The organism is Thermopolyspora flexuosa (assembly GCF_006716785.1).
GTDB lineage: Bacteria > Actinomycetota > Actinomycetes > Streptosporangiales > Streptosporangiaceae > Thermopolyspora > Thermopolyspora flexuosa.
This window is the reverse complement of sequence record NZ_VFPQ01000002.1, coordinates 169,970-400,655: the sequence shown is the minus strand read 5'-3', so window position 1 is coordinate 400,655 and position 230,686 is coordinate 169,970. Positions and strand designations below refer to the sequence as shown.

The following is a 230,686-nucleotide window of genomic DNA, read 5'->3' as shown; positions in this document are numbered from 1 at the left end:
TACCGCGACGCGCTCGGGGCCGGCGCGGGGCAGCGGTTGGTGGTCGTGACCTCGCACTGGGGCGCGGGCTCGCTGTTCGCCCGGTGGCCCGGGCTGCCCCGGAGGCTCGCGGCCGAGCTCGCCGACGAGGGCGCCCGCGTCGTGGCGATCCTCCATCCGCACGTGTGGGTGTGGCACGGGCGTCGCCAGGTCGCGGCCTGGCTCGCCGACGCGATCCGGTCCGGCGTGCTCGTGCTGCCGCCCGAGGAGGGCTGGCGGGCCGCGCTCGTCGCGGCCGACGTGGTCGTCGGCGACCGGTGCTCGGTCACCCGGTACGGCGCCGCGCTCGGCCTGCCGGTCCTGCTGACCCCGGGCGACGACGCGGTGATCCCCGGCACCCAGTACGCGCTCCTCGCCGAGACGGCCCCGCGGCTCGACCCGGACGCCCCGCTCGCCGCGCAGCTCGCCTCGGCCGGGGCCGCTTGGTCTGGCGTAGACGTCGCCGCTCTGCGCGAGTCGCTCACCTCGGTCCCCGGGCGCTCCGCCGCGATCATCCGCGGCGAGATCTACCGGATGCTCGGCCTCGACGAGCCCGAGTCCCCGCCCGTGGCCGAGCCCGTCCCGTACCCGCGGCCGATCGGGGTGGGCGTGCGATGAACCTGGCGCGTGTGTTCCTCCCGGCCCGACAGCCTGGTCCCCAAGACGGCGTCGTCGACGAACACCTCGTCGCCGCGAGCGACGAGACGCCCTGGGCGGAGATCGCCGACGTGGTCGTCGGCACGGACGCCGCAGGCCCGGCCGCGGCGCGTGTCCGGGCGCTGCTCATCCGCCACCCGGGCTGCCTCGTCGCGGTCGCACCCGACACCGGCGGCGGCTGCGTGGTCGGGGAACGGCACGGCCGGGTGCGGCGCTTCGCCACCGGGGACCCGGCCACGCTCGGCTCGGTCGTGCATGCGTGGGTCCGGGCGGGCCTGCCGTTCGACGCCCTCGACGGCGTGCCGCCCGGCGCCGTCGTCACCCGGGCGGCCCCAGCTCCTCAAGCCGTCGGCGTACCTGGTCGGCGAGCGGCGACCGGAGATCGACGAAGATCTCCTGCGCCCGGGTGAGCTCCGCGTGCGCCGCACCCGGATCGCCGGTGGCCACGAGCGCGTCGGCGAGGTGCATGGCCGCCTCGGCGCCCGCGTGCCGGGCACCGATCTCCACGGCGGTGTCGCGGGCCCGCCGCAGCGGCTCCAGCGCCTCGGCGGCGCGGCCCGCCGCGACCAGGGCCCGGCCGAGCCAGGTGAGGATGCGTGTCTGTTCCAAGGGCTCGCCGAGCCGGGCGAACGCGTCCCGGGAACGGCTGATCAGGTCGATCGCCTCGTCGACCCGGCCGGCCTGCAGGTGGGCCTCGGCGAGCCGACGCAGCATCCGCGCCACGCCTCTGGGACGGCCGAGCCGCTCATGGATCGCCCGGGAGCGCTCGAAGTGGTCGATCGCCTCGTCCGGCCTGCCGAGCGCCAGGCAGGTGGAGCCGAGGCCCTCGAGCGCGGCGGCCTCGCCGAGCGGGTGATCCACCCCGGTGAGCAGCCCGGCCGCCCGCCGGTAGAGGTCCGCCGCCTCGGTGAAGTGGTGCAGCTCGTAGTGGGCGTGGGCGAGCGCGGTCACCATGCGCGCCTCGGCGCGGACGTCGCCCGCCCGGCGGGCGGCCGCGATTCCCGTCTCGTGGATGTCCAGCCACTCGGCGTAGTGCTTGCGCGAGTAGAACAGGCCCCAGAGCGTCTCGCAGAGCTGCCAGACCAGTTCGTGCATGCCGCGCTGCTCGGCGAGGCGCAGGACCGCGCGCAGGTTCGGCAGTTCCGCCTCGAGCCAGTCGAGGGCCGCCGCCGGGTCGGCGAAGGCCCGGGGTTCGCCGCGGACGGTCTCGTAGATCGGTCCAAGGTGCCAGCGTCCGGGGATGACGACGAGGTCGGCGGCGGCCGCCTTCTTCAGGAACCAGTGCACGATCCGCCGTTCGGCGGCCCTCCGCACCTGGTCGGGCTCCGTCTCGGCCGCCTTGGCCTCGGCGTGTAATCGGAGTAGGTCATGGAAGCGGTAGCGTTCCTCTCCCTCCTCCTGGACGAGGCTCGCGCCCGCCAGGGCGTCGAGCAACTCGGCCGCCCGTTCCTCGTCGACATCCGCGACCGCGGCGGCAACGCCGGTACCGAACGTCGGGCCGGGATGCAGGCCGAGCATCCGGTACATGCGCGCCTCCTCGTCCGACAGCGCGGCGTAGGAGACGTCGAACACCGCGCGGATCGGGGTGTCGATGTCGTCGCCGAGCACGGAGAGGCGATGGTGGGCGTCGGCGAGCTGGCGGTCGAGCCGCCGGATCGACCAGTGCGGGCGCAGCGCGAGCCGGGCGGCCGAGGCGCACACCGCGATCGGCAGCCGTCCGCAGCGGTCCACCAGCGAGCCGGCGGCCTCGGCCTCCCGGCGGACCCGCTCGGACCCGAGGAGGCGGGCGAGCAGCTCGACCGCGGCCTCACGCCGCAGCGGGCGCAGCTCGATGAACCGGGCGCCGTCCACGACGAGGCCGGAGAGCCGGTAGCGCGTGGTCACCAGCACCAGGCTCCCGCCCGAGGAGGGCAGGAAGAGACGCACCTGGGCCGCCGACACGGCGTTGTCGAGCATGACGATCAGCCGCCGCCCGGCCGTCGCCGAGCGGAACAGGGCGACCTGCTCCTCCAGGCTCGCCGGGACCCGTTCCGGGGCGATGCCGAGCGCGCGGAGGAAGCGTTCGAGCACCTGCCCGGCGCGGTGCTCCCGCTCCGCCGCGAATCCGCCCAGATCGGCATAGAGCTGACCGTCGGGAAAGCGAGCGCGAACGTGATGCAGCCAGTGGAGCGCCAGCGAGCTCTTGCCCACCCCGCCCAATCCTGTGATCACGATGAGGACCGGCGTCTCGGACGCCCCGTCCGCCTGTTCCAGCACCCCGCCCAGCTCCCGCAGCTCCGCCAGGCGGTCGACGAAGACGGCTGGTGCGGGCGCGAGCTGGGCCGGCACCGGATGGCCCACCTGCCCGGCGACCGTGATCCGCACATCCCCGTGGACGGCCCCGGCCTGCACCACCGGCCCCTGCGCGACGCCGCTCACCTCGTTGTGTCCCGGCGGCCGGACGAACCCGTGCTCCCCTCTCTCGCCGCCCTTCAATGACCAGCCTCTCCCATCACCGGCAGCCACCAAAGCACAACAGGGACAAATCTCACTTAAACGTCAAACATTCACTTCGCTTCCACTTGTTGAACCAACGGACCATTCGAGCAGTGCATTGGACGAAAAGAGCACCTCCCATCCTCGAATCCGAATGCATTTCGGATCTACCACCCAGATCCAAAAATGTCAGCTTTTCTGCACATCCACATCCCGCAATGAGGTACCCTGATCATCGAATCCGATCCGGCGCGCGATCATCCGTCAGGAATGTTCGCACGCCAACCACCCGATCGGGCACTCATGGCGAAAGGAGGTTCATCATGCGCGTCTTCTGGATCATGTAATTTGAGATAAACCAAAATAAATAAGGAAAAACAGAAATACCATCGGCTTCAGCGTCGATCATCGGCGCCGTCGCCAGAAAATATCCATCTCCCGTCCGGGATCTCAGCCCGGACGGGATTCTCGTCGGTGCACACCGCGTGCCATGCCACCTGCGGCGACGACACAAGAAGGCGTGGTCGCAAGGCTCCCGGCGGGTGCCTCGTAGGGCATGTGCCGCCGGGTCGCCCTACGCCCACGCCTGCTCGGACGATCACGCGGACGATGTCACATCGCGCCTGCGCCGTGCGTGCGATCGCCGCCTACGCCGAGACCGGCCGAGGCTCAGGGCATGGCCTCCTCAGGCAGCGGCGAGCATGCCGTGCGGGTCGAGGACGTACTTGCGGGCGGCGCCGTGGTCGAACTCGGCGTAGCCGCGTGGGGCGTCCTCGAGCGGGATCGGTGTGGCGTTGACGGCCTTGGCGATCTGGACGCGGTCGTGGAGGATCGCCATCATGAGGCGGCGGTGGTAGCGCATCACCGGGCACTGGCCGGTGACGAAGGAGTGGGACTTCGACCAGCCGAGGCCGATGCGGATCGAGAGCGAACCGTGCCTGGCGGCCTCGTCCGCCGCGCCCGGGTCGCCGGTGACGTACAGGCCGGGGATGCCGAGCGCGCCGCCCGCCCGGGCGACGTCCATCAGCGTGTTGAGCACGGTCGCCGGACGCTCCTGCTGCGCCTCACGGCCGTGGCCGCGCGCCTCGAAGCCGACCGCGTCGACCGCGCAGTCCACCTCGGGCACGCCGAGGATCTGCTCGATCTGGTCCTTGGGGTCCCCGGCCGACACGTCCACGGTCTCGCAGCCGAAGCTGCGCGCCTGGGCGAGGCGTTCCTTGTTGAGGTCGCCGACGATCACGACGGCGGCGCCGAGCAGGAACGCCGAGCACGCGGCGGCGAGCCCCACGGGTCCGGCGCCGGCGATGTAGACCGTGGAACCGGGCCCGACCTTGGCGCTGACGCAGCCGTGGAAGCCGGTGGGGAAGATGTCGGAGAGCATCGCCAGGTCGAGGATCTTCTCCATCGCCTGGTCCCGGTCCGGGAACTTGAGCAGGTTCCAGTCCGCGTACGGCACGAGCACGTACTTGGCCTGGCCGCCCACCCAGCCGCCCATGTCCACGTACCCGTACGCGGACCCGGCGCGGTCGGGGTTGACGTTCTCGCAGACGTCGGTCTTGCCCTCCTTGCAGTTGCGGCAGCGGCCGCAGGCGATGTTGAACGGCACCGACACCAGGTCGCCGACCTTGATGAACTCCACGTCGCGGCCGGTCTCCACCACCTCGCCGGTGATCTCGTGCCCGAGGGTGAGCCCGACCGGCGCGGTGGTACGGCCACGCACCATGTGCTGGTCGCTGCCGCAGATGTTGGTGGCGATCGTCTTGACGATCACACCGTGCTGCACCTTGCGGCCGACGTTCGCCGGGTTCACCCCCGGCCCGTCCTTGACCTCGAACTCGGGGTACGGGGTCTCCTCCACGGACACCTTGCCCGGTCCCTGATAGACAACGGCCTTGTTGTCCGGCATCGCAATCACCCTCATCGCGCACGCAACACCCTTGACGAGTCACGCCCCTACCCAGGGCCGTTGCGGCCATGTGGTCATCGGGGAGCGAATCGCCACCGCACACGCAGGGCGCGGGCCGGAGCAGCGGCGGGCGGCACGACCGGGACGAGGAGGGCGCCACCGCGCGTCACGGAGCGACCGCGGACGCGAACCGCCCGCGGGCACGCGGCACCCGCCCGGAAGCGCGGGCTCACGGGGAAGACGGACTCACGGACGCGGTCGCACGCGGGCGTGCGGGATCGGAGGACGCGCGATCAGAGGGCGCGCAGGCCGTTGATGACTTCCCGGAGGAGGCCCTCGTTGGGGGTACGGGCCGCGGGGGACGGACGGCGGACCCGGACGAGACCCTGCTCGTGCAGGTCGCCGACGAGCACGCGGACGACACCGATCGGCAGGTCGAGCTCGGCGGCGACGTCCACCAGGGCGGTGGGGCGGGTGCACCGGTGCAGGATGATGAGGTGCTCCGGGCCGAGGCCCGCCGGCGGGGTGATACCGCCCTCGGTGACGATGACGGCGACGAGGTCGATCTCCTTGCTGGACGACTGGGTCCGCCCCCGGGTGAGGAGATAGGCGGGCACCACCGGGCCGGCGTCCTCGTCCAGCCAGCGCTCTTGCGTCATCGGTCGCCCTCCTCTCCTGCGGTCGTGTCGTTGTCGACGGGGATCAGCGTGAGCGGCACCAGCCCGCGTGGCGTGTCCGGGGGCTGCGGGGTGCTGATCAGGTCGAGCGGAATGAGCACGATAGCGGTGGTTCCTCCGTACGGCGAGGGGCGTAGCGTGACGCGGATGTCGTGCCGGGCCGCGAGACGGCCGACGACGAACAGACCGAGCCTATCGCTGTCCGCAAGATCAAATTCTGGCGGATTGGCAAGACGATCATTGAATTCCTCGAGTGCGTCCCGCGGTATGCCGAGACCGCGGTCCTCGACCTCGATCACGAACCCGTTCGCCGCCATCTCCCCGCGCACGTGCACCTGGGTGTGCGCCGGGGAGTAGACCGTGGCGTTCTCGATCAGCTCGGCGACGAGGTGGATGACGTCCCCGACGGCCTCGCCGACGAGGGCGTGGTCGGACATGTTGTGCACGGTCACCCGCGCGTAGTCCTCGACCTCGGCGGCGGCGCCGCGGGCCACGTCGAAGATGGGCACGGGCTTGCTCCAGCCCCGGCCGGGCACCTCCCCGGCGAGGATGATCAGGTTCTCGGCGTGCCGCCGCATCCGGGTGGTGAGGTGGTCGAGGCGGAACAGGTCGTCGAGCGTCTCCGGTTCGGTCGCCCGGCGCTGCATGTCGTCGAGCTGGATGCGCTGCCGGTGCAGCAGCACCTGGCTGCGCCGGGCGAGGTTGAGGAACACCTGGTTCACCCCGGCGCGCAGCCGGGCCTGGCCGACCGCGGCGTCGATCGCGGTGTGCTGCACCGCGGAGAACGCCTCCTCCACGTCCTGGATCTCCGCGGTGGAGCTCTTGGTGTTGATCGGCGGCGCCTCGGCCTCGGTGTCCACCTGCTCGCCCCGGCGGAGCTTGTCCACCACGTTCGGCAGCCGCACCTGGGCCACCTCCTGCGCGGCCCGGCGCAGCGCGGCGAGCTCGACGGACAGCCGCGAGCCGAGCCGCAGGGTCACCAGGACGGTGACGAGCACGATGGCGAGCCCGGCGCCGGCGAGCAGGACGGCGCGGGCGAGCACGTCGTCGGCGACCGGCTCGGCGCGCTGCGCGAGCCGGGCGCCCGCCTGGTCCTGGGCCTGCTGGAACGCGGTGGCGAGCCGGCCCGCGACGGTCTGCCACTCGGTGTAGCTCGGCGGGCTGTTGGCGAAGATCCGCTCCTCGAGCAGGCGCAGCCGCTGGTACTCGGGCGAGGCGATGAGGTTGACGTGGTAGGCGCGCAGCTCGGGGTCGAGCTCGGCGAGCGCCTGGTCGATCATGAACCGCCGGTTGCCCGCGATCTGCGTGAACAGCTTCTGCTCGGCCTGCGGCATCGGCTCGCGGCCGGGCTTCAGCATCGCGGCGGCGAGCGCCTGCTCGCGGGCGAGCAGCTCCTTGGCGTACGCCAGGTTGATCACGATGCGGGTCTGCTGGTAAATGGGAATTTCCTCGATCCGCGACAGGCTGCGCTGGAGCAGGAAGACGGCATCGGAAATGGCGTCATATGCCTCCATCGCCGGAATTACCGAGGTGAGCCCCGCGTCGATGTCGCCCCGGATCGCGTCGAGCCGGGAGGTGCGGTCGAGCAGGTGCTCGAGGTCCTCGCGCATCACCGAGGTGATGGTCCCGGCGGCCTCCTGGTCCCGGGCGAGCTCGCGGAAGTTCTTCAGCGCCCGGTCGGTGTGCTGCCGCTGCGCGATCATCTCGTCGCGGCCGCCCTGGCCGCCGAGGTAGCGCGCGGCGGTGAGCCGTTCGTGCTGGAGCTCGACGGCGAGCCGGTCCGCGGGCACGCGCAGCGTGGTCCAGAGCGTGGTGTAGGTGCGCAGCTCCAGGCTGTCGCGGGTGGTGACGCCGACGATCACCGCCCACAGCGCCATCATGGAGACGACCGGCACGAGCAGCAGGCCGAAGATCTTGAAGCGGATCGTCCTGCGCCGGGTACGGCCGGGCACTCCCATCACACCCATCGCGAAAGTCGGAGACAATTGACGAGACTAGCAGCGCCGACGGAATTTGCCATTCGGGCGGCAGAAGGCGGTAAATAGGCCGCCATGCTGCGCATTGTGCGATACGTGGAGTAAGTTCGGTCCTCGTGCGCAGGTCCTCGCGGTTGGTAGCAGCGTGCGCGATCCTCATCGCGTTGCTGCTTGCCGCGTGCACCGGCGAGGGCGCCCGCGTGGTGCCGCCGCCCAGCCCCGACTTCTCGGTGCGCGAGGCGACCTTCGTCTACGTCAGCGACACCGAGGTGATCGACGACTGGGACCCCGCCACCGCGTACGGCAACGAGATCATCGCGCTGCAGAACATCTACGAGACGCTCACCGTCTACAACCCGGTGACGCGCAAGGCCGGACCGCGCCTGGCGATCTCCTGGCGGTCCTCCGCCGACCGCCGCACCTGGACCTTCCGGCTGCGCCCGGACGTGCGCTTCCACACCGGCAGGCCGCTCGACGCGCAGGCCGTGCAGCGGTCGATCGAGCGCACCCGGTCGCTCGGCGGCCCCGCCGCCTACATCTGGGACCCGGTGAGCACCATCACCGTCGAGGACCCCACCACGATCGTGTTCCACCTGCGCTATGCGGCGCCGCTCGACCTGATCGCCTCCTCCGGCTACGGCGCCTACATCTACGACACCGCCGCGGCGGGCTCGGGCGACCTGAAACGCTGGTTCGCCACCGGCCGCGACGCCGGCTCCGGGCCGTACACGATCGCGGAGTGGAACAAGGGCAAGGTCGCCGAGCTGACGCTCCGGGCGTTCGACGGCTACTGGGGCGGATGGGACGGCCCGCGCTACCGCAACGTGGTGTTCCGGGTGGAGACCGACCAGGAGACCGCCTGGCGGCGGCTGCTGCAGGGCGAGGCGAACTTCCTGGCCCGGCTCGACCCGGCGTACCACCGGCGCGCGGAGAACACCCCCGGGGTGCGCAGCGTGAAGACGGCGTCCTTCCAGAACCTGCTGCTGCTGTTCAACACCGCCTCGGGGCCGCTGCGCGACCGGCGGGTGCGCCGGGCCGTGCAGTACGCGATCGACTACCACGGCCTGATCCGGGCGCTCGACGGGGCGGGCGAGCCCGCCACCGGGCTCGTGCCCGACGGCCTCGTCGGCCACGTGCGGGACCGGCAGCCGCGGCAGAACCTGACGCAGGCGGCGCGGCTGCTCACCCTGGCCGGGTACGGCCCCGGCCGCCGGCCGCTGCGGCTCACCCTCACCTACGCCGCGGACGACGCCGACCAGCGCATGCTCGTCACCCGGCTCGCGGCGGCGCTGCGCGGGCTGAACGTACGGCTCGACGCCCGGGCGCTGTCCTGGGAGGCCCAGCTCGCCCGGGCACGGGACAAGCGGCCGGGGCGGCGCCAGGACGTCTTCGTCATGTACTGGCGGCCGGACTACGCCGACGCCTACTCCTGGTACCGCAACCTGTTCCACGGCGACGACCCGTCGTCGCTCAACTTCGCCTACCTGAAGGACCGGAAGACGGACGACCGCATCGACGCCCTGCCGACCCTGTTCGCCACCGACCGGACCGCGGCCCAGCGGGCCTACGCCGACCTGCAGACCCGGCTGGTGGACGAGCTCGCGGTGGTCGCCGTGCCCTGGGTGGTCAACCACCTGCGGGCGTTCCTCGGCGGGGTCCGCGGCTACACCGACAACCCCGCCTATCCCAACGTGGTGTTCGTGCACTCCCTGACGCCGCGCGGGTGACCCCTAGCCGCGGCGCATGCGTTCGATCGCGGCGAGCACGGCCTCGTGGTCCATGTCGATGCCGCCGGGGCCGCGCAGCCGTACGGTGACCTCGGTGCCGTCGAAGGCGAGCCAGCGGATGCGGCCCGCGATGCCGCGTAACGCCTGGTCCCGCTCGGCCCACTGGGCCTCCTCCAGCGGGGTGCCGTCGAGCTGGAAGAACTCGGCGATCCACGGCCCCTTGGGCGCCTCGGTGAGGTAGTCGCCGTCGGCGGGCTCGCTCGGCGGGAGCGCCGGTGGCGGCGGCGTGGGCCGCCGGGACGCCGAGGGGAACCGGATCCGCGGCTGCGCCGGCCGCTGGGTGCCGGTCTCGCCCGGGCGCCGCACGGCGGGGTACTCGCCGCCTGCGGGCCGCCGCACCGCGGGGTATTCGCCGGTGGGGCGCACCGCCGGGATCTCGCCGGTCGCCCGGATCGCAGGAAGCTGGGTGGTGGTGTCGTCCGGCGCGGGCCGTACCGGGTACGTGCCCGGGATCGGGCCCACCGGCTGGGCCGGGAACTCGCCCGAGGTCCGCCTCGGCTGGGCGGGGAACTCGCCGGAGGTGCGCGCGGGCCGGACGGGGAACCGTGCGCGGGGCCGGGCCGCGGGGTCGCCGGTGACCCCGGTGGCGGGGTACCCGGTGGGCGGCCGGTCGGTGGCGCGCGGCATGGGCTGGGTGGCGTCGAGCGGCTGCGGGCGCGGCGGCACCGGGTTCGCGGGCGCCGGGGCCGCGGGCGGGGTGCCGGTGGACGCGGTGCGCGCGGGCACGACGGAGCCGGCGTCGGAGGTGAGCACCACGGCGACGCCGTTGAGCAGGTCGGCGATGTGGAAGGCGACCCTGCCGAGGGTGCGGTCGTTGAGGTCGGGCATGCGCCTGCGAAGGCTGTCGGCGATGGCGCGCACGAGGGCGAGTTCGGCCTGTTGCTCAGGCGTCAGCTCACTCACAGCAACTCCTCCCAGGCCCCCCGAGTAACGGCCGGCTCTTATGGTCTCGCGTCGTCAGATGCCGGGTGGCTGGTACGCGGTATCCGCCGGGTTCGCGGCACGCCGACCGGAGACGGCCCGTTCATCCCCGGGCACGGCGCGGAGCCGATGGTGCGCTCGCCGCCGGGGTGGAACTGCAAAAGTGGGCATCAGTGGACTTTATCGCCTATATCTACGCAGAGCGCGGTACGGCCCCGCCGCGGCGGCGTTCCCGCGCCAGGCCACGCCACCGCCGGAACGGTCCGGCGGCCGCCGGACCGGACCGCGGCCATCGCCCCCGGCGACCCCGGCCACGGGGCCGTTCCGGCGACCGCACAGGCCGGGCCGTACGGGATCGCCCGTGGATTGCCCTGGCGCGGAATGGGGGAATTCGCCCATGCCACATCCGCACCGTTCCATACCGGGGCATACGATCAGTGAAGTGGGTGAGCCTTCAGAAATTGGTGGGAAACGAGAGGGCCGATGAGCAAACTCACCAGGGATGAGCGCGAGGACCTCGCTCGAATCCTGTCCAGCCCGGAGCTGAACGATCCCCGGATCGACGGGGACCGCAGACTGGGCCAGCAGTTCGCCGACCTGTGGCGGGCCGACCTGGAGGACGTCGACGAGGTCACGATCGGCCGGGTGCTGCTCCGCGCGGCCGTCGCGATCACCCAGCTCACCGACGCCGGCCTCTCCCCCTCGCGCGTCGCCAACATCCTCACCCTCGCGGCGGTCGACCTCACCGCGCTTGAGCTGCAGGAGATCCTCGAGCACGACGTCGCCAAGGACCCGCCGGGCGGCGAGCGGCGGGGCTCGGACGACGGCTGACGACGACCGGCCGCGCCCGCCGCCGAACAGCTGAAAATTTCCCGTCCTCGGCCGGGTCCGCGACACGGATCCGGCCGGGTACGGCACGGCCGCCGGACGGTTGACCGGCCGGGCCCGAAAACGCCCACGCCCGAGCCCGAAATCGCGAGCCGCCGCTCCCGGAAACCGAAGTTGAGAGGTGAGCGGTTTTCGGAGATATTCGGACGGCGATTCGGCTCGGCGGACCAGGAGGGCAATGTGATCACCCACGTGAGCGGGACGGTCATGTACGTGGCCGACCAGGACGCGTCCCGCGCGTTCTATGTGGACAAGCTCGGCTTCCGGGTGGTGCGGGACGAGGAGATCGGGCCCGGCGACCGCTGGCTGGAGGTGGTCCCGCCCGGCGGGCAGACCTCGATCGTGCTCGCCGCCGCGGCCGACTTCGGCAGGCAGCCGGGCGAGGGCGCCGAACTCGCCTTCGCCTGCGACGACATCCACGCCACGGTGCGGCAGCTCCGCGAGGCCGGGGTGAGGATCACCGACCCGCTCGAGGTGCCGTGGGGCCGGACCGGCACCTCCATCGTGGCCGCCAAGACGACCGACCCGGACGGCAACGACGTGGTGATCACCCAGCGGGTGTCGTAGCGCCGGCGTCCTCACCCGTACGGCGGCCGACCTCACCGCCCCTCGAACCGCGGAAGGCGCCGCCGCGAGATCGTGAAATCCTCGGCCGGCCGACCCGCCCGGCCGGAAAGCACGCATACCCGAATCCGAATTCGCTTGCCTCCGCCTGCCACCCCGGGGTAGGGAGCATACAAGCCGTTTTTCGCAGAGATGTTCGAACGGCGATCCGGTGTGGCGGATCAGGGGGACAATATGATCACCCATGTGAACGTGGCCGTCATGTACGTGGCCGACCAGGAGCGGTCCCGCGAGTTCTACGTGGACAAGCTCGGCTTCGAGGTGGTGCGGGACGAGGAGATGTGGCCCGGCGCGCGCTGGCTGGAGGTGGCCCCTCGCGGCGCGCAGACCGCGATCGTGCTGTCCTCCGCCGCCGACTTCGGCAAGCGGCCGGGCGAGGGCGCCTACCTCACCTTCGCCTGCGACGACATCCAGGCCACGTTCCGGCAGCTCGGCGAGGCCGGGGTGAAGGTCACCGACCCGGTCGCGGAGCCCTGGGGCACCTACATCAAGGCGACCGATCCGGACGGCAACGAGGTCATGATCGTCCAGAAGGCGCCGCGGAGCTGACGCGGCCGGCCGTACCCGCTGCCGATCACCGGCCCGGGCGGCCGAGTACGGCACGGCACGTCTCGATGACCAGCTCGTCGACGAGGGGCGGCGGCGGCTCGCCCCTGGCGAGGTGGCGGCGGACCGCGCCGTAGGGGACGTCGATCAGGGCGAAGGCGAGCCGTTCCCGGGCCTCGTCGGTGGCCGCGTGGGCGCGCAGGGCGGCGGCCACCCGGGAGTTGAGCGCGGTGAGCTCCGCGCCGAGGTCGTCCGGCCAGCGGGCGACGAGGTCGGTGGCACGGTGGAGCAGCAGCACCCGGGCCTCGGCCGGGTGCCGGCGGCACCAGCGGGGCGTGTGCACCGCCGCGCCCTCCAGATCCCCCGCGGCGAGCGCGGCGAGGAAGCCCTCCTGGAAGCGCCGGATCGTGCGCAGCCAGAGCGTGGCGAGGAGCAGGTCACGCGAGGCGAACCGGTGGTAGATCGACCCGACCGGCGCGCCCAGCCGTCTCGCGACCGCCGCGATCGTGGTCTTCGCCGGGCCGTCCTCCCCCACCGTGCGCAGCGCCGCGTCGAGGATGCGCTCCTCGTCGAATCTCGCCGGTCTTCCCACGGTCCGCCCTTCGTGATATTAGTGGCGTCATTCTAGAATGAAGCCACCAAAAAGGGGAAGCCGATGCATCCCGTGATCACCGCGTTCTACCGCGCCCTGCAGGAGGCGGACGTGGAGGCGCTCGTCCGGCTGCTCCACCCCGAGTTCGAGGGCCGCGTCGCCCCCGGCATGCCGTACGGCGTGGGCGGCGTGCACCGCGGCCCGGAGGACATGCTCGTCAACGTGTGGGGCGTGATCGCCCGGCATTACCGGACCGCGCCGTACGCCGAGTCCTGCGTCGCGGGCCCGGACGGCACGTTCGTCGTCACCGGGCGGTACCGCGGCACCGCGGTCGCCACCGGCCGGCCGTACGAGGCCGAGTTCGCCCACGTGCTGCGCCTGCGGGACGACCGGATCGTCGCGCTGCACCAGTACACCGACACCGCCAAATGGCACGAGGCCCTCGCGGCCTGACCACCCCGGCCGCACGCCGTACCGGGCGAAATCGCGGGGCGCCTTCGCGGTGGTTTGCGTAGCGTGGGGTGGTGCGATTCGGCGTGCTGGGCCCGCTCGCCGTGTGGACCGACGACGGCGAGCCGGTGGCGATCCCGGGGCGGAAGGTGCGGGCGCTCCTCGCCGATCTGCTCCTCCACGAGGGGCGCGTGGTCTCGCGGGACCGGCTGGCCGAGGACCTGTGGGGCGACGAGGCGCCCGCGGACCCGGCCGCGGCCGTGCACGTGCGGATCTCCCAGCTGCGGCGGGCGCTCGCCGCGGCCGAGCCGGGCGGACGCGACCTCGTCGTCTCCCGGCCGCCCGGGTACGCGCTGCGGGCCGCGCCGGGCGCGGTCGACGCGGCGCGGTTCACCGCCCTCGTGGAACGCGCCCGGACCGCCCCCGGCCTGCGGGAACGCGCGGCCCTGCTCGCCGAGGCGCTGAAGCTGTGGCGCGGGCCGTTCCTCGCCGACCTCGCCGACGAGGAGTTCGTCCGCCGGGCCGCCCACCACTGGGAGGAGCGGCGGCTCGCCGCCGTCGAGGCCCACGCCGAGGTACGGCTCGCGCTCGGCGAGCACCGCGAGCTCGTCGCCGAGCTGGGCGAGCTCGTGGCCCGGCACCCGTTCCGGGAGCGGCTGCGCGCGGCCCACCTGCGCGCCCTGCACCGGTCGGGCCGCACCGCCGAGGCTCTCGAGCGCTTCGCGGAGCTGCGGCGGCTGCTCGCCGACGAGCTCGGCCTCGACCCGGGACCGGAACTGACCGCGCTGCACCAGGCGATCCTTACCGGCGACCCGGCCGAGGACCCGCCGGCACCGGCCGCGCGCGCCGCACGGCCCGCCACCAACCTCCCCGCCCCGGTGACCGAGCTGATCGGCCGCACGCACACGGTCGCGCGGGTACGCGAGCTGCTCGGCGCCGGGCGGCTCGTCACGCTCACCGGCCCGGGCGGGGTCGGCAAGACGAGCGTCGCCGTGGCCGCCGCCCGGACCCTCGTCGACGCCTTCCCGGACGGCGTGTGGCTCGTCGACCTGGCCGTCTGGGACGGGTCCGGGGACGCCGCCGAGCCGGTCCTCGCCGCGCTCGCCGTACCGGACACACCCGGCGAGGCACGCCCGCCCGCCGGCCGGCTCGCCGACGTGCTGCGGGAGCGGCGCACCCTGCTCGTGCTCGACAACTGCGAGCACGTGGTCGAGCCGGTGGCCGGCCTCGTCGCAGCGCTGCTCGCCGCCGCGCCCGGCCTGCGCGTGCTCGCCACCGGCCGGGAGCCGCTGCGGCTGCGCGGCGAGGCCCGCCTGGAGGTGCCGCCACTGGAGATCCCGGACACCGACGACCCCGAGCGGCTCGCCGCCTGCCCCGCCGTACGGCTGTTCGCGGCGCGGGCGGGTCTCGACGGGAAGGCCGAGGTCGGCGCGGTCGCGGAGGTGTGCCGCAGGCTCGACGGCATCCCGCTCGCGCTGGAGCTCGCCGCCACCCGGGTCCCGGTCCTCGGGGTGGCCGAGCTCGCCGCCCGGCTGCAGGTGCCGCGGGACCGGTTCGGGCTGCTCGGCCAGGGGCCGCGGGACGCGCCCGCCCGGCAGCGCACCCTCGCCGCGGTGATCGACTGGAGCTGGCGGCTGCTCACCGACGCCGAGCGGGCGGTGCTGCGGCGGCTCGCCGTACCCGCCGGCGGCTGCACGCTGGAGGCGGCCGAGGCGGTGTGCGCCGGGGACGGGGTGGACCGGGCCGAGGTGCTCGACCTGCTCGCCGGGCTGGTCGACCGGTCGCTCGTGGTGCGCGGCGACGGGCCGCGGTTCCGGCTGCTGGAGTCGGTGGCCGCGTACTGCCTCGACCGGCTCCGGGAGAGCGGCGAGGAGGCGGCGGTACGGCGCCGCCACGCCGAGCACTGTCTCGCGCTCGCCGTGCGGGCCGACCCGCCGCTGCGCGGCCCCGGGCAGGGCGAGTGGCTGCGGCGGCTCGACGCCGAGGCGGCGAACCTGCGGGCCGCGCTGGAAACCTTCCGCCGGTACGGCGCGGCCGAGCCGGCGCTGCGCCTCGCGCTCGCGCTCACCTGGTACCGGTTCCTGCGCGGCCGGGTGGGCGAGGCCCGCCGCGCCCTGGAGGCCGCGCTCGCGGTCGGCGGCGAGGCGCCGGACGGGCTGCGGGCGGCGGCCGAGGTCTGGCGTACCGGGCTCGCGATCTGGCAGGGGGAGGCCGGGCCGGAGCGGGCGGCCGAGGCGCTGGAGGCGTACCGGAAGGTCGCCGGACCGGCCGAGCGGGCGCGGGCCGAGTGGTTCCTCGCCATGGCGCTCGCCGGCCTCGGGGACGGGACGGCCGCCGCCGAGCTGCTGGAACAGGCCCTCGCCGCGTTCCGCGCCGCCGGCGACCGGTGGGGCGAGGCGGCCGCGCTGAGCACCCGGGCGATGCTCGCACACCTGCGGCACGACCTCGCCGCGCTCGAGCGCGACGCCCGGCGAAGCGCCGAGCTGTTCGACGCGCTCGGCGACGCGTGGGGCGTGCTGCGGGGCACCGACTGGCTGATCGGCCTCGCCGACCTGACCGGCGACCACGCCGAGGCGGTACGGCTCTGCCGGGACGGGCTGCGGCTCGCCGAGGAGCTGGGCCTGTGGCCGGACGTGGCCGGGCGGCTCGGCTGGCTCGCCTGGCTGTCCGTGCAGGCGGGGGACGTGCCGGGCGCCCGGGAGTACGGCGAGCGGGCGCGGCGGCTCGCCGCCCGGCAGGGGCTGCGCGCGGAGGAGGTGCTCGCCCGCCTCGCCCTCGCGGTCGCCGCGCGCCGGGCCGGGGACGTGGACGAGGCCGAGGAGCACCTGCGCGGGCTGCTCGCGGCCGCCCGGCGGCGGGGCGGGGACGGGCCGCCGCCCTACCTGGCGATGGTCCTCGCCGAGCTGGGGCTGCTCGCCGTGGACCGGGGCGACGCGGCGGGCGCGCTCGACCGTTTCCGCGAGGGGTTCGAGGTGGCCCGCGAGCTGGGGTCGGCGCCGGAGATGGCGTGGGCGCTGGTCGGCATGGCGGGCGCGCTCGTGGCGGACGGGCGGCCTCGGCTCGCCGCGCTGCTCCTCGGCGCGGCCGACGCGGCCCGGAGGGCGGCCGGGCAGCGCCTCGCGCCCCGTGACCGGGACGACCTCGCCCGGATCACCGCCGCCGCCGAGGCCGCGGTGCCGGGCTTTCCGGAGCTGTTCGCCCAGGGCGCCCGGCTCTCCCCCGAGCAGGCACGTGCCCTGCTCGATGCGCCCGGCCCGGCGGCGTCCGGCTGACGCTCCCCGTCCGGCTCGCGTGCTCCGGCGACCGGCCGCCCTGCCGTACCGGCGGCCCCGGCGATCTCACTTGGGCACGTAGATGTGCACGACGATCCCGGAGTCGAAGCGCTCCACGTCGGCGAGCCGCAGGTGGGTCGTGTCGAAGCCGACACCCTCGAACAGGTGCTTGCCCGCGCCCACGATCACCGGGAAGTACCAGAAGTGGAACTCGTCGACCAGGCCGTGCCGTACCAGGGTGGTGTCGAGCTCGCCGGTGCCCCACTTGAGGATGTGCCTGCCCGGCTGCTCCTTCAGTTTGGCGACCTCCTCGGCGACGTCGCCCTTGATGAGGGTGCCGTTCCACGTGGTGATCTCGGTGAGGGTGCGCGAGGCGACGTACTTGGGCATCTCGTTCATCGGCTTCGCCTCGGGCGTGTCCATCGATCCCCAGGACCGGGCGAACGCCTCGAACGTCACCCGGCCGAGCAGCAGGGCGTCCGCCTCCGCCATGAGCCGGGCCGAGTAGGCGGCGTGCTGCTCGTCCCAGTACGGGTGGCCCCAGTGCTGCGGTTCCGCGCGGGACGCGGTGGACGGGGTGGTGTCGTCGATGACGCCGTCGAGCGAGACGAAGGTGGACTCGATGAGCTTGCGCATGACCGGCTCCCGGTGGCCCTCGGCGGCGGCCCGGTGCCGCCGCTCTCGATGACCACGAGCCTGCCGGGCACCCCTTACGGTTTCCTTCAGGTCGGCTCGCCGTACCCGGTAAGGGGGCGTCAACGGCTCAAACGGTACGGCCCGCCACTCCTTCACCAAGTGGGCCCACGGCCTGTTCCACAATCGTTTCAACGGCCGCGGAAAGGCTGTTAATGTGCCGCCATGCTCGAGTTCACGAACAAACGTGAGGTCACTTCCGCGGACCAGCTCAGCCCTCACCAGGCCGAGCAGCTCCGGGCCTGCGGGAACGCCTACGACGGCTCGGACCTGAGCGCCGAAGAGCTGCTCGCTCCGGGCGAGGACGGCGAAAGCGTCCTGAACTTCGTGGAACTCTGGGACGTGGTCGACGACGACGTGGTCGTCTACGAGGCGTGGTTCTACCAGAAGGACTCCGGCGCCATATTCGAGGCCGGGACGACCACGATCGTGGCGGAAATCATCCAGAGCAGCCTCGAATGCGACGACGAGGACCTGAAAAAGGAACTCGGCAAGGCGATGGTGCAGGCCGAGCTGCTCGACCCCGCCGACTCCGAGTACGAGCGGTACCGCGACCTGCTGGAACAGGAGGCGTGAGCCGGGTGGCCCGGTGACCCTTCGGGCCACCTTCGGCCACGAGGCCGGCGACCGGGTGCGGGACGGGCGGCCGGCGCGCTGACGGGTCTCCATCGAAACCGAGTCCGTGGCTCGGCATCGCCGTCACTCATCTGGAATGAGGGAGCGTGACCGCCATGCCCGGCGCAGTTCCCGCGTGCTGATCATTTCAACCCGGGCCGCCACCCTGCCGCGACGCGTTTTCCGTGCCCTCCCCGGCTCACCGCTCCCGGCGACGAACGGCCGCAGGCCGGGACGTGGGGGCGATGCCGCGGCATGCGGGAGCGGGAGGCGTGAGCCGGGTGGCCCGGTGATCCTTCCGGGCCGCGTCCGGCCCTCGTCGCGTGAGGGACCGCTCGGGTGCGGGACGGGCGGCCGGCGCCCTGGCGGACTCCGGTGACGAGCCTCCGCACAACGAAAGAGGAGACCACGTCTCCTAACGAACTCACCTGGAATGAGTGGAGTGGGACCGCCATGCCCGGCGCAGTTCCCGCAGTGATCATCCAACCCGAGGCCGCCGCCCCGGCGCAACGCGTTTTCCCGGCTCACCGCTCCCAGCGGGTGGAGAACAGCGACGCGTACACCGGCCGCCCGTCGCGGGTGACCACCTGCCCGGCGATCCCGTTCCCGGTCACGGTGGACAGCCGCAGGTCGAGGTAGCGCTCCTCCTCCTCGACCGTCCACTCGCCGCCGGCCGCGGGCTCGGCGAGCCAGGACGCCACCCGCTCCATCCGGGCCGCCCGGTCACGCTCCAGCTCCGCGCGCAGCCCGGCGAGGCTCCCGGCCCGGTACGGCTCGGCCGGCCGCGGCTCGGGCTCGGCCTGCCAGGCGGCCACGCCGTACGCGAAGCAGACCAGCGGCATCCACATGTCGGCGAAGTACCGCGGGCTGGGCGTGATCTCCATCCCGGCGAACCGCTCGCCGACGAAGAACAGCGCCCCGACCTGGCCCGGCAGCGGCTCCAGCCGGCTCTGCCACTGGGTCAGGATCGGCCGCTTGCGGGTGAGGATCTGCTCCAGGTGGCCGCGCTTCGGCAGGCCGTACGCCTCGTTCAGCCTGGCGATGGCGTCCCACAGCTTGGCGAAGCCCAGGGTGCCGCGCAGCCGCAGCGCCTCGGCGCGCAGCTCGAGCGGCAGCACGAAGAACCACTGGTCGCGGCCCTGCAGGTAGCCGCCCTGCCCGGCCTGCACGCAGCAGGCGTTCTCGAACCGGCGGGTCTGCCCGGCGGCGATCAGCGCGGCCGAGCAGAGCGCGTGGTTCTGCGCGCCGTGCTGGATGTAGCCGATGTGCAGCGGCACGACCGCCACGCCCTCCGGCGCGCCGTTGTGCAGCTCGAGGTCGCCGTAGCCGACGACCCGCCGGAGCTTGAGCCCGCCGCGCGGCGGCACCAGACCGGCGTGCTCGGGCCCCCATACCGGCACCACGGTGAGCGCGCCGGCCTGCTGGGGCGGGCCGAGACGGTAGCCCGTCAGGTCGACCGGCGCGGGCATCAGCGTCGCGAGCTCGGTCATGCACGTCCTCCTTCCAGTGCCGCCGCGGCGCGGCCGGACAGCCGGTCGAGCACCGCCCGCCGGATCCAGGCCCGGCCGGGGGCGCAGTGACACAGCAGCCACGGCAGCAGCTCGGCGAAGTCGTCCTGGTGCCAGAACCGCGCGCGGGGCAGGTCAGGGGCCGGGGTACGGAAGGTCAGGTCGTCGCTGCGGGCGAAGGTCGCCTGGCACAGCACCACCGGCGTGGTCACGCCCGCGCCCGGCAGGCTCGCCGCCACCCGGGCGAGGTCGCCCGGCAGCGTGTTCTCGTACCCGTCGGTGACGATCGCCACGAGGTCCGGCCCGGCGGCGAGGGCGTCGAGCAGGCCGGTGGCGAGGTCGGTGGCGCCCGCGGGGGCGTCCGGCCGCCCGCCGGTCTCGATCACGGTGAGCCGCTCGCACACCTCCGCGAGCACCAGGCGCAGCGCCTCGGCCTGCGACATGATCGCCCACTCCCGCTCGCCGTACCCGCGCATCGACGCCGAGGTGTCGAGCACGAGGGCGACGTGCGCTTCCAGGCGCGGCAGGCCGCGGGTCGCCTCGGCGACGTACCGGGCGAGCGCCGGGCGCAGCTCGGACTCCGGGCCGCCCCGGTAGAGGTGGACGAGCGTCGCGGCGATGTCGCCCCGGTTGGTCACCGTCACCACCTCCGGGTCCTCGCGCGGCGGGTCGATCGGGACCGGCGGCTCCTGCGGCACCGGCGCGTTGGGTGTGCCCGGGCCGTACAGGGCGCGGACCCGGCGCATCGCGGTCTCCGGGTCCCGGGTGAACCGCAGCAGGCGGCTCCGCAGGTACGGCGAGCCGACGTCGCCCTCGGCGATCAGGCGGGCGCAGGCGCGGGCCGTCGACTTGCCGAGCGCGTGCTCGAGGCAGTCGACGAGGGCGGGGCGCCGGGCCGCGACGAGCGCGTCGCCGTCCGGGTGCTCCAGCGCGAACGCGACCATCGCCCGGGTGGTGTGCTTGTGGTTCGCCCGCAGGCGGCGCACCGCGAGCAGCGCCGTGACGGCCTGGTCCGGGGCGAGGCCGAACAGCAGCGCCCGGGTCGCCTTGGCGAGCACGGCGCGGGCGGGGTCGGCGAGGTGCGCCTGGGAGGAGGCGAGGATGCGCAGCAACACCCGGGCGCGCTGCCACTGCCGCACGCCGGGGACGAGCGCGAGCAGGGCGTAGCCCTCCGGGTCGGCCTCCCATGCCTCCCGGTGGACTTCCGCGTCGTCCCACGCCAGTTCGCCGCGGCGCGAAAGCGTCAGCGGCGTGCCGTGCGTGCGGAAATGCGTGAGCAGCTCCGACATGTTCATATCGGGAAGCCTAGATCGTGTGTCCTTTCCGGCTAAACTGAATTTTTGGGCCATCGAATAATTGAGTTGCCGTTCCGCGCCCCCTGTGATATGCCGCGCCGATGGCCTGTCGGGTTCCCGCCACCGCCCTGATCCCCGGCCCTCCTGATGCGCGTCGGTATGGCACCGTCACCCGCGAACCCGCGCGTCACGCCCATCGCCGCAGGCCGGCCTGCGAGTGCCATGGACCGTCCGGCACGGTACGGCAGGACCGAGGGCCACCGGCGACTTGGCGGGACACGTCGCCCGAACCGGAGAATCGCCGTCTGCGAAAACACGGGCCGTACCCACGGCTTTCCTGCCTGGCCTCGCCGTATCCGGCGGCGTGACGTTCGCCTGACACGACATGACACACCCCGGGCCGCCGCCTTTCCGAAATCGGCCGTGGAACGGCCGGGAATGCCTTTCGGCCACCCTGCCGCATACCCCCTGGCGTCCCGTTTTCCGTTCCCGCCGGTGGTGCGGCAATGGCCGGAACGGCCGACGTGGCGTACGACCACGCGCCGCTCGGCCACGGGGTCGAGGCGATGCGCCGGCACACCGTCGCCCCGCACGCCCTCGCCGAGACCGGCCGGGCGGTGGCGGCCTGCCGCGAGGTGCGGTTCGCAGGCGGCGATCACCGGCGGGGCGAAACCCGGTCGTCTCGGTGCCGTGCCGTACCACCGCGGACCGGTACGCGTACCTGAGCGAGAAGATCGGCGCGCTGGGCGGCGTGGCGCTCACCTACGAGCACCCGGCCCTGCCGACGTGACGCCGCGCCGGGTTCATCCGGATGCGGAGGCCCGTGCCGCGGGCTCCGGCGCCCGCGGGTCCGCGGCCGCGAGCAGCCGCCGGGCGAGCGCGTGGCAGCGTTCGGCGAGCTCGGGCGGGTCGAGCACCTCGAAGTCGTGCCCGAGCCGGGCCATGTGCAGGAGCAGGAGGTCGAGGTCGGCGGCACCGGCCTGGACCTCGCAGCGGCCGGGCCCGCTCGGCCGTACCACGGCGGCCGACGGCGGGATCTGCGCGCGCACCGTCTCGGCGGGCGCGTGCACGAGGAACCGCGCCTGGTGCGGATAGACGCGGCTCGTCACGCCCTCCTGCACGTAGGCGGCGGCGTCCGGGGCCGGGCGCGGCCGGAACCGCCAGGTTCGTGCCGACACGTCCGACATGCGATCGACCCGGAAGCTGCGCCAGTCGGCGCGGTCGAGGTCGTAGGCGAACAGGTACCAGCGCCGGTCGGAGGTGACCAGCCGGTACGGCTCGACCCGCCGGCGGCGCACCTCGCCCCCGGACGGGTAGGCGAACTCGACCTCCACCTCGTCCCGGCACGCCCGGGCCAGCGTCATCAGCGTCTCGGCGTCCACCGGGGTGCGGCCCCCGCCGCCGAACGACTCCACCGACGCGGCGAGCGCGCGCACCTCGTGCCGCAGCCGGGTGGGCAGCACCCGGTCGAGCTTGGTCAGCGCGCGCAGCGCGGCCTCCCCGGCCCCCGCGACCGCGCCGCCCGCGCCCGCGAGCAGCGAGACCGCCGTGGCGATCGCCTCCTCGTCGTCGAGCAGCAGCGGCGGCAGGTCCTGGCCGCGGCCGAGCCGGTAGCCGCCGCCGGCGCCGCGCTCGGCGTGCACCGGGTAGCCGAGCGCGCGCAGCCGTTCCACGTCCCGCCGTACCGTGCGCGGCGTGACCCCGAGCCGCTCGGCGAGCTCCGGGCCGCTCCACACCTGCCGCTGCTGGAGCAGCCCGAGCAGGGCGAGCACCCGCTCGGTCGTGCCCCGCTCGTCGCCCACCGGTGCCGTGCCGTCCATGTCGCCGACGATAGCGGACCGATCCTGTCCGCTTCACGGGGAAGAGTGGCCGCATGGACACAACCGAACGCGGCTGGAACCGCATCCTGTGCGACCAGTGGGAATGGCACTGGAACCACCAGATCCGGGACCGGCTCGCGGGCCTCACCGACGACGAGTACCTCTGGTCACCGGTGCCGGACGCCTGGAGCGTACGGCCGCGCGGCACCTCGACCGCCCCCGTGCAGGCGGGCGCCGGCGACTTCACCATCGACTACGCCTTCCCGCAGCCCGACCCGTCGCCGTTCACCACGATCGCCTGGCGGCTCGGCCACGTCATCGTCGGCGTGCTCGCCGTGCGCAACGCCGCCCACTTCGGCGCGCCGCCGGCGTCGTACGAGACGTGGGCGTACGCGGGCACGGCCGCGGCCGCGCTCGAGCAGCTCGACGCCCAGGTCGAGACCTGGCTGGCCGGGGTACGCGGCCTCGGTGACCACGAGCTGCGGGCCAAGGTCGGCCCGAAGGAGCCCTACCCCGAGCTGACCATGGCCGACCTGGTGCTGCACATCCACCGCGAGCTGATCCACCACCTCGCCGAGGTGTGCCTGCTGCGCGACCTGTACCTGCACACGAACGCCGCCACCACCACGGGAGCGAACCGATGAGCCGCCGGATCCAGATCACCTTCGACTGCCACGACCCGCGCGCCCTGTCGATCTTCTGGCGCGAGGTGCTCGGCTACGTGCACCCGGCCCCGCCCGGCGTCGACCTCCCCGAGGGCGCCGACCCGCTCGCCGCCTGGGACGAGTTCCTCGCCCGCATCGGCGTACCCGAGGAACAGCGCAACTCCCGCTCGGCGATCGAGGACCCGGAGGGCCGCGGCCCGCGCCTGTTCTTCCAGCGGGTGCCCGAGGGCAAGACGGTCAAGAACCGTGTCCACCTGGACGTTCGCGTCGCCCCCGGCCTGCGGGGCGAGGAACGCATGGCCGCCCTCGAGGCCGAGTGCGACCGCCTCGTCGCCCTCGGCGCCAAGCGCCTCCACCGCCACGACCCGCGGCCTCCGCTCGACGCGGGCCACATCGTCATGGCCGACCCCGAGGGCAACGAGTTCTGCCTCGACTGACCCGCCCGGGCGACAGCCGTACGGCCCGGCGACACGGCCGGTCACCCGCCTGGCCGCCCCGGTGGCGGGCGGCGGGTGGCCGGCCGTCGCGCGGCCCCTGGAACAAGCCGGCGCGATCTCGCTGTTGCTCCGGACATGAGTGACGCGTCCTACGATCTCCGCGACCTGCTCGCGCAGAGCAGGCTCGGCGTGCTCGCGACGATCAAGCCGGACGGCCGTCCGCAGCTCTCGCCCGTGACGCCGTACTACGACCGCGAGGCGAACGTCATCTACATCTCGACGACCGAGGACCGGATCAAGACGAAGAACCTGCGCCGCGACCCCCGCGCGGCGCTCGAGGTCACCAGCGCGGACGGCTGGTCGTGGGCGACCGCCGAGGGCACGGTGACGATCATCGGGCCGAGCACCGATCCGTACGGCCCGGAGGTCGAGGCCCTGGTGGAGTACTACCGCAAGGCCGCCGGGGAGCACCCGGACTGGGAGGAGTACCGGGCCGCCATGGTCTCCGATCGCAGGGTGCTCGTGAAGATGACGGTCGACCACGTGTACGGAGCCAAGGTCCGCTGACCTTGCCCGGCCGCCGGCCGTTCGCGCCCGTGGCCGGCACCGCCGTGCCGTACCGCGCCGGGACCGGCGGGTTCGCCTCGGACGGGTCGGCCACCCGCCGCGACCTGGGCCGATGTGGCCCCGCCGGAGGCTCGGCCGAATCCCGGCCGCCGATCGCGACGAGCGGCTACAGTGCTGTCGGCCGTGGGATGGCGGCAGGCGAGGGAAGTCGTGCCGGGAGGCGGTGTGGCGGAGGTCGGGCCTCGGGAACCCGACGAAGCTGAGGAACACGTCGGAGAGGTACGGCCGGCAGGCCGGGACGGCGAGGGCGAGCGGCGCGGTGCCCTCCCCGCGGGCGACGCCGCCGACGCGCGGACCGGCGAGTCCTCGGACGAGACGGACCCGTCGGCGCCGCCGCGGCTGACGCGGGCCGCTCGGATACGCCGGATTCTGGGGGCGGTGTTGTCCCTGCTCGTCGCTCTCGGGATGCTCGCGCTGTCCTTCGTGTTCCTCGAGTAGGAGCGAGTCCCGGGCGCGCCACACCGGCCTCGTCGACGGTGTGACGACGCGTGGCCGGATCACCAGGGGATGATCGGGGCGGGCACCTCCTCGCCGCCGGACTCGTCGAGCTCGGCCCACACCACGGTGCCGTCCGTGTCCCGCTCGAACCCCCACCGCTTCGACAGCATCTCCACCAGGGCGAGACCGCGGCCGCCGATCGACCCCTCGTCGTACGGCAGCACGTGCGGAATGCCCGTCATGCCCCCGTCCCGCACGGCGACGATCACCCGGTCGGTGGCGACGGTCACCGACACCACGAACTCCTGCGCGGTCCCGTCGCGCCGCCCGCCGTGCTGTACCGCGTTGCCCGCGAGTTCGCTGGTGACCAGCATGAGGTCGTACGCACGCGGGTGATCCCCCACCTGCTCTCGCACGAACTCCCGTGCGGCCCTCACCTGGTCGTACGCCGCAGCGAACGTTCGGCTGATCGTCACCGGGTCCCGCCCCTGCTCCCCCCGCCGGTACGGCAGCGCCGTACCGGCTGCGTGTCCGTGCCCCCGTGTCCGCCCCCGGCGGAACCGGACGACGACGGCCTCGACGGCGAGCCCCATCCCTCGGACGCGCGTCGCCATGTGCGACAACGCGCCCTTCATGCCCGGCACCGCCCGTCCGCCTCGCGGCCCGCGCGCCAGGCCGGCCCGCCGTACGACCGCGGCCTCCGGTCCGCCGAGCCGGTACGCGACGGCCCGTCCCTGCGTTGGTCGAACCGCGAACGGACCCACTCGATTTGCCGGATACGCTCCGCCAGTTCTCCTGGACCGCCCGCTTCGATGAGGCTACCCGTGTGCCGGTACCGCTCTGGCGGCAGGGCCCACCATCTGCGCGTGGCCCGCCCGTACCACACGATCCACTCGGATAACCGCTCCCCCGGCCACTCCGGTGATCCCCCGGCCTCACCATCCGCGGCGTGCCCGGCGTCCCCGTCGTGGCGAGCCGAGGCGCCCTGCGCCGCAGGCCCGAAATGCCCCGCCGTACCACCGCCGGACGAGCCCGACCCCTGTGGCCTCTCCCCCGCGATCCCCGCAGGCGGCCTTCCATGCGGCCACCCGGCCGACGGCCCCGCGCCGACGCAGTCGGCCTCCCTCACGGTTCTCACCATCGTGAAGCCTTTCGCAGGTACCGATCGTTGGCCTGGCCGAGCAACCGACAGGGCGCGGCTTTTCGGTCACTCGCTCCCAGACCTGGACATTGCAGTCACCCAATGAATGTGTTCAAGCACGATCAGTGACTGCGTCTGTCACAATGACCGAAGGCTTCACGACTCGCAAGCCCTTTGCGTCGAAAGGTTGCCTACCCGCATCGCCGCCTCGGCGTGAACCCCCACGGGAGGACTCGATGCCGCACTACTCCATCCGCCTCAAGTGGCTCGGCAGCGCCCTCAACAAGATCCGAAGAGAAGCCGGCCTCACCATCGAAGCCGCCGCCGAACGCCTCCACTGGCCCCAATCCAAGATCAGCCGCATCGAGAACGGCATGATCCGCGCCCACTGGGGCGACATCCAGGACCTCCTCGACCTCTACGCCTTCGACGACCCCGACCAGCGCAAAGCCCTCATCGCCCTCGCCAAGAGCGCCCGCGAACGCGGCTGGTGGCACTCCTACGGAGCGAACCTCGCCCACCCCTTCGCCGACCTCCTCAGCCTGGAGACGACCTCGAAAGAGATCTGGTCATACGAGAACCAGGTCATCCCCGGCCTGCTCCAGACGAAGGAGTACGCCCTCGCCATGGTCGGCGGCAGCCGGGCCTGGGAGCGAAGAGAGGACGTCGAGAAGTTCGTCCAGATCAGAACCGCTCGCCAGAGCGTCCTCACCCGGTCCGATCCGCTCAACCTATGGGTGGTTCTTGGCGAAGCCGCGCTTCGGCAGATGGTCGGCGGACCAACGGTCATGCACGATCAGCTCCGCCACCTCCTCACGCTGGCCGAACTACCGAACCTCACGATCCAGGTCCTGCCGTTCTCCGCCGGCGCATCAACGGGCATGTTCGGCCCGTTCGAGGTCCTCGAATTCCCCGGTCCCGGAGTCACCGAGGTCGTCTACCTGGAGAATCTCCTCGGCGGTCTTTATCTGGAGAACGAAACTGAGGTACACAGGTATAGGTTGGCGTTCCAACACCTACGCGCATCGGCGCTGCCCGAGGCCGATTCGCTAAAAATGATCACAATGATCGCAGAGGAGATGAGTAGTGACCGGCCCTCAGCCGATGGCCAGAATCCGGGACGGTACGTCCCGGATTCAGTGGCGCAAGAGTAGCCACAGCGGCGACACCGGTAACTGCGTTGAGGTCGCTTTCCTCCCTTCCGGCCGAATCGGCGTTCGCGACTCGAAGAACCCCACAGGCCCCATACTCGAGATCCACGGCAGCGACTGGCGTGACTTCATCAACTGGATGCGTACGAATGAAATGACGTAAGAGCAGCTACAGCAGCAACGGCAACTGCGTTGAAGTCGCTCTCCTCCCATCAGGCCAAGTCGCCATCCGCGACTCGAAGAACCCCACAGGCCCCGTACTCGAGGTGAGCGAAAGCGACTGGCGTGACTTTGTTACCCGGATGCGCGCCAATGCAAGGGTGTGAAAGCACCTACAGCGGCGACGCCGGCAACTGAGCCGGGTCGCAGTTTCCCATCAGGGCAGGATCGGTATCCGCTATCCGAGAGCTTACAGGCCCAACCCATGAGATCAGCCGACAAGGTGGGTCTGCCTAACATCAAGCAGCTGCATGACGCCGAATCCGCATGGGGGGCCACGAGCGACCTCGGACGGACGATGAAGGCGCTGCACTCGCAAGCTCATATAAGTCCGCCTCAGGCGCACCGACAAGCGGTATGAGAGTAAATCGAGGAGCGCAGATGGGCGGATTACCAGGTTACAAGTGTTGACACAAGGTGCTCATAACTAAGCACTCGACGCTGCTGCGTGCATTCGTGCCATGCAGCTCTTTGTGTTGCGTTCCCAACCTTCTCAACGGCGGCAGCGAGTGCGTCATAGGCAATGTGATAGACAGCATCAACCTCGCCGGTACCCCGGGCGATGGCCTGTAGACGGCTCGGAAGCGGCTCCGCAGTCACCGTGACAAGATGAGGCAATCGCCCACGCCTATGACGAATCAGCTGGTTAAATTCGTGACGAATATTCTGGACACGATCAGATCTGATGGTCCACTTGCAGGAAATAGCTGCATGCAGGAACGGAAATCCCGCGTCCGGACTAGCGATGCCTACCGTAACGTCTGGCCTGATCAGATAATCGCGACCAATAGTAACAGCAAGCGCTGGATCGCGCTTCACGAGGGTGTCCACCTCATCGAGGTGCCGGTACTGCAGAAAGTCTGTAACTACCCGGCCACGGCTCACCTGCCATTCTCGATCAGGCTGACGCTGGACGAGCTGCTTAGCTAAATCGTCTTCTACTCTGGTTTCCAGAGCCGGTCCTGGGTTTTTCGGGACAGCGCTAGGGACGCCCGCAGGAACCTCGAGCTGATTGAGCATCTCGCTGGCCAACCTGACTGATTGATCACTATCAGTATCTGCACAGTTCGGCACAAGTTTCGACTTGCCTTTACTCTCAATCCAGCCTAGAAGCTCTCGGGCGAAACTGGCGGTCATACCTCTCCCCCTGCGCCTCGATACTTATCTGCTGATCGCCGAGGAACGAGCTAACAGCAGACGGTACTCAACTGATCTTGGACCTGTTCTTCGCGAACAAGTCATGACGCCGGTGATTCTCCTGTCCAAGGAATGCCTTGAACTCACCAAGTTCATACGCGACGTCGCCGTTAGATCTGGCGACTTCTTTCAATTCGAAGTCGCGGCTTAGGTGGTTGAGATGCCGCTCGACGTCCGGATGATCCATCGGCGTCCTGGTCTCCGCGAGCCGCTGAACGATCTGGTCGACCGTAAGTGGCCTGCTCGAATCGCGCAGAACCCTGTAGACAGGGTCGTGCACGGTATCGGTATCTTCAACCAGAATCTTTCGGACTCCTTCCTTACGCAGAGCCCTCGCAATTGAGACACCAATTGCTTTGGCTACAGGCGGCGGGAACGCGTTTCCGATCTGCCGGTACCTCGAGGTCTTACCACCGAGGAACTCCCACTGGCCGAACTCCTCGCCATACCAGCCTTGGATGCGGGCGACCATTTCGACCGTGAGCATCGGATACTTAGCGCCCTTAACCCGTGGATTGCCTGGTCCTGGCGGGCCGTCCGCAACTCCCTTGGCGTCGATTCCCATGGCCTCCCAGGCGAGCTTGGCTCGGGTAGGACCAAGGTCCGCACCTCCGTGCCGCTTGGATCCTCCAACGATGGTTGGGGCAATCTTGTTGGCTTTCCTCACCCATTCTTCGAGCTTTTCCGGAGGCCAGTCACCCTCTGCCATAAGATCCTTGAGAAGCTCGCCTACCGTAGGAGGCCGTTCTGTATTCTTCGCTGGCCATTCAAAGTATTCTGCATACTCTGGCTTAAGTGCGACGAGTACAAATCGTGGCCTAAGTTGCGATACCCCGTAGTCGTCGGCCTGAAGCAGTCTCCACTCGGTGATGTACCCGTACTCTCTCAGCCGATCGAGCACCCGCTGCCGATATGCTGTGAATCGGCTGCCACTGAGCCCTTTTACGTTTTCCAGCAATAGCGCCTTTGGCTGAACCCGGCCGCACAGCTCCACGGCCCATGCGAACAGATCACGCTCATCTGTCGCCCCTAGCTGTTTCCCTGCAATACTGAAGGGCGGGCATGGCACGCCTCCTGCGAGCAAATCGATGCCGCAGTACTCGTCCGGATCCCATACTTCTGGATCAGCAACGTCACCGATTCGTACGGTGTCCTCTGCTTCCTTTTCGTCGTACCCGAGTACTTTTACGAGGTTATGCCGCAGGGTGGCAGCAGCTTGTTCATCCAGCTCAATAGCAAGCACATGCCGGAATCCGGCACGTTCTAGCCCGAGTGTTTGACCGCCTGCGCCGGCACAGATCTCGACAACCTTCAGCGGTTCCTGGCCGTCTGGCGCCATAGACAGCTCTAGCTGCACAGGACCTTCCGACCCGCGCTCAGACACTGCTGTCTCCAGTTCGGGGGACTGCCCGTCGTGACGGGCTGCGATAGCCCGGGACTCCGCTCCGGTCACTAGGACCCCTTTCCTACTCCGGATGAAGCAGTGACCCAGTGGGCAGCTGTATCTTCGCGGAGAAGACCGTTAGCTGTATGCCCCTTGGGACGAGTGTGCGAGAGATCGACAGAGCTCAGGCGAGGAAGCGGGCTCACGAGCGCGGCATCTATCCCGCTCCGCTCAATGAGGGCCGCTCCCGCAACATGCAGGCCAACCGGCGCGCGGACACCAAGCCTGAGGTCGCTCTGCGCAAGGCCCTCCATCGCATGGGCTTCCGCTACCGCAAGGACCTCCGGCTCGACCTGGGGGACATCAAGGTCCGACCAGACATCGTCTTCACCGCCAAGAAGGTTGCCGTCTTCGTCGACGGCTGCTTCTGGCACGTCTGCCCAGAGCATGGACGGCAGCCGACCACCAACGAGTGGTACTGGACGCCCAAGCTCCGCAGGAACATGGAGCGAGATCGCCGGGTCAATGCCGCGCTCGAAGCTGCAGGCTGGCGAGTAGTCCGGCTCTGGGAACATGAGGCCCTCGACACTGCAGTAGCTGCCGTCGTTGCTGCAGTGAAGCCCGAGACCGAACACCCGAGCGAGACTAGCGGGAAAGACTGACAAACCCATAAGCGGGACCAGGAGCCCCGCTCCGCCAGATGGCAAAAACCCGGTAACGCACCGTATACATCCGGCCAGTATGCCCCACGAGCACCGCTAGACCAGGTCAGCCAGCTTGACGCATCGTGCCCCTTGATTGCACAGAGTGTCCATGAAGGCGACACACGTACTGGGACGATCCGTACCGCCCAGCCCTTCCTAGCACACAGGCCGACAGCGGGAGACCGGCATCCCCAGCCGCGGATCACTGCACGAAGGCAGCACGCACCAACTAGCTATGAGCCCTCGGCTGCTACTCCTGGCCGACACTGCGTAGCAGCAGCGAGTGCCAAAGAGCTGACCGTCGGCAGCACAAAGCTCCCACACCAGACCGGCCAGTTGGGCACGTCCCTTGGGCCCCATCCCGACGGGGTGTCAGAGGTCAAACGACTTCTCCAGCTCCTCGAGAACCGCCCTCCGGGCTTCGTGGGGCAGTCGCCGGTACGCGCTCCAAGCACGCTCAAGGGGCGTGGAACCTCGACGCCCCCGTGTGATCCAGGTGTGGAGACGACGCAGATCTTGCGGTTCCAGCGCTCGAATGTCCGCGAGGACCTCATCCATCCGCACCGGCTCGCCAGGCTGCCCAGCCCGGCACCGCTTGCATTGGGTAGCGAGCATCGTCTCCCTGCTGCCGTCAGGAAGAACTACCTCCATACGGCTGACCGAGAGCACCGCGGTCTGGTTCGAGTCTTCGGGATACGGCTCGCCGCCGGAGATGCCACAGATGACACACATATAGTCGTCTCGCTGGAGAATCTCCTGCTTCTCCTTGGCCGAGATCGGCTTCTTGGCAGCGGCCTCACGGCGTGCGGCCGGATCCCAGACCGGCACACCAATCCTCACCAAACGCTGCTCCTCGGCAGCAAGCGTGGCATCCTCAGCGTTCGTGAGGATCACCCATCCGTAGTCGCGCAGGTCCCGCACCCGGCGGTCGATCTGCGACACGCCCGGGAAGGCTTCCCGCAGCTGCTCCTTGGTGAAGGTGTTGCCCTCGCCAACCTCCTCAACGAGCCACAGGGCCGCTCTCACCATCGAGCCAACCTTCAACTTAGGGTCGTTCCACACGCGAGGGCTCATCGTCCTAACTCCCGGTACCTCTGCTGCTGGCCTAGCTTCCGCAGCATGCTAGGCCGTAGCCTTCCGTATCTATCATGAGTGCGGAGTGATACCCCCTCAGTGCAACTTGGAGACCTGCGTCATGGCTGTGAGTTCCGGTGTTCCTCCCCAGGCCGAGCAAATCCGAAAGGTGGTTGAGGAACGCCTGAAGCAAGCTGAGATCGAAAACGGCGCGAAGGTCACCGTCGACTGGCGTGGCGAACAGCGGCATCTCTATGTCATTTCCATGCCCGTCGACATGCTCTATTACAACCCATATACGCACCGGATCCGGGCGCAGAGAACCTTCGATCCTGAACGCAACAGGATTCTCGAGGAAGATCCCTGGAGCGACGAAGCGCAAGCATACCTTGCAGATCTCCTTCGCCGCAGGCCGTCAAATCCTAACCACACGGATCCCGATTATCTGGCGCTGGTCAGGGAGCTGGAGGAATTTGGCCAGCGAGAGCCAGGCATAATTAGCCCGGATGGAATAATTGTCGATGGCAACACCCGATGCGTGGCTCTGCGAGAGCTGGGCATCCCTAACATGCGCGTCGGGGTACTCCCTTCTGATACCACACTGCAGGACATCACGAGCGTTGAACTTGCACTTCAGCTCCGCAGGGATAGGCGTCGCGAGTATTCGTACATCAATCGGCTTATTGCGATCGAAGAGCAACTAGCGAATGGTCGCAGTGAAGAAGCGGTCGCGCGTGACTTCAACATTAGAGTCAAGACTCTTCGGCAAGATCGTTGGGTTTACGCCCTTATCAGGGAGGCAATCGAGCGAAGTCGCACAGAAAACGGGGCGCAGCTGAGGCTTGTTGACTTTGAAGAGCATCAGGAAAAGCTAAGGGAGCTCCAGCGCGATTACGCGAAGAAGGCTGCTACCGATCCGGAGGCAGCTGAGCGGCTTAAGGAAGCTCGGCTGGCAATGGTCATCCTGAACCTGCCCAAAACTTCGCTTCGTTATGCGGAGGAGGACTTCCACAGCCGCTACCTCGACGAGCGGCTTCCGGATGAGCTACGTGACATTGACCAGGAGGATGTCGGCTCAGTAGCAATCCCTGGCCTGCCGGGCGTGTCAGTTCCCGATACTAAAGCATGGGCAAAAGCAGAAAAAGCTCTCACCGACAAGCTCCTCAAGGCTTATGCAACGATAAATAGAGATCCCAGCGCCGCCGACGCAAAAAGCGCATCAGCACTCATTACGAAGGCGCGCGACTCGTTTGATCTAGCAGTACGTCTTGCTGGACAGAACGCGCAGCTAAGGAAACGCCAGGTTGCCGTTCAGGAACGGCTCTCCGAGGCAGCTGAGTTTATTAAGCAGTGCGCAACAGAATATGCCGAAGCTAAAGCGAAGCGTGCACTGGACGAGGAAGCATTTGATGAAGCACTCATCCAGCTGCGCGAGAGCCTTGCCCGCCTAGCTCGTCAGGCAAGCCGATCTGCCCATGAGCCCGGAGAGGGAGTTAAGTGGCTGCTGGAGACGACGAGGGAAAGCTAGTGCCTGATAGCGGATCGGCGCCGAGCCTAACAATCAGCTTCGCCGGCGACGTGACCAAGGCTGTTCTGCGCGCAAGACCCGACTGTCATGAGGATCTCAAACGACTTGCGCTGAGGTTCCGGACCGGTGTCATGCGCATCTCGGGCGAGCTAGAGGTCGACATCGAAGACCTCCTGCTTAATCTGGCAGCCCTAGCGTCATGGCCAGAAAATAATTCAGTACGCTGGGACGAGCACCTAGCTAGGTTCGCCACCGATACCGCGCGTGACGCGCAGCTAATGGCTGCGCGTCTCGAGGGTATAGGTCCTTCTGCTGAAGTCGCGCCCGAGGAGGTCCCAGATCTTCTCGGGGAAGGCTGGAAAGCTCCCCTCACACCTTTCCAGCTACGTGATATTGCTAGATTGCTTTCCCTCAAGCATGGGGCAAACTTTTCCGTTCCTGGTGCCGGCAAGACACGAGTAGCACTTGCGGTTTTCCATGTTCTGCGCAGCAGGGGCATAGAGCGACTGTTAATAGTCTGCCCGAAATCTGCATATGAATCATGGACTTTTGAAAACCAGCATTGCCTCGCCGAACCCCTGCACATGGAGGTTTTCGGAAAAAATAACAGCCCAAGCACTGAATCGTTCCTCGTGAACTATGAACGCCTCCGCAATGACGGCGTAACCAATTACCTCGGACAATGGCTCTCCGCCCGCCCTTCGATGCTTATTCTGGACGAGGCTCACCGGATGAAGCTGGGAGCCGAAGGGATTTACGGATCTGCCTGTTTTGCACTCGGCCCCAGAGCCAGACACCGACTGATCTTGACAGGTACACCTGCCCCTAACGGAGCAAAGGACCTAGAAAATCTATTTTCCTTTGTCTGGCCGGGCATCGGGCGTCAGAAAGTAGTACAAGCCGTCGGTGGTGGCGACCTTGTCAAAGCGAGCCGTGTATTGCGTCCGCTTTTCACTCGGACAACAAAGAAGGAACTTGGCCTCCCCCCTGTAAAGACACGTATCCGCGCACTCGACCTGCCCCCGTTGCACCAGGAAATCTATGACGCTTTGCGAGGACAGTTCTCGGTACGCGCCAAAGGCCACGAGGGCGACTTCATGGCACTTGGAAAGATTTCTCTTTATATGCTAATGGCGGCTATATCGCCAGCACTACTCGTTGCCGGCACTACTCCATATGAGCCGCTCCTCTACCGGGTGCCCCCCTTGGAAATTCCGCCGGACTCGCACCTGGCAGAGCTCATGCGGAACTTGCCTGACTACGAGCTATCACCTAAATATCGAGAGGCAGTCGCCATCGTTGCCGACAATGCCTCTAAAGGGCGGAAGACCCTGGTCTGGTCGACCTTCGTTCGTAGCCTTAACACGCTTTCCAAGCTGCTCCAGCAATTCCGGCCAGCCCTAGTTCACAGCGGCACGAAGGATCGCGACGCAGAAATTTCGCGATTCAGAAACGATCCGGACTGCATGGTTCTGCTTTCAAATCCTGCCACCCTCGGAGAAGGGATCAGCCTGCATCACACATGTCATGACGCGGTTTATATCGATCGTGACTTCGCGGCAGGCAGATTTCTGCAAAGCCTGGATCGTATTCACCGTCTAGGGCTTGATCCGGATACGGAAACTCGCGTCACCATCCTGGCGTGCGCCGGCACGATAGACGAAGTAGTGGAGCAGCGCCTAGCAGCCAAGCTGGAGTTCATGGGAAGCATCCTCGACGACCCTACGGTGAGGGAACTGGCAGACCTCTATGAGGAGCCTGCCGTGGGCGGCGGGCTCGACGAGAAGGATCTCCAGGCTTTGCTCGGCCATCTCAGCGCTTGATATATACCTGCTCGCCTCAGCAAAGCGCAGACCAGGGAAGCCGGCTTCTCTCGTGCCTTATATCTACTTCGGGTGAGACGCCAGCCGGCACAAAGGGAAGCGCTTTCCGTAGTCAAATAGGAGTTTTCAGGCTGGGGTCCGGGGAGCCAGAAGTGTGCGCCAACGGCTTCACACTCACTCTCCTGTCGGACCCCCAGCCTGGCGCCAAATATCCTCGAACTCTTCTTTCGATATTGTGGAGGCGGACAGCTCGGGGGTTGAGTCAATCTCTTCTATTGAACCCACCGGGCATTCCGACAAGCCGGTCAGATCCGTCTCCGTTTCTGCGTTTGCCCACTCCAGCCGGCCATCACGGAATAGCTGCACTTTCCGAGTCTCGTAACCATCGTCGCCGACCTCGCTGTATAGCTCTATGGGCTCGTCGGCATGGCTATGGCTCCACGCTACCTTGAGGTACCACACGAGATCTGTTCACCCCCCACATTACGATCCGGCCCTTCAGATCGAGCGGTTCATGACCGGGGATGCGGTACACGTGGCGTCTGCAGCGGACCACAACCAGTCCGGTCACATCCAATCCAAGGTAGTGGGTGAAGCGCCATGCTTCCTCGGGACGACGCACAAGGTAGAAGGCAAGCCGCGATCCGGGCATCGTTCCCGGCGGTATGTCCGTCAGGTACTGCCCATCGCCATAGCGGGCATCCCTGGACCATCTCGAGCGCAACGAAGGCCTCAGCTCGCGGGTCTTCAAGATCGACGCGAGATTCTCTTCCCTTGTGTAGTGCCACAGAATCCGGCTGCCGTTGCCGTTGGACGGACGCTGGCTCACGGAGATCCTACCGGCGCCCAGCTCGTAGGCGTGGTGACTCTTGCGCATGGCCACCAGGAAAGCACATTACCGACCCATTTTGACCAGTTCAACCAGAACTGGAAGATTGCGGAATCTTGCGCCACATGCTCCGCCGGTAGAGCAAAGAAGCGCTACCTCGCTGGCGCAGATCCATCTCGCTTCGCCGACGAGATCGAAGGAAGCCGATAGATGTGACTGTGTACGCCAGCCGGTCCCTCGGATGCTGCAAGCGAATGAAATTCCGGGCATTCCGGCCCTGATCTACCCATTCCGGCACGGTCCTGCCCATCCGTGCATTTAGGCGAAAAATCTACGAAGCGCTTGCGCAGATACCTCGGAATGCCCTACAAGGGATAGAACATCAACAGCAACAGAAGGGACGCGAAGGACTCAAGTTGTGCAATAACCCACCCGAGTGGGCCAAAATGATCATGGCCCAGATCGAGTCAACAGGCGTTACTGCGCGCAAACTGGCCCAGGAATCGGTCAGGGTTGTCGCTCGGTTCAAAACGCTATGCCCTGAAATAGACAGTCAGAGCATCCTAACAGAATCTACGCTGTCCCGCTTGCGTAGCGCCAATGCGCGGCCAAAGCGAGACAGGCTTATCGTTCTGGGCCTTACATGCGACTGGGTCACCGATCCCGCAAGCTCTCACTGGACGGAGAAGCGATGCCAAGATGCCCTGGCCGGGGCATATGCCTTTGCCCATGAGGTTCTCGCTGCCTCGAGCGGAGCGCCGAAGCGCAGCGGCATACCCGGGGACAACCCTGTCATCGCGCGGCACAGGCACACCAAGTTCGCCTTCGGCAGCGCGGGCGAGCAGCTCTTGGCCGAACTGGATCTGAACGACGGGTCGGCCGAGGCGAAACTCGAACTGCTGCACAGGCTTGCAGGGGATAGCGATGACGCTCGCTACTGGAGGATGCGCGCGGAGGCCCGCTCCCCCGATTACGCACCACCAGAGTCCCTGCCGGAGTGCTGCACTGCAGCCCGGCGGTACGCACTGGAATACTTCCGCAAGCAGAATCTGAGCCTCGCTCAGCTTTTCCTGCAGGTAGCCGCGGACCGAGGAGATGAGGAGTCAAAGAAGGCGCTCGCTTCACTTAAGGGCTTCGAAGAGCAGTTGGCCGCTTCTATCCGGCTAGTTGCTGGCAGAACCGGCACGGGGACTCCATCCCGTTCCGGCCCGCCACGAGCTACGTCGGCATGCCGGCAGTGAGAAATACGCATAAAAGAAAGGAAGTACATGAACTGGAAGTGCTGCTGCTCTGCAGCTGATCGCCGCGGATCGGCTCGGCGCGAGCCTGGCCACCGCTGGGCGCGCGTACCCGGATGTACGTACGCTCCCGGATGTACGTACGCTGACCCGCTCCGCAAGCCTGCCCTGACCTGTTGCCCGATCAGGTGGCGCTCTGACATGCCGAAGTGGCGGCAGATCATTGAGCGGCTGAGGAGGTGTATCTTCCTCGGCCACTACCCGCCGGGTACCCCCCTGCTGATCAGGGACATCGTGTGCAAGTTCGGCGTGGGGCGCGGTACGGCACAGAAGGTCCTCAGGCGCCTGCGGGACGAGGGCCTCGTCTATATGGAACGGGGCATGGGCGCCTTCGTCTCGCCGCGCGTCAGCGAGAACTAGAAGGGCACCCGATAAGGGCACGAGCCCACGGGTGCCCAGTGAGCAACCAACCAGCATCGTAGCTATCGAAGGTGGCCGCCCTGCAGGGCGGCCACCTTCAAATCTCTATGCACTCGACATTACCCCTGTTCCGACAGTAACGACGCCTGTCACGAAGACTCGCCGCGGGCCCGAGCTGAAGGGGTCTCAGAGAGCGCCGTGGGCCTTGCAATCTAGGGAGTCCAGGACCTCGGTGGCGGCGCGGTGGGCGGAGCGGACGGCGCCGTCCATGTGGCCTTCGCCGAGATAGGAGGTCTCGCTGCCGGCCCAGTGGAGGGGGCCGATCGGGCGGGTGAGCCAGGCGTGGTGGGTGCCGAGGAGGCCTGGGGGGACGCGGGGGAGGCAGCCGGTCTGCCAGGGTTCGGCCGACCAGTCCTGTTCACGGTACTCGATGGGGTCGCGGGCCTTCGGGCCGAACAGGGCGGTCAGGTCGTCGACGATCTTTCGGCGGCGGCGGTCCCGGGCGTCGGGGTGGAGGAGGGCGGGGTCGTCGATCAGGGGGAGGCCGAGCAGGACGAGGAGGATGCCGGAGCCGTCGCCCGGGGGTGAGACGTCGAAGGTGAGGCGGACGGTGCCGGTGTCGGTGACCGCGGCGCCGGTGAGGCCGAGGTCGCGCCACCACGGACGGGGGTAGACGAGGTGGGCTTTGACGCCGCTGCCGGTCTGCCACCGGGTCTGCAGGTCGGCGCGTGGGGGCGGCAGGGGCGGGTCGTGGGCGATGGTGCGGGCGGTGGCCGGGTCCATGGCGATCACGACGCGACGGGCCGTGATGGGGGTACGGCCGGGCACGGTCACGGTGGCGTGGTCGGCGGTGCGGGTGATGCGGGTGACCGGGTGGCCGAGCAGGATGCGGCCGGTCAGCTCGTTGGCCAGGCGGGCCGTGAGGGTGGCGGCGCCGCCGGCGATGCGGTGGGCGAGGGCGCCGTCGCGTACCCCGATCAGGCGGGACAGGCCGCCGTTGCCGCCGACGTGGGCGGCGAAGGCGAGGAGGGACAGCTCTTCGGGACGGCAGGCGAAGCTCGCCGCGGTCGCGACCTGCAGGATGAGGCGGGCGGCGCGGGTGTGCACGTGGCGGTCGAGCCAGGCCGCCACGGTCCAGGTGTCGAGGCGGGCGGCGTAGGGGCCGGTCAACGGGGGTGGGCCGAGGCGGCGGGCCATGCGGTCGACGGCCCGGCGGGCGCGGGCGAGGTCGAGCAGCGCGGCCGGGCCGAGCCGCGGGAGGTCGCCGCGGTAGCGGTGGGTGCGGCCGCCGATGCGCAGCAGGTTGTGGCCTGCGGTGTACTGCGGGATGAGGGCGATGCCGAGTTCGTCGAGCAGGGCCAGGACCGCGTCCTGGCCGGGTCCCACCCAGGCACCGCCGGCGTCCAGGGCGACGCCGGCGGTCGTGGTCGTGGTGAGCAGGCGGCCGCCGACCCGGTTCTTGGCCTCCAGGACGAGGACGCGGAGGCCCGCACGGTGCAGGAGTCTCGCGGTGACGAGGCCGGACAGGCCGGCACCGATCACGACGACGTCGGCCTCGCGTGGCGTGGACGCGGTGAGCCGGGGCGTCATCGGGCACCCCCTGCGCGGGTGCCGGGGCCGGGGACGGGCCGCTCGTCGGGGCGCTTCCGGAGGAAGTGCGGGTACCGGTCGGGTACGGCCTCGGCGGCGTGGGCCGTGCAGCGGATTTGATGATCGTCGGTGGCGAGGGCCGTCGGTCGCGTCCCTCGGCGGGCGGGGCCGTAGTGGTCGGCCATGGGTCCTCCTGGTCGAGTCGGGTCGGGTCACGGACCCGCGACGCGGAGCCACCCCGGCGGGAACGCGACCGGGTCCGTGACATGACGGACTCGGTCAGCGCGCTCCCACCGACCACCATGGCGCTGACCTTGTTCTGTCGGGTTGTCGCCGCCATGGTCACCCGACTCGAATTCGTCGTCGACTCGCGGTCGGTGCCCACGTGCCGCCACCCGTGCCGCCGCTGGGCGACCGTTTTCGGTGTCCGCCGGTGACGGTCCGCGGCGAAGGCCGGCCGATCGGTGGTCGACGGGGTTCATCGTCGCACCGCCCCTGAACGGGTTCAGCGGGCTTGCACCGGTCGGCATTGAAAGGGTCTTCCGAAAAGCGCGAGGAACCGGTTGGATAACGACATCCGGCCCGCGCGGCGCCCCTTGCGGCCAGGCGAATGGGCTGGTAAGGACACTCGCCAGGAGGTCGCCTTGGCCCGTATGAGGTACGACCTGAACCATGCGCGGGATCTCAGCGCGCCGCCCGCGCCGGATGTCGAGCCGGTTCCCCCTCCGCTCTCGGGAAAGTGGGGCGGAAACGGCCTCACTCCGGAGCGAATTCGCGACTACAACAAGCTGCTTTCCCGGAAGCGAAGGGTGTCCGTGACGCGGCTTCCGCATTCGGATCCGCTTTACAGGTTGGTGCAGGAGGAGAGGCGGCGCAAGGCGCGGCTGAGGCGCTATCTGGCGGAGCGCGAACGGCGGCGCAACGGGCTGTAGCCTCCGTCCTGATCGATCTTCCGCGCGCTCTCCGCGTGCGCTGTGCATTCGCCGGGCATCGCCGCGGAGAGGGCGAGGTGGTGGCCTGGCCGGCCGACCGCTCGTGACCGCGAGGCCTCCCGATCGGCACCGGTACGGCGGGCCTCGCCGGCGTAGCCGGGCACCGATGGGCGCGCGCATCGGACATGCGTCGGCCGATGGCCCGGCCGCCCTTTTCGCCGCCGGGCGGGCGGTGGGCGGCCAGGCTTCGTCGCCGAGGGCGGCCTTCAAGCGGGCACGAGGCCGACGGCCTGCTTGGCGGCGAGGACCTTGGGGGCGGCGAGGTCGCGGGCGCGTTTGGCGCCGGTGTGCAGGATGGCGCGGACGTGTTCGGGGTGGCGGGACAGGTCGTGGTAGCGCTGCTGGATGGGGGTGACGGTGGCCACGACGGCGTCGGCGACGGCCTGCTTGAGCTCGCCGTACCGGTCGAAGTTCTTGGCCAGCTCGTGCGGGGCGGTGCCGGTGCAGGCGGAGAGGATGGCGAGCAGGTTCGAGACGCCGGGCTGGGCCTCGGGGTTGTAGGCGACCGTGGTGCCGGGGTCGGTGACGGCGCGCATGATCTTGCGGCGGAGGACCTCGGGTGGGTCGAGGAGGCGGAGGACGCCCGCGGGGCTGGGGGCGGACTTGCTCATCTTGTCGGACGGGTTGGCGAGGTCCATGATGCGGGCGGCCACCGGCGGGTTGACCGCGGTGGGGACGGTGAAGATCGGGGCGTAGCGGGAGTTGAACCGCTGGGCGAGGTCGCGGGCGAGTTCGACGTGCTGGCGCTGGTCCTCGCCGACCGGGACCTCGTCGGTGTCGTAGAGCAGGATGTCGGCGGCCATGAGGATCGGGTAGGTCAGCAGGGAGACGCGGACGCGTTCCTGGCGGCGGGACTTCTCCTTGAACTGGATCATCCGGCTCGCCTCGCCGTACCCGGCGACGCACTCGAGCAGGTAGTGCAGCTCGGTGTGCTCGGGCACGTGCGACTGGACCATGAGCAGGCAGGCGTCGGGGTCGGCACCGGCCGCGAGCAGCAGGGTGGCGAACTCGAGGGTACGGCGGTGCACCTCGGCCGGGTCGTGTTCCAGGGTGAGCGCGTGCAGGTCGGAGATGAAGGCCACGGTGTCGGCGGCCTGCTGCCGGGCGACGATCGGGGCGATCGCCCCGAAGTAGTTGCCGATGTGCAGGTCGCCGGACGGGGTGAAGCCGGTGAGGCGTCGTGGCATCGGTATCGCTCCCTCTCGGACGGGGACCGCCCGATCGGGGCCGCCGGAACGCCACGGATACGACGAGGCCGCCCGTCTCGGGCGGCCGCTTGATCAATGCTGTGCGCGGATGAGCCGTGCCGCCCCGTCAGGGGCGCCACCAGCCGAGGAACATCGTGATCATCCGCACACCTTCACGGTACCACTCCAGCCGGGACGGGTACGCCGGTCAGTCCTTGCCCGGGGGCTCGGCCTGGGCGGCGAGCCGCTCGTCGCGGCGGTTGGCGCGCACGCTGGTGAGCGTCACCGTGAGCAGGACCACGACGATGACGCCGAGCGAGGCGAGGGTGGGGACCTCCGGTACGGCCGGCCACACGGTGTGCGCCCAGTGCAGGACGAGCTTCACGCCGATGAAGGCGAGGATGATGCCGAGCCCGTGGTTGAGGTGGCGCAGCTTCTCCAGCGCGTGGGCCAGCACGAAGTAGAGCGCCCGCAGGCCGAGCAGGGCGAACGCGTTCGTGGCGAAGACCAGGAACGGGTCGGAGGTCACGCCGTACACCGCGGGGACCGAGTCGACCGCGAACACGATGTCGGTGGCGAACACGGCCACGATGGCGAGCGCGAGCGGGGTGAGGGCGCGCCGCCCGCCCTCGCGGACGATCATGTGGGTGCCGCGGTAGCCGTCGGTGACCGGCATGAACCGGCGGGCCAGCCGGATCGTGCGCATGTGGGAGATGTCGACCTCGTGCTCCTGGCCGCGGATCGCGTCCCGCAGGATCTTGACCGCGGTGACCAGGAGGATGCCGCCGAACAGCAGGAACGCCCAGGTGCCGCTGGCGAGCGCGGCCGCCCCGAGGGCGATGAAGATCGCGCGTAGCACGAGCGCGCCGACGATGCCGTACAGCAGCACCCGCTGGGCGAGCTCGCGGGGAACGGCGAACGCCGACAGCAGCAGCATGAAGACGAAGAGGTTGTCGACCGAGAGCGACTTCTCCACCACGTAGCCGGTGAGGAACTCCACGGCCGGCTGCGTGCCGTGGTCCAGCCACACGTACACGCCGAAGAGCAGGGGAAGCGCGAGGTAGAAGATGGTCCATCCGACCGCCTCACGCATCCGGACCTCGTGCGGACGGCGGGTGATGGCGAAGTCGAGAGCCAGCAGCACCAGCAGACCGGCGACGGAGATCGCCCAGAGCAGGGGCGAGGCGATGGTCTCCAGTGGGGCCGCCGTCACCGGTCCGGTGATCAGGGGCATGCAACCTCCTCGAACGCTGTTACGCGGTTCGAGGTCTCCTTCACCTGCGATCGCAGGCGGCCGCCCGAGAACTCCACGGTTCGTACTGACCGGGTCGACGCTTGGGAAGTACTCCCCTCGCCACTCAGGCTAGGGCAAACCCGGCTTACTCCACCACCGACGTTCCGATATTGACCGGTTTGCGTCATTGCATGGCGATTGCCCGGTGCCCGCCCGCGCGGTACCCGGAGGTCTACCCGGGATACCGCCGCTCAACGCCCTGCCGTACCGGGGGATCGTGAGGTACGGCCCGCCGGTCAGCGGGGTCCGCGGCCGCGGACGAGCGGCAGGTAGACCTCGTCGATGATCTCGACCAGGACCTCGTCGGGCACGCCGGTGACGCCGCGGGTGAGCAACTCGTTGCGCAGCAGCGCGATCGGCACCGTGGCGACGCGGGGGTGCAGGGCCTCGGGGGCCGCCTCGCCGCGGGCCACGGCACGGCCGAGCACGGTCAGCCACATGCCGGTCAGGCCGTCCCCGCCGGTCCGGGCCTGGATCTCGGCGAGGAGGTCCGGGTCGTCCCGGGCGCTCGCCAGCAGGTCGAGCAGGATCCGGCCGAGGGGCGAGGACAGGTGGCGGTTGGCGGCGCGGAGTAGCTCCAGCGCGTCGCCGCGCAGCTCGCCGGTGTCGGGCACGCGCGCCTCGGTGACGGTCATCCGGCCGTACGCGGCGACGGCGAGCGCGGCCCGGCTCGGCCAGCGGCGGTAGATCGCGTTCTTGTTGGTGCCGGCGCGCCGGGCGACCCGGTCCATGGTCAGCCCCGAGTACCCGGACTCCTTCAGCTCCTCGGCCGCGGCGTCGAGGATCGCCTGCTCGAGTACGGTTCCGCGCCGCCTGGTCGCGGCGGACGCCCGGCCGCCGTCGGGTTCACCGGCCACTTTCCCTCCCCAAACAGGAACTGAGCGTACCTTGTTCACACCCGGCTTACTCAGCGACCTCTGCGAAGTTAAGGTACTGTAAGTACCCTATCGATGGCAGGAGGACGCAGCGTCGGCGATGCGCGGCAGAGGCATCAACTACGACGTCGGGTTCGCCACCGCGGCCGCTCGGGCCGCCGGGCGGAGCAGCCGGGAGCCGTTCGACCCGGACGTGGTGGCGCGCGAGATGCGGGTCATCCGCGAGGACCTGCACTGCACCGCGGTGCGGATCACGGGCGGGGATCCCGAACGGCTCGCCGTCGCCGCCACCCACGCCGCCGCGGCCGGCCTGGAGGTGTGGATCGCTCCCTTCACCTGCGACATCACGGCCGACGAGCTGCTCGACGTGATCGTGCGCTGCGCCGACCACGGCGAGCGGCTGCGTCGCGACGGGGCCGAGGTCGTGGTGGCCACCGGATCGGAGATCAGCCTGTTCACCGACGGCTTCCTGCCCGGGGAGACGGCCGCCGAGCGGCTCGCCCTGCTCACCCGGCCGGAGCGGCTGCGCGAGGCGCTGCCCGCGCTGCCCGGCCGGGTGAACGCCTTCCTCGGCACGGCCGTGGCCGCGGTGCGCGAACGGTTCGGCGGCCGCGTCACCTACTGCTCGCTGCCGGTGGAGCGGGTCGACTGGACCCCGTTCGACGTCATCGCCACCGACGCGGGGTACCGCTCGGCGGCGACCGCGCCCACCTACCGCGACACCGTGCGGGCGTTCGTCGCGCAGGGCCGGGCGCTGGGCAAGCCGGTGGCGGTCACCGAGTTCGGCTGCGCCACCTTCCGCGGCGCGGCGGACATGGGCGAGGGCTCGGACTCGATCATCGAATGGCGCGCCGACGGCACCCCGGCTGCGATCCGCGGCGAGCACCTGCGCGACGAGCAGGAGCAGGCCGCCTACCTGCGCGAACTCCTCGACATCCTGGATGCGGAGGGCGTCGACAGCGCCTTCTGGTACACCTTCGCCCGCTACGACCTCCCCCACCGCGCCGATCCGCGCGAGGATTTCGACCTCGCCGGCCGGGGCGTGGTGAAGGTGCTGGAGGGCCGCGACGGCGCCACGTACCCCGGCCTGCCCTGGGAGCCCAAGGCCGCGTTCGCCGCCCTCGCGGAGTGCTACCGCAACTGATCCCGGGCGAAGACCGCGGCCACACCGGCGGTGCCGCGGCCTACGCGTCCGCCCCGGTACGGCCGGCCGGCTCGGCGCAACACTCCTCGCCGCGCGGCGCCGGGTCCTTGACCGGCCCCATGGTGTCCGCGTCGGCCTTCACCACGTACACCTCCCAGGGCTCGCGGCCGGGCCCGTGCACCCAGACCTTGTCCTGGACGGCGTAGCAGCACGTGGTGTCCCGCTCCTCCACGGTGGCGAGGCCCGCCTCCTTCAGCCGCTCGGTGGCGGCGGCGACCTCCTCGGTGGAGCCGACCTCGATGCCGAGGTGGTCGAGCCGCGTCGGTTCGCCGGGCTCGCCCTCGATGAGCACGAGCTTGAGCGGCGGCTCGGCGATGGCGAAGTTCGCGTACCCCGGCCGCCGCTTCGCCGGGGCGGTACCGAACAGCGCGGAGTAGAACGCGATCGAGCCGTCGAGGTCGGCGACCCGCAGGGCGAGCTGGATCCGGGACATGGCGGTCCCCCTTTCATACTTAGACGATCATCTAAACAGATCCTTTCACGTTGATTAGATGAACGTCAATACAAGCAGGACGCAGGACCGGAGACGTTCGCCACGGCTCGCGGCCGGGCTCAGGGATCTGCCCCCGGTGCCGTACCGCCGGACCGCGTGCCGGTCACCGGCACCGAGGCCGCGCTCGCGCCGCCCACCGGGCTCCCGCCGCCGCGCAAGTGGTCGGGGTGAGATCATCGGCGGCCACCGCGTCACCCGCCTGCCGGGCAACGACCGCGCGGCCGCGCCGAGGGTGGAGGCGGGAAAGGTCAGGCGGCCAGCGGCAGGGTGTCCGGCATGCCGAAGAGGGGGAAGAGCGAGCGGTCGAAGAACATCGTCCCGTGCTTCACGCCCGCCGAGGTGAGGGTGACCACGTTGATGGCGAAGGCGTGGTACACGCCGTCCTGCCGCAGGTACATGGCGAACGCGGGCCGGCCGTTCGCCTCGACCGGGAGCAGGCGCAGGTCGCCGGGGCGCTGCGCCGGGCACTGGGCCGAGATCAGCCGCCCGATGTCGTCAGGGCCCTGGTACCAGGTAGGGAACGGCGGCATCTCCCAGACCGCGTCCGCGGTGAACAGGGAGACGATCGCCTTGACGTCGTACCGCTCGAACGCCTCGACGTACCGCCGGAGCAGGTCGCGCTGGTGCCGCGTGGCGGGCTCGGCCACCTCGTCCTCGGCCGGGGCGACCGTGGCGAGCTGGGCGCGGGCGCGCTGCAGCATGCTGTTGACCGCGGCGGTGGAGACGTCGAGCAGCTCGGCGACCTCGGCGGCGCGCCACTTCAGCACGTCGCGCAGGATCAGTACGGCGCGCTGGCGGGGCGGCAGGTGCTGCAGCGCGGCGATGAGCGCGAGGCGCACGCTCTCCCGGGAGGTGACGATCTGGGCGGGGTCGGCGTGGGAGGCGCCGGTCATCGCGTCCGGGGCGGGCTCCAGCCACGGCACCTCGGGCCGTTCGGTCAGCGGGGCCTCGGGGTCGGCGCTCGCGGTGCCGAGCCCGCTGGGCAACGGCCGCCGGCCGCGGCCCTCCAGGGCGGTGAGGCAGACGTTGGTGGCGATCCGGTACAGCCAGGAGCGCAGCGAGGACCGGCCCTCGAAGGTGTGGTAGGAGCGCCAGGCGCGCAGGTAGGTCTCCTGCACCAGGTCCTCGGCGTCGTGGATCGAGCCGAGCATCCGGTAGCAGTGCGCGGTGAGCTCGCGCCGGTAGGGGTCGGCCTGACGCAGGAACTCGTCCTGGGCCTGGGTCGTCGTGGTCATGGTGCCGCCTCTCCTCCGCCGCGCCGAGGTCACGTGCCCGGGCGGTGCGTGGTCACACCCCCAAGTAGACACGCGGCCACCGACAAAATCCGCGGCGAACCCGCGCACCCGTCACGCCCCGGCCACGGTCGCCGGTACGGCACGCCGCCGGGTGGCCGAGGCGACGGCGTGGCCGTACCGCGACGCGGCCCGCCGCCCGCGTCCGGCCGGCCCGGCCCGGCGGCACCGGGCACGGCCGGCGTCACGCCGCGGGCACCCCGCCGTCCGCGGTGCGGCACACGGTCACGGCGCGGGTGAGCGGGCAGTCGCGGGTCGCGGTGCCGTTGGCGACGACCACCCGGACGTCCGGCGGCACGGTGAGGTGGTAGTCGGCCGAGCAGAGGTCCGGGGAACCGGCGAACGGGGCGGGGCAGGAGTAGGTGATGCGCAGCACCTTGCCGCCCTCCCACTCCTGGTGGAATTCGCGGCCGCGGGCGCCCCAGGCGAGCTCGCGCCGGACGGTGAGCCGTTCCCGCTCGCCGCGGGACACGTTGACCTTCACCGGCCCGTCCGCCTCCACGATCACGACCGGGGTGCCGATCCGGTAGACGACCGTGGTGCTCTCCCGCGACTCCGCGCTGAGCAGCTCCGCGCCGTACACGCCGGGCTGGACACGCTCGTAGGTGCCGTGGCGGTACTCTGCGATCTGCGCCCACGCGGTGAGCGCCACCACGCCGACGGTGACCGCCGTCAGCACGGTGCCCCAGACGCGCCACAGCAGGCGGATGTTCCTCGGCATCGCCATCGTCGGTTCCTCCGGGAGCGGGGTCAGGAGATCTTCAGGAAGCGCAGTACGGCGAGCACCCGCCGGTGGTCGCTTTCGGTGTTCGGCAGGCCGAGCTTGGCGAAGATGTTGTTGATGTGCTTGCCCACCGCGCTCTCGCTGATGGAGAGCGCCTCGGCGATGCCGAGGTTGGACCGGCCCTCGGCGATCAGGGCGAGGACCTCGTACTCGCGGCGGGTGAGCCGGTCGAGCGGGTCGCTGTGCCGCCGGATGAGCAGCTGGGCGACCACCTCGGGGTCGAGGGCGGTGCCGCCCTCGGCGACCCGGCGCACCGCGGCGATGAAGTCGGTGACGTCGGCGACCCGGTCCTTCAGCAGGTAGCCGATGCCGCTGGTCTCGGTGGACAGCAACTGGGTGGCGTAGCGCTCCTCGACGTACTGGGAGAGCACGACGATCGGCAGCCCGGGGTACTGGCGGCGCAGCACGAGCGCGGCGCGCAGGCCCTCGTCGCTGTGCCCGGGCGGCATGCGCACGTCGGTGATGACGAGGTCGGGCCGGTGCTCGTCGACCGCGCGCAGCAGCCCGTCGGCGTCCGCGACCGAGGCGACGACCTTGATGCCGGCGGCGCCGAGCACCCACACCAGGCCCTCGCGGAGCAGGACCGAGTCCTCGGCGAGCACTACCCGCACGGCAGCTCCGCGGTGATCGTGGTGCCGCCGCCCTTCGGGCTCTCGATGTAGAGCGCGCCGTCCACCGAGCCGACCCGCTGGGTGAGCCCGCGCAGCCCGGTGCCGCGCTCGGGGTCGGCGCCGCCGCGGCCGTCGTCGGAGACCACCACGCGCAGCAGGTCGCCGTCCCGCCACACCATCACCTCGGCGGAGCCGGCCTCGGCGTGCTTGGCGACGTTGGTGAGCGCCTCGGACACGACGAAGAACGCTACCGCCTCGACGGCCGGCGCGGGCCGCTCCGGCACGTCCACGTGCAGCCGTACCGGGAACGGCGAGCGCGCGGCGAGCCCGGACAGCGCGGCGTCGAGCCCCTCGTCGGTGAGCACCGCCGGGTGCAGGCCGCGGACGAAGTCGCGCAGCTCCTTGAGCGCCTGCTTCGCCTCCTCGTGCGCCTGCGCGATCATCCGCTTGGCCGGATCCGGCAGGTCGATGAGGGTGGTGCGCACCATGCCGAGGTGCATGGCGAGGGAGACCAGCCGCTGCTGCGGCCCGTCGTGCAGGTCGCGTTCGATGCGGCGGCGCTCGGCGTCCGCGGCGGCGATCACCTCGGCGCGGCTCTCCTCCAGCGTCACCACCCGGCGGGCGAGCTCGTCGTTGCGGCTCGGGCCGAGCAGCGCCCGGGCGGCGAGCAGGTCGAGGTCGGTGATGCCGCGGGCGAGCCACGGCGCGGTGACCAGCAGCCCCAGCGTGATCACCAGCAGCGGCACACTCTGCCGCTCGTCGCCGGACACCCAGGTCTCCACGGAGAACCAGGCGGCCACCAGGCACGCCGCCCAGGCGAGGATCACCGCGACGAAGCCGACGAGGCTGAGCAGCGGGGAGAGCAGGTGGTAGGTGAGCTGCCGCCAGGTGCTGTCCGCGCGCACCCGGCTGACCAGCCACCGCCACGGGTGGCGGGTGGCCTCGGGAGCGGGCACCGGCGGGATCTCCACGTCGAGGAACGCGGCGAACCGGGCCCGCTGCAGCCGGGTGAACCGCGGCAGCAGCCACACCGTCAGGGCGAGTGCGGCGACGGGCACCACGACGGTCCAGATGAAGACGATCGACGCCAGCGCGAGGCCCACCAGCGTCGCCGCGGCGAACAGGGCGATCGGCACGCCGGTCATCACGTGAATCGTGCGCAGCCACGTCGCCGCGGACCAGTGGCCGCGCATCCGCTCCCAGGGGGAGGCGATCAGCCGGGCATCGGTCATGGGTCAACCGTAGGTACGGCGACGCCCGCACGGAATCCGTCAGGTATGACGGTTGAAGGTGAGGCCAGCCCTACCGTCCGGCCGTCCCGTCGCCGTCCGGCGCGGGCGGCGGCGCGGGCGCCGCGCCGGCGATCAGGCCCGCCATGGCCTCGTCGAGCAGGGCCGTCTCGGCCTCGCCGGGGATCACGCGCACCGGCAGCTCCCGCTCGTACAGTACCTCGCGGATCGCCTCGGCGATCCCGCGGAACTCGCCGCCGCGCACCGAGGAGGCCCGGTAGGCGAGCCCGATGCGGCGCCCGGGGGCGGGGTCGGCGAAGCGGCGCAGCGCGAGCGGCACGCCCCGGCCGGTCTCCACCCGCACCGCGGTCTCCGGGATCAGGGTGACGCCGAGCCCGTGCGCGACGAGCTGCACGAGCGTGGGCAGGCTGGTGGCGAAGGTGGCCATGGTGGCCCGGGCGCCCACCTCGCGGCACACGTCGAGGGCCTGCTCGCGCAGGCAGTGCCCGCGGTTGAGCAGCACGATGTCGAGCTCCTTGAGGATGTCCCGGGGCAGCGGCTCGTCCCCGGTGGCGAGGGCGTGGTCGGCAGGTACGGCGAGCAGGAAGTCCTCGTCGTAGAGCGGCACCTCGACCACGCCGGAGGCGGCGGTGGGCAGGGCGAGCAGCGCCACGTCGAGGCCGCCTTCGCGAAGTTGGTCCAGAACCTCCTCGGTTTGCGCCTCCTGCAGGGTGAGGGTGAGCCGAGGAAACCGCGCGGCGAACATCGGCAACAGGGCCGGCAGCAGGTAGGGTGCCACGGTGGGGATCACGCCGAGCCGTACCTCGCCGGTGAACGGCTCACGGCTCCGGGCGGCCCCGTAGATCAGATCGTCCATCGCCCGCAGCACGCGGGTGGCGTGCATCGCGACCCTGGCCCCGGCGGGAGTGAGCAGGACCTTTCGTGTGGTGCGTTCCAAAAGCTGCGTGCCGAGGGTCTCCTCGAGGGAGGAGACGGCGCTGGACAGCGCCGACTGGCTCATCCGCAGCGAGTTCGCGGCCTCGCGGAAGTGCAGGTGCGCGGCCACCGCGAGGAACGCCCGGAGCTGGGCGATGGTGGGCGTGGACGTACTGATAGACGCCACCTCTCAAATTGATCGGCCAAATCGATGTGCCATCGGCATGGTACTTGGCCGATTGTTTGAGGTGTGGCCGGAGGGGGCCCAAAACGGGCCAGTCCGGATCTGCGCTCCATATCCGACACGCGTAAGGAGTAGACGTGCTCACGATCGGGGACGCTTTCCCTCAGTACGAACTCACCGCCTGCGTCAGCCTCGACGCTGAGAAGGCCTTCGAGACGATCACGCACAAGACCTACGAGGGGAAGTGGAAGGTCTACTTCGCCTGGCCGAAGGACTTCACCTTCATCTGTCCCACCGAGATCGCCGAGTTCGGCCGCCTCAACGGCGAGTTCGCCGACCGCGACGCGCAGGTGCTCGGGTTCTCCGTGGACTCGGAGTACGTGCACTACGCGTGGCGGAAGAACCACCCCGACCTGCGTGACCTGCCGTTCCCGATGCTCTCCGACGTCAAGCGGGAGCTGTCGCAGGCCCTCGGCATCCTCGGCGAGGACGGCGTCGCGCAGCGCGCCACCTTCATCGTCGACCCCCAGGACGTGATCCAGTTCGTCATGGTCACCGCCGGCTCGGTGGGCCGGAACGTCAAGGAGGTCCTGCGGGTGCTCGACGCGCTGCAGAGCGACGAGCTGTGCCCGTGCAACTGGAACAAGGGCGAGGCCACCCTCGACGCCACCAAGCTGCTGGCGGGTGTGTGACATGGGCGTTGACGCGCTCAAGGCCGCCCTGCCGGACTACGCCAAGGACATCCGGCTCAACCTCGGCTCGGTCGTCGGCACCTCGTCGCTGAGCGAGCAGCGGCTGTGGGGCACGGTGCTCGCCTGCGCCATGGCGACGAAGTCGCCGAAGGTGATCGCGGAGCTGTCGCAGGAGGCCGCCGACTACCTGTCGGCCGAGGCCTTCCAGGCCGCCAAGGCCGCCGCCGCGATCATGGCGATGAACAACGTCTACTACCGGTCCACGCACCTGATCGGCGACGAGGCGTACGCCACGCTGCCCGCGCGGCTGCGCATGACCGTCATCGGCAACCCCGGCGTGGACAAGACCGACTTCGAGCTGTGGTGCCTCGCGGTGTCCGCGATCAACGGCTGCGGGACCTGCCTCGCCTCCCACGAGCAGGTGCTGCGCAAGGCGGACGTGCCGCGCGAGCAGATCCAGGAGGCGCTGCGCATCGCCGCCGTGATCAACGCCACGGCGGCGGTGATCGAGGCGGAGGCCGCGGTCAGCGCGGTCTGACGCCCGCCGTACCGGCCCCGGCGGCCATCGCCGGTACGGCCGGCCGCGGGCCTTGCCCCCCGCGTTCCCGAGGAGTGACGGCGGCGGGCGGACGGGTACGACACGGCCCGTCCGCCCGCCGTTCGCCGTCCGGCCCCTGGCCGGGGTACGGCCCCGCGGCGGGATTTCTTCCTCATATCGGAAATGTGACGCAAGTCACCGGAGTGATTTCTCTCACGTTTTCCCGGTGATTCTCATCACTGCGGCGGCCGTCGCCACGGTGATATTCCGGAAACCGCCGTGAGAAATACTCGCGACCCCGGGCCGAGCGGCCGGGAAACACGGGCTCCGGGGGCCCAAAAGGCGGGCGGAGATCGCGCCGACGCCGCTCACGGCCACCCCTACCGGCGTGCCCGGCGGCATCCGACCCGATGTTCTATTTGCTCGAACGATCCGTTCACCAGGATCGATCAATCCGGGTGCGGATCGGGTGCCCCCGGCTCAGGAGGCCTGGTTGCGCAGCGGCATGTCGCGGATGATCGCCCAGGTGAGCAGGAGCCCGACGACGAGCACGCCGGCCCCGCCCGCCAGCGGCATCAGCGGCGTGTCGGGCAGGTCGAGGGTGATCCGGCCGAGGATCTTCAGCCAGCCGAGCAGGAACGGCCCCCACGGCTCCACGCCCATCGCCGCGTGCGCGAAGGCGATCATCAGGACGCCGACCGGGACCGACAGCAGCCCGCCGCCGCCGAACCGGTAGAAGGCCGCGCCCATGAACGCGCCCGCCGTGGTCCAGGCGAGGAGCTCGATCAGGTACTCGGCGAACACCAGCGGCACCTGGGTGGGCTCGGTGAACATGTGGGCCCGCTCGAGCACGTGGGGCCAGCCCGCCACGCCGTACAGCACGCTCTCCAGCAGGTAGGAGAGCACGAGCAGGGCGGACAGGAACGGCGCGAACAGCACGATGGTGATCGCGCCCTCGACGCCGAACTGGCGGCGGGTACGGCCGTGCGCCACGTACAGCGGCAGGTACTCGCGGACCAGGGCGACGCCGACGAACAGGGCGTACCAGCGGGGCAGCTGGGCGGCGACCTCCCAGGCGCTGTGGGTGAGCCGGCCCATAAGCCCGAGCACCACGGTGATCAGGGTCACGACCACCCAGAAGGCGGCCCACAGCAGGGCGGCGAACGCGCAGTTCGCGAGCAGGATCCGGAATTTCATGAGGAGGCTCCGTCCTCCGCGGTCAGGTGGATGAACAGGTCCTGCAGGTCGACCGGGCCGAGTTCGAGGCCGGACTCGACGGCCTTGCGGCGCCGGGCGTCGTCGAGCTCGCCGTACACCGTGACGGACTTGGTGGGGCCGAGGGAGCGGCTGCCGAGCACCGTCATGCCGGTGGTGAAGGCGTCCACGGCCGCGGCGGGGCCGGTGATCGAGACGCCCTTGGCGAGCAGGTCGTCCCGCTCCTCGTGCGCGAGCACCCGGCCCCTGTGGAGGATCACGACCTCCTCGAAGAGCGCGCTGACCTCGTCGATCAGGTGCGTGGACATGATGATCGTGCGCGGGTGGGCGAGGTAGTCGGCGAGCACCTGGTCGTAGAAGACCTGCCGGGAGGGGGCGTCGAGGCCGAGGTACGCCTCGTCGAACATGGTGAGCGGCGCCCGCGAGGCGAGGCCGACGATGATGCCCATCGCCGAGCGCTGCCCCTTCGACATGCTCTTGACGCTCTTCTTCAGGTCGATCTTGAACAGCTCGGCGAGCGAGCGCGCGAACTCGCCGTCCCAGTTCGGGCGCAACGCCTCGGCGTACGACAGCGCCTCCTCGCCGGTGCCGATGTCGACGGTCTCGCCCACGTCCCGGATGAGGCTGATCCGCGAGGTGACCCGGCCGTTCTCGAACACCGGCCGCCCGTCGACCCGGACCCGCCCGGAGGTCGGCTTGCGGAACGCGGCGAGCACCGAGAGCAGGCTCGTCTTGCCCGAGCCGTTCCGGCCGAGCAGGCCGTAGATCTTGCCCTCCTCGAGGGTGAGGGTGATGCCGTCGAGGGCGGTGACGTCGCCGTAGCGGAGGACGAGGTCCTCGACTTCGATCTTCACGAGTCCTCCAGCTCCTCGATGCGCCGGATGATGTCGCGCAGGGGGATCCCGGCGGCCTTCGCCTCCGCGACCATCGGGTCCACGACCTCGGTGAAGAAGGTCTCCCGGCGCTTGGCCCTGAGCCTCTCGCGCGCGTCCGGGCTCACGAACATGCCGATCCCTCGCTTCTTGTACAGGACGCCTTCGTCGACCAGCTGCTGGAAGGCCTTGGCCGCCGTGGCCGGGTTGATCCGGTAGTAGGCGGCGTACTGGTTGGTCGACATGACCTTCTCGTCGCCCTTGAGCACCCCGCTCATCACATCGGCTTTGATCCGCTCCGCGATCTGCCGATAGATGGGGCTTCGGTCGTCGAGCATCGCACCTGCTTTATGGGTTCATTACTTATGTAATGAACCATAGAGGTGGTCCGGGAACCCGTCAACGCGTACGGCCGGCCGGACGGGCGGCCGCACGACGAGGAACCGGCGCCGACGATGCCGCAATCGATCGGGTACCCGATGCGATCACCGCTGGTCTCGCCGGGTGGCCGGCATCGCGCGGGTCACCTCTCGCCGCCGCGCTCCGTCAGGGAAGGGGGAAGTCGGTGCCACGCGTCGAAGGGCGGCGCGGGGCAGGCGTGGCGAGACGATTCCGAAAGGGGGGCTCATGGCCGACGTGCCGACGGCGGTGCTCGCGGGAGTGACGGTGGCCTGTGCCGCGGCCAACATGGCGGTGGCCGTGGCGGACTGGCGCAGGGCGGCGTTCGTGCAGGCCAACTCGGCCAAGGTGGGCGTGGCGCCGCGCTGGATCCCCTACCTGGGGGCGCTGAAGATGGCCGGCGCGCTGGGGCTGGTCGCGGGGTTCGTGCTCACCCCGTGGCTGGGCCTCGCCGCCGCGCTGGGGCTGGTGCTGTTCTTCCTCGGCGCCGTGGCCTTCCATGTCCGCGCCCGGGTGCTGCACAACATCGCGTACCCGCTGGCGTACCTCGCTCTCGCGGCGGGCGCGCTCGGGTTCTTCGCGACGCGGGTCGGCTGACGGGGGAAGGCGGGGCGGACGGCGGTGGCGGCGGGCCCGCCGTCCGCGCCGGAGCGGCCGCTCAGGCCGCGACGCACTCGGGGGTCGGATCGGCGAACTGGGTGCGGTACAGCTCGGCGTACCGGCCGCCCGCCGCGAGCAGGGACTCGTGCGTGCCCCGCTCCACGATCCGGCCGTCCTCGACCACGAGGATGAGGTCGGCGGCCCGTACGGTGGACAGCCGGTGCGCGATCACGATCGCGGTGCGGCCGTCGAGGGCCTCGGCGAGCGCCTCCTGCACCGCGGCCTCCGAGGTGGAGTCGAGGTGGGCGGTCGCCTCGTCGAGGATCACCACGCGCGGGCGGGCGAGCAGCAGCCGGGCGATCGACATGCGCTGGCGCTCCCCGCCGGACAGCCGGTAGCCGCGCTCGCCGACCACGGTGTCGAGGCCGTCGGGCAGGCCGCGGACGAGGTCGTCGAGCCGGGCGCGGCGCAGCGCGTCCCACAGCTCCTCCTCGGTCGCCTCCGGCCGGGCGAACAGCAGGTTCTCCCGGATCGTGGCGTGGAACAGGTGGCCGTCCTGGGTCACCATGCCGACGGTCTCGCGGATCGAGGCGAGCCGCAGGTCGCGCACGTCGACGCCGCCGAGCCGTACCGTGCCGGCGTCCGCGTCGTAGAGCCGGGGCACGAGCTGGGCGATCGTCGACTTGCCCGCGCCCGAGGAGCCGACGAGCGCGACCATCCGCCCGGGCTCGACGCGGAACGACACGTCGTGCAGCACCGGCACGCCGCCGCGGGTGTCGAGCACCGCGACCTCCTCCAGGGAGGCGAGGGACACCTTGTCCGCGGACGGGTAGGCGAAGCTCACCCCGTTGAACTCCACCGACACCGGCCCGTCCGGCACCGGCACGGCGTCCTCCCGCTCGGTGATCAGCGGCTCCAGGTCGAGCACCTCGAAGACCCGCTCGAAGCTCACCAGCGCGCTCATCACCTCGACCCGCGCCCCGGCGAGCGCGGTGAGCGGGGCGTACAGGCGGGTGAGCAGCAGGGCGAGCGCAACCACCGCGCCCGCGTCGAGCGCGCCCGCGAGGGCGAAGTAGCCGCCGAGGCCGTACACCAGGGCGAGGGCGAGCGCGGAGACGAGCGTGAGCAGGTGCACGAACACCGACCGGTTCATCGCGGTGCGCACCCCGATGTCCCGCACCCGGCGGGCCCGGACCGCGAACTCGGCCGACTCCCGCTCCGGGCGGCCGAACAGCTTCACCAGCGTCGCGCCCGGCGCGGAGAAGCGCTCGGTCATCTGGGTGCCCATCGCCGCGTTGTGGTCGGCCGACTCCCGCTGCAGCCGGGCGAGCCGGGCGCCCATGCGCCGGGCCGGGATCATGAACGCCGGGAGCAGCAGCAGCGCGAGCAACGTGATCGGCCAGGAGATGCCGAGCATCACCACGAGGGTGAGCCCGAGCGTCACCAGGTTGCCGACCACGCCGGACAGCGTGTCGCTGAACGCCCGCTGGGCGCCGATCACGTCGTTGTTCAACCGGCTCACCAGCGCGCCGGTGCGGGTCCGGGTGAAGAACGCGACCGGCATGCGCTGCACGTGGTCGAAGACCGCGCGGCGCAGGTCGAGGATGAGGTTCTCCCCGATGCTCGCCGACAGGTAACGGGTGAGCAGGCCGAGCCCGGTCTCCACCAGCGCGATCACCGCGATCAGTACGGCGAGCCCGGCCACGGTGTCCACCGGCTCGGCGTGCACGATCGCGTCGACCACCCGCCCGGCGAGCAGCGGCGTGGCCACCCCCAGCACCGACCCGGCCGTGCTCAACGCCACGAACCACGCGAGCAGCCCGCGGTGCGGCCGGACGAAGTGGGCGATGCGCCGTAACGTCGCCCGGGAGAACGGGCGTTTCTCCCTCGTCGCGTGCGTGGCCGTGTACAGCTGGTGCCAGGCCGTCATCTCCATGCTCATCACGATCACCACACAGGTCGTACGCCGCGCGAACGGGCGGTTCCGGAGGGTACGCAGCGAGCCTAGGAACTCAACCTTGGTTGAGGTCAAAGTGTTTTCCGGGGGGAGCGGCGGGGGCGGGCTTGGGCCGCGCGTTACCCCGGCGGCGCGCGGGTACGGGGGCGGGCTCGGGCGCGTCAAGACCGATCACGTCCGGCGGCCGCCCGGGACACACTGGGAAAGATCGCGAAAGTGAGGCGTGCCGGAGGAACATCGGACGAACGGGGGCTGGGCGAGCCCGGCAGGAGCGGGACGGGGGCGAACGGACCGCACGGAACGGCCTCGCGCGGGGCGGCGGCGGACGGAGTGCACGTCCGGCCCGAACCGCAGGCGGCCACGGCACCGGGCCGGGCGGCCGAGGCGGAGCGCGCCGACCGTCCGGTACGGCGCGGCCCCGGCCCGGCCCGGCGGGTCGCGGGCCACCCGGCCGCGCCCCTCGGCGTGGTCGCGCTCCTCTTCGGCGCCCTGCAGCTCGTCATGGGGCTGCACCGCCTGCCCTGGGGCTGGGACGAGATCGTCTACCTCAGCCAGGTGAGCGCGCTGCCGGACGCCGACTTCAGCGCGCCCCGGGCGCGCGGCATCACCTGGCTCGCGGCGCCGGTTGCCTGGCTCACCGCGGAGCCGGTTCCGGTGCGGCTGTGGATGACCGCGCTCGCCACGGCCGGGCTGTTCCTCTGCTACCTGCCCTGGCTGCGGGTGCTGCGGGCACCCGGGCGCTCGCTGATCGTCGCCGGGGCCGCGCTGCTGCTCGCCGGGCTGTGGGTGGTGCGGTTCTACTTCGCGGCGGTCATGCCGAACCTGTACGTGGCGTACGGCGCGGTGGCCGCCACCGGGTTCCTCCTGCTCGCCGCGCGCACGCCCCGGCCGCGGGGCGCCTGCGCCGGGCTCGCGCTGAGCCTCGCCGCGGTGGCCGCGATCCGGCCCGGGGACGCGCTGTGGCTCGCGGCCGCGCTCGGCATCGCCTGGCTCGCGGTACGGCCGTGGCGGCGCCCGGCGATCGCGGTCGCGGTCGTGGCCGGGTCGGCCGCGGGCGCGGCCCCGTGGGTGATCGAGGCGTACACCCGGTTCGGCGGGCTGCTCGCCCGGATCGAGGGGGCGAGCGAGATCCAGGGGCGGCTGCGGCCCACGGTGGGGTTCTGGTACGAGTTCAAGGCACTGCACGGGCCGCTGCTGTGCCGGCCCTGCACCGTGGACCTGAAGTACCCGATCCTGTCGGTCTGGTGGCTCGCCATCCCGTTCGCGGTGGCGGGCGCGCTGTGGCTGGCCCGCCGTACCGCCGACCTCGGGCCGCACGCGCTCGCGACCGGGGCCGCGGCGGCGCTCGCCGCGCAGTACCTGTTCCTCGTCGGGTACGCCGCGCCGCGCTTCCTCATCCCCGCGTACGCGCTGCTCGCGCTGCCGGTCGCGTACCTGCTGACGTGGACGGCGCGGCGGAGCATCGCATGGCGGGCGGCCGTGGTGGCCGCCCTCGCCCTCTTCCTCGTGGTGCACCACCTCGTGCTCGTGGTGCGGGCGAACGGGATCGCGCAGCTGCGCGCGGGCGAGCTGGCCACGGGCCGGGCGATCAACGCGCTCGGGGTGCGCCCGCCCTGCCGGGTCGGCGGGCCCGGCGCGTCGCTGCCGCTCGCGTACGCCGCGGGCTGCCGGTACGCGACCCGGCGGCCCACGCCGCCGCTGCGCGGGGACGACGTCGCCTACCTCACCCGGGGCCGCGGGAGGCCCACCGCCGACTACGCGGGCTGGCGGCCGCACCGGGTGCCCGTGCCGGGCCGGGCCGACTGGGTCATCTGGCTGCCGCCGCGCTGAACTTCGCCACACGAAGCAGCACAACAAGTCATAAACGGTATAAGGCGCACATACCGGAATTCTTTCGGGTACGTATGGCCGTAGGAGCAGCGGAGTAGCCGAGGGAGATCACCCGATGTCCACCATCGTCATCGTCGACGCAGGCAACGGGCTCGGACTGCAGATCGCCAAGGTCTTCGGCCACAAGGGGTTCAATGTGGCGCTGATCGGGCGGGACGCATCCAAGCTGGATGACCTGACCGCCCGGCTCGGTGCGGAGCACGTCACCGCCGCCGGATTCCCCGCCGACGTGCTCGACCCGGCCGCTGCGCGCGCCGCCCTCGAGCAGGTCACCGATCGCTTCGGCGAGATCGAGGTCCTGGAGTACTCCGCGATCGCGCATCCGCCCGCCCCGGACGCGCCGGCGGTCGGAGCCACCGACGTCACCCTGGAGGCGCTCCGGCCCCACCTCGACCGCTGCCTCGGCGCCGCGATCAACGTAGTGCGCCCGGTGCTCCCCCGCATGATCGAGCGGGACAACGGGACGCTGATCTTCACCACCGGGCTGTCGTCCCTCCACCCCGTCCCCGGCCTCGCCGTTCCCGGCATCGCCGCGGCCGGGCTGCGGAGCTGGGTGCACAGCCTGCACGCCGAGCTGATCGGCACCGGGGTGCACGCCGCGCACATCGCGCTCGGCACCCCCGTGCCCCCGGCGCACGCGGACGCGATCGCGGCGCTCTACTGGGACGTGCACACCAACCGCGACCAAGTCGAGCTCGTGCTCACCTAGCGCGGGCGCAGCGGGCGGGCCGGGTTCGCCGCCGCGCGGGCCGGCCGTACCCGCGCGCCCGCATAGGCCGTCGCTCCCCGGGCAGTCGGAGGGTGCCTCCGGCGGACGCCGGAGACGACGGTGAGGTGAGAGCGATGGTAGTGCTGGGCATCCTGATGATCCTGCTCGCGATCGCGGCGGCGATCGCGGTCCTGGTGAACGAGCCCGCCACGGCCACGACGATCACGGTGTTCGGCCGGCCCTTCGAGGTGTCGACCACCCAGATGTTCGTCCTGGGCGTGATCACGACCGCGCTGTTCCTGATCGGCCTCGCGCTGCTGCTCAACGGCCTGCGGCGCGCCGGGGCGCGACGGAAGGAGCTGCGGTACGCACGGCTGGAGGGCCGCGACCGGCTCGCCCGGCTCGAGGAGGAGAACCGCGACCTGCAGCGCCGTCTGCAGGGCGGCGCCCCGTCCCGCGAGGCGTCCTCCCGCGAGGCCCCGCCGACCGGCCGCCGGGCCGCCGCCGAGGAGCCGGTACGGCGTGCCGAGCCCGCGGCGCCGGCCGAGGAGCGGGCGGGCGCGTCCCGCGAGGGCGGGTACGCCGAGGACCGGCCCGGGTACGCGGCCGGCCGGGGCGCGGAGCACACCGAGCCGGCGCAGCACCGCGGGTTCATCGACCGGCTGGTCTCGATCGGCCGTCACCGCGAGGGCACCCCGCGGCGCTGACCGGCCGGCGACCGGCGCGGAGGGCGCCCGCTACGGCCGGGCGCCCACGCCCGGGCGCAGGCCCGGCCGCTTGGTCGCCTCGAGCGGCGGCGTGGCGCCGCCGGAGCCCGTGGTCAGGCCCTCGATCAGCTCCCGCAGCGCGTCCAGGCCGGAGTGCCGCGGGGTCCAGCCGAGCTCGCTGCGGGCCCGGGCGACGTCGAGCAGCGGCAGGTGCAGCGCCATGTCGAGCATGTGGTGCGACGCGGGCACGAGCCGGGCGCCCCAGGCCGCGGCGAGCACGCCCCGGGCCACCGGGCGCGGCACCGGAACCAGCCGGGCGCCGAGCAGCCGGGCCATGTCGCTCATGTGGATCACCGGGTCGGCGGCGAGGTTGAACGCCCCGGCCACGTCCCGGGTCACCGCGAGGCGGTAGGCCTCCCCGGCGTCGTCGGAGTGCAGCGCCTGGAACCGCAGGCCCGGGATGTCCGGCACGACCGGGATCCGGCCGGGCCGTACCAGGCGGCGCGGCACCAGCGGGCCGCCGAACAGCCGCATCTGCTCGGCCGCGGACGCCCGCTTGAACATGAAGCCCGGGCGCATGCGCACCACGCGCACGCCGCCGTGGTCCCGCTCGAAGATGTCGAGCAGCCGCTCCACGTACGCCTTCTCCACCGCGTACGACGCGGTCGGCCAGCCGTTCGTCGGCCAGTCCTCGGTCACCGGCCGGTCGTCCTGCGGCCGGGGCGAGTAGGCGCCCACCGACGAGGAGTACACCAGCGCGGGCACCTTCGCCCGGGCGACCGCGTCGAGCACCCGCGAGGTGCCGGTGACGTTCGTCCGCCAGGTGACGCGCGGGTTGTGGGTCGGCTGGAACAGCCAGGCGAGGTGCACGACCGCGTCCGCGCCCGCGAACAGCGGGGCGAGGTCGTCGACGGCCACGTCCGCGGTGGCCCACTCGGTCTTGTCCGGATGCCAGTCCGGGCGGCGGCGGGCGACGCCGAGGATCGACGTCACCGCCGGGTCGGCCGCGAGCGCGCTGATCACGCTCGTGCCGATGTTGCCCGTGCCTCCAACGACGACTACACGCATACGCGCACGCTGCCCCGGGCCCCCGCGATCCAAACTCGCGGTCAGCGGCCCGCCGCGCCCCGCCGTACCGCCTGGGCCGGGCTCGGCGACAGGTAGGCGGTGCCGCCCTCGCGCCGGGCCTCGATCGCCGTGCGCAGGCGGTGCACGAGGTAGGGCGGCATCATCCGGTCGGCCTCGTCCGGGGTGAAGAACCCGAAGCCGTCGAGCTCCTCCTCCTGGAGGACGATGCTCCCCGCATCGTGGACCACCCCGCAGTCGAACAGGAAGTGCACCAGCGGGTACGGCCGCCGCGGCAGCACCGGGACCCAGTGCACGACGAGCAGCCGCCCGACCGGCGGGGTGATGCCGAGCTCCTCGCGGATCTCGCGGGCGCAGGCGGCCTCCGGGGTCTCCCCCGCGTCGACGTGGCCGCCGGGCCAGCCCCAGTGGTCGACGTAGTTCGGTTTCACCAGCAGCACGCGGCCGGACGGGTCGGTGAGAAACGCGCCGGTGCCCACCAGAACCTTGTCGAGTCCCGCATAGTACGCGTCCGTATCCGAAAAGCGGCCGTCACGCGAATCATTCCCCCGTGCGTCATCCGCCATAGGGCAGACGCTAACGCACAGCGGGCGCACATGCCCGGTGCGGCGATGTCCGAATGCGGCGCGCCGTCCCTGGTCAGCCGGCGCGCCGGGCCCGTTTCCCCGCCGGAACGCCGAGCGGCGGATGCGGGGCCATCCGCCGCGGAAGGAGTTTCCCTCCGCCGATTGAACGACGCCACCGCCCGTCGCTCCTTCGCGCGAAGGACGGCGCAAATGGCTTTTCCGGCCGATGCTCCGGCCGCATTCCGCTTTCTACCGTCACAGAAAAAACACGGAGAGGAGCGGAATGAGGCGACCCAGGAACCTCGCCGCGACGATCGGCGGATGGAGCGCCCGCCACCGCTGGGCCGCGATCCTCGTCTGGATCGCGTTCGTCGCGGTGGCGACCGTGGCCGGCAACGCCGTCGGCACCGTGGGGATGCGGCCCTACGAGGGCCTCAACGGCGACTCGCGGGCGGCCGAGGAGATCCTCGACGGGGCCGGGTTCCCCGAGGTGACCGCCGAGACCGTGCTGGTGCAGCGCCGGGACGACCGGCTCACCGTGGACGACGAGCGGTTCCGCGCCGCCGTGGACGCGGTACGGCGGGCCGTGCTCGCCACCGGCGAGGCGGAGAACGTGCGCACGCCGTACGACACCCCGCCCGCCCCGGTCACCGCCGACCGCGGCACCGCCCTGGTGCAGTTCACCATGAAGGGGGACGCGCGGACCGCGGCGGACCGGGTGGGACGCGTGCTCGACGCGGTCGCGGACGTGCAGCGGCGGTTCCCGGACCTGCGCGTCGCGCAGGCGGGCGCGGCGAGCGCCGAGCGGACCTTCGGCGAGGTGATCGACGAGGACTTCGTCCGCGCCGAGCGGCTGTCGCTGCCGATCACCTTCGGCATCCTGCTCGCCGCGTTCGGCGCGCTGCTCGCCGCGGCGGTGCCGGTGGCCCTCGCGATGACCGCGATCTTCGCGGCGACCGGGCTGCTCGCGTTCACCGGCCGGCTGCTGCCCGTGGACGACATGACGCCGAACCTCATGCTGCTCATCGGGCTCGCCGTCGGCGTCGACTACTCGCTCTTCTACATCATGCGCGAGCGCGAGGAGCGGGCGAAGGGCCGCGGCCGGGAGCGGGCGATCGAGATCGCCGCGGCCACCTCCGGCCGTGCCGTACTCGTGTCCGGGGTCACCGTGATGGTGGCGATGGCGGGCCTGTTCGTCACCGGCAACGGCCTGTTCATGGGGTTCGCCGAGGGCACGATCCTCGTCGTGCTCACCGCGGTGATCGGCTCGCTCACCGTGCTGCCCGCGCTGCTGTCGCTCATCGGCGACCGGATCGACGCCCGCGTGGGGCACGGCACGGTACGGCTGCTCACCCGCGGCCGGGTCACCTGGCCCCGGCTGCTCGGGGTGCGCGGCGGGGAGAGCCGGCTGTGGCGGGCGATCCTCGGCCCGGTCCTGCGCCACCCCGCGATCGCCGCCACGCTGTCCGCCGGGCTGCTCGTCGCGCTCGCCGTACCCGCGCTCGGCCTGCGCATCGGGCCGCAGGGCATCGACGAGCTGCAGGGCGAGCAGGCGATCGTGGACACGTTCCGGCGCATCGAGGCGGCCTTCCCCGGCGGCGCCGAGCCCGCGGTCGTGGTGGTGAAGGCGCGTGACGTCACCGCGCCCGAGGTGACCGCGGCGGTGGACGAGTTCCGGCGGCGGGCGCTCGCCACCGGCGCGTTCCGCGAGCCGATCGTGGCGGAGGTCAACCCGGACCGCACCGTGGCGAGGATCACCGTGGGGATCGGCGGCGACGGCGGCGACGAGACCGCCCGGCGCGCGGTCCGCACCCTGCGCGAGGACCTGCTCCCCGGCACGCTCGGCAGGGTCGGCGAGGCGCACGTCACCGGCGACGCGGCCGCGTGGCTCGACTTCAACGACCGGCTCGCCGTGTCGATCCCGCTGGTGTTCGCGTTCGTGCTGCTGCTCGCCTTCGTGCTGCTGCTCGCCGCGTTCCGGTCGATCGTCGTCGCGGTGAAGGCGATCGTCCTCAACCTGCTGTCGGTGGGGGCGGCGTACGGCGTGCTCGTGCTCGTCTTCCAGAAGGGGTACGGCGAGGGCCTGCTCGGCTTCACCTCATCCGGGGTGATCACGAACTGGGTGCCGCTGTTTCTGTTCGTGATCCTCTTCGGGCTGTCGATGGACTACCACGTGTTCATCCTCAGCCGGATCCGGGAGGCGTACGACCGGGGCATGCGCAACGAGGACGCGGTCGCGCACGGCATCGTGTCCACCGCGGGCGTGGTGACGAGCGCCGCGCTGATCATGGTGGCGGTGTTCGCGACCTTCGCCACGCTCTCGCTGCTCACCTTCATGCAGATGGGCCTCGGGCTCGCGGTGGCGATCCTGCTCGACGCCACGATCGTGCGTGCGGTGCTGCTCCCGGCCACGATGAAGCTGCTCGGCGACTGGAACTGGTACCTGCCGCGCCCGCTGCGCCGGCTGCCGCGGCTCCACCACGGCGGCGACGACGATGAGGAGCCCGCGGACCGGCCGCTCGGCGTGGCCGGTCCCCGGTGACCGGGCGCCCGTCCCGGCCGGTCCCGCCCCCGGCCGGGCGGCGCTCCCCCGCGGCGGGCGGGCGTGGTCCGGGCCGGGCCGTACCCGGCGGGATGATGGGGGTGTGCTCCAGGACGTCATCGACCACCTCGCCTGCCCGGTCTGCCGGGACGGGCTCGGCCTCGCCGAGCGGACCGTGCGCTGCCCGAACGGCCACGCCTTCGACGTGGCCCGGCAGGGGTACGTGAGCCTGCTCGCCGGGTCGCGCGGCGCGGGCACGGCCGACACGCCGGAGATGGTCGCCGCCCGGGAGCGCTTCCTCGCCGCGGGGCACTACGCCCCGCTCGCCGCGCGGGTCGCCGGCCTCGCCGCCGAGCTCGCCGGGGACGCGCCCGGGCTCGTCGTGGACGCCGGGGCGGGCACCGGGTACCTGCTCGCCCGGGTGCTCGACGCGCTCGCGCCGGACGCCGCCGGGATCGCGCTCGACATCTCCAAGCACGCGATCCGGCGGGCCGCGCGGGCGCACCCGCGGATCGGCGCGGTGGTCGCCGACGTGTGGCGCCCGCTGCCGGTGCGGGACGGCCGCGCCGCGCTGGTGACGAACGTGTTCGCGCCGCGCAACGGGCCGGAGTTCGCCCGGGTGCTCGCGCCCGGCGGCGCGCTGCTCGTGGTGACCCCGGGCCCCGGCCATCTCGGCGGGCTCGTCGACGCGCTCGGGCTGCTCAGCGTCGACCAGGAGAAGGAGCGCAGGCTCGCGGCATCGCTTTCCCGATTTTTCACAATAATTACAGAGGTAACCGAGGAGATCTCGCTCACCCTCGACCACGACGCGGTCGAGGCGATGGTACGCATGGGACCCAGCGCCCACCACGTCGACCCGGCCGCGCTCCGGCGCCGGATCGGAGATCTGCCGGATCCGAGTGTCGTGCCGGGATTGTTCCGAATCACTATTTGGAAACCGAATCGGGGAATTTAGGGCGGTACCCTTTATCACATCCGCCATGACACAGCGTCCGGAACCGCGGATTAGCGGGAAATACCCGCCGATTTGGCGAACGTTTCCGCCGCGGAGACGCGATACTTGACGGCACCTGGCGATGGTCGGCGCGGTCGAGGAGGGTGCGTGCGCAGATGAAGGCCGTGGAACGCTGGCAGGCCAGGTTCCGTGCACCCCGCATGACCCTGCCCCGCTGGGCGCGGCAGGCCCCCAGCCGCGCGGTGTACCGGTGCAACACCTCCGGCACCTGGGAGATCTACGCCTGGGACCGGGTGATGGGCACCACCCGGCAGGTCACCGAGCGGCCCGAGGGCACCGCGTACGGCGTGCTCGACCCCACCGGCCAGTGGATCTGGTGGTTCGCCGACAACGGCGGGGACGAGTGCGGCGTGTGGATGCGCCAGCCGTGGACCGGCGGCCCCGACGAGGTCGTGCACCCGGACGTTCCCCCCGGCCATCCGGCGGGCATCGCGCTCTCCGCGACGGGCACCGCGGCGATCGGCCGCAGCTCCCGCGAGGACGGCTTCCAGGTGCTGCTGGTGCGCCCCGGAACCACCGAGCCGCCGGTCGAGCTGTACCGGCACACCGAGGCGATGCACGTCGCCGACATGTCCCTCGACGGCTCGCTCATCGCGATCAACCACAGCGAGGACCGCGACGCCCGGCATCCCTCGCTGCGGGTGCTCACCTCGAGCGGCCGGCACGTCGCCGACCTGTGCGACGGCCCCGGCAAGGGCGTCATCGGGCTGCGGTTCGCCCCGGTGCCCGGCGACCGGCGGCTGCTCTGCCTGCACGAGCGGCGCGGCCGGCAGGAGCCGCTGGTGTGGGACCCGGTCACCGGCGAGCAGCGGGAGATCTGGATCCGGTCCCCCGGGGACGTGACGGCCGACTGGTTTCCCGACGGGCGCGCCCTGCTCATCATCTGCAACCACCGGGGCCGCACCGAGCTGTTCCGCTACGACCTCGGCGGCGGCGTCATGTCGCCGATCCCCACCCCGCACGGGGTGATCGACGAGGCCGCCGCCCGCCTCGACGGCACCGTCGAGTACCTGTGGTCGAGCGCCGCCCACCCGCCGCTCATCCGGTCCAGCCAGGGCCAGGTGGTGATCAACCCGGCCGGGCCCACCGCGCCGCCGTCGGTGCCGCTGGAGGACATCGACGTGGACGGGCCGGGCGGACCGATCCACGCCTTCGTGTCCCGGCCGCAGTCCGGGCCGCCGCCGTACCCCACCGTGTTCCTGCTCCACTCCGGCCCGGCCGTGCAGGACGTCGACGCGTTCTCCCCCGAGGTGGCCGCCTGGGTCGACCACGGGTTCGCGGTGATCCGGGTGAACCACCGCGGCTCCACCGGGTACGGCACGGCGTGGCGCGACGCGCTGCACGGGGAGGTCGGCCACATCGAGCTCGCCGACGTCACCGCGGTGCGCGAGTGGGCGGTGGCGCGCGGCATCGCCGACCGCGACCGGCTGGTGCTCGCCGGGACCTTCTGGGGCGGCTTCCTCACCCTGCTCGGCCTCGGCACCCAGCCCAAGGTGTGGGCGGCCGGGATCGCGGCGATGCCGATCGCCGACCACGCGGCCGCGTACGCGCACGAGGCCGAGGGGCTGCGCGCCTGCCACCGGGCGCTGCTCGGCGGCTCCCCCGACGAGGTGCCGGAGCGCTACCGGGCCTGCTCGCCGATCACCTACGTGGACGCGGTGCAGGCCCCGCTGCTCGTGCTCGCCGGGGAGAACGACCCGCGCTGCCCGATCGGCCAGATCGACGACTACGTCGCGGCGCTCACCGCCCGGTCGCACCCGGTCGAGGTGTACCGCTACGACGCCGGGCACCGCACCCTCGTGGTCGAGGAGCGCATCCGCCAGATGCAGGTGCGGCTCGAGTTCGCCCGCCGCCACCTGGGCTGACGCGGGCGCGGCCCGCCGGGCTAGGCGGCGTGGCCGGGGGCGCGCAGCACGAGGATCGCCAGGTCGTCCATGCTCGGCTCGGGTGCGAAGTCCTGAACGGCACGGCGGATGCGCTCGGCGACCGCGCGGGCGGACAGACCGGTGCACTCGGACAGCAGCCGGGCCAGGCCGCCGTCGTCGTCGAGCAGCCGGTCGCCGCTGCGCCGCTCGGTCACCCCGTCGGTGACGCCGAGCAGCACCTCGCCGGGCGCGAGCCGTACCTGCTCGGCCTCGAACGTGGCCTCCTCGAACACGCCGAGCAGCGACTGCGGGGAGGCGACCACGTCCACCTCGCCGCCGGGGCGCAGCCGCAGCGCCTCCGGGTGCCCGGCCGACACCAGGCGCAGGTCGAGCCCGTCCGCGCCGACGGTGATCTCGCCGTGCAGCAACGTGAGGAACCGGGCCCGCTCGCCCTCCTCGAGGATCGCCTGGTTGAGCCGGCCGACCACGGCGGCCACGCCGTACCCCTCGCGGGCGAGCAGCCGCAGCGTGTGCCGGGCGAGGCCGGTCACCGCGGCGGCCTCGGGGCCGGTGCCGCACACGTCGCCGATCGCGAACCGCCAGGTGTTCTCCCCCGGACCGGGGAACAGGTCGTAGAAGTCGCCGCCGACCGCGTTGTTCTCCCCCGCGGGCTCGTACACCACGTGGTAGTCGAGGCCGGGCACGTCCGGGAGGTCCGGCGGCAGCAGGCTGCGCTGCAGCGCCCGGTTCGCCACCGCCTGCTGGTGGTAGAGGCGCGCGTTGTCCACCGCGAGCGCGGCCCGCCGGGCGATGTCCTCGGCGAGCAGCATGAGGTCCTCGGGGAAGCGGTCGCGGCGGCCGAGGCACATCACACCGAGGCCGCGGCCCCGGGCGAACAGCGGCAGGGCGAGCGCCTGCCAGTCCTCCAGCGGCAGCACCGACGCGGCCGGGCCGTCGCCGACCGGGACCTCCACCTCGGCGAGGCGCGCGCGCAGCACGTCGAGCTCGGACTCGTCGGCGTGCCACAGGTAGGCGAGGCGCAGCGGGCCGCCCTCCTGGTCCGGCGTGTACACCGCGCACCAGGTGGCGATCCGGGGCACCACGATCTGGGCGATGATCGCGGGCACCATGTCCGGATCGAGCGTGCCGGCGAGCAGGTCGCTCGCGTCGGCGAGGAAGCCGAGCCAGTCCGGGCTCCGGGAGAACCCGGCGTCGATCTCCTCCTCCGGGTGGGCGGCCCCGCCCGGCAGCTCGAGGCGCGTCCAGTGGGTGCGCAGCTCGCCGTCGGACCGCACGCCCCACTCGCGCACCCCGTGGACCGGCTCCCGCCACGGCCCGCCGTGCTCGGCGACGTGCTGGGCGACCTCGGCGCGGACCGTGCCGCCCTCGTGGACCCACCGCACCTGGAACGGCCCGTCCGCCACCTGCGCGACCAGCTCGGCGATCACGCGCTCGGCGTCGCCGGAGATGGACATGGCGGCCCACGCGGTCATCACCTCGCGGGTGAACCGCGTCGCGGCGGGAACGGCCTCCTCGCCCGGAGGAAAGGACGCGGCGAGGACGGCCTGGGTCGTAACGGTCACTGATTCGTGCTTACCACACTTTGTGGTCGTTCGCTGTCAACCAACCGGCGACCGCACGGCACTCATCGTGACAGACTGGCACTTGGCCTGCAGTGCCGCCCGGATGGGTACCGTGAGGGTAAAGGGAGGCCCCCGATGACGGCTGTCACGGCCGCTGACGAACGGACCGAACGGGTCTACACCGAGTCCGAGCTGCGCCCCCTGCTGGACACGCTCATGGCCTGGCGGGACGGCGACTTCCGGCGCCGCGTGCCGTACGCACCCCCGGGGATCCTCAGCGAGATCCGGCTGCTGCTCAACGAGGTCGCCGACCGCCGCGAGCACCTGGCGAGCGAGCTGAAGCGGGTGCGCAACGAGGTGGTGAAGGAGGGGCGGTTCGGCGCGCGGCTCACCCCAAGCCCGGGCGGCGGCGCCTGGTCGGAGAGCGTCGAGGCGGTGAACTCGCTGATCGACGGCCTGGTCAGCCCGATGACCGCCGCCGCCGACGTGATCGACGCGGTGGCCAAGGGCGACCTGTCGCGGCGCATCGACGTCGACCGGCGCTCCCGCGGCGAGGTACGGCGGCTCGCCAAGACCGTGAACGGCATGGTCGACCAGCTCGCCCTGTTCACCACCGAGGTGACCCGGGTGGCGCGCGAGGTCGGCTCGGAGGGGCAGCTCGGCGGCCGGGCGAACGTGCGCGGCCTGTCCGGCAGCTGGCGCGACCTCACCGAGGCGGTGAACACGATGTCGAGCCGGGTCTCCGCCCAGGTCCGCGACATCGCGCTCGTCACCACCGCGGTGGCCAAGGGCGACCTGTCGCGCAAGGTGCAGGTCGACGCGGTCGGCGAGATGTTCGAGCTGAAGAACACCGTCAACCAGATGGTGGACACGCTCTCCCAGTTCGCCGAGGAGGTCACCCGGGTGGCCCGGGAGGTCGGCACCGAGGGACGGCTCGGCGGCCAGGCCCGGATCCGCGGGGTGTCCGGCGTCTGGAAGGACCTCACCGAGAGCGTCAACGTGATGGCCGGCAACCTCACCACCCAGGTGCGGGCGATCGCGGACGTGGCGACCGCGGTGGCGCAGGGCGACCTGTCGAAGAAGATCACCGCGGAGGCGCAGGGCGAGGTGCTCGAGCTGAAGGAGACCCTCAACACGATGGTCGACCGGCTCTCGCTCTTCGCCGACGAGGTCACCAGGGTCGCCCGCGAGGTCGGCACCGAGGGGCGGCTCGGCGGCCGGGCCGAGGTGAAGGGCGTGTCGGGGGTGTGGAAGGACCTCACCGACAACGTCAACTCGATGGCCACCAACCTGACGTACCAGGTGCGGAACATCGCCCAGGTGACGAAGGCGGTGGCGAGCGGCGACCTCACCAAGAAGATCGACGTCGACGCCCAGGGCGAGGTGCTCGAGCTGAAGAGCACCATGAACACGATGGTCGACCAGCTCGCCAGCTTCGCCTCGGAGGTGTCCCGGGTGGCCCGCGAGGTCGGCACCGAGGGACGGCTCGGCGGCCAGGCCCAGGTGCACGGCGTGTCCGGGGTCTGGAAGGACCTCACCGACAACGTCAACTACATGGCGAACAACCTCACCGCCCAGGTGAGGCAGATCTCCGCCGTGGCCCACGCGGTGGTGCAGGGCAACCTGTCGAAGAAGATCACCGTCGACGCGCAGGGCGAGATCCTCCAGCTCAAGGACACCGTCAACACGATGGTGGACCAGCTGTCGATGTTCGCCGACGAGGTGACCCGGGTCGCCCGCGAGGTCGGCACCGAGGGGCGGCTCGGCGGCCAGGCCCGGGTGACCGGCGTGTCCGGCATCTGGAAGGACCTCACCGACGCGGTCAACTCGATGGCCACCAACCTGACGTACCAGGTGCGGAACATCGGCGAGGTGACCACGGCGGTCGCGAACGGCGACCTCACCAAGAAGATCGACGTCGACGCCCAGGGCGAGATGCTCGTGGTGAAGACGACGATCAACCGGATGGTCGACCAGCTGCAGATGTTCGCCGACGAGGTGACCCGGGTCGCCCGCGAGGTGGGCTCGGAGGGCAAGCTCGGCGGCCAGGCCCGGGTCGAGGGCGTCGAGGGCACCTGGAAGCGGCTCACCGAGAGCGTGAACGAGCTCGCCCGCAACCTCACCACCCAGGTGCGCGCGATCGCCGCGGTGACCAGCGCGGTCGCCCGCGGCGACCTCACCCGGTCGATCACCGTGGACGCGCCGGGCGAGCTCGCCGAGCTCAAGCTCAACATCAACACGATGGTCGCGAACCTGCGCGAGACCACCCGGGCGAACCAGGAGCAGGACTGGCTCAAGACCAACCTCGCCCGCATCTCCCGGCTCATGCAGGGCCACCGCGACCTCGTCGAGGTGAGCCGCCTGATCATGAGCGAGCTGACCCCGCTCGTCGCGGCGAGCTACGGCGCCTGCTACCTCGCCGACCCGGAGGACGAGGGCCACCTGAAGCTCATCGCCGGGTACGGCGTGCAGCCCGGCATTCCGGGGGTGCGCGAGCGGTTCGCCAAGGGCGAGGGCGTGGTCGGCCAGGCGGCGCTCGAGGGCAAGCAGATCCTGCTGGAGAACGTGCCCGCCGACCGGCTCACCATCCGCAGCGGGCTGAGCGAGGCCGGGCCGGCGCAGATCGTGGTGCTGCCGATCCAGTTCGAGAACCAGGTGCTCGGCGTGCTCGAGCTCGCCACCCTCAACCGGTTCAGCGAGATCCAGCTCGACTTCCTCACCCAGCTCGGCGAGACGATCGGCGTCACGATCAACACGATCATCGCGAACTCGCGTACCGAGGCGCTGCTCAAGGAGTCCCAGCGGCTCGCCACCGAGCTGCAGGAACGCTCCGACGAGCTGCAGCGCCAGCAGGAGGAGCTGCGCCGGTCGAACGCCGAGCTGGAGATCAAGGCCGCGCAGCTCGCCAAGCAGAACCGGGCGATCGAGATCCAGAACTTCCAGATCGAGCAGGCCCGGCGCACCCTGGAGGAGCGGGCCGAGCAGCTCGCGGTCTCCTCGCGGTACAAGTCCGAGTTCCTGGCGAACATGTCGCACGAGCTGCGCACCCCGCTCAACAGCCTGCTCGTGCTCGCCAAGCTGCTCAGCGAGAACCCGGACGGCAACCTCACCCCGCAGCAGGTGGAGTTCGCCAGGACGATCCACGGCGCGGGTTCCGCGCTGCTCCAGCTGATCAACGACATCCTCGACGTGTCCAAGGTCGAGGCCGGGCGGATGGACATCCACCCGCAGCAGCTCGGCCTGGACAAGCTCGTCGAGTACGTGGACGCCACCTTCGGCCCGCTCGCCCAGGACAAGGGCCTCGACTTCGCCGTCGAGGTCGACGACGACGTGCCGCGCGAGCTGTACACCGACGAGCAGCGGCTGCAGCAGGTGCTGCGCAACCTGCTGTCGAACGCGGTCAAGTTCACCCCGTCCGGCTCGGTACGGCTGCGCATCGGCCGCGCCCCGGCGGACACGCCGTTCGTCGACGAGTCGCTGCGCCGGGCCGAGGACGTGCTCTCCTTCGCGGTGATCGACACCGGCATCGGCATCGCCGCCGACAAGCTGGACGTGATCTTCGAGGCGTTCCGGCAGGCCGACGGCACCACGAGCCGCAAGTACGGCGGGACCGGGCTCGGCCTGTCGATCTGCCGGGAGATCGCCCGGCTGCTCGGCGGCGAGATCCACGTGGTGAGCGAGCCCGGCGCGGGCAGCACGTTCACCCTCTACATGCCGGCGCGGTACAGCGGCCCGCTCACCGCCGAGGACGGCGGGGTCGCCACCGGCGCGTCCCGGGCGGCGCAGCAGGCGGTGCGGGAGCGCACCGGCGAGGCGCAGGCGGCCGGGACCGACGTCGTGCCGCCGGAGATCCCGCTCCCCGCGGACCCGCCGGTGCCGCGGGTCGCCGAGGACCTGCCCGACGGCCGGGAGTGGACCGGGGAGGACCCGCTCAACGGGGCGAAGATCCTCATCGTGGACGACGACATCCGGAACGTGTTCGCGCTCACCAGCGTGCTCGAGCGGCACGGCGCCACCGTCGTCTACGCCGAGAACGGGCGGGAGGGGATCGAGCAGCTGGGCCGCCACGACGACGTGGCCCTGGTGCTGATGGACATCATGATGCCCGAGATGGACGGGTGGGCGACCACCTCGGCCATCCGCCGGATGCCGCAGTTCGCCGACCTCCCCATCATCGCCCTCACCGCGAAGGTGATGCGCGGCGACCGGGAGAAGAGCATCGCATCCGGGGCCTCCGACTACGTGCCCAAGCCCGTCGACGTCGACCGTCTCCTCGAACGGCTCCGCGGCTGGCTGCTGCGGAGGCGGGGCGAGGGATCGTCCGGCTCCCTGGAAGGTTCGTGACCGATGCCCGACCGCGCCAAGATCCTGCTCGTCGACGACCGTGAGGAGAACCTGATCGCGCTGGAGGCCATCCTCAGCTCGCTCGACATCGTCCCGGTGCGGGCGAGGTCCGGGGAGGAGGCGCTCAAGGCGCTGCTCAACACCGACTTCGCGCTGATCCTGCTGGACGTGCGCATGCCGGGCATGGACGGCTTCGAGACCGCGGCGCACATCAAGCGGCGGGAGCGCACCCGCAACATCCCGATCATCTTCCTCACCGTGGTGGACAGCGCCCCCGACTTCGCCTTCCGCGGGTACGCCGCGGGCGCGGTCGACTACCTCACCAAGCCGTTCGACCCGTGGGTGCTGCGCGCCAAGGTGTCGGTCTTCGTCGAGCTGTACAACATGAACCGGCGGCTCGCCGAGCAGGCCGCGCTGCTGCGGGAACGGCTCACCGCCGAGCTGCCCCCGGGCGACCAGGGCGCGGTGCTCGCCGAGCTGTCCCGCAGGCTGTTCGCGGTGGAGGAGGAGCTGGCCCGGGTACGCGAGGCGGCGGGCCCGTCCCCCGACCCCGCCCTCGCCACCGCGCTCCGCGACCTCGGCAAGCGGGTCGGCGACCTGCGCGCCGGTTTCGACGCGTTCAGCGGCTGACCTCGGTACGGCCGGCCGGGCGGCGACGGCCGCCGTGGGCGCGCGGGCGCCTCGGCGGGGGCGCGGGCCGTGGCGGGCGCCCGCCGGGGTTCGGCCCGGATTCCGGCCGGCCGCCCGTGCGCGGCGGCTAGCGGCGGGCGCGTTCCAACGCGTCCCAGAAGCCGCGGCGCAGCGCGTGCCGTACCTCGTCGTGGAGGAGGAAGTCGATCGGCAGGGCCGAGCCCTGCAGCAGCCGGGCCTCCAGGTCCGAGGGCATGCGCGGCTTGCGGGCGAGCACGGCCTCCAGCCAGAGCGCCGGGGCGTCCTTCGCGACCGACTCGCCGAACTCGTGGCCCTCCTTGTGGGCCGCCTGCACCGCCTCGGCGAGCGTGGTGATCCCGCTCGCCTGCCCGGAGCCGGTGGCGGGGGCCGGGGTGCCGTGCGGCGAGGTGTTCGGCCCGTGGATCGGCGTGGGCTGCGGGGCGGCGTGGGCTCCGGTGTACTCGCCCGAGGTGGCGGCCGGGGAGGCGGGCGCCGCGTGCGCGCCGCCCGACTGCGTGGTCGTGCCGCCGGTGAGCGGGTCGTACGTGTGCGACGAGGTGACCGTGGTCGAGGTCGGCACCGGCGCGGGCAGCGCCGGGATCGGGGCCGACGTGGTGGCCGAGGGGGCCGCGTGCGCGCCGCCGTACCCGGAGTAGGTGCCGGACTTCGGGGGCACGGTCGTCGAGGTGCTCGGCGGTGGCGGCGGCAGGGCACCGCCGGAGGTCGCCGTGGTGGACGTGCCGGTGGACGTCGTGGCCGGCTGTGGCTGCTGCGGGAGGCCCGTGGCCGGGGTGGCCGACGACGCGCCGCTCGCCGCGGTCCCGGTCGACACGGTGCCGGACGACGCCGGCGGCGTGGCGGCGGTCACCGTGGACCCGGTGGCCGGCCCGGAGGTCGATGCGGTGCTCGTCACGCCGGATGACAGGGCGGACGACGGGGCGGACGCCGCCGATCCGGACGTGTCCGAGGAGGAGGAGGCCGCGCCCGGGGTGGCCGAGGCCGTACTCCCGTCGGTGCCGGTCGAGCCGCCGCCGGGCAGGGCGTTCTCCCCGCCCGTCTGGGGCCCGGTACTCGCGTGGGCGCCGGTGGGGATCGCCTGCATCGCGCCGGTGGCCGGGAGGCCGGAGGCGTGGGCGCCGCCCGAGGTGGTTCCCGCGCCGTGCGCCCCGAGGCCCGACGGAAGGCTCCCCACCGAGGGCAGGCTCCCCACGGAGGGCAGGTTCAGCGGGGGCATGGCGGTCCCGGAACCCGCGTCACCGCCCGATGCGGAGCCGCCGGAGGCGACGCCGTTGCCCAGGTAGCCGCCGGCGCTCTGGCCGCCCGTGGCGGGGCCGCCGCCCGTCGCGCCGGAGTCGGTGGACCGGGCGGACGCGTCGGAGCCGAGCGCGCGGATCGCCGCGGTGGTGGTCCCGGAGGAGGGGGCGGCGTGGGCGCCGCCGCCGTAGGAGCCGTTCTGCGCGGCGGCGCCGCCCGGCGCGGCGCCGTTCGCCGCGGCGGAGGAGGCGTCCCCGGCGCCGGGGAGCGCGTGGGCCCCGCCCGAGGCGGCGTGCTGCCCGCCGCTCCGGCCCGCGGCCTCCCCGCCCGCGAGCGCGTACGGCCCGCCGGACGCGGTGCCGGGCAGGGCGTGCTGGCCGCCGGTGGTGTTGCCGAGGGCGCGCCGCCCGTTGCCCGCGTCGGCGCCGTTCACCAGGTTCACGTACGGGCGCAGGTGGGCGCTGGAGACCTCGATGAGGTCGTCGCACTCCTGGCGCAGCGCGCGGGAGGCGGACTCGGTGCCGTCGAGGGCGCCGCCGACCACGTTCACCACGCTCACCCGGATGCCGAGGTCCTGGGCGTCGCAGACCACCTGGGTGAGGTCCTCGTCCCCGCTCACCACGACGGCGTCGCAGATCGCGGAGTTGCGGGCGAGGGTCATCAGGTCCCGGTGGACCTGGGCGTCCACCCCCTCGCGGCGGCCGGGGCGGATGCGGGAGAGGCGAAGCTTGAGCCCCGGGATCTCGGCGAGCACCTCATGCTCGGGGGTACGCCGGCCCTCGACCGTCGCCTCGTACCAGTAGCAGCGCAGGATCGGCAGCCCGGTGCGCTCCCGCGCGAAGTTGCTGAGCATTTGCAGCAGGCCGGTGTAGTCCCAGGTGACCGCTTCTCGATGCCGGGTACCGTGGACGGCCATCGCGCCATCTGCCAGCAGATAGCCAGCATCCACGAACAGCGCGCAGCGATCCACGCGACACCGCCCTCCCCTCGTGGCCTGGCTTCCCCAGGTTAATCAAGGACCTGATCGTGCGAGGGTGAATCCGGCGATTCAGCCCTCATGCTCGCGAGCGTCACGCAGACCGTACCAGTGTGTCCGGGTTCCTCCCTGCCATGGGAAGGCCGACGGGAAAGCGGCAACGGCCACCGGCGTCCGTGCGTCACGCCCGCGACCGGCACCGACCGGCCGGGGCCGGGAAAGGGGTCCCCCCTCACCCGCATCTCCCGGAACGTACCGCTCCATAATGCCGACATGCCGGGTGATCACCGAAATACTCAGGTAATCACCGGATTAACCCATCCACCTGACACGCCCTGGTTCGCCCACCGCCCATGGTGCGCCATCCCCGCCGCCGGGTCCACCCCCGGCGGGTCGGACGGTCCGGGCCGGTTTACCGGTGCGAACGCGTCTGCGTCTAGCCTTGGGCACCATGAGCGATCGGGACAGGCTGCTGGCGGAGATCAAGAGCAAGGGCGTGGTGCACGGCAAGGTCATCCTGAGCTCCGGCCAGGAGGCCGACTACTACGTGGACCTGCGCCGCATCACGCTCGACGGTACGGCGGCGCCCCTCGTCGGCCGGGTGATGCTCGACCTCACCGCGGACCTCGACTACGAGGCCGTGGGCGGCCTGACCCTCGGCGCCGACCCGGTCGCCACGGCGATGCTGCACGCCGCCGCGGCCCGCGGGCGGTCGCTCGACGCGTTCGTGGTGCGCAAGGCGGGCAAGGCGCACGGGCTGCAGCGCCGCATCGAGGGGCCGGACGTGGCCGGGCGGCGCGTGCTCGCGGTCGAGGACACCTCCACGACCGGGAACTCGGTGCTCACCGCGGTCGAGGCGCTGCGCGAGGCCGGGGCCGAGGTGGTCGGGGTGGCCACGATCGTGGACCGGGGCGCGGGCGCGCGCATCAGGGAGACCGGCCTGCCGTACCGCACCGCGTTCACGCTCGCCGACCTCGGCCTGGAGTGATCTTTCTCACCCCGCCCGTGCCGCGGGCGTGACGCGCACGTGGCGGGGTCAGCCCGACGGGCTCGGTGAGGGCGTGGGGCGGCTCACCGTGAAGGTCCGGCGCTCCCCCTTCGCGCCGCGTTCCCGCTCCTCGCCGTTGACCACGACGCGCACGCTGCCCGCGTCGTACAGCACCACGTGGATCCGCGGCTCGTAGTAGGTGGCGGTCTCCCCCGCGCGCAGCTCACGGTCGACGAGCACGTCGCCGCCCGGGATGCGGAGGAAGACCGGGCAGTTCTCCTCCAGGCACTCGATGACCACGGTCGGGACCGCGTCGCCGCCCCGGCCGGACGGCCCCTGGCCCGCGCCGTCCGCACCCGGCTCCCCGGCCGGGGTCGTGGCGGCCGCGCTCGCCGCCCGATCGGGGCCCGGGTCGCCGGAGTCGAGCGAGGCGATCAGCGCGAAGACCCCGACCGCGACGATCCCGAGCAGGGCGCAGACCGCCGCCCCCACGACGAGGAATCGGGCGACGCCTGCCGGATCCGCCCTATGTCGTCCCACATGTCGAGATTAACTGTTGTGAGAAAAGTAGGGGTATTAATCAGTCAATTCGACTGATCGCCGCTGAATCGCCCCATCCCGCGCCTTATTTGATCAAGGAAGTGTGTCGCCGGTGAAATCCACGGCGGATTCGCGCGGGTACTCCGGGTGAACGATGCTGGATATAACCGGCCCCCGGGGCGGCACCGGAACCGGCGAAACCCTGATGCCGGTTCCGGATGATATTTCCGTTTCATACCGTCCGGAGGAGAAAAACGCCGGGAAAACCGGCGGACCCGGCGCATCCGGCGCCCGGCCGGAAGCCGAGCGCCGCGCCGTCCGCGCTCGCGCGCGTGCCGTGACCATGGGCATCGCGGGCCGGACGTACGTCGGACGGGCTCAGCGGTCGTGCTCGGGGTCCTGCCAGGCCCGCCACGCCTGCCAGTCCGGCTCGGCGGACCGCTGCGCACCGGCGGCCGGGTCGGGCGCGGCACCGGCACGAGGACGCTGCGCGGAGTAGGGGTCCCCACCGTACGCCCCGCCCTGGTGGGGAGCGCCGTTTCGGTACTCGTCCGCGGGGTAGGAGGCGCCGGACCGCGCGCCGTTCGCGCCGTACCGGGAGCCGCCCGCGTACGGGTCACCGCCGAAGGGATCGCCCTGGTAGGCGCCGCCGTACGGCCGGGCCCCGTGCCGCCCGTCCGCGTACGGGTCGCCCTGGGGGGCACCGGTCCCGTAGGTCGCGCCCGGCCGCGCGTCACCCGGGTACGGCCCGCCGGGGCGGCCGTCGCCGTACTGGCCGAGGGAGAACACCTCCGTCGGCTGCGACGGGTCCGCGGCGGGGGCCGCAGGCCGGTTCGCGTTGATTTGCGCGTTGATGGCCTGCTGGAACGCGTCGAACGGGTCGGGCTGCGACGCGGGCGCGCCGAAGCCGCCGGGGCCGGGACGGCCGAACGGGTCCGGCGCGGCGGACGGCTGCGTGGCGGTGGCCTGGGCCGCGGAGGCGGTCGCCGTGGCCGTGGCCGCGGCGGGCACGGCCGCGTCCTCGGCCTGGTCACCGCCGCCCTTCCGGTTCTTGATCACCTCGCGGACGATGGGGATGAAGGAGACGACCACGATGACGAAGACGCCGGGCAGGATGTACCGGTCGATGTTCGGGACCGAGTTGCCGACGAAGTAGCCGAAGAGCACCAGCGCGTCGATCCAGACCACGCCGCCGAGGACGTTCCACAGGAAGAACCGGCGGGCGTCCATGCCGAGCACGCCGGCCACCGGGTTGAGGAACGTCCGGACGATCGGCACGAACCGGGCCAGGACCACCGCCTTGGCCGGGCCGAACTTCTCGAAGTAGTACTCGGCCTTCCGCACGTGCTCCTGCTTGAACAGCCGCGAGTCCGGTCGCTCGAAGAGCTTCCGGCCGACCTTGGCGCCCAGATAGTGACCCAGCTGCGCACCCGCGATGGCGGCCACGGGCCCGCCGATGAGCAGCACGGGCAGCGAGAGCGGCGAGATGCCGAGACCGGCGGCGGCGGCCGGTACGGCGAAGATGCCGGCGGCGACGAGCAGCGAGTCCCCCGGAAGGAAGAAACCGAACAATAGTCCGGTCTCCGCAAAGATGATGAGCAGCACACCGATCGTCGCGAACGCGCCGAACATGGTGAGCCACCATTTGGGGTCGAGTAGATCAAGCAGGGTGTCCATCACCGAGAGCCTACCCTTCGGCGGCCCTTCTTTCTCACCTCCTGCCAACTTGGGGATACTGGCCATCGACACGTTTTTGTGACAGTACGTCTCTCAGGGAGCTAGCAGATGCCCATCGCGACGCCCGAGGCCTACGCCGAGATGCTCGACCGGGCCAAGGCGAACGGTTTCGCATACCCGGCCATCAACGTGACCTCGTCCCAGACGCTCAACGCCGCCCTGCGGGGCTTCGCCGAGGCGGAGAGCGACGGCATCATCCAGGTCTCGACCGGTGGCGCGGAGTTCCTCTCCGGCACCACCGTGAAGGACATGGTGACCGGCGCGGTCGCGCTCGCCGAGTACGCCCGGGTGGTGGCGAAGAACTACCCGGTCACGATCGCGCTCCACACCGACCACTGCCCGAAGGAGAAGCTCGACGGCTTCATGCGCCCGCTCATCCAGATGAGCGCCGAGCGGGTGGCCCGCGGTGAGGAGCCGCTGTTCCAGTCCCACATGTGGGACGGCTCCGCCGTACCGCTCGAGGAGAACCTCACCATCGCGGCCGAGCTGCTCGAGAAGTGCGCCAAGGCCCGCGTGATCATGGAGATGGAGATCGGCGTCGTCGGCGGTGAGGAGGACGGCATCGTCGGCGAGATGAACGAGAAGCTCTACACCACGCCCGCCGACGCGCTCGCCACGGCCGAGGCGGTCGGCCTCGGCGAGAAGGGCCGCTACCTGCTCGCCGCGACCTTCGGCAACGTGCACGGCGTGTACAAGCCGGGCCACGTCAAGCTGCGCCCGAGCGTGCTCAAGGAGATCCAGGAGGCCGTCGGCGCCAAGTACGGCAAGGAGAAGCCGTTCGACCTCGTCTTCCACGGCGGCTCCGGCTCCGCGCTCGAGGAGATCCACGAGGCGATCTCCTACGGCGTGGTGAAGATGAACATCGACACCGACACGCAGTACGCGTTCACCCGCCCGATCGTCGACCACATGTTCCGCAACTACGACGGCGTGCTGAAGGTCGACGGCGAGGTCGGCAAGAAGAAGATGTACGACCCGCGCTCGTACGGCAAGGCCGCCGAGGCCGGCATGGCCGCCCGGGTGGTCCAGGCCTGCCAGGACCTCAAGTCCGCCGGTCAGAAGATGCGCTGATAAATCGGGCAGAGCGTGCTGTAAGTCACCACCCCCGCATGTTCGGGAGCGGTAGGGGGGAGGTAAGACTCTCTGCATGAAGTCGCATGAGAACCTCCTGGCCGCACCACCCCCGACATACCTTCCGGACATGCCGGAGGCCAGGGAGGCCCTCGCCTCGGGAGCGCCGGCCTCCGACGTCGCGGCGCGCTTCCCCGCCTACTCAGCCGCCTGGGCGACCCTCGCCGACGAGGCGTTCGCCTCCGGCCACGCGGTGACCTCGTACGCGTTCGCGCGCACCGGGTACCACCGCGGCCTCGACCAGCTGCGCCGGAACGGCTGGAAGGGCCACGGGCCCATTCCGTGGGAACACGAGCCCAACCGGGGCTTCCTCCGCTGCCTGCACGCCCTCGCCCGGGCGGCGCAGGCGATCGGGGAGAAGGACGAGGCCGAGCGCTGCGTCCAGTTCCTGCACGACAGCAGCCCGACCGCCGTCGAGGTTCTCGGCGTCAAACACTGACCGCCGGCCGTGCTCGTGGCCGGTGACACGACGTGGTTCGTGCGGCCGGGGCCGAGAGCGGGCCGGTACGGCACGGCCGGGCTCGGCAGCCTGGACGTCGGATCACAGAGCGGCGCGGCCATGGGCCCGCACCGATCAGGTGCGGGCCCATGTGCATGCAAGGGAGGTCTCACCGCCTCCATACCCGGCGGGACGCGCGGGCGACCCGCGCGGCCGTGACCGGTCGCCGAAACGGCACCGGGCGGCGGTGAACGGTCGCCGGGGCGGCGCCGGACGCACGCCGGATGACGCGACCCACCACCGGAGGAGGCCCCCGGCGGACGCCGCCGAGGCCCGCGGACCGGGCCGCCGGGCGGGCCCGGGAAGGCACCCGGCGGAGCGGGGGCCGTGCCGTACCGCGGCGGGGTCGTGCCGGGCGGGGTCCGTGCACCGGCCTCCCTTACTAAAGTGAGAAAAGTAGTGAAAAATTCATAGTTGACGCGAGGTGCCCGGATTGCTTTCCTTGGGCCATGAACGAGCTTCCGGTGGAGGGTCTTGACGAGAAGACCGTGATCGTGTGCGTCTCGTCGAGCCACCGGGACCGGGCCCGCGTGGCCCGGCTCATGAACGGTTGCGGCACCCTGCTGATCTTCCCGGACATGGAGGCCGCCCGCCGCGTGCTGTTCGGCGAGCGGGAACCGCGCGCGGACCGTGGCCTCCCGGGCGTCCCCGGACCGAGCGTCGTGGTCCGCGGCGCGCTCGTCGTCGACCTCAACCGGCAGCGCGCGAGCTGGGCCGGCCGTCCGCTCCCGCTCACCCGCATCGAGCGGGAGCTCGTCGCGGCCCTCGCCAGCCCGCCGCCGCGGGTGTGGACCTACCGGGAGCTGTACGAGCGCGTCTGGGGCGTCGACTACCTCGACGACGCGTCCGCGCTCCGCTCGACCGTGAAACGGGTGCGCGCCAAGCTGCGCGCCGCCGGGGCGACGGTCACCGTGGAGTCGAGCCGGGGCGTCGGCTTCTACCTCGCCGACACCGAGCCCGAGGCCGAGACCCACGCCGCACCCTGCGCCGCGGCCGAGCCCGCGACGGACGGCGCGCGCCGGGCCGCGACCCGGAGGCGGCGACGCCCGGCCGTGCCGGAAAACAACACCAGAGCGACATAACGCCATCAGCCGACCTCATCGCACCGTCTCGGGGCGTCACAACCGAGTCGGGCGGCTTTGGGGGAATAGCGATGCTCAGGTAGTCTCGGTTTGCAAGAGCCCCTGTCGCTGCTTGCGCCAGGGGTTTTCGCTTGGCGAAGCAATTCGGCCCGGCCGCGGCGCGACGCGTCGCACTGAGCACGCATACAGGAGTCAGAGCATGCCGGCAGTCGTTCTCGTGGGCGCCCAGTGGGGCGATGAGGGCAAGGGCAAGGCCACCGACCTGCTCGGTGGCGACGTCGACTACGTCGTGCGGTACCAGGGCGGCAACAACGCGGGCCACACCGTGGTGATCGGCGACCAGAAGTACGCCCTCCACCTGCTCCCCACCGGGGTGCTCTCCCCCGACGTGATCCCCGTGATCGGCAACGGCGTGGTCATCGACCCCGGCGTGCTGCTCAGCGAGATGGACGGGCTGCGCGAGCGCGGCATCTCCTGCGACCGCCTGCTCATCTCGGCGAACGCGCACCTGATCATGCCCCACCACAAGGCGCTCGACAAGGTCACCGAGCGCTACCTCGGCAAGGCGCGGATCGGCACCACCGGCCGGGGCATCGGCCCGGCGTACGCCGACAAGGTGGCGCGCATGGGCGTGCGCGTGCAGGACCTGCTCGACCCCGGCATCCTCAAGCAGAAGATCGAGGTCGCGCTCACCGAGAAGAACCAGGTGCTCACCAAGGTCTACAACCGGCGGGGCATCGACGTGGAGCGCACGCTCGACGAGTACCTCGGCTACGCCGAGCGGCTCAAGCCGCACATCGCCGACACCTCGCTGGTGCTGTGCCGGGCCCTCGACGAGGGCAAGACCGTGCTGCTCGAGGGCGGCCAGGGCACGCTGCTCGACATCGACCACGGCACCTACCCGTTCGTCACCTCCTCCTCGCCGACCGCGGGCGGCGCGTGCGCGGGCTCGGGCATCCCGCCGACCCGGCTCACCCGGATCATCGGCATCATCAAGGCGTACACCACCCGGGTCGGGTCCGGGCCGTTCCCCACCGAGCTCCTCGACGAGCAGGGCGACTGGCTGCGCGCCACCGGCCACGAGTACGGCACCACCACCGGGCGCAACCGCCGGTGCGGCTGGTTCGACGCGGTGATCGCCCGGTACGCGGTGCGGATCAACGGGCTCACCGACCTCTTCCTCACCAAGCTCGACGTGCTGTCCGGCCTGGAGCGCATCCCGGTCTGCGTCGCCTACGACGTCGACGGCGTGCGGCACGAGGAGCTGCCGATGACGCAGACCGAGTTCCACCACGCCAAGCCGATCTACGAGGAGCTGCCCGGCTGGCAGGAGGACATCACGGGCGCCAAGACCTTCGAGGACCTGCCGCCGAACGCGCAGGCGTACGTGCGCGCCCTGGAGGAGATGTGCGGCGCGCCGATCTCGGCGATCGGCGTGGGTCCCGGCCGGGATCAGACCCTCACGCTGCGGCCGCTGCTGTAATCTTGACCGGCCACGCCTCACACCGCGACAGCACCGGCCTGTTCCACGCCCATGCCATCGGCGGGCCGACGCGGGGGTGTCCGGGACGGGCGGGGCATTCGTCACGGCCCGACGGGTGACCGCCGGGCCGGGCGGGCCCGCGAGAGGTCCCGGCGCCGCGCCGTGCCACGGCACGGGCCGGGGTGATCCGGTTGGGGTGAACCGGTGACGGCAACTGGTATCGAACCAGGTCGACACGGGACAACCGGCCGTTCACGCGCGCATCATGAGCGGGACGAGTGTCCGTTCACCGGCGCCGCTACGGTGGCGCCGGTGCGCTCGGAATCGTTCCAGGCGCGCCGGAACGCGGGCGTACCGCTGCCCTCCATCGTTTGCGTTGAGGACGGTTCGTCACCGTGCAGACCGGACACGTTGAGATCCACGGACACCGGGGCGCTCGCGGGTTACGGCCGGAGAACACCCTGCCCGGCCTCGCCCACGCCCTCGAGCTCGGTGTCGACGCGCTCGAATTCGATGTCGCCTTCACCGCCGACCGCCGCATCGTGCTCGTCCACGACCTGGAGGTGTCGGCCGTGACCAGCGCCGACACCCGCCCGGTTACCCCGGGCGACGCCGCCTTTCCGTACGTGGGCCGGCCGGTGCACACGCTGAGCCTCGCCCAGTTACGCACCCTCGAGGTGGGCGTGCGCCGGAACTCCGACGGCGACCCCGTGGCGGCCACCCAGGTGCCGATACCGGGCACCCGGATCCCCACGCTGGGCGCGGCGCTCGCGCTCGTGGACGCCTACGGGGCGGACGGCGTGCGGGTGCACGTGGAGCTGAAGTCCGACCCCACCCAGCCCGAACTCGCCCCCGACCCGCAGGAGTTCACCGAGTCCGTGCTCGCCGAGCTCGACCGGCACAACCGGTTGTCCGGCTCGGCCCTGCTCAGCTTCGACTGGCGGATCGTCGCCGCCGCCCGTGACCTCGCCCCCGACCTTCCCCGCTTCGCCCTCCTGGAGGAGGCGACCCGCAGCAGCGTCTGGCTGAACGGCCTCGACCCCCGCGACTTCGACGACGACGTCACGGCGGTGGCGGAGGCGGCCGGCGCGACCACCCTCTCCCCCGACGCCGCGCTCGTCGACGCCCCGCTCATGGCCTCCGCGTTCGCGCGGGCGATGCCCGTCGTCGCCTGGACGGTGAACGACCCCGAGGAGGCCGGCCGGCTCATCGACCTCGGCGTCTCCGGCATCGTCACCGACTACCCCGACCGCATGCGCGCCCTGTGGGAGCGGCGCGGGCTCCGGCTGCCCCCGCCGATCCCCCGCCCGGCGGTCGCGGCCGCGCGTGGCGCGCGCCCGCCCGCAGGCGCGGGAAGGACGCCCGCGCCGGCGCCGTCCGCGCCGCCCGCCGCGGTGCCCGCACTCGCCTGAGCGCCCGGCGCGCGCACGGGACAGGTACGCGATCACTCCCGCCGTGGGCCGGTTCCCCGCGGCGGGCCGTACCGCGCCCGGCCCGGGTGACCCGTGGCCGGGCGTCACAGCCAGCCGTTGCGGCGGAAGGCGCGGTAGAGCAGGGTGCAGACGACCACCATGACCCCGAGCACGAGCGGATAGCCGAAGGTCCACCGGGTCTCGGGCATGTGGTCGAAGTTCATGCCGTAGATACCGGCGATCATGGTGGGCACGGCGAGGATCGCCACCCACGAGGAGATCTTGCGCATGTCCTCGTTGGCGAGCGCGTTGGAGCGGGCGAGCGCGGCCTGGAGGATCGAGTTGCACAGCTCGTTGGAGGACTCGACCTGCTCGCACACCCGGGACAGGTGGTCGCCCACGTCCCGGAAGTAGTCGCGCATCTCCGAGGGGATCATGCGGCGCTGCGGGAGGCTGCGCAGCGGGGCCTCGAGCGGGGTCATCGCCCGCTTCATCTCGATCATCTCGCGCTTGAGCTGGTAGATGCGGTTGATGTCGCGCGAGCTGACGTCGGCGAACACCGCCGCCTCCACCTCCTCCAGCTCGGCCTGCATGCGGTCGGCCACGGTGAGGTAGGTGTCGACGACGTGGTCGGCGATCGCGTGCAGCACGCCCGTGGGGCCGCGCTCGAGCAGCTTGGGCGTGGCCTCCAGCCGGGCGCGCACCTCCGCCAGCGGGCAGATGTCGCCGTGCCGTACGGTGATCACGAAGTCCGGGCCGACGAAGACCATGATCTCGCCGGTCTCGATGATCTCGCCGTTGGCGTCCACCGCGCGGTCGCCGAGGAAGTTCACGGTCTTGAGGACGATGAAGAGCGTGTCGCCGTACCGCTCGACCTTGGGCCGCTGGTGGGCCTTGATCGCGTCCTCGACGGAGAGCGGGTGCAGGCCGAACAGCCCGGCGAGCCACTCGACCTCGGGTGCGCGCGGCTCGTGCAGGCCGACCCAGACGAACGCCTCGGGGGTCTCGAGGCCGGTGTTGTGCTCACGGACGAGGGCGAGCGCCCGGGGGATGTCCTCGGCGGCGACGCGGCCTCCGCGCACGTACGCGCCGAACTCGACGAGCGAGGCGCTCGGCGGAACAGGGGGACGGGTGGGGGTCGGCGGTGGTTCCGGGTGCTGCCGCGTGGGCGGACGTGCGTGGCCGTTCACGCGCGGTGCGGCCATGCGGGTGTGACGGTTGATCCGGGCAAAAAGCGTGGATGAGCGCATGGCGGTCCCCTTCCAGCCCAGCCCATGCACGCACGAATCGACGGCATCACATCGTCATCGACGGAAACGATCGATCGTCAGCGGGCACGCGTGGGGCCGGGCACCGTAGTCGGAGTGGTCAAGGGCGCGCACCAGCGGGTGCGCCGGCACGTACTACTGCTGGGATCGCCAGGATTCACCTTGACCACCTCCAATCATCAGAAGGCTCCGCGAAGCCACCCGAAAAAGGGCGCGTCAACCTGCGCCCACATAACACCCAACGTCAGGATAGCCCGCTACTTTGCTACGGCTCGCCCGGAACGCACGGATATCCCCCGGATCCCCCGGCCTGTTGTCAGCCGGGCCGGTCAACCGGTCGCCCCGGGCCGCGGCGGCGGGAGAGTGCCGGGGACGGCGTGAAACCTTCGCGCGACCGTACGGCTCCGCCGGGGAGCGCGGGCGTGTCTCCCACCATAGCCGGACCGGAGCGTGTGTGGGGACGGGTACGCACTAGGCTCAGGCAGGTGCGCGTTCTTGTGATTGGGTCCGGTGGTCGCGAGCACGCCCTGTGCCGGGCGCTCGCGCTCGATCCTCAGGTCTCCCAGGTGCACTGCGCCCCCGGAAACGCGGGCATCGCCGAGGTGGCGACGACCCACCCGGTGGCCGCCACGGATCCGGAGCAGGTGACGGAGCTGGCCCGGCGGCTCGGCGCCGGGCTCGTGGTGATCGGCCCGGAGGCGCCGCTGGTGGCCGGGGTGGCCGACGCGGTGCGCGCGGCCGGCATCCCGTGCTTCGGGCCGTCCGCGCAGGCCGCCCGCATCGAGGGCTCCAAGTCGTTCGCCAAAGAGGTGATGGCGGCGGCCGGGGTGCCGACGGCGCGGTCGCGCACCTGCACCACCGAGGACGAGGCGGCGGCGGCGCTGGACGAGTTCGGCGAGCCGTACGTGGTGAAGGCCGACGGGCTCGCGGCCGGGAAGGGCGTCGTGGTGACGCGGGACCGCGAGGCGGCGCTGGCGCACGCGCGGGCGTGCGGTCAGGTGGTGATCGAGGAGTACCTCGACGGCCCGGAGGCCTCGCTGTTCGCGCTGTGCGACGGCACCACCGCGGTGCCGCTCCAGGCGGCGCAGGACTTCAAGCGGGCCTACGACGGCGACCAGGGGCCGAACACCGGCGGCATGGGGGCGTACACGCCGCTGCCCTGGGCGCCGAAGGACCTCGCCGACCAGGTGATGGACCGGATCGTCCGGCCCACCCTCGCCGAGCTGGGCCGCCGCGGCCTGCCGTACGTGGGGGTGCTGTACGCCGGGCTCTGCCTCACCGCGGACGGCCCGAAGGTGATCGAGTTCAACGCCCGGTTCGGCGACCCGGAGACCCAGGTGGTGCTCGACCGCCTGGAGACGCCGCTCGGCGGCCTGCTGCTCGCCTGCGCCGAGGGGCGGCTCGCCGATTTCGGCCCGGTGCGGTACCGGGACGGCGCGGCGGTGACCGTGGTGCTCGCCGCCGAGAACTACCCGGGCGACCCGGTGAAGGGCGACGTGATCGAGGGGCTCGACGGGCTTCCGGAGCACACCTACGTGCTGCACGCCGGGACCGCGCGCCGGGACGACGGGGCGATCGTGTCGGCGGGCGGCCGCGTGCTCAACGTGGTCGGCACCGGGGCCGACGTCGCCGAGGCCCGCGCCCGGGCGTACGCGGCGCTGGGCCGGATCCGGATGCGCGGCGGCCACCACCGCACCGACATCGCCGCCGGGGTCTGACCCGGCGCGTCCCGGCCGCCGCCCCGGCCCGGCAGGCTCTCCGGCCCCGTCGCACCGTCGCGGTGCGGCGGGGCCGCGTCGTCTCCGGGCCCCGCGTCGTACGGCACCGCGTACCGCGGCCGTGCCGTCCACCGCCCGTCCCGCGCACCGCGCCCCTTCCCGCGGCCACCCGCGCGCCTGTGGCGCGCCGCCCACCGGCCCGTCCGGCGGCGTCGCCGAGGCCGTTTCGCCGCCGCCGGCCGTACCGCGGGTATTGCGAAACGAACGGTTTGGCGAATTGTTGGCATTTCCGCCGACCATCCCTTGGCACAGGGCAGAACAGATCAGTACAAAACTGATTCTTTGCCGCACTTATGGAAGAAACGGTCAGCAGGGACTGACTGCCTCACATTTGGACGGGTAAATCCGTGATTAAGCGTGATCAAGACCTGTAAGTCACAGGAGGGTGCGAAGCACGGCGAATTGCCCAGGTGATCAGCTGAAAGGGGCTACTGTTGCCCCGTAGGTCTGGTGAGGGAGCCGAGCGGCACGATCGGATTGTTTTCGGGGAGCGGTCGTGTGACAGGTGAGGCGGACTCGAACCAGTTGGCGTAGCGGGAGCCGTGCCGGGGCTCGTCGGGATGTCGTCGGCCGACCGGCGTGACGCGAGCGCGGCGGACTCGACCCCGAACAGAACGGCTGGCGCCCACCCATCCAGCGAGTCACATCCCTGTATCGAGGAGCCTCAGCACATGGTTCGTTACCGCGTTCGCGGTGGGAACGTCCTCAGTGGCACCGCATTCGTCCAAGGCGCGAAGAACGCAGTACTGCCCATGATCGGGGCCGCGCTGCTCGCCACGGAGGGCCGCACGGTCCTGCGGAACGTCCCGATCATCGAGGACGTCCGCCGGGCCGTGGAGCTCGCCCGTGCCGTCGGCGCGCACGTGGAGCTGCACGAGTCCGAGCGCGTCCTGGTGATCGACGCGTCCCGGCTGACGAGCCCGGTGCTACCCGGGGAGATCGCACGGCGCTTCCGTGGATCGGTCCTCTTCGTGCCCGCGCTCATGCACCGCCTCGGCGAGGCGGTGATCCAGGGGATCGGCGGCTGCAACCTCGGCAGCCGCCAGCTCGACTTCCACTACCTGGGGTACAAGCGCCTCGGCGCGGTGGTGGACGAGGGCGACGAGGTGATCCACATCAAGGCCGCGCAGCTCACCGGCGCGCCGCTCTACCTCGACACCCCCTCGCACACCGGCACCGAGAACCTCGTCATGGCGGCCACCCTCGCCAAGGGCACCACCGTGATCGAGAACGCGGCGCTGGAGCCCGAGGTCCTCGACGTGATCAACATGCTCCGGCGCATGGGCGCCCGCATCCACGGCTCCGGCACCGGGTTCCTCGTCGTCGAGGGCGTGGAGGAGCTGCGCGCGGTCGAGTACTCGGTCATGCCCGACCGGCTCGACGCGGGCGTGTTCGCGATCGCCGCGGCGATCACCGGCGGCGAGGTGAACCTCGTCGGCGCCTGCCTGGAGCACCTCGGCGTGGTGCGGTGGAAGCTCGAGCAGATGGGCGTGGAGTTCGCCACCGACGGCGCGATCCTGCACGTGCGCCGCACCCGGCGGCTGCGGCCGATCAATGTGATCACCGACACCTATCCGGGGTTCGCCACCGACCTGCAGTCGCCGATCATGACGCTCGCCACCATGGCGGAGGGGACGAGCTACATCCACGAGCGCATCTTCGACGGCAGGTTCGCGCTCGCCGGCGAGCTGAACAAGATGGGCGCGAAGATCGAGGTGCAGGGCAGCCGCGCCATCGTGCACGGCCCCACCAAGCTCGTCGGCACCACCGTGGACGCCCACGACCTGCGCTCCGGCATCGCGCTCGTGCTCGCCGGGCTCGCCGCCGAGGACGAGACGATCATCGCCCCGGCGTACCTCATCGACCGCGGCCACTCCTACGTGGCCGAGCGCCTGCGGGCCCTCGGCGCGGATGTGGTACGAGAAATTTCCGCATAGCGTCCGCTCCGGGCCGTCGCCTGAATTTCGGTTCTGACCAGCTGAAATGTCCCTGTCAGCCGGGTCTTTACTGCCTGCCGGAACGGTATTGCGGTAAATCCGGGCGTGACATTTCGGCCGTCACGAGCGATCGTTCCAAAGAGAACTATCACTCGGACCGGAGAGGAAGCCACGCCGGGCGGCGAGGGGAACCGCGTGTCGCGGAGGCGCGCCGGTGCCCGAACCGGACGCGCGGCCACGGCCGCGCGGCGGAGCATCCCACCGATTCCCCCGGAGGCGACGGTCGGGCTGCGCCGCGTTCAGGCACCTGGTGCCGCGTCGCGGCGCCGCGCGGACCCCGGCGCGCAGGGCGCGGCACCTCGACCGAAGGCGACGCAAGATGGGACGAACATTGGTCGAGCGGGAAGACACTCCGCGCGGGGCACGCTTAGGCGCGCCCCCAGACCTCACGATCGGCGTGGTCGGGCCCCACGACCTCGTCGAGCGGGTGATGCTCATGGGGCACAACTCGGCACCGGTGCCGTGCCGGCTGGTGGCCGCGGCGTACCGGGACGAGCAGGAGGCCGCGGACAAGGTGCTCAGGCTCGGCCCGAGCGTCGACGCGTGCCTCTTCGCCAGCCCGGTGCCGTTCGAGCTCGCCCGCCGCGCCGGCGTGCTCACCATGCCCGCGACGCACGTGCAGCTCGGCGGTGCGGCGCTCATCGCGGCGTTGGGCCGGGCCGCGCTCGACGAGCGCATCGACCCGCGCCGGGTGAGCACCGACGTGCTCAACCGGGCCGACGTCGAGGAGGCGTACGCCGACCTCGGCCTGCCGTCGAACGAGGTGCACTGCCGGGACGAGCCCGGGGCGACCGGCACGATCTCGGCGTACCACGAGCGGCTGATGCGGCAGGGCGTCACCACCGGCGCGATCACCTGCATCCCCGCCGTGGCCGACCGGCTGTCGGCCGCCGGGCTGCCGGTGATCCGGGTGCGGCCCACGGCCGGGGCGGTGCGCACCGCGCTCAACACCGCGGCGCTGCTCGGCGCCCACCACCGCCTCGAGGAGTCACAGCTCACGGTGATCATCATCGAGGTGCCCACGCTCCGTGAGCCGGTACGGCGGGCCGCCCCGCGCTACTGGCGGGAGGAGCTGCGGCTCTCCCTGCACCGCCTGCTGGTGCAGGAGGCGAACCGGATGAACGCCGCGGTGTGGCCCATCGACGACCACAGCTACCTGGTGACCGCGACCCGCGGCTCGATCCACGCGGCCACCGACGGGTTCCGGGTGCTGCCGTTCGCCGGACGCATCCGGGACGAGCTCGGGCTCGCGGTCGAGGTGGGCGTCGGCATGGGCCGTACCACGCACGACGCCGAGAGCCACGCCCGCGCCGCGCTCGCCCGCAGCCAGGCGGGCAAGCAGGCCCAGGGGTTCGCGGTGGACCGCGAGGGCAGAGCCCTCGTGCCGCCGCCCCGGATGCCTCCCCAGGTGGCCGGTCCGGCCAAGCCCAAGGGCGTGGAGGTGCTGTCCCGGCTCGCCGCGAAGCTGGAGGGCGGGGACACCGTGGTCGACGCCGAGAACGCCGGCCGCATGCTCGGCGTGACCCCGCGTACGGCACGGCGGTTGCTGCGCACGTTGGTTGACGAGGGACTCGCGTGGCCGCTTCCGCCGAACCGTACCCCCCAGCCCGGCCGTCCGCGGCAGCTGTACCGGCTGATCGTGGAGAAGCTCGGCACGCACTGAGCCCTTCTCCCAAGGCCGGCGGCGCCGACCCCCCACCGCGCGCCGCCGCCGTCGCCCCCGGCGCCCGCGGGCCCATCCCACACCCACGGGCCCCGGGTCGCCGGGGGCGATCCCGGTACGGCGGGCGGGCGGGCCTGAACGAAACCTGAGCGGGAAAATCACCGGCGCATCGAACACATCGAAAACCCCTCCCGTATCTCGCATGCGACGGGGCACGTGATCCGAGATACGCAAGGGAGAGAGTCGATGCGTCCTGACCTGCGGCGACGGGTTACCCCGGCCCTGCTCACCGCGTTAGGGGTGGCGGTGCTGGCGGGTTGCTCGTCGCGAACGGAGAGCCCCTCACAGTTCAGCGCGGGCGACGGTTCCGCGGCCGGGACCGCGGTCGCGGTGACCGTCGAGTGCCCGAAGGTGGCCGACGCGCTGCCGAGCGTCCGGGTGTCGAACGCGGTCCGCCGCACGGTCGCGAGGAACCTCGGCGTGCTGGAGATCCAGGTCGCCGACGCGAACCGCCGCCTCGCCCAGACCGTCGGCGACCAGAACGCCGCGGCCGCCCAGCAGGCCGTGCTCACCACCCTCACCAACCAGCGCACGGTCACCATCGAGCGCATCGCGAACGCGCTCAGCGGCGTGACGCTCCCGCAGAACCTGGCCGACCTCGCCGCCTGCACGCTCCGCAACGGCGGCACGGTGGATCCGGCCCCCACCGGCAGCGCCGCGCCCACCGCGAACCCCACCGACGGTGCCGCCCCCACCGAGACCGCCGCCCCCACGACCGGCGCCACGCCGACCGACGCCCCGGCCGCGCCCGGCGGCGACACGACCGTCCCCACGCAGCCCGCGCCGGACCCGTCGGCGACGGCCGGTGCGGTGGAGCTCACGGTCGCCAACGCGGCGGCCGAGCCCGCCCCGTTCCGGAACCCGTCCGCCACCGCCACGGCCGTCCCCACCGCCACGGCGACGCAGGCCCCGGAGGCGACGCCGTCCCCGACCGCCACCGGTACGGCGAGCCCGTCGGCCTCGGCGACCCCGACCGGCACCGGCACCGCGACCCCCACGCCGGCGCCGACCGGCTCCCGGCTGCTCGCCTGCCCATCGGTCGCCGACCAGATCGTGATCCCGCGCGACGTGCGCTCGGCGGTCGCGCTCGAGCTCGGCCTGATGGAGCTGCAGGCGGCCACGGTCAACGCCCGGCTCGCCACCACCCAGAGCCAGGCCGACCAGGACGCCCTGCTGCAGCGGCTCGCCCAGGAGCGCACCCGGAACCTCGCCCGCATCGCCACCCTGCTCGACCGGTCCGGCGGGCAGGTCACGGGTGACCTGAACAGCCTCGCCGCCTGCGAGCTGAACAACGGCGGCGTGCTGGAGGACAACGGGAACAACGCCGGCAACGGTGGCGGCGGCGCCCCCGCGCCGAGCGACACCCCCGCGCCTGCCGACACCGCCACCCCGGCCGACACCGCCGCCCCCGCGCCCACCGGCACCGCCACCCCGGCCAGGACCCAGGCCCCCGGCGGCGACGGCTCCGGCGGGAACGGCGGCGCCGCGGGCTCCGGCGGGAACGACGGCACGGGCGACGGCTCCGGCGGCGACGTGTGGTTCGAGGACAGCGGCACGGGCCACTGACCCGCCGCGCCGTGCCCCGCACGGGCGGGGCCGTACGGCCGAGGGCGGGCGCGACGCAGTGGCCGTCGCCGACCCTGCCCGCCCTCACCCCTGCGGCCCGCCTACGGGCCGCCAGGCCGCGTAACCGGCCTACCGGGGGAACTCGGCCGCGGCGGTGAGGAAGGCGTCGTTCTCCTCGGCGTCGCCGATCGACACGCGGGCGCCCTCGCCGGGGAAGGGCCGCACGGCCACGCCGTACCGGGCGCAGTGCTCGGCGAACTCGGTCGTGCGGTCGCCGAGGCGCAGCCAGACGAAGTTCGCCTCGGTGGGCGGCACCTGCCAGCCCTGGCCGAGCAGCGCGTCGCGCACCCGGGTGCGCTCCTTGACGATCTCCTCCACCCGGGCCAGCAGCTCCTGCTCGGCCTCGAGCGCGGCCACCGCGGCGGCCTGCGCCACGTGGCTCACCGCGAACGGGATCATGACCTTGCGCACCGCCTCCGCGGCCTCGCGCTGCCCGATCAGGTAGCCGACGCGCAGCCCGGCGAGGCCGTACGCCTTGGAGAAGGTGCGCAGCACCACCACGTTCGGCCGCTCGCGGTAGAGGGTGAGCCCGTCGGGCACGTCCTCGTCGCGCACGTACTCGCGGTAGGCCTCGTCGAGGGCGACGATGACGTGCTCCGGCACCCGGTCGAGGAACGCGGCCAGCTCGGCGGTGCGGGAGGCCGTGCCGGTCGGGTTGTTCGGGTTGCACACGAACACCAGCCGGGTGCGGTCGGTGATCGCCTCGGCCATCGCCTCCAGGTCGTGCGCCTCGTCGCGCAGCGGCACCCGCACCGAGGTCACCCCGGCCATGTCCGCGAGCAGCGGGTAGGCCTCGAACGACCGCCAGGCGTAGACGACCTCGACGCCCGGCTCACCCACGGCCTCCAGCAGCTGCTGCGCCACGGTCACCGACCCGGGCCCGAGCGCGACGTGGTCGTACGGCACGCCGTACCGCTCGGCGATCGCCTCGGTGAGCCGGTGGCAGGAGGCGTCGGGGTAGCGGTTGATCTCCGTGGCGGCGCGGCGGATCGCCTCCAGCACCGAGGGAGGCGGCGGGAAGGGCGACTCGTTGGAGGAGAGCTTGAACGACCGGCCGTCCGGCGCCGTGACCCGCTTGCCCGGCTTGTAGACCGGCATCGTGTCCAGAATCGCCCTGAAACGCATCCTCGTCCTCCCTCACTCCGCGCGTCCAACCTTATCGCGCGGCGGATCGCTCCACCTGCGACGAAACCAGGGCGAAGGCCGTCCTCGCCACCGGGGAGCGGCGGCCGCGCGACGATCTCACGCAGGCTCACGCAGGACGATTGCACGCGGGGCGGCTCCGGGGAAGGCGGCGCGGTACGGCACGGCGGAGGTGTCCCCGCCGGCCCGGCCGCGGGGCGCGCACCCGCGGCGGCGGGGCGGGGATCACCTGCCCGAGGTCGCCAGGCCCGCGCCGGAGGACCCGCCGGCGCACCCGCCGTACGTGCTCGTGCGCAGCATCGGGGGGTGCAGCAGCTCGGCCGGGCCGCGGCGGTAGAGCATCGCCGGGCGTCCGCCGTCGCGGGTCGTGGTCTTCCCGGTCGGGATGAGGAAGCCCTCGGCCCTGGTGACCTTGCGGTGGAAGTTGCGCGGGTCGAGCGGGCGGCCCCACACGATCTCGTACACCCGGCGCAGCTCGGCCACGGTGAACTCGGGCGGGCAGAACGCCGCCCCGAGCGAGGTGTACTCCAGCTTGCTGCGCGCCCGCTCCACGCCGTCGAGCATGATCCGCCGGTGGTCGAAGGCCATCTCGGTGAGCGAGTCCACCGGCTGCCAGCTCATGTGGGCCTCGGTGGAGGCGGGCAGGTCGGGGGCGATGCCGAGGTAGGCGACGCTCACCACGCGCCGCCGCGGGTCACGGTCCGGGTAGCCGTAGGACTGCAGCTGCTCGAGGTGGACGGGTGCGCCGGGCAGGCCGGCCCGCTCGGCGAGCACGCGTTCGGCCGCGGCGGACAGGTCCTCGTCGAGCTTGATGAACCCGCCCGACAGCGCCCAGCGTCCCTCGTACGGGGGCCGGTCCCGACGCCAGACCAGCGCCATGAGCGTTTGCTCACGGACCGTGAGCACGACGAGATCGACGCTGACGGGAAGTGTCGGGATCACGTTTCGCACGCTACCGGAAACTCACCACCCGCATGCGCACGGTCCGCGTCCCGATCAGGACGCGGCACTAGGTCGTGTGCTGGTAGTAGACGGGTTCGGCGGCGATGCGCCCGTCGGGGGCGGTCACCCCGACCCGGACCCACCTGCCGTCCGGCACCTCGTCCAGGTCGAAGGGTATCCACAGCCGCTCCACCCGCTCCGGCAGCCCCGGAACCGGGTCGGTCTCGTGCACCCCGGCCACCGTCGAGTCGACCACCCGCGGCTCGTCCACCCCCGGCCAGCTCAGCGTGACCGTCGCCCCGGCGAGGTTGTAGCCGCGGATCTCCAGCCCGTTCTGGATGTCCCGCCGGCTGCGGAACGCCTGGATCGCGATCGGCCGGGTCCAGTCCTGCGCGATCTGCTCGGCGAGCGACGGCGAGCCGCAGGTGAAGTAGTCCGACCACATGTAGGAGATGATCTTCGAGACGTACGGCCCGACCAGCGTCACCTGGGTGTCGAGCCGGGGCTTGTCGGTGGCGCCGCGGTCGCTCTGCGAGCTGCACCGCTTCTCGCCCTCCCTGCGGGTCGGTTCGAACGCCTCGATGTTCGCCCACAGCTCGACCCGCACGCCCTCCTTGAGCAGCTCGTCGCGGGCCTGGGCCATCTCCCGGTAGTAGTCGCGGGTGCCGCCGTAGTAGGCCTTGGCGTACGTGGTGTCGCCCACCACCGGGCGCAGCCGCTCGTCGACCGGCTTGTTCTTCCAGTTCGGCCAGAACAGGCCGCCCTTGCCGGTGCCCCGGCCGTCCTGCGGCGCGATGATCCCCACGCCGGTGCGGGCGAGCACCTTGAAACCCTTGCCCACCTGCTTCGGGGTGGAGGTGAACTTCCGGTCCCGGCGCGCGTCCAGGTACGGGCTGATCAGGATCGGCTTGCCCGCGAGCTCCTGCTCGACGATGAGGTGCTGCTCGGCGAGCACCTTGAGGGTGTCCACCTTCGACGGGTCCGGCCAGTCCCGGATCTGCAGCTCGAACGGCTGGTAGACGCCGCCGAGGGACTCCCGGCCGGCGAACCGGTCGCCGTAGTCCTGCAGGATGCGGCGGGTGAGCGTGGTGAGCGTGCCGATGTGCCGCGGGTTCGCCCGGGTCGGGCCGGTCGGGTCGCGCGGCGCGAGCGGCAGCGCGGGGAAGACCCGGATGCCGAACCGGTCGCCGAGGTCGAGCAGGGTGGTGAGGCTGTCCTCCTTCCCGGCGGAGACCAGGATCAGGTGGTAGCCCCGGCCCCGGGAGGAGAAGTCGCAGGACGCGTCGTCGGTGCCGTCGTCCGGGGCGATGATCCGGAAGAACACCGCGTCGCCCACGACGATCTTGCGCTCGATGTCGGGGCAGCGGAACACGCCGTCGCCGTACTGCTCGTCGGTCCGGAAGACGTACGTCCAGGTGATGCGGTTGTCCGGGTGGGCGTCCTTGAGCGCCTTCTCGGCCGCCTGCACGCAGGTGAGCTCGCCCTCCACGCACTTGGCGTACCGCGGGTCGGGCTTGTCCCCCGCGGCGTCGAGCACGAGCCCGGTCTCGTCGTCCACCCGGCGCGGCGAGAGGCCGTGGCCGAGCCGGATCACGGTGTCGCCGCCGACCCGGTGGATCGCCTGGAACTGGGAGCGCCAGGTGCACGGGTCCGCGGTCGGGATGATCCAGTACCCGGTGATCGGGTACGGCGTGCGCACCGTGGTGTCGAACGTGCCGCAGGGGTCGGTGAACGAGGCGGCCGGCGTCGGGGTCCGGGAGGCGGTGGCGGCGGCGTCCCGGGCGGCCCCGGCGTCCTGCCGCTGCATGTTCACGACGATGCCGACCGCGGTGATGATCGCCAAGCCAACGACCAGGGCAACCCAGCGCACCTTCAGGAGAGTACCGTCCTTACGATCAGGCGGGCGTAAAACCGCCCGGCGGCGACTTCCGTCCGCGAACGCCTACTGCTCGGCCTTCTCCACCCGCTCGGCCGGACCGGGCTCGACCGCCCCGCCGGACGGCCGGCGCCCGCGGTCCTTGCCCGCGTTCCGGCGCCGCTTGCCCTCCTCGGCCCACTCCTCGAGCTGGGCGACGAACCGGCGGGCCGAGTTCGGCCAGTGGTGGTTCGCCCGGGCGGCGGCGTACCCGCGGGCCCCCTCGGCGCGCCGCTCCTCCGGGTTGTCCCGCAGCCGCAGCACCGCCCGCACCACGGCCTCCGGGTCCCGCCACGGCACCACCACGCCGCTGGCGTACCGCTCGACCAGCTCCACGGCGCGCGGCGACGGCGTGGTGATCACCGGGATGCCGTGCGCCATGTACTCGACGATCTTGGTGGGCATGGAGTGCCGGTAGTTCGGCTCGTCGCGCAGCAGCGAGAGCCCGGCGAGCGCGCCGTCGAGCCGCTTGAGCGCCTCGTCGTTCGGCATGAAGTCACGCCACTCGAGCAGCCCCTCCGCGACCGCCTGCTCGAGCAGCGGGCGGCTCTGCGGGTCGGCGTACCCGATGAGCTCCACCGAGATCCGGTGCGGCCGCAGCAGCCGGGCCACCTCGACGGCCTCGCGCACCCCGCGCGCCTCCGACAGCCAGCCCAGGTACACCACCCGGTCGTCCCCGGGCGGGCTGACGTGGTCGGGCACCCAGGTCTCGTTCGGCACCACCAGGTGGGCCTTGCGGAACCGGCCCGCGTAGGCGGTCTCCGCGAGCAGCAGGTGCAGCCGCCGCTCCGCGGCGCTCTCCAGCAGGCGGGCGAAGAACCGCACCGGGGGCCGCAGGAACGGCGGCAGCCACGGCTTGAGCGACAGCGTCGCCGGGGTGTCCTCGTGCACGTCCCACACCACCGGCGGCCGGTTGCGCACCCCCACCACGGCGAGCAGCAGCTCGACGTCGTGCAGCAGCACGAGGTCGACCTTGTCGCGCATTTCCCGGAACACCCGGCGGGCGGCGATCACCGCCTTCAGCCGCCTGCGCTCGGAGGCCCGCGGCAGGTCGATGCCCGTGACCCACGGTCGCGGCACCACCCCCCGGGCCGTGTACGGCGCCGCGTACGTGACCTCATGACCGGCGTCCACCAGCGCCCGGACCTGGCGGTGCAGGATCCGCGCGTCCTCCGGATGATGCACCACAGTCATGACGAGCACGTGCACGCGCCGGTCCCCCCTACAGCCGTTCCACGCGCTCGTTCTCGACCAGCACGCCGCGGGTGTCCAGAACGAGCCGGCCCTTCTCCTCCACGACGCCGAGATCGAAGGCGGAGTGCTGCTGCAGCAGCACGGTCACGTCCGCCTCCTGTACCGCGGTCTCCAGGTCCCCGGCCCGCCGTACCGGAACGCCGTCGACGCTCCACACCGGCACGTGCGGGTCGAGGTAGGAGAGCCTCGCCCCGAGATCCAGCAGCCTGCGGGCGATCGGCAGGGCGGGAGTCTCCCGCTCGTCGGCGATGTCCGGCTTGTACGTGACGCCGAGCAGCAGCACGTTCGCCCCGTTGACCGGCTTGCTGTGCCGGTTGAGCAGCCGCTGCACCCGGGCCACCACGTAGGCCGGCATGCGCTCGTTGACCTCCTGCGCCAGCTCGACGAAGCGGAACGGGTAGCCGAGGCGGCGCACGGTGAAGGACAGGTAGGAGGGGTCGACCGGGATGCAGTGACCGCCCACGCCCGGGCCGGGCAGGAACTTCTGGAACCCGAACGGCTTGGTCGAGGCGGCCTCGATCGCCTCCCAGAGGTCGATGCCGAGCTCGTCGCAGAAGATCGCCATCTCGTTGACGAGGGCGATGTTCACGTGCCGGTAGGTGTTCTCCAGCAGCTTCGCCATCTCGGCCTCGCGGGTGCCGCTCACCGGCACCACCTGCTCGACGATGCGCGAGTAGAACGCCACCGCGCGCTCCCGGCAGGCCGGGGTGTAGCCGCCGACGACCTTCGGCGTGTTGCGCAGGCCGTACTTGGGGTTGCCGGGGTCGATGCGCTCGGGCGAGAAGGCGAGGTGGAAGTCCTTGCCGGCCACCAGCCCGGAGGTCTCAAGCAGCGGACGGACCAGGCCGTCGGTGGTGCCCGGGTAGGTGGTGGACTCGAGCACGACGAGCGTGCCCGGCTTCAACCGGCGGGCGATCGTCTTCGCCGCGCCCTCCACCGCCGACAGGTCGGGGCGACGGTCGTCGTCGAGCGGCGTCGGCACGCAGATGACGATGACCTCGCTCGCGGCGAGCACGGCGTCGTCGAGGGTCGCCGTGAAGCCGCTCCGCAGCATCTCATCGAGATCGGCGTCGCTGAGGTCGTCGATGTAGGACCGCCCGGAGGTGAGCGCCTCCACCTTCCGTGGATCCACATCCAGGCCGACCACCCGCATCCCGGCGGCCGTGGCCTCCTTGGCCAACGGCATGCCGACATAGCCGAGACCGACGATCGCGAGATCGAAGGCGGTCACGACGACACCGCGGAAGGTCGGATACAACTCATCATGGTCGCAAAGGCTATCTCAACTTGGCACCAAGCACGTCTAATGCGGGTGAATGCATCACATACGGATGCCCAAGCCACGCCAAGCACGGGACTATCGTTCCGTAACGAATCTGTAAACTTCCCGGTAGGTTTCGGCGATGCGACTCCACGTACGCTTCGCCGCCACCTCCGCGCGGCCCGCCTCGCCCATCTCGGCGCGCCGCTTGGGGTCGTCGCGCAGCGCGGCGACGGCGTCGGCGAGCGCCTCGGGGTCGCCGGGCCGTACCAGCAGGCCGGCCTCGGAGCCGCCGAGCAGCTCGGCGAGCGCGGGCAGGTCGCTGAGCACGACGGGCTTGCCGAGGGCCATCGCCTCGACCGGCTTGAGCGGGGTGACGAGCCGGGTCACCCGCAGGTCGAGCCGGGGGCAGACGAAGATGTCGAGCGCCGACTGCGCCTGCAGCGCCTCCTCGGGGCCCACCCGGCCGGGCAGGATCGCCCGGTCGCCGAGGTTCAGCTCCTTCACCTTCGCGAGCAGGTTCTCCCGCTCGGCCCCGTCGCCGACGAGCAGCACGCGGATCGGCACGCCCCGGTCGCGCAGCACCGCGGCGGCGTCGAGCAGCACGCCGAAGCCCTCGTAGCCGACGATGCTCGACACCGAGCCGATCACCACCTCGTCGTCGGCGATGCCGTACGCGCGCCGGAACGCGGCGCCGTCGTACTCGGCGGTCAGCAGCGAGTCGTCGACCGCGTTCGGGGCGAGGAAGATGCGCTCCCGCGGAACCCCGCGCTCGACGATCTCGGCGGCCATGGTCTCGGCGAGGGTCACCACCGCGTCCGCCGACCGCATGAGGTTCGCCTCGGTCTCCCGCTGCATGCGGTGCCGCTCGGTGCCCACCCGCGCCGGGTCGCGGGAGGCCCAGGTCTCCTCGAGGAAGCCGCGCACCTCGTAGACGAACGGGGTGTCGGTGCGCTGGCGCACCGCCATCGCCACGTTGCCGTTGCGGTGGTCGGTGGCCGCGTGCAGCACCCTCGGCCGCAGCTCCTGCACGAGCCGGGTGACGTCCTCGGCGCCGCGGAGCAGCCGGTCGTGGGCGTGCTTCGGCACCTCGCCGTGCGGCAGCAGCCGGTGGTAGGGGATGCCGTCGATCTCCTCGTACGGCTCGACCGCGGTGTGCCCCTGGAGCATCGGCCAGCCCCAGCTCGTCACCACGTGCGGGTCGAGGCCCGCGGCCTTCTGCGCGGTGACGATGCGGTGGGTGCGCACGGTGTATCCCGCCTGCGTGTACGGCAGGGCGTTGGTGACCAGGTGGAGCACCCGGTTCTCCACGCGCGGCCCGATCGTGACCTTGGGGCCGGGCGGGATCGGGTTCGGCTTCAGCGCGGCCACCTCGCCCTGGTAATAGGCGAGCCGCCGCTTGGTGAAGGCCCAGCGCTCGTGCGGGCGGAGGACCTCGAACGCCTCGCTGATCCGGCCGGAATCGAAAAGCGCCTTCGCCTCGCGCAGCGGCCCCCGTGCCCGGCGCATCGAAATGTGGCCCGCGACCCGCCTGACCTTGCGCGCGACCGGCCAGGCGACGCTGCCGATCAGCGGGCGCAGCCGGGGCGGGGTCGCCTCGGCGACGGCCTGCGCGACACGAAGTGGGTCTGTTCTGACCCTAGTGATCACTATTTTGGAGACAATGACCGGATGCCGGAGCAATCCCCGGAGGAATCCCCGCACGCCCGCCTTGGCCAGCCGGGGGGACACCTTTTGCTTCGGCCTGGCATTGGACACCACGCCGGTGACCGTACCATAGGCAACGTTTGTCCCACTGCTATATGAAAGGCAAGGTCAATGAGGGAAACCCCCCTCGTCCTGCATGTTCTCGGCGCACGCCCCAACTTCGTCAAGGCGGCCCCGGTCGTGCGCGGCCTTGCCGAACTCGGCGCGTCCGCGGACGGCACCGGATTCGCCCTGCGGCAGGGCATCATCCACACCGGCCAGCACTACGACGCCCTGATGTCGGACGTGTTCTTCGCCGACCTGGGCCTGCCCGAGCCGATCGCCAACCTCGGCGTGGGGTCCGGCACCCACGCCCGGCAGACCGCGGCGCTGCTCACCGGGCTTGAGGACGTCATCACCGAGCACCGGCCGGACCTCGTCGTCGTCTACGGCGACGTGAACTCGACCCTCGCCGCCATCCTCGTGTGCGCGAAGCTCGGCGTGCCCACCGCGCACGTCGAGGCGGGGCTGCGGTCGTTCGACCGGACCATGCCGGAGGAGATCAACCGGGTGGTCACCGACGCGCTCGCCGACATCCTGCTGTGCACCAGCCCGGACGCGATCGCCCACCTCGCCAACGAGGGCGTGGACCCGCGCAAGGTGCACTTCGTCGGCAACCCGATGATCGACAGCCTGTTCGCGGCGCTGCCCTCGCTCGACCCGGAGCGCATCCGCGCCCGCCTCGGCCTGCCCGAGCGCTACGCGGTGGCGACGCTGCACCGGCCCGGCAACGTGGACGACGCCGCGGCCGCCCGGGAGGTCGTCGACGCGGTGCGCGAGGTGAGCGAGCTCGTGCCGATCGTGGTCCCGCTGCACCCGCGGGGCCGTACCCGGCTCGCCGAGGCCGGCCTCGTCACCGGGGGCAACCTCACGATCATCGACCCGCTCGGCTACCTCGACTTCCTGTCGCTGGTCAAGGGCGCGGCCCTGGTCGTCACCGACTCCGGCGGCGTGCAGGAGGAGACGACCATGCTCGGCGTGCCCTGCCTCACCGTGCGGCCCAACACCGAGCGGCCGATCACGATCACGCACGGCACGAACCTCCTGGTCACCCCGGCCACGTTGCCCGCGGCGGCCGCGAAGGCCCTCGCCGACGGCGCGGCCACCCCGACCGGCGAGCTGCCCCCGCTGTGGGACGGCAAGGCCGGCCCGCGCATCGCCCGCGTGATCGCGGCCTGGCTGCGCGGCGACAACCTTGCCCCGGCGGCGGCCCAGACCGTACGCACGTCAGGCGACTAGCGCGACGCGATTCGACAGGCAGGACAGGACATGGCCGACGAGAAGCAGGACGAGCAGCAGGACCAGCCGCGTTTCCAGCGCCTCGGGGCGGTCAACTGGCTGCCTGAGGAGCGCAAGGAGATCGAGCGGTACGAGGAGCGGATCCGCGAGCTGGAGGAGAAGCTCGCGATCCAGACCGCCCGCGCCGACTACGCGATCTGGAAGCTGCGCGCCACCCAGAACCAGCGGCCCTACCGGGTCGCCGAGGCGCTCACCGGCGCCCGCCGCCCGTCGAAGCTGGTACGGCTCCCGGCCGACCTGCGCCGCGCGCTGAAGGTGAAGAAGAGCCCGAAGGCGCCCATGTCGGTCGCGGAGGCCGCGGAGGCCGCGGCGAACCGGCGGCCCGAGGTGAAGATCCCCAAGCTCGCCTGGCCCGAGGGGCCGATCGTACGGCCGGACCTGCCGGTGGCGGTGATCCTCGACGACTTCTCCCGGCTCGCGTTCCGGTACGAGTGGGACCAGATCGAGTTCGGCCTCACCGACTGGCGGGAGATCTTCGCCGAGAAGCGGCCCGAGCTGCTCTTCGTCGAGTCGGCCTGGTTCGGCAACCAGGGGCGCTGGCGGTACCAGATGACCGGGACGAACGCCCCCAAGAAGGAGCTGCGCGAGCTGGTCGCGTGGTTCAAGGAGGAGGGCATCCCCACGGTCTTCTGGAACAAGGAGGACCCGCCGAACTTCGACCACTTCATCGAGACGGCGAAGCTCTTCGACTACGTCTTCACCTGCGACGGCGACATGATCCCGAAGTACCGGGAGATCCTCGGGCACGACCGCGTGGGCGTGCTGCAGTTCGCCGCGCAGCCGCGCATCCACAACCCGATCCAGACCCGGTGGGGGCGCACCTACGACATCGTCTTCGCGGGCATGTACTTCCGGGACAAGCATCCCGAGCGCCGCGAGCAGATGGAGACCGTGATCGCCCCGGTGCGCCCGCTCGGCCTGCACATCTACGCCCGCAACGACAGCGCGGGCGAGAAGTACCAGTGGCCGGACGAGTACCGGCCGCACATCGTCGGCGAGCTGCCGTACGAGCAGATGCTCGCCGCGTACAAGATGTACAAGGTCTTCCTCAACGTGAACTCGGTGATCGACTCACCGACGATGTGCGCGCGGCGGGTGTTCGAGCTGTCGGCCTGCGCCACCACGGTGCTGTCCGGCTGGTCGCGCGCGATCGAGGAGACCTTCGGCTCGCTCATCCCGATCGCCCACACCCAGGAGGAGGCCTACAACCAGGCCCTCTACCTGATCAACAGCCCCGAGTACCGGGCCCGGCAGGGCCACCTCGCGATGCGCCTGGTGCACGACAAGCACACCTTCACGCACCGGGTCGACCAGATCCTCCGGGCGATCGGCCGGGAGGTGCGCCCGCGCAGCCGCCCGATCACCGTGGTGCTCCCCACCAACCGGGCCGGGCAGCTCGAGCACGCCATCCACCAGGTCGCCCGGCAGCGGCACCGCGAGCTACAGCTCGTGCTCGTGCTGCACGGCATCGACATCGAGCCGAACGTGGTGCGGGAGAAGGCGCTCGCCGCCGGCATCCCGGACGTCAAGGTGCGCCTCGCCGACCCCTCGCTCACCCTCGGGGAGGTGCTCAACCTCGGCATCGAGGTCGCGGACGGCGACTACATCGCCAAGATGGACGACGACAACCTGTACGGCGAGCACTACCTGTCCGACCTGATCCGCGCCTTCGACTACGCGGACGCCGAGATGGTCGGCAAGGGCGCGCACTACACGTACTTCCCGGCCACGAACACCACGGTGCTGCGCCTGCCCGGTCTCGAGCACCGGTACGCCCACCTGATCCAGGGCGCCACCATCCTCGCCAAGGCCGACCTGCTGCGCGAGATGCGGTTCGAGCCGGTCAACGCCGGCGAGGACACCCGGCTGGTGCGCCGGTGCAAGGAGGAGGGGGTGCGCATCTACTCGGCCGACCGGTTCAACTTCGTCTACATGCGCTCGGCCGACCCCACCACGCACACCTGGCAGGCCCCCGACTACAAGCTGCTGCGCAACGCACAGTTCTGCTTCGTCGGCAACCCCGAGGCCCACGTGATGATCTGACCGGGCCCGCGGTCAGGCGAACAGCTCGTCCACCGAGCGTACGGCGGTGGCGCGATCCATCCACTCGGCCGATCCAGATCGCGCCCCGCCTTCGGCGTGCCCCGAGGCGAAGTACCGCCGGGCAACGTCACTGCGAAACACGGCCGGACTCCGCGAACAGGCCGAGCCGGTCCTGTCAGGCGAACAGCTCATCGACCGATTCGGCGGTGAGGGCCCGGCCGTGCCACTCCTTCAGCTGCGCGAGGTCCGTGCATCGCTGAATCCGCTCGGCGGCCTCCTGTGGTACGGCGACACCACGCTGGCTGAGCGCGTCGAGAACCGCCATCGCGTACCCTTCGGCTCGCCCCTCAACGAGCCCTTCCGCTCGTCCTTCCGCTCGTCCTTCCGCCAGTCCTTCGGCTCGGCCTTCGGCCTTGCATCGAAGTGCGTAGTCACTGCGGTACTTGGCAGTTCCGGTTGTCAATAGTTCCTCCAGGTATGCCCTTGGTGCCGCTGGAAGCATCCTGAGAACGTAATCAGCGTACAGGTACGCTTTATCCGGGTCGAGCGCGGCGAAGCCGTCGTGCATCGCGCGCAGGATGTCTTTACCCTTCGCGGGATCGGCGCCGTGGGTGACGGCGGAAAGCACCGCGAGCTCGGGCGATTGTGCGGCGACGTCGGAATCGGTGATGGTGGGGATCGAGGCCGGACTGACGACCAGCGGGCAGAGAACCCACCCGGGATGCCCCAAATAGATCTCCTGACGACATTTCCTGGCTTCTTTCTCGTCCGGGCATATGACCAGGAGCATGACGGGCGACTTGTTCCGCGCCCGCAGGGTCGCCAGGTACAGCGGCCAGGTCCACGCCTTGCTGTCCTTGTACTTCCGCTGGACCTCGACGACCACGGTCATGACGACGTCGGAGCCGAACCGCTCCTTGTGCAGGATGTCGGCGGAGAGGAAGACCACCACGGCATCCGCGCGGTACGGCACCGGCGCGAAGTCGGTGCAGTCGCCCGCATCGGTGCGGGCTTTGTCGTATTCCGGTAGCTCTATGCCGAAAGTTCCCTCGAGCAGTTCGCGGGCAAGCTCGGGACGGTTTCGGAAGAGCTCCGCGGTCATCTCGTGTTCTTCCGAAATCATGACCGTCACATTACCGAGAGAAGGCGAAACGCGTGCGCATTTTCGACCTCTCCGGGCCGACAAAATCAGAAGCCTCGATGATTCGTCATTATTCGCCGGTCTCGCGCACAATTAAGTGAATAGTCAGATATTGGATACTGAATCCTAAAAATTGTTCTCATCGGCCTTGTAACGGTTCGATCCGGCTTACCCTCTCCGGCCCAGCCGCCGATCGGCCGAAAGCTCCCGACATCCCGTCGATGGTCATGAACCGATGTCCGGTTTTGTGCGTATCACGAGACGACGCGATGGATATGCACCGGTCGGTGATTCCTATGGCGGCTCTGCCCTGCGGGAAGGGGTGGCGGGTGTGTCGGTGGGCATGCTGAGGCCCGAAAACATGAGTGAGGCACGTATTCGGTGCCGCATTCGGGTCGAGGGCATCGTGCAGGGCGTCGGGTTCCGGTCGTTCGTGTACGCGCTCGCGCGGGAACTGGGCCTCGCCGGGCTGGTGAGCGACGACGCCGGCGGGGTGGTGATCGAGGTCGAGGGGCCGATGACCGCGATCTCCCGGTTCGAGCGGTCGGTACGGCGGGACGCGCCGCCGCTCGCCGTGATCTCGCGCGTGGTGGTCGAGCCGATCCCGGCGCTCGGCGAGCAGGGGTTCGCGATCATCGCCAGCCGTGGCGACGAGCGGCAGGCGTCGATCCCGCCCGACACCGCGACCTGCGCCGACTGCCTGCGCGAGCTGTTCGACCCCATCGACCGCCGGTACCGTTACGCGTTCACCGGCTGTGCGAACTGCGGCCCCCGGTTCACCATCGCCAAGGACGTGCCGTACCAGCGGGCGGCGACGACGATGGCGGGCTTCACCATGTGCGCGGCCTGCGAGCGGGAGTACAACGACCCGGCGGACCGGCGCTTTCACGCCGAGCAGAACTGCTGCCCGACCTGCGGGCCGAAGCTGCGCATCGTGACCGCCGACGGCGAGACGGTCCAGGGGGACCCGATCGTGGCGGCGGCGCGGCTCATCCGGGCCGGGCGGATCGTCGCGATCAAGGGGTTGGGCGGCTACCACCTCGCCGCCGACGCCCGGGACGAGAACGCGGCGATCACGCTGCGGGCGCGCAAGATCCGGGAGGACAAGCCGTTCCCGGTGATGGTGCCCGACCTCGCCACGGCCGAGGAGCTGTGCGAGCTCGACGACACCGCGCGGCGGCTGCTCGCCGGGCCGCGGCGGCCGATCGTGGTGGCGCCGCTGCGCGAGGGCGCCCGGATCGCGTCCGCGGTCGCGCCGGACCACCGGTTCCTCGGGCTGCTGCTGCCGTACACGCCGCTGCACCACCTGCTCGCCGCCGAGCTCGCCGCGCCGTTCATCCTCACCGGCGGGAACGCCTCCGGCGAGCCGATGGAGCACGACGACGAGCGCGTGGTGAAGCGGCTCGGCGAGATCGCCGACGCGTTCCTCCTGCACGACCGGCCGATCCACGTGCGCACCGAGGACTCGGTGGTGCGGGCCTGCAACGGCACGGTGACCCCGCTGCGCCGGTCCCGCGGGTACGCGCCGCAGCCGCTGCCGCTGCCGGTGGCGCCGCCGCGGCCGGTGCTCGGCTGCGGGGCCGAGCTGCGCAACACGTTCTGCCTCGCCAAGGACGGGCACGCGTACCTGTCGCACCACATCGGGGACGTGCGGGACCTCGCCGCGCTCAAGACGTTCCGGGAGGGCATCGCGCACTTCGGGCGGCTGGTCGACATCGTTCCCCGCGTGATCGCGTACGACCTCAACCCGGAGTTCCTCACCACGAAGTACGCCCGGGAGTCGCAGGGCGTGGAGCTGGTGGCGGTGCAGCACCACCACGCGCACATCGCCTCCTGCCTCGCCGACAACGAGGAGGCCGGACCGGCCATCGGGGTGGCGTTCGACGGGCTCGGGTACGGCCCGGACGGCACGATCTGGGGCGGCGAGATCCTCGTCGCCGATTTGCTGGGGTACCGGCGGGTCGGGCACCTGCTGCCGGTGCCGATGCCGGGCGGCCAGCTCGCGATCCGGGAGCCGTGGCGGATGGCCGCCGCCTACCTCGACGCGGCCCCCGGGGCGCCGGAGACGACGCCGCTGCGCGAGCGGCGCGCGAGCCGGTGGGAGCTGGTGGTGCGGTCCGCACGCAGCGGGACCAACAGCCCGCTGACCTCGAGCGCGGGGCGGCTGTTCGACGCGGTGTCGGCGCTGCTCGGCGTGCGCGAGATGATCAACTACGACGGGCAGGCCGCGATCGAGCTGGAGCAGCACGCCGACCCCACGGTACGCGATGACTACCCGGTGCGGGTGCTCGGCGGCCAGCCGCTGCTGCTCGACGGCCCGGACCTGGTCCGCTCGGTCGCCGACGACCTCAACGCGGGCACCGAGACGCCGGTGATCGCCGCCCGCTTCCACAATAGCCTCGCCAAGCTGGTCGTCGAGGCGTGCGAGCGGGTGCGCACCGCCACGAGCATCGGCACGGTCGCGCTGTCCGGCGGCGTCTTCCAGAACCAGCTCCTGCTCGACAGGCTCGTGCCCGCGCTGCAGGAGCGCGGCTTCCGGGTGCTCACCCACCGGCGCGTGCCGCCGAACGACGGCGGCATCAGCTTCGGCCAGGCCGCGATCGCCGCCGCCCTCGACGCCGCCCGCAACGGCGCGAGGCGCTAGGCCCCGCCGTGGACGCACGCGAACGGGGGGCGTACGGCGCAGCGCCACCCGGGCCGCAAGTGCCGGTGCCCGGTACGGACCGGCGGGCGCGGCCATGGCTTGGCCGCTCGCCCGCACGGCCCCTCGCGGGCCCCGGTCCGGCCGGCCTGCCCCGGGCCCCGGCCGGTTCCGGCGCGGGACGGTCTCAGCAGGGCTCCGGGACGACCTGGAAGGCGAGCACGCAGGTGTCGTCCTCGGGGTTGCCGATGTCGAAGGCGGCGAGCATGCGGTCGGGGTCGGCGGCCGGGTCGTCGCCGAGTACCGTGCGCCGCAGGGCGCGGGCCGGGTCGGCGAGGTCGCCGCCGCGCCGCTCCACGAGGCCGTCGGTGTAGAGCAGCACGAGGTCGCCCGGGCGCAGCGCGGTGGTGGTGGCGCGGTAGTCGGCCTCCTCGGTGGCGCCGAGCAGCGGCCCGAAGTCGTTGCGCAGCCGCCGGGCGCGGCCGTCACGGACGAGGATGGGGGCGGGGTGCCCGGCACGGGCCCAGGTGAGCCGCCGGGTGGCCGGGTCGAAGTGGGCCACGACCGCGGTCGCCGTGGCGGTCTGCTCCTGCACGTGGAGCACGAGCCGGTTGAGGCAGCGCAGGATCGCGGCCGGGTCGGCGCCGGTGAACGCCACGCCAAGCAGGGCGTTGCGGAGCTGGGCCATGCGGGCGGCCGCGGTCAGGCCGTGCCCGCTCGCGTCGCCGATGACGATCAGCACCCGGCCGTCCGGCAGCGTGGTCGCCTCGTACCAGTCGCCGCCCACCTGGGCGGTGTTCTCCGCGGGGTGGTAGCGGACCGCGAAGCGCAGGCCGGGCAGCTCCGGGTGCGCGTCCGGCAGCAGGGCGCGCTGCATCTCCTCGGCGAGCCGTACCCTGTGCCGCTCCAGCTCCACCTGGGACCGGGCGAGCTGCTCCTCGATGCGGCGGCGGAGGGTGACGTCCTGCATCACGCCGCGGAACGCGATCGGCCGGCCGAGGTTGTCGAGCACCGGCTCGACGGTCGCGGCGACGTGCCGCTCGCCCACGCGGAACTCGAACGCCTGGGGCCGGTGCAGCTCGGTGAGCGCGGTGAGGGCGCGGCGCGCCTCGGGAGCGTCGTCGGGGTGGACGTGGTCGGGGATCTCGTCCAGCGGGAGCGGCAGCCGCGGCGCATGGCCGCGGAAGATCTCGTAGAGCTGCCCGGTCCAGGAGATCTTGCCGGTGACGAGGTTCCACTCGGCCCAGCCGAGCCGCCCCATGCGCTCCACGTCCCGCAGGTGCGCGGCGAGGCGGGCCTGGTCGTCGTGGAACTGCCAGCTCACCAGCAGCCCGTCGGCGACCCTCCGGGCCCGCACGCTGAGCACCACGGGGCACAGCACGCCGTTGACCGGCTCCTGGTAGGTGAGCGGGCCGAGCCGTACCGGCTCGCCGGTCCGCATGACCTTGACGTACGCCTCGAAGAGGCCGGAGGGCCCGATGCCGGGGAACACCTCGCACAGGCGGCGGCCGATGATCCGCCGGGCGGCGCGGCCCATCAGGTCGGCGGCCTCGCCGTTGCACCGGTCGATGCGGAACTCCACGATCGTCCCGCCCGGGTCGCGGATCGGCACCAGCAGCGCCGCCGGGGTCGGGACCACGTCGAGCAGCGCGTCGATCCAGGGCGGGACCGGCTCGGCCGCCTCGGGACGGTGCGCGTGCGCCCGCGGGACGACCCGCTCGTCGCCGGTGATCCGCTGCAGGTGGTCGAGCACCTCGTCGGGGGTGCAGCCCATGCGCCCGGCGAGCGGCCACTCCGGCTCCTCGACGACCGTCGAGGGGTTGACGGTGACCTCCCGCGTCTCGCGGCCGTCCGGTAAGTACCCCACCATTCCCCCTGTTCCGCTCGTGGTGGATCGACGCACCTGGTCGCCCCGTCGTAGGGACCGTGCCGCTCGCCGTCGCCCGACGCCGGCATTCCCCTCCCGTCCGGCGCGGGCGCCGCTCACCGCCATGCGACGACAGGCGCAGTGAGTGGTCACGTGACTACGTTTCGCAGTGTCCTGTCTACCAGTAATCCCCCGCCACGTCACTCGCAAAGGAGAATCCAAGGACCCACAGGGTTTCAGGGCGGGGGGCTCCGACGTGTCCGGCCCGTGCGGCAGCACGATACCGCCCGGCACCGACAGTCCGGGGGCTTGATCGCCGCGCGTCGCCGTACCGCGTCCGGATCCGGTCGTCCGGCCCGCCGGCGCGTCCGTGGCTAGGCCGGATCGCCGCCGTCGCCGAGGTAGCTCGCGGGATCGGCCGCGCCGGTGGCCCACCGGATATAGCGCTCGGCCGAGCGCCACACCGCGGCCTTCGCGCCGGACGGGATCACGCTGTCCCACCAGCCGCCGTACACCCGGTCGAAGGCGAGCGGCTCCAGGCGGTCGAGGATGTGGCGGATCGCCCGTTCCGGGAGCGGGATCTGATTGGGGTAGCTGCGCATGAACGTGACGTACCGGCGGTCCCGCACCACCGTGATCGTGTCGCCGGTGAGCAGCGCGCCGCGGCCGTCCGCGCCGCCGGCCCAGTGCAGGACCGCGCTGCCGGGGAAGTGGCCGCCGCACTGCACCAGCGTCACGCCCGGGGCGATCTCGTACCGGCCGCGCCACAGCCGCACCGCCGGGTCGGGGCGCATGAGCCACTCGGCGTCCGCCTCCGGGATGAGGATCGGCGCGCCGCCGAAGGCCCGGCTCCACTCCACGGCCACGCCGTAGAAGTGCGGGTGGGAGGCGGTGACCGCGAGCAGCGGACCCCGCGCGCGGACCGCCTCGATCGCCGCGGCGTCGACGAAGCCCGGCACGTCCCACAGCACCTGCCCGGCCGGGGTGGCGACCACCAGCGCCCGCTGGCCGATGGCGACCTGGGGGCGCACGCCGATGCCGAGCAGGCCGGGCTCGACCTCGCGCACCTCGCCGCGGTGGCCCGCGGCGGCGAGCTCCGCCAGCGTCGTCCACCGCTGCCCCTCGGGCCCGACGTACTGCCGTTCGTCCTCGCAGATGCGGCAGTGCCCGGGCGGCCGCTCGCTCGGCGCCGCCTGGTTGCCGCAGGTCGCGCAGATCCACGCGTGGGTCTCGCGCACGGCTCCACCTCCGTGGTCGTCCGGCCCTCCGCGGCCCGCTCTCCGGCCAGCGTACGGCGGGGCCGGCGCCGTGCCCACCGGCCCGACGCGGGCCGCCGCCAGAAATTAGGGCAGGTGGCCAATTTTTGGGATAAACCACCTGACAGGGGTAGTGAGGGCTGCGTGACCGACGAGCTCCACTCCGCACGGGTGCGCACCCGCACGGTCCGGCTGACCGTCAACGGGGTGCCGCACCACATCCGCGTGGACACGCGGGCCACGCTCCTCGACACGCTGCGGGAACGGCTCGGCCTCACCGGCGCGAAGAAGGGCTGTGACCACGGCGAGTGCGGCACCTGCACGGTGCTCGTCGGCGGCCGCCGCGTGTACTCCTGCCTCACCCTCACCGTGGCGGTCGACGGCGCCGAGGTCACCACCGTGGAGGGCCTCGCCGGCGACGGCGGGCCGCACCCGCTGCAGCGCGCCTTCGTCGAGCACCGCGCCGTGCAGTGCGGCTACTGCGCCCCCGGCCAGCTCTGCGCCGCGGTCGCGGTGCTCGCCGAGGCGGAGGCGGGCATGCCGAGCGCGGTCACCCCCGACCTGTCCGCCCCGCCCGCCCTCGACCCCGCCGAGACCCGCGAGCGGATGAGCGGGAACCTGTGCCGCTGCGGCTGCTACGGCCGCATCGCCGTGGCGATCGCGGAGGTGGCCCGGTGACGGCCCGCCGTACCCGGGACCGGGCGCACGCGCGGAGGCGGTCGCGGTGAGGCCCTTCGACTACGAGCGGCCGTGGAACATCGACGCGGCCCTCGCCACGGTGCGCGACACGCCCGGGGCGATGTACCTCGGCGGCGGCACCAACCTCATCGACCTGATGCGGCTCGGGGTGCTCGCCCCGGAGCTGCTCGTCGACGTGAGCCGGCTGCCGTTCGACCGCATCGAGGAGACCGGGGACGGCGGGCTGGTGATCGGCGCGGCGGTGCGCACCGCGGACCTCGCCACCCACCTCGGGGTACGGCGGCGCTACCCGGTGCTGGCGCAGGCCGCGCTGTCCGTCGGGTCCGGGCAGATCAGGAACATGGGCACGGTCGCCGGGAACCTGCTGCAGCGCACCCGGTGCGCGTACTTCAGCGACATCAGCAAGCCGTGCAACAAGCGGGAGCCCGGCAGCGGCTGCCCGGCGATGGAGGGCGTGCACCGCAACCTGGCGATCGTCGGGTACTCGCCGTCGTGCGTCGCCACCCACCCGTCCGACCTCGCCGTCGCGCTCGCCGCGCTCGACGCGGTGGTGCGCGTCGAGGGCGCGGCCGGGCCGCGGCGGCTGCCGATCACCGGGCTGTACCGGGACCCCGGCGACGATCCCCGGCGGGACACCGTGCTCGAGCACGCCGACCTCATCACCGGGATCGAGGTGCCGCCCACCGGCGCGGAGCGCTCCCGCTACCGCAAGGTGTGCGACCGCACGTCGTTCGCGTTCGCCGTGGTGTCGGTCGCGGTGGTGCTCGAGGTGACCGGCGGGGTGGTGCGGGAGTGCCGGGTCGCGTTCGGCGGTGTCGCGCCGAAACCGTGGCGGGCCGAGCGCGCGGAGGAGGCGCTGTACGGCGCGGACGCCACCGAGGAGAACTTCGCCCGCGCGGCCCGGACCGAGCCGGCCGGGGCCCGCCCGCTGCGCGACAACGCCTACAAGGTGCCGCTCGTGCGCAACCTGCTCACCCGCACGCTCACCGAGCTCGCCACGGAGGGACGCTGATGGACCACCGGTACGCGGACCAGGCGACCGCCGTGTCGGGCCACCGGGACGACCCGTGGCACGACGCGCCGTGGAACGGGGGCCGCCACGGCGGCGGCCGGGCGAACGGTGACCGCCGGAACCGCGACCGGCGGGACGGTGACGAGTGGGCCAAGGTCACCGGCCGGGCGAGGTTCGCCGCCGAGTACTCCCCCGGCGCCGCGCTCGCCTACGCCGTACCCGTGCAGGCGACGATCGCCCGCGGCGAGGTGGTCAACGTCGACTCCGAGACGATCCTCACCATGCCCGGCATGCTCGCGGTGCTCTGGCACGGCAACGCGCCCGGGCTGGGCGTGCCCGAGGAGTCCGACCTCGCGCTGTTCCAGTCGCCGAAGATCGCCTACCGAGGGCAGTTCGTCGCCGCGGTCGTCGCCGAGACGCTGGAGACCGCGTACGACGCCGCGGCCCGGGTGCGCGTCGACTACGCCCCCGAGCCGCACGACGTGGTGCTCCGCGAGGACCACCCGCGGGCGTACCGGACCTGGGAGGAGGCACCGGAGGAGGACGGCCGCGACGCGGTGGAGCGGGCGCTGCGGGAGGCGGCCGTGCGGCTCGACCTCACCTACACCACCCCCGCCTACCACCACAACCCGATGGAGCCGCACAGCACCGTGGCGGTCTGGGACGAGCGGGGCCTGGTGCTCTACGACTCCTGCCCGGGCGCGACCGCGGTCCGGGAGACCCTCGCCGAGCTGTTCACGCTGCCGCCGAGCCTGGTGCGGGTGATCACGCCGCACGTCGGCGTCGGGTACGGCAGCACGCCCGAGGCCCGGCCGCAGACCGTGCTCGCCGCGATCGCGGCGCAGGTGACCGGGCGGCCGGTGAAGGTCACGCTCACCCGGCGGCAGATGTTCGCGGTGACCGGCTACCGCACGCCGCTCGTGCAGCGGGTACGGCTCGGCGCGGACGGCCGCGGCCGCCTCGTCGCGCTCGGCCACGACGTGGTCGAGCAGACCTCCACGGTCGCCGATCCGGGTCGCGGCACGGAGTCCTCCGGCCCGGCGAGCGGCCCCGCGGCCGAGGCCGCGACCGGCATGGCCCGGCTCGTCTACGACGTGCCGCTCCGGTACCGCACGCACACGGTCGTGCCGCTCGACGTGCCGACGCCGTCGTGGTCGCGCACGTACGGGGAGTTCCCCGGCACGTTCGCGCTGGAGTCGGCGATGGACGAGCTCGCCGCCGCCTGCGGCCTCGACCCGATCGAGCTGCGGCTGCGCAACCTGCCGGGGGCGGACCGGCAGGGGTACGGCACCGCCGCGTCCGCGGCCGTCGCGGCCTGCCTGCGGACCGGGGCCGAGCACTTCGGCTGGGCGGGGCGCGACCCGGCGCCGGGCGTGCGGTGGGACGGGCGCCGGCTGGTCGGCACCGGGGTGGCGGTCTCGGCGTACCCGGCGCGGCAGCCGCGTCCGGAGGCGACCGCGTGGCGGGACGACGACGGCCGCTACCGGGTGCGCCTCGCCGCCGCGCGCATGCGGCCCGAGGAGCGGGCCGCGCTCACCACGATCGCCGCGGTCGTGCTCGGCGTCACCCCGGAGCGGGTGGAGATCGAGGTGGGCGGCGAGGGCGGCGCGGCGGGGCCGCCGGGCGGCGCCGCACGCGGCGACGAGCCGGAGGACGTGGTCCGGTGGAGCATGCCCGTGGTGCGCGCCTGCGAGGCGCTGCTGGAGCTGCTCGGCGCGGCGGAGCACGGGCGCGGCGGCCGGCCGGGCGGGCACGCCGAGGGCACGCCCGTGGCGGTGAGCGCGCGGGCCGACGACCCGGACCGGCGGCACGTGTACGGCGCGCAGTTCGCCGAGGTGCGGGTGAACGCCGACACCGGCGAGATCCGGGTGCCGCGGCTGCTCGGCGTGTTCACCGTCGGCGGCGCGGCCGGCGGCGCCGCCGAGGAGGACGAGCTGCGTGCCCTCTTCGCCGGGGCGATGACGCTCGGCCTGTCGATGACCCTGTTCGAGGAGGGCGAGATCGACGAGCGGTGGGGCGGCTTCCTCAACCAGGACCTGTCCCACTACCTGCTCGCCACCTTCGCCGACGCCCCGTACGTCGAGGCCCACCTCGTCCCGGGCGACGGCCTCGGCCCCGAGCCGCCGTCCGCCGGCCACCTGGCGGGCGTCGGCACGGTCGGCGCGGCCGCCGCGATCGCCAACGCCGTGTACCACGCGACCGGGATCCGCGTGCGCGACCTGCCCATCCGCCTCGACGCGCTGGTCGGCCGGCCGCCCCTGGCCTGAGCCGCGCGTGAGCCGTACCGGGGGCCGGAGGCGGCCCGGGCGGCGCTGAACCCGGAGATCACTCCCGGCGTACCCCCTGCTGATGCCCGAGCGCGCCCGAACGATTCACCCGTGACCGGACGCCCGCACGCCGGACCCGGCCGCGGGGACCGCTCGTCAGGCGCGCACGGTACGGTACGCCGGGTGGGCGCCGGGAGAACCGCGCGGACACGGCGGGCGTGGCGCACCGAGGTGAGGAAGAGTGGGAGACATGACGAAGAAGGCAGTCATCGGCGTTACCGGCCTCGCCACGATGGGCCGGAACCTCGCCCGCAATCTCGCCCGGCACGGGCACGCCGTCGCGGTGCACAACCGGACGCCGGCCAGGACGAAGGCGCTGGTCACCGAGTACGGGCACGAGGGCGTGTTCCTGCCCGCGGAGACGCCCGAGGAGTTCGTGCGCTCCCTGGAGCGGCCCAGGCGCATTGTGATCATGGTGAAGGCGGGCGCGGCCACCGACGCGGTGATCCAGGAGTTCGCGCCGCTGCTCGAGCCGGGCGACATGATCGTCGACGGCGGCAACGCCCACTTCGAGGACACCCGGCGCCGCGAGCGTGAGCTGCGCGAGCGCGGCATCCACTTCGTCGGCACGGGCATCTCCGGCGGCGAGGAGGGCGCGCTCAACGGGCCGAGCATCATGCCCGGCGGGTCGCCGGAGTCGTACGAGGCGCTCGGCCCGCTGCTGGAGAGCATCGCCGCCAAGGTGGAGGGCGTGCCGTGCTGCACCCACGTCGGCCCGGACGGCGCCGGGCACTTCGTGAAGATGGTGCACAACGGCATCGAGTACGCCGACATGCAGCTCATCGCCGAGGCGTACGACCTGCTGCGGCACGGCCTGGGCATGCCCCCGGCCGAGATCGCCGAGGTGTTCCGGAGCTGGAACAACGGGCGGCTCGAGTCGTACCTGATCGAGATCACCGCCGAGGTGCTCGCGCACACCGACCCGGCCACCGGGCGGCCGTTCGTCGACGTCGTGGTCGACCAGGCCGAGCAGAAGGGCACCGGCCGGTGGACCGTGCAGACCGCGCTCGACCTCGGGGTGCCGGTGAGCGGCATCGCCGAGGCGGTGTTCGCCCGGTCGCTGTCCGGCAGCCCGCGGCTGCGCGAGGCGGCGCGCCGCCTGCCCGGGCCGTCCCGGTTCAAGCTGGAGCAGCGGTTCGCCGACGACGTCGAGCAGGCCCTGTACGCCTCGAAGATCGTGGCCTACGCGCAGGGCTTCAACCAGATCCAGGCGGCGAGCGACGAGTACGGCTGGGGCATCGACCTCGGCGCGATGGCGACGATCTGGCGGGGCGGGTGCATCATCCGGGCCCGGTTCCTCGACCGCATCCGCGCCGCGTACGCGGCCGACCCGCGCACCCCGACGCTGCTCACCGACGACCACTTCGCCGGGGCGCTCGGGGACGCGCAGGACTCCTGGCGGACCGTGGTGTCGATCTCGGCCCAGCTCGGCATCCCCACCCCGGGCTTCGCCACCGCGCTCGCCTACTACGACGCGCTGCGCGCCGAGCGGCTGCCGGCCGCGCTCACCCAGGCGCAGCGGGACTTCTTCGGGGCGCACACCTACCGCCGCGTCGACCGCGAGGGCTCCTTCCACACCCGCTGGGAGCTGCCCGACCGGCCGGAGGTCGGTGCCTGACCGGGCCACGGGCCGGTGTCCGGCCGGGTGGCGCGCCCGTCGCCCCCGGTCGGATCGCTTCCGGACACCACGACGCGGAGGCGCGCCGTGACCAAAAGTAAATAAGGTCAGGCCAAGAGCTGTACCGGGTTTTCCACAGCAGGTGCGTCACCTCCGACTGGCCCGGTCGCGGACGGTTATCAATCCGGTATGGCCGTCCGAGCACCCGTCGATCACGAGGTCCGGAGCCTGCCGTCCGCCGTCGCCCTCACCGTGGCCTCGGCGCTGCTGTGGGGCGTCGCCCACCTGGTCGCCGGGCGTACCCGGGCGGGCGTCGCCCTGCTGGCGCTGCAGGCCGGGCTCATCGCGATCGCGCTCGTCGCGCTCACCGCGCTGCGGCTGCGGCTGCTGCCGCTCGCCGTACAGCCGGGGTGGCTCACCGGGCTGATCGTCGCGATCCTGGGCATCGGCGCGGTCTGGGTGGCCGTGGTGGTCTGCTCCTACCGGGTGGTACGGCCCGCCGAGGCGGCCGGGCCGGGGCGGGTCCTCGCGGGCGCGGTGGTCGCCGCGCTGTGCGCGGCCATCTGCGTGCCGTTCGTGCACACGGCGCGGCTCGCGTACGTGTCGCGGGACGTGCTCATCACCCTGTTCGCCCCGGAGACCGAGGGGGACGACCCGTGGCGGGGCCGCTCCCGGGTGAGCATCCTGCTGATCGGCGCCGACGCGGCGAAGAACCGGCCGGGGGCGCGCACCGACAGCATGACGGTCGCCACCATCGACGTGCGGACCGGCCGCACCGTGCTGTTCGGGCTGCCGCGCAACCTGGAGCGGGCCCCGATGCCCGGCCCGGCGCGCCGGCACTTCCCGTTCGGGTTCACAGGCGACGGCAGCCTGCGCAACCCCGGGCTGCTCAACGAGGTCCACCAGTGGGCCGAGGACCATCCGGAGATCATGCCGGGGGTGCCGGACGGCCGCCGCGGTCCCACGCTGCTCAAGCAGACCGCCGAGCTCATCCTCGGCATTCCGGTGGACCACTACGTGATGGTGGACATGCGGGGCTTCGCCGAGCTGATCGACGCGATCGGCGGCGTCACCGTCACCATCAAGTCCGACATCCCGTACGGCAGGCAGGGGCGCGTGCTGCAGGCGGGCACCCGGCGGCTGTCCGGCACGGAGGCGCTCTGGTTCGGGCGCTCGCGCAGCGACAGCGACGACTACGTGCGCATGACGCGGCAGAAGTGCCTGCTGTACGCCGTGGCCCGGCAGGCCGACCCGGCGGCGGTGATCCGCGGGTTCGAGCGCATCGCCGAGGCCGCCAAGCGGCACGTGTCCACCGACATCCCCCGCGACATGCTGCCCGCCCTCGCCGACCTGGCGTCCCGGATGGACGCCGCCGAGCTGCGCACCCTCCAGTTCGTCCCGCCGCTCATCGACCCCTCCGCCCCCGACTGGTCCCTCATCCGCCGCAAGGTCGCCGAGGCCCTCGAGACCGAGCGGAGCCGCCCGCGCCGCTCCGCCTCCCCGGCGGCGACGCCCCGCCCCGCGCCCGGGCCCGACCGGCCCGCGAACCTCGCCGCCATCTGTGACTGATCCGGTCACGGACCTGCCCCGACCGGGCGGTTTTGTGGCAGACTGCCGCTCTGCTGGTGTCGCTTGGCATGTCGCCCGCGGAAGGGCTTGCGCATGGGTGCTCCTGGCCGACTCATCGTCAACCGGTACCGACTCGTGCGAGCGCTGGGGCAGGGGCGCGCGGGCACCGTGTGGGAGGGGCACGACACCCTGCTCGACCGCCCGGTGGCGGCCAAGGAGGTGGTGCCGCCGCCCGGGCTGGGCCTCAAGGGCCGGGCCGAGTTCATCCGCCGGATCACCCTCACCGCGAACGCGGCGACCCGCGTCGCCAACCGGAACCTGGTTGCCGTCTACGACGTGGCCGAGGACGACGAGCGCCTCTGGGTGATCATGGAACTGCTGCCGTCCCGGTCGCTCGCGGCGATCGTCGCCAACGACGGGCCGCTGCCGCCGGAGCGGGTCGCGGCGATCGGGCGGCGGGTGCTCGACGCGCTCTCCGCCGCGCACGCCGCCGGGCTGGTGCACGGCGACGTACGGCCGGCGAACGTGCTCATCGGGTACGAGGGCCGCGTCGCGCTCGCCGACCTCGGCGTCCCGGTGACCGACGGCGAGCCGCCGTACCGCGCCCCCGAGGGCGCACGGTCCGGCCCGGCCGCGGACCTGTGGGCGCTCGGCGCCACCCTCTTCACCGCCGCGGTCGGCACGCCGCCCGTGGTCGAGGACGGGGTGTCGGCCGACGAGCTGGCGCGCGCCCCGGAGGCGCTCCGGCCGGTGCTCTCCGGCCTGCTGGCCACGGATCCGGCGGCCCGGCTGCGGGCGGCGCAGGCGGACGCGATGCTGGCGGAGCTGGTGCCGCCCGAGGAGCCCGCCGCGCCGGTCTCCCGGAAACGCGGCAGGGCGACCCGCCCCGGCGAGCCGGGCGAGGACGCGCGGCCCGGCGCCCTCGCGATCCCCGGTGCGGCAGGGGCGTCCGGGGCCGTCGGCGGGCCGAGACGGCGACGGGGCGTGCTCGTCGCCGCGGTCGCCGGGGGCGTGGTGCTCGCCGGCGCGCTCGGCGGGTTCGCCTTGTTACGCTCCACCGGCGCCTCCCAGGCCGCCCCCGCCGCGGTGGCATCCGGCAGGCCGTCCCCGGAGGTCACGGTCGCCGCCACCCCGACCCCCACACCCTCGCCCACGGCACCGGCCCGGCTGCCGCTGAAGTGGTACCGGCCCGGCACCGGCTGGGAGGCCGCGGTGCCCAAGGGCTGGAAGCGCACCGACCACACCGACCACCAGGAGTGGTCCGCCCCGGACGGCTCCGGCCACCTGCGGATCAGCGTCATCGACTGGGGTGGCCAGGACCCGCTCATCGTGCTGCAGGACGCCGAGTCGAACCTGTCGGCGTCGGTGAAGTCGTACCGCAAGATCAGAATGGAGCGCATCGAGTTCAAGGACGCCAAGGCCGCCGAGTGGGAGGCGCGCTGGAAGGCGTCCGGGCTGCGCCCCTACCCCTGGTCGGTGAAGAACACGGTCTACCGCGAGCTGCGCCGGGTGATCTGGACCGGCAAGACCACCACGATCCTCACCTGGGTCACCCCCGAGGCGAAGTGGGCCGAGCTCCGCCCGACGATGCGCGCGGTCCTCCGCCTCTACCGCGTGCCCGAGGGCGACCTGCTGCCCGCCCCGCGCACGCCGTAGGCCACGACCCACTCGCCCCACGGGCTCCGCGAGCGCGACCGACCGTGTCCGTCCCGCGCCGGAACGGTCCGCGTAAGCGTGTGCGCGGTACGCCGGTGACGCGCCAGGACGCCGGCGGCACCGCCCTCCTGCCGCCCGCTCGGATGCCGCCGAGGCGGGACGGCGCCCCGGCAACGTGACCCCCTCGCACGGGCGGCGCGCACGAACCCGTCCTCGGCGGCGGCCCCGCGATCACGGATCCGGCACCGCCGCGTCCGCTCGCCGACCGGGTCTCCGGCCCGCCCGACGCCACCGACGGAGTGACGGGAACGCCCACTCGTCGCCTGTTTCATCCTTCTCGCCCGCCGTATCCCCGACTGTCGTTTTCGCAGGTGGATGGGCGTGCCGTACGGCGAAAGCGGGCCTACGACACGCCGGAAACGGGGGACGCGCGGGCCGGTGGCGTGGCATCATGGGGTCGCGTCAGGTGAAAGTGATTTTCATCGTCAGATTGGATCGGGGACGTGAGGGTTGCCTTCGTCGGCAAGGGCGGCAGCGGGAAGACGACGCTGTCGTCGCTGTTCGCGAGGTACGTCGCCGCCGAGGGCGGCACGGTGATCGCCATCGACGCGGACATCAACCAGCACCTCGGGCTCGTGCTCGGGCTCGAGCAGGACCGCCTGCCGGAGCCGCTCGGCGCTCACCTGACCGAGATCAAGGACTACCTGCGCGGCGACAACCCGCGCATCCGCTCGGCCGCGGCCATGGTCAAGACGACCCCGCCGGGGCGGGGCTCCCGGCTGGTGCGGGTCGACGACCCGTTCTTCGGCAAGTTCAGCGTCGAGGCCGAAGGGCTGCGGCTCATGGTCACCGGCCCGTTCGCCGAGGAGGACCTGGGGGTCGCCTGCTACCACTCGAAGGTCGGGGCGGTCGAGCTCTACCTCAACCACCTGGTCGACGGCCCGGGCGAGTACGTGGTCGTCGACATGACGGCCGGCGCCGACTCGTTCGCCTCCGGCCTGTTCACGCGGTTCGACCTGACGTTCCTCGTCGCCGAGCCCACCCGGCAGGGCGTCGGCGTCTACCGCCAGTACCGCGAGTACGCCGCCGACTACGACGTGCCGATCGTGGTCGTGGGCAACAAGGTGCAGGACGACGGCGACGTCGCGTTCCTGCGCGACCAGGTGGGCGACGACCTGCTCGTCTGGCTGGAGCACTCGCGCGCGGTGCGCGGCATGGAGCAGGGCCGCCCGTTCACCCTCGACGACCTGGAGCCGGTCAACCGCGAGGCCCTCGCCACGATGCTGCGCCGGCTCGACGCGCAGCCCAAGGACTGGGAGAAGTTCGGCCGCCAGGCGATCGAGTTCCACCTGCGCAACGCCGAGGCGTGGGCGAACCGGGCGGTCGGCGAGGACCTGCGCGCCCAGATCGACCCGGACTTCGTCTTCGGCCCGGTCGCCGCGGGATCGCCCGCGTGACCCGGCGATCCGGCCACGCGGTGGCGGCGTTAGCCGGTACGCGAGCCGCGCGCAAGACAGATCTGATCTCGCCTTCGCGTCCGGCGAGTGTCGCCTCCCGGTGGCTGGATGCCGATCGGCTGATCGGCCTAGCGTCGAAGCGGTTGCCCCGCCACCGGTTGATCAGCTCCCGAGGCACATCCGCCCGTCATGTCGATGCGAGAGGAGCACGCACATGTCGCTGACCGTTCCCAACGATCTGCTCGACCAGGCCCAGGCCGGGGAGGTGGACGACGAGGCGTTCGTCGCCTGCATCCGCGACTCCCTGCCGTACGCCTGGTCGCTGATCAGCGGGCTCGTCGAGGAGCGTAACCGGACCGGCGCCGACTTCGCCGACAACCAGGTCCCGCCGCCGGACGAGGCCGCCCGCGGCCAGCTGCTGCGCTGCATGGCGAGCGACGCCATGCGCGGCGCGCTGGAGCGCCACTTCGGCGTGCGGCTCGCCTTCCAGAACTGCCACCGGGTCGCCGTGTTCGCGCCCACCGCGACCGAGGCGTACGCCGAGTTCATCACCCCGCGCGCGCAGATCCTCAACCAGAAGCCCGAGCTGGTCGACTGCTGAGCGCACCGGACGACGCGAGCGGGCGGGCCGGCCGAGCCGGTCCGCCCGTTTCGCCGCTCCGGGCGCGTCCGCCCTAGCGGGCGCCCCCGTTGACGTAGAGGGTCTGGCCGCTGACGTACGAGGCGTCGTCGGAGGCGAGGAACGCCACCACGGCCGCGACCTCCTCCGGCCGGCCGACGCGGCGCAGCGGGGTGTTCGCCGCGGCGGCCGCCTGGTGGTCCTCGGGGGTGACCCCGACCCGGACCGCCGTGGCCTCGGTCATCGCGGTGACGATGTAGCCGGGGGCGACGGCGTTCACCCGGATGCCGAACGGGCCGAGCTCGATCGCCATCGTGGCGGTGAGGCCCTGGATCCCGGCCTTCGCCGCCGAGTAGTTCGCCTGGCCACGGTTGCCGAGCGCGGAACGGCTCGACAGGTTGACGATCGCGCCGTACCGCTGGGCGACCATGTGGCGCTGCACCGCCCTGGAGACCAGGAAGACGCTCTTGAGGTTGACGTCGACGACCCGGTCCCAGTCCTCCTCGGACATCTTGAACAGCAGGTTGTCGCGGGTGATCCCGGCGTTGTTCACGAGCACGTCGATACGGCCGAAGGCGGCGACGGCCGCGTCGACCATGGCCTCCACCTGGGCGGCGTCGGACACGTCGCAGGCGAGCGCGATCGCCTCGCCGCCGGCCTGTTTGATCTCGTCCACGACCGGGCCGCAGCGGCCGGCGTCGAGGTCCACCACCGCGACCGCGGCGCCCTCGGCGGCGAGCCGCCGCGCGGTGGCGGCGCCGATGCCCTGCGCGGCTCCGGTGACCAGCGCGTACCTGCCCTCGAAGCGACGGGGAACCGATGTCGGCACGGGGATCCTCCTTGACGGGGGCCTGGCGTCGTCATGACGCAAGGGGGGACCTACCCCGCCGATCGTGCCCCATCCCGCGGCAGCAGGGACTGCACGGGTTCCAGATCCGCGGCGATGTACCGCGCGGCCACGTGGATCGCCCGCAGCGTGGCGGCGACCGACGGCCGGTGGGTGCTCGACGGCCGCACCACCGCGTGCACCTCGCGGGCGGGCGGGTCGCCGGGCAGCCGCCGTACCGCGATGCCGCGCACCCCGGCGGCGAGGGCGAGCGAGGGCACCGCGGCGATGCCGACCCCCTTCGCCACCAGGCCGAGGATCGTGCCGAGCCCCTCGAACTCCCACGCCACCGGCTGGGCCCCGCCCACGTCGGCGAGCAGCCGGTCCACGGCGAGCCGGGAGGGCTCGCCCTCCGGGGTCGCCATCCACGGCTCGTCCCGCAGCGCCTTCAGGTCGACCGGCACCGCCGGGTCGGCCATCGGGTGCCTACGGGGCACCACGAGCACGAGCGGGTCCCGCAGCAGCGGGAACACCTGCAGGTTGTCGTAGCCGCGGGCGCGGCCGTACCAGTCGTCCACGAGCGCGATGTCCACCTCGCCGGACTGCACCTCGCGCAGCCCGCGGCCGGAGCGGCTCTGCCGCAGCCGCAGGGTGAGCTCCCTGTGCCGCCGCAGCGAGCGGGCGAGCGCCGGGGCGAACGCCACGGCGGCCGTGGGGAAGGCGGTGACCACCACCCGCCCCCGCGGCGTGGCGGCGTGCGCGGACAGGTCCGCCTCGGCCTCCTCGACCATGGCGAGGATGCGCTCGGCGTGCGCGACGAGCCGGCGGCCGGCGTCGGTGAGCTCCGCGCTGCGCGAGGTCCGGTCGAGCAACGCGGTGCCCGCCTCACGCTCCAGCGTGGCGAGCTGTTGGGAAACCGCACTCGGCGTGTAACCCAACGCGGCCGCCGTCGCCGCAATGCTCCCCCTACGGGCGAATTCACAGATCAGGGCCAGGCGCCGGATATCTAGCATCACTAAATCTTATGCCCACCCCCGGCAACCCTCGCTTGTACTTACGCCTACGCCGACGCACCCTGGGAACGGTTCCGAGCACACGAAGGGTTTGTCCATGAACGTGACGCTTTCTGCCACCTTGGCGGCAAATGAGGAGATAGCTCGTCGGCGTATGGCGGGAGAGCGGGTGCTCCACATGGCGTTCGGGGAGGCAGGACTTCCGGTCCACCCCTCGTTACGGGAGCGCCTGGAGGCGTCCTCCGCGCAGAACGGCTACGGCCCGGTCGCGGGTACGGCGAAGCTGCGCGAGGCGGCGGCGGGCTACTGGGCGCGCCGCGGCCTGCCGACCGACCCGGAGCTGGTGATCTGCGGCCCCGGCAGCAAGCCGTTGCTGTACGCCCTCCTCATGGCGATCGGCGGGGACATCGTGCTGCCGCGGCCGAGCTGGGTGAGCTACGCCGCGCAGGCCGAGCTGATCGGGGTGCGTCCGCTGTTGCTGCCGCCACCGCCCGGTGAGGGCGGGGTGCCCGACCCCGGGCTCGTGGCCGACGCGGTGCGCGAGGCCCGCGCCCGCGGCCGCGACGTCCGCTCGCTGCTCGTCACCCTGCCCGACAACCCCACCGGGCTGCTCCCCCGGCCGGAGACCGTGCACGGGCTGGTCGAGGTGGCCCGCGAGCTCGACCTGACGATCATCTCCGACGAGATCTACGGCGACCTCGTGCACAACCCCCTCAACCGGTGCCCGAGCCCCGCCGCCCTCGCCCCCGAGCGCACCGTGATCACGACCGGGCTGAGCAAGAGCCTCGCCCTGGGCGGCTGGCGCATCGGCGTGGCCCGGCTCCCCGACGACGCCCACGACCTGCGCGCGAGCATGCTCGCCATCGCGAGCGAGATCTGGTCGAGCCCGGCGGCGCCCATCCAGCACGCGGCCGCCTACGCCTTCTCCGAGCCGGTCGAGCTCGTCGCCCGGATCGCCGACAGCAGGCGGCTGCACGCCACCGTGGTGCGGGCGGTGGCCGAGCGGTTCCTCGCCGCCGGGGCGGCCCTGCACATGCCGCAGGGCGGCTTCTACCTCTACCCCGACTTCGGCTTCCTCACCGAGTTCGCCACCTCGGACGAGTTCGCCGCGGCGCTGCTCGACCGGTACGGCGTGGGCGTGCTCCCCGGCAGCGCGTTCGGCGACGACCCGCGGGCGCTGCGGGTGCGGGTGGCGACGAGCATGATGTACGGCGAGACCGAGGAGCAGCGGCTGGCCGCCCTGGACGCCGCGGACCCGCTGCGCCTGCCGTGGATCGCCGAGGCGCTCGACCACCTCGCCGAGGCGCTCGCCGGCATCACCGGCAACGACGTCGGCCCGGCCGCCCGGTCGCTCGCCCACACCTCGCTCTGACCCGGTCCCCTGCGCGGCACGGCCGCCGATGCCGCGTGCCGTACCCGGTCGCGCCGGCGGGACACCACGTGGCCCGGAACGCCGGACGGCCCGCCCGGATGCCGATCCGGGCGGGCCGTCGTGGTGTGGGTGTGGGTGTTGCTCAGGAAGGCCGAGGAGTGGGCCGCGCGGTCACGTCCGGGCGGGGCCGGACGCGCCGCGCGGCGCGGTGTGGAAACTATCGCCGGGCGTCGTAGATGACCTGCGTCCGGCAGGCGATCGGACGGCCGCCGAAGCGGTCGACCTGGCAGACCGTGGCCCGGACGCCGCTGATGTTGTTCCGGGCGAAGGAGAAGGAGCGCGGGGCCTTGTCGGCGCCGCACCAGGTGTAGGTCGGGCCCTCGAAGAAGGCGAAGCGCGGCGCGCCCAGGCGACGCATGTCGAAGTTGACGTAGGCGCACTTACCGCCCCGGCGGAAGGTGCGGAAGTCGAGGTCGGTGAGCTGACCGGACACCCGCACCGTGTTTCTGCGGACCCCGAACCACCGGTCCGCCACCAGGCCTCTGGCGCTCGCCAGACGGTTTCTGGCGAAGATCGGGCCCCAGCGGTCGACGTCGTCGGTCAGGGCGGCCCGCGGGTCGGGCGAGGCGGTGGAGGCCGCGGCCGGCGAGGCGAGGGCCGGGACGCCGAAGGCGACGATACCGGCGGCGGCGGTCACACCGAGCAGGGTGCTGATCGAGCGGCGCATGACATTCCCTCCGTTTTGACGAGGCTGCGGGGAGCGAGGTGCGAGTCGTCTTCCTTCCGGACGAGCTCGCACCGTTAGTGAAACCGGCGCCGCCTGCATACCGCTTGCATCCGACCGGGCTCCGCTTACAGACCGCTGAAGTCGCGTATGCAGACCGATCGCAACTGGCTAGCGGGATTTTCACCTACAGGACAAGTCCGACAATGCCGCCATAGGCCACCGCTTCGCATTGCGCATCCGGGTTCCAACGTCCCACGTCGCGGAGTACGGCACGGCGGAATCGATCTCCATGCGCCCGGTGCGGTCACCGGGCCGGTTCGACCGGCACCGGGCCACGGCGGCGCACGCGCACCGCGGGCGCGCACCGCCTGCCGGGACGCGGACCCCGATCGGCGCGGGCCACGCTACACCCCCGGCGCAACGGCCCGGCACGCGGGTCGACGAACGGCACGAACGCGCAGGTGAAGGATGGTGTGGCCGGTTCGGGAGGGACGGCGGTGCGCGGCCCGCCGTCGCCGGCCCCGCGGGAGGCCGCCGGGGCGGCGCAAGGTCCTCCGCGGCCCCCTGGGCACCGCGGAGGACGAGACCGGGTACGGTCTGCACGCGGCACGGCGCCGGGCGCATCCCACCGGGAATCGTGCGCCGCGGGACCGGCCTATCGACCCGGAAACGAGCGGGCCGCGAATATCATCTCGGCGTGGCCGCCCCCGTGGAGACCACGCGCGCTCGCCATCAAGAATCCCCGATGCCGGGTGAAACCTGATCAATGGCGAATCAACACTTCGGCCAGCGTTATCCTCCGTGTCTAGGGCGCGCGCAATACGGGGATCTATGATGCGGTGAAAATCAGCACCAGGGGCGGAGAAAACAGAGAATGGCTGGTCAGGGTGGGGGAGATGGGCTGCGTTTCGCCATTCTCGGGCCGGTCCGGGCCTGGCGTGACGGCCAGGAGCTCGATCTGGGCACCCCGCTGCAGCGCTCGATCCTCGCGATGCTGCTGATCCGCGCGGGTCGCGTGGTCACTCCCGAGGAGATCATCGACGGGGTCTGGGGGGAGGGTGCGCCGCCCCGCGCGCTCGGCGCGCTGCGCACCTACGTCTCACGGCTGCGCGGCGTGCTCGAGCCGGGCCGTTCCCCGCGCTCCCGGCCGCAGCTGCTCACCTCGGTGGGCCGCGGGTACGCGCTGCGCCTCGCCGAGGGCGCGCTCGACCTCGCCGAGTTCGAGCGCCTCGTCACCGACGCCGAGTCCTGGCGGCGGGACGGACGGCTCGCCGAGGCCGCGGAGACGCTGCGCACCGCCCTCGGGCTGTGGGCCGGGGAGCCGCTCACCGGCGCGGTCGGCCCGTTCGCGGAGAACCAGCGGGAACGGCTGGCCGAGCGCCGCATGACCGTGGTGGAGAACCTCGTCGACCTCGACCTGGGGCTCGGCCGGCACGCCGACCTCGTCGCCGAGCTGCGCGCGCTCACCGGCGAGCATCCGCTGCGCGAACGGCTGCGCGCCCAGCTCATGCTCGCCTACTACCGCTGCGGGCGGCAGGCCGAGGCGCTGAACGTGTTCACCGAGACCCGGCGGGTGCTCGTCGAGGAGCTGGGCGTGGAGCCCGGGCCCGAGCTCGCCACGCTCCACCGGCGCATCCTCGCCGGCGACCCCACGCTCATGGCGCCCTCCCGCGCCCAGGTGCCGGACCCACGCACCCCCGCGGACGGCGCGCAGGAAGGCACGCCGGACGACGCGCAGGACGGCGGGAACGAGGCCGCCTCGCCCGCCGCGCGATCCGACGGCCCGGCCGTACCGGACGCCCCTTCCGCACCCGCCACGGCCCACCAGGTCGCGCCGGCCCGGACGGCCGAGCCGCCCCGGCCCGCCCAGCTGCCCCCCGCGGTCGCCGACTTCACCGGCCGCAAGAAGCTCGTCAACCGGCTCTGCGCGCTGCTCACCGACCCGGCCACGCCCGAGGCGGTGCCGATCGCCGCGATCTCCGGCATCGGCGGCGTGGGCAAGACGACGCTCGCCGTACACGTGGCGCACCTGGTGCAGGACCGGTTCCCCGACGGCCAGCTCTACGCGGACCTGCGCGGCTACGGCGAGGATCCGATCGCGCCGGAGACCGTGCTCGCCGCGTTCCTGCGCGGCCTCGGCGTGCCGATGGACGTCATCCCCGAGGGCACGGCCGAGCGGGCCGCGCTGTACCGCTCGCTCCTCGCCGACCGGCGCATCCTCGTGCTGCTCGACAACGCGCGGGACGCGGAGCAGGTGACGCCGCTGCTGCCCGGCGCGCCGGGCTGCGCGGCGATCGTCACCGGCCGGGTCAAGTTCGCCGACCTGCCGGCGGCCCGGCTCGTCGACCTCGACGTGATGGAGCCGGACGAGGCGCTCGACCTGTTCGCCGCGGTCGCCGGGCCGGATCGGGTGGCGGCCGAGCGCGCGGCCGCGATGGACGTGGTCGCCGCCTGCGGGTTCCTGCCGCTCGCGGTGCGCATCGTGGCGGCGCGGCTCGCCGCGCGGCCCGCGTGGACGATCGCCTCGATCGTGCCCCGGCTTGCCGACGAGCGGCGCCGCCTCGACGAGCTGCGGGTCGGCAACCTCGCGGTGAGCGCCACCTTCGCCCTCGGGTACGGCCAGCTCGACGAGCGGCAGGCCCGGGCGTTCCGGCTGCTGTCGCTGCCGAGCGGCCCGGCGATCTCGGTGCTCGCCGCGGCCGCGATGCTCGGCCACGACCCGGTCGAGACCGAGCACGTGCTCGAGTCGCTCGTCGACGCGAGCCTGCTCGAGGCCCCGGCGCCCGGCCGGTACCGCTTCCACGACCTGCTCAAGCTGTTCGCCCGGCGCCAGGCCGAGCGGACCGAGGACGTGGCGGAGACCGCGCGGGCGCTGCGCCGGCTGCTCGACTTCTACCTCGCCTCGGCGCAGGCGGCCCACCGGCTCGCCTACGAGGGCAGTCTCATGGCCGACCGGCTGTCGAAGCCCGCCGTGCCCGGCCGTACCTTCTCCTCGGCGGACGAGGCCGTGGCGTGGCTCGCGGTGGAGGGCGAGGACATGTTCGCCGCGATCGGGCAGGCGGTCGGCGAGCCGGGGGACGGGCCGGTGCCGCTGCTCACCGCCGCCGACCTGCTGGTGGCGATGGAGCCGCTGCTGGAGACCGGCACCTACGCCCGCGAGTTCGACCGGCGCGCCCGGGCCGTGCTCGCCGCCGCGCGCGCGGCCGGGGACGCGGCGAGCGAGCTGCGCTGCCGCTACGTGCTCGCCCGGGTGCGGTTCGGGGCGAACCGGCTGGACGAGGCCGAGCAGGAGTTCCGCCGCGCGCTCGACCTCACCGAGGCGACCGGCGACCCCGTGCTCACCGGCGAGATCCTCAACGGCCTCGGCGTGGTCGCCGGGCGTAAGCGCCGCCACGAGGAGGCGCTGGACTGGTTCGACGCGGCGCTCAAGGTCTACCGGTCGACCGGGGTGCCCGCGGGCGAGGCGCTCGTGCTCAGCTACTCGGCCCGCGACCACCTCGGCCTCGGGAACCCGGAGGCGGCGATCGCCGCGGCCGAGCGCGGGCTCGCCATCTTCACCGAGCTCGGCAGCGGGGCCGGGATGGCGCGGGCCCGGTACCACCTCGGCATCGTGCTCTCCCGGGTGGGCCGGTTCACCGAGGCGGTGGTGCACCACGCCGAGTGCCTGGAGTTCTTCCGGGCGAGCCGGCAGCGGGTCTGGGAGCAGCGGGTGTGCTGCCGCCTCGCGGAGACCTTCGTCGCCGCGGGCCGCCACGCGGACGCGGCCCGGCACGCCGAGCAGGCCCTCGCGGTGAGCCGGGAGATCGCCCACCCGTACGGCGAGGCCCAGTCGCTCGCGGTGCTCGGCAAGGCCCTCGCCGGCCTCGGCAGGACCGAGCGCAGCGCGGAGTGCCTGCGCGCCGCGCACGACATCTTCCGCCGCCTCGGCGCGCCCGAGGCGGACGACCTGCGCCCGCTGCTCGAGCGCAACGGCGTGGGCAGCTGACCCGCCCCGCGCGGCCGTACCGGGCGGAGATCGGCGCGGGCACGACCCGCGGCGGCCCGATGGCCTGGTGGGGCCGCCGCGGGGTGCTCAGTGCCCGGCGGCCTCGTCCGGCGGCGCGGCACGGCCGGGGCACGGATCGCCGGCCGCGGGCGTGGATGGATCGGAGGAAGGCCCCGCCGGATGCGTCAGGGCGGCGGGGACGTCGACCCCGGCGAACAGGTCCTCGTCCAGCCGGGTCATGGCGAAGTGGTTGATCACGTCGGTTTCCCGTCGTCGCGGGCACGAAAGCGGGCGTCCGGCCGGCCTCCCCGGCCACCGTCGACGGGTCCCGAGAGCCGCCGACGGTGGCCGCCGCCTCGTGGTGACCGGCCGGACGGGGCGCGGCCCCGAACCCCTTTGAGCCGGCGCCCGGTCCCACCTTCCCGCGCGCCACTCAATATCCGCTCAAAGATCGCTTTATCGATCGTTTGCGGGTTCCTTGATCCGGAAGAAGCCCTCGGCGATCAGCGGGCGCAGCTCGTCGATCCGCGCCATGGTCTCGTCCGGGTCGGCCCCGGTCAGCTCGGCGATCGCGGCGAGCAGCGCGCCGAGCGGCAGCTCGCCGTCGCAGACCCCGGCGAGCGCGGCCTCCACCGTGCCGACCCGGGCGTGCCGGCGCAGCCCGCCGGTCTGGCGGAGCACGATGCGCGCGGGGTCCTCGGCGCCCGGCGGCCCGATCCGCTCCTCGACCACGTCCGGCCGGGTCACCAGGCGGGCGTGGCGCAGCTCGTCCGCGCCGATCCGGTGCGCGGTCACGATCGCGTCGAGCACCTCGTCGACGTAGGCGCCCACCGGCTGCTCGACCGGCGTGGTGAGCTCCTCGACCCGCACCACCGGGTCGAGGCTGCCGCCGTCGCGCAGCGTGATCCAGCCGAACCCGATCCCGGTGACGCCGAGCGACTCCAGCCAGGTGAGCCACTCGTCGTACCGCTCCCGGTAGGCGGGGGTGCCCTGCTCGGCGGAGTCCCGCAGCCACAGCTCGACGTACTCGGCCGGGTCGAGCACGTCCCGCTGTACGGCCCAGCCGTCGCAGCCGGTGGCGGCGAGCCAGCCGCCGACCCGGTCCCGCCAGTCCTCCCCCGCCACGTGCAGCCAGTTGGCGAGGATCTGGCAGTACCCGCCCGGGTTGAGGTGCCGCGGGGCGTCGCGGACCAGGTCGCGGCAGAAGTCGTCGGCGGCCGCGCCGGACTCGCGGTAGGTGAACCGGCCGCGCGGCGAGATCACGAACGGCGGGTTGCTCACCACCAGGTCGAACCGTTCATCCGCGACCGGGTCGAAGCCGGAGCCGAGCCGCGCGTCCACGCCCTCGATCCCGGAGAGCGCCCAGCTCAGCCGGGCGAGGCGCAGCGCCCGCGGGTTTACGTCGGTGGCGGTGACGCGCCCGGCCCGGCCGGCGAGGTGGAGGACCTGCACGCCGCACCCGGTGCCGAGGTCGAGCGCGGACTCCACGGGACGGCGGGTGACGAGGGAGGCGAGGTTCGCCGAGGCGCCGCCCGCGCCGACCACGTGGTCGGGGCGCAGCGCCGGGTCGCCGGGCCGTACCTTGCGGTCGGAGACGAGGTAGCCGCCGGTCTCCCAGGGCTGCAGGTGCACGGCCGCGCGCACCTCGTCGCCGTCGCGCCGCAGCAGGCCCGCGGCGGCGAGCTCGGCGACCGGCAACTCCAGGTGCCGCTCGGGTACGGCGAGCCCGAGCCACCACAGCCGGATCAGCGCGCCGAGCGGGTCGGGGTCGCGGGTGGCGCGCTCGGCGGGGACGAGCTCCTCGCGGGCGAGCGCGGCGGCGGCGACGTCCCCGAGGCGCTCGCGTACGCCGTCGATCGTGTAGCCGGTGGTGACGAGCCGGTCGCGGAGCCGGGCGAGCAGGTCGGCGGGGACGTCCACGGCCCCGAATCTAGCGGGTCCCGCGTCCGGCCCCGGTCAGCGGCCTGTAAGTGCCGATCAAGCGGGCCGGGGTACGCATATGCGTAGGACCGTGTGAGCGGACGGTTACCGACCTACGGTCACCGGCTGGGTGACCCGACGACGGAACTCACGACGAGGACGGCCTGATGTTGATCCCCTGCTTCGCCTGCGAAGCCCGGTTCACCCCCGACGAGTACTTCGCCGCGTGCCACGACTACCACCGCGGCCGGGATCTCGTCGCGTGGACCTGCCCCCGCTGCGGCAACCGGGACGAGTTGCGCGTGCTGCCGGGCGAGCTCGGCTTCGGCTATCCCTCGCGCGGCAGGTTCACGGTGGAGGACCGGTTCCGGGTGCCCGGCCTGCGGCGGCGCCGGGCCGAGCTGCGGCTGGACATCAGCCTCGACAAGCGGGTCTGGCGGGTGCCGAGCCGTACGGCACAGCCGGCGCGCTGCGGGGCCTGAGCGACGCCTAGCGGACCTCCCCCGGGTTGGGCTCGCGCAGGCAGTGCCAGGCGGCCACGCCGAGCTCCTTGATCTCCTCCTCGGTGGGCTGGTGCGCGCCCGCGAACCACAGCCGGCACATCTCGTTCGCCGGGCCCAGCCAGAGCACGTAGCACAGCGTCGGGGGGACCTCGCGCAGCAGCCGCGCGTTCATGTGCGGCCGCCACCAGTCCGCGACCTGGCGGAGGAAGGTGCGCCGGGTCTCGGCGACCTCGGGGCCGCCCGGCTCGTGACGCCGCGGCGGGCGCTCGCTGATGAACACGCGGGCCCGCTCGGGGTTGTCGAGGCACCATTTCATGTGCATGGCCACGATGGCCTCGATCCCCGACCGCGCGTCCTCGTGCCGGAGCAGCTCCTTGAGGAAGGCGTCGTAGTACATCCGGCAGATGTCGTGGTACAGGACGCCGAAAACGTGTTCTTTGCTGGCGAAGTGATGGTAAAAACTACCTACGCTCACTCCGCTTTCCTGCCGGAGGCTGGCGAGCGTGGTGGCCGACACGCCGTCCCGGCTGAAGCGCCGCAACGCGCCCTCGAGGATCCGGCTCCGGCCGTCGCGGCTCGTCCTCGCGTTCGTCACATGTCAATGGTGACGCAACAGAACGTTATTCTGCAAACGAAGTTCCCCGAGCCGTAAGACGCGTCCGCACCTCGACCGTTCCGTAGCTCATCCGCATTATCGCATCCGGCCACCGGCGGCGGATCGCCCGCAGCAGCCTGTGGTTCTCGGCGAGCACGTCCATCACCGCCTCGGTCGCGCCGCGCGCCGCGGCGCGCAGCAGCAGCCGCCGCAGCATCCGCTCGCCGATCCCCCGGCCCTGCCAGTCGTCGGCCACCACGATCCCGATCTCCGCGACCGGCCGCGCCGCGCCGTCGCCCTCGCCGGTCCCGCCGGGCGGGACCACGTGGCAGCTCATCGCGTGCCCCACCACCTCGTCGCCGTACGGCGTGCGCCGTACCGCGAGCAGCACGTCGCGCCGGTCGTCGCGGGTCACGAGCGCGCGCACCAGGGCCGGGGTGGGGCGGCCGATCCCGGTGAAGAACCGGAGCGCCCGGGTGTCCGGGGACAGGCGGGTGAGGAAGTCCCGCACCCGCTCGGCGTCGTCCGGGCGGGCCGGGCGGATCTCCACCGCCGCCGTCGCCGCCGGCGGCCGGGACGCGAGACAGGCGGGCGCGTGCGGCCGGAGGACCTGAGTTCGTTGCATAGACTCAGCATTGGCGGGAACGTTCCGTCTGTCAAACCGGTGCCAAGGACGCTGGTCGCGGCGGGGAAGGGAACCATACGATTTGCCCATGACCCGGACGCAGCACACCGCCCAGGAGCGGGGACCCGACGCGCCCGCACCGGGCCCGTCCGAGTCGGCCGCGCCACCCGCGCCGGGCGATCAGGACCGCGCCGCGACCCGGGAGCGGCTGCGCTTCTCCAACGAGAACTGCTCGATCGCGCGCACCCTCGCCATCCTCGGCGAGAAGTGGACCTTCCTCGTGCTGCGCGAGGCGTTCCTCGGGGTGCGCCGGTTCGCCGACTTCCAGGAGGCCACCGGGGCCCCGCGGCAGGTGCTCAGCGCCCGGCTCGCCCGCCTCGTCGACGAGGGGCTGCTGCGCCGCACGCCGTACCAGGAGCCCGGGCAGCGCCGCCGGTACGAGTACCGGCTCACCGAGAAGGGCGTCGACCTCTACCCGATCATGGTCGCGCTCATGCACTGGGGCGACCGCCACCTCGCCGACCCGGCCGGCCCGCCGGTCGTGCTCACCCACCGCGGCTGCGGCGCCCCGGTACGGCAGTACCTGCGCTGTGACGAAGGCCACGAGGTGGGCGGGGCCCGCGAGGTCACCCCGCTCCCCGGCCCCGGCGCGCGCGTCGCCTGACCGGCCCGGGCCGGCCGTACCCGCTCGTCACGGGCGTTCCCAAGTGCGGGACCGCGCCTCGGCGTACATACCCTGGAGTCGTGTATCGGTTCCTGCTCGCCCCGCGCTGGCTGGCGTTGCACCTGGTGGTGCTGCTGGCCGTCCCCGCCTTCCTGCTGCTGGGCAAGTGGCAGTTCAGCCGATACGAGATGCGCTCGGCCGCGCAGGAGCGCACCCAGGCGAACCTCGCGGCCCCGGCCGAGCCGCTGGAACGGCTCAGCACGGTCGGCGGCTCGGTGGACGCGAAGCTGAAGTACCGGGCCGTCACGGTGGGCGGGCGCTTCGACGCGGGCAACGAGCTGCTGGTACGGCGCCGCACCCTGAACGGCAAGGTCGGCTACTACGTGCTCACCCCGCTCGTGGTCCGCGACGGCGAGGCCGTGCTCGTGGTCCGCGGCTGGGTGCCGATGGGCCCGACCGCGGAGGCCGCGCCCAAGGTGCCGCCCCCGTCCACCGGCGAGGTGACCGTGACCGGCCGGCTCATGCCCGCCGAGACCGAGGAGACCACCGGCATCTCCGAACGGTCCGGGCTGCCCCAGGGGCATATCATGCTGATCGACACCGCCGCGCTCGGCAAGCGCCTGCCGTACCGGCTCCACGGCGGCTACGTCCAGCTCGGCTCGCAGAACCCGCCGGCCGCGAACGCGCCCACCCCGCTGCCCGATCCGGAACCGGACGGCGGCGGCGCGCTCAATCTCGCCTACAGTTTCCAGTGGTGGGTGTTCATTCCCATCGCGGTGGGCGGCTGGTTCGTGCTCATCCGCCGTGAGGCGCGTGACCGCAGGGCCGCCGCGGAGGCCGCCTCAACCGGGAAAAACGCGGAATCACCCGAAAAAGTAACCGGCTGACCGCTCCGGGTGAACGAAAGGATACCGACCGGAGACCTGGCGGCTTGAATGGCGTTATTCCCTGGGCTTACGGTTTTCCCTGTGACTACTCCGCCGTCTCTTCCCGATCCCGAGCCCAGGCGGCGGGATTATGTGATCATCTCGGCGGACGACCACCTCATCGAACCGCCCGACCTGTTCGAAGGCCGCCTGCCCGAGAAGTACGTCGATCTCGCCCCGAAGGTGGTGGAGACCGAGGCGGGGCACCAGGTGTGGCGCTACAACGGGGCGACCTTTCCGTGCGCCGGGCTCGACGTCGGTGCCGGGCTGCCCGTCGAGAACCGCACCCTCGAGCCGGTGCGCTTCGACCAGATGCGTCCCGGCTGCTACGACATCGAGGCGCGGATCGCGGACATGGATCGGGCGGGAATCTGGGCGGCGCTGTGTTTTCCAGGCATGCTCGCGGGCGAGGCTGGAACGGTCTTCTCCAGGACCCGGGACCAGGATCTCGGCCTCGCCCTGATCCGCGCCTGGAACGACTGGCACGTGGAGGTCTGGGCCGGTACCTATCCCGAGCGGATCATCGCGCTCCAGCTTCCGTGGCTGCCGGATCCGGAGCTCGCCGGAAAGGAGATCCGGGCGAACGCCGAACGCGGTTTCAAGGCGGTGCTTTTCCCGGAATTCCCCACCCGGCTGCGACTGCCGTCGATCCACACCCGGCACTGGGACCCGTTCTTCGCCGCCTGCGAGGAGACGGGCACCGTGGTCTGCCTGCACACGGGTTCCGGGTCGTGGACGCCGGTGCCGTCGCCCGACACCCCCATTGAGGCGATCACCACGCTCATGCCGGCGAGCGCCATGTTCGCCTGCGCCGACTGGCTCTGGTCCGGGATCCCGCTGCGGTTCCCGAAACTGCGCATCCTCATCGTGGAGGGTGGGGTCGGCTGGCTTCCCATGCTCGCCGAGCGGGCCGACTACGCGCTGGACCATCCGGTCGGGGAGATCGAGTGGGACAGCGGGCTGCGCCCCAGCGAGGTGCTGCGCCGCAACTTCTTCTTCGGCACCCTCAACGACCACGCCCTCTCCGGGGTACGGCTCGCCGTGGGCCTGGAGCACGTGCTGCTGGAGAGCGGCTACCCCCACGCGGACTCGACCTGGCCGGACACGCAGCGGGTCGTCGCCCGCAACCTCGGCACGCTGCCTCCGACCGACATCGCGCGCGTCGCGTACGGCAACGCCGCCCGCCTCTTCGGCCACCCGCTGCCGTCGCGCGCGTGGCTGCGCATGGAATCCATCTGACGGTCGTCCGACACCACCCCAACGCCTGGCCGCAGGCGGGGGTGGGCGCCCACGCCCCGGCGCGCCCACCCCCGCCCTCACGGCGGACGCCTCCCCTCCCGCCAAGCGCTCCGCGCGCCGTCCCGTGGCCGCCGGTACGGCCGATGCGGTGATGGCCGTCCTCGTCCCTCAGGCCGCCTCGTCTTCGTCTCCGCGGGACGGATGGCGGCGCCATGCCTCGGCCGCCTCGGGTTCGGAGACGTGCACGCTCGGGTGCCGCGGCGGGCGCTCCGGCCGCCTGGCCGCACGCTCGCGCCGCGTGGAACGCTCGTCGGGCCCCTCGAATGCCGCCTCGGTGGTGTGTGCGGCCCGGATTCACCCGGGGCCGCCGTGCCTCAGGGCACGACGCGGGCGCGGCGGGTTCCGAGTCCAGGGCCGGAGCCGGTCACGGAGCCCGGGATCGGGCCGTACCCGGCCGAGCCGGCCGGCCGCCCGCGTTCCCACTCGAGGTACCGCCCGCTCTCGCCGAGCAGCGCGGTGAGCAGCCAGAGGAGCACGCCGAAGTCGTCGACCGCGCCGATCACCGCGAGGAACTCGGGCACGACGTCGATCGGCGACAGGATGTAGGCCAGCCCGAGCCCCACCATGCCGATCTTCGATTTGCTCAGGTGCGGGTAGTCGCCCCGCAGCGCGCCGCGCAGCATGCGCGGGATCGCCCGCATGCGGGTCAGCACCCCGGGCGTACCCGGCCGCTGCGCCTCACGCACCACGCGCCACACCGCGAGCGCCCGTGCCGCCTTCTTCATCGGCCGCTCACCTTCCCCCCTCAGTCGGTCCCCCGTGGCCCGACATGGACATAACGAACGGGCGGCCCGCGATGTGCCCGAGGTGTCGTTCCTGTGTCCTTCCGGTCAGCCCGCGGCCGGCCGACCATCTCGCCGCGCACGCGCGCCGCCCGATCGGCGCCGTGTCCGCGGCGTCCGTGCGCCCCCACATTCGCCTGTGTGCGGCTATCGCCCCCGTCAGGTCGATTCGTCCTCTGGTCAGGGCATGTCCCGGTGATCGCCAGGTTCCCACAAAGATCATCCGGATTGAGGGATCAGTCCCGGTCTGCCGTGGGATCGATGTTTCAGCGTTTGGATCGGCCTGATGAGGAACCACTTATGGAAACTCGTCCGTTACGGCGGGTGCGCGCCCGGATGTCCGCGGCCGCGCTGCTCACCGTCCAGATGGCGATCACGGCCTTCGTCCCGTGGGTCGGCGCCCCGCCGACGCCGCCGTCGGCAGGTCCCGGCGACCCGGTCGACCCGTACGGCCCGGCCGCCGCGGGTCCGGCCCACCGGCTCGGCGGCGTTCCGGCGCACCGGCTCGGCCGGCTCGCGGTGGCGCGCACCGGGCGGGGCCGTACCGGGGCCGCCCGCGTCGCGATCGCACCGGCCGCGCCGGCACGCGTGCCCGGCGCGGCGTTCGCCCCGCTCATCGGCGGCGACCGCGCCGATCCGGTCTCCGGCGGGTACGGCCGCGCGGGCGGGCTGGTGAAGCTGCTGGGGATGTCCTCGGGGTCCGCAACACTCGAGCAACCGCAGCGGCGTACCCGGCACCGGTGGTTCCGGGCGTACGCGCGGTTGTCACACGGCTTCGTCGCCCGGCGGCTGCGCGCGGCCGGCATCAAGCGGCGGTCGTCCGGCAGGTGCACCAGCAAGCACCGGCCCACCTGCACGTCCTACGACGGCATCCGGGCGAACACGGTGGCGAAGCTGATCCGGCTCAAGCACCGCAGCGGCTGCCCGGTCGTCGTCACCGGCGGCACCGAGGTCGGCCACGCCCCCGGACGGCACAGCCACGGCAACGGCTACAAGGTGGACGTGTCGCGGAACACGTGCCTCGACTCCTACATCCGGCGGCACGCCCGATACGTCGGCGTGCGCTCGGACGGCGCCCGGCTCTACCAGGCGGGCGACGACACCTACGCCCTGGAGCACAACCACTGGGACATCACGTTCCGGTGAGTCCCTCCCGGCGTCCCGGGACGCGACACGGCACCGGAGAACCCCCTCCGGCCGTCCCACGGGCCCGCGGACCCGTCTCACGCCCGCCGCCGCGCGGCCTTCGCCACCGTCTCCGGCCGCGAACGGCGGGGGAACCCTCCGAAAACACCCGCGCCCGACCGCGCGAGACGGCTCGCCACGCGCGGCCGCGACGGCGCATCCGGCCGACCGGCCGTGGCCGGGGCCTCGGCGCGAGACGGCCGGATGCGAGGTGCGACGTGCGGCCGGGAGGTCAGGAGGTGAGCTCGGCCGCGACCAGCTCGGCGATCTCCGCGGTGTTGAGCGCCGCGCCCTTGCGCAGGTTGTCGCCGCAGATGAACAGGTCGAGCGTGTTCGGGAAGTCCAGCGCCTGCCGGATCCGGCCCACGTAGGTGGGGTCGGTGCCCACGACGTCGGCCGGGGTCGGGAAGACGTTGTTCTCCGGGTCGTCGAGCACCACCACGGTGGGCACGGCGTCCAGCACCCGCCGGGCACCCTCGACCGTGACCTCCTTGGCGAAGGTCGCGTGGACCGCGAGCGAGTGGGTGGTGACCACCGGCACCCGGACGCAGGTCGCGGAGACCTTCAGGTCCGGGATGCCGAGGATCTTCCGCGACTCGTTGCGGACCTTGAGCTCCTCGGAGAACCAGCCGTCGCCCTTGTACGAGCCGGCCGCCGGGACCACGTTGAGCGCGATCGGCGCCGCGAACGGCGAGCCCGCGAGGTCCGGCACGGCCTTGCGCACGTCACCGGCGACGGTGCCGAGCGTGCGGTCGCCCGCCACCGCCTCGAGCTCGTCGTACAGCCGCTGCGAACCGGCCACGCCCGCGCCGGACACCGCCTGGTAGGAGGCGACGACGAGCTCGCGCAGGCCGTACTCGCGGTGCAGCGCGCCGAGCGCGGCCATCATCGACAGCGTCGTGCAGTTGGGGTTGGAGATGATGCCCTTGGGCCGGTTGCGCACCTGCTCGGGGTTGACCTCCGGCACCACCAGCGGCACGTCCGGGTCCATGCGGAAGGCGCCGGAGTTGTCGACCACGACCGCGCCGCGGGAGGCGGCGATCGGGGCCCACTCGGCCGACACCTCGTCCGGGACGTCGAACATCGCCACGTCGACGCCGTCGAACACCTCGGGGCTGAGCGCCTGGACGACCACGTCCTCCCCGCGCACCCGCAGCACCTTGCCCGCCGACCGGGCCGAGGCGATGAGGCGGATCTCCCCCCACACGTTCGGGCGGTTCGAGAGGATGTCGAGCATCACGGTGCCGACCGCGCCGGTGGCGCCGACGACGGCGAGGGTGGGCTTGCGTTCGCTCATCGTCCGGTACCTCCGTAGACCACGGCCTCCACCTGGTCGGCGTCCAGGTTGAACGCGCTGTGCGCGGCGGTCACCGCGGCGTCGACGTCGTCCTGGCTCACGATCACCGAGATGCGGATCTCGGAGGTCGAGATCATCTCGATGTTCACGCCGGCGTCGGCGAGCGCGCCGAAGAACTTCGCGGTCACGCCCGGGTGCGAGCGCATGCCCGCGCCGATCAGCGAGACCTTGCCGATCCGGTCGTCGTAGAGCAGCGACTCGAACCCGACGTCGTCCTGGATCTTCTTGAGCGCGTTGATGGCGGTCGGCCCGTCGGTCGCGGGAAGGGTGAACGAGATGTCGGTCCGCCCGGTCGCCGCCGCCGACACGTTCTGCACGATCATGTCGATGTTGATCTCGGCGTCGGCGAGGGCTTTGAAGATGGAGGCGGCCTCTCCGACCTTGTCGGGCACGCCGACAACGGTGATCTTGGCCTCGCTCCGGTCATGCGCGACGCCGGAGATGATCGGCTGCTCCATCTGCCCTTCCTCACTGACGGGGTCGGCAACGACCCACGTGCCTTCCTTGTTGCTGAACGAGCTTCTGACGTGGATCGGCAGGTTGAACCGGCGGGCGTACTCGACACAGCGCAGGTGCAGGATCTTGGCGCCGCACGCGGCCATCTCCAGCATCTCCTCGTACGAGATGCGCGGGATGCGGCGCGCCGTGGGCACGATGCGCGGGTCGGCGGTGAACACGCCGTCCACGTCGGTGTAGATCTCACAAACGTCGGCGTTGAGCGCCGCCGCGAGCGCGACGGCCGTGGTGTCCGAGCCGCCGCGACCGAGGGTGGTGATGTCCTTGGTGTCCCGGGACACGCCCTGGAACCCCGCGACGATCGCGATCTGGCCCTTGTCGATCGCCTCCCGGATCCGGCCGGGCGTGACGTCGATGATGCGGGCCTTGCCGTGCGTGGAGTCGGTGATCACGCCGGCCTGGGAGCCGGTGAACGACCGGGCCTCGACGCCCAGGTTGCCGATCGCCATCGCCAGCAGCGCCATCGAGATGCGCTCGCCCGCGGTGAGCAGCATGTCGAGCTCGCGCCCGGGCGGCATCGGCGAAACCTGCTGGGCGAGGTCCAGCAACTCGTCGGTGGTGTCGCCCATCGCGGAGACCGCCACGACGACGTCGTTGCCGGCTTTTTTCGTCGCGACGATCCGCTGCGCGACCCGCTTGATGCAGGCAGCATCGGCGACGGACGAACCACCGTATTTCTGGACAACGAGCGCCACGACTTGTCTCCGAAGGTCAGACTGCGGACGTCTCAGTTTACTGAGGCTCGGCCGGATCACCGCAGGTCCGCCCAGTATGTGGACACCCATGGCCGTGCCACCCGGCCTGTCCGAAAGCGCGGCGATCCGGCACGGCCCGCGGTTTTGTCCCGGCGGACGCCGCGTGACACCGGGCCCTTCGCCCGGCTGTGAGATCGGTCACGGGGGTATCACGGCGTCGTCACAGGTCCCGTACGGCGGGGCGTGCGGTGGGCCGATCGGTCCCGCCGGGGAGGCGTGCGCCGTGTCCCGTGCCGTGGCGCTGTCCGTGTTCCGGTGATCAGACCGGGGTCTTCTCCTCCTCGACGTCGAGACGGGAGTGCGCGACCAGCGCCTGGAGGGCGCGCAGCGCCGCACCGGCGTGGTTGCCCCAGGAGTTGAAGTAGGAGTACTGCAGCCACCACAGGGCCTCCATCGGCCGCCCGGCCCGGTAGTGGCGCAGGCCGTGGGTGAGGTCGGCCGCGACCGCGGCGAGGTCGTCGGAGAGGCGGTACGGCGTGACCTTGGTGTCCTTGTACGGGTCGAACACCTCGACGTAGTCGTCGACCGGCCCGAGCCGCGCCGCGAGCGCGGTGCGCAGCGGGTCGATGTCCGGGTCGGGGCCGATCGGCGGCTCGAAGTTGCCGGGCAGGATGACGTCCTCGGCGGCGGCGAGCTGCGCGCCGGCGAGGCTGAGCTGGGAGACCTCCACCAGCAGCAGCGGCAGGAACGCGTCGCCGCCCTCCCCGTTGGCGAGCCTGGTCAGACCGTCGAGGAAGTTCTGCGCGTGCCCCGCGACCCGGTCGGCGAGGGCTTTCCACTCGTCATACATCCAGCAGTCTCCGTCCTTCGAACGCACGGCCCAGCGTGACCTCGTCGGCGTACTCCAGGTCGCCGCCGACGGGCAGCCCGCTGGCGAGCCGTGTCACCTTCAGACCCATCGGTTTGACCAGCCGGGCGAGGTAGGTCGCGGTCGCCTCGCCTTCGAGGTTCGGGTCGGTGGCGAGGATCAGCTCGGTGACCTGGCCGTCGGCCAGCCGCGTCATGAGCTCCTTGATCCGCAGATCGTCCGGGCCGACGCCGTCGATCGGGCTGATCGCGCCGCCCAGCACGTGGTACCGCCCGCGGAACTCGCGGGTGCGCTCGATCGCGACGACGTCCTTGGGCTCCTCGACGACACAGATGACGTGGGGGTCGCGCCGCGGGTCGCGGCAGATCCGGCACTCCTCCTCCGCGGCCACGTTCCCGCACACCCGGCAGAAGCGCACCTTCTCCTTCACCTCAAGCAGCACGTGCGCGAGCCGCTTGACGTCCGCCGGGTCGGCGGCGAGCAGGTGGAACGCGATGCGCTGCGCGCTCTTGGGACCGATGCCGGGCAGCAGGCCCAGCTCGTCGATCAGGTTCTGGACGACCCCTTCGTACATCGCCGACGTCCGTGCTCAGACCCCCGGGAAGGCACCGCCGAAGGCGCCCCCCAGCCCCTGGGTCAGCGGGCCAAGCTTCTCCTGCTGCAGCTCGGCCGCGGCCCGGGTGGCGTCCCGCACCGCCGCGATCACCAGGTCGGCGATCGTCTCGGCGGTCTCCTCGGGGTTCTCGGCGTCGATGACCTTGGGGCTGATCTTCAGCTCGAGCAGGTCGCCGCCGCCGCTGACGGTCGCCACGACGAGCCCGCCCCCGGCCGTGCCCTCGACCTTGGCCTCGCTGAGCTCCTGCTGCGCGTTGACGAACTGCTGCTGCATGAGCTGGGCTTGCTCCAGCACCTGCCGCAGGTTGATGTCCCCTGGGTTCACGATGGTGCGCTCCTTGTGGCTCGCTTGTTCTCCCGAGCCTACGGCGTTTGCCCGTGGAGTTACACCGGGGAGCGCCTGTGTTCCGCGACAACCCGCCCGCCGCCGCGCCGTACGGCGTGCGCACGGTGCCCGTGCGGTCGCGGTACGGCGGGCCGAGGTGCCGGCGGTCCCGGTGTTACGCCGGGCCACTACCCGGCGAACGCCCGGGCATTGACCGCAGCCCGCGGGTTCGGCGGTGACCTGATCGTTCGTCGACCGCCCGGCCCGGAGCCGGGCCTGGCGGCGTACTCGGCAGGCGGGGCCGGGAGCCGGCCGAGGGTGCCCGCGGCGATGGTGCACGCGGCCGGCACACCTTTCCCGCGGACACGCTCGCCGCAAGGCGTCGTCCCGCGCGCCGGGGAGCCTCAGGCGCTGTGGTCGATCTCGTCGATGATCTCGCCGCCGAGCTCGCGCTTGATGAGCTCGAGGCCCACCAGGCCGTCGCCCTCGGCGTCCAGGTCGTTGTCCGGGTCGACCTCGTCCAGGTCAGAGGTTCCGCGCCGCCCCGGGATCGCGTCCGGCCAGGCGGCGGCACCGCCTCCGCCGGCCGGGCGGGGGCGCGGCTGCGCCGTCGCGGGGCCCGGCGGCGGGCCGGGGGGTTCGGGCTCGTAGTCGTCGATGGGGGCGTCCGGCCAAGACTCGTCGGTGGTGGGAGGGTGCGGCCGGGCCGCGTTCGGGGCGGGCGCGGCGGCCGGCACGGCCGCGCCGTTCCCGGCGGCGGGACCGCCCGCCGCTCCGCCACCGTTCCCGGCCACGGGGCCGGGCGCGGTCGCAGGGCCGGGCGTGCCCGGCGCCGTCGCCCCGGCACCCGGGGCGGTCTGCGGGCCGCCCGCCGTGGCGACGCCCGCGGTGGCCGTGCGGGCGGCCGGGCCCGGGGCCGCAGGGCCGGAGGGGGCCGCCGGTCCGCCGCGGCGTGCCGCGGGCGCACCACCGGCCGGGGCGGGCGCGCCCGTGCCGCCCACCACCGCCTCGACGCGCCACTGGCCGCCCAGCACCTCGCCGAGCGCCGCCGCGACCACCTCGTCCCGCTTGCCGGCGAGGAAGCCCTTCATCGTGCCGGGCCGCTCGAAGCCGAGCGTCACCGTGGTGCCCTCGACCCCGATCACCTGGCCCTCGGTGCTGAGGATGCTCCACGTCACCCGCTGCCGCTGCTTGACCGCCTCCAGCACCCGGGGCCAGGCCTGCTGCACGGCCGCCGCCGCGGGCGAACCCGGCGGCACGGCCGGTGCGGGCCGGGTGGGTGCGGCGGGCGCCGGGGCGGGCTGCTGCGCGGCGCGCGGGGCCCCGGGCCGGACCGGCTCGGGCCAGTCGTCGGCGGGCCGTACCGGGGCGGCGGCACCTCGGGACGAGGCACCGCTCGCGGGCTCGGCGCGCTGCGCCTGCGGCGGTACGGCCGGCGCGGCCGGTGCGGGGCCGCCGGACGGCTGGGCCGGGACGGCGCCCGGGGCCTGGACCGGAGCCTGCACGACCGGCGGGGCCGGGGCGGCAGCGGCGGCGGCCGCGAGGCCGCCGCGCTCCAGGCGCTCCAGGCGGGCGAGGATCGACGCCTCGCCCTCGTCGGCGGCCGGGAGCAGCACGCGGGCGCACATGAGCTCGAGCTGCAGCCGCGGCGAGGCCGCGCCGCGCATCTCGATCAGCCCGGCGTTGAACACCTCGGCGGCCCGGGTGAGCTCGGCCGGGCCCATCGCCGCGGCCTGGGCCTTCAACCGCTCCAACTCGTCCTCGGGCCGGTCGAGCAGCCCCTTCTCGGCCGCGTCCGGCACGTTGGCGAGCACCACCAGGTCGCGGAACCGCTCGAGCAGGTCGGTGGCGAACCGCCGCGGATCGTGCCCGCCCTCGATCACCCGGTGCACGGTCTGGAAGACCGCGGCGCCGTCCCGCCGGGCGAACGCGTCCACGATCTCGTCGAGCAGGTCGGCGTCGGTGTAGCCGAGCAGCGCGATCGCGCGCTGGTAGGTGATGCCCCGCTCGTCGGACCCGGCGAGCAGCTGGTCGAGGATCGACAGCGTGTCGCGCGCCGACCCGCCGCCGGCCCGGATCGCGGGCTGCAGCGCGGCGGGCTCGTACGGCACGCCCTCGGCCTGCAGGATCTCCTCGATGAGCTGCCGCAGCGTGGACGGCGGGAGCAGCCGGAACGGGTAGTGGTGGGTACGCGACTTGATCGTGCCGATGACCTTGTCCGGCTCGGTCGTCGCGAACACGAACTTCAGGTGCGGCGGCGGTTCCTCGACGAGCTTCAGCAGCGCGTTGAACCCTTCCCGGGTCACCATGTGCGCCTCGTCGATGATGTAGATCTTGTAGCGCGCGGAGACCGGGGCGAAGATCGCGCGCTCCCGCAGGTCACGGGCGTCGTCCACGCCGCCGTGCGACGCCGCGTCGATCTCTATGACGTCGAGGTGTCCGGGGCCGGTGGGCGCGAGCGCGACACACGACTCGCATTCGCCACACGGATCGGGAGTGGGCCCCTTCTCGCAGTTGAGCGACCGGGCGAGGATCCGCGCGCTGGAGGTCTTGCCGCATCCGCGCGGCCCGCTGAACAGGTAGGCGTGGTGGATCCGGCCGGTACGCAGCGCCTGCCGCAGCGGCTCGGTGACATGTTCTTGACCCTTGACCTCGGCGAACGTCCCGGGCCGGTACTTGCGGTAGAGCGCAAGACTCATGAGGGGTGTCCCCGTCCGGTGGCTAAGGCTGGGGACCCCCCGCGCACCCGCCAGAGCCTGCTTATCCTTGCTGCCTTCCGGCCCTGGGGAGGTTCACAGGATGACGCCGCACGGGGGGTCGCAGCCCAGTCTAGTCATGTACGGCGGTGCCTGGGCCACTCCTCACTCATCACATTCGCCCCGGCGGTCGCGGCCGCCCGAACCGTCCCGGGCCGGGCGGGAACGCCGGACCCCCGGGACGCGATCTCGGCCGGCCCGTCCCGGCCGTACCCGTCCGCCCCTCCCGGCGGCTCCCGGCGAACCCTCCCAAACCGCCGCGACTGTGATTTACATCACACTCAGTGCCCGATGGAACACGCAGGTCGCAGGTCCGGTCGCGGCTTGGCCGGTGCTCCAACGGCCACGAGACCACAAGGCGGCCGATTCGTGACCAACCACGGCACGGAAAGGTGGTCACCGCACCCGAGAAAGTTAGGTAACCTTCTGGGCGGAGGATTCGCCTAGTTGGCCTAGGGCGCACGCTTGGAAAGCGTGTTGGGGGCAACCCCTCGCGAGTTCGAATCTCGCATCCTCCGCGGTTGAGCAGTACGTCGAGGGCCGTCCACGCAGGGCGGCCCTCGACGCGTTTCCGGCGCCGTCACCGGCGGCGCCCCGGCGTACCGCGGAGCCGTACCGCCCGCGTGCCCCGAACGGCCCGCGTGACCTGCGGCGGCACCGCCCACCGGCCCCGACCTCGACCGGCCCTCGCCGTCCCGTCGCGGCCTCGACCGGCGGCCGTACCGCCGGGACCGCCGCGGTTCGGCCGTGCGGCGGGCGGCCGAATCTCTCCTAAACTACGTAGGGTGATCTTCAAGATGGTCGGCGACGGACGCCCATATCCCGAGCACGGACTCACCAACCGGGACTGGGCGCAGATCCCCCCTCGGCAGGTCCGCCTCGACTCGTTGATCACCACCAAGGCCGTCCTCGACCTTCACTCCCTGCTCGCCAAGGACTCCACGTTCTACGGCGACCTGTTCCCGCACGTCGTCCGGTGGAAGGGTGAGCTCTACCTCGAGGACGGGCTCCACCGGGCGCTGCGCGCCGCCCTGCACCAGCGTTCCGTGCTCCACGCCCGCGTCCTCGAGCTCGACGACACCGGCGAGAACGCCGCCAACGGCAGCGGCGACGGCGGCGAGTGACCCGCCGGCGTCCGTCCGGAACGCGTACGCCGGCCATCGTGCACAGGTTCCTCCGAACATCGGGTAGGCTGCTGCGCGGTGGAGTCGCCTAGCGGCCGAGGGCGCACGCCTCGAAAGCGTGTGATGGGGCAACCCATCCGTGGGTTCAAATCCCACCTCCACCGCCACTCGAAGGCCTCTGAGCCGCCCGCCGGTTCGGAGGCCTTTCGCATGCCCGGCGTCACACGGGACGTCACACGGTACGGCTGGAGCGCGGCCCGCCGAGGCCCCACGAGATGATCTTCTTCGGGGTGATCCTGATGATCTCCCGCGACATGCCCGGCATCGGGGGATCGTGGTCCGTGAGCGCCTCGGCCGTGCCGCGGATCTCCACGCCGCGGACCCGCCACGGATCGACCGAGGCGAGGTCGTCCACGACGAGGGCGACCGCGCTGCCCCGCTGCACGTTCCTGAACTTCTTCGTGGTACCGAGCGCGTACCCGCCGATCGTGATCGTGCCGGACTCGGCGTCGACGAAGAAGCCGACCGGGTTGTTCTGCGGCTGCCCGTCCGGCGCCACCGTCGCCAGCCGGCCGAGCCGCTGCGAACGGAGGTAGTCGAGTTCCGCCTTCGTGAACACCATGCCTCCACCCTGCGACCTCAACCGCGGTCGAGGTCAACCGCGGGCGCCGTGCCGTACCCGCGGGTCAGCGGCGGGCGGCGAAGAAGGCGGACAGGAGGGCGGCGCACTCCTCGGCGAGCACGCCCATGACGACCTCGGGGCGGTGGTAGAGGCGGCGGTCCCGCAGCACGTCCCACAGCGACCCGGCGGCCCCGCCGCGCTCGTCCACGGCGCCGTAGACGACGCGGGAGACGCGGGACTGGACCGCCGCGCCCGCGCACATCGTGCACGGCTCCAGGGTGACGACGAGGGTGCAGCCGTCGAGCCGCCAGGTGCCGCGGGCGGCCGCGGCGGCGCGCAGGGCGAGCACCTCGGCGTGCCCGGTGGGGTCGCCGGAGGCCTCGCGGTCGTTGCCCGCGGCGGCGAGCGTGCGGCCCTCCTCGTCGAGCACGACCGCCCCGACCGGGACCTCGCCGCGGGCCGCGGCCCGCTCCGCCTCGGCGAGGGCGAGCCGCATCGCCTCCTCGTAGCCGGGCGGCGGGGGCGGGACACCGGCCGCGCCGGCCGAGCCGTACCCGGCGCTGGCCTGATCGTCGGCGTGCACGGCGCTCACCGGAGGATCACCGGAGCCGGTCCAGTTCCTCGCCGAAGGCGAGGCGTTCCGCGATGACGCTGAGGATGTCGCCGGGCAGCCCGCCCTCCTCCATGCTCAGCTCCAGCAGCTCGTCGGCGGACACCCCGAGGTCGCTCAACAGCTCGAAGTCGCCCGCGGGCCGCACGCCGAGGCCGTTCGCCTCCGCGTCCGGGGCCGCCCCGGCGAGCTCGCTGAACATCTCGCCGTACCGGTCGCCGCTCGTCTGCACGTCGGAGATGAACGCCCGGGGCTCGCGGTCGCCCTCGAAGCGGACGAGCGCGAACCACTCGTCCTCGACCTCCACGCACAGGATCGCGAGCTCGTCACCGGTGAGGCCGAGCGCCTCCTGCACGAGGTCGGTCACGTCGTCGGGGTACTCCGCGGCGGAGAGGTCGACCTCGGCACCGGTCCAGTGGTCGCCGTTGCGGACGAACGCGGCGGCGAACAGGTTCGGCGGTGCGGTGGACATGGCGCGCTCCCCGCGCTCACCCGAGGGCGGCGTCGACCGCGCGCTCGTACGGCTGGGAGAAGCCCAGGCGCGCCGCGATGCTCGACAGCACCTCGTCGGGGAGCAGCTCGCGGTCCCCGGAGAGCGCGACCAGCTCCATCTCGTCCATGCCGAGGTCCGCGAAGATCGACAGGTCCCCGACCGGCAGCACCATCTGCTTGCCCTCCTGCAGGACCGCCTCGAGCTCCTCCTCGTCGGGAACCGGGATGTCGAGGTACTCCAGGACCTGCTCGGCGAGCGGCCAGTCCCATGCGGCCGTGATGTCGGACAGGAACACGCTCACCCGGTCGCCAAGCACACGCAGCGCCACGAAGAACTCATCCCCAATGTCGACGAGGCCAATCGTGCCGCTGATGCTCGGCTGCTGCCGCAGCGCGTGGATGAGCCGGTCGAGGTTCGAGGTGAGGGCGAACGGGAGCATGTCCGCCTCCCACTGGTCGTCCTCGCGGTAGACCGCGATGGCGAAACTGAGGGCGGCGTCGTCCTCCTCGTCCTCCAGCTCGCGGTCATCGGGGTCGTCCGCGATCCGGAGGCCGTCCCGGTGGTCCGCGTCACTACGGTCCATCATCGTCCACCCCATCGACGCATCGCCCTGTGACCCAATCGTTTCAGACTCACCGTCCTCACGTACGGCGGACAGCCCAAATTGTGATCAAAACCGGCGGTCATTACCCCGCGTTTCCGCTGCTGTAGCGTTGGCTTTCATGGACACCCTCGTCGTAGATCACCCCCTGGTGGCGCACAAGCTCACCACCCTCCGCGACGTGCGCACCGACTCGCCGACCTTCCGCCGCCTCGCCGACGAGCTGGTGACCCTGCTCGCCTACGAGGCGACCCGGGACGTGCGGACGGTCGAGTTCACGGTCCAGACCCCGCTCGCGCCCGCGCACGGCCGTCACCTCGCCCGCCCGGCCCCGCTCGTGGTGCCGATCCTGCGCGCCGGCCTCGGCATGCTCGACGGCATGGTGCGGCTGCTGCCCACCGCGGAGGTCGGCTTCCTCGGCATGGTCCGCGACGAGGGCACGCTCAAGGCGGAGACCTACGCGACCCGGCTGCCCGAGGACCTGTCCGGGCGGCAGTGCTACGTGCTCGACCCGATGCTCGCCACCGGCGGCACCCTCGCCGCCGCGATCGAGCTGCTGTTCGACCGGGGCGCGACCGACGTGACCGCGATCTGCCTGCTCGCCGCGCCCGAGGGCCTCGCCCGGCTGGAGGAGGTGTTCGGCGACAGCGGCAAGCCGATCCGCGTGGTGACCGCCGCCGTCGACGAGCGGCTCAACGAGCAGGGCTTCATCGTGCCCGGCCTCGGCGACGCCGGGGACCGGCTCTACGGCGTGGTCTGACCCCGGCCGCCCCGCCCGCCCCTCCGCTCCCGCTCCGGCCGGCCGCGCCCTCGCCCGCGGCGGCGGCCGGCCGTACCGTCCGCCGCGCTTGGCGGGTTCTTTTCGAGCGGATGGAACGATCCTGCGGGAAACGACACCCATTGTCGGTTACCGTCCGCCATACTGTGGACACATACTGTGATGACACACGACACAGTGACACCACACGGCGACACGACACACTGAGACGACACACTCCGACCGGACGGTGATGTCAGGCGGCGGCACACGCGTTCCCTGACACCCGGCGACGCCGGGCGCGGACGCGGGGGTGAAGGAGCGGTATGGGCCAGATTCCCGGGGCCGGGCCGTACGAGCAGGTCGCGGCGACGCTGCGGGACGAGTTCGCCGCGGTGCATCCGGCGGCGACCGTGATGCGGTGCGTCGACGCGGCGCGGTACGGCGCGCTGGAGGTGGTCGGCCACGCTCACCCCGTGCTCGTCGAGCGCATCGCGCGCAGGCACCTACAGGTGCTCGCCATGGGGGCGACCGGCCGGCGGTGAGTTTCCGGGACTGTGACCCCGGGTACTGCCGAGGCGGGGTGTGCCTGACGGAACGCCGCCCGAACGCGGGCCGTTCCCGCAGGTCACGCACAACCATCCTTGGCGGTCTGGTAAGGGGCGCATGACGAACGCATACTGGGCGCTGTGTCGCGCTTTACCCCGGCTATGGCGCGGGTAATGTAGATCGGTGGGTGTCCAAGGGCGAGAGGGGCGGCAGTGCAAGTAAAGAAGGTGCTCCAGTATACGGGTATCGCCTTTGTGGCGTTCTACCTGTTCACCAGACCCGGTGACGCGGCCAGCGCCGTCAGAGGCGCGCTGGACACCGTGCTTGGGGCGGCCGATTCACTCGCGCAATTCTTCTCGGCATTGACATGAGACTGGTCACCCACGGAGAGTCCACCCCGGCGTCGGTCAGCCGGTACCTCCTCCCCCACGAAACCTCCGTCATCATGGTCCGCCACCACCCGGCGGTGCTGCTGCGCCCGGTGGCGGAGATCTTCGGCGGCCTCATCGTCGCGGGGCTGCTGAGCAAGTGGCTCAACGACCAGGGCCAGGGCAACCTGCTGCTGGTCGTCTGGTGGGCCTGGCTGCTGCTGCTGATCCGCTTCGTGTGGAAGGTGGCGGAGTGGTCGGTCGACTACTTCGTGGTGACCAACCAGCGCATGATCTCCACGCACGGGCTGATCACCCGGCAGGTGAACATGCTGCCGCTCAGCAAGGTCACCGACATGCGCTTCGAGCGGTCCCTGCTCGGTCGCCTGCTCGGGTACGGGTCGTTCATCACCGAATCGGCCGGTCAGGACCAGGCTCTGCGGCAGGTCGATTACCTGCCCTACCCCGAGACGCTGTACCTCGAGGTGTGCCAACTGATTTTCCCCGGCAAAGACGATGACGATTGAGGCCGAATGTCCGGGATTCTCAGGCTTGTGGCCTACTTCGGCCACTCAGATCTTAACTGAGGGTTACCCGATTCGGCCTGTTCGTGCCATCATGGCGACACCATTGACCAATCCCCCGCCGTGAGAGATCAGATGCCGAGTCAGGGATCCATCGGTGACCGCGTCCGCGGTTTACGGCTGAGCAGACGGATGTCCCAGGCCCAGCTGGCCGGGCCCGACCTCTCAGACAGTTATGTCTCGCTCATCGAATCCGGCAAGCGGACGCCGACCCCGGTGGTCGCGCGCCTGCTGGCAGAGCGGCTCGGCTGCACGACCGAGTACCTGCTGCACGGGATAGAGCCGCGTCAGCGCATCGACACCGAGCTGGGGCTGCGCCACGCGGAGCTGGAGCTGTACCACGGCGACCCCGCGGTCGCCGCGGAGCGCTTCGGCGAGATCATCAAGGCCGCCGACGAGGACAACGTCATGCTGGCGGCGCAGGCCCGGCTGGGCCGGGCCCGGGCACTGGAGCGTCAGGGCAAGGTGGGTCGTGCGGTGGAGGCGTACGAACGCCTGCGGAAGGAGGCGGCCGCCCACCCCGAGCGGCTCGCCGACCTCCCGCTCGCCGTGGCGCTGTGCCGCTGCTACCAGCGTGCCGGGGACCTGCTGCGGGCCAAGGACCTGGGGGCGCACGCGCTCGCCCAGGCCGAGAAGCTCTCGCTGGTCCACGGTGACGTGGCCGTCGAGCTCGCCGCCATCCTCGCGGAGACCGAGACCGGTCTGCCGTACGTGGAGCGGGTGCTCGACGCGGTCGGCCTCCCCCACGACGTTGTGGACCGCACCAATGAGATCCGCGCGTTGTGGGACGCGAGCGTCAAGGCCGCGGAGGGCGACGACTCCGCGCTCGCGGTGATCCTCGCCGACGACGCGCTCGCCGCCGGGCGGCCCGGCCGCCTCGCGGTGCGCACGTCCCAGGTCGCCCTGCAGTGGGCGCGGATCGTCACCGCCCGGCCGACCGTGAACGAGGAGTTCGAGCGCGCCGCCGAGCTCGCCGAGCAGGCGACCGACGTCCTCGGGGTCTTCCCCGCCGAGCGCCTCGAGCACGCGCGCGGCCTCACCGTGCTGGCCCACGTGAAGCTGCGGGCCGGCGACCACGCCGCCGCCCACGAGCTCGCCGACCGCACCCTCGAGCGGCTCGGCGACACGCAGGGCGTCATCGCGGCGTCGGCCCACCTCATCTACGCTCACGTCGCGTTGGCACGGTCCGAAGGCGAGGTCGTACCGCTGCTGATGAAGGCGCAGGAGCTGCTCCAGGGCGCCCAGGCGACCAGCGGCCCCGACCGCGAGGCCGCCCGGGTGTGGCGCGAGCTCGGCGACCTGTGGGGTCGGTCCGGCTCGCGGCACGAGCAGTTCAGCGCGTACCGCAGGGCGCTGGAGGCCGTCGGCATCCGGGCGAACATGCCCGGGACCACCACGCCGGCCGTCCTCACCCACTAGGGTTCGACACCCCCTGGGACGGCCGCGTGCACGGCCGTCCCAGGGGCGAGACCGCGTTCACGGCCGCCGCACGCGGCCGGCATGCGAGCGCGCGCCGCTCCGGGGAGGCGGGGTCCCGCAGGGCGGGGACGCGCCCGCGCGTTTCCGTCGGCTTTCCTCGTTTCCCTTGTCTCCCTTGTTTCCGTCGTTTCGCCGTGCTCCGGCGTCGCCGGCGTGCCCGGCCGTACCCGGTGCCGCCCGCCCGGAGACCGGTCGTTCTTCGTCGTATGCCGTGCCGGTGCGGCGCGGGGAATTCCGGATCTCCGCCGTGCGCGTCCGGTCGCGCCGCCGGCGTTAACAGGGGACCCGGCCGCAGGTCGTTACCCGGTGGTCAGGTACGGTCGAAACGGATCCCGCAGGCGCGGGTGGCGTGCCGAAGGATGGAACGGCGGCGCCCTTCCAGCGCGTGTCCGCCGATTCCGGTGCACCGTGCACCTCTGATTTGGAGAAAGTCTCCGGAATAATTAGGGTCGACCAATCATTGGCTCGTAGGATGATTGTGCTCGACCTGTGGAGGAGGGCGGACTGTGAGTCTGCGCACGGCCCAACGGGCCTCGCTCGTCGACCAGGTGATCGATCAGCTCAAGGAGCAGATCGTCTCCGGGGCGTGGCCGCTGCACGGCAAGATTCCCACCGAGACCGTGCTCGCCGAGCAGCTCGGCGTGGGCCGTAACACCGTGCGCGAGGCCGTCCGCGCCCTCACCCACGCGGGGCTGCTCGAGTGCCGCCAGGGCGACGGCACCTACGTGCGCGCCACCAGCGAGCTGTCCGGCGCGATGCTCCGCCGCCTGCGCGCCGCCGAGCACCTGGAGATCTTCGAGGTACGGCGGGCGCTCGAGGTCGAGGCCGCCCGGCTCGCCGCGAGCCGCCGTACCGAGGAGGACATCAAGGCGATCAAGGCCGCGCTCGAGGAGCGGGAGCGGGCCTGGGCCGCGCGCGACTCCGCCGCGTTCGTCGAGACCGACCTCGCCTTCCACATGGCGGTCGCCGCGGCCACGCACAACCGGGTGCTGATCGACATCTACAACGACTTCTCCGCCGCGCTGCGCGCCAACATCACCGCCGCCGGCGTGCCGCTGGAGAAGACCTACATCCCGCACGACGGCATCTACGAGGCGATCGCCGCCGGGGACGCGTCCGCCGCCGAGCGCGCCGGCCTGGAGTGCATGGAGCGCATCCTTGCGTCCCTCACCGAGTCGGCCGAGCTGTCCTGACCCCGGGCGCGGACCCGCACGGCCGCGCCACCCGAGCCCCATCGATCGCGGCGGCACCGGTGCCGACCGTACCGCCCCGCCGCGGCCCGTCCGGGACGGCCAACCGCCGCCCCGTGCCCGCCCTCCCGCCGCGTCCCGCGCACGCGCGCCGTACCGCCGCCGCGCCGGGACGCGTCGTCGTTTCCGCACCGGCCCGCCCGCCGCGGACGCCCGCGCCGGGCACGGTCACGGCACGGCCTTGCTACGACCCCAGGCGCAGGGACATCACCAGGTAGCGGAAGGTCGGGTCGTCGGCGTCGTCGGTGATGAGCGCGGGACGGGTGGGGGTGTCCATGCCGATGCGCACCCGCTCGGTCTCCAGGCCCGACAGACCGTCGAGCAGGAAGTGCGACTGGAAGGCGATCTGGATCCCGTCGCCCTCGAGCTCGGCCGCGACGACCTCCGCGCCCCGGCCGATGTCGCCGCCGCCCGCCTGCACGAGCACCTGGTCGCGGCCGAACGACAGCCGCACCGCCGGGTTCCGGTCGGCCACCAGCGACACCCGCCGGATCGCCTCGACCAGCGGCGCGACCGGGACGGTCGCCCAGATCGCCGGGGTGTTCGCCAGCCGGGACCGGTAGTCGATGAACTGCTCGTCCATGAGCCGCACCGTGGTCCGGCGGCCGACGCTCTCGAACCCGATCACCCCGTCGCCGAGCGCGATCGACACCTCGCCCGCGCGCAGCGTGCGCGCGATGTCCACCAGCACCCGGGCGGACACCATCGCCGCCGCGGTCACGTCCGGCCGCTCGGGGTGCCACAGGAACTCCCGGGCGGCGATCCGGTAGCGGTCGGTGGCCGCCAGCGTCACGTTGTGGCCGGAGATGTCCATGCGGATGCCGGTGAGCATCGGCAGCGTGTCGTCGCGGCTCGCCGAGGGCGCCACCTGCGCGACCGCCGTGGCGAGCAGACCCCCGCCCACCGCGCCGATCCTCGGGGGCATCTCCGGCAGCGCGGGGAACTCGTCGACCGGCATGGTGTGCAGCCCGAACTCCGCGCTGCCGCAGGTGAGGATCGCCTCCGCCCCGTCGGTGACGATCTCGACCGGGTGGTCGGGCAGGCTCTTGGTGATCTCCGCGAGCACCCGCCCGGGGATCAGCGTCCGCCCCGGCTCGGCGACCTGCGCCTCCACCGTGGCCCGGGCCGACACCTCGTAGTCGAACGCGGACAGCGTCAGGTCCTCGCCGTGCGCGTCGAGCAGGATGCCGCCGAGCACCGGAACGGCAGGCCGGCTGGGCAGGATCCGGGCGGTCCACGCGACCGCGTCGGCCAGCACATCACGGTTCACGTGAAGTTTCATCCCGACCGATCCCCTTTCGACTTCGACGTTCTCGCTCGACGGTATGTACGAAAAGGTAGCCGCACGTACCGACAGGAAGGTGCCCTGGCCTCACCTGTGGTGGCCGTCCTGAGGGCCGTTCAGGAGCGCTGCGCGTTGAGGTAGGCGAGTACGGCGAGCACGCGCCGGTTGTCGTCGTCGGAGGGCATGAGGCCGAGCTTGGTGAAGATGTTCGCCACGTGCTTGCCGACCGCGCTCTCGCTCAGGTAGAGCTGCTGGCAGATGGCGGCGTTGGAGCGGCCCTCGGCCATGAGCGCGAGCACCTCGCGCTCGCGCGGGGTGAGCCGGGCGAGCGGCTCGTTGCGGGCGTTGCCGGCGAGCAGCTTGGCGATCACCTCCGGGTCCATCGCGGTGCCGCCCGCGGCGACCCGGCGCAGCGCGTCCACGAACTGCGCCGCATCGAACACCCGGTCCTTGAGCAGGTAGCCGACCCCGCCCGAGCCGTCGGCGAGCAGCTCGCGCGCGTACAGCTGCTCCACGTGCTGGGAGAGCACGCACACCGGCAGCCCCGGAATCCGCCGGCGCGCCTCGAGCGCCGCCTGCAGGCCCTCGTCGGTGAACGTGGGCGGCAGCCGTACGTCCACGATCGAGACGTCCGGGCGCTCCTCGACGAGCGCGCGCAGCAGCTCGGGGCCGGTCTCCACGGCCGCGACCACGGTGAACCCGTGCGCCTGCAGCAGGTGCACCAGGCCCTCCCGCAGCAGGTACAGGTCCTCGGCGAGCACGACTCTCACGGCCACCACCCTAGGAGCACGCGGGGGACGACTTGGACCGCTCGTACTCGGCCGCGAGGTAGCGGCCGTAGACGAGCATGGCCACGCCGAGGTTGATGAACGCGATCGCCGTGATCCAGGAGAGCGGGTCGGGCAGGTAGAGCGCGAGGAACCAGCTCCGCGGCGCGTCGATGACCTTCATGATCAGCGCGACGATGCCCTGCGGGAACAGCGGCAGCCAGGAGAACCCCATGCACAGGCCCATCAGCACGACCTTGCGGCGCGGCATCGTGGCCTTGGGGCGTTCGCCCGCCGGCAGCACCCGGGGGATCTCGATGACGGCGACCGTGGGGCCGCCGGGCGGGCTGTGCACGGCGAGCACCCCGTCGAACGCGGCGATCCGGCGCTCCAGCCCGCGCAGGCCGCTGCCGCGCGCCGGGTCCGCGCCGCCGACGCCGTCGTCGGTGACCGTGATGCGCAGGTCGCCGCCGCGCCGGCCGATGTCGATCGTCACCTCGCGGGCGCCCGAGTGCCGGGCCGCGTTGGTGAGCAGCTCGCTCACCGCGAAGTAGGCGGCCGCCTCCACCGGCGGGGGCGGGCGGTCGGGCAGGTCCACCTCGACGGTGACCTTGAGCGGGCAGTCGAGGGCGAGCGCGCGCACCGCGTCGCCGAGGCCGCGCTCGGCGAGCACCGGCGGGTAGATGCCGCGCACCAGCCGCCGCAGCTCGGCGAGCACGTCCGCGGACGCCTCCCGGGTCTTGGCGATGAGCGCCTTCGCCGCGGCCGGGTCGGTGTCCACGAGCCGCTCGGCGGCGCCGAGCGTCATGCCCATCGCCACCAGCCGGGCCTGTGCCCCGTCGTGCAGGTCGCGCTCGATCCGGCGCAGCTCGGCGGCCTGGGCGTCCACCGCCTCGGTGCGGGTGCGGGCGAGGTGGCTGACCTGGCGGGCGAGCCGGGCCCGCTCGGTGGGGCCGAGCAGCGCGCGGGTCCACAGCCCGTACAGGCGGGGCACGTACGGCGCGGCGACCAGGCCGGCGGCGGCGAACACGGGGCCGGCGAGCGGGACGGGCCAGGCGCCGGTGACGGCCAGGTGGGCGCCGTACCCGATCAGCAGCAGCGGGAGCACGGCGATCAGGGCGCCGGTGATCGGGTGGAGCACCAGCCAGACGAGGTCCCGCCAGGTGGCCGGGTCCTTGGTCAGCCAGTTGAGGCGGCGGCTCCAGGCCGGGAACCGGGGCGACCGGTAGAGGGTGCGGCCCTCCCGGTACCAGCCGTCGGGCTGCGGGACCGGCGGCGGGGGCGGCGGCTGGTAGGGGTCCTCGATGCGCACCCCCGACCAGGCCTCGGCGCGGCGGCGGGCGATCGCGAGCCACCGGCGGGAGAGCAGGATCGCCGGGGGGAAGAGGAAGACCAGGCCGAAGCCGTAGGTGAGCACCACGGCGAGCATGACGACCGCGGTGATCGGCAGTTGCACGATCCCGAGGGCGAACATGGCCAGGCCGTTCCCGATCGCGGAGACCACCTTGCCGCACCAGCGGGCGAGGCGCACGGCCGGCCGGTTCGCAAGGTTCTGTCCCGACCGCGGGGTGCTCGCCTTTTCGTCCATGCCTTCAGTCTGCGGGCCGCGGGACGGTGCGTCACTGCAGCTGGGTGCCCGGAGGGGTGGGGATAACCCCACCCCGGAAGTGTCCCTTGCGCCAACGCGCCCGGCCCGGTCGGCCACCTACCGTGAGCGGCATGCCGATTATCGAAGTCACCCACCTGGCCAAGCGGTACGGCGAGCACGTCGCCGTACGCGACGTCTCGTTCTCCGTGGCGGAGGGCGAGATCTTCGGGATCGTGGGCCGCAACGGGGCCGGCAAGACCACCACCGTGGAGTGCGTGGCCGGGCTGCGGCGGCCCGACTCCGGCACGATCGTCGTCGACGGCCTCGACCCGCGCGAGGACCGCGCCGAGCTCACCCGCCGCCTCGGGGTGCAGCTGCAGAGCAGCGCCCTGCCGGACAGGATCACGGTGCGCGAGGCGGTGCGCATGTTCGCCTCCTTCCACGGCCACCGCGTCTCCGCCGACGCGCTCATCGAGCAGGTGGGCCTCGGCGAGAAGCGGGACGCCCGGTACGGCCGGCTCTCCGGCGGCCAGAAGCAGCGGCTGTCGATCGCGCTCGCCCTGGTCGGCGCACCGCGCGTGGCCATCCTCGACGAGCTGACCACCGGCCTCGACCCGCAGGCGCGGCGGGACACCTGGGAGCTGATCGAGCAGATCCGCGACCAGGGCATCACCGTCGTGCTCGTCACCCACTTCATGGAGGAGGCCGAGCGGCTGTGCGACCGCGTCGCCCTCATCCACGGCGGGGTGGTCGCGGCGCTCGACACTCCCGCCGGGCTGATCCGGCGGGCCGGGGTCGGCGAGCGGGTCACGTTCACGCCCTCGGCGCCCGTGGATCGGGACGTGCTCAGCGGGCTCGACGGCGTGCGCGAGGTGGTCGTCGACCGGCGCGGGCGCGTCGTGGTGACCGGCGACGTCGACGTGACCGGCACGGTCGTGGCCGAGCTCGCCGGGGCCGGCGTGCGCGTCACCGACCTGCGGGTCGAGCGTCCCACCCTCGACGCCGCCTTCCTCGCCCTCACCGGCGCCCCGGCCGAGGCCGCCTGAGCCCTCCACGTCACCGGGCGCCGCCGTACCGATCACCGGCCCGCCGCCGCCCCGAGGCCGCTTCCGCAAGGGCGGCGCGATCACGGCCGGGCCCGCCGGATCCGCGTCACGGATCCACGGGCCGAACCTCGACCCTCGCCCCCTCTTTCAGCCGCACTCGGACGTCGCCGTACCGCGATCCGGCCCGTACCGATCCCGCCATACCGATCCAGCCGTACCGGTCCAGCCGTACCGGTCCATCCACCGGCTCCGCGCCCGCCCGGGCGTGCCGTACGTCCCCCGCCGGGCCTGACCCTCGCTCACCGCGGCGCTCGCTGCGCCCACACCCACCGTTCGACCACCGGAAGGCCGACATGAGTCACCCGTCCACCGTCACGGCCACCGCCACGCCGCCCCGCCCGGCCCGGCCCCTGCCGACGCTCGTCGCGGTCGAGGCGAAGCTGATCCTCCGCGACCCGATGGCGGTCGGGCTGCCGCTGCTGCTGCCCCTGGCACTGCTGCTCATCCTCGGCGGCGCCATCCCCGACTTCAACCGCCCGCTGCCGGAGCTCGGCGGGGCTCGGCTGATCGACGCCTACTACCCGGCGATGATGGCGCTGCTGTCGATCGCCATCATCGGCACCTCGCTGCTGCCGTCCGTGTTCGCCACCTACCGGGAGACCGGCGTGCTGCGCCGCATGTCCACCACCCCGGTCGGCCCCGCGCGCATGATCGCCGCCCAGCTGATCGTGTCGCTCGGCATGGGCGTCGTCGCGCTCACCGCGATGGTCGTCGGCGGCCACCTCGTGCTCGACGCCAGGATCCCCGAGCGGCCGTTCGCCTTCGCCGGGATCGTGCTGCTCGGCATGGCCACGCTGTACACGATCGGGCTGCTGCTCGGCTCGCTCGCGCCGAGCGGGCGCGCCGCCCCCGGCATCGGGGCCGCGGCCATGTTCCCGCTGCTCTTCCTCGGCGGCGTGTGGGTGCCCCGGCAGAGCATGCCGGAGGCGCTCGCCGTGATCAGCCGGTTCTCGCCCACCGGCCCGTTCGGCGAGTCGCTGCACGCCGCCTGGAGCGGCGCGGCGATCCCGGCGGAGGCGGTGCTGGTGCTCGCCGCCTGGCTGCTCGTCGCCGCCGGGCTCGCGGTCCGGCTGTTCCGCTGGGAGTGAGTACGGCACGGCGGGCGGCGGGCCACGGCGGGGAGGCGTGGCCCGCCGCCATATTTGACCGATCGTTCCAGTAAGTGTTAGCGTCGGGCCGTGGCGAGGAGCAAGGAGTTCGATCCCGAGGCCGCGCTCGACGCCGCGCTGGAGCTGTTCTGGGAGCGCGGGTACGAGGCGACCAGCATGGCCGACCTGGTCGAGCACCTGGGGGTGGCGCGGGCCAGCCTGTACGCCACCTTCGGCAACAAGCACGACCTGTACCTGGCGGCGCTCAACCGCTACCTGCGGACCCGCTCCCCCAACCCGATCGAGGCGCTGTCCCGGCCGGGGCCGGCGCTGCCCGCCATCCGGGCCCTGGTCGAGCTGTACGCCGAGGAGGGCGTCGCGGACTCCCGGCGGCGGGGCTGCATGATCGTCAACGCCGCGGCCGAGCTGCTGCCGAAGGACCCGAGCGTGACCCGGTTCGTCGAGTCGAGCTGGGCGGCGCTGGAGACCGCGCTGACCTCGGCGCTCTACCGCGCCAAGGCCCAGGGGGAGATCGGCCCGGACAGCGACCCGGTGGCGCTGGGGCGTTTCCTCCTCGTCGTGCTCCAGGGGCTGCGGATCATGGCCAAGGGCTCGCCCGATCCGGCCCGGCTGCGGGACGCGGCCGCGCAGGCGCTGCGCCTGCTCGCCTAGTCCCGCCTTTTTGTGCGCTGATTCTGGAATGAACTGTCGGGTAACTTAGGACGCCGGATGACGTCGACGACCACCCGCGCGCGGGCCCACCGCGTCGTCTTCCCGCTGCTCGGCGCGGTGCAGGTCACGCTGATCGCCGCGATCACCCTGCTCGCCGTACCGCTGCCCGCGATCCAGCGCGAGTTCGGCCTCGCCCAGGGCGAGCTCGCGCTGCTCAGCTCCGGGTACGGCCTCGCGTTCGGCGGCCTGCTGCTGCTCGGCGGCAGGCTCGCCGACCTGCGCGGCGCGCACCGCACGCTCCGCGCCGGCCTCGCCCTCTTCGGCGCGGCCGGGCTCGCGGGGGCGCTCGCCCCGGCCTTCGGCGTGCTGCTCGCCGCCCGGCTCGCCCAGGGCGCCGGGGCCGCGCTCGCCGCGCCCGCCGCGCTGGCGCTGGTCACCCGTCTCCACCCGGAGGGGCCGCGCCGGGCCCGGGCGCTCGCGGTGTGGGGCACGCTCTCGGTGAGCGGCGCGGTCGGCGGCAGCCTGCTGTCCGGCCTGGTCGCGAGCGTCGCCTCGTGGCGCTGGTGCCTGCTCCTCCCGGTCGCGGTCGCCGCCGCCGGCCTGCTGTCCCGGTCGGTCCGCCACGCCGGCGCCCCCGCGGCGGTCTCCCCCGGCGCCGCCGGGGGAGACCGGGAACGGCTCGACCTGCCCGGGGCGCTGCTCGGCACCGGCGGCCTCGTGCTGCTCGGCCACGGCCTGCTCACCGCGACCGGCCCGGCCCCGGCCGTCGCCGGGCTCGCCCTGCTCGCCGCCTTCACGGCCGTCGAGTCCCGTACGGCCCGGCCGCTGCTGCCGCCGCGCATGCTCGTCGACCGGGCCCGTCGGGTCGCGCTGCCGGTGATCCTGGTCACCGCGGCGGCGAGCGCGGCCACCATGTTCTTCCTCTCGCTCTACTTCCAGCAGGTCCGCGGCATGTCGGCGGCGCAGACCAGCGCCGCGTTCCTGCCCAACCTGCTCGTCCTCGGCACCGGCCCGGCCGCGGCCCGGGCGATCGGCCGGTTCGGGCCGCGCGCCGCCACGGTCGCCGGGCTGCTGATCGCGGCGGCCGCGATGCCGCCGCTCGCCACCCTCGCCCCGGGCACCCCGTGGCCCGCGATCGTGCTCGTCGCGCTGCCGCTGTTCGCCGCCGGCTCCGGACTCGCCCTCGCCGGGGCGACGGTCATCGGCATGTCCGGCACCCCGCCGCACCGGGCCGGGCTCGCCGGAGGGCTGATCAACACCGCGATGGAGGTGGGGCCGACCGTGGGGCTCGCCGTACTCGTGGCGATCGCCTCGGCCCGCACCGCGGCGCTCGGCTGCCCGGGCGGGGTCGCCGCCGGATGCGGCGCGGCGGCCGTGACGGGCGGCTACGCGCTCGCCTTCGGGACGATCGGCGCCGCCTTCCTCCTCGTCGCGGCGTTCGCCGCGATCACCAGGACCCCGGACAGGAACACCGATGCGCACCGCAAGGAGGTCGCCGGATGAGGTTCACCGACAGGATCGTGCTGATCACCGGGGGCGGGACCGGCGCGGGCCGGGTCCTCGCCGAGGACTTCGCCCGGGAGGGCGCCACCGTGGTCGTCGCCGGACGGACCGCGGAGACGCTCGACGGCACCGTCAAGGCGATCGAGGCCGAGGGCGGCCGGGCCGAGGCGATCGTCGCCGACGTGCGCCGGGCCGCGGACGTCGCCGCCCTCGTCGACCGGATCGTCCGGCGGCACCGCAGGCTCGACGTCGCGGTCAACAACGCGGGCGTGCTGTTCGCGGGCCCGGTGGCCGAGATGCCGGAGGAGGACTGGCGGGCGGTGTTCGACACCAACGTGCACGGCGTCTTCCTCTGCATGAAGTACGAGATCGCCGCGATGCGCGCCCAGCCCGGCGGCGGGACGATCGTCAACGTAAGCTCGGTCGTCGGCCCGTACCTCCGGGTGCCCGGCATGGCCGCGTACGGCGCGGCCAAGGCGGCGGTCAGCGCGCTCACCCGCACCGCCGCGCTCGAGTACATCCGCGACGGGGTGCGGATCAACGCGGTCACGCCGGGCCCGATGGACACCCCGATGTCGCTGCGCCCCGGCGAGACCGAGGCGGACCGCGCCGAGCGGGTCAGGCGCGAGCTGCCCGCCGGGCGGGTGGGCTCGCTCGCCGAGTTCTCCGCCGCGGTCCGCCACCTCGCCTCCCCCGAGTCCGCGTTCACCGTGGGCCATGACCTCGTGCTCGACGGCGGCGCCACCGCCTGAGCAGGCACCGCGCGAGACGCCCGGCCGCCCGCCCGCGCGCGGGCCCGGCGCGCCCCGCGGGCGGCCCGTGGGGAGGCGCTGTCAGTGCGCCATGTCGACGAACCGGCTGTAGTGGCCCTGGAAGGCGACGGTCACGGTGGCCGTGGGGCCGTTGCGGTGCTTGGCGACGATGAGGTCGGCCTCGCCCGCCCGCGGCGACTCCCGCTCGTAGGCGTCCTCGCGGTGCAGCAGGATGACCACGTCCGCGTCCTGCTCGATCGAGCCCGACTCGCGCAGGTCGCTCACCTGCGGGCGCTTGTCCGTGCGCTGCTCCGGGCCGCGGTTGAGCTGGGAGATCGCGACGACCGGGACCTCCAGCTCCTTGGCGAGCAGCTTGAGGGCACGGGAGATCTCGGAGACCTCCTGCTGCCGGCTCTCCACCTTCTTCGGGGAGCTCATGAGCTGGAGGTAGTCGACGATGACGAAGCGCAGGTCGTGCTTCTGCTTGAGGCGGCGGCACTTCGCCCGGATCTCCATCATCGACATGTTCGGCGAGTCGTCGATGAAGAGCGGGGCGTCGGCGACCTCGCTCATCCGGCGGGCGAGCCGCGTCCAGTCGTCGTCGTTCATCATGCCCGACCGCATGGTGTGCAGCGGGACCTTCGCCTCGGCCGACAGCAGCCGCATGGTGATCTCGTTCCGCGACATCTCCAGCGAGAACACCACGGTGGTCAGGCCGTGTTTGATCGCGGCGGAGCGGGCGAAGTCGAGGCCGAGCGTCGACTTGCCGATCGCGGGCCGCGCGGCCACCACGATCATCTGGCCCGGGTGGAGGCCGTTGGTGAGCGCGTCGAGGTCGGCGAACCCGGTGGGCACCCCGGAGAGCTGGCCGCTGCGGCTGCCGATCGCCTCGATCTCGTCGAGCGCGCCGGGCATGATCTCGGAGAGCGGGAGGAAGTCCTCCGAGGTGCGGCGCTCGGTGACCTTGAAGATCTCGGCCTGGGCACGGTCGACCAGCTCGTCGACGTCCTGGCCCTGCCCGCCGTAGCCGTACGAGACGATGCGGGTGCCCGCCTCGATGAGGCGGCGCAGGATCGCCTGCTCGCGCACGATCTTCGCGTAGTAGCCCGCGTTCGCGGCCGTGGGCACGACGGCGGTGAGCGTGTGCAGGTACGGCGCGCCGCCGATACGGGTGACCTCCCCGCGGCTGGCCAGCTCGTCGAAGACGGTGACCACGTCGGCCGGCTCGCCCCGGGCGTACAGGTCGACGATGGCGTCGTAAATGATCTGATGGGCCGGGCGGTAGAAGTCCTCGGACCGCAGCACCTCGATGACGTCGGCGATCGCGTCCTTGGACAGCAGCATGCCGCCGAGCACGGACTGTTCGGCCTCGATGTTGTGGGGTGGCGTTCGCTCGAACGACGTGTCGTAGACAGGAGGCTCCGCGATGCTCATCTCAACCCCCTCCCGAACAGGCCGCCCCCCAGATCTAGCGGACCGGTGTGACAGTTTTCCGAACCCCCCGGGCGCGCGGCAAAGCCCCGCTGTGGAGAAGCTGTGGATAACCTGTGAGCTTCCGCGCCACAGGTGTGGGCAGCCTGGGGACAAGGCTGGGGATAACTCGGCGGGCGGATCCACAAAGCCGTGATGACCTGCGAAAACTTCATCCACCGCCTGTGGATGAAAGAAAGTCGGGCGACACGCCGGAACGCCGCCGCCGGGCGCCGCCGGCCCTCCCGCGGCACCCGGGGAGACACCTGGGGACAGAGGGCGCACCGAGCGATAAACCGGTGGAGAGCACGCCGCGCGACCGGCCACAATGCTCGGGTGCCTGGTACCGCCCCCAAGGGCGGCGGACGCGTCCACGACCGGGAGATCCTGCGCCTCGCGATCCCCGCGTTCGGCGCGCTCGTCGCCGAGCCGCTCTTCCTCCTCGCCGACTACGCGATCGTGGGCCGCCTCGGCACCGTCGCACTCGGTGCCCTCGGGGTGGCCGGCACCGTGCTCACCACGCTCGTCAACCTGTGCGTCTTCCTCGCCTACGCGACCACCGCCCAGGTGGCCCGCCGGATCGGCGCGGGCGACCGGCGCGAGGCCCTGCGCTGGGGCATCGACGGGCTGTGGCTCGCCGCGGCCATCGGGATCGTGCTCGCCGTACTCGGCGTGCCGTTCGCCCCCGCGCTCGTCGAGCCGTTCGGCGCGTCCCCCGAGCTCGCCGCCGAGGCGGTCACCTACCTGCGGATCAGCCTGCTCGGCACCCCCGCGATGCTGCTCGTGCTCGCGGGCACCGGGGTGCTGCGCGGCCTGCAGGACACCCTCACCCCGCTCGTGGTGTCGATCGCCGGGTTCACGCTGAACGCGGCGCTCAACGCGTGGTTCGTGCTCGGCCTCGGCTGGGGCATCGCCGGGTCGGCGTGGGGCACGGTGATCGCGCAGGTGCTCTCCGCCGCCGCCTACCTCGTCGTGGTGTTGCGCGGGGCGCGGCGGGAGGGCGTGCCGCTGCGGCCCCGGCTCGCGGGGGTGCGCACCTCGGGCGCGGCCGGGTTCGCGCTGTTCATCCGCACCGTCGGGCTGCGCGTGGTGCTCGCGCTCGCGACCGCGGTGGCCGCCCGCATGGGCGACGCCCCGGTCGCCGCGCACGGCATCGCCTTCCAGGTGTGGACACTGCTCGCCTACGCCCTCGACGCGATCGCGATCGCCGGGCAGGCGATCACCGGGCGCACCCTCGGCGCCGGGGACGTCGCGGCGACCCGGGCCGCCACCGCCCGCATGGTCACCTGGGGCATCGGCGCGGGCGTCGTGTTCGGCGTCGTGCTCTGCGTGGCGCGGCCGTGGATCCCCGGGCTGTTCGACGCCGACGCCGCGGTCACCGAGGAGCTGCTCGCGGTGCTGTGGCTCGTCGCCCTGCTCCAGCCGGTGGCGGGCGTGGTCTTCGTGCTCGACGGCGTGCTCATCGGCGCGGGCGACCAGCGCTTCCTCGCCTGGGCCCAGGTGGCCGCGGCCGTGGCCTTCCTGCCCGCCGTACTGCTCGTGGTCGTGCTCGGCACCGGGCTCGTCTCGCTCTGGGTGGCGCTGGGAATCTGGATGATCGCACGTTTGATCGCGCTTTCCGCACGGGCGCGGGGTACCGCGTGGTTGGTCACCGGCGCGTGACTGAGGTTTTTTCACGGCGCAACGCGCACGTGACACCGAAAGGCTTGTCAGAAACGCGCAGCTGAGGCAGGGTAAATCGCACCGTCACCAATCGGAGTGATTTGCCCGTTGCGCCGCGAATCGACCCACCCCTCAACCTCATTACTGCGCCGTCTCCCCGCGAGCGAGGCGACCGGGAAGCGGACGGGGGCCCGCCACCGCCTCGTCACGATCTACCACCGGCGCGACCTCATCGTGCTCGGACTCGGCGTCATGATCGGCGCCGGCATCTTCACCATCGCCGGACGGCAGGCCGCCTCCATGGCGGGCCCGGGCGTGATCCTTTCATTCATGATCGCGGGCATTTGCAGCCTGCTCGCCGCTTTCTGTTACGCCGAACTCACCTCGACGATCCCGGCGTCCGGCAGCGCCTACACGTTCACCTACGTGATTTTCGGTGAGCTGTGGGCGTGGGTGATCGGTTGGTCGCTGATCCTCGAAATGATGCTCGCCGCCAGCGTGGTGGCGCGCGCGTGGTCGCTGATCTTCGGACGGTTTCTCACCGATCTCAATGTCGCCGTGCCCGCGCCGCTCGCCGGCGTCGTCGGGCAGGTCGAGGGGTTCGACCTGCCGAGCCTGGTCATCCTTGCCCTGCTCACCGGGATCGTCGCGCTCGGCGCCCGGTTCGGCCTGCGCACGCTGTGGCTGATCGTGTGCCTGAAACTGATCGCGATCGGCGGCGTGATCGTCTTCGGCGTGCGGCACATCGACCCCGCCAACCTCGCGGCGATCCCGGCCCCGGAGGCCCCCGCGCCCGAGGAGGCCCGGGACACGCTCCACACCACGATCATCGGCCTGCTCGTCGGCGAGACCGACGCGTTCGGCTGGTACGGCATCCTCGCCGCCACGCCCGCGATCGTGTTCGCCTACATCGGCTGGGACATCGTCGCCACCGCGGCGGAGGAGACGATCGAGCCCCGCCGTACCATGCCGGAGGGCATGATCCGCAGCCTCGTGCTCACCACGGTCATCTACATCGCGGTGGCCGTGGTCATGGTCGGCATGGTGCCGTACACCAGGATCGACCCCGAGACGCCGCTCGCCTCCGCGTTCCGGCTGGTCGGCGACGACTTCATGGTCCACGTGATCAACATCGGCGGCGTGCTCGGCCTCACCACGGTCATCCTCGTGCTGCTCGTCGGCCAGACCCGCATCGTGTTCTCCATGGCCCGGGACGGCCTGCTGCCGCGCTCGCTGAGCCGGCTCAGCCGCTGGCGCAGCCCGTCCACCGCCACCCTCGTGCTCGGCGGCTGCGCGATGGTGCTCGCCCAGACCGTGCCGGTGTTCGCGCTCGAGCAGCTCGTGGTGATCGGCACGCTGTTCGCGTTCCTGTTCGTCGCGATCGGGGTGATCGCGATGAACCGCAGCATGCCCGACCTGCCGCGCGGCTTCCGCACCCCGATGCAGCCGTTCGTGCCCGCGCTCTCGGCCGCCACGACGCTGTGGCTCATGCTCAACCTCCAGGTGTTCACCTGGCTCGCCTTCGCCGTGTGGATGGCGGCCGGCCTGCTCATCTACCTCGCGTACGGCAGGCGGCACAGCATGCTCGCCCCGGGCGCCTACCACGAGCCGCCGCCCGAGCCCCGGCCGCGGCCCGAGCCCTGGCGGCGGTCCCCGCGTGGCCCCGGCTACGGCCTCGGTTCCGACCCTGGCCATGGCCCCGGTCCCGGCTATGGCCCCGACCCCGGGTACGGACCCGGCCCCGGATCCGGGTACGGACCCGGTTCCGGCCACGGGCCCGGCACCCCGCCGGGCGGCGGGCGCTCCGGCCCTCCCCCGCCGCGCCGTCCCGGTCGCGGCCGGCACCGCCGCTGATCCGCACCCGGAAACGCGCGGCGCCCCCTCCCCGGGCGGGAAGGGGGCGCGGCGGTGCAGAGCCTTGTCTGAGAGGCTCGGCCGGGACCGGTGGCCCCGGCCGGACGACCGAGCACGTCAGGCGGCGACGACCTCGATCTCGATGTTCGCGGAGACCTCCGGGTGGAGGCGGACCGAGACGGTGTGCCGGCCCAGGCTCTTGATCGGGTTGCCGATCTCGATGCGGCGGCGGTCGAGCTCGGGGCCGCCCGCGGCCTTCACGGCCTCGACGATGTCCTTGGTGGTCACCGAGCCGAACAGCCGGCCGCCCTCGCCGGCCCGCATCGCCAGCTTGACCTGCAGCCGGCCGAGCTGCTCGGCGACCTCCTGGGCGGCGCCGAGGTCGCGGATGGCCCGCGCCTCGCGGGCCTTGCGGATGGAGGCGATCTGGGACTCGGCGCCGCGGGTCCAGCGGATCGCGTAGCCGCGCGGCAGCAGGTAGTTCCGGCCGTAGCCGTCCTTGACCTCAACCACGTCGCCGGGCGCGCCGAGGCCGGAGACCTCGTTGGTGAGAATGAGCTTCATATCCCAGAGACCTCCTGTCAGCGAGCCGTGCTCGTGTACGGCAGCAGGGCCATCTCGCGCGCGTTCTTGATCGCCGTCGCCACGTCGCGCTGGTGCTGGGTGCAGTTACCGGTCACCCGGCGGGCACGGATCTTGCCGCGGTCGGAGATGAACTTCCGCAGCAGCGTCGTGTCCTTGTAGTCGACGTAGGCGATCTTTTCGTGGCAGAACAGGCAAACCTTCTTCTTCGGCTTGCGCAGTGCCGGCTTCGCCATCATGGTGCTCCTTCGTGAGAGCCCCGCACCAGGGCGGGAATGGTCGCTCGGTTGCTGGTCGGACGTGCGCCCCGGTGGGGCGCGGACTCGGTTGTCGGGGTGGTGCCGGGCCTAGAAGGGCGGCTCGTCGCTCAGGTCACCGCCGAAGCCGCCGCCACCGCCCTGCGGCCCGTAGGAGCCGGGCGGGGCGGGCGTGGCGGTCGCCCACGGGTCGTCGACCGGCCCCCCGCCGAAGCCGCCGCCCTGCCGCGTGGTCTTGTTGACCTTCGCGGTGGCGTTGCGCAGCGACGGGCCGACCTCGTCGACCTCGACCTCGTAGACGGTGCGGCGCTCGCCCTCCTTGGTCTCGTACGAACGCTGCCTGAGCCGACCGTAGACGATCACCCGCATGCCGCGCGTCAGGCTCTCCGCGACGTTCTCCGCCGCCTGACGCCAGATGTTGCAGGTGAGGAACAGCGCCTCGCCGTCCTTCCACTCGCCCGTCTGGCGGTCCATGTACCGCGGAGTGGACGCGATGCGGAACCGGGCCACCGCCTGCCCCGTGGGGGTGAAGCGCAGCTCGGGGTCGTCGACGAGGTTGCCGACGATGGTGATCATGGTGTCGCCTGCCATGAGTGGCGCCTTCCTGCACTGCTTGCTCGGTCAGGGCACAGGGTACGGCCAGCGGCCGACAAAGTCGGACGGTTTCCGCCGCTCGCCGGGGATCGGACGGCGTTCCCACGGTTTCCGGCCACCCGTTCCGGGCGATCCGTACTCGTGCGTGCCGCCGTGTCCGATGCACCGGGTCCGACCACACCGGGTCCGACGCCGCGGCCCGGGCGTCGCCCCCGTGGCTCAGTGCGCTCGGTGCACGTCTCAGTGCACGTCGGGACGGATGACCTTGGTGCGCAGCACGCCCTCGTTCAGGTTGAGCTGACGGTCCAGCTCCTTCACCGCGGCGGGCGAGCAGTTCAGGTCGATGACGGCGTAGATGCCCTCCGACTTCTTCTTGATGTCGTAGGCGAGCCGCCGCCGGCCCCACACCTCGACCTTCTCGACCTGGCCGCCGTCCTCGCGGACGACGCCGAGGAACTGGTCGAGCGACGGCGCGACCGTGCGCTCGTCGAGGGACGGGTCCAGGATGACCATCACTTCGTAGCGACGCATGGACTCCAAACCTCCTTTGGACTTTCGCGGCCACGACACGGTGCCGTGACAGGAGGACGCTGCACTGACGCGGCCCGCCCGCTCTCGGGCGGCGCCGCGGGCGTGCCACGAGCACGCCGGACGCAGCCGGTTCAGCGTACCAGTTTCCGCAGGCGATGCCGGTCCGCGCGGGTTTCCCGGCCGCATCCCCGGGAAGTCGCGGGGAACGCGGACGGCGGTCCGCGCAGACCACAGGGAACGCGGGGATCAGGAAAGAGGGTGACCTCCGTGGCTCGCACCACCGACCGGCCGCGCCGCAGGTTCCGGGTCCACTTCAACACCGACGACCGGCGCCACCCGATCGAGAACGCGCTGTCGGTCACCGCGTTCGTGCTCGGCGTGCTCGCCCTGGTCACCGGGCCCATCGTCGACCTGCACGTCATCGCCTCGTGGGCGGGCGTGCTCGGCTTCCCGACCGGCCTGTACGCCCAGTACATCTCGGTGACCACGACCGAGCGCAGCCTCAACGTGATCGGCCTCGTCGGCTCGTTCGTCGGCGCGGCGCTCGGCATCTACCACGGCGGCTTCTTCCCGTGACCCACCGCGCCCCGGCCCACCGGACGGTACGGCGGGCCGGGGCGGCCGGCCGGGACCGGCGGCGGACCCGCCGGGACGTGCGCCGCGCCGGGTGGGCGCGGGGCGGCCCGGAGGGCTAGGTTGGGGGCATGGTGCGCATTGGGGCTCATGTCGATCAGGACGACCCGCTGGGGCAGGCGGCCGAGCGCGGGGCCGAGGTCGTGCAGTTCTTCCTCGGCGACCCGCAGGGCTGGAAGGGGCCGGTGCTCCCGGCCACGGCCGACGCGATCCGGGCGTCCGACGTCGACGTCTACATCCACGCGCCCTATGTGATCAACGTGGCGACGGCGAACAACCGCATCCGCATCCCCAGCCGCAAGCTGCTCGCGGCGCACCTCGAGGCCGCCGCCGCGCTGGGCGCGAAGGGCCTCGTGGTGCACGGCGGGCACGTCGGCAAGGACGACGACCCGCAGGTCGGGTTCGACAACTGGCGCAAGGTGTTCGAGCGCATGGAGTGCCCGATCCCGGTGCTCATCGAGAACACCGCGGGCGGCGGCAACGCGATGGCGCGGAAGCTCGACCGCATCGCCCGCCTGTGGGACGCGCTCGACGGCTTCGACGTGGGCTTCTGCCTCGACACCTGCCACGCGCACGCGGGCGGCGAGGACCTGGCCGACGTGGTCGACCGGGTGAAGGCGATCACCGGCCGGATCGACCTGATCCACTGCAACGACTCGCGCGACGCGTTCGGCTCCGGCGCCGACCGGCACGCGAACCTGGGGAAGGGCACGATCGACCCCGAGCTGATCGTCGCGGTGTGCCGGGCCGCGGGGGCGCCGATCGTGGTGGAGACGCCCGGCCCCGGCCAGGCCGCGGACATCGCGTTCCTCCGCGAGCGTCTGGGCTAGCCCACGGGCGCGCCCGGGCGATACGGGTCCCTGTGGAATTACACACCCGAAGATCCACAGTCTGTGGATAACTTCTCTGGATTGTTACGCACCGGCCGTGGACGATCGCGCGGATCCCGCGGATCCGGGCACCTCATCCCGCCCAGGCGCCCTGCAGGAAGGCCAGCGTGTTCAGCACCATGAGCGGCGCGGCGACCGCGCCGTACACCGCCATGACCCATGGGCGCCGCGCCGCCACCTGGCCGACCGCGATCCACACCGGCCACCACAGCAGCATCGACCGCGGGATCGACAGGTAGTACGCCGAGCAGAGCAGCGCGGCGAGCTGCAGCCCGACGTACACGACGTCGCTCCACCGCCGCAGCACGAGCAGCCAGACGAGGACCGCCACGCCCACCACGGCCCCGGCGATCTCCATCCGGAACGCCCAGGCGAACCGCCCGTCCGCGGTGGCCTGCTCCCAGGTGGTGAGGAACGACTCCCACGGCCACACCAGCGTCCGGCCCCACCCCGCCTCCTGGGCGTGCTTCCAGGCGAGCAGGTCCCCGGTCCGCAGGTACTGGTAGGCCGAGTAGAGCACGAGCGGCACGAACGGCACCACCAGCCAGCCGGGCCCGCCCCCGGCCCGCCGCCACCAGGCCCCCGCGGCGGCCCTCGGCTCCCCGGCCGCCCCCGGCTCGCCCTCCCCCACCGGTACGGCTGTCGCCCCGCCCGGCGCCGACCCCACGCGCAGCGGCCGCCGCGCACCGGCGGTGGCGGCCACCGCCGCCTGCGCCGCCCGCCGCCGCCCGGCGGCCACGTACTCGACGATCAGCGCGCAGCCGAGGAACAGCCCGGTGATGCGCACGCACGAGGCCCCGGCCGCGAGCAGGCAGGCGAGCCGCCACCGGTCCTGCCGGGCCGCGAGCCAGGCCGGGATCGCGAACGCGAGGAACAGCGCCTCGCTGTACCCGGCGAACAGGAACACCGAGGTCGGGCAGAGCAACAGCGCGAGCACCGCCCACCGCCCGGTGCCGGGCGGCCCGGCCAGCTCGCCGAGGCGGGACAGCGCGACCATCGCCACGCCCCCGGCGACGAGCGAGATGAGCACCCCGGCGAGCACCCAGTCCGGCACGATCACGTGCACCGCCCGGAGCGCGAGCGGCTGGCCCGGGAAGAACGCGGGCAGGCCGGCGTCCGGCGGCTGCGCCGGGTCACCGCCGTACCCGAACCGCGCGATCTCGATGAGGTGCTCGGCGTCCCACCGTCGCAGCCGGTCGAGGAACGGCGGAAGCCGCTGGTCCTGGAAGAGCATCGCCGCGCCCACCGTGCCGAGCACGATGACGCCGAGCCGGGTCGCCAGCCAGAGCAGCAGCGCCTCCCAGTCCGGCTCGCGCAACCGATCCACATACGGCCACCCGACCCTTCGCCACCGCATCGCCCGCCGCCGGTCGCCGAGCCCCACCCGCGGTCCGCCTCCGGCTCACCAGCGCGCCGCCGGGTACACCGCCCGGCCGGACGCCAGGTCGAGCACGAACCGGTCCTCGGCCCGGTCGAACACCCCGCCCCACGGATCGTCCACGCCGCCCTGCCGTACCAGGTCCCGCTCGGGGTGCAGGATGTCCCGCACCACGAGCGCCATGAGGAACGCGACGGCGAGCGCGCGGGCCCACACCGCGGTGAAGTACGTGTCGGCGCTGATGCCGAGGGCCTCCTGCTCCGGGGAGAGCGCGACGAGGTAGAGCCAGATCGCCAGGAAGTACCAGATCTCGGCGAGCTGCCACAGCACCAGCGGCCCCCGGTTCGGCCGGGCGAGCACCGCGAGCGGCACCAGCCACAGCACGAACTGCGGCGACCACACCTTGTTGGTGAGCAGGAACGCGCCGAGCACGAGGAAACACAGCTGCGCCAGCCGGGGCCGCCGGGGCGCGGCGAGCCCGAGCACCGCGATCCCCGTGCACAGCAGCGCGAGGGAGACCACGCCGAGCGTGTCGAGCAGCTCCGGGTCACCGAGGATCGGCCAGTTCTTGTTCTGGAAGAAGTACCACAGCGACCCCCAGTCGGCGGGCCGTTCCTCGCTGAACACGTAGAACCGCTTCCAGCCGTCGAAGGCGAGCAGCGCGATCGGCAGGTTGACGAGCAGCCAGGCCCCGGCCGCGCCGCCGAGCGCGGTCAGGAACGGCCGCCACAGCCGGGTGCGCATGGTGAGCACGAGCAGCGCCCCGAACAGCACGAGCGGGTAGAACTTGGTCGCCACCGCGAGGCCGAGCAGCACCCCGGCGAGCAGCGGGCGGCGGCGCGACCAGGCGAACAGGCCGCCGAGGGTGAGCGCGCCGCACAGCAGGTCCCAGTTGATGTACGCGGTGAGGATCACGCCGGGCGCGAGCGCGAACCACAGCGCGTCGCTCCGCCGCCCCGGCCCGGCGAGCGCCGCGGTGAGCAGCACGCCCGCCAGCAGGCAGACCGCCATGAGGAACGCGGTGACGTCGTAGAACAGCACGCCGCCGGCCGGGTCGGCGGCCGTCGGGGTGTGCAGCAGGCCGACGATCCGGCGGCCGAGCTCCATCACGAAGCCGATGCCCACCGGGTACTCGACCGGGTGGCCGAAGTACGGCACGGCGCCCTCGGCGAGCCGCTCGTTCCACCACAGCGGATAGATGTCCGTGTAGCAGAAGTTGAGGAACTGCCCGGCGTTGTCGTTCCACGCCCCGCCGTACCGGCACGGCGCCTTCCACAGGTACGCGAGCAGCGCGCCGAGCACGGCGAAGATGCCGAACGGCAGGTACGGCGCGAGCCGCCGCGACCACGGAACGGCCGGCCGGGGGCCGTCGGACCGCACGGTCGACGTCCCCCGCTCCGTCTCGCTCATGCCCGGCCTCCCCGGTGGCTCTCGGCCCGCGGCGGCCACCCGCCGCGGGGCGCGTTCCCGCCCGTCACCCTTCGCCGGCCGGCCGTGCCTCGTGCCCCGCCGGACCGGCGTTGTTGAGCAGGCCGCCGTCCATCAACGTACCGTCCTCCGGCGATCCCGGCTGGTCGCCGAAGTTGTCGTTGCCGAAGCCGGGGTCGCCGAAGCCGTCGTCGCCGCCGAAGCCACCGTTGCCGCCGCCACCGCCGGTGCAGCCGAAGTCGCCGGGGAGGCACTCCGTGCCGCCGGGGTCGCCGAACGGGTCCTCCGGATCGGGGGTCGGCTTCGGCTCGGGCTTCGCCACCAGGTTGTGCTCCTCGCCCGCGAACACGGCCGTGGGCAGCGGCTTGGGCTCCTTGTTCGCCATCGCCGCGATCATGAAGTCCCGCCAGATGTGGGACGGCGTGCCGCCACCGGCGATGCCGCCGGGCAGCGGCACCTCCTTCGGCAGCGGGACGCCGTTGGCGTCGCGGAGCACCTTGCCGGTCTTCGGGTCGGTCTGCGGCACCTCCTTGTACATGCCGACCGCGGCGGAGACGTGGGCGCTGTACCCGACGAACCAGGCCTCCTTGCTGTCGTCGTTGGTACCGGTCTTGCCCGCGATCTCGTGCCCCGGCACGGTCAGGCCCCGGGCGGTGCCGGACTTGACGACCTCCTTCAGCGCGTACGTCACGTCGGCGGCGGTGTCCGGGCTGATCACCTGGGTCGCCGGGATGTTCTCCTTGTAGGCGACCTTGCCGTCGACCGTCTTCACCGAGATGACCACGTGCGGGGCGTAGTGCTTGCCGCCGTTGACGAACATGCTGTAGCCGCCCGCCTGCTGCACCGGCGTGACGAGGTTCGAGCCGATGGACAGCGCGTAGGAGTGGTCCCGGCGGGCCTGCTCGAGGTTCTTCCGGCTGAGGCCCGCCTGCTCGGCGATCTTGATCACCGCGTCGAGGCCGACCTCCTGGGCCATCGTGGCGAACGCGGTGTTCACCGACTCGGCGGTGGCCTTGTCGATGCGGACCGCCGGGCCGACGTCGTGCGAGTTCTTGATCGGCCGGGTGCCGGGGAGCTCCACCGGGCCCTTGCCGGACACGTAGCTGCGCACGCTGTAGCCCGCCTCGAGCCAGGCGGCGAGCACGTACGGCTTGAACGCCGAGGCCGCCTGCTTCTGCGCGTCGAAGGCGTTGTTGACGAAGCCGTACCGCTTGTTCAGGTAGTCCCGGCCGCTGTAGAAGGCGATCACGCGGCCGTTGTTCGGGTCGACCGCGGCCATGATCGCGCGCACGTACTTGTCGCCGAGCGGCTTGAGGTTCTTCTCGACGGCCTCCTTCGCCGCCTTCATCAGCCGCCGGTCGAAGGTGGTGACGATGCGGTAGCCGCCGGTGTGCAGGTCCTCCTCGGAGATCGAGGCGCGCTCCTTCAGCTCCCGCTTGACGATGTCGATCATGTAGCCGCGGATGCCGCGGTAGATCTCGGTGTCGTCCTTCTTCGCGATCTTCGGGAACTTCGCCGTGTTGAGCAGGTTGCCGTACTTCTGCGGGTCGACGTCCGTCGCCATCCCCTTGATGACGTACTCGAACCGCTCCTTGGTCGGCGCCCAGTTGCCCGACTGCTCGGCGCGGTCGAACCGGTCGGGGTTCTGGATGCGGCCCGCGAGGTACGCGCCCTCGGCGACGGTGAGCTTGCTGACGTCCTTCTTGAAGAAGGCCTGGGCGGCGGCCTGGATGCCGTACGCGCCGCGGCCGAAGTAGATGGTGTTGAGGTAGTTCTGAAGGATCTCGTCCTTCGTCATCTCGCGGTCGGCGCGGATCGCGACGAAGATCTCCTTGATCTTCCGGGTCACCGACCGCTCCTGGCTGAGGCCGTCGTAGTAGTTGCGGACCATCTGCTGGGTGATGGTCGACGCACCCTGGATCTGCTGGCCGGTGACCGTCATCCACACCGACCGGGCGATGCCCTTGAGGTCGATGCCGGCGTCGGTGCGGAAGGACCGGTTCTCCGCGGAGATCACCGCGTCCTGCACGTGCAGCGGGACCTTGCTGATCGGCACGATCTCCCGCTTACGGCCGAGCCGCGCGATCTCGGTCTTGCCGTCCCGGTAGTAGATGATCGAGCCCTGCGCGAGCGCCTGCTCCTGCTTCACCACCGGGAGCGGCGTGTTGGCGTAGGCGACCGCGACCATGCCGAACACGCCGGCGACGAGCACCGCGATCGAGGCGAGCACGATCTTCCAGCTCGGAATGAACCGGCGCCAGCCGGTACGGCGCGGCTCGTCGTCGAGCTCGTCGTCGAACCCGTCGTCACCGCCGAACCCGCCACCGCCGCCGCCCCGGCCGCCGCGGCCCCGGCCCGGGCCGTCCGGTCCGTGCGGGCCGCCTGGGCCGTCCATCGCGTTGGCGCGCCGCCGCCCCGGAACGGTCCGCCCCTCGGCGCCGTGCCGCATCACCTGCGTGGCCTGGGCGCCCGGGTCGGCCGCCGGGCCGGGCCTGCCGCCCGCCCCGTGCCGCATCACCTGGGTCGCCTGGGCGCCGGGGTCCGCCGCCGGGCCGGGCCTGCCGCCCGCCCCGTGCCGCATCACCTGGGTCGCCTGGGCGCCGGGGTCCGCCGCCGGTGCGCCGGGGGCAGCCCTGCGGCCCGCCGGGGCGCCCGCCATGGGCGCGCGGCCCGGCGGCGGCGCCTGGGGGGCGCGGCCAGGCGCGCCGCCGCGCACCGGTCCGGAGTCGGGGACCGCGGCCATCGCCTGGGTGTCCTCGTAGGCCGCCTCGGGCCGCCGCTGCTGCTGCGGCCGCGGCGCGCCGGGCGAACCCGTGACGGCACGGCCCCCGGCGGGGCCTGCCTGGCGCGGCGCCGGACCGGCGGTGCGGGGGTACATCGGCTGCTCACCGCCGTACGGCTGGCTCGTCGTGGATCCCTGGGGCGGGCGACGGCGCCGCCCCGCAGGTGCCGACGCACCGGGCCGCCCCTCGACGTGGCCGGGGCGCCCGCTCGGCTCGGGGCCGTAGCTGTTGTAACTCACGGGTCCTCGTTCGGTCCTTGGCGGTCTGCGGTCACCACATCACTCGGCAGGGCGAGAGCGTACCCCGACAAACCGGGCCTGTGAGACAGGAAAGGATCCTCCGCGATCCTCCGCCTCGGGCCCGGTCCTCCGGCCCGCTCCGTCGCGGCCCGGCGGGCCCGCCCCCGCCGAGGATGGATGAGAACGTCAGTTGTGCCGAGAACAACATTGGCAGACGCCGGGACCGCAGGCCGGGGAATTCAGGGGATTCGCAGGCCGTCCCGCCGTCGCAAGGCCGCAGGTGAGCCGTACCGTAGCGCTCCGGACGCGATCGGTGATCACGGGGCACCCGCCACGACGGAAATGACCGAAAGGTGCTCCCGAGTGTCGTACGTCACGTTCTTCCCGCGCTCCGCCGGGCAAAGAAGTGATCTCGGAACCCCGTGTGCGCCCCGCGCCCTGCCCTAAACCATGATTGCGCGATATGTCGGCCCGACGTATCCTCGTGATGTATCAGGGCGATACATCGGGAGGATAGGCCGAGCACGAGGCGGGAGGTGGTTCCAGTGGCCGGCGCGCGAAGCGAGGTGCTGGAGCTGGCCGTGCTCGGGTGCCTGCACGAGACCCCCCTGCACGGCTATGAGCTGCGTAAACGTCTGAACGCGCTGCTCGGTATGTTCCGTGCCTTCTCTTATGGGTCGCTCTATCCGTGCCTACGGCAGCTCCTCGCCAAAGGGCTGATCGCCGAGGAGCGCCCGGCCGACGCCCCGCCACTCACCGGCCGCCGCTCGAAGATCGTCTACAAGCTGACCGCGGAGGGGAAGGAACGCCTGCACGAGCTGCTCACCCAGTCCGGCCCGTCGGCCTGGGAGGACGAGGGCTTCGGCGTTCGCTTCGCCTTCTTCCGCCACACCGAGGCCGAGGTACGGCTGCGCATCCTGGAGGGCCGCCGCAGCCGCCTCGAGGAACGTCTGCACAGCGTCCGCACGGCTCTCGCCCGGACCCGTGAGCGCCTCGACAGCTACACGCTCGAACTGCACCGGCACGGTCTGGAGTCCGTTGAGCGCGAGGTGCGCTGGCTGAACGAACTCATCGCGACCGAGCGGCAGCAGGGCGCCGAGCGCAAGGACGACGCCGCGCACACCTCCGAGGAGGCCGGCACCCGGGACGGGCGGGATCGGCGGGCCGAGGAGCGGCCCAGTGATCGGCAGGGACTCCCGTCACCACCAGATGGTGCAGAGGCACCCAATTCCGATTGACACGATGACCATTAAGGAGCGAGTGCGATGGGTTCGGTGCGCGTAGCCATCGTCGGCGTCGGCAACTGTGCCGCGTCGCTGGTGCAGGGCGTGCATTACTACAAGGACGCCGACCCGGGCACCCGGGTACCGGGCCTGATGCACGTGCGGTTCGGCGACTACCACGTGGGCGACGTCGAGTTCGTCGCCGCGTTCGACGTGGACGCCAAGAAGGTCGGTCGTGACCTCTCCGAGGCCATCGTCGCCTCGGAGAACAACACCATCAAGATCTGTGACGTGCCCCCGCTGGGGGTGCCGGTGCAGCGCGGCCACACCTATGACGGCCTCGGCGAGTACTACCGCCAGGTCATCGACGAATCGGACGAGGACCCGGTCGACGTCGTCAAGGTGCTCAAGGAGACGCGGACCGACGTGCTCGTCTGCTACCTGCCCGTCGGCTCGGAGGAGGCGACCCGGTTCTACGCCCAGTGCGCCCTCGACGCCGGTGTGGCGTTCGTGAACGCGCTGCCGGTGTTCATCGCCTCCGACCCGGAGTGGGCCGACAAGTTCACCAAGGCCGGCGTGCCGATCGTGGGCGACGACATCAAGTCCCAGGTCGGCGCCACGATCACGCACCGCGTGCTGGCCAAGCTCTTCGAGGACCGCGGCGTTGAGCTGCTGCGCACGTACCAGCTCAACTTCGGCGGCAACATGGACTTCATGAACATGCTGGAGCGCTCGCGGCTCCAGTCGAAGAAGATCTCCAAGACCCAGTCGGTCACCTCGCAGATCCCGCACGAGATGAAGAAGGCGGACGTGCACATCGGCCCGTCCGACCACGTGCCGTGGCTCGACGACCGCAAGTGGGCCTACGTGCGCCTGGAGGGCCGCGCGTTCGGCGACGTGCCGCTCAACCTGGAGTACAAGCTCGAGGTGTGGGACTCGCCGAACTCGGCGGGCGTCATCATCGACGCCATCCGCGCGGCGAAGATCGCCAAGGACCGCGGCATCGGCGGCCCGCTGCTGTCCGCCTCCGCGTACTTCATGAAGTCGCCGCCGATCCAGTACTCCGACGACGAGGCCCTCGAGGCCGTGGAGAAGTTCATCCGCGGCGAGGTCGAGCGCTGACCTTCCGCGTCCCGGCGCGCCGGTGAGCCCGGCCGCCGTGACCAAGCCCGTGCCCCGGTCGCGCGGCCGCGCGCGGCCGGGGCCCTTTCGCGTGCCGGTACGGCACGGCCGCCGCGGGCGCCTGCGGCGGTTCAGCCGAGGCCGGCCCGGGCCGCGGGCGGCAGCGCGGACTCGTCCGCGACCGGCCAGGCGAGCGGGTCCGGCCCGAGCCGGTCGAGCAGCGGCACCTGGCGCCGGCACCACGGGGAGACCGGCGCCGCCTCGGGGGCGGGCCCGGTCCCGTCCGCGGGCGGGGCGAGCACGCCGGTGCGCACCGCGGCCGCGAACTCCGCCCAGGGCAGCCACCGCACGTCCGCGACCTCCGCGGGGTTCGGCCGCGGCGTGCCCGAGGTGACCGCCCGGTAGACCGGGCACAGCTCGTGCTCGACGGTGCCGTTCTCCATCGTCGCCCGGTACGAGAAGGTGGGCAGCAGCAGGTCGAGCGACCTCGCCTCGAGCCCCAGCTCGAACGCGAGCCGCCGGGCGACCGCGGCCGCCACCGGCTCGCCCGGCAGGGGGTGGCCGCAGCAGCTGTTCGTCCACACCCCGGGCCATGTGATCTTGTGGTGCGCACGGCGGCTCAGCAGCACCCGGCCGTCGTCGTCGAACACGTAGCACGAGAAGGCCAGGTGCAGCGGCGTCCGCGGCCCGTGCACGGCGCTCTTCGGCGCGCTGCCGACCGCCTGTCCCGCGGCGTCGACGAGCACGACCCGTTCCTCGGTCATCACACCTCGAGGGTAGGCCGTCACGAGACCGCGTCGAGCGCGTTGTGCCCGGGCGGGTACCGGGGGCCACTAGGCTGTGCGCGTGTCCTTCGTCTCCGATCTGCGTGTCGTCCTGCGAGGTCGGGACTTCAGACGCCTGTTCGGCACCCGCCTGGTCTCCCAGTTCTCCGACGGCATCTTCCAGTTCGCGGTCTACGGGTACGCGTTCTTCACCCCGGAGAACCAGACCAGCGCGGCCGAGGCCGCGGCGGCGTTCGCGGTGCTGCTGCTGCCGTACTCGATCCTCGGGCCGTTCGTCGGCGTCTTCATCGACCGCTGGCCACGGCGGCAGATCCTGGTGATCGGCCCCCTCGTCCGCGGGGCGCTGCTCGCGCTCGCCGCGGCCCTGCTCGCGGCCGGGGCGCCGGACGGGTACTTCTACGCGGTCGCGCTCGCCGTGCTCGGCGTCAACCGGTTCTTCCTCGCCGCGCTCGGGGCCTCGCTGCCGCACGTGGTGCCCGCGGATCGGCTGATGATGGCGAACTCGGTCACCCCCACCTCGGGCACGGTGGCGACGTTCCTCGGCGCCGGGGCGGGGTTCCTGCTGCGCCTGCTGTTCGGGCCGGGGACGAACGGCACCGCGCTGCTGCTCGTGGTGTCCGGCGTGGTGTTCGGCATGAGCGCGCTGGTGGCGAGCACGATGGAGCGCTCGCTGCTCGGCCCGTCGTACGACCCGAACCGGCCGCAGGCGCGCGAGGCGGTGCGGAACGTGCTGCGCGGGCTGGTCGACGGGGCCCGGCACGTGGCCCGGCGGCGCACCGCGGCGGCCGCGCTCGGCAGCATGGCGGCGCACCGGTTCTGGTACGGCATCGCGCTGGTGATGGCGGCGATGCTCTACCGCTTCTACTTCACCGACGGCGACGCCGAGGCCGGGCTCCTGCACGCCGGCGGGGTGGTGGCGACCTCGGGCGTCGGCTACTTCGCCGCCGCGTTCGTCACCCCGTGGGTGACCGAGCGCATGGCCATCCGGACCTGGGTCACCGTCGCGCTCGCCGCCGCCGGGATCCTGGAGCTCGCGCTCTGCCTGCCGTTCACGGAATGGGGCTTCCTCGTCGCGGGCTTCGTGCTCGGGCTCGCCGGGCAGTCGGTGAAGATCTGCGCCGACACCGTGGTGCAGCGCGACGTCGACGACCCCTACCTCGGCCGGGTCTTCTCCCTCTACGACATGCTGTTCAACGGCATGACCGTGGCCGCGGCCGCGGTGTCCGCGCTGTTCCTGCCCGCCGACGGCCGCTCGCACCTCGCGGTCGTCGTGATCGCGGCCGGCTACCTGCTCTCCGCGGTCGCCTACCGCGTCGTGACGGCGTCCGCCGGCCCGGCGAAGGGCGACCGGACCCCGCGCGCCCACGCCGAGGGCCCGGTCACCTGACCAGGGCGGCTACGCCTGTTCCGCCTGGGCGGACGAATCGTCCTGTTCGGTCGGCTCGGCCTGCTCGCCGGGCTCGGCCGCCGGTTCGGCGGAGTCCGCCGGGAGCACGCCGTTCTCCCGCGCCCAGGCGAGCAGGGCCTCGCGGGCCGCCTCCTTGCCGATCACGCCGCGGTCGAGCCGCAGGTCGAGCAGGAAGCGGTAGGCCTTGCCCACCAGCGGGCCGGGCTTGATGCCGAGGATCTCCTGGATCTCGTTGCCGTTGAGCTCCGGCCGGATCTTGGCGAGCTCCTCCTCCTGGGCCAGCCGGGCGATGCGCTGCTCCAGGTGGTCGTAGGTGCGCCACAGCGCCTGCGCCTTGCGCTTGTTGCGGGTGGTGCAGTCGGCCCGGGTGAGCTTGTGCAGCCGGTCGAGCAGATGGCCCGCGTCGCGCACGTACCGCCGCACCGCGCTGTCGGTCCACTCGCCCGTGCCGTACCCGTGGAACCGCAGGTGCAGCTCGACGAGCCGGGACACGTCCGCCACCACGTCCTTGGGGAAACGCAGCGCGCTCAGCCGCTTGCGGGTCATCTGGGCGCCGACCACCTCGTGGTGGTGGAACGAGACCCGCCCGCCCGGCTCCAGCCGCCGGGTCTTCGGCTTGCCCACGTCGTGCATGAGCGCCGCCCAGCGCAGCACCCGGTCCGGCCCGGACGTCTCCAGCGCGATCGCCTGCTCCAGCACGGTGAGCGTGTGCTCGTAGACGTCCTTGTGCCGGTGGTGCTCGTCGATCTCCAGCCGCAGCCGGGGCAGCTCGGGCAGCACCCGCTCGGCGAGGCCGGTGTCCACCAGCAGGGTGAGGCCCGCGCGCGGGTGCGCGCCGCAGATCAGCTTGTCGAGCTCGTCGCGGATGCGCTCGGCCGACACGATCTCGATGCGGTCGGCCATCCGGGTCATCGCCTCGCGCACCTTCTGGTCCACCCGGAACCCGAGCTGGGAGGCGAACCGGGCCGCGCGCAGCATGCGCAGCGGGTCGTCGTCGAAGGACCGCTCCGGCGGGCCCGGGGTGCGCAGCACCTTCGCGCCCAGGTCGGCGAGCCCGCCGTACGGGTCGACGAACTCGTGGCCGGGCACCCGCACCGCCATCGCGTTCACCGTGAAGTCCCGCCGCTCCAGGTCACCCTCGAGCGTGTCGCCGTACATCACCTCGGGCTTGCGGGACTTCGGGTCGTACGACTCGCTGCGATAGGTGGTGATCTCCAGCTGCCAGTCGCCCTTGCGCACGCCGACGGTGCCGAACTCGATGCCGACCGTCCAGACGGCGTCGGCCCACGGCCGTACGATCTCGAGCACCCGCTCGGGGCGCGCGTCCGTGGTGAGGTCGAGGTCGTGCCCGATGCGGCCGAGGAAGACGTCGCGGACCGAGCCCCCGACCAGGGCGAGCCGGTGCCCGCCCTTGGCGAACAGCTCCCCGAGCTCGTCGACGACGGGCGCGATGCGGCGGAACAGGTCGGCCACCGCCCGCTGCTGACTGTCAGTGAGATGTGAAACGGACAAGGCTGGGTAGGTCCTTCGGTCAGGAGACAGGTTCCCCGGAACGCGTGCCCGGCGAGCCGCCGGCCGCTACCGGCGCGCCCTCGTGGTCCGGCCGGTCGTGGGTCCGGAGGCGATGGGACGAGGCGAGGAGATCCGGCGATGAAAGACGCTCTCGCGATCCACCGCTGGCTCCTCGCACACCAGGTCCATCATGAAATCCTACGTCTTCCGCGATCGCTCTCGGGGGCCGAAGACCTGCCGGAGGCGCTTGGGGTGCCTTCCGAAACGTGCGTCAGCGTAGCGGTCTTCGAGGCGGCGTACGCGTCCGGCGCCGAACCCGTCGCGGTGGTCGCCTCGGTGGCGCATCCCCCCGACCCCCGGCGTGTCGCCGCGGCGGTCGGCGCGGCCGAGGTACGGCCCGCCCCCGCGTTCCTGGTCAACACGGTCACCGACTACGCGTCCGGGCTGGTCTGCCCGCTGCTGCTGCCCGCGGAGCTCACCGTGCTCGTCGACCGGCGGCTCGCCGACGGGCTCGACCCGGACCTCGCGGTCTACACGACCACCGGGGAGCGGGCGACCGCGCTGTGCCTGGCGGCGCGGGACCTGCTCGCGCTGGTCGCGGGCGAGCGGGTCGAGCTGCGCCCCGGGTCGCTCGCCCCGGACCGCTGACCCGGGCCACCGGATCCGGCCCGGCGTCCGAGCGGGTACGGCGAGCCCGAAAACCGCCCCGCCCGCTCCCGGGCGCCCCGGCCGCCGGAACCCGGGCGCGGCCCCGGGCAGGCCGTACCCGGCGCGCGGACCTGGGCAAACGCCGGGCGGGGCGCACGGCGTGCGCCACGACGCGCCGGTGCGTTCGAATTCGTCGATAGCATTCTGGGCGTGCGCCGAACCTCACCCCTGGCCGGCCCGTGATCCGTAGAGCAGCGTTGATCGTCGCGCTCGCCTCCGCCATGCTCGTCCCCGCGGAGGCGGGTCTCGCGAGCATTCCGCGTGCCGCCGCGGCCCAGGCGGGCTCGGGTGCCGCCGCCCCGGCCCGGCAGGTCGCGCGTGCCGCGGTCGGGGTGACCGTGGACCAGATCACCCCCGCGGTGCCGCGTGAGCCCACCACGCCGATCAAGATCGTCGGCACGGTGACGAACACCGGGAACACCGCGCTCACCGGGCTGCGGGTGCGGCTGCACTACTCGGCGCGGCCGTTCGAGCGGCGCGCCGACATGAGCGCGTACCTCGCCGGTCAGGGCGAGTTCGACCCGAGCTTCAACACGTTCACGCCGATCGAGCGGGTGGAGCCCGGCGGCAAGGCCACCTTCGAGGTGACCGTCACCCCGGCCGAGCTGAAGATGTCGCGGTTCGGCGCCTACCCGCTCACCGTCGAGATCATCGACCTGGTGGAGCAGCAGGTCGCGGTCGAGCGCACCTTCATCACCTACGCCCCCAGGGGCGAGCGGCTCACCCGCACCAGGCTCGCGCTCGCCATGCCGATCATCGACCAGCCGCGGCGGGCCGACGACGGCACCTTCATGGACGACGGGCTGCGCCAGTCGCTGTCCGGCAACGGGCGGCTCGCCCGGCTGCTGCGCATCGCCCAGCAGCAGCCCAAGGGCGTGACCTGGTTCGTCGACCCGGCGCTCCTCGACGACGTGCAGCGCACCACCCGCTCCTACACGCTGCGCAAGGGCGACGACGTGCAGACCCGGCCCGCCGACCCGGCCGCGGGCACCTGGCTCGCCGGCCTGCGCACCGCGCTCGCCGAGGCGCCGGCCGTGGCCACGCCGTACGCCGACCCGGACGTGGCCGCGCTCGTGCACAACGGCATCGACGACGCCACCGGCGAGGCGATCGCCCGGGGCGCCCAGCTCGCCGGGACACTGCTCGGCCGTACCGTGCCGGCCACCACGAACTGGCCGTACGGCGGGGTGCTCGACCGGGACGCGCTCGACGAGCTCGCGGTGAGCGGCGTGCGCACGCTGCTGCTCAGCGGCAACGCGCTGCCGCTGGAGTCCCCCACGGCGACCACGCCGGACGCGGCCACCACGATCGACGCGGTCTCCGGGAAGGTGACCGTGCTGCTCGCCGACCCGACGCTGAGCGCGCTCGTCGACGCCACGGCGCAGGGCGGCAATCCGGCGGCGCTGCGCCGGTTCGTCGCCGAGACCGCGGTGATCACGGCGGAGGACCCGAAGCGGGCCCGCACCGTGGTCGCCGCGCCGCGCCGCCGCTGGGACCCCGACCCCAAGGCGGTGCAGGAGCTGCTCGAGGTCGCGGGCTCGCTGCCCTGGCTGCGCCAGGTCACCCTCGACCAGATCAAGCCCGGCAAGCGCCCGCCGGCGCGCGGCGACCTGGTGTACGGCGCGCGGCAGCGCCGGGGCGAGCTGAGCCGGGCCTACCTGCGCCACGTGCGCGACCTGTCGGCGAAGGCCGGGCTGATCCGCACCGTCACCCACGCCTCGGCCAAGCCGTTCGAGGCCGCGCTGCTCCGGCTCGGCTCCTCGGCGTGGCGGGGGCGCGGCCGGGAGGCGCGCGCGTACGTCGAGCAGGTCCGCCAGGCGGTGAACGCCCAGATGGGCAAGATCTCGATCACCGGCAAGGGCCAGCCGCGGCTGCTCGCCGGCACGAACGGCAACGTGGCGATCAGCGTGCAGAACCGCATCGGCCGCCGGGTCGAGCTCAGCATCGACGTGAGGTCGAACGATCCCCGGCGCCTGGTGATCGACACCTACCGCCGGGAGATCTCGATCGAGGACGGGAACACCACCACGATCCAGGTCCCGATGCGCGCGCCGAACGGCGGTGACGCGCAGATCACCGTGCAGCTCGCCACCCGGAACGGCGTGCCGTACGGGGACCCGGTGGTGCTCAAGGTGAGCGCCACCGGCTACACCGGGATCGCCGCGGTGATCGTCGGGGGCGCGCTCACCGTCATGCTCGCCGCGGTGGTGCTGCGCATCCTGCGCACCCGGACGAGACGGAGACAGCGCGCCGACGGGACTCGCGAAGGGACGTCATGAACCGGTTGCTGCGCGCCGGGGCGATCATGGCCGCCGGCACGATGGTGTCGCGGGTGACCGGCTTCCTGCGCACCGCGGTGATCGCCGCCGCGATCGGCACCACGCTGCTCGGCGACGCCTACAACGTCGCCTACCAGATCCCCTTCATCCTGTTCGACCTGCTGATCGGCGGCATGCTCAGCAGCGTCATCGTGCCGAGCATCGTGCGCGCCCAGCAGCGCGACCCGGACGGCGGCGTCGCCTACGAGCAGCGGCTCATGACGCTCGCGCTGCTGCTGCTCGTCTCGGTCGCGACGCTCGGGGTGCTGCTCGCCCGGCCGATCATCGAGCTGTACACCAGCGACCTGACGCCGCGCGGGGTCGAGGTGGCGGCCACGCTCGCCCGGTACATCCTCCCGCAGATCGCGTTCTTCGGGCTGGGGGCGATCGCGGGCGCGATCCTCAACACCCGGGACCGGTTCGCCGCCCCGATGTGGGCACCCGTGCTCAACAACCTCGTGGTGATCGGGGTCGGGCTCACCTACATCGTGATCGTCGGCGGCACCGACGACATCAACGAGGTGACCGCGGGCGAGCTCGCCCTGCTCGGCCTCGGCACCACGGCGGGCATCGTGGCCCAGTCGATCGCGCTGGTGATCGCGCTGCACCGGGCCGGGTTCCGGTTCCGGCCGCGGTTCGACTTCCGCGGCAGCGGGCTCGGCGAGCTGGCCAGGCTCGGCGGCTGGGCCCTGGCGTACGTCGCGGTCTACCAGGTCGGCTTCGTGGTGACCACGAACCTCGCCACCGCGGCGGGCGTGCGGGCGGCCGCCGAGGGCGCGGACTACGGCGCCGGGTGGACCCCGTACAACTACGCCTACCAGCTCTTCCAGCTCCCGTACGGGATCATCGCGGTCTCCGTGATCACCGCGATGCTGCCCCGGATGAGCCGGTTCGCCGCCGAGGGGCGGTTCGACAGCGTGCGCGAGGAGTTCGCCTCCGGGGTGCGCACGGTCTGCTCGCTGATCGTGCCGGGCGGCGTGCTGCTCATGGTGCTCGGCCCGGCGGTCACCGTGCTCATCTTCTCGCACGGGGCGAACTCGACCGAGGACGCGATCTACATCGGCAACGTGCTCCAGGTGTTCGGGCTGGCGCTCGTGCCGTTCTCGCTCTTCCAGCTGCTGCTGCGGGTGTTCTACGCGCTCGGCGACACCCGCACCCCGGCGTTCATCGCGGCGGGCAACGCCACGTTCAACGCGACGCTGAGCGTGCTGCTGTACCTGGTGCTGCCCGCCAGGTACACGGTGCTGGGGCTGGCGCTGTCGTTCGCCGTCACCTACGTGGTCTCCTCGGCGGTGACCTGGATGCTGGCGAGCCGCCGGGTGGGCGGCCTCGGCGGGCGGCACGTGCTCGACGGGCTCGGCCGCATGTACGGCGCGGCGGTGCCGTGCGCGGCGCTCGCGCTGGGCGTGCTGTGGGCCACCCGCGGCCTGCTCGGCCTCGACGCCGTGGGCGCGATCGTCATGCTCGCGGCGGGGGGCGGCCTCGGCGCGGGCGTCTACTTCGTGCTCGCCAACCGCATGCGGATCCCCGAGGTGAAGTCGATCGTCGGCATGGTCGCCGGGCGGCTGGCCCGGTGACCGAAAAGACTCGCTGAGGCGGTAGACCAAAGGTCCGTTTCGCGCGTCTTCAACGCGGAGATCCACCGGGAGTACGAGCGAGGCGGCGCCGCACTACGATGGTGCGCCACGGGGGCCGGAAACGGCCCGAATCAAGCGAGTGGAAGCAGGAGGGCGTGGGCGGATCCACCCGGCATCGCGTACTGTGCGAATGCGCCGTTGAGCCGCTGGGCGGGGAGGGTGCATGAGCATGTCGGCCGTTGAACCCGGTGCGCGCCTGTCGGATCGCTTCCTGCTGGAGGACCGTGTCCACCAGGCCGGCGGGGCGACGCTGTGGAAGGCCACGGACGAGGTACTGGCCCGTCCGGTGGCGGTGCACACCTTCTCCCGCGACTTCGAGCGCATCGACGAGGTGGTGACCGCCGCCCGCGCCGCCGGGCGGCTCACCGACTCGCGGCTCACCCAGGTCTTCGACGCCGCCGACGACGGCGACACCGCGTACGTGGTGACCGAGTGGGTCACCGGCGAGTCGCTGATCGACCTGCTCGCCGGCGGGCCGCTGGAGCCCGAGCGGGCGGCCGGGCTCGTCGCCGAGGCGGCCGAGGCGCTCACGCACGCGCACGAGGCCGGGCTGGCCCACCTGATGCTCACCCCGGACCGCCTGGTGTGGACCGGGGGTGGAACGGTAAAGGTGCTCGGCCTCGGGGTCGACGCCGCGCTCACCGGCACGACGAGCGACGAGCCCGAGGCGGAGGACGCCCGCGGGCTCGGCCGGCTGCTGTACGCCGCGCTCACCGGCACCTGGCCCGGCGAGGAGGAGTGCGGGCTGCCGCCCGCGCCGACGACCGAGGACGGCAAGCCGTGCCCGCCGCGGCAGGTGCGGGCGGGCATCCCCGGCTGGCTCGACTCGCTGACCATCCGGGCCGTGCTGCAGGAGCCGTACAAGGGCCACCCGGCGCTCACCACCCCGGCCGAGATCGCCGCGGCGCTCGCCCACGTGCCGCGGCCCATGCCGGTCCCGGCCGCCACGCCGCCCGCGGTCCCGCTGCCCGGCGAGTCCGCCGACGGGTCGGTGACCCGGATCGGCGCCCCGCCCGGGATGCGCACCACCGGGGTGCAGCCCGCCCCGCAGTTCGCCACGGCCGCCACCCCGTCCTCCGGCGGCACCTCGATGAGCCGCGCCCTGGTGATCGGCATCGTGGCCGTCGTGATGATCGCGGTGGGCCTGGGCGCGTGGACCATGGGCCGCAACCTCGCCCAGCCCGAGACGCCGCAGGCGCAGGCGCCGACCCCGACCGCGTCGAAGAGCGCCGAGCCGGAGTCGCTCGAGGTGGTGAAGCCGGTGCGGGCCCGGGGCTTCGACCCGCTCGGCGACCGGAGGGAGCACCCGGAGATCGCGGCCGACGCGATCGACGGCAAGGACTCCACCGACTGGCACACCGACTCGTACACGAGCGCGGACTTCGGCCGGCTGAAGAAGGGCGTCGGCCTGCTGCTCGACATGGGCAAGTCGACGCGGATCGCCAACGTGGTGGTCTCGCTCGGCGGGCCCAAGGGGTCGTCGATCGAGCTCAAGGTGGGCGATTCCGACAAACTGGACGCGCTGAAGACCGTCGCCGAGAAGAACAACACCTCCGGGAAGGTCACGCTCACCCCCTCGAAGGAGGTGAGCGGTCGCTACGTTTTGATCTGGTTTACGCGGCTTCCGCCATTCGAAGGGGGCTTTCGTGGCACCATCTATGACGTAGTGGTGCATACCCCCGGATCGGCATAGCAGGACACGCCTTGTGAACCCTCAAGCAGATAATCGAACCTCCCCGGCAGGGCACGTGGCGCGGTCCGCGTTGTCCGACGCCGACCTCCTCCATAGACATATCAACGGCGATCCGCAGGCGTTCAGCGAGCTCGTCCGGCGGCACCGGGACCGCATGTGGGCGGTCGCGCTGCGCACGCTGGGCGATGCCGACGAGGCCGCGGACGCCGTGCAGGACGCGTTCGTCTCCGCCTACCGCAAGGCGGAGAGCTTTCGCGGCGAGGCGGCCGTCACAACGTGGCTCCACCGCATCGTGGTCAACGCCTGCCTCGACCGGATGCGCCGCAAGGCGGTGCGGCCGGTCGCGGACGACGAGCTCATCGAGGCGGCGGAACGCGACACGCCGCTGCCGGACCACACCGGCGACCGCGAGGTGTCGCTGGAGGTCTCGGCGGCGCTCCGGCTGCTGCCGCCCGACCAGCGCGCCGCGCTGGTGCTCGTCGACATGATGGGCTACTCCGTCGAGGACGCCGCCGCGGTGCTCGAGGTACCGAGCGGCACCGTGAAGAGCAGATGCGCACGCGGACGGGCCAAACTCGTTCCGATTCTTTCGCATTTGCGGAACCGATCTGAGCGAGCTCGCGTCTCATCCGCGAAGGGAGCAAGACTTCGTGACGGGTGACACGCATTACGACCTGGAGACCTTGGCCGAGTTGGCCGAGGGCCTCCTGGATGACGCCACGGCTCAGCAGGTCCGGGACCATCTCGCGATCTGCGATCCCTGTGGGGAGGCGCTCGCCGATCTCGCCGGGGTCCGTGAGGTTCTCGCGGCCATGCCGGTGCCGGCGATGCCGCTGGGTGTCGCGCTGCGAGTCGACAAGGCTCTCGCCGCGGAGGCCGAGCGCCGCCGTGCCGGCGCGCCCCTCGACCCCGGGCCGACCTTCCCGGAACCCGACTGGGACCGCATCATGGCGGACGCGCCCTGGGAGACCGGAGCGCCGTGGGAGGAGCCCGCGGCGGCCGGGGAGCGGGTGGCGGACCTCCCGCCGCTCGAGTCCCCGCGGTTGGTTCCGCTCGCCGCCACCGCGTCGGCCGACGAGGCCTCGCTCGACGGCGCGCCGGTGGCCGGTGCCTCGGGTCCGGCGAAGGTGAACGGCTCGCACCGGCCGGAGTCCCCGGCCGACGAGGAGTCCGGCACCGTGGTGCCGCTGCTCGCGTCCGCCAAGCGGCTTGACGGGCCGGCGGCGGACGAGCGCCCGCAGACCGCCGCGCCGGAGGCGGCCTCCGCCGACGACGCGTCCACCAAGCGGCCCGCGCTGGGCGTGGTCGCCGAGGACGGGAGCATCGTCGCGCCGAAGCGGCGCACGGGCTCGGCCCGGCGCCGGTGGCTGGTTTCGCTGTCCTCCGTGGCGGCCGCCGCGGCCGTCGTGGCCGGCGGCGTCACGGTGACGAACACCGTGCTCGCCGGGGGCGGGCAGAGCACCCCGCAGCACGCCGTCGCGGCGCCGTCCGCGTCGGCTCCGGCCGAGCGCACCGAGCCGACCCAGGAGACGCTCTCCGCGGACGTCGGCGGGCAGCAGGAGCGCGGCTCCCGGTTCGTCATCGGCGAGAGCGGCTACAACTACGCCGACGCCGAGCTCAAGGCGAACCTGGTGGCGTACTTCGGCTCCATGCCGAGCGGCGGCAGCGCGTCGGGCGACGCCAAGCTCAACCGCTGCATCAGCAAGCTCGTGGCGGCGGAGAAGAGCGACCCGATCGGCATCGACCGGGCCTACTACAACGGCAACGAGGCCCTCATCATGCTCTTCTGGCACAACCGGAGCCAGGACCTGGTGAAGGTGCGGGTGGTCAGCCCCGAGTGCAAGAACCTGCGCAAGCCGGGCCTGGCGACCTGGAACTGATCGTCGCGTGCCGGGGCCGGACCGAGCCCGTCCGGGCGGGGTCCGGGCTCCGGCCCGAGGCCCGGTTCCAGGGCCGGTGACCGGACGGAAAAAGACCCTCCGTGGCGCTCCGCGGAGGGTTTTTTCATTTCGTCTTCCATCCCTTGGAGCACCACCGGTGGCCGGGAATGTCTCGTGCCTAGGATCTGTTGACGCCACTGCAATCCGACGCGAAAGGCGAGACTGTGAGCGACGTCCGGAATGTGATCATCATCGGCTCGGGGCCGGCCGGCTACACGGCTGCCATCTACACCGCGCGTGCTGACCTGCGCCCGCTGGTCTTCGAGGGATCCGTGACCGCCGGCGGCGCGCTCATGAACACCACCGAAGTGGAGAACTTCCCCGGCTTCCCGGACGGGATCATGGGTCCGGACCTCATGGACAACCTGCGCAAGCAGGCCGAGCGGTTCGGCGCCGAGCTCGTCGCCGACGACGTGGTGTCCGTGGACCTGACGGCCACGCCGAAGGTGGTGCGCACCGCCACCGACACCTATCACGCCAAGGCGGTGATCGTGGCGACCGGCTCGGGGTACCGGGAGCTCGGGCTCGCCAACGAGAAGCGTCTGTCCGGCCACGGCGTGTCCTGGTGCGCCACCTGTGACGGCTTCTTCTTCCGCGACCAGGACATCGCGGTGGTCGGCGGTGGCGACTCGGCGATGGAGGAGGCGACGTTCCTCACCCGGTTCGCGCGGTCGGTCACCGTGGTGCACCGGCGGGACAAGCTCCGGGCGAGCAAGATCATGCAGGACCGGGCGTTCGCCAACGAGAAGATCACTTTCGCGTGGAACAGCCAGGTCGTCGACATCCACGGCGAGGACCGGGTGACCGGCATCCGGCTGCGCGACACCCAGACCGGCGAGGAGCGCGACCTCGCGGTGAGCGGCGTGTTCATCGCGATCGGCCACGACCCGCGCAGCTCGCTGTTCAAGGGGCAGCTCGAGCTCGACGAGGACGGGTACATCAAGGTGCAGTGGCCGACCACCAGGACCAACATCCCCGGCGTGTTCGCCGCGGGCGACGTGGTGGACCGCATCTACCGCCAGGCGATCACCGCCGCGGGCAGCGGGTGCGCCGCCGCGCTCGACGCCGAGCGCTGGCTCGCCGACCAGGAGGACTGACCGGCGGCCCATCCGCCGCAGGGCCGCGCACGCCTTCCTCGGGTACGGCGCGGCGGCGGGCGGCGGGGTCCGCCGACCGAGACCTGTGTGACCATCGAAACCGAACCACCGGCCGGACGAAGACGGCCGGCGCCCGCCCCGGCGGCAGTGGGCCGGGCGTTTCCGATCCGACGAACAACGAGGTGAGAGAACCGTGGGTGCCGTCAAGGAAGTGACCGACGCCTCCTTCGAGGCCGAGGTCCTGAAGAGCGACAAGCCGGTGCTGGTCGACTTCTGGGCCGAGTGGTGCGGGCCGTGCCGCCAGATCGCCCCGATCCTGGAGGAGATCGCGGCCGAGCAGGCCGACAAGCTGAAGGTCGTGAAGCTCAACACCGACCAGAACCCGAACACCACCCGGGACGCCGGTGTGCTCAAGATCCCGACCCTGAACGTCTACAAGAACGGCGAGGTCGTCAAGCAGATCATCGGCGCCAAGCCCAAGGCCCAGCTGCTGCGGGAGCTCGAGGGCATCATCTGACCCCGGCGACCGAGCCGACCGGCCGCCGCCGTCGCGGCACGCCGTACCCGTCGGCCCGCCTGAGGCGGGCGTGTGGTGGGAAGCCCTTCGCCATGCCGGTGAAGGGCTTCTTCCGTGCCGGCGGCCGTGACCCCGCACGCGGCCGCCTGGGGCGGGTACGGCCGGCCGTACCCGCCCCGGCCCGCGCAGCCGGGTACGGCCGGGCCTCAGACGGGCCGTAGCGCCCGCTCCGGGCTCATCGAGCCGAGGAGGCGCTCCAGGGCCACCTCGACGTCCTCACGCCACGAGAGCGCGGTCTTCAGCTCCAGCCGCAGCCGCGGATACCGCAGGTGCGGACGTACCGTCTTGAAGCCGACGGCGAGCAGGTACTCGGCGGGGAGCAGGCAGCCCGGCTCCTCCCACTTCAGGTCGCCGAACGCCTCGATGGCGCGCACCCCGCGCCGGGTGAGGTCCTTCGCCACCCCCTGCACCAGCATGCGGCCGAGCCCGCCCCCGGCGAACTCCGGCACGATGTGGGCGGTCATCAGCAGCACCGCGTCCGAGCTGACCGGGGACGTCGGGAACGCCACCGACCGGGGGACGTACGCCGGGGGCGCGTACAGGACGAACCCCGCGGGCACGCCGTCCACGTAGACGATCTTGCCGCAGCTCCCCCACTCGAGGAGCACCGACGAGACCCACGCCTCCTTCTCCAGGGCGGGGTCCCCGCTCTGCTGCGCCCGCTCGCCGCTCACCGGATCGAGCTCCCAGAACACGCACCGCCGGCACCGGCGAGGGAGGTCGTCCAGGTTGTCCAAAGTGACGTTGACAAGCCGACGCGACACCTCTGGTCCCCCATCCTGGTGGAGACGTTCTTTGGCCCGAACGCACGTCCGTTCCGGAAAAGCACGCGAAATCGGCGTCTCCCCGTGGCATCGTAACCGAGTACCCAGCGCGAGAAGCGGAATCCGCGCGAGGGTGCGCCGGTGTCCGAATCACTGCACGACGGCGCTTTTCGGTGCCTTGGGATTAAAGGGGGCGAGATGGCGGTAGCTGAGAGGCCCGGCTCGCCGCGCCGGCGTCACGGGCCCGTCCGGCGCCTCGTGCGGCACACCGGCCTGAAAAGGCATGAGAACCCCTGGCGTACTCTGGAGTATCCAGCGCTGTACGCGTAGAGCGATCACCGAGGAGGTGGGACCGTGACAACTGAGCAGGATCACGGTCGGACGACCGCGACCCACGGGTCGCGCATTGACGCCTACGTCGACCGGTACGCAGCCCGAGCTACCGGGATGGTCGCCTCCGAGGTCCGAGCTCTTTTCGCCGTCGCGTCGAGGCCCGAGGTGGTCTCGCTCGCCGGCGGCATGCCCTACGTCACGGCCCTTCCTCTCGACGCGGTCGGCGAACTCGTCGCCGAGCTGGTGGCGGACCGGGGCCCGGTCGCGCTCCAGTACGGCTCCGGCCAGGGTGACCCGCAGCTGCGTGAGCAGATCTGCGAGGTCATGCGGCTGGAAGGCATCGAGGCGGGCCCGGACGACGTGGTCGTCACCGTCGGCTCCCAGCAGGCACTCGACCTGATCACCCGCATCTTCATCGACCCGGGCGACGTGATCCTCGCCGAGGGTCCCTCGTACGTCGGCGCGCTCGGCACCTTCGCCGCCTACCAGGCGAAGGTCGTCCACGTGGACATGGACGACGAGGGGCTGATCCCCGAGGCGCTCGCCGAGGCGATCGAGGCCTGCGCGCGGGCCGGGCAGCGGGTGAAGTTCCTCTACACGATCCCGAACTTCCAGAACCCGGCCGGGGTCACGCTCTCCGCCGAGCGGCGCGCCCGGGTGCTGGAGATCTGCCGGCGGGCCCGCGTGCTCGTCGTCGAGGACAACCCGTACGGCCTGCTCGGGTTCGACGGCGAGCCGATGCGGGCGCTGCGCGCCGAGGACCCGGACGGCGTGGTCTACCTCGGCTCGTTCTCCAAGACCCTCGCCCCCGGTTTCCGGGTCGGGTGGGCGCTCGCCCCGCACGCCATCCGGGACAAGCTCATCCTCGCGATGGAGTCGGCGGTGCTGTCGCACTCCACGTTCGCCCAGCTCGCCGTGGGGCGGTACCTGGAGACGCAGCCGTGGCGCGAGCAGATCAAGGCGTTCCGCGAGCTGTACCGCGAGCGGCGCGACGCGATGCTCGACGCGCTGCCGAAGTTCCTGCCCGAGGGCTGTACCTGGACCCGGCCGGCCGGCGGCTTCTTCGTCTGGGTCACGCTGCCGGAAGGGCTCAACTCCAAGGCGATCCTGCCCCGCGCCGTGGCGGCCCGGGTCGCCTTCGTCCCGGGCACCGGCTTCTACGCCGACGGGCAGGGCACCCGGCAGATGCGGCTCTCGTACTGCTACCCCGAGCCCGACCGCATCCGCGAGGGCGTGCGCCGGCTCGGCAGCGTGATCGAACAGGAGCTGGAGGTCCGCGACACGTTCGGCGCCGGCGCCGGGCGGCACCGGCCCGGAGTCGACACGCCCGGTCCGGACCTGGCCTGACAACCGGTACGGCTGACGCCTTAGGGTAGGGCGTCAGCCGTACATTGGTCAGCGACACAAGAAAGGCTCCCCCGATGAGTGATCTCGGCCATGTGCTGGTGCTGGCCGGCGGGCTTTCCTACGAGCGCGAGGTCAGCCTCCGCTCGGGCCGCCGGGTAGCCGAGGTGCTGCGGTCGAAGGGAGTCGAGGTCGAGACGAGGGACACCGACGCGACCCTGGTGCCGTCGATCCTCGCCGACCCGCCGGACGCCGTGTTCGTCACGTTGCACGGCGGCAGCGGCGAGGACGGGGCGATCCGCTCGGTGCTGGAGTTGCTGTCGGTGCCCTACGTCGGGGCCGGGCCGGACGCCTGCCGGGTGGCGTACGACAAGCCGACCGCCAAGGCGGTGGTGCGCTCCTGGGGCCTGCGTACTCCCGACTCGGTGGCCCTGCCGAAGGAGACCTTCCACGACCTGGGCGCGTCGGCGGTGCTCGACCGGATCGTGGAGCGTCTCGGCCTGCCGTTGTTCGTCAAGCCGTCCCGGGGCGGCTCGGCCCTCGGCGCGTCGATCGTGCGCAAGGCCGAGGAGCTGCCCGCCGCGATGGTCGGCTGCTTCGCCTACGGCGACACCGCCCTGATCGAGAAGTACGTGGAGGGTGTGGAGGTCGCGGTCTCCGTGGTGGACCTCGGGGACGGCCCGGTCGCCCTGCCCCCGGTGGAGATCGTGCCCGACGGGGGCGTGTACGACTACGCCGCCCGGTACACCGCGGGCCAGACCGAGTTCTTCGCCCCCGCCCGGCTGCGCCCCGAGGTGGCCGAGTCCTGTCTCGCCATGGCGGTCGCCGCCCACGAGGCCCTGGGCCTCCGCGACATCTCCCGCACCGACATCATCGTCGACCACGACGGCAACCCGCACTTCCTCGAGGTCAACGTCGCCCCCGGCATGACCGAGACCTCGCTGTTCCCCATGGCCGCCGAGGCCGCCGACCGCGACCTCGGCACCCTCTGCACCCGCCTCCTGGAGATCGCCGCCGCCCGCGGCTGACCTCCCCCGCCCACCCGACGCGCCAGGCCGTACCTCGGCCCCTCGGATTCCCCCGAGCAAGCCGGTCTGACGCCGACCGCGACGACGAGCGTCCCCACGCCGGCCGCCACGACAGGGCAGGCCGGGTACGGCCCGGCGCAGTAGGCGCCATCCGCGAAGCGCGCGTGCGAGCGGGCGACCATGGCGGAGTGACGACACAGGATGCGGACGGCGCCTGTGTCCAGAGGCATTGCAGATCGGCCCCACCGGGTGGCATACGGCCCGGGCAGACAGCGAATTCACGACCCGCCGCCTGTCCGCAAGTCGGTCCCCGCCGTCTCCGGTCCATATCAGCGAGTTCCTCCGTCACCGATCGCTTACGGGCGCTACGCAATGGTGGTCCCGGACCGGGTGATCGCCCATTGACCCCGATGTACGGTCAGCGCATCTCGCTACCCGGATACGTGCGCCCTCCGTCATGTGCCGCCCCGCTCCGGCACTCGAGTCAGCGACGCCCGGACACCGCCATCTCGTCCTCGGCTCCGATCGTCCTGCAGCCACTGTGGCGGGCCGACCTCCCGGATGAGGCTCTGCACGTCCGGCCCGTGCATGCGGACTCCAAAAACAGATCGGCGAGAAGGTGTCCCCAACGTGAGCGGTTCGTCAGGCGAGGAGGCGACGTCCGCCGGCCGCGATAGCTGGACCTCCGGGGGCCTTGGCCCGACGCTATACCTGCCGGCAGCGCCCCCAGTGGTTTCACGTGAAACATGGATAGGCCAATGGGGGCGATCCCGGTCGATGTCACCTTCGTCGGCGGGAGCCGGAAGAGAACCCTGACGTCACCCCTCTGGGGACGGGGAGCGTTCGGGTGTCAGTGGACGCTGGAACCGATGCCCTCAGGGTTCGGCGATCGGGAAGCCTTGCCGGCTCCTGCGTCTGGCCTTCGGCCTCACCCCGCCGATGGCATCTCCACTGCGCCGGAAGCGGTGCCCCGGTGCCGACCGCGTCCTGTGCAGGGATGCGGTTGAGGCGCGTGCGGCCCCACGGCGTAGCCTGGCCTGAGATCGGATCGATGGATGGGTCACCCGTCTCGGGAGGGATCGGTCGCCGTGCTCAACACCGACTTCGCGAGTGACAACCACGCCGGTGCGCACCCCGCGGTGATGGCCGCGATCGCCGCGGCGAACACCGGATACACGCCCTCGTACGGCGACGACCCCTGGACGGCGACCTTCCGCGAACGCATCAAGGAGGAGTTCGGGGACGAGGCGACCGGCTTCGCCGTGCTGAACGGCACGGGCGCCAACATCCTCGGCCTCTCGCTGCTGCTCGGGAACCGCTACGAGGCGGTGATCTGCCCCGAGTCGGCGCACATCGCCACCCACGAGGGCGGTGCCGCCGAACGCCAGCTCGGCACGAAGCTCATCACCGTCCCCACCGCCGACGGCAAGCTCACCCCCGACGACGTGACCTCGCGTCTGCACGGCCTGGGCGTCCCGAACGAGGTCCAGCCCAAGGTCGTCTCCATCTCCCAGGCGACCGAGGTCGGCACCTGCTACACGCCCGATGAGGTGGCCGCGATCGCCGAGGTCGCCCACGCGCACGGCCTCCTGCTCCACATGGACGGCGCTCGGCTCGCCAACGCCGCCGCGTACCTCGGCTGCTCGCTGCGCGCTCTCACCACGGATGCCGGCGTGGACGTGGTCGGCTTCGGCGGCACCAAGAACGGCGCGGTGTTCGCCGAAGCCCTCGTCGTGCTCCGCCCTGAGCTCGCCGCGAAGGTTCCCTTCCTCATCCGCCAGTCCCTGCAGCTGGCCTCCAAGACCCGCTTCATCTCCGCCCAACTCACCGCCCTGCTCACCGACGACCTCTGGCGGAAGAACGCCGAACACGCGAACGCCATGGCCCGCCGCCTCGCCGACGGCATCGCCGGCCTCCCCCACATCACCCTCCGCTGGCCGGTCCAGTCCAACGCCGTCTTCGCCGCCCTCCCCCACGACGTCATCCGCGAACTCCAGACCCGCTACACCTTCCACGTCTGGGACCACACCGAGGGCGTCGTCCGCTGGATGACCGCCTTCGACACCACCCCCGAGAGCGTCGACGCCTTCGCCGCCGACATCGCCGCCGCCCTCAAGGCCATCTGATCGCCCACCCATGTTTCACGTGAAACCACTCCCCCACCGCCCTTGCCTCCGCGGCTCTCCGCAGTCAAAGAGCGTGCGTACCAGCGTGGCCGCCCAGGGCTGGGTCGACTGAGACCGTGGTCAGGAGATGGCGCAAGTAGCGGGTGCGGCAGCGCTGCCGGGCGGCGCCGGGCAGCGCGGCTCCGATCGCCTCTACAGGACCGACGTGGACGTCGGAGACCACCAGCCGCACGCCCGACAGGCCGCGGGCGACCAGGTCGCGCAGGAACGAAAGCCAACCGGCCCCATCCTCGCGGCTTGTGACCTCCGTGCCGAGAATCTCCGCTGCCCGTTGGCATTGACCGCACCCTCATCGGCCTATCCATGTTTCACGTGAAACCGTCTGGGTGCTGCCTGCAGCCAGTCTGGGCAAGCCTCGGAAGGTCTGGCAGTCCCTGCGACTATGGCACCCGCTTCTGCCGTCTGGCGATATGGCCTGCGCCTGGCCGGTGTGTCGTGGAAGACGGCCGGCCGCTGCGACGGGCCGCCGAACGCTTCGGCGTAAGCCACACCACCGCTGCACGATATGCCGCCCGTGTCGGCAACTGGGCGCCGCCGGCATGCTCGACCGCTCCAGCCGCCCTCATCGCAGCCCTCGGCGTACGGCACCGCAGGTCGAGGCACAGGTGATCGCCCTGCGCAGGGCACACGCATCGGCCCGGCCAGGCCGGCCGCCCGTGTCGGCATCGCCTCCTCCACCGCTCACCGCATCTTGACCCGCAACGGCCTGCCACCACTGTCGGCCTGCGACCGGGCCACCGGCGAGCCCGTCCGCCGCTATGAGCACCCCCACCCCGGGGACCTGGTCTGCATTGACGTCCAAAAGCTCGGCCGAATCCCGATGGCGGCGGGCATAAGGCGTTCGGGCGGGCCATCGGCCGTGCCAACCGGCACCGGGACGGCAGCGCTACCGGTATTTGCACACCGCCCTCGACGACCACTCCCGCCTGGCCTACACCGAAGCCCTGCCGGACGAGACCGCCGCCACCTGCGCCGCCTTCCTGCCCCGTGCCACGACCTGGTTCGCCGCCCGCGGGATCACCATCACGCGTGTCCTGACCGGCAACGCCTGGGCCTATTCGAAAACCACTTGGTTGTCGGCCTGTGCCCGGCTGGGCATCCGCCCGTGCCGGACCCGGTCGCGGCGGCCCCAGACCAACGGCAAGGTCGAGCGATTCCACCGCACCCTGCTGGAGGAGTGGGCTACCACCGGCCCTATCTCTCAGAGTCCGAACGGCAGGCGGCTTTCGGCGACTGGCTGGACTGGTACAACTACCACCGGCCCCACACCGGCATCGGAGGTCAGACCCCAGCCAGCCGCGTCACTAACCTGTCCGAACAGCACACCTAGGTCGCTCGGGGCTGCCAGGACGACGAAGGTCCCCACGATCGTTTGTGACGACAGACCCCGACGCCCTTCTGACCGCACCGTCGTCAAGATTGACGACTGGGCTCGGCCACCCGCCCCGAACCGGGCGCCCACTCAAGCTCACCGACGCCGAACCGCTCACCCTGGCCGTGGCCCAAGCCCTGCCCGGCATCCGCTCCGAAACCCGGTGGCTGCGGCTCTACGAGAGGCCACAGCGGCCACATGGGCGGCGGCGGACTGCCACTACCGCAACAGGGCAAGCTCCCCTCCTCGCCCCTGTTTCACGTGAAACAACTCCTTATCCCAGTCCGGAGCGGCGATCGGATGAGTCCTCGCCGTGCCGGCACAATGCCCAGCACCCAACGTCGCCGCGGCATGACGGCCGGGCAGTCGCAGTAAGACGCGGGCTCGCTCTCGACGAGGATGAAGAAGAGCCGTCAGGACATCGACCTCCGGCGCCTCGCCAGCGATACGAGAGGCAACGGGTTCCGCGGTTTCACGTGAAACATCAACTCCGACTCCTCCCCGCCGCGATTGGCGCTCCTCGCGTAGCTCGGAGGAGTGGACACCGCCACGCGTCCGCCCTGCTTGCACCGGAGGCGAAGCCGGGAGGGCCGTTGTCAGCTGCCAAAGCCGACGATGCCACCGTCGCATCGAAGGGTACGGGTGCCGCACCGCCGTCATCTCGGTCCCGACATTGCGTGCCGTCGCAGGAGCCGACCGCGTCAAACCAGGCCGAGACCGCGTTCGCCGGGTCGCCGGGGAACGGGTGCAGGCTTCGCCCGGCGGAGGACCGGGTGCAGGGTCCGGGTTCGGCGCCATCCACCGCCCGGTGGCCGACCTGTGCGGACGTCCACAAAGGGCCAACCGGCTCCCGGGCGCTTACCGCTCCTGCTCCGGACGCTATGTTTCACGTGAAACCACTCCCCCGCTGGGGTGCACGGAGGTCGCCAACCGTGGAGAGCCTCGGGCGCGCGGACGTATGCGGAGTGCCGCCATCGACGCGTCCCTCGCGGGTCCGACGCGTCCGGCGTACCGCACAGGCGTTGCAGACCGGCCCTAGACGATTAGGTCCTACGTCGCTTCGGGGCGGGCTGCCAACACGCCGAAGGATGCCGGCGATCCGCGTGCGGCAACAGACCTTGACGCCTCCATCCCGGCGAGCGGTACCTCAAACCGGTCCGGCAGCTCCTCGAGTCGGTCAACGACACCCTCGAAGGACAGCTTGATCTGGAGCTGCACGGCGGCAGGACGCCGCTGCGCGTCGCGGTGGGCGTCGCCGAGCGCATTCTGGCTCTGAGCGCGGCGATCTGGAACAACCGGGCCACGGGCGCGCCTTTTTCCCGTCCGCTGATCGCCTAGAACTTCGACCGGGTTCGGAAATACTCGCCCAGGTGATCGGGCGACACGTGAGACGCCATGATGCCGTCGAACGCCCTCGGCCGTGATCGTCGCGGAGGGCGGCCATCGTTGCGCCAGGCTGTATTGCAGTGCCTGACCAGATCTCAAGGACGTAGCCGCCAGGAGCCACCGAGCCTCCCTGTGCCGTGCGAGCGCATGGCGAACGGCGTCAGCAAGAGAAGCCCAGGGGCGTCCAGGCGGACAGGGTCCGGGTGCCGGCCGTACGCGTATCCGCGCCTGCCGCCATGCGGTACGTGCTCGCGGCCAGCGGGCCGAGCTTCGTACCCCTCTTCCGAAAGCGGGATGCCCCTCCTCAAGAAGAGGGATGGTGACCCGTGCGCTGGGCGGCGCACCCGAGTCCCCCTCTCGAGGGCTGCGGCGGTGACGTGGCTACCCGGTGCCTCGGGTGCGCTGCCCTGGTCGCACTGAAACAGGGCTCGGTGCCGACGATCGCCGCGTGGGATTCTCCGGGTGACGTGGGTGCCGATGGTCGCACCGGCCTTGCCCCGGTACCCCGAAGGCGCGCTGCCGCGCGCGTGTCCGGGATGGCCCCGGTGGCCGGAGGGTGATGGCGGGGTTTCGGTGGTGCAGGCCGTGGGTGGCGACGAGTCGCCCCTAGCCGGAGGTGGAGCCGGAGGAGGTGCGCATGGTGTTGAGGGCGTCGGGGGCCATCGAGGAGAGGATGCGTTCGAGGTCCTCCACCGAGGCGAACTCCACGACGATGCGGCCCTTGCGCTTGCCGAGGTCGACCTTCACCCGGGTCTCGAAGAGGTCGGAGAGGCGGTCGGAGAGCTCCTTCAGCTCGGGCGGTGGTGGTTGCTTGGTGGGCCGGCGGCGCGGCGTGGGGCCCGCGGTGGCCTCGCCGAGCTGCACGATCTCCTCGACCGCGCGTACCGAGAGGCCTTCGGCCACGATGCGCTTGGCGAGGTGCTCCTGGGCCGCGGGGTCGTCGAGGGCGAGCAGGGCGCGGGCGTGGCCCGCGCTCAGCACACCCGAGGCGAGGCGGTTGTGGATGGACGGCGGCAGGGTCAGCAGGCGCAGCATGTTGGTGATGTGCGGGCGGGAGCGGCCGACCTTGCGGGCGAGCTGCTCGTGCGTCACCCCGAAGTCGTCGAGGAGCTGCCGGTAGGCGGCAGCCTCCTCCAGCGGGTTGAGCTGCTCCCGCTGCAGGTTCTCGATCAGCGCCTCCCGGAGCATCTCGTCGTCCTGGGTGTTGCGCACGATCGCGGGGATCTGCTTCAGGCCCGCCAGCTTGCAGGCCCGGAGGCGGCGTTCCCCCATGATGAGCTCGAACCGGCCGCCGTCCTTCGGCCGTACCACCACGGGCTGGAGCAGGCCGACCTCCTGGATGGAGGTCGCCAGTTCGGCGAGCGCGTCCGGATCGAAGTTGTCGCGCGGCTGCCGCGGGTTCGGGTCGATCAGCTCGACGTCGATCTCCTGGAAGTACGCCCCGGCGACCGGCGCCGCCTCGGAGGTGGTGCCCCCCGCCTGGGCGGGCCCATGCTGCGCCATGGGCTGCACGATGGGACCGGTGGGGATGAGGGCCCCCAGCCCTTTCCCCAGTCCACGCCGCGGCCGGTTACTCACTTGCCCTCCCCACGTGGAACACCCACGCGTCTAGCGTCATGCTGCTGGTGGATCGGCGTCCCCCGCGCGCGTCGACGGGTCAGCCGGTCACGCTCGCGCCGCGGAACGCGATCTCGCGGGCCGCGTCGGCGTAGGCCATCGCACCGCTCGACCCCGGGTCGTAGGTGATGACCGACTGGCCGTAGCTCGGCGCCTCGGACACCCGTACGCTTCGCGGGATCACCGTCCTGAGGACCGTATCACCGAAGTGTGCCCGGACATCCTCGGCGACCTGTGCGGCGAGCCGTGTCCGGCCGTCGTACATGGTGAGCAGCGCGGTGGAGACGGAGAGCTTCGGGTTGAGGTGGGCGCGGACGAGCTCGACGTTCTGCAGCAGCTGGCTGAGCCCTTCCAGCGCGTAGTACTCGCACTGGATGGGGATCAGCACCTCGGCCGCCGCGACCATGGCGTTCACCGTCAGCAGGCCGAGCGAGGGCGGGCAGTCGATGAAGATGTAGTCGAGCTCGATCTCCTTGAACTCGTTGATCGCCTTCAGCAGGCGCGACTCCCGGGCCACCATCGACACGAGCTCGATCTCGGCACCGGCGAGGTTGATCGTGGCGGGTGCGCAGTAGAGGTTCGGCATGTCCGGCACCGGCTTCACGATCTCCGCCAGCGGCATGCCCTCGATCAGCACCTGGTAGACCGACGGCACGTCGCCGCGGTGCTCGATCGACAGCGCCGTGGAGGCGTTGCCCTGCGGGTCCAGGTCGATGACGAGGACGCGCTGGTTGTGCATCGAGAGCGCCGCCGCGAGGTTCACCGCCGTGGTCGTCTTGCCGACGCCGCCCTTCTGGTTGGCGATCGTGATCACACGACGTCGCGCCGGCCGCGGCCACTCCTCCTGGCTACGCGAGGAGTAGCCGACCAGGGACGGGGATGGAGGAGTCGGAGTTGATGTTTCACGTGAAACCACGGAACTCATTGCCTCTCGTACCGGTGGCGAATCGCCGGAGGTCGGGGGAATCAGCGCATCGCTTCTCGTCATTTCTACCGGCTTTTGTGCGGATGCGGCAGTATCCGCGGGCCGACCGGATCCGGAAGGGCGGCCGTCCGGTACGGCACCGCCGCCCGCCGGTCGTCCCGTCCCCTGGCCGATGGTCATCGCCGCCTCTTCCGTCGCCGCTTGTCCTGGCCGCCCGGCCCGCGCCGCCCTCCCCCGCGTTCGCCCGCCGGGCCGGTCCGCCCGGCGAACACACGGACGAGGGTGGCGGGTGGATCGACCTTACCGCGACCGACCGTGACCAGCTCGGCGCGGCGCGCCCCCGTCTTCCGCAACGCGTCGCCTGCCGCCTCCAGCTCCTCGGCGGCACGCTCCCCCTTCACCGCGAGCAGCCGGCCGCCCTCGACGAGCAGGGGCATCGACCACAGCAGCAGGCGGTCGAGCGGAGCGACGGCCCGGGCGCAGGCCACGTCGAACAGGCGCGTGCCCGCCACCTCCTCCGCCCGGCCGCGCAGCACCTCCGCGTTGTCGAGCTTGAGCGCCTCCACGCACTCCTCGAGGAAGACGGTCCTGCGCAGCAGCGGCTCGAGCAGGGTCACCGTGATGTCCGGCCGGATGATGGCGAGCACGATCCCGGGCAGGCCGGCGCCGGAACCGATGTCGACGAGCCGTACCCCCTCCGGAACCGCCTCGGCCACCACGGCGCAGTTGAGCAGGTGCCGGTCCCAGATCCGCGGCACCTCGCGCGGCCCCAGCAGGCCGCGCACCACCCCGGGCCCGGCCAGCAGCTCCGCGTACGCCTGCGCCTTGGCCCACGCGTCGCCGGAGAAGATCTCGCGTGCCACCGCAGGCGCGTCGGGAAGTTCGTTGGTTTCCGCCATCACACACTCGTCATCACGATCTGCGAGTAAGCGTAGTCCTGGGTCGCCCGCCTCCACGGCACCACCCGTGCCGACGTCGGCCGTCCGCCTGCCACGTCCCGCCCTCCTCACACTCTGCCGCCCGGGACCCATCCGGTCCCGCGCTCCCCCACATCCTGTGGACAACGTTTCCGGCACCGGCCCGCCCGGGCCCGGCTCCGTACCACCTTTCCACAGCCGTCCACCACCCTGTCCCGCCCACAGACCGCCGTCCGCGATGGGCCTGGACGAGGAACGACCGGCGAAAATCCCCCTCGCGGCAGCGGCCCGGCCTATGACGCACAGGAGGACGGCACATTATCCACAGTCTGTGGACAACAGGCGACCGTACCGGGATCCGGGCCGGTCGAGCGGGTGCGCCACCGGGCACCGGGTGCCGTCTCGGTGCGGCGAGGCCCGGGAAGGCCCGCAGCGCCATCCACCGACCCTCGCATCCGGCGCGTTATCGGCACAGGCATATCGATATCCGGCAAAAGCGAAGGCCGCCCAACCCGGTGAGGTCGGCGGCCTGGGTGCGGACCCGGTGGAGCTGCCGGCGCGGGTCAGGAGGGGTAGACCACCACGTAGCGGTTGGGTTCCTCGCCCTCGGACTCGCTGTACAGCCCGGCCGCGGCCACGGCGTCGTGCACGATCTTGCGCTCGAACGGGGTCATCGGCGCGAGCGACTTCGGCTTGCCGGTGCGCTTGACCTCCTCGGCGACCGAGGCGCCGAGCTTGCCGAGCTCGCGGCGGCGACGCTCGCGGTAACCGGCGATGTCGAGCATGAGCCGGGAGCGCTCGCCGGTCCGCCGGTGTACGGCGAGGCGGGTCAGCTCCTGCAGGGCCTCGAGGACCTCACCCCGTGGGCCCACCAGCTCGGTGCTCTTGATGCCCACCACGGACACGACCGCACGGTCGCCCTCGACGTCCATGTCGATGTCGCCGTCGAGATCGGCGATGTCGAGCAGCCCTTCGACGTAGTCGGCCGCGATCTCGCCCTCCTGCTCGAGGAGCGCGATGTCCGGAACCGGCCGGGACTTGCCCGGGTCGGCCGTGGCGGTGGCGGCCGCAGGCGTCTGAGCGTCGGTCACGTCGCGCCTCTCCTTCGTCATGACTTCTTGCTACCGGTCCTCTTGCTCCGCGGCTGCCGGCTGGGCTGCTGACGGATGATCTTAGTCTTGGGCTTCGCCGGCTCCGGCGGCGGCTCGGGCGCCTTCTTACGGATCCTCGCCAGCACCCCGCGCTTGGGCTGCACCGGCACCGGGTTGCCCTTCGCGTCGAACTGCGGCATCGGGTACCGGCTGTAGAACCAGTGCTGCTGGCCGAGGGTCCACAGGTTTGTGGTTACCCAGTAGAGGATCAGACCGAGCGGGAAACCCAGGCTGAAGACGGCGAACAGCGGCGAGATGTACATGAGCATCTTCTGCGACTGCGCCATCGGGTTGTCCGGCATCTGGGCCATCGACCGCTTCACGCTCTGCCGGACCGTGAGGAAGGTCGTCAGGGAGCTCGTCGCGACGAAGATGCCGAGCACGATTCGGGTGATCACCGGGTCGGCGTCGAAAGCCGCGATGTCCGCGTCACTGGTGAAGAAGGTCGCCGGGATGGGCGCGCCGAAGATGTGGGCCGCACGGGCGCTGTCCACCAGCTCCTTCGTCATGCCGAACTTGGCCTGCCCCTCGGCCATCGCCCGGAGCACGGTGAACATGGAGATGAAGATCGGGAACTGCGCCAGGATCGGCAGGCAGCCCCCCAGCGGGTTGACGCCCGCCGTCTGGTAGACCTTCATCACCTCTTCGTTCAGCTTCTGGCGGTCGTTCTTGTACCGCCTGCGGAGCTCCTGGATCTTGGGGGCCAGCTCCTGCATCTTCCGCGACGAGCGCATCTGCTTGAGGAAGAGCGGGAAGATGCACAGGCGCATGAGCACCGTGAGCGTGATGATGGTCAGCGCCCAGTTCAGGCCGCCATCCGGGGGAAGGAAGGTGCTGTAGCCCCGGTGGATCCATGTGATCACAAAGGCGACAGCCTCATAGAGCCAATTCAGCCAGGACAGCTCCACTGAGCTAGCTCCCTTGCGTCTCGTCGTGGGTCCGCACCGGGCGGGGTGGCACCGGGTCGTACCCTCCGGGGTGGAAGGGGTGGCAACGTCCAATCCGACGGATCGTCAACCAGAGCCCGCGCAGCGCGCCGTGCACGGTGATGGCCTCAAGCCCGTAGGCACTGCACGACGGTGCGAACCGGCAGCGGGGACCGAGCAACGGACTGATGAAGGCCCGGTAGAACCTGATCAACGCCGTCAGGATCCGGGCGACCGGGCTGATCCCGGTGGTCTGTTGCGCCGTCATGCCTGTCCATCCGTTCGGGCCTGTGGGTCGGGCCCACGCCGCCCGAGTACACGATTGAGCGCGATGTCGAGTTCGGCGGCGAGTTGCTCACTTCGCGCGGACGCGGCCGGTGGATTGGCGCGTACCACAAGCAGGCTACCTTGCGGGAGGCGGTGGAGACGGTCCCGCACCAGGTGTCTGAGGCGCCGTTTCACCCGGTTCCTGACGGCGGCGCCGCCCACGGCCTTGCTCACGACAAAACCGACCAGCGGCGGTGCCTGCTGGTCGCCGTCGGTGCGGATGTTCAGATGGACGACGAGAGTGGGACGCCCGGCCCGGCGTCCCCGTCGGATCGCGGCCGCGAAGTCCTCGCTTCGCCGCATTCGGGAGGCGGACGGCAGCACGACTGACCTCCTGGGGCAACAGGTGCCACCCGGTGCCGGCGACGGTGCCCGGAGCGGAAGCGCCCGGCCGGAGCAGGCTGATCCTCTCCCGGCTACTCCCCCGGCGCCGTCGCCGCCCGCCGCGTACGCCGACGGGCGGCCCGGCCACACCGGAAGGCTCGGCCGCCCGTCAAACGGTCAGGCGCTTGCGGCCCTTGCGACGCCGGGCGGCGAGGATCGCCCGACCGGCGCGCGTACGCATGCGCAGCCGGAAGCCGTGGGTCTTCGCGCGGCGGCGATTGTTCGGCTGGTAAGTACGCTTGCTCACGGGTGGGCTCCATGCTTGAGACGCGTCCGCAGGCCCTGCGAACGCTGACGTCGCTACAGATTGCCGTTGGCCGTCAGTGGGCATGCAGAAGCGTCACCTGACGAGCCGACCTTCGTACGTTACGGGTTGCCCCGTACCGTGGTCAAACCGGCCCTCGGTGGTGGTTCACACCCCGGAGTGACGCCTCGCTCCGCACCCCCTCCGCACGCGGCACCCGGCCCGAGGCCGGGATGTGCAGTGATTATCCACTATTCCACAGGCCGGTTTTCCACCGATCCCACCGTCATCCACAGAGTCGGCCCCGCGGCCCCCCGTGCTGCCAGTAGGCTGTGGACAACGTCTTGAACAGGGATGTGCACAACGCTACTGTCGGCCCTCCAGAACCTTCCCTCCCGTGCGTGGATGTACTGGATATGACGCGCGCCGACTGTGCACACCATGTGGATTCGGTGTGGATTCCATGTGGATCACGGAGGGGTTCCTGCGGGAAGCGCGAGCGCGGGTGATGCGGACGCCGGAGCGAAGGCGGCGCCCACTCAGGGGCGACCTGTGGACAACTGATCGCGGCGGGCGACCGGGGGCCGCGTAGGGAAGGAGGGGTGATCATGGAGAGCATCGACCTCGGGGCGGTATGGGCACGCGCGCTGGAGAACTTCCTCGACGGGAGCGTCCCGTCGCAGCAGCGGGCCTGGCTCGCCATGACTCGTCCCTTCGGCCTGGTCAACGACACCGTCGTGCTCGCGGCCCCGAACGAGTTCGCCAAGGACGTGCTGGAGAGCAAGCTGCGGCCGCTGATCGCCCACGCGCTCTCCCAGGAGTTCGGCCGGCCGATGCGGGTCGCGGTCATGGTCGACCAGGCCGCCGCCGGTGACGGCGAGGAGCCGCAGCGGTCCCGCGCCCAGGGGGCCGGCAAGCCGGGCCTGCCCGGCCCGTCGGCCGCGTACCCCCACTCTCCCCAGGCCGCGCCGCCGCATTATCCACAGGGTGGACAACCGGGCCACCCCATGGGATCCCAGTTCGGGACGGGATCGGCGAGCCCGCACCGGCCGGCCGAGGGCGTGTCATCCACCGACTATCCACAGCTCCATCCACAGGTCGCGCGGTATCCCTATTCCTATGGGCCGGGGACGCCCGGCTATCCGGGAGCGCCGTCCGGCGGGCCGGGCGCCGCGCCGTACCCGGGGGCGATGGGCGGGCCGCTCGGCGGCCGGGCCGACGTCCCTGTGGACGGTTCTGTGGATAACTCTGGGGACGGCGGTGGAAACCCGGGCACCGGCGCCACCGGTCAGTCCGGGAACGCCGGGGACGGCCCCGCCGGGCCGGGCGAGGGTACGGCGGGCGGCGCCGACGCCGGGACGGCCGACGGTCCCCAGACCCCGCACGGCGACAAGTTCGGTCCACCGGTGCCGAGCCCGCTGCCGAACCGGTGGGAGAGCCGGGGCGGGCGGACGAGCGAGACCGCCCGGCTCAACCCGAAGTACACCTTCGAGACCTTCGTCATCGGGTCGAGCAACCGGTTCGCGCACGCGGCCGCGGTCGCCGTGGCCGAGGCGCCGGCCAAGGCGTACAACCCGCTGTTCATCTACGGGGACTCCGGCCTGGGCAAGACCCACCTGCTGCACGCGATCGGCCACTACGCGCAGAGCCTCTACGACGGGGCGCGGGTGCGGTACGTGAGCTCCGAGGAGTTCACCAACGACTTCATCAACTCGATCCGCGACCACAAGGCCGACGCGTTCCGCGCCCGCTACCGGGCCGTGGACATCCTGCTCGTCGACGACATCCAGTTCCTCGAGGGCAAGGAGCAGACGCAGGAGGAGTTCTTCCACACCTTCAACACGCTGCACAACGCCAACAAGCAGATCGTCATCTCCAGCGACCGGGCGCCCAAGCAGCTGGTGACGCTGGAGGACCGGCTGCGCAACCGGTTCGAGTGGGGCCTCATCACCGACGTGCAGCCGCCCGAGCTGGAGACCCGGATCGCGATCCTGCGCAAGAAGGCCAGGCAGGAGGGCCTCGCCGCGCCGGACGAGGTGCTGGAGTACATCGCCAGCCGGATCTCCACGAACATCCGCGAGCTCGAGGGCGCGCTGATCCGGGTGACCGCGTTCGCCAGCCTCAACCGGCAGGCGGTGGACCTGCAGCTCGCCGAGATCGTGCTGAAGGACCTCATCACCGAGGACTCCGGCGGCGAGATCACGATCGCGACGATCATGGCGCAGACCGCCGACTACTTCGGCCTGTCGGTCGAGGACCTGTGCGGCAGCTCGCGCTCCCGGGTGCTGGTGATCGCCCGGCAGATCGCCATGTACCTGTGCCGGGAGCTCACCGACCTGTCCCTCCCCAAGATCGGCCAGCAGTTCGGCGGGCGCGACCACACCACGGTGATCCACGCCGACCGCAAGATCCGCCGGCTCATGGCGGAACGACGCTCGGTCTACATCCAGGTGACCGAACTCACCAACCGCATCAAGCAGCAGGCGCGCAACGGCTGACGAACCCACCGCATGCAACGCTCGAAAAGCAACGCTGACCTCCACTGATACACAGCCTGTGGATAACGCTGTGGATCATCCTGTGGACTTGAGTGGATGACGCGGCGCCCCGGACCGCCCGGGCCCCGGGCGCCGCGGTACGGCCGGCCGTACCCACCGTCGCGCCGCCCGGGTGTGTACAACCGGCCGGATCCTGGGGACAGAGCTGCGGAAAAGCTGGGGATAACCTGAGGAAAACAGGGGTTGACCTGGGGATGCCCTGTGCACGGCGACCGGGCCGATCGACAAAAGGGACATATACCCAGTGGATAACCGGTGGAAACCTGGTGGATAACCTGGGGGATCCGGTGGACAAGGCGGCCCGAGGCTGGGGACAGGGTGTGTGGATCGCCGCGTCATCCCCAGCCGCCCGGCGGTCGTCCACCGGCCGTGCACAGCGCCCGTGGATAAAAGTAGGGCCCTGACCTGCGGAAACGGTGGTTCTCCACAGTATCCACGGCCCCTAAGATGAAGACCCGTGTTTTCTCTCTAGGAAGAAATCAAACCTCATAGGAGGGCTCCGGCACGCGCGCGCTCACGACCTTGGAGAGTTGTCCACAAGGAGGGCCGTGAGGCGCTAGCGTCTGTGGGGCACTCTGTGGGGCGCAGAGCCCGTTGGCGGGTCAGCCCGAAGGGGCGAGACACAGGAGGCGGATTCACGTGATGTTCCGGGTCGACCGAGACGTACTCGCGGAGGCCGTCGCATGGACGGCCCGCAGGCTGCCGACCCGACCGTCCCAGCCGGTGCTCGCCGGCATGCGACTGGAGGTCACCGAGGAGCAGCAGCTGAAGCTGTCGAGCTTCGACTACGAGGTCTCCGCCGAGGTGACGCTGGAGCCGCAGGTCGGTGAACCCGGGGTGGTCCTCGTCTCCGGCAGGCTGCTCGCCGAGATCACCAAGGCGCTCCCCGCCCACCCGGTGGACTTCACCGTGGACGGCAGCAAGGCGGTGGTCACCTGCGGCAACTCGCGGTTCACCCTGCAGACGATGCCGGTGGACGAGTACCCGTCCCTGCCGGCCATGCCCCCGGCCGCGGGCCTCGTGGGCAGCGACGTGTTCGCCTCCGCCGTCGCGCAGGTCGCGGTCGCCGTGGGCAAGGACGACACGCTGCCGATGCTCACCGGCGTGCGCATGGAGATCGAGGGCGACACCATCACCCTCGCCGCCACCGACCGCTACCGGCTCGCCGTACGCGAGCTGAAGTGGCAGCCGCAGGACGCCGACATCTCCGCGGTCGCGATGATCCCCGGCCGGACCCTCGCCGACATGGCGAAGACCCTCACCACGGGCGCCGAGGTGGAGATCGCGCTCAGCTCCACGGGCGGCACCGGCGAGGGCATGATCGGGTTCACCAGCGGCGGGCGGCGCACCACCACCCGCCTGCTCGACCCCGAGTTCCCCAAGTACCGGTCGCTGCTGCCCACCGAGTTCTCCGCCCGGGCCGACCTCGCCACCGGCCCGTTCGTGGAGGCGGTCAAGCGGGTCGCGCTCGTCGCCGAGCGCAACACCCCGGTACGGCTCGCCTTCACCCAGGGCGAGGTGGTCCTGGAGGCCGCGAGCGGCGACGAGGCCCAGGCCGTGGAGGTGCTGCCCGCCGAGTTCGACGGCGAGGACATCAACATCGCGTTCAACCACCAGTTCCTGCTGGAGGGCCTGCAGGCGATCGACTCCGACGTGGCCCGCATGCAGTTCACCACCGCGACCAAGCCCGCCATCCTCACCGGCGGCAAGACCACCGAGGACGAGGAGGTCCCGGACTACCGGTACCTGATCATGCCGATCCGGCTGTCCGGCTAGGCTCGCCCCGTGACGGGGGAAGGGCCCGGCACGCGAGGGCGACCCACAGGGGGTGAGGGACCGATGCGCATCGGCATGGTCGGGCTCGGCCGGATGGGCGGCAACATGGCCGAGCGGCTGCGCCGCGGCGGCCACGAGGTGATCGGCTACGACCGGGATCCCCGGGTGAGCGACGTCGGCAGCCTGGCCGAGCTGGTCGACCGGCTTCAGCCGCCGCGCACGGTGTGGGTGATGGTGCCCTCCGGCGAGCCGACCCGGGCCGTCGTGGCCGAGCTCGCCGAGCTCCTCTCCCCCGGCGACCTCGTCGTCGACGGCGGCAACTCGCACTACGCTGACGACCGCGGCCACGCCGAGCGGCTCGGCGCCAAGGGCATCGGCTTCGTCGACGTCGGCGTGAGCGGCGGGGTGTGGGGGCTGCACCAGGGCTACGCGCTCATGGTCGGCGGCACCGAGGAGGACGTCCGGCGGCTGATGCCGATCTTCGAGACGCTCAAGCCGGAGGGCGAGGACGGCTTCGTGCACGCGGGCGGCCATGGCGCGGGCCACTTCGCGAAGATGGTCCACAACGGCATCGAGTACGGCATGATGCAGGCCCTCGCCGAGGGCTGGGAGCTGCTCGAGGCCTCCGATCTCGTCACCGACGTGGCGGGCTGTTTCCGGAGCTGGCGCAGTGGCACGGTGATCCGGTCCTGGCTGCTCGACCTGCTCGTGCGGGCCCTTGAGGAGGACGAGGAGCTGTCGCGGCTGCGGGGGTACGCCGAGGACTCCGGGGAGGGCCGCTGGGCCGTCCAGGCCGCCGTGGAGCACGCGGTGCCGCTGCCGGTCATCACCGCCGCCCTGTACGCCCGCTTCGCCTCCCGGCAGCCGGACTCCCCGGCGATGAAGGTGGTGGCGGCGCTGCGCAACCAGTTCGGCGGCCACGCCGTCACGAGCGCCGAGGGCGGCCGGGCCAAGGGCGCCGACTCCCCCGGCGCGGACGTGGCTCCGCCGATTGAGACCGAAAAGTAATCCACAGGCTCGCGAAGATATCCACAGGTGGGCGGGAACCCCTTCTGACCAGGCAGGACAGGCGTTTTCACGGCCTGGGCCGAAAGGTTATCCACAGCCTGCGGACGGTAATCGCCCCAGGCTGTGGACGGCCGCAGGCCCCCGGCAAAGGCCCCGGGCCCGATTTGACGGACGCCCGCCGGCCGCCCTGACGGACGCCGTCGGCCGCGCCGCGCGATCACCCGGGCGGCCGCCCGTCCGGCTACCCTCGGGGGAGTGCACGTGGCCCACCTGTCGCTGACCGACTTCCGCTCGTACCCGGCGGCCGAGCTCGACCTGGAGCCCGGCGTGACCGCGTTCGTCGGGCCGAACGGGCACGGCAAGACGAACCTGGTCGAGGCGGTGGGCTACGTGGCGACCCAGTCCAGCCACCGGGTCGCCTCCGACGGCCCGCTGGTACGGCACGGCGCCCCCCGCGCGATCGTGCGCGCGGCCGTGGTGCGCGACGACCGGCGCGCGCTCATCGAGCTGGAGATCAACCCGGGCCGGTCGAACCGGGCCCGGCTCAACCGCTCCCCCGTCCCCCGCGCCCGCGACGTGCTCGGCCTGCTGCGCTCGGTGCTGTTCGCGCCCGAGGACCTCGCCATGGTCAAGGGGGACCCGGCCGAGCGGCGCCGTTTCCTCGACGAGCTGCTGGTGGCCCGCGCCCCCCGGTTCGCGGGCGTGCGGGCGGACTACGAGCGGGTGCTCAAGCAGCGGGGCGCCCTGCTGCGCGCCGCCGCGGCCGCCCGGGCGGGCCGGGGCCGCAGCGCGCGGCGGGCGGCGGACGAGGCCGCGTGGGCCGCGGCCGGCGCCGGGGACGTGCTGAGCACGCTCGAGGTGTGGGACGCGCACCTCGCCCGGATCGGGGCCGAGCTGCTCGCCGCCCGGCTCGACCTGGTGGAGGCGCTGCGGCCGCTGGTGGCCAAGGCGTACGCCGCGCTCGCCCCCTCCTCCGGCACCGCCGACCTGCGCTACCGCTCCACGTTGTCCACAGCCGGTGGACAAGGCGGCGGCCCCGCCGTACCCGGGCCCGGGGAAACGCCCGAGCCGGGTGCCGCCGACCGGGCCGCGCTCGCCGCCGCGCTGCGCGAGGCCCTGCTCGCCGCCCGGCCCGCGGAGCTGGAGCGCGGGGTGAACCTGGTGGGCCCGCACCGCGACGACCTCGAGCTGCGCCTCGGCGACCTGCCCGCCCGCGGCTACGCCAGCCACGGCGAGTCCTGGTCGTTCGCGCTCGCGCTGCGCCTGGCCGCCTACGAACTGCTGCGCGCCGACGGCGGCGGCGACCCGGTGCTCATCCTCGACGACGTGTTCGCCGAGCTCGACACCTTCCGCAGGCGCCGCCTGGCGGAGATCGTCGCCCCGGCCGAGCAGGTCCTGATCACCGCGGCGGCACCGGAGGACGTGCCCGCCGAGCTGACCGGGGCCCGGTTCGACGTGGCGGAGGGGAGGGTCACGCGTGTCCGCTGACGAGGGCGCCCGGTCCCGGCGCGAGGTGAACGCCCGGGGCGCCGCCCAGGCGCGGGAGAAGCTGGCCCAGGCGAAGGCGGACGCCGCCCGCCGCGGCCGGCTGCCGCGCAGCGAGCCGCGCCGTACCGAGCCCCGGGGAGGGGCGGGCGCGCGCCGCGAGGCCGGCGACCCGCTGCCGTTCGGCCGGGCGATCCGGGAGCTGCTCGCCGCGCGCGGCTGGGAGCGCGAGGCCGCGGTCGGCGGCGTGTTCGGCCGGTGGGCCGAGATCGTCGGCCCCGAGCTCGCCGCGCACACCCGGCCGGTGTCGTTCCAGGACGGCGAGGTGACCGTGGCCGCTGACTCGACCGCGTGGGCGACCCAGGTACGGCTGCTCGCCTCCGTGCTGATCAAACGGCTCAACGAGGAGCTCGGCGACGGCACGGTGAGCCGGGTGCGGGTGCACGGGCCGCAGGGCGGCACCCGGCCCGCCGGGGGCCTGCGGGTCACCGGGCGTGGTCCCCGCGACACGTACGGCTGACGCGGCGCAACCGTACGAAACCGGGATGTCCGCCCCGCTAAGAGGCGCTCACAGGCCACCGGGCGACGTGATGGTGTGGCCACGTAGGGGGATGCCGATCCCGGGGGTCGGAGCGTTACAGGGCGTTTGAGCGGCTGTTGCCGCCACGTCAGTCCGCCGAACCCGGTAGAATGGAGCCGGATTCCGGATACGGCCACCTGCGTGTCACCCCGGTTTGATACCGATTCCCCCCGGGTGACCGCAACGGGGGCATTCACGACGGTGACGGGCACCACAGGGACAGTGCATCGCTAGATGTCTGCCCTGTCGCGTGTCCGCGGCAGGAGGATTTCGCACTTGTCCTACGACGCTAGCTCAATCACCGTCCTCGAAGGACTGGAGGCGGTCCGCAAGCGCCCGGGTATGTACATCGGCTCGACGGGCGAACGCGGTCTGCACCACCTTGTCTACGAGGTCGTAGACAACTCCGTCGACGAGGCACTCGCCGGTTACTGCGACAACATCGAGGTCACCCTGCTGGCCGACGGCGGCGTACGGGTTGTGGACAACGGGCGTGGCATCCCCGTGGGGATCGTGGAGGGCGAGAACCGCTCGGCCCTCGAGGTGGTCCTCACCGTGCTGCACGCGGGTGGCAAGTTCGACAGCAAGTCGTACGCGGTCTCCGGTGGTCTGCACGGCGTCGGTGTCTCGGTGGTGAACGCCCTGTCCACGCGGCTGGAGGCGGAGGTGCGCCGGGACGGGTACGTCTGGCGCCAGAGCTACGAGCGCTCCCGCCCCGGCCCGCTGGTCCAGGGCGAGCCCACCGAGGAGACCGGCACCTCGATCACCTTCTGGCCCGACCCGGAGGTCTTCGAGACCACCACGTGGAACTTCGAGACGCTCTCCCGGCGCTTCCAGGAGATGGCCTTCCTCAACCGGGGCCTCACCATCACGCTGCGCGACGAGCGTCCCGAGTACATCAACGGCGAGCCCCACGTCGTCACGTACCACTACGAGGGCGGTCTATCGGACTTCGTCCAGCACATCAACAGCAAGAAGGAGCCGATCCACTCCTCGATCATCTATTTCGAGGAGCATGGCGAGGGCATCTCGGTCGAGATCGCCATGCAGTGGAACGCCTCCTACAGCGAGTCGGTCTACACCTTCGCGAACACCATCAACACCGCCGAGGGCGGCACCCACGAGGAGGGCTTCCGCGCCGCGCTGACCTCGATCGTCAACCGGTACGCGCGCGAGCAGCGGTACCTCAAGGAGGGCAAGGACGACAACCTCACCGGCGAGGACGTCCGCGAGGGTCTCACCGCGATCATCTCGGTGAAGCTCACCGACCCCCAGTTCGAGGGGCAGACCAAGACCAAGCTGGGCAACACCGAGGCGAAGTCGTTCGTGCAGAAGGCGTGCAACGACCATCTGCGCGACTGGTTCGAGCGCAACCCCGGCGAGGCCAAGGAGATCATCCAGAAGGCCCTGCAGGCCTCCCGCGCCCGCATCGCCGCGCGCCAGGCCCGAGACCTGACGCGCCGCAAGTCACTGCTGGAGTCCGGCTCCGGCCTGCCCGGCAAGCTCGCCGACTGCCAGTGGACCGACCCGGAGAAGTGCGAGCTGTTCATCGTCGAGGGCGACTCGGCGGGCGGCTCGGCCAAGGGCGGCCGCGACCCCAAGTTCCAGGCGATCCTGCCGATCCGCGGCAAGATCCTCAACGTCGAGAAGGCCCGGATCGACAAGGTCTTCCAGAACGCCGAGGTCCAGGCGCTCATCACCGCGCTCGGCACCGGCGTGCACGACGACTTCGACATCGGCAAGCTGCGCTACCACAAGTTGATCATCATGGCCGACGCGGACGTGGACGGGCAGCACATCCGCACGCTGCTGCTCACCCTGCTGTTCCGCTTCATGCGGCCGTTGATCGAGGCGGGCCACGTCTACCTCGCCCAGCCCCCGCTGTACAAGATCAAGTGGGACCGGCGCGGCGACGACGTCGACTACGCCTACAGCGACCGGGAGCGCGACGCGATCATCGAGGCGGGCATCGCGCAGGGCAAGCGCGACCCCCGGCTCCACGACGGCGTGCAGCGGTTCAAGGGTCTCGGCGAGATGAACCCGAACCAGCTCTGGGAGACCACGATGAACCCGGAGACCCGGCTGCTGCTCCAGGTCACGCTCGACGACGCCGCCCAGGCCGACGACCTGTTCACGGTGCTCATGGGCGAGGACGTCACGGCCCGGCGCGAGTTCATCATCCGGAACGCCCGGGACGTCCGCTTCCTGGACGTGTAGCGACAGCCGTACCCGCAGAGACTTGCGAGAGGACCTCCATCCGTGACGGAAGTCAACACCCCGCCCACACCGCCGGCCGATCGCGTGCAGCCGATCGACATCCAGTTCGAGATGCAGCGTAGCTACATCGACTACGCGATGTCGGTCATCGTGTCGCGCGCGCTGCCGGACGTGCGGGACGGCCTCAAGCCCGTGCACCGCCGCGTGCTCTACGCGATGTACGACGGCGGCTACCGGCCCGACCGGGGGTACTTCAAGTGCTCCCGCGTGGTCGGCGACGTCATGGGCTCCTACCACCCGCACGGCGACGCGTCGATCTACGACACCGTGGTACGGCTGGCGCAGCCCTGGGCGATGCGCTACCCCCTCGTCGACGGCCAGGGGAACTTCGGCTCCCCGGGCAACGACCCTCCGGCGGCGATGCGGTACACCGAGTGCAAGCTCGCGCCGATCGCCATGGAGATGCTCCGTGACATCGAGAAGGAGACCGTCGACTTCCAGCCGAACTACGACGGTCGGTCACAGGAGCCGGAGGTGCTCCCGGCGCGGTTCCCCAACCTGCTCGTCAACGGCTCGTCGGGGATCGCCGTCGGCATGGCGACCAACATCCCCCCGCACAACCTCCGCGAGGTGGTCGAGGGGGTCAAGTGGGCGCTGCAGCACCCCGACGCGAGCGACGAGGAGCTGCTCGAGGGCCTGATCGCCCGCATCAAGGGCCCGGACTTCCCCACCGGGGCGCTCATCGTCGGCCGGCGGGGCATCGAGGAGGCGTACCGCACCGGCCGCGGCTCGATCACCATGCGCGCCGTGGTCGAGATCGAGGAGGACGTCAAGGGGCGGCAGACGCTCGTCGTCACGGCCCTGCCGTACCAGGTCAACCCGGACAACCTCGCGCAGAAGATCGCCGAGCTGGTCAAGGACGGCAAGATCAGCGGCATCGCGGACGTCCGGGACGAGACCTCCACGCGCACCGGCCAGCGCCTGGTGATCGTGCTCAAGCGGGACGCCGTGCCCAAGGTCGTGCTGAACAACCTGTACAAGCACACCCAGCTGCAGGACACGTTCGGCGCGAACATGCTCGCCCTGGTCGACGGCGTGCCGCGCACGCTGCGGCTCGACCAGTTCGTCAAGCACTACATCAACCACCAGATCGAGGTCGTCGTCCGGCGCACCCGGTACCTGCTGCGCAAGGCCGAGGAGCGGGCGCACATCCTGCGCGCGCTGCTCAAGGCGCTGGAGCGCCTCGACGAGGTGATCGAGCTCATCCGGAACTCGCCGTCGGCCGCCCAGGCGTCGATCGGCCTGCAGGAGCTGCTCGAGATCGACGAGGTCCAGGCCCAGGCGATCCTCGACATGCAGCTCCGTAAGCTCGCCGCGCTCGAGCGCCAGCAGATCACCGACGAGTACGACGCGCTCATGGCGCAGATCGCCGACTACCACGACATCCTCGGCTCGCCGGAGCGGCAGCGCCAGATCATCGCGGACGAGCTCACCGAGATCGCGAACAAGTACGGCGACGACCGGCAGACCGAGATCATCGCCTACGACGGCGACGTGTCCGTCGAGGACCTGATCGCCGAGGAGGACATCGTCGTCACGATCACCCGCGGCGGCTACGCCAAGCGCACCAAGACCGACATGTACCGGGCGCAGAAGCGGGGCGGCAAGGGGGTGCGCGGGGCGCAGCTCCGCCAGGACGACATCGTCGAGCACTTCTTCGTCACCACGACCCACCACTGGCTGCTCGTCTTCACCAACAAGGGCCGGGTCTACCGGGTCAAGGCGTACGAGCTGCCCGAGGCGCCGCGGGACGGCCGTGGCCAGCACCTGGCGAACCTGCTCGCCATGCAGCCGGACGAGCGCGTGGTCGAGGTCCTCGCGCTGCGGGACTACAACGCCGCGCCGTACCTGGTGCTCGCCACTCGGGCCGGTCTGGTGAAGAAGACCCGGCTGTCAGAGTACGATTCGCCGCGATCCGGTGGCCTCATCGCGATCAACCTCCGCGAGGATGACGAGGTGGTGGCGGCGCGCCTCGTCTCGGAGAACGACGACCTGCTGCTGGTCTCCCGCAACGCCATGTCGATCCGGTTCACCGCCTCGGACGAGGCGCTGCGTCCGATGGGCCGTGCCACCAGCGGCGTCATCGGGATGCGGTTCTCCGAGGGGGACGAGCTGCTGGCAATGAACGTGGTAAGTGATGGCGAAGACCTGTTGGTCGCGACCGAAGGTGGGTACGCAAAGCGCACGGCCGCGAGCCAGTACCCGGTTCAAGGCCGTGGTGGTAAGGGAGTGCTCACCGCGAAAATCGTCAGCTCCCGTGGGAAGCTGGTCGGAGCGGTGATGGTGAACCCCGAGGACGAGGTCTTCGCGATCACGTCCGCGGGCGGGGTGATCCGCACGAGCGCAGGCGAGATCAAGCAGAGCGGTCGGCAGACCATGGGGGTTCGTCTCATGAATCTCGCGGCGGGGGACAGCGTCGTCGCACTCGCCCGCAACGCCGAGACGCGGGGCGACGATTCGCTTGACGCTGACGCGCCGCAGAACGAGCAGAACCCGGCAGGAGACCAGTAATGAGCAGCCAGGCCAACTCCGGCGGCGCCAAGACGGGCACGTCCGGCAACCGTAACCAACCGCCGGGCAGTCCGGCGGCGACCCAGCCCCGCGAGCAGGCGGGGGACAAGCAGCAGCGGGACGGCGCTACGCGCCCCGCGGGCGGGGCCGCGAACTCCGCCGCGGAGCCGACCGCGCCGCGCCGGCACGATGCCGTGGGCGCCAAGCCGGACGACAACGCCACCCGACGCATACGGCCGGACAAGTCGTGGTCCGCGGGGGACGGCCCGGCCGCGGCCGGCGCCGGCGTCCGCCAGGACGCCCGGGACGGCGTGGGGAACCGCCCGGGCGGCGGGCCCGCCGACTCGCCCACCGCGGTGCAGCCCACGCCCCCGTCCGCCCCGAAGCAGGCGCCCAAGCCGGCTCCCAAGCCCGCGGCCGCCAAGTCCGGCAAGGCGGACCGTCAGCCGCGCAAGGCCCACCTGATCCTGCGCCGCATCGAGCCGTGGTCGGCGATGAAGTTCAGCTTCGTCATCGCCCTCGTCGGCTTCGTGGTGCTGTTCGTGGCCGTCGCGGTCCTGTACGCCGTGCTGTCCGGCCTCGGCGTGTTCGACTCGATCATCTCAACGGTGAACCAGCTCACCAAGGGCGAGAACGGCCAGGCGAGCTTCGACATCGCCTCCTGGTTCGAGCCGGTCCGCATCCTCGGCTACACGGCCCTGCTCGGTGCCGTGAACGTCGTCCTCATCACCGCCCTCTCCACCCTGGGTGCCGTGATCTACAACCTGTCCGCCCAGCTCGTCGGCGGGATCGAGGTGACGTTCAGCGAGGCCGAGTGACCCCAGGCGTGCCGGGAGTCCGCCCCGCGCGGGCGGACTCCCCGCCGGCACCGCCGTTCCGTCGGGAAAGAGCGGCGCGAGCACCCCTCGGGACACGGTAAGCTTTACTCAGCCAGGGCGACGGATTCGCTTCCGGCCCACGGATGCGATACGCTCCATACCGCCCGAAGCGCACGGGGCTATAGCTCAGTCGGTTAGAGCGCTTCCCTGATAAGGAAGAGGTCTCTGGTTCAAGTCCAGATAGCCCCACCACATCTCAAAGGCCGTTTTCCGGGATCGGGAGGACGGCCTTTCGCGTGTCTGCGTGACCAACCGGGTGACGAAGCTGTGGACGACTCTTCGGCGAACCGATCCACAGCCCTACCGGTGGGCGGTATCGGGCCGACGGGCGTACGACGACGCGCTGGGCTCCCGACGTGCCACAGGGGCGGCCAAGCGGCGGCTCCCCTTCCACAGCCCCCAAAGGGTCCGAGATGGGCGGTGGGGGCCTGGCGGGGCTTTCAGGGCGTCCTCTTGAGCGGCTGTGCCGCCGGTGGCGCTGGGGCGGCGGAGCATGCCGCACGTTTGGGGGTCCTCGTCTGTGGATGCGAGCGGCCGAGGCGATGGGTGTGCCGCCAGGACGGATGACGCTGCGGCCGACCCGGCACTCGGTCCTCCACATCGTCTGTGGAAAACCGGTGGCGGTCGCCGGGGCGCCCGTGCAGGCACACCGACCGGGTCCGCGGTACAGGGTCGCTGATGGGGCGCAAGGCCGGCCGCCCGAGACGCGGGGCGACGGTCCGGCCCGCAGGTCTACGGTTCCTTTCCCCAGCAGAGGCCGGGGATCGTTCGATCCGTTGGAATGGCCGCCGGGGCGTTCGCAGTGGGAGCCGACGCTCGGCCGGACTCTGGGCGGTACGCCGGGTAGAGGCCAAGGCGACGCCCGCAAGGACACGTGTCCCGGTGACGCCGTGAGCCGGCCGGGGCGGCCGCGGCACGGGTCAGGACCTGTGGATAAAGATGGGCCGTGAGGTTTCCTTCGGTCGGGATCGTGACGGCCGCCCGGAGGAGGCGAGGGCACCGGGCGGCCGCGGTGGGGCGGAGGGACATGCATCGGAGCCGGGTGTGTCACATCGTCATCGACGTGGACGACCTTGATCGCGGTGTCGCCTTCTGGGCGGCCGCGCTCGACGCGACCGAGGAGCCGCTGGGCCCGCAGAGCTCCGGCATCTACCGCAAGCTCCGGCTGCCGGACTCGGACATCCGCATCCTCCTCCAGGCCACCCGCGACCCGAAGACGTCGAAGGAGCGCGTGCACATCGACATCGAGACCGACGACGTGGAGGCCGAGGTCCGCAGGCTGGAGGCGCTCGGCGCGACCCGCTGGGACCACCAGCGGGAGCGTGGCTTCGACTTCTGGGTGTTGCGCGACCCGTGGGGCAACGAGTTCTGCGTGCTGCAGCCCGAGTACCCCGAGCTGCTCGCCCGGCGACGTCCCTGGCCGGACCCGGCGAACGAGGCCTGAACGGACCTCTCCATGCCGAAGTGAAGTGAGTTGTCCACACCCCTGGGGACGAGGAAACCGAGTCAGCCGACCGGGGCGCCGGACGCGCGGAGCAGGTCGGCGAGCCGGCGGGCGTTGACCTGGGCGTAGTCCCGGTAGCAGTTGTTCATCAGCACGTGCGTGGTGGCGGCGTCCTCGGCGAGCCGGCGCAGCCGGGGCGCCCACTGCCGGAGCTCCTCCTCGCTGTACCGGTAGCCGAAGCGCTCGTGGACGTCCTTGCTCGTCCACTTGTCCGAGTGGCCGTGGAAACGCACCACGGCGAGGTCGGCGGTGGCCGCGAGGACCGGCGGGATCGAGCCGGGATACCCCTGCGGCATGTCCACGCACACGTACGGCACGGCGTACGAGGCGAGGAAGTCGAGGGTCTCGGCCCGGTTCTCCTCGCTCATCCAGGTGTGGTTGCGGAACTCCACACAGATGGGCAGCGGCGCGCACCGGCCGAGGCACTCGAGGATGTACCGCTTGTTGCGGTTGCCGATCGGGAACCACTGCGGGAACTGGAACAGGACCGCGCCGAGCTTGCCCGCCTCGTGCAGCGGGGCGAGCGCGGCGAGGAAGCGATCCCACACCTCGTCCACGACCTTCGGGTCGACGTGCCGCAGGTAGTAGGTGGGCCTGTCCTCGCCGAGCCGCTCGCGCAGGTCCCGGTAGAACGCGCCCGGGCGGGTCGGATGCCCGGTGAGCAGCGAGAACGCCTTCACGTTGAACGTGAAGCCGGGCGGGGTACGGTCGCGCCACAGCCGGACCGTGCTCTCCGCGGGCGGCGCGTAGTAGGTGGAGTCGACCTCGACGATGGGGAACCGCTCGGCGTAGTAGGCGAGCCGTTCCTCCGCCGTGGTGACGTGCTCCGGGTACCAGCCGGACGCGAGCAGCGTCCGGTCGGTCCAGGAGGCGGTGCCCATCAGGATCCGTGCCATACCCTCCGTATGCTCACACCACCTGCCAGGCATGCCTGGCGAGGAAGGCGTGGTCGCCCGCGGCGTACTCGGCGAAGCAGCGCCGGAGCTCCTCGAGGTCGGCGATCATGGTGCGCTGCATCCGTCCGGCGACGCTGTCCTTGTACTCCAGCTCGTAGCCGTCGCCGATGGGGGACACCTGCAGGAAGTGCTTCCCGAAGTTGACGAGCGCGAGGAAGGGGTTCTGCGGCGACAACGTGGCGAGGGCGTCGTGCACCAGCCCCAGGTCCGGGTCGATAATGATCATGCCGTCGCCGGTACGCAGCTGCATGCCGGGGTGTACGCCGACCGGCTCCAGGTTGTGCACGAGGTCGCGTACCGGGTCGTAGCAGACGAGGCCGTGTTTCCTCGCCAGCGCCCACGCCTGGATGGAGACGGCGTCGGCGACCTCCGGCTCCATCGTCACCACGGCGTGTCCCGGGTGCTCCTCGACGGCCACCTCGGGGAAGAGCGCGGAGAGCGCCGCGACGAAGGCCCCGACCGCGGGATGCGCGGCCGCGTCGGTGCCCTCGGCGAACCGCCGGCGCAGCCGCGCCGCCCGCTCCCGCGGGATGGGCTTCTCCTCATGCCATACGACCAGTTCGAAACGCACGATCCATGGTCGCACGTCCCGGAAGGTGGTCAGCGGCGCTTGGCGGAGGCGATGCCGGGAGGCGCCGCGGCGAGGGCCTTGTGGATGGCGTCGACGAGGGCGAGCGCGGCCTCCTCGGTGAGCTCGACCGCGACCCGGGCCGAGGGGCCCTCGGCGGGGTTGACGAAGTCGATGTTCACCGTGTGCTCATGGGTCGAGTGGTAGGGGTGGTCGACGTAGACGCGGCCCTCGCGCAGGGTGAACCAGCCCGAGGCGCCCTTGCCCGCGCCGTCGCATTCGAAGGTCTCGGTGACGTACGTGCACATGGCGGCGATCCTCTCCCGATCGGGTCAGGCGGTCAGGTGACGGCCGAAGAAGTCGAAGACCTTCTTCCACCCGTCCACGGCGGCCTCCGGCCGGTACGCGGCCCGGTCGACGGCGAAGAACGCGTGACCGGCGTTCGGGTAGGTGTGGAACTCGAACCGCTTGCCGTGCTTCTCCAGCTCGGCGGCGAGCGTGTCGACCTCCTCCGGGCTCGGCGCGGTGTCCTCCGCCCCGAACAGGCCGAGCAGCGGGCAGGACAGGTCGGGCGCCTTCGACAGCAGGGAGGTCATCTTCACCGGGAAGTCCGGCGGGGTCGAGTTGACCACGAAGCCGCCGTAGCAGTCGACGGCCGCGTCGATCTGCAGCGAGCAGGCGACGAGGAACGCCTGCCGCCCGCCCGAGCAGTACCCGATCACGCCGATCTTGCCGTTCGCGTAGTCGAGCGAGTTCAGGTGCGCCGCGGCGCCGGCCACGTCGCCGACGACCTGCTCGTCCGGCACGCCGCCCTTGGCCCGTGCCGCGGCCGCCTGGTCGTCGGGGCTGACGTCCCGCCCCTCCCGGGAGAACAGGTTGGGGCAGATCGCGGCGAAGCCGCGTGCCGCGAACTTGCGGGTGATCTCCTTGGTGGCCTCGTCGTACCCGGGCAGGTGGTGGATCACCACGACCCCGCCCCGCGGCCGGTCGCTCAGCGGCCGGGCGAGGTACGCCTCCAGCTCGGCGCCCTCATGGCCGGTGATCGTGACGGTGCCTGCCCACATCGCATCAGTCACAGCGCGGCATCCTTTCCTGCGAGACGGGTCGGGCGCCGCATCGCCCGCGCCCGACCACGAACCGTTCGTGTGCCTGGACGGGGCCGGTGCGACGGTGCCGCGTGGCCCGGTCGGCGGCGAGGTGGATCACATCGTCGCACACCGTGATTCCGCGGTCCGCGATCGGCCGCCCTTCCCCGGCGCGTCCGGGTACGGCGGAGCCCGCCTGATCGCCACACCTCCGATCAAGGAATTCCCGCCTATTTTGTACGACTTTTTGTTCTTGTGTCCGGTTAACGGGGCAGGGGTGGTGTGCGGGGCCGGAGCCGGTACGGCACGGCCGGCGCCAAGGGAGGGATGATCATGAAGAGTGGTGCCAGGGTCGGCCTCGCCGTGGCCGCGGGCTACTACCTGGGCCGACGCCGGAAGCTGCGACTCGCGGGCGCGCTCGCGCTGGCCGGCCTGGCCGGGATGCGCCGCAAGAGCAAGCTGCTGGACAAGGGCATCAAGGCCCTCGGCTCCCCGGAGCTGGAGGCGCTCGCCGAACGCCTCCGTGCCGACCTGCAGGACGTCGGCAAGACCGCGGTGACGGCCGTCGCCAACCGGCCGATCAACGCGCTGAGCGACGTCATCCACGACCGTGCCGAGGCGCTGCGCCACCCGGAGGAACACGTCAAGGCGGCCACCGCGACCGCCACCACGGCCGCGGGCACCGCGGTGAAGACGGCCGAGGACGTGACCGGCACGGCGGCGGGCGAGGCGGCCAAGGCCACCGGCCCGGCGCAGCAGGCCACCGGCCGGGCGGGCGAGACGGTCGGCGGGGTGGCCGGGAACCTGACCGGCCTCGGCGCGAAGCCGGAGGAAGGGCCGGAGAAGACCGGCGAGCCCGTGGGCGCGGAGGAGACGAAGACCGGCGAATCCGACACCCCGAAGGCCGAACGACAGGACGAGCCCGAGGCCGCCGAACGGGAGCCTCGAAGCGAGAAGCAGGACGAGTCCAAGGGCACGGAAGGCGACCGGAAGGACGAGACCAAGGCGCGCGAGGACGAGCAGGGCGAGCGGCGGACGGAGCCGGTCGAGGGCTCCGCCGAGGCCGGGCTCCGCGTGTGATGGGGTGAGCGGCGATGACACAGGACGTCAAGGAACGGCCGGCCGAGCAGCAGCAGGAGACGACGGGCGCCGAGCAGCCCCTGCAGCGGCTCGGACACGAGATGGGCAACCTGGTCGGCGCACTCGGCCGCCGGGCCATGTCCTCGGTGGTGGGCCGGGTGACCTCGGCCACCGGTCGCCTGCAGGAGTACGCCGGGGCCGGTGAGGCCAAGGAGACAGGGCCCGGCGAGGGCGGCGGCGGGCCGCTGCGCCGTGCCGGCAAGGTGATCAAGGGCGTCGGCAGCCTGGCGAAGGGCATCACCCAGGTCCGTGAAGGGCTCACCGGCAAGGGTGGACAGCGGGCGCAGGGAAGCAAGATGAAGGTCACCAACGTGGTCGAAACGATCGACATCGGTGCGCCGGTCGAGGTCGTCTACAACCAGTGGACCCGATTCGAGGACTTCCCGTCCTTCCTCAAGAAGGTCGAGCACGTCGAGCAGGAGAGCGACGAGCGCCTCACCTGGAAGGCGCAGATCCTCTGGTCGCACCGCAGCTGGCAGTCGGAGATCATCGAGCAGGTCCCGGACGAGCGGATCATCTGGCGCTCCCGCGGCGACAAGGGCTACGTCGACGGCGCCGTCACCTTCCACCCGCTCGCCCCCAACCTCACCCGGGTCGTCCTCGTGCTCGAGTACCACCCGCAGGGGTTCTTCGAACACGTCGGCAACCTCTGGCGCGCCCAGGGCAGGCGGGCCCGCCTCGAGCTGAAGCACTTCCGCCGCCACGTCATGACCCAGACCCTCCTCCATCCCGAGGAGGTCAAGGGCTGGCGCGGCACGATCCACGAAGGCCACACCGTGCCCGAGGAGGAGACCGGCGAGCAGACCGGTGAGCAGGGCGGCGCAGGCCCGGAGAAGCCCGCGGCCGATCAGCCCGCCGAGCCGTACGGCGAGCAGACCGGTCCCGAGGAGGAGCGCAAGGAGCCGACCGGAGGCGAGGAGCGGGCGGAGGCCACATCCGAGAAGCCCGGCGACGAGCAGGCCGAGGCGCGGGACGACCGCCCGAGCGGCGAGAAGGCCGAGAAGCCGGAGGAACCGACCGGCGAGGCACACGAGGAACGGGCCGGTGCCGGCGGTTCCCAGGCCTGACGGAGGGACGCGTCATGACCGCTGACGCGACACGCACCGAGCCACGTCCCGCACCGGCGCCGGACCGGACCGACGTCGAAGGGCTGCACGAGGGCCACGCCGCGGGCACGTGGAGCCCGGAAGAGCCGCGGACCCGGCCACGCGCGCGGGCGGATCCGTGGCCGCCGGAGCGGGCGCCTCGCGCCGCGCCGCCGCTCGAAGGCCGTCAGGTGGTGCCCGGCGGCGACCGGGCCGCCGAGGCCGACGTGCTGCTCGACGTGCCGACCCTCAAGGTGGACGAGATCAGCCTCGAGGTGGCCGACCTGCGTGCCCGCGTCTCGCTGAACGCCGAGGTCCTCGACCTGCTGCGGCTGCACGTCGGCGCCGACGTGGCCCTCGGCCGGGTCAACCTCGGCATCAGGGGCGTGGAGGCCCAGGCCCTGCTGAAGGTACGGCTCGACAACGTGGCCGCGATCATCAGGGACGTGCTGCGGACGATCGACAACAACCCGCAGCTGCTGGAGAACATCACCGGGAGCGTGGCGAGGGCGGTCGGCGACGTCGGCACGGCCGCCGGTCACGCCGTCGCGGACCTCGGCTCGACCGCCGGCCAGGCCGTACAGCGGCTGGTGCCGGAGAGCGGTGCGTCCGGCGAGCCCGGAGGCGTCGCCGGCCTGGTGCAGGGAGCCGGCAGGGCCGTCGGCGCGGTCGGCGGAGGCCTGATCCGGCAGACGCCCCTGGGCGACTCCGCCACGCCGGCGGCTCCCCCGTCTCCCGGTCCTGTGCCCACCGAACAACCGCAGGCGCGACCCGCCCCGGCGCGGCCGGCGCCCGCCACCGCGAGGCCGCCGCAGCCGGCACCGGAACAGGTCGCACCCGGCAGCCCTCCGGCGGAGCCGGATACGCCGGACGAGCCGCACGAGGCCGCCTCCCAACGGCCGGTCACCGAGGCCGCACCGCGGACGGCGGCCCCCACAACGCAGGTCTCCAGCGGGGAAACGGCCGACCGAGGGGAGTCGGAGGAGCCGCACGATGCCGACCCGGGGGAGACGTGCGACCTCCCTGACCCGGAGCCGGCCGCCGGAGGTGCGACCGCCGACGACGACCGGACCGAGGTCCGCCTGCAGCGGCCGGAGCCCGGCCCGGAGAACGCGGCGGCCGGACCGCGGAGGACCGAGGACGAGCCGGGGGAGGCGGAGGCCGGACCGGACGACCCGGGCGGACCGGCCCATGACGAGGCCCCGGCGGCGACTCCGCCTCTCGGTCCCGCGCTCCGTGACCTTGGGCGCGCCGCGCGACGCGCCGGGCTGCGCAGGCTGCGCAGCATGGTCCACTGACGAACGAAAGGCCAGACCATGCCCGCCGAACACCCGGCCGAGCGGCTCGCCGAGTCCGCGGACATCGTGTTCACCGCGACGGTACGGGCGGAGGCGATGCGCTTCGACCGCGTACCGGAGACGAACGTGACCTTCAGCGAGGAGCCGGGCGAGCGCTCGATCTCGGAAAGCCGCCGGGAGAATCTGCCCGAGCGCGTGGCCGAAGGCGTGACCTACCGCGAGGTTCGCGTGCGGTACGTCCTGGCGGCCGGTTTGTCCACCTCGGCCAGGACGCCTCCGCGTGCGAGCGAGGGCCCGCCGGGATCGCCAGTGGCGATGGGTGAGCGTCCGGCTTCCAGGGACCGCGCGTAGTGCTGCGGTTTTGTCGACGAGCCGGCCCTTCCGAGCCTCATGGTGTGAGGCGGTCGCGGTGGTCCGGACGGCTGCGGCTGTATCCGATGCCCGCCTGCGCCGTCGCGGCCGGTCGGCCACCTCGGCCAGGCCGCTCCGGGTGCGGTGAGTCCGCGTCGGGATCGCCAGTGGCGATGGGTGAGCGTTCGGCCTCCAGCGACCAGGCATCGAACCAACCTGCTGAAATATCTCGATCGCGCACGCGAAAACGGCCCGAACCCCGCCATGTACCAGGGGCGTCGGCTCGCATATACAGGCGTGCCCTGTACCCGTGTCGCCGGCGGGATACCCGTCGCGAACGCCGGCAATAAAGGCCGGCCCGGACGGGGACGAATCCGGGCCGGCCGTGGGGGTGACGGGGCTAGGTCGCGGTCGAGCGGTTGCGGACGATCTTGGCGAGGGCGACGGCGACGACCAGGCCCGCGCCGTAGAAGACGTTCTGGATCCAGCCCGCGAAGCCGAGCAGCTGCAGGCCGAAGATGCCGGTCCACAGGAAGTAGATGGCGATCAGGGTGCCGATCGGGTTGAACCGGCCGGGCTGCACCACCGCCGTGCCGAGGAAGACCGCGGCGAGGGCGGGAAGCAGGAACTGGCTCGACGTGGTCGAGTCGAAGCCGCCGAGCGTGGACACCAGGATCAGCCCGGCCAGCCCGGCGACGAACGACGCGACGATGTACGCCCCGGCCCGGATGCGGTTGACCCGGATACCGGCGAGCCGGGCCACCTCGCGGTTCGCCCCGACGAAGAGCATGTGCCGCCCCAGCGGCGTGTAGCCCATCACGTACGCGATGCCCAGCGCGAGCGCCAGGCCGTAGAAGAACGACACCGGCATGCCGAGCACCGGGTAGAGGGCGAGGTCGCTGAACACCTCGGCCCGCACCGAGACCACGTTCGACGACGACATGGCCTGCGAGATGCCGATCACCAGGGTGCCGGTGCCGAGCGTGACCACGAGCGAGGAGACGTCGAGCCGCACCACGAAGAACGCGTTCACCACGCCGACGAGCGTGCAGGCGGCGAGCGCGGCCAGGCAGGCCACCCAGATGTTCACCCCGTGCAGCCCGGCGAGCACCGGCACGACCGTCGCGGCCAGCCCCATGATCGAGGCGATGGACAGGTCGAACTCGCCGACCATCAGCGTGATCAGCGCCGAC

The 230,686-nt window shown here is 72.0% G+C and carries 195 protein-coding genes, 3 tRNA genes, 1 other RNA gene and 5 pseudogenes (2 of these 204 cut by a window edge); 111 read left to right on the top strand and 93 right to left on the bottom strand.

The window, feature by feature from the left end:
- Together FHX40_RS24220 and FHX40_RS24215 are read left to right on the top strand one after the other, a co-directional pair.
- On the top strand, window positions 1-636 hold the 3' portion of the coding sequence (locus FHX40_RS24220) for a hypothetical protein (RefSeq protein WP_142262271.1). The gene continues 591 nt to the left of window position 1, outside the view; only the last 636 of its 1,227 coding nucleotides appear in the window; its start codon lies beyond the left edge, outside the window; its stop codon occupies window positions 634-636.
- Complete coding sequence (locus FHX40_RS24215; protein ID WP_142262270.1) at window positions 633-1,085, top strand: hypothetical protein; 453 nt, start codon at window positions 633-635, stop codon at window positions 1,083-1,085. Before FHX40_RS24220 ends, FHX40_RS24215 begins: the two co-directional genes overlap by 4 nt.
- Here FHX40_RS24215 and FHX40_RS24210 read toward each other — a convergent pair.
- From FHX40_RS24210 to FHX40_RS24195, 4 genes are all read right to left on the bottom strand, one after another.
- Window positions 994-3,150, bottom strand: a complete 2,157-nt coding sequence (locus tag FHX40_RS24210) for an ATP-binding protein (protein WP_142262269.1) — start codon at window positions 3,148-3,150, stop codon at window positions 994-996. The two genes, FHX40_RS24215 and FHX40_RS24210, sit on opposite strands and share 92 nt — an antisense overlap.
- Before the next feature lie 685 nt (window positions 3,151-3,835).
- Window positions 3,836-5,056: a formaldehyde dehydrogenase, glutathione-independent gene (gene fdhA / locus FHX40_RS24205; protein WP_142262268.1), complete on the bottom strand. Its 1,221-nt coding sequence runs from the start codon at window positions 5,054-5,056 to the stop codon at window positions 3,836-3,838.
- Between the two features lie 293 nt (window positions 5,057-5,349).
- Window positions 5,350-5,715, bottom strand: a complete 366-nt coding sequence (locus FHX40_RS24200; RefSeq protein ID WP_142262267.1) for a DUF742 domain-containing protein — start codon at window positions 5,713-5,715, stop codon at window positions 5,350-5,352.
- Window positions 5,712-7,700 (bottom strand): sensor histidine kinase, encoded by a 1,989-nt coding sequence (locus FHX40_RS24195; RefSeq protein WP_229788432.1) that lies wholly within the window; start codon window positions 7,698-7,700, stop codon window positions 5,712-5,714. The genes FHX40_RS24200 and FHX40_RS24195 overlap by 4 nt, the downstream gene beginning before the upstream one ends.
- A gap of 173 nt (window positions 7,701-7,873) precedes the next feature.
- Between FHX40_RS24195 and FHX40_RS24190 the strand changes: the two genes are divergently transcribed.
- A complete protein-coding gene (locus FHX40_RS24190; protein WP_229788434.1) occupies window positions 7,874-9,436 on the top strand; it encodes an ABC transporter substrate-binding protein in 1,563 nt (520 codons plus the stop codon).
- Window positions 9,437-9,439: 3 nt separating this feature from the next.
- On the opposite strand, the gene FHX40_RS24185 is transcribed toward FHX40_RS24190, so the two are convergent.
- Window positions 9,440-10,399: a hypothetical protein gene (locus tag FHX40_RS24185; protein ID WP_142262265.1), complete on the bottom strand. Its 960-nt coding sequence runs from the start codon at window positions 10,397-10,399 to the stop codon at window positions 9,440-9,442.
- Between the two features lie 501 nt (window positions 10,400-10,900).
- Between FHX40_RS24185 and FHX40_RS24180 the strand changes: the two genes are divergently transcribed.
- From FHX40_RS24180 to FHX40_RS24170, 3 genes are all read left to right on the top strand, one after another.
- Complete coding sequence (locus tag FHX40_RS24180) at window positions 10,901-11,248, top strand: hypothetical protein (protein ID WP_142262264.1); 348 nt, start codon at window positions 10,901-10,903, stop codon at window positions 11,246-11,248.
- A 249-nt stretch (window positions 11,249-11,497) separates the two neighbouring features.
- Complete coding sequence (locus FHX40_RS24175; protein ID WP_244941620.1) at window positions 11,498-11,872, top strand: VOC family protein; 375 nt, start codon at window positions 11,498-11,500, stop codon at window positions 11,870-11,872.
- 243 nt (window positions 11,873-12,115) lie between these two features.
- A complete protein-coding gene (locus FHX40_RS24170; RefSeq protein WP_229788436.1) occupies window positions 12,116-12,478 on the top strand; it encodes a VOC family protein in 363 nt (120 codons plus the stop codon).
- Between the two features lie 25 nt (window positions 12,479-12,503).
- Here the strand turns inward: FHX40_RS24170 and FHX40_RS24165 are convergent, their stop codons facing one another.
- Complete coding sequence (locus FHX40_RS24165; RefSeq protein WP_142262261.1) at window positions 12,504-13,067, bottom strand: TetR/AcrR family transcriptional regulator; 564 nt, start codon at window positions 13,065-13,067, stop codon at window positions 12,504-12,506.
- A gap of 63 nt (window positions 13,068-13,130) precedes the next feature.
- Between FHX40_RS24165 and FHX40_RS24160 the strand changes: the two genes are divergently transcribed.
- On the top strand, window positions 13,131-13,520 hold the full coding sequence (locus tag FHX40_RS24160) for a nuclear transport factor 2 family protein (protein ID WP_142262260.1): 390 nt from the start codon (window positions 13,131-13,133) through the stop codon (window positions 13,518-13,520).
- Between the two features lie 71 nt (window positions 13,521-13,591).
- Window positions 13,592-16,789 (top strand): AfsR/SARP family transcriptional regulator, encoded by a 3,198-nt coding sequence (locus FHX40_RS24155; protein ID WP_142262259.1) that lies wholly within the window; start codon window positions 13,592-13,594, stop codon window positions 16,787-16,789.
- A gap of 66 nt (window positions 16,790-16,855) precedes the next feature.
- Here the strand turns inward: FHX40_RS24155 and FHX40_RS24150 are convergent, their stop codons facing one another.
- Window positions 16,856-17,425 (bottom strand): dihydrofolate reductase family protein, encoded by a 570-nt coding sequence (locus FHX40_RS24150; protein ID WP_142262258.1) that lies wholly within the window; start codon window positions 17,423-17,425, stop codon window positions 16,856-16,858.
- Window positions 17,426-17,647: 222 nt separating this feature from the next.
- Between FHX40_RS24150 and FHX40_RS24145 the strand changes: the two genes are divergently transcribed.
- On the top strand, window positions 17,648-18,058 hold the full coding sequence (locus FHX40_RS24145) for a hypothetical protein (RefSeq protein WP_142262257.1): 411 nt from the start codon (window positions 17,648-17,650) through the stop codon (window positions 18,056-18,058).
- Between the two features lie 563 nt (window positions 18,059-18,621).
- Here FHX40_RS24145 and FHX40_RS24140 read toward each other — a convergent pair.
- From FHX40_RS24140 to FHX40_RS24130, 3 genes are all read right to left on the bottom strand, one after another.
- On the bottom strand, window positions 18,622-19,587 hold the full coding sequence (locus FHX40_RS24140; protein WP_142262256.1) for an ARPP-1 family domain-containing protein: 966 nt from the start codon (window positions 19,585-19,587) through the stop codon (window positions 18,622-18,624).
- Window positions 19,584-20,900, bottom strand: coding sequence for a vWA domain-containing protein (locus FHX40_RS24135; protein ID WP_142262255.1), 1,317 nt, complete (start codon window positions 20,898-20,900; stop codon window positions 19,584-19,586). The genes FHX40_RS24140 and FHX40_RS24135 overlap by 4 nt, the downstream gene beginning before the upstream one ends.
- A gap of 803 nt (window positions 20,901-21,703) precedes the next feature.
- Window positions 21,704-22,720 carry a helix-turn-helix transcriptional regulator gene (locus FHX40_RS24130; RefSeq protein ID WP_142262254.1) on the bottom strand — a complete coding sequence of 339 codons (1,017 nt, stop codon included), beginning with the start codon at window positions 22,718-22,720 and terminating at the stop codon, window positions 21,704-21,706.
- A 53-nt stretch (window positions 22,721-22,773) separates the two neighbouring features.
- Here FHX40_RS24130 and FHX40_RS24125 point away from each other — a divergent pair, with 53 nt between their 5' ends.
- The 4 genes from FHX40_RS24125 to FHX40_RS24110 all read left to right on the top strand — a co-directional run bounded on the left by FHX40_RS24125 (window position 22,774) and on the right by FHX40_RS24110 (window position 24,887).
- On the top strand, window positions 22,774-23,364 hold the full coding sequence (locus FHX40_RS24125) for a DinB family protein (protein WP_142262253.1): 591 nt from the start codon (window positions 22,774-22,776) through the stop codon (window positions 23,362-23,364).
- Entirely contained in the window at window positions 23,361-23,822 is a 462-nt protein-coding gene (locus tag FHX40_RS24120) for a VOC family protein (RefSeq protein WP_142262252.1), read from the top strand. Before FHX40_RS24125 ends, FHX40_RS24120 begins: the two co-directional genes overlap by 4 nt.
- 135 nt (window positions 23,823-23,957) lie before the next feature.
- On the top strand, window positions 23,958-24,389 hold the full coding sequence (locus FHX40_RS24115; protein ID WP_142262251.1) for a PPOX class F420-dependent oxidoreductase: 432 nt from the start codon (window positions 23,958-23,960) through the stop codon (window positions 24,387-24,389).
- A gap of 225 nt (window positions 24,390-24,614) precedes the next feature.
- Window positions 24,615-24,887 (top strand): hypothetical protein, encoded by a 273-nt coding sequence (locus FHX40_RS24110; protein WP_142262250.1) that lies wholly within the window; start codon window positions 24,615-24,617, stop codon window positions 24,885-24,887.
- Window positions 24,888-24,946: 59 nt separating this feature from the next.
- Here FHX40_RS24110 and FHX40_RS25330 read toward each other — a convergent pair whose 3' ends face one another.
- Window positions 24,947-25,480: an ATP-binding protein gene (locus tag FHX40_RS25330; protein WP_280525124.1), complete on the bottom strand. Its 534-nt coding sequence runs from the start codon at window positions 25,478-25,480 to the stop codon at window positions 24,947-24,949.
- Window positions 25,481-26,264: 784 nt separating this feature from the next.
- Here FHX40_RS25330 and FHX40_RS24100 point away from each other — a divergent pair.
- The 3 genes and pseudogenes from FHX40_RS24100 to FHX40_RS25970 all read left to right on the top strand — a co-directional run.
- Window positions 26,265-27,182 (top strand): helix-turn-helix domain-containing protein, encoded by a 918-nt coding sequence (locus FHX40_RS24100; protein WP_170198984.1) that lies wholly within the window; start codon window positions 26,265-26,267, stop codon window positions 27,180-27,182.
- Entirely contained in the window at window positions 27,133-27,342 is a 210-nt protein-coding gene (locus tag FHX40_RS24095; RefSeq protein ID WP_142262373.1) for a DUF397 domain-containing protein, read from the top strand. The genes FHX40_RS24100 and FHX40_RS24095 overlap by 50 nt, the downstream gene beginning before the upstream one ends.
- Before the next feature lie 7 nt (window positions 27,343-27,349).
- Window positions 27,350-27,505: pseudogene (locus FHX40_RS25970) on the top strand (DUF397 domain-containing protein); the annotation flags it as partial.
- Between the two features lie 283 nt (window positions 27,506-27,788).
- Here the strand turns inward: FHX40_RS25970 and FHX40_RS24085 are convergent.
- Window positions 27,789-28,535, bottom strand: coding sequence for an NgoMIV family type II restriction endonuclease (locus FHX40_RS24085; protein ID WP_142262247.1), 747 nt, complete (start codon window positions 28,533-28,535; stop codon window positions 27,789-27,791).
- Between the two features lie 67 nt (window positions 28,536-28,602).
- On the bottom strand, window positions 28,603-29,952 hold the full coding sequence (gene dcm / locus FHX40_RS24080; protein ID WP_229788438.1) for a DNA (cytosine-5-)-methyltransferase: 1,350 nt from the start codon (window positions 29,950-29,952) through the stop codon (window positions 28,603-28,605).
- Window positions 29,953-30,143: 191 nt separating this feature from the next.
- Here dcm and FHX40_RS24075 point away from each other — a divergent pair, with 191 nt between their 5' ends.
- On the top strand, window positions 30,144-30,641 hold the full coding sequence (locus FHX40_RS24075) for a very short patch repair endonuclease (RefSeq protein WP_229788441.1): 498 nt from the start codon (window positions 30,144-30,146) through the stop codon (window positions 30,639-30,641).
- 414 nt (window positions 30,642-31,055) lie between these two features.
- Here the strand turns inward: FHX40_RS24075 and FHX40_RS24070 are convergent, their stop codons facing one another.
- The gene (locus FHX40_RS24070; protein ID WP_244941619.1) at window positions 31,056-31,745 is read right to left on the bottom strand and encodes an RNA-binding protein; all 690 of its coding nucleotides are present in this window, start codon (window positions 31,743-31,745) and stop codon (window positions 31,056-31,058) included.
- Between the two features lie 133 nt (window positions 31,746-31,878).
- Between FHX40_RS24070 and FHX40_RS24065 the strand changes: the two genes are divergently transcribed.
- Window positions 31,879-33,285 (top strand): ParB N-terminal domain-containing protein, encoded by a 1,407-nt coding sequence (locus FHX40_RS24065; protein WP_142262244.1) that lies wholly within the window; start codon window positions 31,879-31,881, stop codon window positions 33,283-33,285.
- Entirely contained in the window at window positions 33,255-35,108 is a 1,854-nt protein-coding gene (locus tag FHX40_RS24060; protein ID WP_229788443.1) for a DEAD/DEAH box helicase, read from the top strand. Before FHX40_RS24065 ends, FHX40_RS24060 begins: the two co-directional genes overlap by 31 nt.
- 174 nt (window positions 35,109-35,282) lie before the next feature.
- Here FHX40_RS24060 and FHX40_RS26340 read toward each other — a convergent pair whose 3' ends face one another.
- Both FHX40_RS26340 and FHX40_RS26335 read right to left on the bottom strand, forming a co-directional pair.
- Window positions 35,283-35,570 carry a DUF6881 domain-containing protein gene (locus tag FHX40_RS26340; protein ID WP_142262243.1) on the bottom strand — a complete coding sequence of 96 codons (288 nt, stop codon included), beginning with the start codon at window positions 35,568-35,570 and terminating at the stop codon, window positions 35,283-35,285.
- Window positions 35,539-35,985 carry an HYD1 signature containing ADP-ribosyltransferase family protein gene (locus tag FHX40_RS26335; RefSeq protein WP_373286885.1) on the bottom strand — a complete coding sequence of 149 codons (447 nt, stop codon included), beginning with the start codon at window positions 35,983-35,985 and terminating at the stop codon, window positions 35,539-35,541. Before FHX40_RS26335 ends, FHX40_RS26340 begins: the two co-directional genes overlap by 32 nt.
- Window positions 35,986-36,389: 404 nt before the next feature.
- Between FHX40_RS26335 and FHX40_RS24045 the strand changes: the two genes are divergently transcribed.
- Both FHX40_RS24045 and FHX40_RS25325 read left to right on the top strand, forming a co-directional pair.
- Entirely contained in the window at window positions 36,390-37,178 is a 789-nt protein-coding gene (locus FHX40_RS24045; RefSeq protein ID WP_142262241.1) for a hypothetical protein, read from the top strand.
- A gap of 198 nt (window positions 37,179-37,376) precedes the next feature.
- A complete protein-coding gene (locus FHX40_RS25325; RefSeq protein WP_170198982.1) occupies window positions 37,377-37,595 on the top strand; it encodes a GntR family transcriptional regulator in 219 nt (72 codons plus the stop codon).
- Window positions 37,596-37,781: 186 nt separating this feature from the next.
- On the opposite strand, the gene FHX40_RS24035 is transcribed toward FHX40_RS25325, so the two are convergent.
- Complete coding sequence (locus FHX40_RS24035; RefSeq protein WP_142262239.1) at window positions 37,782-39,185, bottom strand: flavin monoamine oxidase family protein; 1,404 nt, start codon at window positions 39,183-39,185, stop codon at window positions 37,782-37,784.
- 653 nt (window positions 39,186-39,838) lie between these two features.
- Between FHX40_RS24035 and FHX40_RS24030 the strand changes: the two genes are divergently transcribed.
- Window positions 39,839-40,117 carry a hypothetical protein gene (locus tag FHX40_RS24030; RefSeq protein WP_142262238.1) on the top strand — a complete coding sequence of 93 codons (279 nt, stop codon included), beginning with the start codon at window positions 39,839-39,841 and terminating at the stop codon, window positions 40,115-40,117.
- A 266-nt stretch (window positions 40,118-40,383) separates the two neighbouring features.
- On the opposite strand, the gene trpS is transcribed toward FHX40_RS24030, so the two are convergent.
- The 3 genes from trpS to FHX40_RS24015 form a co-directional block, all read right to left on the bottom strand.
- Complete coding sequence (gene trpS / locus FHX40_RS24025; protein WP_142262237.1) at window positions 40,384-41,364, bottom strand: tryptophan--tRNA ligase; 981 nt, start codon at window positions 41,362-41,364, stop codon at window positions 40,384-40,386.
- A 208-nt stretch (window positions 41,365-41,572) separates the two neighbouring features.
- Window positions 41,573-42,598 carry a TerC/Alx family metal homeostasis membrane protein gene (locus tag FHX40_RS24020; RefSeq protein ID WP_142262236.1) on the bottom strand — a complete coding sequence of 342 codons (1,026 nt, stop codon included), beginning with the start codon at window positions 42,596-42,598 and terminating at the stop codon, window positions 41,573-41,575.
- A gap of 296 nt (window positions 42,599-42,894) precedes the next feature.
- The gene (locus FHX40_RS24015; RefSeq protein ID WP_142262235.1) at window positions 42,895-43,515 is read right to left on the bottom strand and encodes a TetR/AcrR family transcriptional regulator; all 621 of its coding nucleotides are present in this window, start codon (window positions 43,513-43,515) and stop codon (window positions 42,895-42,897) included.
- 118 nt (window positions 43,516-43,633) lie between these two features.
- On the opposite strand from FHX40_RS24015, the gene FHX40_RS24010 reads away from it, so the two are divergent.
- Window positions 43,634-44,677 (top strand): glycoside hydrolase family 113 protein, encoded by a 1,044-nt coding sequence (locus FHX40_RS24010; protein ID WP_142262234.1) that lies wholly within the window; start codon window positions 43,634-43,636, stop codon window positions 44,675-44,677.
- 40 nt (window positions 44,678-44,717) lie between these two features.
- Here FHX40_RS24010 and FHX40_RS24005 read toward each other — a convergent pair whose 3' ends face one another.
- The 6 genes from FHX40_RS24005 to FHX40_RS23980 all read right to left on the bottom strand — a co-directional run bounded on the left by FHX40_RS24005 (window position 44,718) and on the right by FHX40_RS23980 (window position 50,269).
- Entirely contained in the window at window positions 44,718-45,170 is a 453-nt protein-coding gene (locus tag FHX40_RS24005; protein WP_142262233.1) for an ArsI/CadI family heavy metal resistance metalloenzyme, read from the bottom strand.
- Window positions 45,171-45,478: 308 nt separating this feature from the next.
- Complete coding sequence (locus FHX40_RS24000; RefSeq protein ID WP_142262232.1) at window positions 45,479-46,465, bottom strand: sigma-70 family RNA polymerase sigma factor; 987 nt, start codon at window positions 46,463-46,465, stop codon at window positions 45,479-45,481.
- Window positions 46,466-46,706: 241 nt separating this feature from the next.
- A complete protein-coding gene (locus FHX40_RS23995) occupies window positions 46,707-47,249 on the bottom strand; it encodes a hypothetical protein (RefSeq protein ID WP_142262231.1) in 543 nt (180 codons plus the stop codon).
- A gap of 23 nt (window positions 47,250-47,272) precedes the next feature.
- The gene (locus tag FHX40_RS23990; protein ID WP_142262230.1) at window positions 47,273-47,917 is read right to left on the bottom strand and encodes a response regulator transcription factor; all 645 of its coding nucleotides are present in this window, start codon (window positions 47,915-47,917) and stop codon (window positions 47,273-47,275) included.
- Complete coding sequence (locus FHX40_RS23985; RefSeq protein ID WP_142262229.1) at window positions 47,908-49,149, bottom strand: sensor histidine kinase; 1,242 nt, start codon at window positions 49,147-49,149, stop codon at window positions 47,908-47,910. The genes FHX40_RS23990 and FHX40_RS23985 overlap by 10 nt, the downstream gene beginning before the upstream one ends.
- Before the next feature lie 70 nt (window positions 49,150-49,219).
- Window positions 49,220-50,269: a hydrogen peroxide-inducible genes activator gene (locus FHX40_RS23980; RefSeq protein WP_142262228.1), complete on the bottom strand. Its 1,050-nt coding sequence runs from the start codon at window positions 50,267-50,269 to the stop codon at window positions 49,220-49,222.
- Window positions 50,270-50,403: 134 nt separating this feature from the next.
- Between FHX40_RS23980 and FHX40_RS23975 the strand changes: the two genes are divergently transcribed.
- The gene (locus FHX40_RS23975; protein ID WP_142262227.1) at window positions 50,404-50,958 is read left to right on the top strand and encodes a peroxiredoxin; all 555 of its coding nucleotides are present in this window, start codon (window positions 50,404-50,406) and stop codon (window positions 50,956-50,958) included.
- A 1-nt stretch (window position 50,959) separates the two neighbouring features.
- Window positions 50,960-51,496, top strand: coding sequence for an alkylhydroperoxidase, AhpD family (gene ahpD / locus FHX40_RS23970; protein ID WP_142262226.1), 537 nt, complete (start codon window positions 50,960-50,962; stop codon window positions 51,494-51,496).
- 480 nt (window positions 51,497-51,976) lie between these two features.
- Here the strand turns inward: ahpD and FHX40_RS23965 are convergent, their stop codons facing one another.
- From FHX40_RS23965 to FHX40_RS23955, 3 genes are read right to left on the bottom strand one after another with little or no spacing between them, the layout of a single operon-like run.
- Window positions 51,977-52,693, bottom strand: coding sequence for a hypothetical protein (locus FHX40_RS23965; RefSeq protein ID WP_142262225.1), 717 nt, complete (start codon window positions 52,691-52,693; stop codon window positions 51,977-51,979).
- Window positions 52,690-53,565, bottom strand: coding sequence for an ABC transporter ATP-binding protein (locus FHX40_RS23960; protein WP_142262224.1), 876 nt, complete (start codon window positions 53,563-53,565; stop codon window positions 52,690-52,692). The genes FHX40_RS23965 and FHX40_RS23960 overlap by 4 nt, the downstream gene beginning before the upstream one ends.
- Entirely contained in the window at window positions 53,562-53,921 is a 360-nt protein-coding gene (locus tag FHX40_RS23955; protein ID WP_142262223.1) for a GntR family transcriptional regulator, read from the bottom strand. The genes FHX40_RS23960 and FHX40_RS23955 overlap by 4 nt, the downstream gene beginning before the upstream one ends.
- A 289-nt stretch (window positions 53,922-54,210) precedes the next feature.
- Between FHX40_RS23955 and FHX40_RS23950 the strand changes: the two genes are divergently transcribed.
- The gene (locus FHX40_RS23950; protein WP_142262222.1) at window positions 54,211-54,579 is read left to right on the top strand and encodes a DoxX family protein; all 369 of its coding nucleotides are present in this window, start codon (window positions 54,211-54,213) and stop codon (window positions 54,577-54,579) included.
- A 61-nt stretch (window positions 54,580-54,640) separates the two neighbouring features.
- Here the strand turns inward: FHX40_RS23950 and FHX40_RS23945 are convergent, their stop codons facing one another.
- Window positions 54,641-56,524, bottom strand: a complete 1,884-nt coding sequence (locus tag FHX40_RS23945; RefSeq protein ID WP_142262221.1) for an ABC transporter ATP-binding protein — start codon at window positions 56,522-56,524, stop codon at window positions 54,641-54,643.
- A 345-nt stretch (window positions 56,525-56,869) separates the two neighbouring features.
- Here FHX40_RS23945 and FHX40_RS23940 point away from each other — a divergent pair, with 345 nt between their 5' ends.
- The 3 genes from FHX40_RS23940 to FHX40_RS23930 all read left to right on the top strand — a co-directional run bounded on the left by FHX40_RS23940 (window position 56,870) and on the right by FHX40_RS23930 (window position 59,845).
- Window positions 56,870-58,369, top strand: coding sequence for a hypothetical protein (locus FHX40_RS23940; RefSeq protein ID WP_142262220.1), 1,500 nt, complete (start codon window positions 56,870-56,872; stop codon window positions 58,367-58,369).
- Between the two features lie 115 nt (window positions 58,370-58,484).
- Entirely contained in the window at window positions 58,485-59,138 is a 654-nt protein-coding gene (locus tag FHX40_RS23935; RefSeq protein ID WP_142262219.1) for an SDR family NAD(P)-dependent oxidoreductase, read from the top strand.
- A 134-nt stretch (window positions 59,139-59,272) separates the two neighbouring features.
- Window positions 59,273-59,845 (top strand): hypothetical protein, encoded by a 573-nt coding sequence (locus FHX40_RS23930; RefSeq protein ID WP_142262218.1) that lies wholly within the window; start codon window positions 59,273-59,275, stop codon window positions 59,843-59,845.
- A gap of 30 nt (window positions 59,846-59,875) precedes the next feature.
- Here the strand turns inward: FHX40_RS23930 and FHX40_RS23925 are convergent, their stop codons facing one another.
- Together FHX40_RS23925 and FHX40_RS23920 are read right to left on the bottom strand one after the other, a co-directional pair.
- Window positions 59,876-60,913, bottom strand: a complete 1,038-nt coding sequence (locus FHX40_RS23925; protein ID WP_142262217.1) for an NAD-dependent epimerase/dehydratase family protein — start codon at window positions 60,911-60,913, stop codon at window positions 59,876-59,878.
- A 41-nt stretch (window positions 60,914-60,954) separates the two neighbouring features.
- Window positions 60,955-61,410 carry an NUDIX domain-containing protein gene (locus FHX40_RS23920; RefSeq protein ID WP_189136153.1) on the bottom strand — a complete coding sequence of 152 codons (456 nt, stop codon included), beginning with the start codon at window positions 61,408-61,410 and terminating at the stop codon, window positions 60,955-60,957.
- Between the two features lie 370 nt (window positions 61,411-61,780).
- Between FHX40_RS23920 and FHX40_RS23915 the strand changes: the two genes are divergently transcribed.
- The 3 genes from FHX40_RS23915 (at window position 61,781) to FHX40_RS23905 (ending at window position 66,919) form a co-directional block, all read left to right on the top strand.
- Window positions 61,781-64,039: an MMPL family transporter gene (locus FHX40_RS23915; protein WP_142262215.1), complete on the top strand. Its 2,259-nt coding sequence runs from the start codon at window positions 61,781-61,783 to the stop codon at window positions 64,037-64,039.
- Between the two features lie 103 nt (window positions 64,040-64,142).
- Complete coding sequence (locus FHX40_RS23910) at window positions 64,143-64,994, top strand: putative RNA methyltransferase (RefSeq protein WP_142262214.1); 852 nt, start codon at window positions 64,143-64,145, stop codon at window positions 64,992-64,994.
- Between the two features lie 155 nt (window positions 64,995-65,149).
- Window positions 65,150-66,919, top strand: coding sequence for a S9 family peptidase (locus tag FHX40_RS23905; protein ID WP_142262213.1), 1,770 nt, complete (start codon window positions 65,150-65,152; stop codon window positions 66,917-66,919).
- A 20-nt stretch (window positions 66,920-66,939) separates the two neighbouring features.
- Here FHX40_RS23905 and FHX40_RS23900 read toward each other — a convergent pair whose 3' ends face one another.
- Window positions 66,940-68,502 carry a PP2C family protein-serine/threonine phosphatase gene (locus FHX40_RS23900; RefSeq protein WP_229788445.1) on the bottom strand — a complete coding sequence of 521 codons (1,563 nt, stop codon included), beginning with the start codon at window positions 68,500-68,502 and terminating at the stop codon, window positions 66,940-66,942.
- Window positions 68,503-68,637: 135 nt separating this feature from the next.
- Between FHX40_RS23900 and FHX40_RS23895 the strand changes: the two genes are divergently transcribed.
- Together FHX40_RS23895 and FHX40_RS23890 are read left to right on the top strand one after the other, a co-directional pair.
- Window positions 68,638-72,846 (top strand): HAMP domain-containing protein, encoded by a 4,209-nt coding sequence (locus tag FHX40_RS23895; RefSeq protein WP_142262212.1) that lies wholly within the window; start codon window positions 68,638-68,640, stop codon window positions 72,844-72,846.
- A gap of 3 nt (window positions 72,847-72,849) precedes the next feature.
- Window positions 72,850-73,476, top strand: a complete 627-nt coding sequence (locus tag FHX40_RS23890) for a response regulator (protein ID WP_142262211.1) — start codon at window positions 72,850-72,852, stop codon at window positions 73,474-73,476.
- 127 nt (window positions 73,477-73,603) lie between these two features.
- Here FHX40_RS23890 and FHX40_RS25965 read toward each other — a convergent pair whose 3' ends face one another.
- Window positions 73,604-75,700, bottom strand: coding sequence for an NYN domain-containing protein (locus FHX40_RS25965; protein WP_280525123.1), 2,097 nt, complete (start codon window positions 75,698-75,700; stop codon window positions 73,604-73,606).
- 478 nt (window positions 75,701-76,178) lie between these two features.
- On the opposite strand from FHX40_RS25965, the gene pyrE reads away from it, so the two are divergent.
- The gene (pyrE, locus tag FHX40_RS23875; protein ID WP_142262210.1) at window positions 76,179-76,715 is read left to right on the top strand and encodes an orotate phosphoribosyltransferase; all 537 of its coding nucleotides are present in this window, start codon (window positions 76,179-76,181) and stop codon (window positions 76,713-76,715) included.
- 48 nt (window positions 76,716-76,763) lie between these two features.
- Here the strand turns inward: pyrE and FHX40_RS23870 are convergent, their stop codons facing one another.
- Window positions 76,764-77,255 (bottom strand): hypothetical protein, encoded by a 492-nt coding sequence (locus tag FHX40_RS23870; protein ID WP_142262209.1) that lies wholly within the window; start codon window positions 77,253-77,255, stop codon window positions 76,764-76,766.
- A gap of 378 nt (window positions 77,256-77,633) precedes the next feature.
- The gene (locus tag FHX40_RS23865) at window positions 77,634-78,932 is read right to left on the bottom strand and encodes a DedA family protein (RefSeq protein WP_142262208.1); all 1,299 of its coding nucleotides are present in this window, start codon (window positions 78,930-78,932) and stop codon (window positions 77,634-77,636) included.
- Between the two features lie 108 nt (window positions 78,933-79,040).
- Here FHX40_RS23865 and fbaA point away from each other — a divergent pair, with 108 nt between their 5' ends.
- The 5 genes from fbaA (at window position 79,041) to FHX40_RS23840 (ending at window position 84,599) form a co-directional block, all read left to right on the top strand.
- Window positions 79,041-80,063, top strand: coding sequence for a class II fructose-bisphosphate aldolase (fbaA, locus tag FHX40_RS23860; RefSeq protein WP_142262207.1), 1,023 nt, complete (start codon window positions 79,041-79,043; stop codon window positions 80,061-80,063).
- Between the two features lie 76 nt (window positions 80,064-80,139).
- Window positions 80,140-80,562, top strand: coding sequence for a DUF3151 domain-containing protein (locus tag FHX40_RS23855; RefSeq protein ID WP_142262206.1), 423 nt, complete (start codon window positions 80,140-80,142; stop codon window positions 80,560-80,562).
- Between the two features lie 509 nt (window positions 80,563-81,071).
- Window positions 81,072-81,704, top strand: a complete 633-nt coding sequence (locus tag FHX40_RS23850) for a winged helix-turn-helix domain-containing protein (RefSeq protein ID WP_142262205.1) — start codon at window positions 81,072-81,074, stop codon at window positions 81,702-81,704.
- A 199-nt stretch (window positions 81,705-81,903) separates the two neighbouring features.
- Window positions 81,904-83,187: an adenylosuccinate synthase gene (locus FHX40_RS23845; protein ID WP_142262204.1), complete on the top strand. Its 1,284-nt coding sequence runs from the start codon at window positions 81,904-81,906 to the stop codon at window positions 83,185-83,187.
- 395 nt (window positions 83,188-83,582) lie between these two features.
- Complete coding sequence (locus tag FHX40_RS23840; RefSeq protein ID WP_142262203.1) at window positions 83,583-84,599, top strand: glycerophosphodiester phosphodiesterase family protein; 1,017 nt, start codon at window positions 83,583-83,585, stop codon at window positions 84,597-84,599.
- A 104-nt stretch (window positions 84,600-84,703) separates the two neighbouring features.
- On the opposite strand, the gene corA is transcribed toward FHX40_RS23840, so the two are convergent.
- Window positions 84,704-85,804, bottom strand: a complete 1,101-nt coding sequence (gene corA, locus FHX40_RS23835; RefSeq protein ID WP_142262202.1) for a magnesium/cobalt transporter CorA — start codon at window positions 85,802-85,804, stop codon at window positions 84,704-84,706.
- A gap of 548 nt (window positions 85,805-86,352) precedes the next feature.
- Here corA and purD point away from each other — a divergent pair.
- The 4 genes from purD to FHX40_RS25320 all read left to right on the top strand — a co-directional run bounded on the left by purD (window position 86,353) and on the right by FHX40_RS25320 (window position 92,931).
- The gene (gene purD, locus FHX40_RS23830) at window positions 86,353-87,585 is read left to right on the top strand and encodes a phosphoribosylamine--glycine ligase (RefSeq protein ID WP_142262201.1); all 1,233 of its coding nucleotides are present in this window, start codon (window positions 86,353-86,355) and stop codon (window positions 87,583-87,585) included.
- A gap of 731 nt (window positions 87,586-88,316) precedes the next feature.
- On the top strand, window positions 88,317-89,582 hold the full coding sequence (gene murA, locus FHX40_RS23825) for a UDP-N-acetylglucosamine 1-carboxyvinyltransferase (RefSeq protein WP_142262200.1): 1,266 nt from the start codon (window positions 88,317-88,319) through the stop codon (window positions 89,580-89,582).
- 490 nt (window positions 89,583-90,072) lie between these two features.
- Complete coding sequence (locus FHX40_RS23820) at window positions 90,073-91,305, top strand: transcriptional regulator (RefSeq protein WP_142262368.1); 1,233 nt, start codon at window positions 90,073-90,075, stop codon at window positions 91,303-91,305.
- A gap of 246 nt (window positions 91,306-91,551) precedes the next feature.
- Window positions 91,552-92,931, top strand: a complete 1,380-nt coding sequence (locus FHX40_RS25320; protein ID WP_170198981.1) for a hypothetical protein — start codon at window positions 91,552-91,554, stop codon at window positions 92,929-92,931.
- A gap of 129 nt (window positions 92,932-93,060) precedes the next feature.
- On the opposite strand, the gene hisC is transcribed toward FHX40_RS25320, so the two are convergent.
- From hisC to FHX40_RS23785, 6 genes are all read right to left on the bottom strand, one after another.
- Complete coding sequence (gene hisC, locus FHX40_RS23810; RefSeq protein ID WP_142262198.1) at window positions 93,061-94,116, bottom strand: histidinol-phosphate transaminase; 1,056 nt, start codon at window positions 94,114-94,116, stop codon at window positions 93,061-93,063.
- Window positions 94,117-94,359: 243 nt separating this feature from the next.
- A complete protein-coding gene (locus FHX40_RS23805) occupies window positions 94,360-95,076 on the bottom strand; it encodes an NUDIX hydrolase (RefSeq protein WP_142262197.1) in 717 nt (238 codons plus the stop codon).
- A 67-nt stretch (window positions 95,077-95,143) separates the two neighbouring features.
- A complete protein-coding gene (locus tag FHX40_RS23800; RefSeq protein WP_142262196.1) occupies window positions 95,144-96,946 on the bottom strand; it encodes a DUF4434 domain-containing protein in 1,803 nt (600 codons plus the stop codon).
- A 72-nt stretch (window positions 96,947-97,018) separates the two neighbouring features.
- Entirely contained in the window at window positions 97,019-98,200 is a 1,182-nt protein-coding gene (locus tag FHX40_RS23795; protein WP_189136154.1) for a glycosyltransferase, read from the bottom strand.
- Between the two features lie 13 nt (window positions 98,201-98,213).
- A complete protein-coding gene (locus tag FHX40_RS23790) occupies window positions 98,214-99,476 on the bottom strand; it encodes a nucleotide sugar dehydrogenase (RefSeq protein WP_142262194.1) in 1,263 nt (420 codons plus the stop codon).
- A gap of 126 nt (window positions 99,477-99,602) precedes the next feature.
- Window positions 99,603-101,156, bottom strand: coding sequence for a glycosyltransferase family 4 protein (locus FHX40_RS23785; RefSeq protein ID WP_229788450.1), 1,554 nt, complete (start codon window positions 101,154-101,156; stop codon window positions 99,603-99,605).
- Between the two features lie 168 nt (window positions 101,157-101,324).
- On the opposite strand from FHX40_RS23785, the gene wecB reads away from it, so the two are divergent.
- Window positions 101,325-102,491, top strand: a complete 1,167-nt coding sequence (gene wecB / locus FHX40_RS23780) for a non-hydrolyzing UDP-N-acetylglucosamine 2-epimerase (protein WP_142262192.1) — start codon at window positions 101,325-101,327, stop codon at window positions 102,489-102,491.
- 30 nt (window positions 102,492-102,521) lie between these two features.
- Window positions 102,522-104,594 (top strand): glycosyltransferase family protein, encoded by a 2,073-nt coding sequence (locus tag FHX40_RS23775; RefSeq protein ID WP_142262191.1) that lies wholly within the window; start codon window positions 102,522-102,524, stop codon window positions 104,592-104,594.
- A gap of 175 nt (window positions 104,595-104,769) precedes the next feature.
- Here the strand turns inward: FHX40_RS23775 and FHX40_RS25960 are convergent, their stop codons facing one another.
- Window positions 104,770-105,717: a FliH/SctL family protein gene (locus tag FHX40_RS25960; RefSeq protein WP_244941618.1), complete on the bottom strand. Its 948-nt coding sequence runs from the start codon at window positions 105,715-105,717 to the stop codon at window positions 104,770-104,772.
- A gap of 379 nt (window positions 105,718-106,096) precedes the next feature.
- Between FHX40_RS25960 and hypF the strand changes: the two genes are divergently transcribed.
- Window positions 106,097-108,379, top strand: coding sequence for a carbamoyltransferase HypF (gene hypF, locus FHX40_RS23765; RefSeq protein WP_229788451.1), 2,283 nt, complete (start codon window positions 106,097-106,099; stop codon window positions 108,377-108,379).
- A 184-nt stretch (window positions 108,380-108,563) separates the two neighbouring features.
- Here the strand turns inward: hypF and FHX40_RS23760 are convergent, their stop codons facing one another.
- Window positions 108,564-110,246 carry a PP2C family protein-serine/threonine phosphatase gene (locus FHX40_RS23760; RefSeq protein ID WP_170198980.1) on the bottom strand — a complete coding sequence of 561 codons (1,683 nt, stop codon included), beginning with the start codon at window positions 110,244-110,246 and terminating at the stop codon, window positions 108,564-108,566.
- Window positions 110,247-110,617: 371 nt separating this feature from the next.
- Complete coding sequence (locus FHX40_RS23755; protein WP_211350492.1) at window positions 110,618-111,481, bottom strand: MBL fold metallo-hydrolase; 864 nt, start codon at window positions 111,479-111,481, stop codon at window positions 110,618-110,620.
- A gap of 162 nt (window positions 111,482-111,643) precedes the next feature.
- On the opposite strand from FHX40_RS23755, the gene FHX40_RS23750 reads away from it, so the two are divergent.
- From FHX40_RS23750 to FHX40_RS23715, 8 genes are all read left to right on the top strand, one after another.
- Entirely contained in the window at window positions 111,644-112,177 is a 534-nt protein-coding gene (locus FHX40_RS23750) for a (2Fe-2S)-binding protein (RefSeq protein WP_142262188.1), read from the top strand.
- Between the two features lie 46 nt (window positions 112,178-112,223).
- On the top strand, window positions 112,224-113,210 hold the full coding sequence (locus tag FHX40_RS23745) for an FAD binding domain-containing protein (protein ID WP_142262187.1): 987 nt from the start codon (window positions 112,224-112,226) through the stop codon (window positions 113,208-113,210).
- On the top strand, window positions 113,210-115,477 hold the full coding sequence (locus FHX40_RS23740) for a xanthine dehydrogenase family protein molybdopterin-binding subunit (protein WP_142262186.1): 2,268 nt from the start codon (window positions 113,210-113,212) through the stop codon (window positions 115,475-115,477). Before FHX40_RS23745 ends, FHX40_RS23740 begins: the two co-directional genes overlap by 1 nt.
- 250 nt (window positions 115,478-115,727) lie before the next feature.
- Window positions 115,728-117,155 carry an NADP-dependent phosphogluconate dehydrogenase gene (gene gndA / locus FHX40_RS23735; RefSeq protein ID WP_142262185.1) on the top strand — a complete coding sequence of 476 codons (1,428 nt, stop codon included), beginning with the start codon at window positions 115,728-115,730 and terminating at the stop codon, window positions 117,153-117,155.
- A gap of 189 nt (window positions 117,156-117,344) precedes the next feature.
- Window positions 117,345-118,724, top strand: coding sequence for an LCP family protein (locus FHX40_RS23730; protein ID WP_142262184.1), 1,380 nt, complete (start codon window positions 117,345-117,347; stop codon window positions 118,722-118,724).
- 135 nt (window positions 118,725-118,859) lie between these two features.
- Window positions 118,860-120,380, top strand: coding sequence for a serine/threonine-protein kinase (locus FHX40_RS23725; RefSeq protein ID WP_170198979.1), 1,521 nt, complete (start codon window positions 118,860-118,862; stop codon window positions 120,378-120,380).
- Window positions 120,381-120,883: 503 nt separating this feature from the next.
- Window positions 120,884-121,837 carry an ATP-binding protein gene (locus FHX40_RS23720; protein ID WP_142262182.1) on the top strand — a complete coding sequence of 318 codons (954 nt, stop codon included), beginning with the start codon at window positions 120,884-120,886 and terminating at the stop codon, window positions 121,835-121,837.
- Between the two features lie 214 nt (window positions 121,838-122,051).
- On the top strand, window positions 122,052-122,438 hold the full coding sequence (locus FHX40_RS23715; RefSeq protein WP_142262181.1) for an SCO5389 family protein: 387 nt from the start codon (window positions 122,052-122,054) through the stop codon (window positions 122,436-122,438).
- Between the two features lie 73 nt (window positions 122,439-122,511).
- Here the strand turns inward: FHX40_RS23715 and fabG are convergent, their stop codons facing one another.
- A complete protein-coding gene (fabG, locus tag FHX40_RS23710) occupies window positions 122,512-123,285 on the bottom strand; it encodes a 3-oxoacyl-ACP reductase FabG (RefSeq protein WP_142262180.1) in 774 nt (257 codons plus the stop codon).
- Window positions 123,286-123,335: 50 nt separating this feature from the next.
- Entirely contained in the window at window positions 123,336-124,295 is a 960-nt protein-coding gene (locus FHX40_RS23705; protein WP_142262179.1) for a LysR family transcriptional regulator, read from the bottom strand.
- Between the two features lie 154 nt (window positions 124,296-124,449).
- On the opposite strand from FHX40_RS23705, the gene FHX40_RS23700 reads away from it, so the two are divergent.
- Window positions 124,450-125,667 carry a pyridoxal phosphate-dependent aminotransferase gene (locus tag FHX40_RS23700; RefSeq protein WP_373286872.1) on the top strand — a complete coding sequence of 406 codons (1,218 nt, stop codon included), beginning with the start codon at window positions 124,450-124,452 and terminating at the stop codon, window positions 125,665-125,667.
- A 217-nt stretch (window positions 125,668-125,884) separates the two neighbouring features.
- Here the strand turns inward: FHX40_RS23700 and FHX40_RS23695 are convergent, their stop codons facing one another.
- On the bottom strand, window positions 125,885-126,394 hold the full coding sequence (locus FHX40_RS23695; RefSeq protein WP_142262177.1) for a hypothetical protein: 510 nt from the start codon (window positions 126,392-126,394) through the stop codon (window positions 125,885-125,887).
- 874 nt (window positions 126,395-127,268) lie between these two features.
- Here FHX40_RS23695 and FHX40_RS23690 point away from each other — a divergent pair.
- Window positions 127,269-130,379 (top strand): AfsR/SARP family transcriptional regulator, encoded by a 3,111-nt coding sequence (locus FHX40_RS23690; RefSeq protein ID WP_142262176.1) that lies wholly within the window; start codon window positions 127,269-127,271, stop codon window positions 130,377-130,379.
- 87 nt (window positions 130,380-130,466) lie between these two features.
- On the opposite strand, the gene FHX40_RS25315 is transcribed toward FHX40_RS23690, so the two are convergent.
- Window positions 130,467-130,637: a hypothetical protein gene (locus tag FHX40_RS25315; RefSeq protein ID WP_170198978.1), complete on the bottom strand. Its 171-nt coding sequence runs from the start codon at window positions 130,635-130,637 to the stop codon at window positions 130,467-130,469.
- A 198-nt stretch (window positions 130,638-130,835) separates the two neighbouring features.
- Window positions 130,836-132,299, bottom strand: a complete 1,464-nt coding sequence (locus FHX40_RS23685; protein WP_142262175.1) for a DUF7059 domain-containing protein — start codon at window positions 132,297-132,299, stop codon at window positions 130,836-130,838.
- Between the two features lie 167 nt (window positions 132,300-132,466).
- Between FHX40_RS23685 and FHX40_RS23680 the strand changes: the two genes are divergently transcribed.
- Entirely contained in the window at window positions 132,467-132,781 is a 315-nt protein-coding gene (locus tag FHX40_RS23680; protein ID WP_142262174.1) for a hypothetical protein, read from the top strand.
- Between the two features lie 7 nt (window positions 132,782-132,788).
- Here the strand turns inward: FHX40_RS23680 and FHX40_RS23675 are convergent, their stop codons facing one another.
- Window positions 132,789-133,397, bottom strand: a complete 609-nt coding sequence (locus FHX40_RS23675; RefSeq protein ID WP_142262173.1) for a TetR/AcrR family transcriptional regulator — start codon at window positions 133,395-133,397, stop codon at window positions 132,789-132,791.
- A 25-nt stretch (window positions 133,398-133,422) separates the two neighbouring features.
- Complete coding sequence (locus FHX40_RS23670) at window positions 133,423-134,022, bottom strand: GNAT family N-acetyltransferase (protein ID WP_142262172.1); 600 nt, start codon at window positions 134,020-134,022, stop codon at window positions 133,423-133,425.
- 88 nt (window positions 134,023-134,110) lie between these two features.
- Between FHX40_RS23670 and FHX40_RS23665 the strand changes: the two genes are divergently transcribed.
- The 3 genes from FHX40_RS23665 to FHX40_RS23655 all read left to right on the top strand — a co-directional run bounded on the left by FHX40_RS23665 (window position 134,111) and on the right by FHX40_RS23655 (window position 136,851).
- The gene (locus FHX40_RS23665; protein WP_142262171.1) at window positions 134,111-134,686 is read left to right on the top strand and encodes a winged helix-turn-helix transcriptional regulator; all 576 of its coding nucleotides are present in this window, start codon (window positions 134,111-134,113) and stop codon (window positions 134,684-134,686) included.
- 80 nt (window positions 134,687-134,766) lie between these two features.
- The gene (locus FHX40_RS23660) at window positions 134,767-135,573 is read left to right on the top strand and encodes an SURF1 family cytochrome oxidase biogenesis protein (protein WP_142262170.1); all 807 of its coding nucleotides are present in this window, start codon (window positions 134,767-134,769) and stop codon (window positions 135,571-135,573) included.
- An 81-nt stretch (window positions 135,574-135,654) separates the two neighbouring features.
- Complete coding sequence (locus tag FHX40_RS23655) at window positions 135,655-136,851, top strand: amidohydrolase family protein (RefSeq protein ID WP_229788452.1); 1,197 nt, start codon at window positions 135,655-135,657, stop codon at window positions 136,849-136,851.
- 374 nt (window positions 136,852-137,225) lie between these two features.
- Here FHX40_RS23655 and FHX40_RS23650 read toward each other — a convergent pair whose 3' ends face one another.
- A complete protein-coding gene (locus tag FHX40_RS23650; protein ID WP_142262168.1) occupies window positions 137,226-137,636 on the bottom strand; it encodes a YkvA family protein in 411 nt (136 codons plus the stop codon).
- A 357-nt stretch (window positions 137,637-137,993) separates the two neighbouring features.
- On the opposite strand from FHX40_RS23650, the gene FHX40_RS23645 reads away from it, so the two are divergent.
- A complete protein-coding gene (locus FHX40_RS23645; RefSeq protein WP_142262167.1) occupies window positions 137,994-138,839 on the top strand; it encodes a hypothetical protein in 846 nt (281 codons plus the stop codon).
- 271 nt (window positions 138,840-139,110) lie between these two features.
- Here FHX40_RS23645 and FHX40_RS23640 read toward each other — a convergent pair whose 3' ends face one another.
- The 7 genes from FHX40_RS23640 to ffs all read right to left on the bottom strand — a co-directional run bounded on the left by FHX40_RS23640 (window position 139,111) and on the right by ffs (window position 146,076).
- The gene (locus FHX40_RS23640; RefSeq protein ID WP_142262166.1) at window positions 139,111-140,175 is read right to left on the bottom strand and encodes an aspartate-semialdehyde dehydrogenase; all 1,065 of its coding nucleotides are present in this window, start codon (window positions 140,173-140,175) and stop codon (window positions 139,111-139,113) included.
- Window positions 140,172-141,446 carry an aspartate kinase gene (locus FHX40_RS23635; protein ID WP_142262165.1) on the bottom strand — a complete coding sequence of 425 codons (1,275 nt, stop codon included), beginning with the start codon at window positions 141,444-141,446 and terminating at the stop codon, window positions 140,172-140,174. Before FHX40_RS23635 ends, FHX40_RS23640 begins: the two co-directional genes overlap by 4 nt.
- Before the next feature lie 319 nt (window positions 141,447-141,765).
- Window positions 141,766-142,296 carry a DUF5063 domain-containing protein gene (locus FHX40_RS23630; protein WP_142262164.1) on the bottom strand — a complete coding sequence of 177 codons (531 nt, stop codon included), beginning with the start codon at window positions 142,294-142,296 and terminating at the stop codon, window positions 141,766-141,768.
- On the bottom strand, window positions 142,289-142,888 hold the full coding sequence (recR, locus tag FHX40_RS23625) for a recombination mediator RecR (RefSeq protein WP_142262163.1): 600 nt from the start codon (window positions 142,886-142,888) through the stop codon (window positions 142,289-142,291). Before recR ends, FHX40_RS23630 begins: the two co-directional genes overlap by 8 nt.
- Before the next feature lie 15 nt (window positions 142,889-142,903).
- Window positions 142,904-143,254 carry a YbaB/EbfC family nucleoid-associated protein gene (locus FHX40_RS23620; protein WP_189136155.1) on the bottom strand — a complete coding sequence of 117 codons (351 nt, stop codon included), beginning with the start codon at window positions 143,252-143,254 and terminating at the stop codon, window positions 142,904-142,906.
- Window positions 143,255-143,658: 404 nt separating this feature from the next.
- Window positions 143,659-145,953, bottom strand: coding sequence for a DNA polymerase III subunit gamma and tau (locus FHX40_RS23615; protein WP_142262162.1), 2,295 nt, complete (start codon window positions 145,951-145,953; stop codon window positions 143,659-143,661).
- A gap of 27 nt (window positions 145,954-145,980) precedes the next feature.
- An RNA gene (gene ffs, locus FHX40_RS23610) (signal recognition particle sRNA small type) lies at window positions 145,981-146,076 on the bottom strand.
- 366 nt (window positions 146,077-146,442) lie between these two features.
- On the opposite strand from ffs, the gene FHX40_RS23605 reads away from it, so the two are divergent.
- The 3 genes from FHX40_RS23605 to FHX40_RS23595 all read left to right on the top strand — a co-directional run bounded on the left by FHX40_RS23605 (window position 146,443) and on the right by FHX40_RS23595 (window position 147,301).
- Window positions 146,443-146,528, top strand: a tRNA-Ser gene (locus FHX40_RS23605).
- 267 nt (window positions 146,529-146,795) lie between these two features.
- A complete protein-coding gene (locus FHX40_RS23600; protein ID WP_142262161.1) occupies window positions 146,796-147,134 on the top strand; it encodes a type II toxin-antitoxin system VapB family antitoxin in 339 nt (112 codons plus the stop codon).
- Between the two features lie 77 nt (window positions 147,135-147,211).
- Window positions 147,212-147,301, top strand: a tRNA-Ser gene (locus FHX40_RS23595).
- Between the two features lie 65 nt (window positions 147,302-147,366).
- Here FHX40_RS23595 and FHX40_RS23590 read toward each other — a convergent pair.
- The 4 genes from FHX40_RS23590 to FHX40_RS23575 all read right to left on the bottom strand — a co-directional run bounded on the left by FHX40_RS23590 (window position 147,367) and on the right by FHX40_RS23575 (window position 149,376).
- Window positions 147,367-147,756, bottom strand: coding sequence for a PPOX class F420-dependent oxidoreductase (locus tag FHX40_RS23590; RefSeq protein WP_142262160.1), 390 nt, complete (start codon window positions 147,754-147,756; stop codon window positions 147,367-147,369).
- 64 nt (window positions 147,757-147,820) lie between these two features.
- Window positions 147,821-148,252, bottom strand: coding sequence for a tRNA adenosine(34) deaminase TadA (tadA, locus tag FHX40_RS23585; protein ID WP_142262364.1), 432 nt, complete (start codon window positions 148,250-148,252; stop codon window positions 147,821-147,823).
- Between the two features lie 103 nt (window positions 148,253-148,355).
- Window positions 148,356-148,838, bottom strand: a complete 483-nt coding sequence (locus FHX40_RS23580) for a tRNA adenosine deaminase-associated protein (protein WP_142262159.1) — start codon at window positions 148,836-148,838, stop codon at window positions 148,356-148,358.
- 16 nt (window positions 148,839-148,854) lie between these two features.
- Window positions 148,855-149,376, bottom strand: coding sequence for a tRNA adenosine deaminase-associated protein (locus tag FHX40_RS23575; protein WP_373286886.1), 522 nt, complete (start codon window positions 149,374-149,376; stop codon window positions 148,855-148,857).
- 205 nt (window positions 149,377-149,581) lie between these two features.
- On the opposite strand from FHX40_RS23575, the gene upp reads away from it, so the two are divergent.
- The 6 genes from upp to FHX40_RS23550 all read left to right on the top strand — a co-directional run bounded on the left by upp (window position 149,582) and on the right by FHX40_RS23550 (window position 154,390).
- A complete protein-coding gene (upp, locus tag FHX40_RS23570) occupies window positions 149,582-150,220 on the top strand; it encodes a uracil phosphoribosyltransferase (protein WP_142262157.1) in 639 nt (212 codons plus the stop codon).
- A 323-nt stretch (window positions 150,221-150,543) separates the two neighbouring features.
- Complete coding sequence (locus tag FHX40_RS23565; protein WP_142262156.1) at window positions 150,544-150,762, top strand: hypothetical protein; 219 nt, start codon at window positions 150,544-150,546, stop codon at window positions 150,760-150,762.
- 216 nt (window positions 150,763-150,978) lie between these two features.
- Window positions 150,979-151,137 (top strand): hypothetical protein, encoded by a 159-nt coding sequence (locus tag FHX40_RS25310; RefSeq protein WP_170198977.1) that lies wholly within the window; start codon window positions 150,979-150,981, stop codon window positions 151,135-151,137.
- Window positions 151,134-151,661, top strand: coding sequence for a PH domain-containing protein (locus FHX40_RS23560; protein ID WP_142262155.1), 528 nt, complete (start codon window positions 151,134-151,136; stop codon window positions 151,659-151,661). Before FHX40_RS25310 ends, FHX40_RS23560 begins: the two co-directional genes overlap by 4 nt.
- Window positions 151,662-151,793: 132 nt before the next feature.
- Complete coding sequence (locus tag FHX40_RS23555; RefSeq protein WP_142262154.1) at window positions 151,794-153,137, top strand: helix-turn-helix domain-containing protein; 1,344 nt, start codon at window positions 151,794-151,796, stop codon at window positions 153,135-153,137.
- A gap of 566 nt (window positions 153,138-153,703) precedes the next feature.
- Window positions 153,704-154,390 carry a FadR/GntR family transcriptional regulator gene (locus FHX40_RS23550; RefSeq protein ID WP_142262153.1) on the top strand — a complete coding sequence of 229 codons (687 nt, stop codon included), beginning with the start codon at window positions 153,704-153,706 and terminating at the stop codon, window positions 154,388-154,390.
- 241 nt (window positions 154,391-154,631) lie between these two features.
- Here FHX40_RS23550 and dnaN (FHX40_RS23545) read toward each other — a convergent pair whose 3' ends face one another.
- The 3 genes from dnaN (FHX40_RS23545) to FHX40_RS23535 form a co-directional block, all read right to left on the bottom strand.
- Window positions 154,632-155,729, bottom strand: a complete 1,098-nt coding sequence (dnaN, locus tag FHX40_RS23545) for a DNA polymerase III subunit beta (RefSeq protein ID WP_142262152.1) — start codon at window positions 155,727-155,729, stop codon at window positions 154,632-154,634.
- A 119-nt stretch (window positions 155,730-155,848) separates the two neighbouring features.
- Window positions 155,849-156,502, bottom strand: a complete 654-nt coding sequence (locus FHX40_RS23540) for a response regulator transcription factor (RefSeq protein ID WP_142262151.1) — start codon at window positions 156,500-156,502, stop codon at window positions 155,849-155,851.
- 10 nt (window positions 156,503-156,512) lie between these two features.
- Window positions 156,513-158,087, bottom strand: a complete 1,575-nt coding sequence (locus tag FHX40_RS23535) for a sensor histidine kinase (protein ID WP_142262150.1) — start codon at window positions 158,085-158,087, stop codon at window positions 156,513-156,515.
- Window positions 158,088-158,218: 131 nt separating this feature from the next.
- Between FHX40_RS23535 and FHX40_RS23530 the strand changes: the two genes are divergently transcribed.
- The 5 genes from FHX40_RS23530 to FHX40_RS23510 all read left to right on the top strand — a co-directional run bounded on the left by FHX40_RS23530 (window position 158,219) and on the right by FHX40_RS23510 (window position 163,208).
- Window positions 158,219-159,133, top strand: coding sequence for an ABC transporter ATP-binding protein (locus FHX40_RS23530; protein WP_142262149.1), 915 nt, complete (start codon window positions 158,219-158,221; stop codon window positions 159,131-159,133).
- A 353-nt stretch (window positions 159,134-159,486) separates the two neighbouring features.
- Window positions 159,487-160,281, top strand: a complete 795-nt coding sequence (locus FHX40_RS23525) for an ABC transporter permease (protein ID WP_142262148.1) — start codon at window positions 159,487-159,489, stop codon at window positions 160,279-160,281.
- A 90-nt stretch (window positions 160,282-160,371) separates the two neighbouring features.
- A complete protein-coding gene (locus tag FHX40_RS23520) occupies window positions 160,372-160,953 on the top strand; it encodes a TetR/AcrR family transcriptional regulator (protein WP_142262147.1) in 582 nt (193 codons plus the stop codon).
- 57 nt (window positions 160,954-161,010) lie between these two features.
- The gene (locus FHX40_RS23515) at window positions 161,011-162,456 is read left to right on the top strand and encodes an MFS transporter (protein ID WP_142262146.1); all 1,446 of its coding nucleotides are present in this window, start codon (window positions 161,011-161,013) and stop codon (window positions 162,454-162,456) included.
- Window positions 162,453-163,208, top strand: a complete 756-nt coding sequence (locus FHX40_RS23510; protein WP_142262145.1) for an SDR family NAD(P)-dependent oxidoreductase — start codon at window positions 162,453-162,455, stop codon at window positions 163,206-163,208. The genes FHX40_RS23515 and FHX40_RS23510 overlap by 4 nt, the downstream gene beginning before the upstream one ends.
- An 81-nt stretch (window positions 163,209-163,289) precedes the next feature.
- Here FHX40_RS23510 and dnaB read toward each other — a convergent pair whose 3' ends face one another.
- A complete protein-coding gene (gene dnaB, locus FHX40_RS23505) occupies window positions 163,290-164,642 on the bottom strand; it encodes a replicative DNA helicase (protein ID WP_142262144.1) in 1,353 nt (450 codons plus the stop codon).
- Between the two features lie 372 nt (window positions 164,643-165,014).
- Here dnaB and FHX40_RS23500 point away from each other — a divergent pair, with 372 nt between their 5' ends.
- Together FHX40_RS23500 and FHX40_RS23495 are read left to right on the top strand one after the other, a co-directional pair.
- A complete protein-coding gene (locus FHX40_RS23500) occupies window positions 165,015-166,340 on the top strand; it encodes an MATE family efflux transporter (protein ID WP_229788456.1) in 1,326 nt (441 codons plus the stop codon).
- A 108-nt stretch (window positions 166,341-166,448) separates the two neighbouring features.
- Entirely contained in the window at window positions 166,449-168,194 is a 1,746-nt protein-coding gene (locus FHX40_RS23495; RefSeq protein WP_229788457.1) for an APC family permease, read from the top strand.
- 117 nt (window positions 168,195-168,311) lie between these two features.
- On the opposite strand, the gene rplI is transcribed toward FHX40_RS23495, so the two are convergent.
- The 4 genes from rplI to rpsF form a co-directional block, all read right to left on the bottom strand.
- A complete protein-coding gene (gene rplI / locus FHX40_RS23490) occupies window positions 168,312-168,758 on the bottom strand; it encodes a 50S ribosomal protein L9 (protein ID WP_142262143.1) in 447 nt (148 codons plus the stop codon).
- 17 nt (window positions 168,759-168,775) lie between these two features.
- Window positions 168,776-169,012: a 30S ribosomal protein S18 gene (gene rpsR / locus FHX40_RS23485; RefSeq protein ID WP_142262142.1), complete on the bottom strand. Its 237-nt coding sequence runs from the start codon at window positions 169,010-169,012 to the stop codon at window positions 168,776-168,778.
- A gap of 111 nt (window positions 169,013-169,123) precedes the next feature.
- Complete coding sequence (locus FHX40_RS23480) at window positions 169,124-169,624, bottom strand: single-stranded DNA-binding protein (RefSeq protein WP_142262141.1); 501 nt, start codon at window positions 169,622-169,624, stop codon at window positions 169,124-169,126.
- 243 nt (window positions 169,625-169,867) lie between these two features.
- Window positions 169,868-170,158, bottom strand: a complete 291-nt coding sequence (gene rpsF, locus FHX40_RS23475; RefSeq protein WP_142262140.1) for a 30S ribosomal protein S6 — start codon at window positions 170,156-170,158, stop codon at window positions 169,868-169,870.
- A gap of 267 nt (window positions 170,159-170,425) precedes the next feature.
- Here rpsF and FHX40_RS23470 point away from each other — a divergent pair, with 267 nt between their 5' ends.
- Both FHX40_RS23470 and FHX40_RS23465 read left to right on the top strand, forming a co-directional pair.
- Window positions 170,426-170,734: a hypothetical protein gene (locus tag FHX40_RS23470; RefSeq protein WP_142262362.1), complete on the top strand. Its 309-nt coding sequence runs from the start codon at window positions 170,426-170,428 to the stop codon at window positions 170,732-170,734.
- A 128-nt stretch (window positions 170,735-170,862) separates the two neighbouring features.
- Entirely contained in the window at window positions 170,863-171,621 is a 759-nt protein-coding gene (locus FHX40_RS23465) for a deoxyribonuclease IV (RefSeq protein WP_211350491.1), read from the top strand.
- A gap of 133 nt (window positions 171,622-171,754) precedes the next feature.
- On the opposite strand, the gene FHX40_RS25955 is transcribed toward FHX40_RS23465, so the two are convergent.
- From FHX40_RS25955 to FHX40_RS23450, 3 genes are all read right to left on the bottom strand, one after another.
- The gene (locus FHX40_RS25955) at window positions 171,755-173,008 is read right to left on the bottom strand and encodes a mannosyltransferase family protein (RefSeq protein ID WP_229788459.1); all 1,254 of its coding nucleotides are present in this window, start codon (window positions 173,006-173,008) and stop codon (window positions 171,755-171,757) included.
- 75 nt (window positions 173,009-173,083) lie between these two features.
- Window positions 173,084-174,469 (bottom strand): glycosyltransferase family 87 protein, encoded by a 1,386-nt coding sequence (locus tag FHX40_RS23455; RefSeq protein WP_142262139.1) that lies wholly within the window; start codon window positions 174,467-174,469, stop codon window positions 173,084-173,086.
- Between the two features lie 64 nt (window positions 174,470-174,533).
- Entirely contained in the window at window positions 174,534-177,509 is a 2,976-nt protein-coding gene (locus FHX40_RS23450; protein ID WP_142262138.1) for a transglycosylase domain-containing protein, read from the bottom strand.
- 545 nt (window positions 177,510-178,054) lie between these two features.
- Here FHX40_RS23450 and FHX40_RS23445 point away from each other — a divergent pair.
- The gene (locus tag FHX40_RS23445; protein WP_142262137.1) at window positions 178,055-178,747 is read left to right on the top strand and encodes a PadR family transcriptional regulator; all 693 of its coding nucleotides are present in this window, start codon (window positions 178,055-178,057) and stop codon (window positions 178,745-178,747) included.
- 27 nt (window positions 178,748-178,774) lie between these two features.
- Window positions 178,775-179,854, top strand: a complete 1,080-nt coding sequence (locus tag FHX40_RS23440; RefSeq protein WP_142262136.1) for an inositol-3-phosphate synthase — start codon at window positions 178,775-178,777, stop codon at window positions 179,852-179,854.
- A 131-nt stretch (window positions 179,855-179,985) separates the two neighbouring features.
- Here the strand turns inward: FHX40_RS23440 and idi are convergent, their stop codons facing one another.
- Complete coding sequence (gene idi, locus FHX40_RS23435; protein WP_142262135.1) at window positions 179,986-180,618, bottom strand: isopentenyl-diphosphate Delta-isomerase; 633 nt, start codon at window positions 180,616-180,618, stop codon at window positions 179,986-179,988.
- An 82-nt stretch (window positions 180,619-180,700) separates the two neighbouring features.
- Between idi and FHX40_RS23430 the strand changes: the two genes are divergently transcribed.
- Window positions 180,701-182,026 carry an MFS transporter gene (locus FHX40_RS23430; RefSeq protein ID WP_142262134.1) on the top strand — a complete coding sequence of 442 codons (1,326 nt, stop codon included), beginning with the start codon at window positions 180,701-180,703 and terminating at the stop codon, window positions 182,024-182,026.
- Window positions 182,027-182,035: 9 nt separating this feature from the next.
- On the opposite strand, the gene FHX40_RS23425 is transcribed toward FHX40_RS23430, so the two are convergent.
- The gene (locus FHX40_RS23425; protein WP_142262133.1) at window positions 182,036-183,559 is read right to left on the bottom strand and encodes a CCA tRNA nucleotidyltransferase; all 1,524 of its coding nucleotides are present in this window, start codon (window positions 183,557-183,559) and stop codon (window positions 182,036-182,038) included.
- A 138-nt stretch (window positions 183,560-183,697) separates the two neighbouring features.
- Between FHX40_RS23425 and FHX40_RS23420 the strand changes: the two genes are divergently transcribed.
- From FHX40_RS23420 to trxA, 8 genes are all read left to right on the top strand, one after another.
- Window positions 183,698-184,207, top strand: a complete 510-nt coding sequence (locus FHX40_RS23420; RefSeq protein ID WP_142262132.1) for an aminoacyl-tRNA deacylase — start codon at window positions 183,698-183,700, stop codon at window positions 184,205-184,207.
- A 239-nt stretch (window positions 184,208-184,446) separates the two neighbouring features.
- Window positions 184,447-186,546 carry a DUF6049 family protein gene (locus tag FHX40_RS23415; RefSeq protein ID WP_142262131.1) on the top strand — a complete coding sequence of 700 codons (2,100 nt, stop codon included), beginning with the start codon at window positions 184,447-184,449 and terminating at the stop codon, window positions 186,544-186,546.
- On the top strand, window positions 186,543-188,162 hold the full coding sequence (murJ, locus tag FHX40_RS23410; RefSeq protein ID WP_142262130.1) for a murein biosynthesis integral membrane protein MurJ: 1,620 nt from the start codon (window positions 186,543-186,545) through the stop codon (window positions 188,160-188,162). Before FHX40_RS23415 ends, murJ begins: the two co-directional genes overlap by 4 nt.
- Window positions 188,163-188,391: 229 nt before the next feature.
- A complete protein-coding gene (locus FHX40_RS25305; protein WP_170198976.1) occupies window positions 188,392-189,915 on the top strand; it encodes a protein kinase family protein in 1,524 nt (507 codons plus the stop codon).
- Window positions 189,916-189,985: 70 nt separating this feature from the next.
- Window positions 189,986-190,576 (top strand): RNA polymerase sigma factor SigM, encoded by a 591-nt coding sequence (gene sigM / locus FHX40_RS23400; protein ID WP_229788462.1) that lies wholly within the window; start codon window positions 189,986-189,988, stop codon window positions 190,574-190,576.
- A complete protein-coding gene (locus tag FHX40_RS23395) occupies window positions 190,566-191,795 on the top strand; it encodes an anti-sigma factor family protein (RefSeq protein ID WP_142262128.1) in 1,230 nt (409 codons plus the stop codon). The genes sigM and FHX40_RS23395 overlap by 11 nt, the downstream gene beginning before the upstream one ends.
- A gap of 224 nt (window positions 191,796-192,019) precedes the next feature.
- Complete coding sequence (gene trxB, locus FHX40_RS23390) at window positions 192,020-192,952, top strand: thioredoxin-disulfide reductase (protein ID WP_142262127.1); 933 nt, start codon at window positions 192,020-192,022, stop codon at window positions 192,950-192,952.
- Window positions 192,953-193,145: 193 nt separating this feature from the next.
- Window positions 193,146-193,469, top strand: coding sequence for a thioredoxin (gene trxA / locus FHX40_RS23385; RefSeq protein WP_142262126.1), 324 nt, complete (start codon window positions 193,146-193,148; stop codon window positions 193,467-193,469).
- Window positions 193,470-193,675: 206 nt separating this feature from the next.
- Here the strand turns inward: trxA and FHX40_RS23380 are convergent, their stop codons facing one another.
- Window positions 193,676-194,293, bottom strand: a complete 618-nt coding sequence (locus tag FHX40_RS23380) for a GNAT family N-acetyltransferase (RefSeq protein WP_142262125.1) — start codon at window positions 194,291-194,293, stop codon at window positions 193,676-193,678.
- Between the two features lie 447 nt (window positions 194,294-194,740).
- On the opposite strand from FHX40_RS23380, the gene FHX40_RS23375 reads away from it, so the two are divergent.
- The 3 genes from FHX40_RS23375 (at window position 194,741) to FHX40_RS23365 (ending at window position 199,124) form a co-directional block, all read left to right on the top strand.
- A complete protein-coding gene (locus FHX40_RS23375; protein WP_142262124.1) occupies window positions 194,741-195,973 on the top strand; it encodes an aminotransferase-like domain-containing protein in 1,233 nt (410 codons plus the stop codon).
- A 74-nt stretch (window positions 195,974-196,047) separates the two neighbouring features.
- A complete protein-coding gene (locus tag FHX40_RS23370) occupies window positions 196,048-196,998 on the top strand; it encodes a D-alanine--D-alanine ligase family protein (RefSeq protein WP_142262123.1) in 951 nt (316 codons plus the stop codon).
- 1,055 nt (window positions 196,999-198,053) lie between these two features.
- Window positions 198,054-199,124: a threonine aldolase family protein gene (locus tag FHX40_RS23365; protein WP_142262122.1), complete on the top strand. Its 1,071-nt coding sequence runs from the start codon at window positions 198,054-198,056 to the stop codon at window positions 199,122-199,124.
- Window positions 199,125-199,187: 63 nt separating this feature from the next.
- On the opposite strand, the pseudogene FHX40_RS23360 reads toward FHX40_RS23365, so the two are convergent.
- A pseudogene (locus FHX40_RS23360) lies at window positions 199,188-199,446 on the bottom strand (transposase); the annotation flags it as partial.
- A gap of 140 nt (window positions 199,447-199,586) precedes the next feature.
- Between FHX40_RS23360 and FHX40_RS23355 the strand changes: the two are divergent.
- The 3 pseudogenes from FHX40_RS23355 to FHX40_RS26325 form a co-directional block, all read left to right on the top strand.
- Window positions 199,587-200,514: pseudogene (locus FHX40_RS23355) on the top strand (IS481 family transposase).
- 44 nt (window positions 200,515-200,558) lie between these two features.
- Window positions 200,559-200,729, top strand: a pseudogene (locus FHX40_RS26330) (IS982 family transposase); the annotation flags it as partial.
- A 958-nt stretch (window positions 200,730-201,687) separates the two neighbouring features.
- Window positions 201,688-201,894, top strand: a pseudogene (locus FHX40_RS26325) (IS982 family transposase); the annotation flags it as partial.
- Between the two features lie 654 nt (window positions 201,895-202,548).
- Here the strand turns inward: FHX40_RS26325 and FHX40_RS23340 are convergent.
- The 8 genes from FHX40_RS23340 to rpmH all read right to left on the bottom strand — a co-directional run bounded on the left by FHX40_RS23340 (window position 202,549) and on the right by rpmH (window position 208,436).
- A complete protein-coding gene (locus tag FHX40_RS23340) occupies window positions 202,549-203,445 on the bottom strand; it encodes a ParB/RepB/Spo0J family partition protein (RefSeq protein ID WP_142262120.1) in 897 nt (298 codons plus the stop codon).
- A gap of 154 nt (window positions 203,446-203,599) precedes the next feature.
- Window positions 203,600-204,547: a ParA family protein gene (locus FHX40_RS23335; RefSeq protein ID WP_142262119.1), complete on the bottom strand. Its 948-nt coding sequence runs from the start codon at window positions 204,545-204,547 to the stop codon at window positions 203,600-203,602.
- 113 nt (window positions 204,548-204,660) lie between these two features.
- Window positions 204,661-205,383, bottom strand: coding sequence for a 16S rRNA (guanine(527)-N(7))-methyltransferase RsmG (gene rsmG / locus FHX40_RS23330; protein ID WP_142262118.1), 723 nt, complete (start codon window positions 205,381-205,383; stop codon window positions 204,661-204,663).
- Window positions 205,384-205,964: 581 nt separating this feature from the next.
- Window positions 205,965-206,492 (bottom strand): Jag family protein, encoded by a 528-nt coding sequence (locus FHX40_RS23325; RefSeq protein WP_373286873.1) that lies wholly within the window; start codon window positions 206,490-206,492, stop codon window positions 205,965-205,967.
- 17 nt (window positions 206,493-206,509) lie between these two features.
- Window positions 206,510-207,460, bottom strand: a complete 951-nt coding sequence (gene yidC, locus FHX40_RS23320) for a membrane protein insertase YidC (protein WP_142262116.1) — start codon at window positions 207,458-207,460, stop codon at window positions 206,510-206,512.
- Window positions 207,461-207,464: 4 nt separating this feature from the next.
- Window positions 207,465-207,746, bottom strand: a complete 282-nt coding sequence (gene yidD / locus FHX40_RS23315; RefSeq protein ID WP_142262115.1) for a membrane protein insertion efficiency factor YidD — start codon at window positions 207,744-207,746, stop codon at window positions 207,465-207,467.
- Window positions 207,743-208,129: a ribonuclease P protein component gene (gene rnpA / locus FHX40_RS23310; protein ID WP_142262114.1), complete on the bottom strand. Its 387-nt coding sequence runs from the start codon at window positions 208,127-208,129 to the stop codon at window positions 207,743-207,745. The genes yidD and rnpA overlap by 4 nt, the downstream gene beginning before the upstream one ends.
- A gap of 169 nt (window positions 208,130-208,298) precedes the next feature.
- A complete protein-coding gene (gene rpmH, locus FHX40_RS23305; RefSeq protein WP_142262113.1) occupies window positions 208,299-208,436 on the bottom strand; it encodes a 50S ribosomal protein L34 in 138 nt (45 codons plus the stop codon).
- A gap of 605 nt (window positions 208,437-209,041) precedes the next feature.
- On the opposite strand from rpmH, the gene dnaA reads away from it, so the two are divergent.
- From dnaA to FHX40_RS23255, 10 genes are all read left to right on the top strand, one after another.
- Window positions 209,042-210,931, top strand: a complete 1,890-nt coding sequence (gene dnaA / locus FHX40_RS23300; RefSeq protein WP_142262112.1) for a chromosomal replication initiator protein DnaA — start codon at window positions 209,042-209,044, stop codon at window positions 210,929-210,931.
- A 699-nt stretch (window positions 210,932-211,630) separates the two neighbouring features.
- The gene (gene dnaN / locus FHX40_RS23295) at window positions 211,631-212,767 is read left to right on the top strand and encodes a DNA polymerase III subunit beta (protein ID WP_142262111.1); all 1,137 of its coding nucleotides are present in this window, start codon (window positions 211,631-211,633) and stop codon (window positions 212,765-212,767) included.
- A gap of 63 nt (window positions 212,768-212,830) precedes the next feature.
- Window positions 212,831-213,775, top strand: coding sequence for a phosphogluconate dehydrogenase (NAD(+)-dependent, decarboxylating) (gene gnd / locus FHX40_RS23290; RefSeq protein ID WP_142262110.1), 945 nt, complete (start codon window positions 212,831-212,833; stop codon window positions 213,773-213,775).
- A gap of 255 nt (window positions 213,776-214,030) precedes the next feature.
- Window positions 214,031-215,263 carry a DNA replication/repair protein RecF gene (gene recF, locus FHX40_RS23285; RefSeq protein ID WP_142262109.1) on the top strand — a complete coding sequence of 411 codons (1,233 nt, stop codon included), beginning with the start codon at window positions 214,031-214,033 and terminating at the stop codon, window positions 215,261-215,263.
- On the top strand, window positions 215,253-215,780 hold the full coding sequence (locus tag FHX40_RS23280) for a DciA family protein (protein ID WP_142262108.1): 528 nt from the start codon (window positions 215,253-215,255) through the stop codon (window positions 215,778-215,780). Before recF ends, FHX40_RS23280 begins: the two co-directional genes overlap by 11 nt.
- Before the next feature lie 336 nt (window positions 215,781-216,116).
- Window positions 216,117-218,057 carry a DNA topoisomerase (ATP-hydrolyzing) subunit B gene (gyrB, locus tag FHX40_RS23275; protein WP_425329292.1) on the top strand — a complete coding sequence of 647 codons (1,941 nt, stop codon included), beginning with the start codon at window positions 216,117-216,119 and terminating at the stop codon, window positions 218,055-218,057.
- A gap of 42 nt (window positions 218,058-218,099) precedes the next feature.
- Window positions 218,100-220,628: a DNA gyrase subunit A gene (gene gyrA, locus FHX40_RS23270; protein WP_142262106.1), complete on the top strand. Its 2,529-nt coding sequence runs from the start codon at window positions 218,100-218,102 to the stop codon at window positions 220,626-220,628.
- The gene (locus FHX40_RS25950; RefSeq protein ID WP_229788464.1) at window positions 220,628-221,446 is read left to right on the top strand and encodes a DUF3566 domain-containing protein; all 819 of its coding nucleotides are present in this window, start codon (window positions 220,628-220,630) and stop codon (window positions 221,444-221,446) included. The genes gyrA and FHX40_RS25950 overlap by 1 nt, the downstream gene beginning before the upstream one ends.
- A 175-nt stretch (window positions 221,447-221,621) precedes the next feature.
- Window positions 221,622-221,698, top strand: a tRNA-Ile gene (locus FHX40_RS23260).
- Between the two features lie 835 nt (window positions 221,699-222,533).
- Window positions 222,534-222,950, top strand: coding sequence for a VOC family protein (locus FHX40_RS23255; protein WP_142262105.1), 417 nt, complete (start codon window positions 222,534-222,536; stop codon window positions 222,948-222,950).
- Window positions 222,951-223,012: 62 nt separating this feature from the next.
- Here FHX40_RS23255 and FHX40_RS23250 read toward each other — a convergent pair whose 3' ends face one another.
- From FHX40_RS23250 to FHX40_RS23235, 4 genes are read right to left on the bottom strand one after another with little or no spacing between them, the layout of a single operon-like run.
- A complete protein-coding gene (locus FHX40_RS23250) occupies window positions 223,013-223,906 on the bottom strand; it encodes a DUF72 domain-containing protein (protein ID WP_142262104.1) in 894 nt (297 codons plus the stop codon).
- Window positions 223,907-223,919: 13 nt separating this feature from the next.
- Window positions 223,920-224,537, bottom strand: a complete 618-nt coding sequence (locus FHX40_RS23245; protein ID WP_142262103.1) for a hypothetical protein — start codon at window positions 224,535-224,537, stop codon at window positions 223,920-223,922.
- Between the two features lie 29 nt (window positions 224,538-224,566).
- Window positions 224,567-224,842 carry a DUF6295 family protein gene (locus FHX40_RS23240; protein WP_142262102.1) on the bottom strand — a complete coding sequence of 92 codons (276 nt, stop codon included), beginning with the start codon at window positions 224,840-224,842 and terminating at the stop codon, window positions 224,567-224,569.
- Window positions 224,843-224,866: 24 nt separating this feature from the next.
- Entirely contained in the window at window positions 224,867-225,610 is a 744-nt protein-coding gene (locus FHX40_RS23235; RefSeq protein WP_142262101.1) for a dienelactone hydrolase family protein, read from the bottom strand.
- A 342-nt stretch (window positions 225,611-225,952) separates the two neighbouring features.
- Between FHX40_RS23235 and FHX40_RS23230 the strand changes: the two genes are divergently transcribed.
- The 4 genes from FHX40_RS23230 to FHX40_RS23215 are packed head-to-tail and all read left to right on the top strand — an operon-like array spanning window position 225,953 to window position 229,493.
- On the top strand, window positions 225,953-226,699 hold the full coding sequence (locus FHX40_RS23230; protein WP_142262100.1) for a hypothetical protein: 747 nt from the start codon (window positions 225,953-225,955) through the stop codon (window positions 226,697-226,699).
- 14 nt (window positions 226,700-226,713) lie between these two features.
- Entirely contained in the window at window positions 226,714-227,826 is a 1,113-nt protein-coding gene (locus tag FHX40_RS23225; protein WP_142262099.1) for an SRPBCC family protein, read from the top strand.
- A gap of 14 nt (window positions 227,827-227,840) precedes the next feature.
- Window positions 227,841-229,142 carry a hypothetical protein gene (locus tag FHX40_RS23220; protein WP_142262098.1) on the top strand — a complete coding sequence of 434 codons (1,302 nt, stop codon included), beginning with the start codon at window positions 227,841-227,843 and terminating at the stop codon, window positions 229,140-229,142.
- Between the two features lie 18 nt (window positions 229,143-229,160).
- Window positions 229,161-229,493 carry a hypothetical protein gene (locus FHX40_RS23215; RefSeq protein ID WP_189136157.1) on the top strand — a complete coding sequence of 111 codons (333 nt, stop codon included), beginning with the start codon at window positions 229,161-229,163 and terminating at the stop codon, window positions 229,491-229,493.
- A 400-nt stretch (window positions 229,494-229,893) separates the two neighbouring features.
- Here FHX40_RS23215 and FHX40_RS23210 read toward each other — a convergent pair whose 3' ends face one another.
- On the bottom strand, window positions 229,894-230,686 hold the 3' portion of the coding sequence (locus FHX40_RS23210) for an ABC transporter permease (RefSeq protein WP_142262097.1). Its footprint extends 308 nt past the window's final position; only the last 793 of its 1,101 coding nucleotides appear in the window; its start codon lies beyond the right edge, outside the window; it ends in the stop codon at window positions 229,894-229,896.

Excerpts from the sequence above, each read along its gene's own strand:
- FHX40_RS24135 (WP_142262255.1), bottom strand. The coding sequence starts at position 20,900 with ATGAACATGTCGGAGCTGCTCACGCATTTCCGCACGCACGGCACGCCG.
- tadA (WP_142262364.1), bottom strand. The coding sequence starts at position 148,252 with ATGCGGCTCGCCCTCGCCGAGGCGGAGCGGGCCGCGGCCCGCGGCGAG.
- FHX40_RS24195 (WP_229788432.1), bottom strand. The coding sequence starts at position 7,700 with ATGGGTGTGATGGGAGTGCCCGGCCGTACCCGGCGCAGGACGATCCGC.
- FHX40_RS23555 (WP_142262154.1), top strand. The coding sequence starts at position 151,794 with ATGCCGAGTCAGGGATCCATCGGTGACCGCGTCCGCGGTTTACGGCTG.
- FHX40_RS23215 (WP_189136157.1), top strand. The coding sequence starts at position 229,161 with ATGCCCGCCGAACACCCGGCCGAGCGGCTCGCCGAGTCCGCGGACATC.
- FHX40_RS23845 (WP_142262204.1), top strand. The coding sequence starts at position 81,904 with ATGCCGGCAGTCGTTCTCGTGGGCGCCCAGTGGGGCGATGAGGGCAAG.
- FHX40_RS23565 (WP_142262156.1), top strand. The coding sequence starts at position 150,544 with ATGGGCCAGATTCCCGGGGCCGGGCCGTACGAGCAGGTCGCGGCGACG.
- FHX40_RS23850 (WP_142262205.1), top strand. The coding sequence starts at position 81,072 with ATGAACGAGCTTCCGGTGGAGGGTCTTGACGAGAAGACCGTGATCGTG.
- FHX40_RS23480 (WP_142262141.1), bottom strand. The coding sequence starts at position 169,624 with ATGGCAGGCGACACCATGATCACCATCGTCGGCAACCTCGTCGACGAC.
- FHX40_RS24215 (WP_142262270.1), top strand. The coding sequence starts at position 633 with ATGAACCTGGCGCGTGTGTTCCTCCCGGCCCGACAGCCTGGTCCCCAA.
- FHX40_RS23420 (WP_142262132.1), top strand. The coding sequence starts at position 183,698 with ATGAAAGACGCTCTCGCGATCCACCGCTGGCTCCTCGCACACCAGGTC.
- FHX40_RS23680 (WP_142262174.1), top strand. The coding sequence starts at position 132,467 with ATGTTGATCCCCTGCTTCGCCTGCGAAGCCCGGTTCACCCCCGACGAG.
- FHX40_RS23665 (WP_142262171.1), top strand. The coding sequence starts at position 134,111 with ATGACCCGGACGCAGCACACCGCCCAGGAGCGGGGACCCGACGCGCCC.
- FHX40_RS23640 (WP_142262166.1), bottom strand. The coding sequence starts at position 140,175 with ATGAGCGAACGCAAGCCCACCCTCGCCGTCGTCGGCGCCACCGGCGCG.
- FHX40_RS23930 (WP_142262218.1), top strand. The coding sequence starts at position 59,273 with ATGGTAGTGCTGGGCATCCTGATGATCCTGCTCGCGATCGCGGCGGCG.
- FHX40_RS24045 (WP_142262241.1), top strand. The coding sequence starts at position 36,390 with ATGGCCCAGATCGAGTCAACAGGCGTTACTGCGCGCAAACTGGCCCAG.
- fbaA (WP_142262207.1), top strand. The coding sequence starts at position 79,041 with ATGCCCATCGCGACGCCCGAGGCCTACGCCGAGATGCTCGACCGGGCC.
- FHX40_RS23455 (WP_142262139.1), bottom strand. The coding sequence starts at position 174,469 with ATGAGCGAGACGGAGCGGGGGACGTCGACCGTGCGGTCCGACGGCCCC.
- FHX40_RS23250 (WP_142262104.1), bottom strand. The coding sequence starts at position 223,906 with ATGGCACGGATCCTGATGGGCACCGCCTCCTGGACCGACCGGACGCTG.
- FHX40_RS23855 (WP_142262206.1), top strand. The coding sequence starts at position 80,140 with ATGAAGTCGCATGAGAACCTCCTGGCCGCACCACCCCCGACATACCTT.
- FHX40_RS24020 (WP_142262236.1), bottom strand. The coding sequence starts at position 42,598 with ATGCCCCTGATCACCGGACCGGTGACGGCGGCCCCACTGGAGACCATC.
- FHX40_RS23220 (WP_142262098.1), top strand. The coding sequence starts at position 227,841 with ATGACCGCTGACGCGACACGCACCGAGCCACGTCCCGCACCGGCGCCG.
- FHX40_RS23730 (WP_142262184.1), top strand. The coding sequence starts at position 117,345 with ATGGCCGTCCGAGCACCCGTCGATCACGAGGTCCGGAGCCTGCCGTCC.
- gnd (WP_142262110.1), top strand. The coding sequence starts at position 212,831 with ATGCGCATCGGCATGGTCGGGCTCGGCCGGATGGGCGGCAACATGGCC.
- FHX40_RS23705 (WP_142262179.1), bottom strand. The coding sequence starts at position 124,295 with ATGCTAGATATCCGGCGCCTGGCCCTGATCTGTGAATTCGCCCGTAGG.
- trpS (WP_142262237.1), bottom strand. The coding sequence starts at position 41,364 with ATGCCACGACGCCTCACCGGCTTCACCCCGTCCGGCGACCTGCACATC.
- FHX40_RS25330 (WP_280525124.1), bottom strand. The coding sequence starts at position 25,480 with ATGGGGCTCGCCGTCGAGGCCGTCGTCGTCCGGTTCCGCCGGGGGCGG.
- murJ (WP_142262130.1), top strand. The coding sequence starts at position 186,543 with ATGAACCGGTTGCTGCGCGCCGGGGCGATCATGGCCGCCGGCACGATG.
- rplI (WP_142262143.1), bottom strand. The coding sequence starts at position 168,758 with ATGAAGCTCATTCTCACCAACGAGGTCTCCGGCCTCGGCGCGCCCGGC.
- FHX40_RS23995 (WP_142262231.1), bottom strand. The coding sequence starts at position 47,249 with ATGGCGATGCCGAGGAACATCCGCCTGCTGTGGCGCGTCTGGGGCACC.
- FHX40_RS24130 (WP_142262254.1), bottom strand. The coding sequence starts at position 22,720 with ATGGACGGCACGGCACCGGTGGGCGACGAGCGGGGCACGACCGAGCGG.
- murA (WP_142262200.1), top strand. The coding sequence starts at position 88,317 with ATGGTTCGTTACCGCGTTCGCGGTGGGAACGTCCTCAGTGGCACCGCA.
- FHX40_RS24200 (WP_142262267.1), bottom strand. The coding sequence starts at position 5,715 with ATGACGCAAGAGCGCTGGCTGGACGAGGACGCCGGCCCGGTGGTGCCC.
- FHX40_RS23615 (WP_142262162.1), bottom strand. The coding sequence starts at position 145,953 with ATGAGTCTTGCGCTCTACCGCAAGTACCGGCCCGGGACGTTCGCCGAG.
- FHX40_RS23715 (WP_142262181.1), top strand. The coding sequence starts at position 122,052 with ATGTCGCTGACCGTTCCCAACGATCTGCTCGACCAGGCCCAGGCCGGG.
- FHX40_RS23915 (WP_142262215.1), top strand. The coding sequence starts at position 61,781 with ATGAGGCGACCCAGGAACCTCGCCGCGACGATCGGCGGATGGAGCGCC.
- FHX40_RS23865 (WP_142262208.1), bottom strand. The coding sequence starts at position 78,932 with ATGGACACCCTGCTTGATCTACTCGACCCCAAATGGTGGCTCACCATG.
- FHX40_RS24005 (WP_142262233.1), bottom strand. The coding sequence starts at position 45,170 with ATGTCCCGGATCCAGCTCGCCCTGCGGGTCGCCGACCTCGACGGCTCG.
- FHX40_RS23985 (WP_142262229.1), bottom strand. The coding sequence starts at position 49,149 with ATGACCGATGCCCGGCTGATCGCCTCCCCCTGGGAGCGGATGCGCGGC.
- FHX40_RS23365 (WP_142262122.1), top strand. The coding sequence starts at position 198,054 with ATGGGTCACCCGTCTCGGGAGGGATCGGTCGCCGTGCTCAACACCGAC.
- FHX40_RS24160 (WP_142262260.1), top strand. The coding sequence starts at position 13,131 with ATGCATCCCGTGATCACCGCGTTCTACCGCGCCCTGCAGGAGGCGGAC.
- FHX40_RS23820 (WP_142262368.1), top strand. The coding sequence starts at position 90,073 with ATGCTCATGGGGCACAACTCGGCACCGGTGCCGTGCCGGCTGGTGGCC.
- FHX40_RS25320 (WP_170198981.1), top strand. The coding sequence starts at position 91,552 with ATGCGTCCTGACCTGCGGCGACGGGTTACCCCGGCCCTGCTCACCGCG.
- FHX40_RS23950 (WP_142262222.1), top strand. The coding sequence starts at position 54,211 with ATGGCCGACGTGCCGACGGCGGTGCTCGCGGGAGTGACGGTGGCCTGT.
- FHX40_RS23230 (WP_142262100.1), top strand. The coding sequence starts at position 225,953 with ATGAAGAGTGGTGCCAGGGTCGGCCTCGCCGTGGCCGCGGGCTACTAC.
- fdhA (WP_142262268.1), bottom strand. The coding sequence starts at position 5,056 with ATGCCGGACAACAAGGCCGTTGTCTATCAGGGACCGGGCAAGGTGTCC.
- dnaN (WP_142262152.1), bottom strand. The coding sequence starts at position 155,729 with ATGAAACTTCACGTGAACCGTGATGTGCTGGCCGACGCGGTCGCGTGG.
- FHX40_RS23650 (WP_142262168.1), bottom strand. The coding sequence starts at position 137,636 with ATGAAGAAGGCGGCACGGGCGCTCGCGGTGTGGCGCGTGGTGCGTGAG.
- FHX40_RS24085 (WP_142262247.1), bottom strand. The coding sequence starts at position 28,535 with ATGACCGCCAGTTTCGCCCGAGAGCTTCTAGGCTGGATTGAGAGTAAA.
- FHX40_RS23955 (WP_142262223.1), bottom strand. The coding sequence starts at position 53,921 with ATGCTCGACGACCGAAGCCCCATCTATCGGCAGATCGCGGAGCGGATC.
- FHX40_RS23760 (WP_170198980.1), bottom strand. The coding sequence starts at position 110,246 with ATGGTGGGGTACTTACCGGACGGCCGCGAGACGCGGGAGGTCACCGTC.
- rpsF (WP_142262140.1), bottom strand. The coding sequence starts at position 170,158 with ATGCGTCGCTACGAAGTGATGGTCATCCTGGACCCGTCCCTCGACGAG.
- FHX40_RS25325 (WP_170198982.1), top strand. The coding sequence starts at position 37,377 with ATGCCGAAGTGGCGGCAGATCATTGAGCGGCTGAGGAGGTGTATCTTC.
- FHX40_RS23740 (WP_142262186.1), top strand. The coding sequence starts at position 113,210 with ATGGACCACCGGTACGCGGACCAGGCGACCGCCGTGTCGGGCCACCGG.
- FHX40_RS25960 (WP_244941618.1), bottom strand. The coding sequence starts at position 105,717 with ATGATTTCGGAAGAACACGAGATGACCGCGGAGCTCTTCCGAAACCGT.
- FHX40_RS24180 (WP_142262264.1), top strand. The coding sequence starts at position 10,901 with ATGAGCAAACTCACCAGGGATGAGCGCGAGGACCTCGCTCGAATCCTG.
- FHX40_RS23925 (WP_142262217.1), bottom strand. The coding sequence starts at position 60,913 with ATGCGTGTAGTCGTCGTTGGAGGCACGGGCAACATCGGCACGAGCGTG.
- FHX40_RS24030 (WP_142262238.1), top strand. The coding sequence starts at position 39,839 with ATGAGGTACGACCTGAACCATGCGCGGGATCTCAGCGCGCCGCCCGCG.
- FHX40_RS23510 (WP_142262145.1), top strand. The coding sequence starts at position 162,453 with ATGAGGTTCACCGACAGGATCGTGCTGATCACCGGGGGCGGGACCGGC.
- FHX40_RS23580 (WP_142262159.1), bottom strand. The coding sequence starts at position 148,838 with ATGTCCACCGCACCGCCGAACCTGTTCGCCGCCGCGTTCGTCCGCAAC.
- FHX40_RS24115 (WP_142262251.1), top strand. The coding sequence starts at position 23,958 with ATGAGTGACGCGTCCTACGATCTCCGCGACCTGCTCGCGCAGAGCAGG.
- corA (WP_142262202.1), bottom strand. The coding sequence starts at position 85,804 with ATGGCCGCACCGCGCGTGAACGGCCACGCACGTCCGCCCACGCGGCAG.
- hypF (WP_229788451.1), top strand. The coding sequence starts at position 106,097 with ATGAGTGAGGCACGTATTCGGTGCCGCATTCGGGTCGAGGGCATCGTG.
- FHX40_RS23255 (WP_142262105.1), top strand. The coding sequence starts at position 222,534 with ATGCATCGGAGCCGGGTGTGTCACATCGTCATCGACGTGGACGACCTT.
- FHX40_RS23465 (WP_211350491.1), top strand. The coding sequence starts at position 170,863 with ATGGTGCGCATTGGGGCTCATGTCGATCAGGACGACCCGCTGGGGCAG.
- FHX40_RS23515 (WP_142262146.1), top strand. The coding sequence starts at position 161,011 with ATGACGTCGACGACCACCCGCGCGCGGGCCCACCGCGTCGTCTTCCCG.
- FHX40_RS23775 (WP_142262191.1), top strand. The coding sequence starts at position 102,522 with ATGGCCGACGAGAAGCAGGACGAGCAGCAGGACCAGCCGCGTTTCCAG.
- FHX40_RS23225 (WP_142262099.1), top strand. The coding sequence starts at position 226,714 with ATGACACAGGACGTCAAGGAACGGCCGGCCGAGCAGCAGCAGGAGACG.
- gndA (WP_142262185.1), top strand. The coding sequence starts at position 115,728 with ATGACGAAGAAGGCAGTCATCGGCGTTACCGGCCTCGCCACGATGGGC.
- FHX40_RS23645 (WP_142262167.1), top strand. The coding sequence starts at position 137,994 with ATGGAAACTCGTCCGTTACGGCGGGTGCGCGCCCGGATGTCCGCGGCC.
- FHX40_RS24150 (WP_142262258.1), bottom strand. The coding sequence starts at position 17,425 with ATGCGCAAGCTCATCGAGTCCACCTTCGTCTCGCTCGACGGCGTCATC.
- FHX40_RS23340 (WP_142262120.1), bottom strand. The coding sequence starts at position 203,445 with ATGGCGCAGCATGGGCCCGCCCAGGCGGGGGGCACCACCTCCGAGGCG.
- FHX40_RS24065 (WP_142262244.1), top strand. The coding sequence starts at position 31,879 with ATGGCTGTGAGTTCCGGTGTTCCTCCCCAGGCCGAGCAAATCCGAAAG.
- FHX40_RS24120 (WP_142262252.1), top strand. The coding sequence starts at position 23,361 with ATGAGCCGCCGGATCCAGATCACCTTCGACTGCCACGACCCGCGCGCC.
- pyrE (WP_142262210.1), top strand. The coding sequence starts at position 76,179 with ATGAGCGATCGGGACAGGCTGCTGGCGGAGATCAAGAGCAAGGGCGTG.
- FHX40_RS24000 (WP_142262232.1), bottom strand. The coding sequence starts at position 46,465 with ATGACCACGACGACCCAGGCCCAGGACGAGTTCCTGCGTCAGGCCGAC.
- FHX40_RS24095 (WP_142262373.1), top strand. The coding sequence starts at position 27,133 with ATGGCCAGAATCCGGGACGGTACGTCCCGGATTCAGTGGCGCAAGAGT.
- FHX40_RS23700 (WP_373286872.1), top strand. The coding sequence starts at position 124,450 with ATGGCGGGAGAGCGGGTGCTCCACATGGCGTTCGGGGAGGCAGGACTT.
- rsmG (WP_142262118.1), bottom strand. The coding sequence starts at position 205,383 with ATGGCGGAAACCAACGAACTTCCCGACGCGCCTGCGGTGGCACGCGAG.
- dnaA (WP_142262112.1), top strand. The coding sequence starts at position 209,042 with ATGGAGAGCATCGACCTCGGGGCGGTATGGGCACGCGCGCTGGAGAAC.
- FHX40_RS23530 (WP_142262149.1), top strand. The coding sequence starts at position 158,219 with ATGCCGATTATCGAAGTCACCCACCTGGCCAAGCGGTACGGCGAGCAC.
- FHX40_RS23560 (WP_142262155.1), top strand. The coding sequence starts at position 151,134 with ATGAGACTGGTCACCCACGGAGAGTCCACCCCGGCGTCGGTCAGCCGG.
- FHX40_RS24100 (WP_170198984.1), top strand. The coding sequence starts at position 26,265 with ATGCCGCACTACTCCATCCGCCTCAAGTGGCTCGGCAGCGCCCTCAAC.
- FHX40_RS23895 (WP_142262212.1), top strand. The coding sequence starts at position 68,638 with ATGACGGCTGTCACGGCCGCTGACGAACGGACCGAACGGGTCTACACC.
- yidD (WP_142262115.1), bottom strand. The coding sequence starts at position 207,746 with ATGACGGCGCAACAGACCACCGGGATCAGCCCGGTCGCCCGGATCCTG.
- upp (WP_142262157.1), top strand. The coding sequence starts at position 149,582 with ATGGACACCCTCGTCGTAGATCACCCCCTGGTGGCGCACAAGCTCACC.
- FHX40_RS23590 (WP_142262160.1), bottom strand. The coding sequence starts at position 147,756 with ATGGTGTTCACGAAGGCGGAACTCGACTACCTCCGTTCGCAGCGGCTC.
- FHX40_RS23945 (WP_142262221.1), bottom strand. The coding sequence starts at position 56,524 with ATGAGCATGGAGATGACGGCCTGGCACCAGCTGTACACGGCCACGCAC.
- rpsR (WP_142262142.1), bottom strand. The coding sequence starts at position 169,012 with ATGGCGAAGCCGGCACTGCGCAAGCCGAAGAAGAAGGTTTGCCTGTTC.
- FHX40_RS23690 (WP_142262176.1), top strand. The coding sequence starts at position 127,269 with ATGGCTGGTCAGGGTGGGGGAGATGGGCTGCGTTTCGCCATTCTCGGG.
- FHX40_RS26335 (WP_373286885.1), bottom strand. The coding sequence starts at position 35,985 with ATGCGCAAGAGTCACCACGCCTACGAGCTGGGCGCCGGTAGGATCTCC.
- FHX40_RS23890 (WP_142262211.1), top strand. The coding sequence starts at position 72,850 with ATGCCCGACCGCGCCAAGATCCTGCTCGTCGACGACCGTGAGGAGAAC.
- FHX40_RS25305 (WP_170198976.1), top strand. The coding sequence starts at position 188,392 with ATGTCGGCCGTTGAACCCGGTGCGCGCCTGTCGGATCGCTTCCTGCTG.
- FHX40_RS23535 (WP_142262150.1), bottom strand. The coding sequence starts at position 158,087 with ATGGACGAAAAGGCGAGCACCCCGCGGTCGGGACAGAACCTTGCGAAC.
- FHX40_RS23370 (WP_142262123.1), top strand. The coding sequence starts at position 196,048 with ATGAGTGATCTCGGCCATGTGCTGGTGCTGGCCGGCGGGCTTTCCTAC.
- FHX40_RS23905 (WP_142262213.1), top strand. The coding sequence starts at position 65,150 with ATGAAGGCCGTGGAACGCTGGCAGGCCAGGTTCCGTGCACCCCGCATG.
- FHX40_RS23935 (WP_142262219.1), top strand. The coding sequence starts at position 58,485 with ATGTCCACCATCGTCATCGTCGACGCAGGCAACGGGCTCGGACTGCAG.
- dnaB (WP_142262144.1), bottom strand. The coding sequence starts at position 164,642 with ATGAGCATCGCGGAGCCTCCTGTCTACGACACGTCGTTCGAGCGAACG.
- FHX40_RS24140 (WP_142262256.1), bottom strand. The coding sequence starts at position 19,587 with ATGACCGAGCTCGCGACGCTGATGCCCGCGCCGGTCGACCTGACGGGC.
- FHX40_RS23240 (WP_142262102.1), bottom strand. The coding sequence starts at position 224,842 with ATGTGCACGTACGTCACCGAGACCTTCGAATGCGACGGCGCGGGCAAG.
- ahpD (WP_142262226.1), top strand. The coding sequence starts at position 50,960 with ATGGGCGTTGACGCGCTCAAGGCCGCCCTGCCGGACTACGCCAAGGAC.
- FHX40_RS23335 (WP_142262119.1), bottom strand. The coding sequence starts at position 204,547 with ATGACGAGAAGCGATGCGCTGATTCCCCCGACCTCCGGCGATTCGCCA.
- FHX40_RS23525 (WP_142262148.1), top strand. The coding sequence starts at position 159,487 with ATGAGTCACCCGTCCACCGTCACGGCCACCGCCACGCCGCCCCGCCCG.
- FHX40_RS23440 (WP_142262136.1), top strand. The coding sequence starts at position 178,775 with ATGGGTTCGGTGCGCGTAGCCATCGTCGGCGTCGGCAACTGTGCCGCG.
- idi (WP_142262135.1), bottom strand. The coding sequence starts at position 180,618 with ATGACCGAGGAACGGGTCGTGCTCGTCGACGCCGCGGGACAGGCGGTC.
- FHX40_RS24125 (WP_142262253.1), top strand. The coding sequence starts at position 22,774 with ATGGACACAACCGAACGCGGCTGGAACCGCATCCTGTGCGACCAGTGG.
- FHX40_RS23965 (WP_142262225.1), bottom strand. The coding sequence starts at position 52,693 with ATGAAATTCCGGATCCTGCTCGCGAACTGCGCGTTCGCCGCCCTGCTG.
- wecB (WP_142262192.1), top strand. The coding sequence starts at position 101,325 with ATGAGGGAAACCCCCCTCGTCCTGCATGTTCTCGGCGCACGCCCCAAC.
- FHX40_RS23375 (WP_142262124.1), top strand. The coding sequence starts at position 194,741 with ATGGTCGCCTCCGAGGTCCGAGCTCTTTTCGCCGTCGCGTCGAGGCCC.
- FHX40_RS24010 (WP_142262234.1), top strand. The coding sequence starts at position 43,634 with ATGCGCGGCAGAGGCATCAACTACGACGTCGGGTTCGCCACCGCGGCC.
- FHX40_RS24145 (WP_142262257.1), top strand. The coding sequence starts at position 17,648 with ATGCTCGAGTTCACGAACAAACGTGAGGTCACTTCCGCGGACCAGCTC.
- hisC (WP_142262198.1), bottom strand. The coding sequence starts at position 94,116 with ATGCGTTTCAGGGCGATTCTGGACACGATGCCGGTCTACAAGCCGGGC.
- FHX40_RS23630 (WP_142262164.1), bottom strand. The coding sequence starts at position 142,296 with ATGTATGACGAGTGGAAAGCCCTCGCCGACCGGGTCGCGGGGCACGCG.
- FHX40_RS23695 (WP_142262177.1), bottom strand. The coding sequence starts at position 126,394 with ATGCGCCGCTCGATCAGCACCCTGCTCGGTGTGACCGCCGCCGCCGGT.
- FHX40_RS23670 (WP_142262172.1), bottom strand. The coding sequence starts at position 134,022 with ATGCAACGAACTCAGGTCCTCCGGCCGCACGCGCCCGCCTGTCTCGCG.
- FHX40_RS24035 (WP_142262239.1), bottom strand. The coding sequence starts at position 39,185 with ATGACGCCCCGGCTCACCGCGTCCACGCCACGCGAGGCCGACGTCGTC.
- FHX40_RS25950 (WP_229788464.1), top strand. The coding sequence starts at position 220,628 with ATGAGCAGCCAGGCCAACTCCGGCGGCGCCAAGACGGGCACGTCCGGC.
- recR (WP_142262163.1), bottom strand. The coding sequence starts at position 142,888 with ATGTACGAAGGGGTCGTCCAGAACCTGATCGACGAGCTGGGCCTGCTG.